This is a genomic window from Streptomyces sp. 135, from assembly GCF_020026305.1.
Taxonomy (GTDB): Bacteria; Actinomycetota; Actinomycetes; order Streptomycetales; family Streptomycetaceae; genus Streptomyces.
In genome coordinates this window covers 3,410,001-3,637,210 of record NZ_CP075691.1, presented here as the reverse complement: position 1 = coordinate 3,637,210, position 227,210 = coordinate 3,410,001, and the positions used below count along the sequence as shown (strand labels likewise).

The following is a 227,210-nucleotide window of genomic DNA, read 5'->3' as shown; positions in this document are numbered from 1 at the left end:
ACCGACGGCGAGCCCCAGTAGTTGCCGTGGATGAAGGTGCCCGACGTGGACAGGCGCATGGCGTGCGGCACGTCCTTGATGTCGTACTCACCGCCGAAGCCGACCGTGTCGCCGTTCATCCGGGTCTGGGTGAACTTCTCGGAGATCACCATCTTGCCGTTGTACGTCGGGTTCGACGGGCTGCCCGCGGAGATCGGGATGGTCTTGATGACCTTGCCGTCCCGCTCGACCGTCATCTTCTTGGTGTTGACGTCGACGGTGGAGACCTGCGCGCGGCCGACGGTGAAGGTGACCGTCTTCTTCTGCACGCCGGTGATGCCGTTCGCGCCCTTCACGCCGTCCAGGTCGATCTTCATGGTGACCTTGGACCCGGCCTTCCAGTACTCCTCCGGCCGGAAGTCCAGGCGCTGGTTGCCGAACCAGTGGCCGACGACCTTCTGGCCGCTGGTGGACGTCACCGTGATGTGCGACTGGACGTCCTTCTTCTCCGTGATCGGCTTGTCGAAGTTGAAGGAGACCGGCATGCCGACGCCGACCGTGGTGCCGCCGTCGGGGGTGTAGCTGCCGATGAAGCTGTTGGCCGTGGAGACCGTGGTGAACGTCGCGTTCTCCGTCGCCGCGTTGCCCTTCGGGTCCTTGGCGTTGGCGGTCACCTTGTACTTCGTGCCGCGCTCCAGCTGGACTTTCGGCTTCCAGGAGGTGCCGTCCCCGGAGATGGTGCCCTCGACCGCGGTGCCGGACGTCACGGACGTCATCTTCACACTGGTCAGCTTGCCGTTCTTGACCTTGACGCCGGTGTGGTTGATCGAGGCGTCGGTGGCGCCGTCCTTGGAGGAGATGGTGATGTCGGCGCCCTTGGCGGCGGAGTTCGCACCCTTCTTGTCGCCGTTGGCGTCGGCGTCGCCTCCGCAGGCCGTAAGGGTCAGCGCGCCCGCAGCGGCGAGCGCGGTGGCGGCCAGCAGGGCACGGCGCCGGGGGTTGACTATGACCGACCTTGTCACGGGCTGCTCCAACGTACGTGTTCTGATCCAGTACGAGTAAAGAGCGCCCGGATGCGCGGAGAGGTTCCCTCCGGAGGGTGTGAGCGTAAGCACACTTCGTGCCCAAGAGGCTTGCGAGGGAGGGTATTTGCCCGTGTGTCACACACTTTGCGGCTATCGGTGAGGGCTCTCTGCGGCGTAGAGGTCGAGATACGCGGGGAACGTGCCGCCCGGCGTCCGGACCGACTCCGCCGCCAGCATCGCCCGCACGATCGCCGCGGTCACCATGTCCGCCCCGGCGGCGAGGATCTCGTTGAGGGCGAGCGGGCTGTCCGGGGCCGGCGGGCGCACACCCGTGGCGAGGGCGAAGACCGTGTCGCCGTCGTTGAGGAGGTGGACGGGCCGCACGGCACGCGCCATGCCGTCGTGCGAGGTACCGGCGAGCTTCTGCGCCTGGGCCTTGGACAGTTCGGCGTCGGTGGCGACGACGGCGAGGGTGGTGTTGAGCGGCGGCGGTCCCTTCTCCGCCGCGACTTCGGCGAGGCGCCGCGTCGCCTCCTCGTGGACCTCCGGCGCCGGGTGGTCGACCCGCCGCCCCGCGAAGTACTGCCCGTAGAGCGTGCCCGTCCCGGGGTCGATGCCCGAGCCCGCGGCGTTCGCCACGACCAGCGCCGCGACCGTGACGCCCGAGTCGAGGCGGACGCTCGCGCTGCCGACGCCTCCCTTGACGGCGCCGACCACCGCGCCGGTCCCCGCCCCGACGTTGCCCTCCACGACCGGCGTGAACGGCTCCGTGCGCGCGGCCGCCTCCACCGCGACCCGCCCGGTCGCCGCGCCGGGGCGGGCCCTGAAGTCGCCGCCCCTGCCGAGGTCGAAGACGCAGGCGGCCGGGACGACGGGCACGACCTGGGAGGGCTCGGGCCCGACCCGCACCCCTCGCCCGCGCTCCTCCAGCCACGCCATCACCCCGGACGCGGCGTCCAGGCCGTACGCGCTGCCTCCGGTGAGGACGACGGCCTCGACGCGCCGCACGAGGTTGCGCGGGTCGAGGGCGTCCGTCTCGCGGGTGCCCGGCCCGCCGCCGCGCACGTCCACGGCGGCGACAGCGCCGCCCTCGGGCGCCAACACCACCGTGGTGCCCGTCAGTTGTCCGTCGCCGTGCAGGGTGGCGTGTCCGACGCGCAGACCCGCGACATCGGTCAGGGAGCCGGAGGTCGAGCACGCTGCCGCGTCAGTAGTCATACGACGATGCGTATCACGGATGCCTACTGCGCGCGGCGGCCCGTGCGGGCGGTGAGCGTGACCCCCGTCGCGACCGTCACCGCCGCCACGAGACCTGCCACCAGCACCGCCCAGCGCCCCGCGAACGTACTCGCCAGTGTCGCCAACGCACTCGCCGGCAGCACCAACTGCTGGGCGATGCCCACCTTGTAGTAGCGGGAATGCAGCGCCCAGAGGGTGATGAGGTAGAGCGCGGTGGGGACCGTCACCGCGGCGGACGCGGCCAGTGTCGACAGGTGGGCCTCGCCCACGGCCTGCTCGACCGCCACCTCGATCCCGGCGCCGATCGCCGCCGCCGAACCGAGGATCACGTAGTGGCCGTACCCCCACAGGAACGCCTGCCGGTTGCTGTGCAGCCGCCCGTGGATGGGCACGACGAAGTAGATCCACCACGCGGCGAAGACGATGAGCAGGCCGCCCGCGGCGATGGGCAGGAGCTCGTCGAGGGCGTCGTTCTCCTCGATGCCGGACTTCACCGCGATCGTCGCCGCCGCGATCGTCTCGCCGAGCACGATGATCGTGAACAGGCCGTACCGCTCCGAGATGTGATGCGGATGCCAGGCCGTGGTGTACCCCCGCTCCGCCAGCACCGGCACGCACATCTCGGCGACCGCCATCACGAGGAACAGCCAGGGCCGGGCGCCCTCGGGCAGGAACAGCAGCCCCGTCCAGCCGATCTGGCAGATCAGCACGCCGGCCGCGTACCGCAGGGCCGTGGCGCGCTCGGCGCCCGTCGCGTTCCTGGCCGCGCGCAGCCACTGCGAGGAGAGCGCGATCCGCATGATGAGGTAGCCGAGCCAGACCAGCAGGAAGTCGTGTTCCTGGAAGGCCTTGGAGACCCCGGCCGCGAAGACGAGGACACCGGCGATCTGGAGCAGCGTGACCACGCGGTACAGCGCGTCGTCGTTGTCGTATGCCGAGGCGAACCAGGAGAAGTTGACCCAGGCCCAGAACAGCGCGAAGAAGAGCATCGCGTAGTTCAGGACGCCCTCGCCCGCGTGCCCCTCGGCGACGGCGTGCACGAGCTCGGCACCCGCCTGCGCGACCGCCACGACGAAGCAGAGGTCGAAGAAGAGCTCCAGCGGCGTCGCCGCGCGGTGCTTCTCGTCCCGCCCGCGGGCGAGGAGGGGCCGCAGCGGCCTGGCGGAGGCGGACGATGCGGGAGGCGCGTCCGCCGCGGTGGAGTCCGCGGGGCCGGTGGGGCCGGTGGGGCCCGGAGAGGCGGATGAGCCGGGGGTGTCGGGGGAGCCAGGCGATGACGTCATGGGGCCACCACAGCAGAAGGCGTACGCCGAACCGGGCTGCGCCGCCCGGCGTCGCGGGAGGGCCACCCGGGCGAAGCAAGGCCGCAGCCCGGCTGCGGCCTGCCCGACGGGCGGACGGGCCCTCGGCGCCAGGCCCTGCCGAAGCCTGGTCGGCCCCGGGGACGCGCCGCCGGAGTTCGGGGCCCGAAATCCCCTCGACCTCCGTGCCTTTGGGCTCGGGCGTCCGTGCCCTATGGCTCTGCCGCCGACTCCTCACGCAGGCGATCTTGGAGAGATCAGGCCCCGTAGCAAGGTCAGGCCCCGTAGCAAGGTCGGGACCCTGAACGAATCGGGAACCAACACGAAGGCCACGGGCCGGCCCCTGCGGCCCACCCTCGACGTCGCCCACCGCCTGGCGGGCCTGGGCAAGGACGTCTGGGTGCGCTTCGTCCTCGTCACCGGCCTGAAGAGGAACGCCCTCGGCAAGGACTTCACCCTGCGCGACACGCCCTCGCCGAGCCCGGGGCAGATCGCCGCCGCCATGGAGATCTTCGCGGGCGAGGGCCTGAAGGCCGTCTGACGGTGGCCGCCGGTCCTCGCGGACGTACCCTGGAGACATGAGCACCGCCCCCGCCCCCGAACCGCGCGATCCGGAGAGCCCGAAGAGCCCCAAGAGCCCGGCGAGCCCCGCGCGGGGCAAGAAGCCGCGGAACACTCTGGTCTTCGACGACCCGCTGTCGCAGCAGTCTTCGGACGACACGGACCGAGGGTGGGGCGAGCGGGCCGAGACCGGCGGTGACAGCGCAGCCGATCTGGCGCGGTTCCTCGACGAGAAGCCGCCCCACCACCTCTGAGCCCGCGCTACCGCTCGTCGTGCCCGGAGCCGCGCTGCGCCACCAGGGCATCGCGGATCTCCTTGAGGACCTCCAGCTCGGAGACTTCGAGGACCTCCTGAGTGCCTTCCCTCTCGGCCCTCCTGGCGGCGACCCTCGCGAGGTACTTCGCCATCGGCAGCACCATCAGGAAGTACACGACGGCCGCGGTGATCAGGAAGCTGAGGACCGCACTGAGCACGGTGCCCCACATGATCGGGATGCCCTTGGACACCTCGCCTGCGGCGCTCACCTCGCAGGGAGACTTCAGGCAGGAGCTGTAGTGGTCGAGATCCTTCGTACCGAAGGCGCCGACCAGCGGGTTGATGACACCCTTCACCACCGAGTTCACGATGTTCGTGAACGCGGCGCCGATGACCACCGCGACCGCCAGGTCGACCACGTTGCCGCGCATCAGGAAGGCCTTGAAGCCCTCCCAGACGCCCGGTACCTTCTTCTCGCTCACCACGAGGCCTTTCGTTGCATGTGCGGGTTGCGGAACAAACGACTTCGCAACCTACGTCAGACCGTGGAGAGCCTGTCCAATCGCCTTTCCCCAACGGGCGACTTGACCGGGTGCCAGTGCGATCGTGAACGGTGCGGCTCATCGCAGCGTCACCGCCAGGCGGGCGCTCGCCCCGGCCCCGGCGAGCCGCGACGCCGTGTCACGCGGCACCGACAGCACCACCAGCGCCCCGCTCTCCGCGGCCCCTGCCGCCTGCTCGGGCACCTCGGAGACCCGTACGCCGGCCGCCACCACGCGCGGCTTCGCACCGCTCCCCGGCGGCCCCTCGGCGGCGATCACGTCGACCCGGTCGCCGGGGCGCAGCAGCCCGCGGCGCGGCTGTCCGCGATCCGCACCGGCGCGGTCACCGTCTCCATGGACGGCCGCACCGCGACTGCTCGGCTGCCGCGGCGGACCCCGGCGGCCGGTCGGCGTCCCCGGGGCCGTGGCCGCGAGGGCGGCGGCGGTCATGGCGAGCCCCACGGCCAGGGCCCGGCGCCGGTGCCGCGACAGCCGGCGCAGCCGTGGATGGCCGCCGCGCACCCGCACGGGCGAGAAGTGGGGGACAGAGCAGCCGTCCGACGGCCTGGCCTGGGGAGGAACGTGGGTCACGACAACCACCGCCTGCGGTGCGAGAGCTGGGCTTGCGCTCTCACGATGCAGGCCCGCGCCGATTCCCGCTGAGGCCCGTGGACTACTCGCCGGTTGTGGACAACTCCCTCACCCGAAGGGAAACCTCCACCCGACCGCCACCACCTTCCACAGCCCTCACACCTGCCCGGCCCTCACACCTGCCCGGCTCTCATACCCGCCCGGCCTTCCCGCCGTCACGGCAACGGAATCCCCGGCTCCATCCCGCCCAACGCCCCCGCGCACAGGCACTCCCGCTCCTCATCCGCCGGCAGCCCCGCGACCGCGTCGAACAGCACACCCCGCAGCCGGTCCACGTTCGCGGCGAACACCCGCAGGACCTCCTCGTGCGAGACGCCCGCGCCGGCCTCCGCCCCCGCGTCCAGGTCGGTGACCAGCGTCAACGACGTGTAGCAGAACTCCAGTTCCCGCGCGAGCACGGCTTCCGGGTGCCCGGTCATGCCCACCACCGACCAGCCTTGCGCCGCGTGCCAGCGCGACTCCGCCCGGGTCGAGAAGCGCGGCCCCTCGACCACGACGAGCGTCCCCCCGTCCACCGGCTCCCAGTCACGGCCGCGCGCGGCCTTCAGCGCGGCCGCCCGGCCCACCGGGCAGTACGGGTCGGCCGGTGACACGTGCACGACCTCGGGAACGCTGCCGTCCGGCAGCGGCACCCCGTCGAAGTACGTCTGCGTCCGCGTCTTCGTGCGGTCCACGAACTGATCGGGCACGAGCAGGGTGCCGGGCCCGTACTCGGCCCGCAGTCCGCCGACCGCGCACGGTCCGAGCACCTGGCGTACGCCGACGGAACGCAGCGCCCAGAGGTTGGCGCGGTAGTTGATGCGGTGCGGCGGCAGATGGTGGCCGCGGCCGTGGCGGGGCAGGAAGGCGACCGGCCGGCCCGCCACGTCACCGAGGAAGAGGGAGTCGCTCGGGGCGCCGTAGGGGGTGTCGACCTGGACCTCGGTCATGTCGTCGAGGAAGGAGTAGAGGCCGGAGCCGCCGATCACGCCGATCTCGGCCCGCGTCGCGTTCGCCGTGTTCACCATGGACGGCACAGTAGCGGCGCCGGACACGCCGAGGACCCCGCCGTCGGTGAACGGCGAGGTCCCTGGAGAAGAAGCCCGGAGGCCTTACGCGGCCGAGCTCGAAGACGTCGACGAGGAGCCGGACGAGGCCGAGCCCGAAGAAGACGAAGAACCGGAAGCGGCCGACGTGGAAGCCGTGGACTTCGCGTCGGACGTCGACTTCGCGTCGGACGTGGACTTCGACGGCGAAGACGACGGCGTGCTGCTCGACGACGAGCCGCGGCTGTCGTTGCGGTAGAAGCCGGAGCCCTTGAAGACGATGCCGACCGCCGAGAACACCTTCTTGAGGCGTCCGTCGCAGTTCGGGCACACGGTCAGGGCGTCGTCAGTGAACTTCTGCACCGCCTCGAGGCCCTCGCCGCACTCGGTGCACTGGTACTGGTACGTCGGCACTTGCTTCCTCCTGGCACTCTCACTCGATGAGTGCTAACGACGATCCATAGTGACGTATTCCGGGGGATCAGTCCACCGTGACCGGCTGGCGGTGACCGACGCCACGTGCCACCGTGCGCCCCGGGGCCTTCGGAACTAGGCGCGAGCGCAGCGTCACGAGGACCGCGAGAGCCAGTGCCGTACCGCCCAGGGGGACCAAGAACCCGGCCCCGTCCCAGAAGCGGTCCTCCAGCTGTCCGGCGACCGTGACGGCCGCGGCCTGCCCGAGCGCGACGGCGCCGGTCAGCCAGGTGAAGGCCTCGGTGCGGCCGGTCGGCGCGACCAGCTTGTCCACCAGCGTGTAGCCGGTGATCAGTGCCGGCGCGATGCAGACGCCGACCAGCAGGCCGAGCCCGGCGAGCAGCGGCGCGGAGTGCGCGGCCCACAGCCCGGAGGCCATCAGGGTCAGCGCCGCGTACGCGACGATGAGGCGCCGCTGCGGGGAGACCTTCCAGGCGATGGCGCCGCACACGACGCCGGAGAGCATGTTGCCGGCGGCGAAGGTGCCGTACAGGACGCCGTTCAGGCCGGGCTCGCCGATCGACTCGGTGAAGGCGGCAAGCGAGACCTGCATGCCGCCGAAGACGGCGCCGATCCCGAGGAACGTCACGATCAGTACGCGGATACCGGGGACCCGCAGCGCGGAGACGTGCTCCACGCGCGCGTGGCCCTCGACATGCGAGGACGGCTTCGGCTGGGTGCCCTTCTGCGCGGCGAACAGCAGACCGCCGATCAGCGTGAGCCCGGCCTCCGTGAGCAGCCCGGCGGAGGGGTCGACGCCGGTGCACAGAGCGGTCGCCACGAGCGGCCCGAGGACGAAGGTCAGCTCGTCGGTGACCGACTCGAAGGCGGCCGCGGTGGTGGCCAGCGGGGAGCCCTGGAGCTTGACGCCCCAGCGGGCCCGCACCATGGGGCCGATCTGCGGCGTCGAGGCGCCCGCGGGCACGGCGGCCACGAACAGCGCCCACAAGGGGGCGTCGGAGAGCGCCAGCACCGTCAGGGTGATGACGGAGGCGGAGTGGACGAGCACGCCGGGCACCAGCACGGCACGCTGGCCGAACCGGTCGGCGAGCTTGCCGCTGAAGGGGGCGAACAGCGCCATGGAGACGCCGGTGACGGCCGAGACGGCGCCCGCGGCACCGTACGAGCCGGTGGTGTGCTGCACCAGCAGGACGATGGAGATGGTCAGCATCGCGAACGGCTGTCGCGCCGCGAAGCCGGGGAGCAGGAACGTCCAGGCGCGAGGGGTGCGCAGGAGCTGTCCGTAACCCGGGCGGGATTCGGTGACCGTGGATGCCACGGCCCGTGCCTTTCTGCCGCCTGGTAGCGCGGCGCCCTTTTTGGGGGCGACGATGCCGAGAGCTGTCCTCTTGCGCGGAACTGCGGTAGATGCCGGGGCCCGGTGCGGGGGCGTCACGGCCGCCATACGGTCGCGCCAGCTCTGCTTCAGGCAGAGTTGGTTCGATCAGTTGGTTCAGTGAGGTGCCTTTTCAGGCGCGCCTTTATCGTACAGGTAACAGGGTGATCCGCCCCTGTGATCGCAGCCGATGAGACCCCCGCCACCTACGATTGGTGTTTTTCTCCGTCGGTTCCCAGCCAACTGGCGAGCTTTCCGCCGTGGCCGACCGCGCGCAGCCGCTTCTCGGCGGCGTCCCGCACCGGGTCGGTCGCCACGACCAGCAGCTCGTCGCCGCGCCGCAGCACCGTCGTGGGCAGCGGGACAAACGATTCGCCCTCCCGCACGATCAGCGTGACCGCCGCGCCCTGCGGCAGCCGCAGCTCGCCCACCTCGACGCCGTGCATGCGCGAGGCCTCGGGGATGGCGACCGACAGGAGGTGCCCGCGCAGCCGCTCCAGGGGCGCCGACTCGATGCCGAGGTCGGCGGCCTCCGAGGAGCCGCCGATCCGCAGCAGCTTGGCCAGCCAGGGCAGCGTCGGGCCCTGGACGAGGGTGTAGACGACGACGAGCACGAAGACGATGTTGAAGATGCGCTGGCTGTCCTCGACGCCGTTCACCATGGGGATCGTGGCCAGGATGATGGGCACGGCGCCGCGCAGGCCGGCCCACGACAGCAGCGCCTTCTCCTGCCACGGCATGCGGAACGGCACCAGGCTCAGCACGACCTCCAGGGGCCGCGCCACCATCGTCAGGACCAGCCCGATGACGATCGCGTGCCAGGTGTCGTCGAGCAGCTCGTGCGGGGTGACCAGGAGGCCGAGCAGGACGAACATGCCGATCTGGGCGAGCCAGCCGAGCCCCTCGGCGAAGCCGCGGGTGGCGGGCCAGTGCGGCAGCCTGGCGTTGCCGAGGACCATCGAGGCGAGGTAGACGGCGAGGAAGCCGCTGCCGTGGGCCATGGCGCCGGCCGCGTAGGCGGCGACCGCGATGGCCATGACGGCGATGGGGTAGAGGCCGGAGGCGGGCAGGGCCACGTGCCGCAGGCCGTAGGCGCCGAGCCAGCCGACCGCGATGCCGATGGCGGCGCCGATCGCCAGCTCCAGAGCGATCGTGCCGAGCAGCACGTACCAGTCGTCCACCGGTCCCGCCGTGGAGAACGCCACGACGAGGATCACCACAGGGGCGTCGTTGAACCCCGACTCCGCCTCCAGGACGCCCGTGATGCGTGAGGGGAGCGGCACCTTCCGCAGCACCGAGAAGACCGCCGCGGCGTCCGTCGAGGAGACGACCGCCCCGATGATCAGTGCCGGCCGCCAGTCCAGCCCCACCAGGTAGTGCGCGCCCGCCGCCGTGACGCCCACGCTCACCGCGACGCCGATGGTGGACAGGACGGCGGCCGCCGGCAGGGCGGGCCGCACTTCCTTCCACTTCGTGCCGAGCCCGCCCTCGGCGAGGATCACGACCAGGGCGGCATAGCCGATGACCTGCGTCAGTTCGGCGTTGTCGAAGTGGACGTCGCCGATGCCGTCCTGACCCATGGCGACGCCGATGCCGAGGTACAGGAGCAGGCTGGGGAGCCCGCTGCGCGACGAGATGCGGACCGCCGCCACGGCGACGAGCAGAACCAGGGAGCAGACGAGCAGGAGCTGGTTGAGGTGGTGGACAGTCAGGGGCCGTTCCTTCCTCCGCGCGCGCACAAGCACTTCTTGCGAGCCAAGTACTTCGTCACCCCTTGCGAGGCAAGTACTTCGTTACCTTACCTAATCGTTAACGCCTTCTTGATGCCTTCGAACGCGTTTACGATCTTCTGAGGTCCGGTTCCTGACTCCGCGTCCGAGGCCGAGACGCCCTGCGCCTATGGTTGCTCCAGCGCTCCCAGAGCCGCCCAGTCGACAGCACAGCCCGCCCTGCCGCTCGCGTAAGGACAGCAAGGACAGCGATGCCCTCCAACACCACCGCCTCTTCCGGTCATAAGTCCGGCAAGAAGAAGGGGCGCCGAGCCCGACTCGTCGTGATCGTCCTGGTCCTGGCCATCGTCGGAGGCATCGGCTTCGGCGCGTACTGGAGCATCAGCACCGTGCGCGCCTCCTTCCCGCAGACCAAGGGGACCCTCAAGCTCGACGGCCTGTCGGGCAACGTCGAGGTGAAGCGGGACGGGAACGGAATCCCGCAGATCTACGCCGAGTCCGACGCCGACCTCTTCATGGCACAGGGCTTCGTCCAGGCGCAGGACCGCTTCTGGGAGATGGACGTACGCCGCCATATGACCTCCGGGCGGCTCTCCGAGATGTTCGGCAAGAGCCAGGTCGAGAGGGATGAGTTCCTGCGCACGCTCGGCTGGCACCGGGTGGCGAAGAAGGAGTACGACTCCAAGCTCTCCCCGGAGACGAAGAAGTACCTCCAGGCCTACGCCAAGGGAGTCAACGCCTACCTCGACGGCAAGGACGGCAAGGACATCTCCGTCGAGTACGCGGCGCTCGGCTTCACCAACGACTACAAGCCGCAGAAGTGGACCCCCGTCGACTCCGTGGCCTGGCTCAAGGCCATGGCCTGGGACCTGCGCGGCAACATGCAGGACGAGATCGACCGCTCCTTGATGACGAGCCGCCTCGGCCCCTCGCAGATCAAGGACCTGTACCCGGAGTACCCGTTCAAGCGGAACAAGCCGATCGTCCGTGAGGGCGCCTACGACGCCGTCACCGAGGAGTACGACGCCAAGGGCTCCGGCACGCAGTCCGGAACCGGCGGCACAGGAACCGGCACGGGCACGGGCACCGGCACCGGAACCGGCACCGGTGGCGCCACGGGCGCAGGCGGCGGCACCGCGGGCTCCGGCCTCGCGGGCGGCACCGAGGCGCCCGACGGGCTCCAGTCGCAGCTCTCGGGGGTCTCCGACGCCCTGGACGAGGTCCCCGCGATCCTCGGCCCGAACGGCAACGGCATCGGCTCGAACTCCTGGGTCGTCTCCGGCGAGCACACGATCACCGGTAAGCCGCTCCTCGCGAACGACCCGCACCTGGCCCCGCAGCTGCCGTCCGTCTGGTACCAGATGGGCCTGCACTGCCGGTCCGTCTCCGACAAGTGCCAGTACGACGTCTCCGGTTACACCTTCTCCGGCATGCCGGGCGTGGTCATCGGCCACAACCAGGAGATCGCCTGGGGCATGACGAACCTCGGCGCCGACGTCACGGACCTCTACCTGGAGAAGTTCACCGGGGACGGCTACCAGTACGGCGAGAAGGTGCTGCCCTTCCGGTCGCACGAGGAGACCATCAAGGTCGCGGGCGGCAAGTCGAAGACGATCACGGTCCGCGAGACCAACAACGGCCCGCTCATCTCCGACCGCGACGACGAGCTGGTCAAGGTCGGCAAGAAGGCCCACGTCGACGCCGCGGCCCCCGACCGGGGCGACGGCTACGGAGTGGCGCTGCGCTGGACCGCGCTGAGCCCCGGCAAGTCCATGGACGCGGTCTTCAAGCTCAACAAGGCGAAGAACTTCACGGAGTTCCGCAAGGCGGCCGCTCTGTTCGAGGTGCCGTCCCAGAACCTCGTCTACGCCGACCGCGAAGGCCACATCGGCTACCAGGCGCCGGGCAGGATCCCGACCCGCGGCAAGGGCGACGGCTCGCTCCCGGCGCCCGGCTGGGACCCGGAGTACCGCTGGACCGGCTACATCCCGCAGGACGCCCTGCCGTACGAGTACGACCCCAAGCGCGGCTACATCGTCACCGCCAACCAGGCGGTCATCGACGACACCGACAAGGCGAAGTACCCGTACAAGCTCACCGGTGACTGGGGCTACGGCGCGCGCAGCCAGCGCATCGACGACCTCATCCAGTCGAAGATCAAGAACGGCGGCAAGATCTCCACCGAGGACATGCGCCTCATGCAGATGGACAACAGCAGCGAGATCGCCAAGCTGCTGGTGCCCAAGCTGCTGAAGATCGACGTCAAGGACAAGTACGTCCGCGAGGCGCAGAAGCTCCTGGAGGGCTGGGACTACACCCAGGACGCCGATTCGGCCGCCGCCGCGTACTTCAACTCGGTCTGGCGCAACATCCTCAAGCTCGCCTTCGGCAACAAGCTCCCCAAGGAGCTGCGCGTCAAGGGCCAGTGCCTGAGCGTCGAGCCGGCCGGCAACACCGGTCCCGCCGACGAGGGCAAGAAGGTGCGCGAGTGCGGCCAGCGTGACGCGGACTCGGCCCAGCCGGACGGCGGCGACCGCTACTACGAAGTGGTCCGCAAGATCATCGACGATGAGACCAACGACTGGTGGAAGTCGCCCGCGACCCGTACCGAGAAGGAGACCAAGACCCGCGACCAGCTGTTCAAGCGGGCCATGGTGGACGCGCGCTGGGACCTGACGGCCAAGCTCGGCAAGGACATCGACACCTGGAGCTGGGGCCGGCTGCACCGCCTCACGCTGAAGAACCAGACGCTCGGCACCGAGGGCCCCGGCTGGCTCCAGTACGTGCTCAACCGCGGGCCCTGGAACCTCGGCGGCGGCGAGGCGGCGGTCAACGCCACCGGCTGGAACGCGGCGGGCGGTTACGGCGTGGTCTGGGTGCCGTCGATGCGCATGGTGGTGAACCTCAAGGACCTCGACAAGTCCAAGTGGATCAACCTCACGGGCGCCTCGGGGCACGCGTACAACGACCACTACACCGACCAGACCGAGAAGTGGGCCAAGGGCGAGCTCCTGCCGTGGGCCTACACCGACAAGGCGGTCGAGAAGAGCACGAGCGACAAGCTGGTCCTGCGCCCCTGACCGGGGCCGGGAGCGGCAGAACCTGAAAGGGGCCTCCACGCGCGCGTGGAGGCCCCTTTCGGCGTTCCCGGACCCACGGCGGTCACCTGAAGCGGCGCACCCCCGACGGCGTCACCACGGCGTGCACCGGCAGGTCGTGGACTTCGGCGGGGACGCGCGCGACGACTTCGGAGTCGTACAGGAGCACCACGAGAGCGGGATCGGCGCCCGAGAGCGCCAGGCGGGCCAGGACGCGGTCGTACGAGCCGCCGCCCCGCCCGAGCCGCGTCCCGCGCTCGTCGACCGCGAGCCCCGGCAGCAGGACGGCGTCCGCCGCCAGGACGGCTTCCGGGCCGAGCCGGGCCCCGGAGGGCTCAAGGAGTTCGATCTTCCCCTGGTGCCGCACGCGGACCAGGGAGCCCTCCCCCTCGTACGCGGCCCAGTCCAGGTCGTTGTCCGGGAGCAGCACCGGCAGCAGGACCCGTGTCCCGCGCGCGTGGAGGGCGTCGAGCAGTACGCGCGTGCCGGGCTCGTTCCCCACGGAGACGTACGCCGCGACCGTCCGCGCCGCGGCCAGCTCCGTGAGCTCCAGCGCGCGTTCGGCGAGCAGCGCGGCCGCCTTCCGCGTGTCATCCCCCGTCAACCCGCTTCTCACCGCGAGGAGGCCTCGTCGCAACGTGCGCTTGTTTGGCTGTTCTTCGGCCTCGGCTCTTCCGCTCATGGGATGCTCTCAAATCCTTCCTGTTGGGCGCATATGCCATCCAATTATCTGGACCCACAGATTCCGCACATACGTACCGGATATGGTGGCCGCATGACTGAGTCTCACCCCCCGCGCCCCCGGATCACCAAGGCGGTCATCCCGGCGGCAGGCCTCGGCACACGCTTCCTGCCGGCCACGAAGGCGACCCCCAAGGAGATGCTGCCGGTCGTCGACAAGCCGGCGATCCAGTACGTGGTCGAGGAGGCCGTGTCGGCGGGTCTCGACGACGTCCTCATGATCACGGGCCGCAACAAGCGCCCGCTGGAGGACCACTTCGACCGCAACTACGAGCTGGAGTCGGCCCTCCTGAAGAAGGGCGACGAGGCGCGGCTCGCCAAGGTCCAGGAGTCCAGCGACCTCGCGACGATGCACTACGTCCGCCAGGGCGACCCCAGGGGACTCGGTCACGCCGTCCTGTGCGCTGCTCCGCACGTCGGCAAGGAGCCGTTCGCCGTGCTCCTCGGCGACGACCTCATCGACCCCCGCGACCCGCTCCTCGCCCGGATGGTCGAGGTCCAGGAGCAGTGCGGCGGCAGCGTCATCGCCCTCATGGAGGTGGCCCCGGAGCAGATCCACCTCTACGGCTGCGCCGCCGTCGAGGCGACCGAGGAAGGCGACGTCGTCAAGGTCACCGACCTCGTCGAGAAGCCCGACACCGCCGACGCGCCCAGCAACTACGCGATCATCGGCCGCTACGTCCTCGACCCCGCCGTCTTCGACGTCCTGCGCAAGACCGAGCCGGGCCGCGGCGGCGAGATCCAGCTCACCGACGCCCTCCAGCAGCTCGCCGCGGACGAGAAGGTCGGCGGTCCGGTGCACGGCGTCGTCTTCCAGGGCCGGCGCTACGACACCGGTGACCGGGGCGACTATCTGCGTGCCATTGTCAGACTGGCGTGCGAACGTCAGGATCTGGGCCCGGACTTCAAGGCCTGGCTTCGCAGTTACGTCACCGAGGAGATGTAGCACTTTGAGCAGCAGCACGACGACACCGACCACCGGCCAGACCCCCCTGTGGTCGGTGGAAGAGCATCTGGACGACATCCTCGCGACCGTCCGCCCGCTCGAACCCATCGAGCTCCAACTCCTCGACGCACAGGGCTGCGTCCTCGTCGAGGACGTCACGGTGCCCGTCTCGCTGCCGCCCTTCGACAACAGCTCCATGGACGGGTACGCGGTACGGATCGCCGACATCGAGGCCGCGAGCGAGGAGTTCCCCGCCGTCCTGCGCGTCATCGGCGACGTGGCGGCGGGGGCGGGCGAGCAGCCCACCGTCGGTCCGGGCCAGGCGGCCCGCATCATGACCGGCGCCCCGCTGCCGCCCGGTGCCGAGGCCGTCGTCCCCGTGGAGTGGACCGACGGAGGCCTCGGCGAAGGCCCCGTCTCCGGTATGCGTGCCCACAGCGCCGCTCCCGAGGGCGCGACCGGAGAGGTCCGCGTGCACCGCCCGGCCGAGGCACGCGGGCACGTACGCGCGCGGGGCAGCGACGTCCGCGCCGGTGACCGCGCCCTGAGCGCGGGCACGGTCCTCGGTCCGCCGCAGATCGCCCTGCTCGCCGCCGTCGGCCGCGGCACGGTGAAGGTGCGCCCGCGCCCCCGCGTGGTCGTCATGTCCACCGGCAGCGAACTGATCCAGCCCGGCGAGTCCCTGGCGGACGGCCAGATCTACGACTCCAACAGCTTCGCCCTCACCGCGGCGGCCCGCGACGCCGGGGCCATCGCCTACCGCGTGGGCGCGGTCGCCGACGACGCGGAGACGCTGCGCTCCACCATCGAGGACCAGCTGATCCGCGCCGACCTCGTCGTCACCACGGGCGGTGTGAGCGTCGGCGCGTACGACGTCGTGAAGGAGGCCCTGACCTCCCTCGGCGATCCGGACGAGGAGACCGGCGTCGGGCCCGGCGGCGGCGTGGAGTTCCGCAAGCTCGCCATGCAGCCGGGCAAGCCGCAGGGCTTCGGCACGATCGGCCCCGACCACACGCCGCTGCTCGCGCTGCCGGGCAACCCCGTGTCCTCGTACGTCTCCTTCGAGCTCTTCGTGCGCCCGGCGATCCGTACGCTGATGGGCCTCCCCGAAGTGCACCGGCCCCTCACGCGCGCGGGGCTGGCCGCCGAGAAGGCGCTGGGCTCGCCCGGGGGACGCCGCCAGTTCCTGCGGGGGAAGTACGACGCCGAGGCCGGCACCGTGACGCCCGTCGGGGGCGCCGGCTCGCATCTGGTCGCCGCGCTCGCCCACGCGGACGCGCTGATCGTCGTCCCCGAGGACGTCACCTCGGTGGAGCCGGGCACGGACGTCGACGTGGTCCTGCTCGGCTGAGAACGCCGCCCGCGCGGTACCGTGTCGCGCACAGCAGGCCCGCGCGCGCCGCATCGCGCGGGGCCCGGACCGGGAGCGCCACAGCACATGACCGCGATTTCCCGGGGGGACACCCCCGGATCCCCTGAGCAGCAGCGACTGACGCACATCGACGAGGCGGGCGCGGCCCGCATGGTCGACGTGTCCGCGAAGGACATGACCGCCCGCACCGCCCGTGCCAGTGGCCGCGTCCTGGTCTCGCCGCGCGTGATCGAGCTCCTGCGGGGGGAGGGCGTCCCCAAGGGCGACGCCCTCGCCACCGCCCGGATCGCCGGGATCATGGGCGCCAAGCGCACCCCTGACCTGATCCCGCTCTGCCACCCGCTGGCCGTCTCCGGAGTGAAGCTCGACCTCTCCGTGGCGGACGACGCCGTGGAGATCCTCGCCACGGTGAAGACCACGGACCGTACGGGCGTGGAGATGGAGGCCCTCACCGCGGTGAGCGTCGCGGCCCTCACCGTGATCGACATGGTCAAGGCCGTCGACAAGGGCGCCGTCATCACGGACGTACGCGTCGAGGAGAAGACCGGCGGCAAGTCCGGGGACTGGAGCCGCGAAGGAGCGGAGGCATGAGCGGTTACCGCGCACTTGTCGTCACCGCCTCGAACCGCGCCGCCGCCGGGGTCTACGCCGACCGCGGCGGCCCCCTCATCGCCGAGGCGCTGACCGCGCTCGGCTTCGCCGTCGACGGCCCCCGGGTCGTCCCGGACGGTGACCCCGTCGAGCAGGCCCTGCGCGCCGGAGCCGCGGCGGGTTACGACGTCGTCGTCACCACCGGCGGCACCGGCATCTCGCCCACCGACCGCACGCCCGAGGCCACCCGCCGCGTCATCGACCACGAGGTGCCGGGCATCGCGGAGGCGATCCGCGCGTACGGCAGGGACAAGGTCCCCACGGCCGTGCTCTCCCGGGGTCTCGCCGGGGTCGCGGGCCGGACGCTCATCGTGAACCTGCCGGGCTCCACGGGCGGCGTCCGCGACGGCCTCGCCGTCCTGGAGCCGCTGCTCGCGCACGCCGTCGACCAGTTGCGCGGCGGCGACCATCCCGGGCCCTCGGGGGGTGCGAGCTGAACAGCCCTGCCTGGCCCGTCGAGCTGACGGACGGAGATGTCACCCTCCGCCCGATAAAGATGCGCGACCAGCGCGCCTGGCGCGAGGTCAACCGGCGCAACCGCGACTGGCTGCGCCCCTGGGAGGCGACGATCCCGCCGCCCACGGCCGGCGGCCCGATCGTGCACCGCCCCACCTACCGGCAGATGGTCCGCCATCTGCGCGCCGAGGCGGGCGCGGGCCGGATGCTGCCGTTCGTCATCGAGTTCCAGGGCCGCCTCGTCGGGCAGCTGACGGTCGCCGGGATCACCTGGGGATCGATGTGCTCGGGCCACGTCGGCTACTGGGTCGACGAGTCCGTCGCGGGCCGCGGTGTGATGCCGACCGCCGTCGCGCTCGCCGTCGACCACTGCTTCCGCTCGGTCGGGCTGCACCGTATCGAGGTCTGTATTCGGCCCGAGAACACGCCGAGCCGCCGGGTCGTGGAGAAACTCGGATTCCGTGAGGAGGGGATGCGCCCACGGTATCTTCACATCGACGGAGCCTGGCGCGATCATCTTGTCTTCGCGCTCACCGCCGAAGAGGTACCGGAAGGGTTGTTGCGCCGCTGGCACCAGGCGCGACCTCGGAACACCGCGTAGGTGACCGCTCGCCGATGAAATAAAATATGTGTTCGAAATTGATCCCCGACCGACCGTCTGAGGCTCATATGAGCCTTGTTCCGGGCATTTATTTCACGCTGGTGGCTCCGAGTTGATCGCATCGGTCACAAAAAAAGTTCGACATATCAGCCGGATCGTGCGACACACCGGCGCAATTGGCGGATGGCCTCACCCAAACCCCTCTACCGTGTGAGCGTGAGCAGCAGCGGCCTCATCTACGCAGTCATCGTCGGGGCCTGGGCCGCCTACTTGGTGCCGATGTGGCTCCGTAGGCAGGACGAGCTGAACGAAGCCCGTCCGACGGAACGCTTCAGCACCGCCATCCGGCTGCTGTCCGGACGGGCGGGTATGGAGCGCCGATACGCCAAGGACCTGCAAGCCCGCTCGCCCGAAGAAGGGGAGACGCGCGGCGAACCGGACGACGCCACCGGCTCGGTGGACGTCCGGGCCTTCGCCGTGCCTCCTACGGAACGGGTGGAGCCCCAGGTGGACCGGGCGGAGCCTGTCGCGGCGCGGAGTGAACCTCCGGCCCGTCAGCAGGCGCACCCCGACGCCGAACCGGAACGCGAGCAGCCGCCGCGCGCCAAGGCCTCGCCCGCGCAGCGCGCCGCCTCGGCCGAGGCCGCCGCGCGCGCCAGGCGCTCGAAGGTCCTCGCCCGGCGCCGGCGCACGACGATGCTGCTCTTCCTCGCCTTCACGGCCGGAGCGGTCGTCGCCGGGGTGGGCGGCCTCGCCTTCCTGTGGGCGCCCGCCGCGCCCGCCGTGCTGCTGAGCGCCTACATCGTCTATCTGCGCGGCCAGGAGCGGCGCCGCTTCACGTACACGATGGACCGGCGCCGGGCCGAGGCCGCGGCGCAGCGGCTGCGGGAGAACCGGCCCCGGCGCAGGCCCGCGAGCGCGGAGCCCGTCGTCGACGAGGAGCGCGAGGCGCAGCAGCCGCCCGAGACGGAGACCGGCCTCTCCGCGCTCGCCGCCGACCGCCGCGCCCTCGTCGAGCAGACCGACCACGCGGAGTGGGTCGACCAGCAGCGCGAGCGCCAGCGCGGGCCCGGCCGTGGCGACAGCTGGGACCCGGTCCCGGTGCCCCTGCCGACGTACGTGACCGCGCCGGTCGCCCCGCGCGCCACCGGCAGCGTCGACCTGGGCGCCCCCGACACCTGGAGCTCGGCCCGCTCCAGCACGGCGGAGCCCGCCGCCGAGGAGGCGCGGCGCGGCGCGGGGACCACGGGTGCCGCCGCGGCCGCCGGAGATATCGACGCGGCCGAGGGCTCCGACGCGGCCGGGGGGCGCAGCGACAAGCGTCGGGCCGCCTCCGCGCGACGGGCCCGCGAGCGCGGTCGTACGCCGCTCTTCGACCAGTACGAGGACGGGGACCGGCCCCGCGCCGCCAACGAGTGAGGCGCCGTGGGGTCCGCCCCGGCTGACCAGTCAGGAACGGATTTCCAAGCACCCGGATCGGGATGCTAGAGTTTCACTCGTTGCAAGGGCCTGTGGCGCAGTCTGGTAGCGCACCTCGTTCGCATCGAGGGGGTCTGGGGTTCAAATCCCCACAGGTCCACTGCACATGAGATCCCGTCCAGTTCATCGAACTGGGCGGGATCTTTGCGTTGTGCCCCCCGTCCTTCAGAGCGCCTTCGCGTAGCAGCGGCTCAGGTCGTCGAAGCGGTAGTGGCCGAACTTGGCCGGGGCGGGGGTGTAGCCGCTGGAGGTGTAGAGGGCTATCGCCTCGGGCTGCTTCGTGCCCGTCTCCAGGACCATGCGTACGCGGCCCGCCGCCCTGGCGTCCGTCTCCAGGGCCGCCAGGATGCGCCGGGCGAGGCCGAGGCCGCGCGCCTCGGGTGTGACGTACATCCGCTTGAGCTCCGCGTCGCCGTTCTCGTACCCCTCCCCGTTCTCGTCCATCGCGCGCCAGCCGCCCGTGGCCAGCGGGGTGCCGTTCCCGTCGTACGCGATGAGGTACAGGCCCCGGGGCGGCGCGAACATCGACGGGTCGAGGAAGGTGACGTCGCCTTCGTCGCCGTAGCGCTCCGCGTATTCGAGCTGGACGCGGTCGTTGAGGGCGACGGCGTCGGGGTGGGCGAAGGTGACGGTGCGCAGGTGGACGCCGGTCGCGGCGGTGGTGGCCGTGTCGGTGGTCTGGATACTCATGCGTGGCATCGTACTTCTATGCGGTAGGGAGTGGGTGCGAGTTTCAGTGTGCCGGGAGGGGGCGGAGGGCGGCAGGGCCCTTCGTCGGAGTCCTGGGTGTGAGGCTGCTCTCCTCAGGGAGTGAGCCGGCGGCACGGGTCACCGTCGGCCGTGTGGGAGTCTGATCGGCGGTCCGGGAGAAGACGCCGGAAGAGAGTAAGGCGAGTGTTGTGCTGACAGTGACCTCTGTGAACGTGAACGGGCTGCGTGCCGCTGCCAAGAAGGGGTTCGTCGAGTGGCTCGGCGACACCACGGCCGACGTGCTGTGCCTCCAGGAGGTGCGCGCCGAGCCGCAGCAGCTGCCGGACGAGGTCCGTGCGCCCGAGGGGTGGCATGTCGTGCACGCGCCCGCCGCGGCGAAGGGGCGCGCCGGTGTCTCGCTGTACACGCGCCGTGAGCCGGACCGGGTGCGGGTGGGCTTCGGGTCGGCCGAATTCGACGGCAGCGGGCGCTATGTGGAGGCCGACCTGCCGGGTGTCACCGTCGCGAGCCTGTATCTGCCCTCCGGGGAGGTCGGCACCGAGCGGCAGGACGAGAAGGTGCGGTTCATGGCGGAGTTCCTCGTCTACCTGAAGGAGCTCAAGGCGCGGGCCGCCGCCGACGGGCGCCACGTCGTCGTCTGCGGCGACTGGAACATCGCCCACCAGGAGGCCGACCTCAAGAACTGGAAGGGCAACAAGAAGAACTCCGGATTCCTGCCGGAGGAGCGCGCCTGGATGAGCGAGGTCTTCGAGGAGTACGAGGACGTCGTACGGGCCCAGCACCCCGGTGTGGAGGGGCCCTACTCGTGGTGGTCCTACCGCGGGCGCGCCTTCGACAACGACACGGGCTGGCGCATCGACTACCACGTCGCGACGGCCGGCCTCGCCGAGCGCGCCGTGAAGGCGTACGTGGAGCGGGCCGCGACGCACGCGGAGCGGTGGAGCGATCACGCGCCCGTGACCGTGGTCTACGACCTGTAGGCGTCCGCCAGGGGGGTGGTCCTCGGCGGGACACGGTCACAAAGTCCGGCAGAGGGCTGTCCCGGGCCCCGCCCGGCATGGCAGATTGCGGTCGCGTACACGACCAACTGCCGTGGATCCGGGGGTACTTCGTGTCGGGCATGCCTACGAGACGTGCCGTGGTGCTGGGCGCCGCGGGGGCCGGGATCGCGGCGGCGCTGCCCGCCGCCGCGGCGCACGGGGCGAGCGGGAGTCCGGTCCCGGCCGGGACGCCGCCGGTGCTGCTGACCGAGCAGGCGTCCAGGCGCATCCTCGTCCTCGACCCGCGGCGGCGCGTGTGGGACCCGGCCGCCGACCCGTCGGTGGTGCGGTGGCAGTTCTCGCCGCTCGGCGATCCGCGGTACAGGGACCTTTGGCCCGACGTGAGCTGGGTGTATCCGTGCGAGGCGAAGGTGCGGGTGCACCGGAAGCGTACGTATGTGCTGACGACGGCGTCGTTCGGCTTCGTGGCGGTCGTCGAGCATCCGTCGGGGCGGCGGTACTGGGGTACGGCGCTCGGCCCCGGGGACGACCTGTTCAATCCGCACAGCGCCGAGATCCTGCCCGACGGCAATGTGGCCGTCGCGTGCAGCACGGGCGCGCTCGTGCGGCTGTACGCGGCTTCGCAGGGCCCGCGCGCGAAGCGGTACGCGGAGGCCGTGCTCAAGGGCGCCCACGGGCTGCACTGGGACGGCGCGCGGCGGGTGCTGTGGGCCATCGGCGACGACGAGCTGGTGGCGTACGAGGTGGGCGGCACCGCCGCGCGGCCCACCCTGACCCGGGCCTCGGCGGTCGGCCTGCCGGTGGGGACGCCGGGCCGCACGCCGGGCGGGCACGATCTCTTCCCGGTGGCGGGGCGGCCGGGGCGGCTGTGGGTGACGACCAACGCGGCCGTCTTCCAGTACGAGACGAGCAGCGGGGCCTTCGTGGGGGACTTCGCCGGGGCCGGGGAGATCTCGCGGAAGTCGGTGAAGGCCGTCGGTGACGATCCGCGTACCGGGCAGGTCGTGAGCACCGTGCCCGAGCGCGGCCTCGGGGAGACGTGGTGGACGACGACGGTCAGCGTCCACCGGCCCGCGAGCGCCTACAAGCTGGTCGGCGGCGGGATCTACAAGGCGCGGTGGTGGCTGCCGCGGTGAGCGTTCCGCCGCTCAGGGCTTCTTGAGGCGGCGGTCCAGGGCCATCGACAGCTCCGCCTCGACCACGGCCTTGGCCACCGGGCGCAGTTCGTCGAGGTCGGTCTCGGCGGTGGCGGGGACGTGGTCGCGCAGGACCGTGACGAACAACTCCGCGAGCGCGTCGGCGTGTTCGCGCACCCGCTGGCCCGCCTCCAGGACCGCGGCGAGCGGAACCCCCTTGCGTACGAGGGTGGATGACGCGTCCAGGAGGCGGCGGCTGATGTGCACCAGCTCGTCGCCGTCCGTGCCGAGATAGCCGAGGTCCAGGGCGGCGACGAGGTTCTCCGGGGTGACCTCGCCCGCGAAGTGGTCGGCCAGTTCCTCGGGGGTGAGGCGGACCGGCTGTTCCTCGGTGGGCTCGCCGAGGCCGAGGAGTTCGCCGACGTCGCGGCCCTTCTCGAAGGCGTCGGCCAGCTCGGCGATGCCGTTCAGGGTGTGGCCGCGCTCAAGGAGGGCGGCGATCGTGCGCAGCCTCGCCAGGTGGTGCTCGTCGTACCAGGCGATGCGGCCCTCGCGGCGCGGCGGCGGGATCAGCCCGCGCTCGCGGTAGAAGCGCACGGTGCGCACGGTGATGCCGGCCGCCTCGGCCAGCTCCGCCATGCGGTATTCGCGGACGCCGCCTTCGCCTTCCCCTTGGTCTGCCACGGGCGAAGCCTATGTCGTACCACCGGTAACTTTCCCCGGCCGACCCCTACCCATGAGTACGCGGGTGTTCTACTCTCCCCATTGCGCCAGTAGTTACTGGCAGAGTCGTGTACTTCGGGAGGCGGCGGCATGGCCGAGCGCGAGTGTGGCCCTGAGCAGGGGCGCGAGCACGAGCACGTACGGGTGGCGGTGATCGGTTCCGGGTTCGGTGGCCTCGGGGCCGCCGTGCGGCTGCGCCGGGAGGGCATCACCGACTTCGTCGTCCTGGAGCGGGCCGGCGCGGTGGGCGGCACCTGGCGGGACAACAGCTATCCGGGCTGCGCCTGTGACGTGCCCTCACACCTCTACTCGTTCTCCTTCGCGCCCAACCCGAACTGGCCGCGCACCTTCTCCGGGCAGGAGCACATCCGGGAGTACCTGGAGCATGTCGCCGACACCTTCCGGCTGCGCTCGCACATCCGCCTGAACACCGAGGTGGAGGTGGTGCGCTGGGACGCCGACCGGCTGTGGTGGGAGATCGGGACCAGCAGCGGAACCCTCACCGCCGACGTCGTCGTCTCCGCCACCGGGCCGCTCTCGGACCCCAAGACGCCGGACATCCCGGGCATCGACACCTTCCCCGGCAAGGTCTTCCACTCCGCCCGCTGGGACCACGACTACGACCTGAGCGGCAAGCGCGTCGCGATGATCGGCACCGGTGCCTCCGCCATCCAGATCGTGCCCGAGATCCAGAAGAAGGCCGGCCGGCTCACCCTCTTCCAGCGCACGCCGCCGTGGGTGATGCCGCGCGCGGACCGTGCCATCACCGGCGTGGAGCGCTGGCTGCACCGGCAGCTGCCGTTCACCACGCAGGCCCGGCGCGGAATCCTGTGGGGCATCCGGGAGTTGCAGGTCCAGGCGTTCACCAAGCGGCCGAACGAACTCGGCATGGTGGAGCAGCTCGCCAAGCGGAACATGTACCGCGCCATCAAGGACCCGGCGCTGCGGGCCAAGCTGACCCCCACGTACCGCATCGGGTGCAAGCGCATCCTGCTCTCCAACACCTACTACCCGGCGCTCGCCAAGCCGAATGTGGACGTCGTCGCCAGTGGTCTGGCCGAGGTGCGCGGCAACACGGTCGTCGCAGCGGACGGTACCGAGGCCGAGGTCGACGCGATCGTCTTCGGCACCGGATTCCACGTCACGGACATGCCGATCGCCGAGCGCGTCGTGGGCGACGAGGGGCTCACCCTCATGGAGACCTGGAAGGACGGCATGAACGCGCTGCGCGGCGCGACCGCCGCCGGCTTCCCGAACTGGATGACGATCATCGGTCCCAACACCGGGCTCGGGAACTCCTCCATGATCCTGATGATCGAGTCCCAGCTGAACTACATGGCCGACTACCTGCGCCAGTTGGACGTCCTCGGAGGCCGCGCCGCGCTCGCCCCCCGCCCGGCCGCCGTGAGCGCCTGGAACCGCCGGGTGCAGGAGCGGATGAAGCGCACCGTGTGGAACACCGGCGGCTGCACCAGCTGGTACCTCGACGCGAACGGCGTCAACACCACCGTCTGGCCCGGCACGACCACCGAGTTCCGGGCGGCGACGCGGCACGTGGACCTCAACGAGTACGAGGTGCTGCGGGCGCCGAAGGAGATACCACCGTCCCGCAAGGAGAGGGAGTCCGACGGCGCGAAGGTGGAGGCCGGGGCATGAGCAGGCTGACCCGCCTCGCGGACGGGCCCTACGCGCCGCCCGCCCCCGCGCGCGAACTGACCGCCGTCTCCGCCGACGGGGCCCGCATACACGTCGAGGCGCATGGTCCACAAGAAGCGCCCGCCGTGGTGCTCGCCCACGGCTGGACGTGCTCGACCGCCTTCTGGGCCGCGCAGATACGCTCCCTCAGCGGTGACCACCGGGTCATCACGTACGACCAGCGGGGGCACGGGCGCAGCGCCGCGCCCGCGGACCCCGAGGGGTACAGCACGCGGGCGCTCGCCGACGACCTCGAAGCGGTCCTGGCGGCGACGCTCGCGCCGGGTGAGAAGGCCGTGCTCGTCGGGCACTCCATGGGCGGCATGACGATCATGGCCGCGGGCGGGCGCGAGACCTTCCGGGAGCACACCGCCGCCGTCCTGCTGTGCAGCACGGGCAGTTCGAGCCTGGTCGCCGAGTCGATGGTGGTGCCGCTGCGGGCCGGGCGGGTGCGGACCCGGATCACGCGGTCCGTGCTCGGCTCGCGGGCGCCGCTCGGGCCCGTCACGCCGCTGTCCCGCCGCATCCTCAAGTACGGGACCATGGGCCCCGGTTCGGCGCGGGACAAGGTCGACGCGTGCGCGCGGATCGTGCACGCCTGCCCGACCGGCGTGCGCCGCGGCTGGTCCCATGTGCTTGCCACGCTCGAACTGGACGTCGAGGTGGGCGCGTTGCGCGTGCCCACGGCTGTCCTCGCGGGGCTGGCCGACCGGCTCACCCCCGTCGTGCACGCGCGGCGGATCGCCGCCGCCCTGCCCGACTGCGTGGGCCTCACCGAGCTGGCCGGGGTCGGACACATGACGCCCATCGAGGCACCGGACGCCGTCACGGCACGCATAGCGGAACTCGTCGCAACGTACGTACAGGTGAAGGAGGGCGCATGAGCAGGGTCAGCCTGGAGGGGCAGGTCGCGGTCGTCACGGGCGCGGCGCGCGGGGTCGGTGAGCTGCTCGCCCGCAAGCTGTCGGCGCGCGGCGCGAAGGTCGCGCTCGTGGGCCTGGAGCCGGACGAGCTGAAGCAGGTGGTGCAGCGGCTGCACACCGAGGCCGACCACTGGCACGCGGACGTCACCGACCACGAGGCGATGGCGCGGGTCGCGCGGGAGGTCAAGGAGCGCTTCGGCAAGGTCGACATCGTCGTCGCGAACGCGGGCGTGGCCGGCGGCGGGCCCTTCGTGGAGTCCGACCCCGTGGCGTGGCGCCGCGTCATCGAGGTCAACCTCATCGGCAGCGCGGTCACCGCCCGCGCCTTCCTGCCGGTCCTGATGGAGAGCCGCGGCTATCTGCTCCAGATCGCCTCGCTCGCCGCGATCACGCCGGCGCCGATGATGACGGCGTACTGCGCGTCGAAGTCGGGCGTCGAGGCGTACGCGCACGCTTTGCGCGCCGAGGTCGGCTACAAGGGCGTCAAGGTCGGCGTCGGCTATCTGTCCTGGACGGACACGGACATGGTGCGGGGCGCGGACCAGGACGAGGTGATGCGCGAGCTGCGCCAGCGGCTGCCGTGGCCGTCCAACAAGACGTATCCGCTCGGCCCGGCGGTGGACCGCATCGTCGCCGGCATCGAACGGCGCTCCAGCCATGTGTACGCGCAGTGGTGGCTGCGGGGCATGCAGGGCATTCGCGGCTATCTGCCGGGTGTCATCGGCGCGGTCGGGCAGCGCGAGATGCGGCGCTTCGAGCCACGGCTCGCCAGTGTGCCGACGGGCCTGGTGGGAGCGGGCGGTTCGGCGGACGAGGCGGCGCGGGCGAGCTGAGCGGCCCGGCCCCCTCGGCCACGACGTGAGAAGGCCCCCGGCGTCCCGGGGGCCTTCTCACGCGTGGGTGCGGCGCGGGTCAGATCTCGTAGTCCTCGTCCATGTCCCGCTGCCGCCGCGCGGTGTCACGGGCCTGCGAGGACCGCTCCGACGCCTCGTCCCGGGCCCGCGTGCCGCGCTCGCGCAGGTCGTCCTGGGCCTGCGAGCCGCGCTCGCGCATCTTGTCCTTGTCGCCCGTGCGGCTCTTGGCCTTCTCGGCGAGGTCCTGAGCCTTGTCCTGGAACTGGTCCTTGATGCCCATGCTGTTACTCCCGTTGTGGGTGAGGGGGATGGGGCCTCGACCAGATTGACATAGGGGGACATACGCCGCATTTCGATCAACTACGGAGAGTCAGCGGGGCGGCAGCGGTGGCCGTCGGCGGTCCGGCACGTCGGAGTAGCCGGGCGGGGCCACCGCCGGGTGGCGCTCCAGGAGGTCGAGGGCCACCCGCACCGCGTCGTCGAGCTGGGCGTGCCGCCCCTCCGCCCAGTCCAGCGGCGTGCGCAGCGCCTCGATGTCCGGGCTCACGCCGTGGTTCTCCACGGACCAGCCGTACGCGTCGAACCAGCCCGCGTTCATCGGCACCGTGATCACCGTCCCGTCGCCGAGCCGGTGCCGCCCGGTCATGCCGACCACGCCGCCCCAGGTGCGCTGCCCGACGACCGGGCCGAGCCCCAGCAGCTTGAACGCCGCCGTGATCATGTCGCCGTCCGATGAGGTCGCCTCGTCGGCCAGCGCCACCACCGGGCCGCGCGGCGCGTTGGAGGCGTACGAGACGGGCTGGGCGTTGCGCGTCAGGTCCCAGCCGAGGATCTTGCGGGTGAGCTTCTCCACCACCAGTTCGCTGATGTGGCCGCCCGCGTTGCCGCGCACGTCGACGATGAGGGCGGGCCGCGACACCTCCAGGCGCAGGTCCCTGTTGAACTGAGCCCAGCCGGAGCCGCCCATGTCGGGGATGTGCAGGTAGCCGCACTTGCCGCCGCTCAACTCCCGGACGACCTCGCGGCGTTTGGCCACCCAGTCCTGGTAGCGCAGCGGGCGTTCGTTGATGAGCGGGACGATGGCGACCCGCCGCGGGCGCCCCTCGCCCTCCGCCGGGCGGAACGTCAGCTCGACGGTCGTGCCGCCCGCCGCCGCGAGCAGCGGGTAGGGGCCGGTCACCGGGTCGACGGGGCGGCCGTCGACATGGGTGAGGACGGCGCCCTCGCGGATGCCCGAACCGGCGAGCGGGGAGCGCGCCTTGGAGTCGGAGGAGTCGCCGGGCAGGATCCGCTTCACCAGCCAGCCCCCGTCCCTGCGTACGAGATTGGCGCCGAGCAGGCCCATCGCGCGCTGGTAGTGCGGCGGGCCCTCGTTGCGGCGGGCCGGGGAGACGTAGGCGTGGGAGGTGCCCAGCTCGCCGAGGACCTCACGGAGCAGGTCCGCGAACTCGTCGGGGGACGCGACGCGTTCGACCAGCGGCCGGTACTGCGCGAGCACCCCGTCCCAGTCGATGCCGGACATCCCCGGGTCCCAGAAGTAGGCGCGGATGATCCGGCCCGCCTCCTCGTACGCCTGGCGCCACTCGGCGGCCGGGTCGACCTCGTGCAGGATGCGGCGCAGGTCGATCCAGACCGTGGTGTCGCTGTCGCCCTGCTCGGTGGCGGGCACGGCGGTCAGGTCGCCCTCGTCGACGACGACGAGCCGGGTGCCGTCGCCGCTCGGCGCGAACCAGTCCAGGTGCTCCACGAGTTGGGACTTCTTCGCCTTGGCGATGTTGAAGTGCTCCAGGGTGGGGCGGCCCGAGGTGTCGGCCGGGTTGGCGAAGGTCTCGCCGAGCGCGCCCGAGATCGGCCAGCGCAGCCAGACCAGGCCGCCGCCGCTGACCGGTTGCAGGGCCGAGTACTTCGACGCCGCCACGGGGAAGGGCGTGACCCGTGCCTCCAGGCCCTCGGTCTCCACCGTCGTCGTGCCGTCGCCCCGGTTGTCGTCGGCCGGGTCGAGGCCGCCGGCCGCCGGGCGCCCGTCGGGCAGCAGCGCGAAGGGGGAGGGGATCGCCGACGAGAGCGGTACGAGGTAGGGGCGGCAGCCGAGCGGGAAGGACAGGTCGCCGGTGTGCACGTCGTAGACGGGGTCGAAGCCGCGCCAGGAGAGGAAGGCGAGGTAGCGGCCGTCGCGGGTGAAGACGGGGTTCTCGTCCTCGAACCGGCCGTTGGTGACGTCCACGATCGTGCGGGGGCCCGGCCCGGCGATGCGGGCCAGCTTGATCTGCCGCAGGGAGCGGCCGATGCCCGGGTGTGACCAGGCGAGCCAGGTGCCGTCGGGGGAGAAGGCGAGGTCGCGGACCGGCCCGTTGATGGAGCGGATCACCTCGGTGACATCGGCGGCCTCCGTCCGCTCCACGGCCCCGGACCCGGCCTCGGTCTCGGACCCGGCCTCGGTCTCGGACCCGACCTCGGTCTCGCCCGGGGCCTCGGGGGCGGTCTCCCCGACCTCGCGCAGCCTGCGGTTCATGGCGGCGGTCTCCTGCTCGTCGGAGACGGTGACGAGCAGGAGGCGGCCGTCGTTCGAGGCGATGGCGAGGCGCTCGCCGTCGGGGTCGGAGACCATCTCCTGGACGCGGCCGAGGCCGCCGGTCACCAGCCTGCGCGGCCTGCGGTCGCCGGTGGCGCGCGGCAGACCGGCGATCTCGACGGCGTCCTCGCCCTCGGCGTCGGTGACGTACGCGACCTGCCCGCCGGTGCCCAGCATCTCCGGCAGCCGCACGCGTACGCCCGGGGTGTCGGTGATCGTGCGGGCCGGGCCGTCCCGGTGGGTGAGCCAGTAGAGGCTGCCGCGCACGACGACGGCGCTGGCCCGCCCCGTCGTGTCCACGGAGAGCGCGTCGATGTGCTGCGCGGCCGGCACCTGGTAGATCCGCCGCCCGGAGCGGGGCCCGCCGAGCCGCACGTCGAGGCGGCGCGGCGCGGAGTCCGCGGTGAGCGCGTCGACCAGCCATACCTCGCCCGCGCACTGGTAGACGACGCGCGTGCCGTCGCTGGCGGCGTGCCGGGCGTAGAAGGCGTCGTGGTCGGTGTGGCGGCGCAGGTCGGAGCCGTTGGGGAGGCAGGAGTACAGATTTCCGACGCCTTCGTGGTCGGAGAGGAACGCGATGCGTCCGGCCACGAACATGGGGGAGTCGAGGTGCCCGTCGAGGTGAGCGAGGATCCGCTTGCCGTGCATCCACAGGCGGCCCGTCGCGCCGCCCCGGTACCGCTTCCAGGCGGCCGGTTCGTGGGGCGGCTTGCCGGTCAGGAGGAGCGTCTTGCGGTCGCAGGCGCCGGTGCCGCCGTCGGCGGGGGTGCCGGTGAGGGTGTCGGTGACCGCGATGTCGGCGACCGGGCCCCAGGGCAGCTTGCCGCCGGGGGAGCCGTCGGTCGGCACGCTGTAGGCGAAGCAGAAGTGCGAGAAGGGCTCGCCGTGCGAGGACACGGCGAGGATGTGGCCGTCGGGCGACCAGCCGCAGACCCGGGTGTCGGTGCTGCCCCAGTAGGTCAGGCGGCGCGAGGGCCCGCCGGCCACCGGCGCCAGATGGATCTCCGGGTCGAGGCTGCGCCAGCTCGTGTACGCGATGTGGCGGCCGTCCGGCGAGAAGCGGGGGTGGCCGATCTTGGTCCGGTCCGCGGTGAGCCGCCAGGCCCGGCCGACGGGGACGCCTTCGGGGGTGAGGGGGGCCACCCAGAGGTCGTCCTCGGCGACGAAACAGAGGCGGTCGCCGCTGAGGTGGGGGAATCGCAGGTAGGCCCGGTCGGTCTGGCGGGCCTGTGCTGCCTGGGCTTCGTCGCGCTCGTCGGTCACCTCACCATGCTTTTCCGCTCCGGGGGCCCCGGCAACTCGTGACCGGGCACGTGACCCAGGCCACGTACGAAACAGTTTCGTTTCGTTAGGCGGGTGGGTACAGTAGCCGTGTACGAAACCGTTTCGTACGATCCATACGAGCAGGAGGTGGGGACCATGGCTGAGGCGGCGAGCGCGCGACGCAGCAGGATCACGCCCGAGCGCGAGGCCGAGCTGTACGAGGCCGTGCTCGACCTGCTCCGCGAGGTCGGCTACGACGCCCTCACCATGGACGCCGTGGCGGCCCGCACCCGCTCCAGCAAGGCCACCCTCTACCGCCAGTGGGGGAGCAAGCCCGAGCTGGTCGCCAAGGCGCTGCGGCACAACAAGCCGGCGTCGCTGGCGGACATCGACACCGGGTCGCTGCGCGGCGACCTGAACGAGATGGTGGCCCGCTCGGACGACTGCCAGATGGAGAAGGACGCCGCGCTGATGCGGGGCCTGTTCCACGCCGTGCACGAGAACCCCGAGCTCCACCAGGCGCTGCGGAACCTCCTCATCGAGCCGGAGCTCACCGGCCTGAACGCCCTGCTGCGCAGAGCGGTGGAGCGCGGTGAGGTCGCCGCGGACAATCCGGCCCTCGAGTACGTCGTACACATGATGGTCGGCGGCTTCGTCGCCCGGGACCTCATCGAGGACCGCCCGGTCGACCAGGCCTTCCTCGCCTCGTACCTGGACGCCGTGGTGCTCCCCGCCCTCGGCGTCTGACCAGCCCCTCTCGCGACACCCCCGTACCTGACGCGACCGCTCACGTCGTCGGGCTCACCTCCCCTGCCCGCGGAAGACCCCCGCTTGCGCGGCCACCACGACCTGACCGGGAGTACGCCCTCGTGGCCACTTTCCTCTACAAACTCGGCAAACTCGCCTTCCGGCGACGGCACTTCGTCGCCCTGATCTGGGTGGCGCTGCTCACCCTCGCCGGGGTCGGCGCGGCGTCGGCGCCCACCGCCGCGTCCAGCTCCTTCTCCATACCGGGCACGGAGGCGCAGAAGGCCTTCGACCTCCTGGAGAAGCGGGCCCCGGAGGCCAGCGCCGACGGCGCGAGCGCCCGCGTCGTCTTCAAGGCGCCCGACGGCGAGAAGGTGACGGACCCGGCCAACAAGGCCGAGATCGTCAAGACCGTCGGCGCCCTCAGGACCGGCTCGGACCACGTGGCCCGCGCCGACGACCCGTTCCGCGCCAAGACCGTCAGCAAGGACGGCTCCACCGCGTACGCCTCCGTCTCGTACAAGGTCACCTCGATGGAGCTGACCGACGAGGACCGCGACGCGCTGGAGAAGACCACCGACAAGGCGCGGGATTCCGGGCTCACGGTCGAGGTCGGCGGTGACGCGCTCCAGGCCATGCCCGAGACCGGCTCCACCGAGATCATCGGCATCGCGGTCGCCGCGGTCGTCCTCGTCATCACCTTCGGCTCGCTGATCGCGGCCGGGCTTCCGCTGCTCACCGCGCTGATCGGGGTGGGCATCGGCGTCTCGTCCATCACGGCGCTCGCGAACGCGCTGGACCTCGGCACCACCACCTCGACGCTCGCCATGATGATCGGCCTCGCGGTCGGCATCGACTACGCGCTGTTCATCGTCTCGCGCTACCGCGGCGAACTCGCCGAGGGCCGCGACCGCGAGGAAGCGGCGGGCCGTGCCGTCGGCACCGCCGGATCCGCGGTCGTCTTCGCCGGGCTCACCGTGGTCATCGCGCTGGTCGGCCTCGCCGTGGTCAACATCCCGATGCTCACCAAGATGGGCTTCGCCGCGGCCGGCACGGTCGTCATCGCCGTCCTCATCGCGCTCACCCTCATCCCCGCGCTGCTCGGATACGCGGGCAGGCGGGTCATGCCCATGGGTGAGAAGAGCAGGCTGTTCGGCGGCAAGAAGGCCGCGCGGGCCGAGGGCGAGCCGGACAGCGGGGGCGAGAAGCCGAACATGGGCACCCGCTGGGCCCGCTTCGTGGTCCGCCGCCCGGTCGCGGTGCTGCTCGTCGGCATCGTCGGGCTCGGCGCCGCCGCCATCCCGGTCTCGCAGCTGGAGCTCGGCCTGCCGGACGACGGCGCGCAGCCCACCTCCACGACCCAGCGCAAGGCGTACGACCTGGTCTCCGACGGCTTCGGTCCTGGCTTCAACGGTCCGCTGATGGTCGTCGGCGACCTCCGTGGCGCCGACGACCCGAAGGCGGCGGCCGGTGAGATCACCAAGACGATCTCGAAGCTCGACGACGTCTCGACCGTCGCCCCGCCGATGTTCAACAAGGCCGGCGACACCGCGATCATCAGCGTCGTGCCGTCGTCCAAGCCGAGCGGCATCGAGACCGAGGACCTGGTCCACTCGATCCGCGGCACGGGCGCGGAGATCACGTCCGACACCGGCGCCGAGATCATGGTCACCGGCACCACGGCCATGAACATCGACGTCTCGCAGAAACTGAACGACGCCCTGCTGCCCTACCTGGCGCTCGTCGTGGGCCTCGCCTTCCTCCTCCTGATCGTCGTCTTCCGCTCGGTCCTGGTCCCGCTCAAGGCGGCCCTCGGCTTCCTGCTCTCGGTCCTCGCGGCCCTCGGCGCGGTCGTCGCGGTCTTCCAGTGGGGCTGGCTCGGCTCGCTCTTCGGCGTGGAGCAGACAGGACCGATCATGTCGATGATGCCGATCTTCATGGTCGGTGTGGTCTTCGGCCTGGCGATGGACTACGAGGTCTTCCTCGTGACGCGCATGCGGGAGGCGTACGTCCACGGGGAGCGGCCCGGCCAGGCGGTCGTGACCGGCTTCCGGCACGGCGCCCGGGTGGTCTCGGCGGCGGCCGTCATCATGATCGCGGTGTTCGCGGGCTTCATCGGCTCCAGCGAGCAGATGGTCAAGATGATCGGCTTCGGCCTCGCGATCGCGGTCTTCTTCGACGCGTTCGTGGTCCGCATGGCGCTGGTGCCCGCGGTCCTCGCGCTGCTCGGCGGCAAGGCGTGGTGGCTGCCCAAGTGGCTCGACCGCGCGCTGCCGAACGTCGACGTCGAGGGCGAGGGGCTGCGCACGGCGGCCGAGAAGGAGGCCGGCCGCGAGGCGGACGCCGAGCGGGAGCCGGTCCGGGTCTGATCCCGTCGGGGGTCAGCGGGTGACCGGGGTGGCGGTGGCCGCGTAGGTGCGGCGCAGGAAGCGGATCAGGGCCGAGGCGTCGAACTGGACGACCGTCACCCCGTCCCCGGCGTGGAACTCCACGATCGTCTGCACCCGGCCGCACGGCCAGATGTGCACGTCACCGGCGGTGACCGGGGCCCGCAGGCCCTGTTCGAGCAGCTGCCGGGCGAAGGACCGCTCGTGGCGGCCGGGGAGGCCGATCCGCACCGTGTGCGGGTCGGCCTCCGCGTCGTAGCGCAGGACGACGGGCACCGCGCGGTGGCCCTCGGAGGAGTCCGTGACGAGGTGGGCACGTGCGTACTGCTCGACTGCGGACATCGCTGAACTCCTCGTCCCGGCGTGCGTGCGCCGCCGTTGGCGCGTACTTCCTTGCCGCGTACTCCCGTGGCGCGTACTTCCTCACCAATGTCCCATATGTACGTCTATCACTCCGGGCGTGCGGTGCGGGCCGCGCGCCCCGGGCGTAGCCGTATTGGGACCGCGGTGCTCTTGCAAACCGTTCGCAACAACGCCCTATCATTGAACGGTTTGGTCCCAAGCGGTCTGCCCCTGCCAGGGCCCCTGCCCAGGAGTGCGCCCATGCATGTCCCCGACGGATTCATCGATGCCCCCGTCTCCGCCGCGGCCGGGCTCGTCGCCGCGGGTGCGGTGGCCCTCAGCCTCAAGGGCGCACGGCGTGAGCTGGGGGGTGCCGCCGGCTCAAGCGTGGCCGGGAGCGGGGGAGAACGGACCGCGCCGCTCGCCGGGCTCGTCGCCGCCTTCATATTTGCCGTGCAAATGCTGAACTTCCCCGTCGCGGCCGGGACCAGCGGTCATCTGCTCGGCGGTGCGCTCGCCGCGATCCTCGTCGGCCCCTTCACCGGCGTCCTGTGCGTCTCCGTCGTGCTGCTGATGCAGGGTGTCCTCTTCGCGGACGGCGGGCTGACCGCGCTCGGCGTGAACATCACCGACATGGCGGTCGTCACCACCGTCGTCGCCTACGTGGTCTTCCGCGGCCTGGTGAAGGTGCTCCCGCGCGGGCGCCGCTCGGTCACGGCCGCCTCCTTCGTCGCGGCGCTGCTGTCCGTGCCCGCCGCCGCGGTCGCCTTCACCCTCATCTACGCCGTGGGCGGCACGACCGACGTCTCCCTCACCAAGGTCGCCACCGCCATGGTCGGCGTGCACATCCTGATCGGCGTCGGCGAGGCCGCGATCACCGCGCTCACCGTCGGCGCGGTCATCGCCGTACGGCCCGATCTGGTGTACGGGGCGCGGGGCCTGACGCGGCCGCTGAAGCTGCGGGTCGGCGGGGAACTGGTGGACGCCCCTACGGTCACGGCACCGACGCCGTCCGCCGTGCCGGCCCGCTCCCACCGCAAGGTGTGGCTCGCGGGCATCGCCACGTCCCTCGTCCTCGCGGGCGTCGTCAGCTTCTACGCCTCCGGGAACCCCGACGGCCTGGAGAAGGTCGCGCACGACAAGGGCATCGACAAGAAGACGGAGGACCACGCCACGGCGGACTCGCCGCTCGCGGACTACGGCGTCAAGGACATCACCGACGCGCGCCTTTCCGGCGGTCTGGCGGGCGTGATCGGCGTGGGTGTCACGGTGGTCGCGGGCTCGGCGGTCTTCTGGGCGCTGCGGCGCCGGAGGGCGGGGGAGGCGTCCGCGGTGGCAGTGCCGGAGGCCGACGTCCGGCCCGGAGCAACCGGGGCAACCGGGACGGCCGGCGTGGGCGAGGCGGGTGGCGCCGGTGGGCGGGCCGCGTCCGGGGAGGTCTGACGTGGGGGCGGGGCATGCCCACCGGCTCTATCGGCGCGCGCACTCGCCGGTGCACGCGCTGCCCCCGCACACCAAGCTCGCGGCGGTCTTCTGCTTCGTCGTCGTGGTCGTCTCCACGCCCCGCGAGGCGATGTGGGCCTTCGGGCTCTACGCCGTACTCCTCGGGGTGGTCGCCGGTGCCGCCCGCGTCCCCGCCGGGTTCCTGCTCAAGCGCCTGCTGATCGAGGTCCCGTTCGTGGCCTTCGCCTTCCTGATGCCGTTCGTGGCGCAGGGCGAGCGCGTCGACGTACTCGGCCTGTCCCTGAGCGTGCACGGTCTCTGGGGCGCCTGGAACGTCCTCGCCAAGGGAACCCTCGGCGTCGCCGCCTCCGTACTGCTGGCCGCCACGACCGAACTGCGCGAGCTGCTCCTCGGCCTCCAGCGGCTCAAGCTGCCCCCGCTGCTCGTCCAGATCGCCTCGTTCATGATCCGGTACGGCGACGTCATCACGGACGAGATGCGCCGCATGAGGACCGCCCGGGAGTCACGCGGCTTCGAGGCGCGGGGCGTGCGGCAGTGGGGCGTCCTCGCCAGGTCCGCCGGGGCGCTCTTCATCCGTTCGTACGAGCGGGGGGAGCGCGTGCACCTGGCCATGGTCAGCCGGGGCTACACCGGGTCGATGCCGGTCATCGACGAGGTGACCGCCTCGCGGGCGCAGTGGACGTACGCGCTGGCCCTGCCCCTCTCCGCGCTCGCCGTATGCCTGTTGGGATGGACCCTGTGACCGTGATGACCGCACCCTCGCTGGAAGTGGCCGGACTGGCCTTCGCCTACCCCGACGGCCACCAGGCGCTGTTCGGCGTCGACTTCACCGTCGCGCGCGGCGAGCGCGTCGCCCTGCTCGGGCCGAACGGCGCGGGCAAGACCACCCTCGTCCTGCACCTGAACGGCATCCTGACCGGCGGCGCCGGCACCGTGACGGTGGCCGGGCTGCCCGTCGGCAGGAAGCACATGGCCGAGATCAGGCGCCGGGTCGGCATCGTCTTCCAGGACCCGGACGACCAGCTGTTCATGCCGACGGTCCGCGAGGACGTGGCCTTCGGGCCCGCGGCGGCCGGCCTGCGCGGCCCGGAGCTGGAGGCCCGCGTGCTGAAGGCGCTCGGCCAGGTCGGCATGGCGGAGTTCGCCGACCGCCCGCCGCACCACCTCTCCTTCGGGCAGCGCCGCAGGGTCGCGGTCGCCACGGTGCTGGCCATGGAGCCGGAGATCCTGGTCCTGGACGAGCCGTCCTCCAACCTCGACCCGGCCTCGCGCCGCGAACTGGCCGACATCCTGCGCTCGCTGGACGTGACGGTCCTGATGGTCACGCACGACCTGCCGTACGCCCTGGAGCTCTGCCCCCGCGCCCTGATCCTCAGCGAAGGCGTGATCGCGGCGGACGGCCCGACGGGCGAACTGCTGGCCGACGAGGCCTTGATGAGCGCCCACCGCCTGGAACTGCCGTTCGGTTTCGATCCGAGGACGGTGGCCCCCGAGGCTTCGATGTGAAGCCTGCCGTCGCACACGGCCCGGGAATCCTCGGCCCGAGGCCGCTGTTGCCCTTGTCATGAAGGACATGGACGCCCTAGGTGGGCCGCACGGCACAGTGGCCGCCGGCTTCGAACCGGTTCGCGACGCTTTCGTGCGCAATTTCAGCGAGCGGGGGGAGCGCGGCGCCGCCGTCACCGTCTATCGGGACGGACGCAAGGTCGTGGATCTGTGGGGCGGTACGAAGGACGTCGACGGGGACACCCCGTGGGAGTCCGGTACCGCACAGGTGATCCGCTCGGCCACCAAGGGCGTGGCCGCCGCCGCGCTGCTCCTGCTCCATCAGCGCGGCGAACTGGACCTGGACGCGCCGGTCGGCACCTACTGGCCGGAGTTCAAGGCTCGCGGCAAGGAAGGCGTCCTCGTACGGCACGTCCTCGCGCACCGCGCCGGGGTGCCCGCCCTCGACCGTCCGCTCACGCCCGCCGAGGCGCTCGACCCGGACCTCGCGGCGGCCGTTCTCGCCGCGCAGGCCCCGTTCTGGGAGCCGGGCACCGACCACGGCTACCACGCGCAGACCTACAGTTGGCTCACCGGTGAGCTGGTGCGGCGCGTGACGGGCAAGGCCGTGGGGGAGTGGATCGACGCCGAGATCGCCCGGCCGTACGGCCTCGGCCTCTGGGTGGGCCTGCCGGAAGCGGAAGCCGCGCGGGCCGGCCGGATGGGCCGTATCGAGCCGCCGCCCGCCGCACCGGGCGCCCTGCGGGCCCGGCCCAAGCGGAACGTGGCGCAGGCCTACGCCGACCCCGCATCCCTGACCCGCCGCGCCTTCGGGGCGATCGATCCGCTGCCGGACGAGAACGACCCGGCGTACCGGGCGGCGGCCCTGCCCGCCTCCAACGGCATCGCCACGGCGGACGGCCTGGCCCGGTTCTACGCCGCGCTGATCGGCGAAGTGGACGGTGCGGCCCGGCTGTTCACCCCCGAGACGGTGGACGCGGCCAGGACCGAGGCGTCGGCGGGCCCCGACCGCGTCCTGGTCGTCCCCACCCGCTTCGGCCTCGGCTGCATGCTGCACGGCGGCGCCTCCCCGCTGCTGTCCCCCGGCTCCTTCGGCCACCCCGGCCGCGGCGGCGCCCTCGGCTTCGCCGACCCGCAGTCGGGCATCGCCTTCGGCTACGTCACCAACGGCATGAACAAGGGCGTGACGGCGGACCCCCGCGCCCAGGCCCTGGTCAGGGCCCTGCGTGAGGTGTAGGTCAGTCGGCGGCGGGCGCCCGCTCCCCGATCCGCCCCAGGACGAGGAGCCCGCCGACGCCGGGGACGAGGGCACGCCACCGGGTGCCCGGCGCGGCGGCCGAGGCCGCCGTCCACGTGGCCGCGATGACGACGAGATACGCCGTGCCGTGCAGCGGCCCGAGGAGCGCGGAGAGCGCGGGTGCGTGGACGGTGAAGAGGTTGCCGAGCAGCAGGACGAGCGAGGCGGCCTCGGCGGCGGCCGCGAAGCGGAGCGTACGCACGCTGCTCACGCTCCCGTCGTGGAGCCGGGGCGGACGATCATCAGCACCACGACGACCGCCCAGAGGAGATTGAAGACGCCGGTGAGCATGGTCAGCCGGACGGCGACGGGCCGAGCCGTCTCCTCGGCGCCTCCAGGGGATTCCGCCAGCGCGAGCAGGGCCCGCTGCCCCGGCAGGATGGCCAGCGCCAGCAGGCCCGCCGCGCCCGCCGTCAGGACGAGCGAGACGATCAGCCACGCGTCGCCGAGGACGCCGAGCTGCGCGCCGGTGGCTATCCCGAACACCGGTACGGCGATACCGGCGAGCGCGTAGCCCCGGCAGACCCGGTGCAGCAGCGCGGCCACCTTCGGCCCCTCGCCGCCGATCGCCCGTAGCGCCTGACGGGGGAACATCGAGGCGGCCACGGTGATCGAACCGACGGCGAGGATCGCCACGAGCACGTGGGCGGACAACAGCAGTTTGGTCACGCCGAACCTCCGAGCGGTTATATGTTGGCAGCCAATACATACACTGCCTACGCAGACTTTGTGTAGGCTGCCTACTCATGAAGGCGGATGCGGTGCGAGGGCACCTCGACGGACTGCTGCTGGCCGTACTGGAACCGGGCCCGCTGCACGGGTACGCGATCATCGCCGCCGTGCAGCGCCGCAGCGGCGGCGCGCTGGAGCTGCGTACGGGCACGATCTACCCGGCCCTGAATCGCCTGGAGCGGCTCGGCCTGCTGAGCAGCAGCTGGCAGTCGTCCGGTGAACGGCGGCGCAGGTGCTACGAGTTGACGGACGCCGGCCGGGCGACGCTGGCCGGGGAGCGGGCGGCGTGGGTGGAATTCACCGAGGCGATCGGCTCGGTCCTGAACCCGGGCCCGCCCCCCGGGCTCGCCACATGAGCCCCGCCGACCGGCTCGTACAGGAGTACGCGGCCGACCTGACCGCCGCGCTGCACGGCCCGGCCAAGGCGAAGTCCCGCCTGGTCGAGGAGGTACGGGACGGCCTCGCCGACACGGCAGCCGCGTACGCCGACACCGGGCTTCCTGCGGAGGATGCCGCCCGCCAGGCGGTGCGGGAGTTCGGCACCGTCGAGGAAGTCGCCCCCAGCTGCCAGCGTGAACTGACCGTCGCCCAGGCGCGGCACACGGCACGGGCCGTCACGCTCACGGCCCCCTTCCTGCTCGCCTGCTGGTACCTGGCGAGGACCGCGGGCCACGCTCCGGCCTGGCAACTGCCCGCGGCCGCCCAGCTGCTGGCCGTCCACCTGGCCTTCGTCGCGACGATCGCCGCACTGCTCGCCGCGGCGACCCTGACCGCCACCGGCAGCCTCGCCCGCCGCCTCCCGACCCCGGAACGCCTGCCGCTGCTCGTCGCCTGGGCAGGCACCACGGCCAGCGCAGCCATGGCCGCCGCGACCCTCGCGCTCGCCACGGCGGCGACGCTGACCACGGACTGGCCCCTGCTGGCCTTCGCCGGAGCCCTGTCCGCCACCGCCCACGCCACGGTCGCGACCTCGGCCCGCGCTTGCCGGCGGTGCGCGCGGCTGCCCGTCGTCGCGGTAACCGGCGTACGGACCTAGGGTCTGTTGCGAAGACCGGTCACAGCCGTTCGGGACACTGGCGTGATGAACCACCCTCAGGAGAGTGTGGCCCTGGTCGACCGTGTGCTGGGCAAGGATGTCATCGGCGCTTGCCTTCACGGATCTGCCGTCTTCGGTGGCCTCAAGCCGGCCAGCGATGTGGACGTGCTCGTTCAGGTCCTCGATCCCGTCCCGCACGCCGATCTGATCCGGGCCAGTGTGGCGGGCATTCCCGACCTACTGGACGACCTGGAGGGCGACACCCGCAACGTGCTGCTGACCCTCGCACGCATCTGGACCACGCTCGCCACCGGCCACATAAGGTCGAAGGACGCTGCTGCCGACTGGGCTCTCGCCCAGCTCCCGCCCGAACACCGCCCCGTACTGGAGCACGCCAGGCATCTCTATCTCAACTGCCGCTACTCAGGGGAAAGCTGGAGCGAGACGCTGCGGGCCCAGGTACGTCCGCATGTGGACCAGGTGCTCGCCCACATCGACCGGCTGCACTCCCAGAGTGGAGAGCCGCTGTCTGCGGATGGCACGCGGCGTGCGGATCGAGGTGCGTGACGCCTCCGGCGAGTTGCCGCGAGCGGTTCCGCTGCCGACCTGTGACGGGCCTACCCCGCGTGCAGCATCAACCCGATCCCCGCCACCATCAACCCCGCCGCCACCAGCCGCGGCGCCCCGAACCGCTCCTTGAAGAAGATCGCGCCGATCGCCGCGCCGACGATGATCGAGGACTCGCGGAGCGCGGAGATCGGGGCCAGCTCCGCCTTCGTCTGGGCCCACAGGACCAGGCCGTACGCGCCGACGGACAGGGCCGCGCCCAGCAGGCCCACCGCCGCGAACGGGCGGAGCCTCGCGGGCAGTTCGCCCCGCCAGCGGTACGCCGCGTAGAGCGGGATCGCGGCGCCCTCCAGGATCATCAGCCACGCGATGTACCCCATCGAGGAGCCCGACGCCCGTACGCCGAGGCCGTCCACCACCGTGTACGCCGCGATGGAGACGCCCGTCGCCAGGGCCGCGCCGAGCGCCGGCCAGTCCGGGTGGCGCCCCGATCCCCGTATGCCCCACAGCGCCAGGCCCGTCAGGCCCGCGCACGACACCGCCACGCCCGCCGCCTGCCAGCCGTCCGGGACCTCGCCCGCGAAGACCGCCGCCAGGACGGTGACCACCAGCGGCGCGGTGCCGCGCGCGATCGGGTACGCCTGGCCGAAGTCGCCGAGCTTGAAGGAGCGCATCAGCAGGGCGTAGTAGCCGATGTGGATCACCGCGGAGAGGACCAGGTAGGGCCAGGCCTCCGCTGCCGGGATCGCCACGAAGGGGGCCAGGAGCAGGCCTATCAGCGCGCCGCCGCCGGAGATGAGCGTGAAGCCGACCAGCTTGTCCGTGATGTGGTGGGCTATCGCGTTCCAGCCGGCGTGCGTGACGGCGGCGAGCAGTACCGCCGCCGCGACCAGCGGCGTCACTTCGCGGTCTCGCGCACGTCCACCACGGTGCCGCCGGCGTGGGCGATCAGCGTCTTCGGGTCCATCGGGAAGACGGCGTACGGGGTGCCCGCCGCCGCCCACACCATGTCGTGCTCCAGCAGGGAGCGGTCGGCGAGCACCCGGGTCCTGGTCGCGTGGCCGAAGGGCGGTACGCCGCCGATCGCGTAGCCGGTGGTCGCCCGGACCACGTCCGCCTTCGCGCGCGTGACCTTCTCCGCGCCCAGCTCCCGCCGTACCAGCTCCACATCGACCCTCGACGCGCCGTCCATCAGGACCAGGACGGGGACACTGTCCGCCGCGAAGATCAGGGACTTGCAGATCTGGCTCAGCTCGCAGCCGATCGCGGCGGCGGCCTCCTGCGCGGTGCGGGTCTGCTCCGGGAAGCGGCGGGTCCGGCCGATCACGTCGGCCAGACCCAGTTCGCGAAGGGCCTCGGCGAAACGGGGGTGGGCATCGGATGCTTCGGGTGCGGTAGCGCTCATGCCCGGCACGCTAGCGGTCCGTGTACCTGCCACGCGACCACGTATGCACCGGCGGTGTATCGGAGCTCCCGGCCGCGCGGTCCCGTACGGCCGCCCTCAGCTCCCCGCCAGCAGCATCGCCCGCACCAACGGCCCCGCCGACTCCCCGCCGTGTCCGCCCTCCCGCACGACCGCCGCCGACGCCAGGTCGCCCCGGTACGCCGTGAACCAGCCGTTCGGCTTCTTCTGGTTGTCGACCTCCGCCGAGCCCGTCTTCGCGCCCGAGTCGGCGCCGAGGCCCCGCATCGGCTCCGCCGCGGTGCCGGCCACCGCCGTGTAGTGCATGAGGTCCCGCAGCGCGGCCGCCGTCGCGCCCGACATCTTGCGCGGCGCCGTCGCCAGCGTGCGGTCGTCGACGTCCGGCGAGACCAGGTACGGCTGCCTGAACGTGCCGGACTTCACCGTCGCCGCCACCGACGCCATGTTGAGCGGGTTCATCCGCACCCCGCCCTGCCCGATCAGCGACGCCGCCATCTGCGCGTCCGCCTGCACCGGGACCGCGCCGTCGAAGGTCGGCACACCGATCGACCAGTTGTTCCGGCCGAGGCCGAAGACCTCCTGCGCCTGCCGGGTCAGGGAGTCGTTCTCCAGCTTCTTGGCCTGGCTGATGAAGGCCGTGTTGCAGGAGCGCGCGAAGCTCGCCCGGAACGTGCCGTTCTTGATCTGGAACTTGTCGTCGTTCTGGAACTTCCAGCCGCCGTACGTGGAGTACTTGGGGCACGGGTGCTTCTTGTCCACCCCCGCCAGCTTCTTCTCCAGAAGCATCGACGCGCTGACGACCTTCATCGTCGAGCCCGGCGCGAGGGAGCCCTGGAAGGCCGTGTTGAAACCGGTCGGGGCGGAGTTGGCGGCGGCCAGGATCTCCCCGGTGCTCGGCTTCACGACGACCACGGACGCCTGCTTCCGCTTGGCCGTCTCCCGCTCCGCCGCGGCCTGGAGCGAGCCGCTGAACGTGGTCTTCAGCGTCCCCGGGGTGCCGGGCGCGATCGTCACAAGCGTCTTGTCCGGCACCGACTTGGCGCCGTCCTTGGACTTGGCGTCGTTCTCCGCCTTCCCGGACTTCCCGGACTTCCCGGGCGTCTTGCCGTCCTCCGCCCGCACCACCCGCAGCTCGACGCCCGCCGTGCCGCCCGCCTTCTTGCCGTACTTCTCGCGCAGGCTGTCGAGGACCGCGCCGAGCGAGGGGTACTTCGCCGCCGTCAGCTCGGCGCCCTTGCGGTCCACCGCCTTGATCGGCGGGTCGCCCGCCTCACCGGTGACCAGGCGGTCCCCCGGCCGCAGCTCGGGATGGAGCACCGAGGGGCGCCAGTCGACCAGCGTTTTCCCGTCGCTCTTCCTGCGCACCACGGTGAGTTCGGAGGCGTACGAGTAGGGCTTGCTCACTCCCTCGTACGACACCATGGCGGCCGCCTTGAACGGCACCTCGGCGCCCGAGCGCTTGCCCGGCTTCAGGCGCACCTTCGTGAGCCGGCCGTCCTTGCGGTAGGACGCCAGGGCCTTCCTCGCCGCCGTACGGTCGTCCGTCAGCGCGGCGGCCCGCGCCACGTCACCCTCCGCCCAGGCGGTCAGGAACTCCCGCGAGGTCGCGCGGATCTCGGCGGACGTGGGCGGACCCGTCGGCACCGACTTCTCCTCGCTGGTCGCCTCGCCGGACGCCGAGCCACCGGAGAGCGCGAACGCGGCGGCCCCCATGCCGCACACGACGACGGCCGCCGCCCCGGCGAGCACGCCCCTGCGCAGCCGCACGTTCCGCACTCCGACGCTCTTGCGCTCAGTGGCGCGCCTTCGCTTGCCCACAAACCCTCCGCAGTTCCCCAGAGCCGCCCATGCTCCTCACCGGAAGGCCACCTTAGAGGCGTACGGAGAAGCCCTCGACCACTTTCCCGCTCGGCGAAGCCCTACCCCGCGCGCAGGACGTCCGCGACGATCGGCCCCGCCGCGTCACCGCCGTGCCCGCCCCGCTGTGCCATCGCGGCGGCCGCCACATCGCCGCGGTAGCCCGTGAACCAGCTGTCGGACTCCGCCCGGCCGTCCACCTCCGCCGAGCCCGTCTTCGCCCCGACGTCGCCGGTCAGGCCCGCCATGGCACGCGCCCCGGTGCCGCTGACCGCCGTGCGGTGCATCATCTGGCGCAGCTGCGCGACGGTGGAGGCGGGCAGGCCCCGGGCGGTGGCCAGTTCGCGGCCGTCCAGGGAGCGCGGCACGACGACCGGCTGCCGGAAGGCGCCCGTCATCGCGGTCGCCGTGACCGAGGCCATGTCCAGCGGGCTCATCTGGACCTTGCCCTGGCCGAGGGCGTTGGCGGCGCGGTCCGGGCCGGGGGAGGGCGGGACGGCTCCGTCGAAGGAGGAGACGCCGACCTTCCAGTCGCCCCTGCCGAGGCCGAAGTCGTTCTGTGCCACCTCGGTGAGGGAGGCGTCGGTCAGCCCCTCCTCGTCGATGAGCTTCACGAACGCGGTGTTGCAGGAGCGCGCGAAGCTGTCCGAGAACGTCGCGGACTCGTCCGGGGCCATGCCCTTGAGGTTGGGGAAGGTCTGGCTCTGCCAGACCGCCGTGGCCGGACAGGGCGCCGGGCCGCTCGCCTTGGTGACGCCCTTGTCGATGAGCATCGCCGCCGTGACGATCTTCATGGTCGAGCCGGGGGCCACCTTGCCGAGGAACGCCGCGTTGAAGGCGTCCTTGCGGTTGTTGGCGACCGCGAGGACCTCACCCGTGCTCGGCTTCAGCGCCACCACCGACGACTCGTCGTAGCGCAGCACCGCCCGCTCCGCCGCCTTCTGCAGGCCCGCGCTGAGCGTCGTACGGAGCTTGCCCGCCTTGCCCTTCTGGAGGGTGAGCAGCGTGCGCGTCACCGCCTCGGAGCCCCCGTCCGCCGGCTGCACGTACAGCTCCACGCCCGGTGTGCCTCCCGCCTTCTCGCCGTACTTGGTCCGCAGCGCGTCCAGCATCGGTCCGAGCGAGGGGTAGTCCTTCTTGCGCAGGGCGACGCCCGCGCGGTCCACCGTCTTCAGGGGCGGCGCCGCGGCCTCACCCGTCACGAGCGTGTCGCCCTTCTCCAGAGAGGGGTGCAGGACGCTCTCCGACCAGTCGACGAGCGCGCGTCCCGTGGTCTCGCCCCGCACGACGGTGAGCTTGGAGTCGTAGGCGAGCCGCTTGCTCTTCCCCTTGTACGAGACGGTGGCCGACACGGAGAACGGCACGTGCGCGCCGGACGCCCGCTGCGGCGTCAGCTTCACCTTGGAGACGTGCGCGTCCTCGCGGTAGCCGGTCAGGGCGTTGGCTGCCGCCGCGTCGTCGTTCGTGTACCCCGCCGCCTGCCGGGCGTCGCCCGCCGCCCACGCGTCGAGGAACTTCCGCGCGGTCTCCCGGGCCTCACCGCTGGTCGGCGGCCCGGTCCGCAAGGGGGCCGGTCCGGCTCCGGTGGACCCACCGTCCCCGGTCACCCCGTTCACCAGGTTGTACGTGCCGTAACCGGCGCCCCCCACCATGACGGCGAAGACCCCGCCGACCAGAGCGGCCTTTGCTCCCTTGCGCACGATGCGCTCCCCTCCCCAGGAGCCTTCCCGAAGGCATACGGGAAGGTCGTTCCTTCGGCACCTTATGGGGGAGGGGAGAAACCTGGGACGTCCGTTATCCGAAGGTGTCTCTTCATACCCATGTATCCAGCCACATGCGCGAACGCCAGGAATCGACGGGAATCGCGGTGCCGGTATAGATGGGCCAGAAGTAGATGAAATTCCACAGGACGAGCAGGACCAGCACGCCCGAACCCGCGGCCCCGGCCACCCTGCGCCGCTCACTGGAGCCCGGCGGCCCCAGAATCGCGCCGATCAGCATCGCCACCGCCAGACACAGGAACGGCACGAACACGACCGCGTAGAAATAGAAGATCGTCCGCTCCTGGTAGAAGAACCAGGGCAGATAACCCGCGAGCACCCCGCAGAGAATCGCGCCCGCCCGCCAGTCGCGCCGGAAGAACCAGCGCCACAGGACGTAGAGCAGCGCGAGGGCGGCGAGCCACCACAGCAGCGGCGTGCCGAGCGCGAGGACCTCGCGGGCGCACTTCTCCGTGGTGCCGGCGGGGCAGCCGTCCTTGCCGGGCAGCGGCGACTCGTAGAAGTACGAGACGGGGCGGCCGTCGACGATCCAGCTCCACGGGTTGGACTGGTAGGTGTGCGGCGAGGAGAGCCCCACGTGGAACTCGTACACCGCGTGCTCGTAGTGCCACAGGCTGCGCAGCCAGTCCGGCAGCCACGTCCAGCTGCCGCCGCGCCCCGACGTCGCCGCCCAGTCGCGGTAGTAGCCGCCGGTGCCGTCCGTCGGGGAGAGGATCCAGCCGAGCCAGGACACGACGTACGTCACGAGCGCCACCGGCACCGTCGACACGAACGCCGGGAGCACGTCGCGCCGCAGCACCGCGCGGTAGGGCCGGTCCGCCCCGGCGACGCGGCGTGCCCCGACGTCCCAGAGCACCGTCATCAGGCAGAGGAAGACCATGACGTACAGGCCGTTCCACTTGGTGCCGAAGGCAAGGCCCAGGCAGAGCCCGGCCGCCCACCGCCAGGGCCGCCACCCGAGGCGCAGCGTCTCGGCGACGTGCGCGTCGGCGCGGATGATGCCGTCCTCGTCGACCGGCAGCGCGGCCGCCAGCCTGGCCCGCGCGTGGTCCCGGTCGATCAGGAAGCACCCGAAGGCGGCGAGCACGAAGAACATCAGGACCTGGTCGAGCAGCGCGGTGCGGCTCATCACGAAGTGCAGGCCGTCCACCGCGAGCAGCGCTCCCGCCAGGCAGCCGAGGAACGTGGAGCGGAAGAGGCGCCGCCCGATCCGGCACAGCATCAGGACGGAGAGGGTGCCGAGCACCGCCGTCATGAACCGCCAGCCGAACGGGTCGAAGCCGAACAGCCACTCACCGGCGCCGATCACGTACTTGCCGACCGGCGGATGCACCACGTACGCCGCGTCGTGCGGGATCGCGATGTCGCTGCCCTGCCGCAGCACGTCGTCGTTGATCTTCTCCGGCCAGTTGACCTCGAAGCCCCGGTGGATGAGCGCCCAGGCGTCCTTCGCGTAGTACGTCTCGTCGAATATCACGGCCTTCGGATTGCCGAGGTTCCAAAAGCGCAGCACCCCGGCGACGAGCGTGACCAGCAGCGGGCCCGCCCACGCCGACCAGCGCACCAGCTGGTCGGCGGCCGGCTTCGCCACGCCGAGCGCCATCCACAGGCGGGGTCCCGGCTCGGTGTACGGGGGCACCAGCCGCGCCGTGATGTCCGCCGGGGGGCGCGCCGCGTAGCCGAATCGGCGCAGCCGCCGCGGCCACGGGGGCTGCTGCTCCTCGGCTGCCTGGCCCTCGCGGGTGTCCGGGGAAGACGCGGTACTGGTCACCGCGCCATCGTAGGGAACCGAGGTGTGCGAGTCCCGCTGGTGGGCCCTGCGAGGATGGATCCGTGACAGGAAGCGCAGATTCCCCCGGAACCCTCGTGTTGGCAGGCACCCCCATCGGCGACGTCGCCGACGCGCCGCCCCGGCTCGCCGCCGAACTGGAGTCGGCCGACGTCGTCGCCGCCGAGGACACCCGGCGCCTGCGCCGGCTCACCCAGGCGCTCGGCGTGCAGGTCGGCGGCCGCGTCGTCTCCTACTTCGAGGGCAACGAATCCGCGCGCACCCCCGAGCTGGTCGAGGCCCTCGCGGACGGCGCGCGCGTGCTCCTCGTGACGGATGCCGGGATGCCGTCGGTGTCCGACCCCGGTTACCGGCTCGTCGCCGCCGCGGTGGAGCGGGACATCAAGGTGACCGCCGTGCCGGGCCCCTCGGCCGTGCTCACCGCGCTCGCCCTGTCCGGTCTGCCGGTCGACCGCTTCTGCTTCGAGGGCTTCCTGCCGCGCAAGGCGGGCGAGCGGCTCTCCCGCCTGAAGGAGGTGGCCGAGGACCGCAGGACGCTCGTCTACTTCGAGGCTCCGCACCGCATCGACGACACGCTCGCCGCGATGGCCGAGGCGTTCGGCGCGGACCGCAGGGCGGCGGTCTGCCGCGAGCTGACCAAGACGTACGAAGAGGTCAAGCGCGGCTCGCTCGCGGAGCTTGCCGCCTGGGCCGCCGACGGGGTACGCGGTGAGATCACCGTCGTCGTCGAGGGCGCCCCGGAGAAGAGCGCGGCCGACCTCGGCCCCGGCGAGCTGGTTCGCAGGGTGCTGGTGCGCGAGGAGGCGGGGGAGCGGCGCAAGGAGGCGATCGCCGCCGTCGCCGCCGAAGCGGGCGTTCCCAAGCGCGAGGTCTTCGATGCCGTCGTGGCGGCAAAGAACGCGGCTCGAAGCGGCCCATCGGAGGGCAAAGGACTATCGTGAAAGGCAAAGCGCGGGCCGCGCACGGGGCTTGTTTCCTATGGAATCGCCAAATCGGCCTCAACGCTCGACAGATCTGATGCGCTCGCTCCGGGAAAGGCGTCCACTGGTCGTGGGGACGCGTGGCGCTTGTCCCCCGGACAACGCTTGTCCCCCGGACAAGAGGAGCAGCTGGCATGAGTGAGATCGCAGGCACCGGCCACCCCCGGACGGCGCTCAATGTCGTCCATGAGTCATACGCGTTCGCCTGCATGCGGTGCGGGCATGGCTGGGAACAGTCGTACGAGATCGAGCATCACGTGGACGCCAGGGGCCAGGAATTCGTGATGTACCGGGCCGACGGTCAGCATGTGCCGTCGCCGCTGTCCCGCCCCACCTGCCTGAACTGCGGCGGCCACGTCGTACGGATCATGCGCGCGGGCCAGGTGTCGTCGGTCTTGGACATGATGCGGCGCCAGCGCCAGCGCGAGGGCGGTCCCGGGCGCGGGGCCGGTCAGGTGAGCGGGCAGGCGGGCGAGCCCGCGGGCGCGACGGATTCCGACGTACGGGCCGCCGGGCCGGGGCCCGTGCCGGTGCCGGCCGCGCGCGGACACGAGCACCACTGGCACCTGTCCGACCTGCTGCACCCCTTCCAGCACCGCAGGGCGCGCTGAGACGCACCCGACCGGCGGGGCCCGCCGGTTCGTAGGATCGGGGCATGCCTTCGAAGAACGCCGACGTCCCGCCGCCCCTGCCCGCACCGCTCGGGGTGGCGGTCGCCGACTCCCACACCCATCTCGACATGCAGTCCGGCACGGTGGCGGAAGCGCTCGCCAAGGCCGCGTCGGTGGGCGTCACGACGGTCGTCCAGGTCGGCTGCGACGTACGCGGCTCCCAGTGGGCGGCGGCCACCGCCGCCGAGCACGACGCCGTGCACGCCGCCGTCGCCCTGCACCCCAACGAGGCGCCCCGCGTCGTGCTCGGCGACCCCGACGGCTGGTCCCGGCAGGGCGCGCGCGAGGCGGGCGGCGAGGCAGCGCTCGACGAGGCGCTCGCCGAGATCGACCGGCTCGCGGCGCAGCCCCAGGTGAGGGGCGTCGGCGAGACCGGCCTCGACTACTTCCGCACCGGCCCCGAGGGCATGGCCGCCCAGGAGCGGTCCTTCCGCGCCCACATCGAGATCGCCAAGCGGCACGGCAAGGCCCTCGTCATCCACGACCGCGAGGCGCACGCGGACGTGCTGCGGGTCCTGAAGGAGGAGGGTGCCCCCGAGCGCACAGTCTTCCACTGCTACTCCGGGGACGCCGAGATGGCCCGGATCTGCGCGGAGCACGGCTACTTCATGTCCTTCGCGGGCAACGTCACGTTCAAGAACGCGCAGGGGCTGCGGGACGCGCTGGCCGTCGCGCCGCTGGAGCTGGTGCTCGTCGAGACCGACGCGCCCTTCCTCACGCCCGCCCCCTACCGCGGCCGGCCCAACGCCCCGTATCTCATCCCGGTCACCGTGCGCGCCATGGCGGAGGTCCGCGGCATCGACGAGGACGCCATGGCCGCGGCCCTCTCCGCGAATACCGCACGCGCCTTCGATTACTGAGTGATCACCGGCCGATAACGTAACGACGCTCCGTAGCCGGTCGGCTTTGGAGAGTGACGACGGCTCCGCTAGGTTCTGTCCGCCCGGTCCGGACCCCTGGAGCGTCATCGTGAGCAAGTCGCAGTACGAGACGTACGAAGCGCCGTACGGCCTCGCGGAAGCGCCGTATGACCTTCCGCGTGACTTTTCGTGCGAGCCGACCGAGCCGTACGGCCAGATGACCGAGCCGTACGGCCAGGCATACGTGCCGGGCCAGGCGTCCGGCCCGCCTTCCGCCCCCGGCGGCGGCAGCGGTGGGCGGGCCGAGGCGCGGCGGGCCGCGCGCCGCCGGAGGACCACGCGGGGCACCACCGGCGGCCCCGGCACCTCCGAGCGGGCAGTGTCGCTGCGGCGGCTGGTGCCGCAGGCCCTCGTCGTCGCCTTCCTCGCGGGCGGCACCTCCGCGTTCGTCGCCAACGACAAGGCCGTGCGGCTGAGCGTCGACGGCGAGCCGCGCACCCTGCACACCTTCGCCGACGACGTCAGCGAACTCCTCGCCGACGAAGGCCTCGACGTCGGCGCCCACGACATCGTCGCGCCCGCCACGGGCACCGCCCTGGCCAGCGGCGACGAGATCGCCGTGCGCTACGGCCGGCCCGTCCACCTCACCCTCGACGGCGAGCGGCGCGAGGTGTGGACCACGGCCCGCACCGTCGACGGCGCCCTGCGCCAGCTCGGGGTGCGCGCGGAGGGCGCGCACCTGTCGGCCTCCCGCGGCCGCCGGATCGGCCGCGCCGGGCTCGACCTCGCCGTCCGCACGGAACGCACCGTCACGATCATGGCGGACGGCCGGGAGCGGACCATCCGCACGAACGCGGCGACCGTGCGGGAGGCCGTCGAGGAGGCCGGGGTCACCCTGCGCGGACAGGACACCACGTCGGTGGTGCCCGACAGCTTCCCGCGCGACGGCCAGACCGTCACGGTCATGCGGATCACCGGGTCGAGGGAGGTGCGGGAGGAGGCCATCCCCTTCGACGTGCACAGGATCGAGGATCCGACGCTGTTCCGCGGCACGGAGGCCGTGGCGCAGGCCGGGCGGCCGGGTGCCCGGCGCGTCACGTACGCGCTGCGCAGCGTCAATGGCGTCAAGCAGCGGCCGCGGCGCGTGAGCTCCGAGGTGGTGCGCGCGCCGCAGGACCAGATCGTGAAGGTCGGCACCCGGCCGAAGCCGCAGACGGTGGCCGGTGCGGAGGGGCTGGACTGGGGTGCGCTCGCGCGCTGCGAGTCGGGCGGCCGACCGGACGCGGTCGACCCGTCGGGCACGTACGGCGGGCTCTACCAGTTCGACACGCGGACCTGGCAGGCCCTCGGCGGCTCGGGCCGCCCCCAGGACGCCTCCGCGTCGGAACAGACCTACCGCGCGAAGAAGCTGTACGTGCAGCGGGGGGCGAGTCCGTGGCCGCACTGTGGGGGACGGCTGCGGGGGTGAGGGGCCGCGGGGCTCCGCCCGTCTGTCGGCTGCGGGTGCGTCGTGGTCGCTCGCGCAGTTCCCCGCGCCCCTGAGGGGGCTTGCCGTGTTCTGTCGGCTGCGCGTGTTTCGTGGTTGCTCGCGCAGTTCCTCGCGCCCCTGAGGGGCGCTCGCGAAGCCGCAGGCTTCAAGGGGCGCGGGGAACTGCGCGGCCAGCCCCCACCGGCGGAAAGCCGAGCACCGGCCGTGGTCACCCGCCATGGCCCAGGGGCCCGCCCCCGCACCGTAACCTTGAGCCGTGAGCACTGAGCACGGCGCCCTCCTCGGCCCCGCCGACATCCGCGAACTGGCCGCTGCCCTGGGCGTACGCCCCACCAAGCAGCGCGGCCAGAACTTCGTCATCGACGCCAACACCGTGCGGCGCATCGTCCGCACCGCGGAAGTCCGCCCGGACGACGTCGCCGTCGAGGTCGGCCCGGGCCTCGGGTCCCTGACCCTGGCCCTGCTGGAGACCGCCGCCCACGTCACCGCCGTCGAGATCGACGACGTACTCGCCGCCGCCCTGCCCGCGACCATCGTGGCCCGCCTCCCCGAGAAGGCCGCCCACTTCGCGCTGGTGCACAGCGACGCCATGCTCGTGCGCGAACTGCCGGGCCCGGCGCCCACCGCGCTCGTCGCGAACCTCCCGTACAACGTCGCCGTTCCCGTTCTCCTCCACATGCTCGACACCTTCCCGACCATCGAGCGCACGCTCGTGATGGTGCAGGCCGAGGTCGCCGACCGGCTCGCCGCGGCCCCCGGCTCGAAGGTGTACGGAGTGCCGTCCGTGAAGGCCAACTGGTACGCCGACGTGAAGCGCGCCGGATCCATCGGACGCAACGTCTTCTGGCCCGCGCCGAACGTCGACTCCGGGCTCGTCTCCCTGGTGCGCCGCGCCGAGCCGGTGAAGACCACCGCGTCCAAGCGTGAGGTCTTCGCCGTCGTCGACGCCGCCTTCGCGCAGCGCAGGAAGACGCTGCGGGCCGCCCTGTCCGGCTGGGCCGGGTCGGCCGCCGCCGCGGAGGCCGCCCTGGTCGCCGCCGGAGTCTCCCCCCAGGCGCGCGGCGAGGCCCTGACCGTGGAGGAGTTCGCGCGCATCGCCGAGCACAAGGAGGCCGCCGCGTGAGCGTGACGGTACGGGTCCCCGCGAAGGTCAACGTCCAGCTCGCCGTGGGCGCCGCCCGCCCCGACGGCTTCCACGACCTCGCCAACGTCTTCCTCGCCGTCGGCCTCTACGACGAGGTCACGGTCACGCCCGCCGACGAACTGCGGGTGACCTGCGAGGGCCCCGGCTCCGACCAGGTGCCCCTGGACCGTACGAACCTCGCCGCCCGCGCCGCCGAACTGCTGGCCGCGCGCCACGGCATCGCGCCCGACGTCCACCTCCACATCGCCAAGGACATCCCCGTCGCCGGCGGCATGGCGGGCGGCAGCGCGGACGGCGCCGCCGCGCTCGTGGCGTGCGACGCGCTGTGGGGGACGGACACGACCCGCGACGAGCTGCTCGACATCTGCGCGGAGCTCGGCAGCGACGTGCCGTTCAGCCTGGTCGGCGGGGCCGCGCTCGGCACCGGGCGCGGCGAGAAGCTGACGCCGCTGGAGGTCGGCGGCGCCTTCCACTGGGTGTTCGCCGTCGCCGACGGAGGGCTCTCCACGCCCGCCGTGTACCGCGAGTTCGACCGGCTCACCCCTGACGCACCCGCCCCCGAGGCGTCCCCGGCGCTGCTCGAAGCGCTGCGCACGGGCGACGCCGAAGCCCTCGCGGCCACGGTGAGCAACGACCTCCAGGCCGCCGCGCTCTCCCTCTTCCCCGCGCTCCACGACACCCTCGCGGCGGGCACGGCGGCGGGCGCCCTGGCCGCGCTGGTCTCCGGCTCGGGCCCGACGACGGCGTTCCTCACGGCCGACGCCACGTCCGCCCGCAAGGTGGCCGACGCGCTGACGGCCTCCGGCACCTGCCGCACGGCGCGTGCGGCGACGTCCCCGGCCCTGGGGGCCCGGATCGTCTAGTCGGCGCCGGTGGGCGCCCCGAAGGGGGCGCGGGGAACTGCGCGACCAGCCACGACGTACCCGCGGCGGACCCCGGACGCGGCGGAGCGCTCACATACTCACTCCCGGATCTGAGTACGCGCACGCTGACGCGCGGACGGCACGACACGCGACCGTACGTCCATGGGATCAAGCGTTCGCGAACTGGCCGAGAAGACGCCCGCCGGGCGTGACCGGTACATCGACCTGCTGCGGGTCGCCTCGCTCGGCACGGTCGTCGCCGGGCACTGGCTGATGGCCGCCGTCACCGTCGGCGACGACGGCCGCGCCGAGGTCGGCAACCTCCTCGCCGTCGTACCGCAACTCCAGCTCCTCACCTGGGCGTTGCAGATCATGCCGGTGTTCTTCTTCGTCGGCGGCTTCTCGCACGCCCTGTCGTACCGCTCGCTGAGCCGCGCCTCGAACGGCGGCTCGGTCTACTCGGCCTTCCTGCGTGCCCGCCTCCAGCGGCTGCTGCGCCCCACCATGGTCTTCATAGGCGTGTGGGGCGCGGGCGCGCTGATCCTGCAACTGGGCGGCCAGGGCGGCGGACTGCTCGACGTCGCACTCCGCCTCGTCGCCCAGCCGCTGTGGTTCATCGGCATCTACCTGGCGATGGTCGCCTTCACACCGCCGCTGCTGCGGCTGCACGAGCGGTGGGGCTGGGGGGCGTTCGGCGCGCTCGTGGCCGCCGCGGGCGCCGTCGACGTGGCCCGCTTCGCGTTCGGCGTGCCGTACCTGGAGTTCCTGAACTTCGCCTTCGTGTGGCTCGCGGTGCACCAGCTCGGATTCCTGCGCGCGGACGGAAAGCTGCGGCTGCCGTACGCCCTCGCGGGCACCGGCCTGGCCTGCGCCGCGCTCCTGGTCGCCCTCGGCCCTTATCCGCTCTCCATGGTCGGCATGCCCGGCGAGCGCGTCTCCAACATGGCCCCGCCCACCTTCGCCCTCCTCTGCCACGGCCTGTGGCTGGTCGGCGCGGTGGAGGCGCTGCGCGGCCCTGCGACGCGGTGGCTGGCACGGCCCCGGGTCTGGCGGGGCGTGGTGGCGGCCAACGGCATCTCCATGACGGCGTTCCTCTGGCACCTGACGGCGATGCTCGGGCTGTACGGGATGCTGCTCGCCCTCGGCGTCCCGCTCCCGGAGCCCGCGAGCGCCGCGTGGTGGGCGCAGGTCCCGCTGCGGATGGCGGCGGCCGCGGCCCTGACGGCGGCGCTGGTGGCGGCCTTCCGCCGCTTCGAACGCCCGGCGGCGGCGGAGCCGATCGCTCCCGGAACGGCCTCGGGCCCGGCGGCGGCGCTCGGCGTCACGCTCTGCCTCTTCGGGGTGCTCGGCCTGTCGATGGTCGGCTTCGGGGGCCTGCTGGAGGGGCGTACGGCGATGCTGGTGGCCGTCCACGTGACGGCACCGGCGGCGGTGGCGATGGCGCTGGTGGGGTGGCTGCTGGTGGAGCGGGCCGGGGGCCGGGTCAGAGTTCGTCGATGGCGTTGAGGTCGATGTCGATGCCGAAGGGCACGGAGATCTTGAGGCGGTCGTGATAGATGCCGGCCAGGGCGTACGTACCGGACACTGTGCCGAGTTCGTAGACCTGGACGACAGGGTGATCGTCCTGGCCCGCCATCTCCACCAGCCAGAAGTGGCGGATTCCGGCGGCGGCGTACTTGCGCGGCTTGGTGTCCCGATCGCGCGCCTCCGAGTCGGGGGAGACGACTTCCACGGCGAGAAGGACGTCGGCGGCGGCGAAGGAGGTCTGGTCGCGGCTCTTGACGGCTTCCTTGCGGACGACGGAGATGTCCGGCTCGGGGCCGTTGCGGCGGTCGAGGACGACGGTCATCTTCCGACTCACCCGCATCTCCGCCGGCACGCTGCTGCGGAGCCCGTTCACCAGCAGATCGATGGCGAGGCTGTGGAACAGGCGTTGCGGACTCACGAAGATCAAGCTCCCGTCGATCATCTCGGTGTGCGGCGGGAGGTCGGGCAGCGTGTGCAGGTCGTCCACGGTCCAGCCCTCCGGCGGCGGCACCGGCCATCGGGGCCCGGACACCGGCTCGGAGATCGGCTCGGCGGTCATGGTTCCTCCCATGGGCGGGATTCTTCGGCCTGCATCCCCACCGTAGCCCCCGTGTTCCGGACCCGTCATCACAAGGAGTGAGCGACCCGGTACCCACGGGCACCCGGCGGCCCGCCCCCCGGAGGCGACTACGCTGGAGAGTCGATCGATCCCCCCTGTCAGGAGAGAAATGGCCGTCAATCTGGTCAATGTCGAGGCAGTCAGCAAGGTGTACGGCACCCGTGCCCTGCTCGACGGCGTCTCACTCGGCGTGTCCGAGGGGGACCGGATCGGCGTCGTGGGGCGCAACGGCGACGGGAAGACCACCCTGATCCGGATGCTCGCCAAGCTGGAGGAGGCCGACACCGGCCGCGTCACGCACAACGGCGGGCTGCGCCTCGGCGTGCTGACCCAGCACGACTCGCTCGACCCCGCCGCCACCGTCCGGCACGAGGTCATCGGCGATCTCGCCGACCACGAGTGGGCGGGCAGCGCCAAGATCAGGGACGTGCTGACGGGGCTGTTCGGCGGGCTCGACATGGCCGGGTTCCCGCAGGGCCTGGACACCGTCATCGGCCCGCTCTCCGGCGGCGAGCGCCGCCGCATCGCGCTCGCCAAGCTGCTCATCGCCGAGCAGGACCTCATCGTCCTCGACGAGCCGACCAACCACCTCGACGTCGAAGGCATCTCGTGGCTGGCCGAGCACCTGCGCACGCGCCGCTCGGCGCTCGTCTGCGTCACCCACGACCGGTGGTTCCTGGACCAGGTGTGCACCCGCATGTGGGACGTGCAGCGCGGCTCCGTCTTCGAGTACGAGGGCGGCTACTCCGACTACGTCTTCGCCCGCGCCGAGCGTGAGCGCATCGCCGCCACCGAGGAGACCAAGCGGCAGAACCTCATGCGCAAGGAGCTGGCCTGGCTGCGCCGCGGCGCCCCGGCCCGCACCAGCAAGCCGAAGTTCCGCATCGAGGCCGCCAACGAACTGATCGCGGACGTGCCGCCGCCGCGCGACACCAGCGAGCTGATGAAGTTCGCGACGACGCGGCTCGGCAAGACCGTCTTCGACCTGGAGGACGTCTCCGTCCAGGCCGGACCGAAGCTGCTGCTCAAGCATCTGACCTGGCAGCTCGGCCCCGGCGACCGCATCGGCCTGGTCGGGGTGAACGGCGCGGGCAAGACCTCGCTGCTGCGCGCGATGGCCGACGCCGCCCGCAGCGAGGGCGAGGTGCAGCCCGCGGCCGGGAAGATCGTCGTGGGCAGGACGGTGAAGCTGGCCTACCTCTCGCAGGAGGTCGCCGAACTGAAGCCGACGCTGCGGGTGTTGGAGGCCGTGCAGCAGGTGCGCGAGCGCGTCGACCTCGGCAAGGGCCGGGAGATGACCGCGGGGCAGCTGTGCGAGACGTTCGGCTTCAGCAAGGAGAAGCAGTGGACGCCGGTCGGTGATCTCTCCGGTGGTGAGCGGCGCAGGCTCCAGCTGCTGCGGCTGCTGATGGACGAGCCGAACGTCCTCTTCCTCGACGAGCCGACCAACGACCTCGACATCGAGACGCTGACGCAGCTGGAAGACGTACTCGACGGATGGCCGGGCTCCATGGTCGTGATCTCCCACGACCGGTTCTTCGTCGAGCGCACCACGGACAAGGTGTTCGCGCTCCTCGGTGACGCCACGATGCGGATGCTGCCACGCGGCATCGACGAGTACCTGGAGCGGCGCCGCCGGATGGCCGACACCGCCGCAGCCTCCGCGCCCACGCCCGCCCCCGCGCAGAGCGCCACGAAGACGGTCTCCGCCGCCGACGCCCGCGCGGCGAAGAAGGAACTCCAGAAGATCGAGCGGCAACTGGACAAGGTCTCCGAGAAGGAGACCAAGTTGCACGCTCAGATCGCCGACAATGCCACGGACTTCGAAAAGGTGGCCAAACTGGACGCCGAGCTGCGCGAACTGATCGGTGAGCGCGAGGCGTTGGAGATGCGCTGGATGGAGCTCGCGGAAGACGCGTAAAGCTCCCGTGCAGCTCGCGTAACGGACGCATCACGGGCCGGTCCTCCCTTGGGAACAGGGGCAGGACCGGCCCCGTCCGGTAGGGGCTCCGGGTGATAGAAAGGCTGATCTGAGCACCATTTGGCGTGCCGAAAATCAGTGAAGGGGGAAGCGCTGATGACTCAGCCGCCCAACCAGCCGCCGCCCGGCGGCTTCGGAGCTCCGCAGGATCCGCCACCCGGCGGCACCCCGCAGCCCGGCTACGGCTACCCGCAGACTCCGCAAGCTCCGCAGACCCCGCCGCCCGCGGCGGACAACCCGTACGCACAGCCGGCGCAGCCCGGACCGTACGCGGGCCAGCCGCAGCAGCCGGGACCGTACGGCCAGCCGGCGCAGCCCGGTCCGTACGCGGGCCAGCCGCAGCAGCCGGGCCCTTACGGCCAGCCGCAGCAGCCGGGTCCCTACGGCCAGCCGACGCAGCCCGGCCCCTACGCGAGTCAGCCGCAGTACGGCTACCCGCCGCAGCAGCCGCCCACCCAGCCGCAGTTCCCGGCGGGCCCCGGCGCCCCCGGCGGCGGCAACGGCAAGCGCAACAAGCTCCTCGTGATAGCCGCCGCGGCCGTGGCCGCACTCCTCGTCGCGGGCGGCGTCACCTGGGCCGTCGTCGGCGGTGACGACGACGGCGGGAAGAAGCCCGAGGCGAAGAAGAAGGACCCGAAGCCCTCCGCCACCGCGCCCGCCAACCCGGGCACCGGCGACGGCGACGGCAACGAAGGCAAGGAAGACCTCAACGAAGGCCGCCGGCCCGGCGAGGCGAAGGTCCTCTGGTACAAGGAGGCGCCCAAGGTGCCCGGTTCCGGTGGCGACGCCCCGGGCATGTGGGTCGAGGGCGACACCGTGGTCAAGGCCGCGTACAAGGAACTCTTCGCCTACAACGTGCGGACCGGCAAAACCGCGTGGGACCCGATCAAGTTCCCGCAGAAGATCTGCGCGGCGACCCAGACGGCCACCGACGACGGCAAGATCGTCGTCGCCTTCAAGGACGGCACCAAGAGCAACGCCAAGTGCAACCAGCTCCAGGTCATCGACCTGAAGACCGGCGGCAAGGGCTGGGGCAAGCCGGTCAAGGAGGAGGGCATGTTCGACTTCTCCATGCAGAGCCACCTCGTCCTCGTCGGCGACACGCTGATGGTGGGCCGCGACCAGTCCGGCACGGCGCTGCGCATGAGCGACGGCAAGAAGCTCTTCGTCGCGGACAAGAAGGAAGAGGGCACCTGCTTCCCCCGCGGCTTCGCCGGCGGCGAGAAGCTGCTGATGGCGCTCTCCTGCGGCGCGGCAGGTCCCAAGGAGCACGACGAGCTCCAGCAGCTCGACCCGAAGACCGGCCGGGCCCTGTGGACCAAGAAGTTCCCCAAGGGCTGGACCATCGGCAACGTCTACTCGGTGAGCCCCACGGTCGTCTACCTCAAGAACGCCGACAAGGAGCAGTGGAACATCACCGTGCTGAAGGAGGACAGCGACGCGACCCGCTCCGAGGTCGACAGCGACGAGAGCTTCGCACCGGACTGCGGCAGTTCGATCCTCGACCGCGAGCTGGGCGGCTGCCTGGGCGCGACCGCCGACGACAAGTACCTCTACCTGCCGACCCTGGAGAAGGGCGGCGCCAACTCGATCGTCGCCATCAGCCTGGCCACCGGCAAGGAGGCCTGGCGCACCAAGTCGCCGCTGGACGAAACGATGCTGCCGATGAAGGCCGAGAGCGGCTCGCTCATCGCGTACGTCGAACCGTCGTACGACTCCGGCGGCCGCGTGGTCTCCATCGTGACGTCCGGTTCGCACAAGCCCAGGACCCTTCTCCAGCACCCGAAGGGCACCTCGCAGATCGAGAGCGGCTTCTACTCGAAGGACATCGACTACGTGGACGGGCGCTTCTACATCTCCACCACCAGCATCACGGGCAGCACCTCCGGCCAGGCGAAGCTGATGCTCGCCTACGGCAAGTGACCCCGCCCGCAGCCCCGTTCACCCTCATGTCCCTCAGCGTCCCCAAGGAATCGACGACCCCATGAGCCAGCCGCCCCAGCCGCCCCAGCAGCCGCCGAACGAACCCCCGCAGGGCGGTTTCGGCGCGCCCCAGGACCCCCCGCCCGGCGGTTTCGGTGCCCCGCAGGACCCTCCGCCCGGAGGCTTCGGCAAGGCCCCGGACCCGTCCTACGGCTACCCGCAGACCCCGCCGCCCGCCACGCCCCCGGCCCCCGCGGGACCGCCGCCGCAGGCCCCGCCGACGCCCCCGGCCGGCCAGCCGAACTACGGCTACCCTCAGGCTCCTCAGGCTCCTCAGGCTCCTCAGGCACCTCAGGCCCCGCAGGGCTACGGCTACCCGACGCAGCCCGCCCAGCCGCAGTACCAGCAGCCGCCGCAGTACCAGCAGCCCTCGTACCAGCAGGGCTACCAGCAGCCGCCCACCATGCCGATGCAGCCGCAGCCCGGTGGCTCCGGCTCCGGTGGCGGCAAGAAGTTCAGCGGCCAGATGGCGATCATCGTCGCGGCGGTCGTCGCGATCGCGCTGATCGTCGGCGGCGGCGTCTGGTACGCCTCCTCGTCGAAGGACGACGACTCCAAGAACACCGCCCAGGAGTCCGACGGCAAGGGCGGCGGGAAGGGCAAGGGCGGCAAGGGCGGCAGCACGCTGCCCGACGCGGGCCCGGCCAAGGAGAAGGCCCCGGCCGACCCCTCGGCCAAGGTGGTCATGCAGCTGCCGCAGCCGGCGATCCCCAAGGACCAGATCTGGCAGGTCCCCGGTTCGCTGCTGACCGACGACACCTACGTCAAGTCGGGCGTCGGCGAAGTGAACGGCTACGACCTCGACACCGGCAAGGAGAAGTGGTCGGTGCCGCTCTCCGGCCAGGTCTGCGCGATGTCGCGGGAGATGACCGAGGACGGCGTCGCCGCGGTGGTCACCGAAGAGGCCGAGCGGAACAAGAAGGGCGACTACGAGCAGTGCTCCAACGTCTCCGCGATCGACCTGAAGTCCGGCAAGAAGCTCTGGACCGAGAGCGTCGAGACGAACGGCGTGAAGGCGACGTTCAAGGAAGTCACCATCTCCGGCACCACGATCGCCGCCGGTGCGGGCACCAGTAGCGGCGGCGCCGCCTGGGACGTGACCGGCAAGTCCCTGTGGACGCCGAAGGTCGGCAAGTGCGAGGACGTCGGCTACGCCGGCGGCGACCAGCTGGTCGCGGTCCGCAAGTGCGGTACGTACGGCGACGAGAAGCTGAAGATCCAGCTCCTCGACCCGAAGACCGGCGACGACAAGTGGACGTACCCGCTGGCCGACGGCATCGACAACGCCAAGATCATCTCGACGAACCCGGTCGTCTTCGGCCAGGACACCACCGAGATCACCGCGAGCGGCGCCACGGACGTCTTCGCCCTCGGCGGCAACGGCAAGCTGCGGGCCAAGATCTCGCTGGAGGACGGCAAGTACGACCACGACTGCGGCGTCAACATGGTCAACGACTGCACGTCGATCACGGTCGGCAACGACCGGCTGTACGTCCCGACGCGCCAGCACGACGGCAGCGGCGAGAGCTACAACCGGACCAACGAGATCGTGTCGTTCTCGCTGGCCACCGGCAAGCCGACCAGTGACCGCGCCATGGCGGGCGACAACGGCGAGATCTTCCCGCTCCGCATGGACGGCGGCAACGTCATCGCGTACAAGGCGCACGGCTACCAGAAGGGCGCCCAGATCGTCTCGCTCGACGGCAAGACGATGAAGGAGACCAAGCTCCTGGAGACGCCCTCCTCGGAGTCGGTCACCAGCGCGATCAGCGGCATGGTCCCGAAGTCGAACGAACTGGTCTACGCCGACGGGCGTCTGTTCCTCGGCAAGCAGCTGCTGAGCAAGCCCTACTCGAAGGGCGAGAAGGAGTACGTCGCGCTCGGATTCGTCGCGAAGTAGTCCCGCGTTCCCGCACGGCGGCCGTCCCCTCGGAGCACGAGGGGGCGGCTGCCGTCGTCATCGCGCCGCCCAGTAACCCCAATCACCCCCGAATGGCAGGGATTTCGGCATTCCGGGCCGCATCTGGTGGGTAGGGGGCGCGCAACGTCGAACAAGCGTGTAGCTTCCGGGAGATGAAGGGCCGGGGGGCCTGGGGGAGGTGGGGGGTTGCTATGGGTGTGCGGCTCATGGTGGTCGACGATCACCGACTGCTCGCCGAGGCGCTCGCCTCGGCGCTGAAACTGCGCGGGCACCGGGTGCTCGCCGCGGCGGCGCCCGCAGCGGGGGCGGCGGAGCTGGTGATCAGCAGGGCCCCGGAGGTCTGCCTCCTGGGCACGGCCACGCCCGCCGAGCCGGGCATGTTCGACCCGGTGGCGCGGATCAAGCGGGAGCGCCCGCAGGTGGCGGTCGTGGTGCTCGGCCCGGTGCCCAGTCCGCGCGGGATCGCCGCGGCGTTCGCGGCGGGCGCCTCCGGATACGTACGCCATGACGAGCGCATAGAAGGAGTGGAGCGCGCCATCATGAAGGCGCGCGCCGGGGAGGCCGCCGTCGCGCCGCAGTTGCTGCAAGGAGCCTTCAGCGAGCTGCTGAATCCGGCCGCGCAGCCCGACGACGAGGGGCAGCGCCTGTTGCAGATGCTCACGCCCCGCGAGGTCGAGGTGCTCGTGCGGGTGGCGGACGGCGAGGACACCCGGCTGATCGCGGCCGGGATGGGGATAGCGCCGAGCACGGCGCGTACGCATGTGCAGCGGGTCCTGATGAAGCTGGGCGTCGGTTCACGCCTGGAGGCCGCCGCGCTCGCCGCGCGCACGGGCCTGCTGGACCGCGCCGAGCGGCCGGCACCGACGTACGCGGAGCCGACCGCCGACATCGAGGACGTGGCCGGGCGGACGGGACCCGAGTCACCGCGCTGAGCGGCACGGGGCGCCGCGTTCTGCGCCACGATCTTGACGAGACGGGGCGGCCACACCGGTCCCGCACACTGCGACGATTGACGAAGCTGTTTGCTTGTGGTTTGTTGTGTGCGGTTCTGTTTGGTGTGGGTGGTGAGGAGTCCCGGACGTGAAGAAGACCTCGACCCGGCTCGCCGACGGTCGTGAGCTCATCTACTACGACGTGCGCGACGACACGGTCCGCGACGCCGTCGACCGGCGCCCGCTCGGGCCCGTCTCCACGACGTCCGAGGTCCGTGAGGACCGCCTCCTCGGCGACGCGGTGGCCATCGCCTCGCACCGCCAGGGCCGCACCTACCACCCGCCGGCCGACGAGTGCCCCCTGTGCCCCTCCGCCGGGGGCCGGCTCACCGAGATCCCCGACTCCTCGTACGACGTCGTCGTCTTCGAGAACCGCTTCCCCTCGCTCGCGGGCGACGCGGGCCGCTGCGAGGTGGTCTGCTTCACCTCCGACCACGCCTCGTCCTTCGCGGACCTCACCCCCGAGCAGGCAGGCCTCGTCCTGGAGGCCTGGACCGACCGGACCGCCGAGCTCTCCCATCTGCCGTCCGTGGAGCAGGTGTTCTGCTTCGAGAACCGCGGCGCCGAGATCGGCGTGACCCTCGGCCACCCGCACGGGCAGATCTACGCCTATCCGTTCGTCACGCCCCGCACCGACCTGATGCTGCGCTCGCTCGCCGCGTTCAAGGAGGCCTCGGGCGGCCAGAACCTCTTCGACGACATCGTCGCCACGGAGAGCGCGGGCGAGCGGGTCGTCCTGGAGGGCGAGCACTGGGTGGCCTTCGTGCCCTACGCCGCCCATTGGCCCTACGAGGTGCACCTCTACCCCAAGCGCCGGGTACCCGACCTGCTCGGGCTCGACGAGGGGGCGCGCACGGAGTTCCCGCGGATCTATCTGGAACTCCTGAGGCGCTTCGACCGGATCTTCGGGCAGACCGAGAACCCGACCCCGTACATCGCCGCCTGGCACCAGGCGCCCTTCACGGCCCTGGAAGGACATGACGGGATCAACCGTGACGATTTCGCCCTCCACCTCGAACTTTTCACGATCCGCCGCACTTCGGGCAAGCTGAAGTTCCTCGCGGGTTCCGAATCCGGCATGAGCGTGTTCATCAACGACGTGCCGCCGGAAGCCGCGGCCGAGCGACTGCGAGAGGTAGCGAGTTCATGAGCGGTAAGTACCTGGTCACCGGTGGCGCGGGCTATGTCGGAAGCGTGGTGGCCCAGCACCTGATCGAGGCCGGCCACGAGGTGAGCGTCCTCGACAACCTCTCGACCGGCTTCCGCGAGGGCGTCCCCGCCGGCGCCGCCTTCATCGAGGGCGACATCCGCGACGCCGCCAAATGGCTGGACTCCTCCTTCGACGCCGTCCTGCACTTCGCCGCCTTCTCGCAGGTCGGCGAGTCCGTCGCCAAGCCCGAGAAGTACTGGGACAACAACGTCGGCGGCACCATGGCGCTGCTCGCCGCCATGCGCGACGCGGACGTGCGCAGGCTCGTCTTCTCCTCCACCGCCGCCACCTACGGCGAGCCCGTGAACACCCCCATCACGGAGACCGACCCGACCGCCCCCACCTCCCCCTACGGCGCCTCTAAGCTCGCCGTCGACCACATGATCACCGGCGAGGCCACCGCGCACGGCCTGGCCGCCGTCTCGCTGCGCTACTTCAACGTCGCGGGCGCCTACGGCGAGTTCGGCGAGCGCCACGACCCCGAGTCGCACCTCATCCCGCTGGTCCTCCAGGTCGCCCAGGGCACGCGCGAGGCGATCAGCGTCTACGGCGACGACTACCCCACCGACGACGGCACCTGCGTACGCGACTACATCCACGTCGCCGACCTCGCCGAGGCCCACCTCCTCGCCGTCCGGGCCGCCACCCCCGGCGAGCACCTCATCTGCAACCTCGGCAACGGCAACGGCTTCTCCGTGCGCCAGGTCATCGAGACCGTCCGCCAGGTCACCGGGCACCCCGTCCCCGAGGTGACGGCCCCGCGCCGCGACGGCGACCCGGCGGTGCTCGTCGCCTCCGCCGCCACCGCGCGCGAGAAGCTCGGCTGGCACCCGTCCCGCCCGGACCTCGCGGGCATCGTCGCCGACGCCTGGGCGTTCGCCCAGCGAAAGGGGTAGTTGTCGATGGCCACGGCAGCCGAAGTCGCCGCGCGGTTCGAGGAGTTGTACGGGTACGCGCCGGACGGGGTCTGGTCGGCCCCCGGCCGTGTCAACCTCATCGGCGAGTACACGGACTTCAACGAAGGCTTCGTGCTGCCGCTGGCCCTGCCGCACACCGCGGTCGCCGCAGTCTCCCGGCGCACCGACGGCGTCCTGCGCCTGCACTCCGCCGATCTCGACGCCCCGCTCGCCGAACTGCGCGTCGACGAGCTGACCCCGCTGTCCGACGGTGGCTGGGCCGCCTACCCCGCCGGGGTCGTCTGGGCGCTGCGGGACGCCGGACACCCCGTCACCGGCGCCGACCTGCACCTGGCGTCCACGGTCCCGACGGGAGCCGGACTGTCCTCGTCGGCCGCCCTGGAGGTCGTCACCGCGCTCGCCCTCGACGAGCTGTTCGGCCTCGGGCTGACCCGTCCCGAACTGGCCGTGCTCGCCCAGCGCGCCGAGAACGCCTTCGTCGGCGTCCCCTGCGGCGTCATGGACCAGACGGCGTCGGCCTGCTGCGCCGAGGGCCACGCCCTGCACCTGGACTGCCGCGACCTGTCCATACGCCAGGTCCCCTTCGACCTCGCGGCCGAGGGCCTGCGGCTCCTCGTCGTCGACACCCGGGTCAAGCACGCGCTCGGCGACGGCGCCTACGCCGAGCGCCGCGCCGGCTGCGAGGAAGGCGCCCGTACCCTCGGCGTCAGCCACCTGCGCGACATCGCGTACGAGGAACTGCCCGCCGCCCTTGACAAGTTGCCGGACGACAAGGTCCGCCGCTACGTCCGCCACATCGTCTCCGACGACCACCGCGTCGAGCGGGTCATCGGCCTCCTGGACGCCGGTGACGTCCGCGCGATCGGCCCCGTCCTCACCGAGGGCCACGCCTCGCTCCGCGACGACCTGCGCATCTCCTGCCCGGAGCTGGACCTGGTGGTGAGCACCGCGAACGCGGCGGGCGCGCTGGGTGCCCGGATGACCGGCGGCGGCTTCGGCGGCTCGGCGATCGTCCTGGTCGAGACGGACGACGCCGACCGGGTCACCGCGTCCGTCCTGGCGGCCTTCACCGCCGCGGGCTGCACGGCGCCCCGGGTCTTCCCGGCGGTGGCGTCGGCGGGGGCCCGCAGGGAAATCTGATTCCCGCCGAGCGGTCACACTTCCGCGGAGCGGCTCGTCATGGCAGTGAACAACCCCTTGGCCGGGGCGCGGACGCGCCCCGGCGCCTGCCAGCTGAGGAGCATCCTGATGTCCACCGCGCACGTCGTCGTCACCATCCTGGCCGCCGCGATGACCGGCTTCTCGGCCGCCTCGGTCTTCCTCCGCTCGAAGTGGGTCGTCCAGCCCATGGCCGACTACGGCATCCCCATGACGTGGCTGCCCTGGCTCGGCGCCGCCAAGGCCGCGGGCGCCGTCGGCCTGCTCGTCGGCCTGGCCGTGCCGTTCGTCGGGGTCGCGGCCGGCATCGCCCTCGTCCTGTACTTCACCGGAGCCGTGATCACCGTGGTGCGGGCCCGCTGGTACGCGCACATCCCCTTCCCCCTGGTGTACGCGGCGCCAGTCGTCGGCGCCCTGGCCCTCGGCGTCGCGTCGTGAGCCCGGCCAGGCCCTCAGACCAGCCGCTTGGTGAGCGTGAACTCCTTGACGCCCTCGGGGTAGTCGGGGATCACACACACCAGCTCGTACCCCTGGCCGCGGTAGAAACCCGGCGCCTGGAAGTCCCACGTCTCCACCCGCGAGGCCACGCAGCCCCGCTCCTCGCGGGCGACCCGCTCCGCCTCGGCGAGCAGCCGGGTGCCGAGGCCCGCGCCGCGGCAGCGGTCGTCGACCCAGAGGAGGTCCACATGCAGCCAGCGGCCCCAGGTGTGCCCGGCGAGACCGGCCACGAGATCACCCGCCGCGTCCAACGCCCAGAGCGCCAGCGGGAGTTCCTGGTCGTCGGCCGTGCCCCGCAGCGCGCGGAGCCGAGGGGAGGCCGCCGCGTTCGTCGCGGCGAGCCGCGAACGAAGCAGGGACAGCCGCTCTTTGTCGACTCCTGTCTCCATGCGAAACATACGGCTCACCATAAACGCGCCGGACAATCAGTTCTGCAAATCACCTTCCGCTCCCGGCGTGCGGCCCTACTCTGAAGAACAGTGCCGGTGGGGGCCGGCGCCGATCAGGGGGCGAGACAGTCGGGTACGACGCCCGGCATGGGGGTGGGCGCGGGCACGCGCGGCGGCGGCCGTGCGACCGCGGCGACCCCTGTCCCGGACGCCGTACCCGCGCGGATCGTTCCCCGACGTGTCCGACGGGGGTATCCCCTGCTCCTTGCGGGAGCGCGGGGAAGGGGGTTTCTGTGGTTCGTATCCGAGTCCTGGTCGTCGACGACCATCGCATCTTCGCCGAGTCGCTGGCCGCGGCGCTGGCGGCCGAGCCCGACGTGGAGGTGTCCGCGGCGGGCAGCGGGCCGGCCGCGCTGCGCTGCCTGGAGCGAGCGGTCGCCGAGGGCCGCAGATATGACGTGCTGCTGGTCGACGCCGACCTCGGCGCCACCGCGAGCGCCCTGCACGGCAGCCGGCCTGCGGTCCCCGTCCAGGACGGCAACGCCGAGGGGCTCGTCGACGGCATCTCCCTGGTCGCGGGCGTCCGCACGGGCCAGCCCGCCGTGCGCACCGTGGTGCTCGCCGAGAAGGACGACCCGCGCCGCGCGGCCCTCGCGCTCCAGGCCGGCGCCTGCGGCTGGGTCGCCAAGGACTGCTCGCTCTCGCGTCTGCTCACCGTCATCCGGGGCGTGCTCCGCGAGGAGACGCATCTGCCGCCCGCCCTGCTCACCGGCGTCCTGCGTGAGCTGACCGCCGCCCGCAAGCACCGCACCGAGTCCGAGCGCCTCGTGGAGTCTCTGACCCCGCGCGAGCGCGAGGTGCTGCGCTGCATGGTGGCGGGCCTGGGCAGGAAGGCCGTCGCCGAGCGCCTCTTCCTCTCCCCGCACACGGTGCGTACGCACATGCAGAACGTGCTCGGGAAGCTGGGCGTCCACTCCACGCTCGCGGCGGTCGCACTCGCCCGCCGGGCCGGTGTCGGCCCGGTCGACCTAACCGGGGATGTTGTCGAACGGGGCGGTCAACTGGCGTAGCAGGCCGGCCAGTTCGCCCCGCTGGGCGCGGGAGAGCTCGCCGAGGATCGCCCGCTCCTGCTCCAGGAGTCCGGCCAGGGCCTGGTCGGCGCGGTCCCGGCCCTCGGCGGTGAGGCGCACGAGCACGCCGCGCCGGTCGCTGGGATCGGGCAGGCGCTCGACGAGGCCCTTCTTCGCGAGGCGGTCGATGCGGTTCGTCATCGTCCCGGACGTCACGAGGGTCTGCGTCAGGAGCTGGCCGGGGGAGAGCTGATAGGGCGCGCCCGCGCGCCGCAGCGAGGTGAGGACGTCGAACTCCCACGGCTCCAGCTGATGCTCGGAGAAGGCGAGTCTGCGGGCCCGGTCCAGATGGCGCGCGAGCCTGCTCACGCGGCTGAGCACCTCGAGTGGCTCCACGTCGAGGTCCGGGCGCTCTCTGCGCCACGCCGCGACCAGCCGATCGACCTCGTCCTCCATGACGATCAGTGTAGGGGGTCTGTCGACGTGAAGTCTCTTGACGTCAAGATACTTGCGGGTGAGGATGACGGGGCGAGGGGTGTGAACACCTGCCGCCGCCGTCCATGAGGAGGCTCTCCATGTCCGCCGCCGCGACCGCCGCCACCTGGGATCCGCCGCAGTACCTGCGCCACTTCGACCACCGCGCCAGGCCCTTCACCGACCTGCTGGCCCGCGTCCCCGATCCGCCCCGCCCCGAGGGCCGCCCGCCACGCGTCGCCGACCTCGGGTGCGGGCCCGGCAACGTCATACGGCTGCTCGCCCGGCGCTGGCCCGACGCGCACGTCACCGGCTTCGACAACTCCCCGGACATGCTGGCCGAAGCCGAGCGGTACGCGGGACCCACGCCGGGCGGCGGCCGCCTGGACTTCGCCCCCGCCGACGCCACCGACTGGGCGCCGGACCCGGGAACGTACGACCTGATCGTCTCCAATGCCGCCCTGCAGTGGCTACCGGGCCACGCGGACTCCTTCCCCGCCTGGCTCCGCGCGCTCACGCCCGGCGGTACGTTCGCCTTCCAGGTGCCCGGCAACTTCGACGCCCCCAGCCATGTGCTGATGCGGGACCTGTGCGCGTCCGCGCGGTGGCGGGGGCGGCTCGGCGGGCGCCTGCGGCACGCGGACGCGGTGCTGACGCCCGGGGCGTATCTGGAGCGGCTGGCGGGGCTCGGCTGCGAGGTCGACGCGTGGGAGACGACGTACCTGCACGTACTGGAGGGCGAGGACCCGGTCCTGGACTGGGTCAAGGGGACGGGCCTGCGCCCGGTCCTGACGGCGCTCGCGGACGACGAGGAGGCGACGGAGGCCTTCCTGGGCGAGTACCGCGCCCTCCTGCGCGAGGCCTACCCGGCGACCCCCGGTGCCGGGGGCACGGTCTTCCCCTTCCGGCGGATCTTCGTGGTGGCGCGGACCGGGGGCGGACGCTGATGCTGGTGGCCGTCGACCACGTCCAGCTCGCCGCACCTCCGGGCAGCGAACCGGTCCTTCGTACGTACTACGTCGGCGTACTCGGCATGACGGAGACGCCCAAGCCGCCTGCCCTCGCGGCGCGCGGGGGTTGCTGGTTCGCGGCGGGCGGCGTACAGCTGCACCTGGGCGTCGAGGAGGACTTCAGGCCTGCCAGGAAGGCGCACCCGGGGCTGCGGGTGCGGGGCATCCAGGCGTACGCGGACCGGCTGGCCGCGCTCGGCGCGGAGGTGACGTGGGACGAGAACCTGCCGGGACACCGGCGGTTCTACTCGTGGGACCCGGTCGGGAACCGGCTCGAATTCCTCGAACCTCTGGCCTGACGTCGCTCTTTCGGGGCATCGCGTGGGGCTTTCGTGAGACCCGCGTCCACACTGAGGGAGGAGGTGCTGCCGATGAACCGGGCATTCGACTTGGACGAGGTTCTGTGGCGGGCGTGGAAGGCCATGGATCTCCCCGAGGGCTACCGCGCCGAGATCATCGAGGGAGCCATCGAGGTGTCGCCTACCGGTCGCCGTCGTCATCCGGTGCTGATCAACCGCCTCCGCCGGGCCCTGGAGGGCCACTTGCGGGGCAGTGGTCACGCGCCTTACCAGGACGGCAACGTCATCCACCGCCGCAAGGCATGGATTCCCGACCTCTTCGTAGCCCCCGAAGACCTCGACGAAGTCCCCGACGAAGAAGACCTCGGCGTCGACGCCTCCGGAGTCCCCATGGTCATCGAGGTCGTGTCACCCGGCCGCCGCAACATCGAGCGGGACCGGGTCCGCAAGCGCCGCGAGTACGCCCCCGCGGGCGTCCCCGTCTATGTGATCGTCGACGACTTCGACGAGGACGGCGCCGTCCACGTCCTGTCGCTGCCCGACCCGGAGAAGGCGACTTACGGAGAGACGCACCGCGTGCCCTACGGCACCGAAGCGGTCATTGCGAGCGGCCCCGCCAAGGGGTTCGCCATCGGCGAGGAGATCACGCGCAGCTGAACACGACCTCCCCGCCCGCCGGAGCCGTCAGCTCTTTCTGTGGCCTATCAGCCGCGGCTTCGGCTCCAGGCCGTCCAGGCCGTGCCACGCCAGGTTCACGAGGTGCGCCGCGACCTCCGCCTTCTTCGGCTTGCGGACGTCCAGCCACCACTGGCCCGTCAGCGCGACCATGCCGACCAGCGCCTGCGCGTACAGCGGCGCCAGCTTCTGGTCGAAGCCGCGGCCCTTGAACTCCTGGCCCAGGATGTCCTCCACCTGCGTGGCGATGTCGGAGATGAGGGAGGCGAAGGTGCCCGTGGACTGCGCCACGGGCGAGTCGCGGACCAGGATGCGGAAGCCGTCCGTGTACGTCTCGATGTAGTCGAGCAGGGCGAAGGCGGCCTGTTCGAGGAGCTCCCGCGGGTGCCCGGCGGTGAGCGCGCTCGTCACCATGTCCAGGAGCTGACGCATCTCCCGGTCCACCACCACGGCGTACAGACCCTCCTTGCCGCCGAAGTGCTCGTACACCACCGGCTTGGAGACCCCGGCCTTCGCCGCGATCTCCTCCACCGACGTGCCCTCGAAGCCCTTCGAGGCGAAGAGCGTGCGGCCGATGTCCAGCAACTGCTCCCGGCGCTCGGCACCCGTCATCCGGGTCCGGCGGGTGCGCCGGGGCTGCTTCTCTTTGCCGGCAGGGCTGGAATTGCTGGAGTCGGTCGCCACGTCGTCCATCATGCCGCGTCAGCGCCCTGGGGCTGTCGGCGGGAGTCGATGCGCGACTTGGACGGCCACCGCACGTCGTACGCCCAGCCGAGCCGCTCGCACCAGCGGATGATCCGCGCCGAGGAGTCGAGCTGGCCCTTCATCACGCCGTGCCGCGCGGACGTCGGGTCGGCGTGGTGCAGGTTGTGCCAGGACTCGCCGCACGACAGCACCGCGAGCCACCACACGTTGCCGGAGCGGTCACGGGACTTGAAGGGGCGCTTGCCGACCGCGTGACAGATGGAGTTGATCGACCACGTGACGTGGTGCAGCAGCGCCACACGCACCAGCGAGCCCCAGAAGAACGCCGTGAACGCGCCCCACCACGACATCGTCACCAGACCGCCCACCAGCGGCGGAATTGCCAGCGAGACGATCGTCCAGAACAGGAACTGCCGCGAGATCCGGCGGATCACCGGGTCCTTGACCAGGTCCGGCGCGTACTTCTCCTGCGAGGTCCGCTCCTCGTCGAACATCCAGCCGATGTGCGCCCACCACAGGCCCTTCATCAGGGCCGGGACCGTCTCACCGAAGCGCCACGGCGAGTGCGGGTCACCCTCCGCGTCCGAGAACTTGTGATGCTTGCGGTGGTCGGCCACCCAGCGCACCACCGGGCCCTCCACGGCCATCGAACCGGCGACCGCCAGCGCGATCCGCAGCGGCCGCTTGGCCTTGAAGGAGCCATGGGTGAAGTAGCGGTGGAAGCCGATCGTGATGCCGTGGCACCCCAGGTAGTACATGAAGACGAGCAGGCCGAGATCCAGCCAGCTCACCCCCCACCCCCACGCCAGCGGTACCGCCGCCAGCACGGCGAGGAAGGGGACGACGATGAACAGGAGCAGCGTCAGCTGTTCGACGGACCGCTTCTGCTCACCACCCAGCGTCGCGGGGGGAAGCGGTTCGGTGGAGGACGCGTCCCGCGGGGCGGGAGCGTCGTCGGTCACATCGGTCTCGGTGGGCGCATCGGAAGCTGTCGTCATGGGCACGTCCCCTGGGGGTCGAGGATCAAGGTAGGAGAGAAGGTGCACAGGTACGGGTACCGTTTCCTACGGTTCCGTAACCTACGGCGACGTAAGTATGGCAGCGCGGCGCGTCTCGGCAAGTGGCCGAAACTTCCGTGCCGCGGAGTGACACATATCCTTGGAACCGGTCGGACAGCGCGGTCCGCTCTGAATCTCCCCGGATCCTTACCGGGACCCCTCCCAGACGTGCTTCAAACACTGCAAGGAGCCGCACCTGTGAGCAGTGCCGACGACCAGGGCCGCCAGGCCACCCGTACAGCCAGCACCGAGCTGCGCGCCGACATCCGCCGCCTCGGCGACCTGCTGGGCGAGACCCTCGTACGCCAGGAGGGTCCCGAACTACTCGAACTGGTCGAGAAGGTCCGCCGCCTGACGCGCGAGGACGGCGAGGCCGCCGCCAAGCTGCTCGGCGGCACGGAACTGGAGACCGCGGCCAAGCTGGTCCGCGCCTTCTCCACGTACTTCCATCTGGCGAATGTCACGGAGCAGGTCCACCGCGGCCGCGAGCTGCGTGCCCGGCGCGCCGCCGAGGGCGGTCTCCTCGCCCGCACCGCGGACCGCCTCAAGGACGCCGACCCCGACCACCTGCGCCAGACCGTGCAGCACCTCAACGTGCGGCCCGTCTTCACCGCGCACCCCACCGAGGCCGCCCGCCGCTCGGTCCTCAACAAGCTCCGCCGCGTCGCCGAGCTCCTGGAGACCCCGGTCATCGACTCCGACCGGCGCCGCCACGACACCCGCCTGGCCGAGAACATCGACCTCGTCTGGCAGACCGACGAGCTGCGCGTGGTCCGCCCCGAGCCCGCCGACGAGGCCCGCAACGCCATCTACTACCTCGACGAGCTGCACGCCGGTGCCGTCGGGGACGTACTCGAAGACCTCACCGCCGAGCTGGAGCGCGTCGGCGTCCAGCTGCCCGAAGGCACCCGCCCCCTCAGCTTCGGCACCTGGATCGGCGGCGACCGCGACGGCAACCCCAACGTGACGCCCGCCGTCACCTGGGACGTCCTGATCCTCCAGCACGAGCACGGCATCAACGACGCGCTCGACATGATCGACGAGCTGCGCGGCTTCCTCTCCAACTCCATCCGCTACACCGGCGCCACCGACGAGCTGAAGGCCTCCCTCCAGGGCGACCTGGAGCGGCTGCCCGAGATCAGCCCCCGCTACAAGCGGCTCAACGCCGAGGAGCCGTACCGCCTCAAGGCCACCTGCATCCGGCAGAAGCTGGAGAACACCAAGCAGCGCCTCGCCAGGGGCACCGCCCACGAGCCCGGCCGCGACTACCTCGGCACGAGCGAGCTGCTGGACGACCTGACGCTCATCCAGACGTCGCTGCGCGAGCACAAGGGCGCCCTGTTCGCCGACGGCCGGATGAACCGCACCATCCGCACGCTCGCCGCCTTCGGCCTCCAGCTGGCCACCATGGACGTACGCGAGCACGCCGACGCCCACCACCACGCGCTCGGTCAGCTGTTCGACCGCCTCGGTGAGGAGTCCTGGCGCTACACGGACATGCCCCGCGAGTACCGCCAGAAGCTGCTCGCCAAGGAGCTCCGCTCCCGGCGCCCGCTCGCGCCGTCCCCGGCACCGCTCGACGCCGCCGGCGAGAAGACCCTCGGCGTCTTCCTCACCGTCAAGAAGGCCCTCGAAGTCTTCGGCCCCGAGGTCGTCGAGTCGTACATCATCTCGATGTGCCAGGGCGCCGACGACGTCTTCGCCGCCGCCGTCCTCGCCCGCGAGGCCGGTCTGATCGACCTGCACGGCGGCTGGGCGAAGATCGGCATCGTGCCGCTCCTGGAGACCACCGACGAGCTGCGCGCCGCCGACGTCATCCTCGACGAGATGCTCGCCGACCCGTCGTACCGCAGGCTGGTCGCGCTCCGCGGTGACGTGCAGGAGGTCATGCTCGGGTACTCCGACTCCTCCAAGTTCGGCGGCATCACCACGAGCCAGTGGGAGATCCACCGGGCGCAGCGGCGGCTGCGTGACGTCGCGCACCGGTACGGCGTACGGCTGCGCCTCTTCCACGGCCGCGGCGGCACCGTCGGCCGCGGCGGCGGCCCCTCGCACGACGCGATCCTCGCCCAGCCCTGGGGCACCCTGGAGGGCGAGATCAAGGTGACCGAGCAGGGCGAGGTCATCTCCGACAAGTACCTCGTGCCGTCCCTGGCCCGCGAGAACCTCGAACTGACCGTCGCGGCGACGCTCCAGGCCTCCGCCCTGCACACCGCGCCGCGCCAGTCCGACGAGGCCCTCGCCCGCTGGGACGCCGCCATGGACGTCGTCTCGGACGCCGCGCACTCCGCGTACCGGCGCCTGGTCGAGGACCCGGACCTGCCGACGTACTTCCTCGCGTCGACGCCGGTCGACCAGCTCGCCGACCTGCACCTCGGCTCCCGGCCGTCCCGCCGCCCCGGCTCGGGCGTCTCGCTCGACGGCCTGCGGGCCATCCCGTGGGTCTTCGGCTGGACCCAGTCCCGGCAGATCGTGCCCGGCTGGTTCGGTGTCGGCTCCGGCCTCAAGGCGCTGCGCGAGGCCGGTCTTGACACCGTGCTCGACGAGATGCACGAGCACTGGCACTTCTTCCGCAACTTCATCTCCAACGTCGAGATGACGCTCGCGAAGACGGACCTGAGGATCGCCAGGCACTACGTGGACACCCTCGTGCCGGACGAGCTCAAGCACGTCTTCGCCATGATCGAGGAAGAGCACGAGCTGACCGTCCGCGAGGTCCTGCGCGTCACGGGTGAAGACGAACTCCTCGGGTCGCACCCGGCGTTGCGGCAGACCTTCGCGATCCGCGATGCCTACCTGGACCCGATCTCGTATCTCCAGGTCGCGCTGCTCAAGCGGCAGCGGGACGCGGTGGCCGCCGGCCAGGAGTCCGATCCGTTGCTCGCGCGGGCGCTGCTTCTCACCGTGAACGGTGTGGCAGCGGGGTTGCGGAACACCGGCTGACGTTCTGCGGGCGCGTGGGGGCTGGTCGCGCAGTTCCCCGCGCCCCTTCGGGACGCTCCTCAGGAGTTGTACGTGCTCTGGGCGCGGTCGAGGCCCTCGATGATCAGGGCCTCGACCGCGTCGGCCGCCCTGTCCACGAGATAGTCCAGCTCCTTGCGCTCCGTCGACGAGAAGTCCTTCAGGACGAAGTCCGCGACCTGCATCCGCCCCGGCGGCCGCCCGATCCCGAACCGCACCCGGTGGTAGTCCGGACCCATCGCCTTCGTCATCGACTTCAGACCGTTGTGGCCGTTGTCGCCACCGCCCAGCTTCAGCCGCAGCGTGCCGTAGTCGATGTCCAGCTCGTCATGGACGGCGACGATGTGCTCCGTCGGCACCTTGTAGAAGTCACGCAGCGCCGTCACCGGACCACCCGAGACGTTCATGTACGACATGGGCTTCACCAGGATCACCCGGCGGCTCGCCGGACCCGGCGCCCCGATCCTGCCCTCCACCACCTGGGCCTGCGCCTTCGCGGCCCGCTTGAACTTGCCGCCCATGCGCTGCGCCAGCAGGTCGGCCACCATGAAACCCACGTTGTGGCGGTTCATGGCGTACTCGGGGCCGGGGTTGCCGAGGCCCGCGATCAGCCAGGGGGCGTTGGCGTCGGTCGTCACGTGCGTGTCTCCTTCATACGCGGCAGCCGCCGCCCCCGAAGGAGCGGCGGCTGCCGTGCCGGATGTGCGTCGCGAGGATCAGGCCTCGGCGGACGCGTCGCCCTCGGCACCCTCGGCCGGGGCCTCCTCGGCCTGCGCGGCCAGGACCTGGATGACGACCGCGTCCTCGTCGATCGCCAGCTTGGAGCCGGCGGGCAGCGGGATGTCCTTGGCGAGGATGGACGCACCGGCGTCCAGTCCCGCGATGGAGACGGTGACCTCGGTCGGGATGTGCGTCGCCTCGGCCTCGACCGGCAGCGTGTTCAGCACGTGCTCGAGCAGGTTGCTGCCCGGGGCCAGCTCGCCCTCGGTGTGGACCGGGATCTCGACCGTGACCTTCTCGCCGCTGCGCACGAGCAGCAGGTCGACGTGCTTCAGGATGCCCTGACGGAGGGCGTCACGCTGCACGGCCTTCGGGATGGCCAGCTGGGTCTTGCCGTCGACGTCCAGGGAGATCAGGACGTTCGGGGTACGCAGGGCGAGCAGCAGCTCGTGGCCCGGCAGGGTCAGGTGGACCGGGTCGGCACCGTGGCCGTAGAGGACGCCGGGAACCTTGTTCTCGCGGCGGACGCGGCGCGAAGCGCCCTTGCCGAACTCCGTACGGACCTCGGCGGAGATCTTGACCTCGGACATGTGCACTCCTCGTACAACAGGTGTCGGATGGGGTTACCCGGCCATACGACTGGCCTGCTACGAAGAGCGCGTCGATAACGGACCGCCCCACCAAAAAGGTGAGGCCTCCCTCGCCGAGCAACTTCAGCAGTCTACTCGGCCGGGAGGCCACACCCAAAAGGATCTTTACTGCTCCTCGAAGAGGCTCGTCACCGAACCGTCCTCGAAGACCTCGCGCACCGCGTTCGCGATCGTCGGCGCGATCGACAGCACCGTGATCTTGTCGAGCTCCAGCTCGCCCGGCGTCGGCAGCGTGTCCGTGAACACGAACTCGCTGACCTTCGAGTTCTTCAGGCGGTCGGCGGCCGGACCGGACAGCACACCGTGCGTCGCCGTCACGATGACGTCCTCCGCGCCGTGCGCGAACAGCGCGTCGGCGGCGGCGCAGATCGTGCCACCCGTGTCGATCATGTCGTCGACCAGGACGCACACGCGGCCCTGCACCTCACCGACGACCTCGTGGACGGTGACCTGGTTCGCGACGTCCTTGTCGCGGCGCTTGTGGACGATCGCCAGCGGCGCGCCCAGACGGTCGCACCAGCGGTCGGCGACGCGCACGCGGCCCGCGTCGGGGGAGACGACGGTCAGCTTCGTGCGGTCGACCTTCGCGCCCACGTAGTCCGCGAGGATCGGCAGCGCGAAGAGGTGGTCCACCGGGCCGTCGAAGAAGCCCTGGATCTGGTCCGTGTGCAGGTCGACCGTGAGGATGCGGTCCGCGCCCGCGGTCTTCATCAGGTCGGCGACCATGCGCGCCGAGATCGGTTCACGCCCGCGGTGCTTCTTGTCCTGGCGGGCGTAACCGTAGAACGGCACGATGACGGTGATGGAGCGGGCCGACGCGCGCTTCAGCGCGTCGATCATGATCAGCTGCTCCATGATCCACTTGTTGATCGGAGCGGTGTGGCTCTGGATCAAGAAGCAGTCGGCGCCACGCGCCGACTCCTGGTAGCGGACGTAGATCTCGCCGTTGGCGAAATCGAAGGCCTTCGTCGGCACGATGCCGACACCCAGCTTGTGTGCGACCTCCTCGGCCAACTCGGGGTGGGCGCGGCCGGAGAAGAGCATCAACTTCTTCTCGCCGGTCGTCTTGATCCCGGTCACAGCACTGTCTCCTCAGAGAGTTCTTCCCGCTGCCGTACTCACGCGTCCCGATGCGACGAGTCGGCCGAATGTGTGCACCTATCACGGTACGCCGTGTCAGGCGCACCTGTTTCCGGTCAGCTTGCGCCGTCCGCCTTCCGGGATGCCGCCTCGGCCGCCTTCGCGGCCGCGCTCCCCGGACGCTTGCGGGCCACCCAGCCCTCGATATTCCGCTGCTGGCCCCGGGCGACGGCCAGCGAACCCGCCGGCACGTCCTTCGTGATCACGGACCCGGCGGCGGTGTAGGCACCGTCCCCGACCGTGACAGGAGCCACAAACATGTTGTCCGAGCCGGTCCGGCAGTGGGACCCCACCGTGGTGTGGTGCTTCGCCTCGCCGTCGTAGTTCACGAAGACGCTCGCGGCGCCGATGTTGGAGTGCTCACCGATCGTCGCGTCACCCACGTACGACAGGTGCGGCACCTTCGAGCCGTCACCGATCGTCGCGTTCTTCATCTCCACATACGTACCCGCCTTGGCCCGCACTCCAAGCCGGGTGCCCGGCCGCAGATACGCGAACGGGCCGACGTTCGCCCGCTCCCCGATCTCCGCGCCGTTCGCGACGCTGTTGTCGACCCGGGCCCCCGGGCCCACCTTCGTGTCCGTCAGCCGCGTGTTCGGCCCCACCTCGGCGCCCTTGCCCAGATGCGTGGCGCCGTGCAGTTGCGTACCCGGGTGCACGACGGCGTCCCGCTCGAAGGTGACGGTCGCGTCGACCCACGTCGAGGCCGGGTCGACGACGGTGACGCCGTCGAGCATCGCCGCCGTGAGCAGCCGGTCGTTCAACGTCCGGCGGGCCTCGGCGAGTTGGACGCGGTTGTTGATGCCCGCGATCTCCTGGTGGTCCTCCGCGACCGACGCGCCGACCCGGTGCCCGGCCTCGCGCAGGATCCCCAGCACGTCCGTGAGGTACTCCTCGCCCTGGCTGTTGTCCGTGCGGACCTTGCCGAGGGCTTCCGCGAGCAGCCGGCCGTCGAAGGCGAAGACTCCGGAATTGATCTCGCGGATGGCGCGCTGCGACTCGGTGGCGTCCTTGTGCTCGACGATCGCGGTGACCGCGCCGTTCACGCCGTCGCGCACGATGCGGCCGTAGCCGGTCGCGTCCGGCACCTCGGCGGTCAGCACGGTCACGGCGTTGCCCTCGCCGGTGTGGGTGGCGGCGAGCTTCTGGAGCGTGGCGCCGGTCAGCAGCGGGGTGTCGCCGCAGACGACGATGACGGTGCCCTCTACGGAGCCGCCGAGCTCTTCGAGGCCGATGCGGACGGCGTGTCCCGTGCCGTTCTGCTCGGCCTGGTAGGCGGTGCGGACCTGCGGCGCGATGGCGCCGAGGTGCTCGCGGACCTGGTCGCTCTGGAAGCCGACGACGGTGACGAGCTGCTCGGGCGAGAGCGCGGAGGCGGCGTGCAGCACGTGCCCGATGAGGGAACGGCCGCTGATCTCGTGCAGGACCTTGGGCAGGTCCGACTTCATGCGGGTGCCCTCACCCGCTGCGAGGACGACGACGGCTGCCGGGCAGGTTGCGCTCACGGGGGTGCCCTTCGGCTTCGGATGGCTTGGGGTGCCTGGGTGGGGTGGACATCCGCAGGATACCGGGGCGTAGGGGGGCGGAAATGGGGGCGGGTCCTGACCGTGGCGGTCAGGACCCGACTAAAAGTGCAGCTCCCCCATCAGGATTCGAACCTGAACAGACGGTACCAAAAACCGCAGTGCTGCCTGATTACACCATGGGGGATGAAACTCGACTAAACCGGACATCCGGTCAGGTTGCCGAGTCGGCCCCCAACACTATGCCGTACCAAGGCCCTTCGACGCGACGGTGGAGATCGGCACTTTGCCCGGCGTGGATCACGGGCGGCTCGTCGGCACCGGGACCCGGCGGCTGGATCACCGCACCGGAAACTCACCGGAAAACCGGGGAGGAACGCCCGTACGCTGGAAGGCATGACCACGACGGGGGACGACCACACCGCGGCCTTGACCGGGCCGTGGTGGTGGGAGAGGCGGCTCGGGGCCGCGTTGGATGTGGGGCTCGCGGCGGTGTCCGCGGCGGAGTGCGGGGCCGAGGGGATCGCGTTCGCGAAGGACGCGGGGCTGCCGACGGCCGTGGGTGTCGGCTTCGGGGTGCTCGCGGGCTCCTCGCTGCTCTTCCGCCGCCGCTGGCCCGTCGCCGTGGTGCTGATAGCCATCGCGATCACGCCCGCCCAGATGGGCTTTCTGCTGACGATCGTCGGCCTGTACTCGCTGGCGGCCTCGGAGCTGCCGCGCCGGATCACGGGCGCGCTCGCGGCCATGTCGATGGCGGGGACGCTGATCGTCGCGCTGGTGCGGGCCAGCCGGGATCTCGCGGAGGAGGGGGCGCATCCGCCGATCGGCAGCGAGTTCGTGCCGTTCTTCGCGGTGGCCGCGGCGATCGGCGTCACGGCTCCGCCGGTGCTGCTCGGGCTGTATGTGGGGGCGCGGCGGCGGCTGATGGAGAGCCTGCGGGAGCGGGCGGACGATCTGGAGCGGGAGCTTCAGCTCCTTGCCGAGCGGGCGGAGGAGCGCGCGGAGTGGGCGCGGGGCGAGGAGCGGACGCGGATCGCCCGCGAGATGCACGACGTGGTGGCGCACCGGGTGAGTCTGATGGTGGTGCACGCGGCGGCGTTGCAGGCGGTGGCGAGGAAGGACCCGGAGAAGGCGGTGAAGAACGCGGCGCTGGTCGGTGACATGGGCCGGCAGGCGCTGACGGAGCTGCGGGAGATGCTCGGGGTACTGCGTACGGGCGACGGCGGCGGGCGCGCGCAGCCGGTGGAGCCGGTGCCGTTGGCCGCCGTGGGGTACGCGGCGGCGGCCGCGGCGTCCCGTGCGGTGGACGAGGACGGTCCGTGCCTGGCGGAGCTGGACGAGCTGGTGGGGCAGTCGCGGGCCGCGGGCATGGCGGTGGACCTGTCGGTGGAGGGGGAGCCGCGTGGCTATGCCGCCGATGTGGAGCAGACGGCGTACCGCGTGGTGCAGGAGGCGTTGACCAACGTCCACAAGCACGCGGCGGGCGCGAAGACGTATGTGCGGCTCGCGCACCGGGCTGCGGAGATCGCGATGCAGGTGGAGAACGAACCGCCGCCGGAGCCCGGCTCGACGACGGATGCGCGGCTGCCGAGCGGCGGCAACGGCCTGGTGGGCATGAAGGAGCGGGTCACGGGGCTCGGCGGAGTCTTCGTGTCGGGGCCGACGGACGGGGGCGGTTTCCGCGTGTCGGCGGTGTTGCCGGCGGCGGTTCCGGGGGTGGGGTAGGGGCGGTGCCGCGGGGCGCCTGGGGTGCGTCTTGGGGGCGGGGCCGCGGGGGTATGTCCGTGCTCGCCATCTTGGCGCGGGCGATTTGCTGCTTCGGGGCCCTTATGACCACCACTGTGCTCCGCGCGCACATACCCCCACGTCCCCTCGGGCCGACTGGCGACTGCGGGCCGGTGTCGGCTCATGGCCTCCCTCGGGCCCACGTTCGACTGCGGGCGCCGGGAACGGGCTCGTTGCGGACCGCTGGGGGTCAGGTTGCTGAGAGTCGGGTTGGCTGGGCGCCGGTGATCAGGGTGGCCAGGGCCTGGTCGAGGTGGGCGCCGAGGAACCAGTCGCCGCTGTGGTCGAGGCTGTACACGCGGCCGTCGGCGTCGATGGCGAGCAGCGCCTGGGTGTCCGTCTCCTCGCCGATGGGGCACACCTCGGAGTCGAGGGCGCGGCCGAGGTCACCGAGGGTGCGGGCGAGGTGGAGGCCGTACATCGGGTCGAGGTGGATGGTGGCCGGGGCTATCTGGCGGCCGGGGCCCTGCGGGGTGATGTGCAGCCCGCCGAATTCCGCCCAGGCCTCGACGGCGGCGGGGAAGACGGCGTGGCGGTGTCCGGCGGGTGAGGTGTGGCGGCGCAGGACGTCGGCCCAGATCTCGGCCTGCTTGATGTCCCAGTGTCCCGGCCGCCAGCCGGCCGCGCGCAGGGCGGCGTCGACGGGGACGGGGAAGCGGGTGCTGCCGCCCGCAGGGACGGCGGTGGCGGTGCTGTGGTCGGCGTGCATGGGGTGGCCCTTGTTCGGTCGGGGCGGTCGTGGCGGTCGGGGGGGGCGTGGACGGGCGACGGTCAGGCTCCGGTCGCCGTCGGGTCCACGACCCGTACGCCGAAGTGCGCCGTGAGGGCGGTACAGGAGCGGCAGAGCGGCGCGAAGGAGCCGTGCAGGGGGTCGCCGTCCTCGCGGATCCGGCGCGTGGTGAGTCTGGCGTGCTTGAGGGCCTTGCGGGCCTCGCCGTTGGTCATGGGCTTGCGCGCGGCCCGCTTGGAGCGGCTCGCGTCCGCCGCCGTGAGATGGCGCGAGATGAGGATGGCCTCGGCGCAGCGGCCGGTGAAGCGTTCGCGCTGGCCGCTGGTGAGGGTGTCGAGGAAGTCCTGGACGAGCGGGTGCAGCGCGGGTGGTTCCTCGCCGCGGCCCGCGGTGCAGGTGAGCGTGGTCTGGCCGCGTACGGAGAGCGCGGCGGCGACGGTCGGCAGGATGCCGTCGCGGCGCTGGCGCAGGATGGGCGCGAGGGCGGCGGTACTGCTCCAGCCGACGCGTGGGTCGCCGGAGGCGGCCGCCGCCTCGACGGCGGCGGATCTCGCCGTGGATGGCGTGGTGGCCGCCGTCGTGGACAGCGTCTGACCGGTCGTGCCGCTCTGTGCCGTGTGCATCGTGCTGTTGTCCCTCCCCCTGCTCGCGGCCGTCACCGCTGTGCCACGCCCCCGCGTCGCGGGGGACAGCCTGTCAAACGGGGCGGGTGATGCGGAAGCTGGGGCACTGCGACACGCCTGGCTTTGAAGCGGTTTCGCCGCACGGTGACCGTCCGGTGGCTGCTGGTCATGGAACCGGAGGCCCGGTGACCCGTGTCGTCCTTACGCATAGGCTGTGTCGGCACCCGCGGGACCGAGAATCCGCGGAACCAGCATTCGCAGAAGCAGAAGCAGAAGCAGAAGCAGAAGCAGCATCAGAACCTTCACAGTGCCGCAGGGGGCAACCGCCATGACGACAGGTCGGCTGGGGCAGCAGTCCGCGCCGCCGAACGCGGCCTACGCCGGGCAGGTCGTGCACTTCCCGGATCCGGTCCGCGCCGCCCGCCATCCCAGAGGGGTGCGGGTGGATGAGCGGGGCTATCCGGACTTCTCGGCCTACGCCCGGGCCGCCGCCGAGATCGCGGAGCCCCCGGAGGGCTTCGGTGTCGATGAACTGCGCCTGACGGACTACGTGTCGGCGAACGCGGCACTGGCCGCGGACGGCCATGACCTGTGGGACACGATTCCCGCCGTGGCGACTCCGCACGGCTGGACCTGGCACCACGTGCCGGGCAGCCGCAGGCTCGAGCTGGTGCCGGTCGAGGTGAAGGCGTTGCTCCGGCATCACGGCGGGATCGCGACGACGGCCGTGGATCACGAGAAGCGGGGGACGCGCCCGCTCCAGGAGACGCGGCCCGCGCACTTCGCCCTGCCGAAGACGTCGGTCGCGGTGACCGAGCAGCAGGTGCAGGGCGTCGAGGAGGACCTGGGGTACCGACTGCCGGGTGCCTACCGTTCGTTCCTGAAGGCTGCGGGCGGTTGCGCGCCGGTCGGCGCGGCGCTCGACGCCGAGTTGGGGCTGCTGGTGGACCAGCCGTTCTTCACGGTGCGCGACGAGGCCGCCGTCAATGACCTGGTGTACGTCAACAAGTGCCTGCGCGACCATCTCACCAAGGACTACCTGTGCGTCGGCTTCGTGCAGGGCGGGCTGCTCGCGGTGAAGGTCAAGGGCGAGCGAGCCGGTTCGGTGTGGTTCTGCGCGTACGACGACGTGCGCGACGTCTCGGAGGCGGCCGCGTGGCCGCCCGCGGAGCGCGTGCAGCGGTTGCTGCTGCCGTGCGGTGACGACTTCGACGCGTTCCTGGCCCGGCTCGCGGGCAATCCGCCGGAGCTGGAGACCGTGGCGAATCTGATGGTGGACGGCGGCTTCGCGCGCGCCGTTCCCGTGTCCTCGGCTGGGGAGTGACTAGGCGATGGTGACCTTCGCGCAGGCGCAGGAGCGCGCCGAAGAGTGGATCAACGGCGATGTGCCGGGCTACCAGCACCGCGAGGTGCGGGTGCGGGAGTTCGATCTCGGGTTCGTCGTCTGGGCCGAGGACCGCCAGGACGGTCCGGTGTCGGACGGCGGCGCCCAGCGGCTCGTCATCGCGCGGGACAGCGGCGAGGCCACGCTGTGGCCCTCGCTTCCCGTGGGTGAGGTGATCCGCCGGTACGAGGAGGAGTACGGCCTGCCGGACGCGGCACCGCAGGACGCGGCGCCGCCGCCTGTGGAGCGGGTCGACCTGAATCAGACGTCGTTCTTGCTGAGTCCTCCGGAGTGGCTCCAGGAGGCGGCGGACAAGATGGGCATCCCGGACCGCCGTTCGGGTACGTCCGCTGCGGATTCGGATTCGGATTCGGCTGCGGGTACGGGGGCGGGGGCCGGGGAGGCCTCCGGTGCCGGGAGTCCGGCGCCGCCGGCTCCCACGGACGCCGGGGCGCCCCTGCCTCCCGCCGCTCCCGGTGGCGGCACGCCGTGGCCCGAGGCCGGTGGTCAGGGCGATGACGACGAGCCCGCGTGGGACGACAGCCTGGCCGCCACGTCGGCGGGCACGCCCGCGGGGGCGACGCCGTGGGCCGGTACGGACACCAACGCCGACCCGGCCGAGGACCATTCGGTGCCGCTGCCCGCGACGGTGTTCTCGCCGCCGCTGTCCTCGCTGGGCGAGGACGACACCCCGCCGCCCGGTGTCGCGCCGGACGCCAAGACGGCGCTGATGCACGGCGGCAGCCATCTGCCCGCCACGGCGATCGCCCCGGCCCTGGACGGCCCGGCCACGCCCGCGCCGTCCGCTTACCGGCGGCTCCGCCCTCGCCCACCGGCGCGCCGACGCCTCCGCCGCCGGGGGGTGGCGCTTCGGCGTACGGCTATCCGCAGGGGCCCGGTGCGGCGGGGCCGCAGGGTGCGGTGGGTGTGCCCGGCGCTTCGGGCGCTTCGGGTGCTGTCGACGGCAACTCGCCGCAGCCGCCCGCTGGTTCGCCGGTTCCGCCGCCGGGGCCCGATGCTTCCGCGTACGGGTATCCGCAGGGTGCGCCGGGTGCCGCTGGGGTGAACGCGGCGCAGCCGTCCGCTGGTTCGCCGGTTCCGTCGGCGTCGGGGGCTGATGCTTCCGCGTATGGCTATCCGCAGGGTGCGCCCGTTGCGCCGGGTGCCGACGGCAACTCGCCGCAGCCGCCCGCTGGTTCGCCGGTTCCGCCGCCGGGGGCCGATGCCTCCGCGTACGGGTATCCGCAGGGGCCCGGTGTCGTCGGTGGGGCGACTCCGCCGCCGGTGGGGCCGCCCGGTGCGACGCCGCCGCCTCCGTCCGGGCCCGGCGCCCCCGGTACTCCTGCCGGTGGGTACGTCCCGACGCAGCTCGTCTCCTCCCTCGGCCCGGACGGACAGCCGTACCGCGCCGCGGCTCCCGGTGCGCCGCAGCCGCCTGGGCCCCCCGGGCCGCCCGGCGCGCCCGGTACGCCTCCCGGTGGTGTGCACCATGCCGCGACGATGTTCGCCGACCCGAGTCTCGGTGGTCCGGGTGGGATCAAGCCGCCGGGTGCGCCTCAGCCTCCCGGGGCGCCGCAGCCTCCTGGTCCGCCCGGTGCGCCGCAGCCTCCCGGGCCGCCCGGCGCGCCCGGTACGCCTCCCGGTGGTGTGCACCATGCCGCGACGATGTTCGCCGACCCGAGTCTCGGTGGTCCGGGTGGGATCAAGCCGCCGGGTGCGCCTCAGCCTCCCGGGGCGCCGCAGCCTCCTGGTCCGCCCGGTGCGCCGCAGCCTCCCGGGCCGCCCGGCGCGCCCGGTACGCCTCCCGGTGGTGTGCACCATGCCGCGACGATGTTCGCCGACCCGAGTCTCGGTGGTCCGGGTGGGACTGCCGCCGGGTGCGCCTCAGCCTCCCGGGGCGCCGCAGCCTCCTGGTCCGCCCGGTGCGCCGCAGCCTCCCGGGCCCCCCGGCGCGCCCGGTACGCCCGGTACGCCTCCCGGTGGTGTGCACCATGCCGCGACGATGTTCGCCGACCCGAGTCTCGGTGGTCCGGGTGGGATCAAGCCGCCCGGCGCGCCGCAGCCTCCGGGCCCTCCCGGCGCTCCCGGTGCCCCGCAGCCTCCCGGACCTCCCGGTGCTCCCGGCGCCCCCCAACCCCCCGGCCCCCCCGGCGGCGGCGTCCACCACGCCGCGACGATGCTGGCCGGTCCCGCGGTCGGCGGTCCGGGTGGGCCCGGCATGCCGCCGCCCCCCGCGCCCGTACAGCCCGGCCCGCCCGGACAGCCGTACGGCTACCCGCAGCCGCCCACCGGTCAGCCCACCGTGGGCCCCGGCTACCAGGCCGTGCTGCGCTACCGCGCGGCCGACGGCTCCGAGCAGCAGCTCATCCGCCGCTCGGCGCCCGGCACCCCGCACCCGGAGTGGCAGATCCTGCACGAGCTGCGCGGCATGAACGTGCCCCCGCAGCAGGTCCTGGAGCTCCACACCGAGCTGGAGTCCTGCGAGCTGCCGGGCGCGTACTGCGCCCGCATGATCCGCGAGACCTGGCCGCAGGCGCGGATCACGTCCATCGCCCCGTACGGCAGGGACCACGCGTCCCGCCAGCAGGGCATGCGGGAACTGATCGCGCACCAGGGAGAGTTGCACCAGGTCGCGGACGGCCCGGCGCGTCCGGCGCCCGTGCGCGTGCCGCTGCAGCAGCTGCCGCCCGCCCCGCCGATCCCGCCGGAGGGCGTGGCGCAGGAGCTGGCCGCGGCCTTCGGCCCGGGCGTGTTCCGCTTCGACCAGCGGGCGGTGTCGCGGCAGGGCGTGCCGGACATCGTGGCGCACACCCTCGTGGTGGCGGGCCTGCCCGTCGACTTCGGGCCGTTCTTTTGGGCGCAGGCCCAGCCGGGCCGGCCGGTGCCGACACTGGCGGAGCTCGCGCAGGAACGCGGGGTGCAGCCGGCGTCCGACGCGGGCTCGTACCTGGTGATGGGCAGCGACTTCGGGCGTGCGCTCTGCGTCCAGTACGGGACGGCGCACATCGTGGCGGTGCCGGTGGAGGCCGGCCCCGGCGGCGCCCCCGTACCGCCGCAGTTCGTGAACACGGGCCTGCCCGAGTTCGCGCGGTGCATGGCGCTGCTCGGCCGGATGTGGCGGCTGCGCTTCGGGCTCAACCAGGAACAGGCGGGCCGCTGGACCGTCGACTTCCAGAACCAGCTCGCGGCCCTGGACCCGGCGGCGCTCGCGTCGCCGGAGAGCTGGTGGTCGGTGCTCCTGGAGCAGATGTGGGACGGCCTGCTGTAGCGGGGCGGTACGGAGCCGGGGCGTGACCCGGCGGCGTACGGAAAAAGGCGCTCGACCTGTGCGACGGGTCGGGCGCCTTCTCACGTACGTGGCGAGGTGCTCGCCCATGTCTCGTCCATCTCTCGCCGTCTCGCGCCCATGTCTCGCCCATATGGACCTGGAGAGGGTGAACCGGCCGCTTGATTCCTCCTTCCGGCCGCGATTGCCGCATCCTTGACCTGTGGAGTGGGCGGAGTGTCGCGTTAGGGGTGCTTCCGTTGGATCCATCAAGATGTGCGCCCATCGTGCTCCACGCGCGAGGTACGTCGGAGAGGGGTTCCCAGGATGAGCAGCAGCGGTGCAACGTCGTCGCCGCACGGCTTCACCACCGTGCGCGGCCGCGGCTACCGTCCCCAGCAGGTGGAGGCGTACGCCGCCGGACTTTTCCAGGAACGGGACGAGGCGTGGGAGCGCGCCGCCCGGCTGACCGTCCTCGCCAAGAACATGGAGGCCGAGGCCGCCCACCTGCGCGAGGTGGTCTCCCGGCTCGCCCCGCAGACGTACGACAACCTCGGCGGGCGGGCCCGGCAGATCCTCACGCTCGGCGAGGAGGAGGCCGACGCCGTGCGGGAGGCGGCGCGGGCCGAGGCGCGGGCCGTCGCCGAGGAGGCCGGGGCCGCGGCACGTGAGGTGCGGGAGGCCGCCCGCGCGTACGCCGAAGAGGTGGGCGCGGAGACCGACGAATGGGTCGGGCAGCGGCTGCTGAAGGACCGCGCCACGGCGGACGAGGCCCGGATCTCCGCCCGGCGGGACGTGAAGGAGCGGCGCGGCGAGGCGCTCGCCGCCCTGCGGGAGATGCGCCGGCGGTGCCAGGAGCTGCTCGCCGAGCAGGAGAAGGAGCAGGCCGAGCGGTGGGAGGCGGCCGAGCGGGAGATCACCGAGCGGGAGGCGGCGTCGGAGGGACGTGACGCGGCGCGGATCGCCGCCGCCGAGGCGCGCCTTGCCGAGGTCGAACGGGCCTTCGCCGCGGCGGAGGAGGCGGCGCGGCACGGCCAGGAGGACGCGCAGGCGCGGGCCGCGGAGATCGTCGCGGGAGCGAGGCTGCGGGAGGAGCGGATCGCGCGGGAGACGGAGCGGGTCCTGCGGGAGCACGGCGAGGAGTGGGACGAGGTGCGGGCCCACATGGACCACGTACGCGGCAGCCTCGCGGCGCTCACGGGGCGGGCGCCGGCGGAGGATATCCCCTAGGGCGCTCCGTCGGGCTTTTGCCGTGTAGGGGACAACCGGTCGGGCTCGGGGGCCGGTTCACCGTGCCCGTCCCGATCGCCACCCGGCTCTTGCCCGTCGCCCGGGGTGCCGTCTTGGACCCCCTGTGACCCGTGTGTCTGCTGTGTCTGCTGTGACTCCTGTTCTTGTGGTTCCTGGAGGACCGGGAAGCGGCGCGGTGCCACGAAGAGCAGGACCAGCAGGGCCACTACGGCGGCGCACCCGGCGCCCACGTAGACCGCGTCGACCGCCGTGTCCACCGCCCGCCGCAGCCGCTCTGGGTCCGCCACCGAGCCGGGGTCGTCCAGGACGCGCGCCACCGAGTCGAGGGATCCGGAGCCGCCGAGCCGCGCGCTCAGCACGCCGTTGGCCACCGCGCCGAAGAGGGCGGCGCCCAGCGTCTGGCCGATCTGGCGGCAGAAGAGGATGGACGCGGTCGCCGTGCCGCGCTCGGCCCAGCCGACGGTGGACTGCACGCCGACGATCAGCGGCAGCTGGAAGAGGCCGAGCGCCGCGCCGAGGAGCAGCATGATCAGGGCCGGCTGCCAGGCCGCTCCGGGGTAGGGCAGCAGGGGGAAGGCGAGCAGGATCAGGGCCGCCGCCGAGATGCCGACGGCCGCGGTGTTCCGGAAGCCGATCCTGCGGTAGACGTGCTGGCTGAGCGCGGCGGTGACCGGCCAGCTCAGGATCATCACGGAGAGCACGAACCCGGCGGCGATCGGCGCGAGGCCGAGCACGGACTGGGCGTAGGTCGGCAGGAAGACCGTGGGGGCGACCATCAGCAGGCCGAGCGCGCCGAGGGCGAGGTTCACCGCGGCGATGGTGCGCCTGCGCCACACCCAGCCGGGAATGATCGGCTCCGCGGCCCGCCGCTCGATGAGGACGACGGCGCCCACCAGTGCGAGGCCGGTGGCGAAGAGGGCGAGGGAGGGCGCCGAGAGCCAGCCCCAGGCGACGCCGCCCTGGACGAGCGCGGTGAGCAGGACGCCGCCGCAGGCGAAGACGGCGAGCGCGCCGGGCCAGTCGACGCGGCCCCGCGCGAGCGTCTCGCGGGCCGGTTCGTGCAGGTGACGCACGATCAGCCAGAGGGCGACCGCGCCGATCGGCAGATTGATGAGGAAGATCCACCGCCAGTCCGCGTACGAGGCGATGAGGCCGCCGATGGCGGGGCCCGCGACCGCGGAGGTGGCCCACACGGTGGAGAGCTTCGCCTGGATCTTGGGGCGTTCCTTGAGCGGGTAGAGGTCGGCGGCGAGGGTCTGCACGGTGCCCTGGATGGCGCCGCCGCCCAGCCCCTGGACGACGCGGAAGGCGATGAGCGACTCCATGCTCCAGGCGAGGGCGCACAGCGCCGAGCCGAGCAGGAACAGCACGCTGCCCGCGATGAGCACGGGCTTGCGGCCGAAGGTGTCGGAGAGCTTGCCGTAGACGGGCAGGGTGACCGTGGCCGCGAGGAGGTAGCCGGAGAAGAGCCAGGAGAAGATCGGGAAGCCGCCGAGCGAGCCCACGATCTGCGGGACGGCGGTCGACACGATCGTGGAGTCGACGGCGGTCAGCGCCATGGCGAGCATCAGCGCGGCGACGACCGCGCCCCGCCCCCGTACCGCGCCCCGGCCCCGTATCGCGTCCTGCGTCCCCACGGCGATTCCTTCCCCCTGCACCGGTTGCTGCGGGCCACTTTCTCACCCGCCGGGGGGTGGGCGGCAGGGTGGCGCCGACCCTGAGGGGATCTCCACCGGCGGGTGGAGATCCCCTAGGGGAACCTCCGTACTTCGGACCGGGGAGGGTTCGTACCGCTGGAGGATGAGCGGGCCCTGACCGGTCTTTAGATTGGCTTTACGGCGCACCGCACGGTGGGGGTGGGGTTTTCCCCCGGATGAGACTGCGCTGAGCACCATCGCGCCGGAACCCATCGGCACACCAGACTTGTTCGTACGGCGAACACACCTGTTCTTCTCATGACCGACATAGGAGACTTACCGTGACAACGGCTGTGACCACACCCAGGCACGGGGGCACTGGAGGGCGTACGGCCGTGGCGGCACGGGCGCGCGACGTCGTGAAGGCGTACGGCTCCGGGGAGACCCGCGTCGTCGCGCTCGACGGGATCGACGTGGACATCGCCCGCGGGCAGTTCACCGCGATCATGGGCCCCTCCGGCTCCGGCAAGTCCACCCTGATGCACTGCCTCGCGGGCCTCGACACGGTGACGTCGGGGCAGATCTTCCTCGACGACACCGAGATCACCGGGCTCAAGGACAAGAAGCTCACGCGGTTGCGCCGGGACCGGATCGGCTTCATCTTCCAGGCGTTCAACCTGCTCCCGACGCTCAACGCCCTGGAGAACATCACGCTCCCGATGGACATAGCGGGCCGCAAGCCCGACCGCGCCTGGCTCGACCAGGTCGTGGAGACCGTCGGTCTCGCCGGGCGTCTCAAGCACCGCCCGACCGAGCTGTCCGGCGGCCAGCAGCAGCGCGTCGCGGTGGCCCGCGCGCTCGCCTCGCGGCCGGACATCATCTTCGGCGACGAGCCGACCGGAAACCTCGACTCCCGGGCCGGCGCGGAGGTGCTTGGCTTCCTGCGCCGGTCCGTGACCGACCTCGGCCAGACCATCGTGATGGTCACGCACGACCCGGTCGCCGCCTCGTACGCGGACCGGGTGCTGTATCTCGCCGACGGCCGGATCGTCGACGAGATGCACCACCCGACCGCCGACCAGGTCCTCGACCGCATGCTGCGTTTTTCTGGGGGACACCCCCAGACCCCCTCCTTCGACGCGCGGGGGCGCACGTCATGACCGTCCTCAAGACCTCGATGCGCAACTTCCTCGCGCACAAGGGCCGCATGGCGCTCTCCGCCGTGGCCGTCGTCCTGTCGGTGGCGTTCGTGTGCGGCACGCTCGTCTTCTCCGACACGATGAGCACCACCTTCGACAAGCTCTTCGCGGCGACCTCCGCCGATGTCACGGTCACCCCCAAGTCCGCCGGGGACGCGGGCGACGCGCCCCGCAGCGGCAAGCCCGAGTCGATGCCCGCCTCCGTGGTCGAGAAGGCCGGGAAGGTCGAGGGCGCCAAGGCCGCCGAGGGCGCCGTCAGCAGCCAGAGCGTGACCGTCGTCGATTCCGACGACAAGAACCTGAGCCCCAGCAACGGCGGCCCGACCATCGCGGGCAACTGGACGCGCAACGACCTGCGTTCGATGGACATCACCTCCGGTCACTCCCCGCGCGGGCCCACCGAGGTGATGGTCGACGCCGACACCGCCGACAAGCACGGCCTGAAGATCGGCGACGAGCTGCGCACCATCGCCGCCACCGGCGACCACACCGCGAAGATCTCCGGCATCGCCACCTTCAAGGTGACCAACCCCGGCGCCGCGATCGTCTACTTCGACACCGCCACCGCCCAGCGCGAACTCCTCGGCGCCACCGGCCGGTTCACGCACGTCAACCTCACCGCGGAAGCGGGCGTCAGCGACACCGCGCTGAAGGCGGAGGTCGCGACCGCCCTCGACAAGACCGCGTACGACATCAGGACGCAGAAGGAGACCGCGGACGAGAACCGCAAGGACGTCGGCAGCTTCCTCGACGTCATGAAGTACGCGATGCTCGGTTTCGCCGGGATCGCCTTCCTCGTCGGCATCTTCCTCATCATCAACACCTTCTCGATGCTGGTCGCCCAGCGCACCCGCGAGATCGGCCTGATGCGCGCCATCGGCTCCAGCCGGGGCCAGGTCAACCGCTCCGTGCTCGTCGAGGCGCTGCTGCTCGGCGTGTTCGGCTCCGTCCTCGGCGTCGGCGCGGGCATCGGCCTCGCCGTCGGCCTGATGAAGCTGATGTCCGGCATGGGCATGGAACTGTCCACCGGCGACCTCACCGTCGCCTGGACGACACCCGTGGTCGGCATGGCCCTCGGCATCGTCGTCACCGTCCTCGCCGCCTACCTCCCCGCGCGACGGGCCGGCAAGGTCTCCCCGATGGCCGCGCTGCGCGACGCGGGCACCCCGGCCGACGGCCGGGCCGGTGTCCCGCGCGCCGTCATCGGCCTGGTCCTCACCGGCGCCGGCGGCCTCGGTCTCTACGCCGCCGGGCAGGCCGACAAGGCCAAGGAGGGCTCGCTCCTCCTCGGCGGCGGCATCGTCCTGACCCTCGTCGGGTTCGTCGTCATCGGTCCGGTGCTCGCCTCCGGTGTCGTCCGCGTCCTCAGCGCGGTCCTGCTGCGGGCGTTCGGCCCGGTCGGGCGGCTGGCCGAGCGCAACGCCCTGCGCAACCCGCGCCGCACCGGCGCCACCGGCGCGGCCCTGATGATCGGCCTCGCGCTGGTCGCCTGCCTCTCCGTGGTCGGCTCCTCGATGGTCGCCTCCGCCACGGACGAGCTGGACAAGTCGGTCGGCGCGGACTTCATCGTCCAGTCCACCCAGCCCGGCGGCTTCATCACCCCGAAGGCCGCCGAGGCCCTGGAGAAGGCCGACCACATCGGCCACATCACCCGCTACCAGCAGATCAGGGCGGACCTGACGACCCCCGGCGGCAAGACCGCGGACGGCGTCGGCCTGAGCGCCGCCGACCCGACGTACGCCAAGGACCTGCGCCGCGAGACGGTCGCCGGTGAGTTGTCCGCCGCGTACGGGAAGAACGCCATGTCGGTCGGCGACGACTTCGCGAAGAAGTACGGCCTGAAGGTCGGCGACCAGCTGAAGGTCGCCTTCGAGCACGGGAAGACGGCCGAGCTGCGGCTCGCGGCGATCACCTCGGACGACAGCTCCGTCGACAAGGGCGCGATGTACACGAACATCACGACCCTGGAGAAGTACGTCCCGGCGGACCGGTTGCCGCAGAACGACATCATGTTCGCCACGGCCGCCAAGGGGCAGCAGGACGCCGCGTACCAGTCCCTGAAGGACTCCCTCAAGGCGTACCCGCAGTACGAGGTCATGGACCAGACCGACTTCAAGCAGACCCTGAAGGACCAGGTCGGCCAGATGCTGAACATGGTCTACGGCCTGCTCGGCCTCGCGATCATCGTGGCGATCCTCGGAGTGGTGAACACCCTCGCCCTCTCGGTGGTCGAGCGCACCCGTGAGATCGGCCTGATGCGCGCCATCGGCCTCTCGCGCCGCCAGCTGCGCCGCATGATCCGCCTGGAGTCGGTGGTCATCGCCGTCTTCGGCGCGCTGCTCGGCCTCGGCCTCGGGATGGGCTGGGGGGCGACGGCCCAGCAGCTGCTCGCCCTCGAAGGCCTGAAGGTCCTGGAGATCCCGTGGCCGACGATCATCGCGGTCTTCGTCGGATCGGCGTTCGTGGGCCTCTTCGCGGCGCTGGTCCCGGCCTTCCGGGCGGGCCGCATGAACGTCCTGAACGCGATCGCGACCGAGTAGCCACCGCTACGGGGGTGCGGGGGAAGCCGGCCCCGGGGGACACGTGTCCCCCGGGGCCGTCCGCCGTCTCAGGCCCTGCGCAGCAGCACGTAGCCGTAGGCGGTGTCCTCGGCGACGTACTCGGTGCCGGGGTGCAGCTTCTCGGCGTACGCGACCGGGTCCTTCGTCCAGCCGGAGCGGACGTCGAGCGCGATGTACCGGGGGACGACCGGGCGGGCCGAGCCGACCCAGAAGACGCGGGCGCGGGAGGTGAGCCTGCTGATGGGCCCTATGTTCGCCTCGACGGTGGCGCCGTCCGGGACCCGCTCCAGCATCCGCTCCACCGCCGCGACCTGCCCGCTCTTCTCGTACGTCTTCGCCTCGGTGAGGCCCGCGAGCGGCAGCGACGTCGTCAGGGCCAGCGCGGCGGCGGCCGCGCAGGCCGGCAGCCGGTCGGCGTACTCGCGCAGCCACCGCCGCCCGCCCCGGCGGAAGACGTCGACGGCGTCCACGAGGGCGAGCATCACCACCGGCATCAGGACGGCGCTGTAGTGCCAGTCGGTGCCCCAGTAGTGGTCGTCGCCGGACAGGAAGCGCCAGCCGAGGGTGGGCAGCGCGACCAGCAGCAGCGGCGAACGCAGGGCGAGCAGCCCGGTGGTGGGGATCAGCAGCCAGGCCAGGGTCCGCAGCTTGGTGTCGAGACCGCCGAACGCCCCGGCCGCCGCGCCGCCCTCCCCGACCTTGTCCCAGTAGTCGTACGCGCCCACCGAGTTGAAGGCAGGGATGATCAGGGTGAGCGTGACGACGGTGGCGACGGCCCCGAAGGCGGCGACGCCCAGGGCGTAGGGCACGGCCTTCGGCTGGACGCGGCGGGCCCGGACCGCCACCACCAGCGCGATGGCGGCGAGCGTCACCCCGAGGTCCTCCTTGACGAGGACCAGCGGCAGCGCCCACAGCAGCGCGGCCCGCCACCGCTGCCGCAGCAGGGCCTCCAGGGAGAACGCGATGAGCGGTACGGCGAAGCAGATCTCGTGGAAGTCGAAGTCGGCGGCGCGCTGGATGCCCCAGGACAGTCCGTACGCGACCCCCACCGCCAGTCCCGAGGCGCGGCCAAGGAGCCGGGTCGCGGCGCGCGTGACGGGGATCGCGGAGACGGCGAACAGCAGGGCCTGCGCGACGAGCAGCGTGACGGGGGAGGGGAAGAGGCGGTAGGCGGGCGCGAGGAGCGCGGTGACGGGGCTGAAGTGGTCGCCGAGGATGTTGGCGCCGGGCCCCTTGAGGTCGGCGACCGGCACCTGGAGGTGCGCGTAGGCCCGCACGGCCTGCTCGAAGATCCCGAGGTCCCAGGAGCGGCTCTCCATCCGGCGGTACCGGCTGACGGACACCACGGCGTAGGCGAGGAACAACGCCGCCGCGAGGAGATACGGGACGCGGTCCCAGACGCCGTGGCGCCCCGGGCGGGGGGCGGGCGGGGCCTGGTCCCGCGGCGGTATGAGCTCGTCGCCGCGCTCCAGGGCGGGGGCGTCGGGCTTGGCTCCGGGCATGGGGTGGCTTTCTGGTCGGCGAGGGGCGGGCAACCAGCCCCTCCGGCGTTCGAGGAGCGGGGTCCGGGGGGCGGAGCCCCGTGTCGGGGGCACGTGGGACCGTTTCCGTGTCATTGTGCGCCAGCGCGGGCCCCGGCTCACCCGGCGACCCCCGTGCCGGGCGCCGCCCCGCGCGGAGCGGGGCCGCGCCGCCCGCCCCGGAGTCGTACGCTGGAGGCCCCCGGCCCGTGCGACGTGCCGGGCGGTTCGCGTTGCCCACCCACTCCGGCTCACCCCGGTACCTGGACGGAAAGCCTTCCATGAGCCTGCACGGTCTGCTCGACGCTGTCGTCAAGGACGCGGCACTCGCCGAGGCGGTCAAGGCCGCCACCGACGGCAACCGCACGCACGTCGACCTGGTCGGCCCGCCCGCCGCGCGCCCGTTCGTGGTGGCGGCGCTGGCCCGCGAGTCCGGCCGCCCCGTCCTCGCCGTGACGGCCACGGGCCGCGAGGCGGAGGACCTCGCGGCGGCGCTGCGCACGATCCTGCCGCCGGACGGCGTCGTGGACTACCCGTCCTGGGAGACCCTCCCGCACGAGCGCCTCTCGCCCCGCTCCGACACGGTCGGCCGGCGCCTCGCGGTCCTGCGGCGCCTCGCGCACCCCCGCCCGGACGACCCCGAGACCGGCCCGGTCTCCGTCGTCGTCGCGCCGGTCCGCTCGGTGCTCCAGCCGCAGGTCAAGGGCCTCGGCGACCTGGAGCCCGTGGCGCTGCGCTCCGGTGAGACCACCGACCTGAACGCGGTCGTCGAGGCGCTCGCGGCAGCCGCGTACTCCCGGGTGGAACTGGTCGAGAAGCGCGGTGAGTTCGCCGTCCGCGGCGGCATCCTCGACGTGTTCCCGCCGACTGAGGAGCACCCGCTGCGCGTGGAGTTCTGGGGCGACGACGTCGAGGAGATCCGCTACTTCAAGATCGCCGACCAGCGCTCCCTGGAGGTCGCCGAGCACGGCCTGTGGGCGCCGCCCTGCCGCGAGCTGCTGCTCACCGACGACGTGCGGCAGCGGGCGGCGGCCCTCGCGGAGCAGCACCCGGAGCTGGGCGAGCTGCTCGGCAAGATCGCCGAGGGCATCGCCGTCGAGGGCATGGAGTCCCTGGCTCCGGTCCTGGTGGACGACATGGAGCTGCTGCTCGACGTCATGCCGAAGAACAGCATGGCCGTGGTCTGCGACCCGGAGCGGGTGCGCACCCGCGCGGCCGACCTGGTGGCCACCTCGCAGGAGTTCCTCCAGGCCAGCTGGGCGGCGACGGCCGGGGGCGGCGAGGCGCCGATCGACGTGGGCGCGGCTTCCCTGTGGGGCATCGCGGACGTCCGTGACCACGCGCGCGAGCTGGGCATGATGTGGTGGTCGGTGAGTCCCTTCGCCGCCGACGAGGAGCTGGACGACCAGACCCTGAAGCTCGGCATGCACGCCCCGGAGACCTACCGCGGCGACACCGCGAAGGCGCTCGCCGACACCAAGGGCTGGCTCGCCGACGGCTGGCGCACCGTCTACGTCACCGAGGGCCACGGCCCCGCCGCCCGCACCGTGGAGGTCCTCGGCGGCGAGGGCATCGCGGCCCGCCTGGACGGCGACCTCACCGAGCTGACGCCGTCGCTGGTGCACGTCTCCTGCGGCTCGATCGACTACGGCTTCGTCGACCCCGCGCTGAAGCTCGCCGTCCTCACGGAGACCGATCTCTCCGGCCAGAAGGCGGCGGGCAAGGACGGCCAGCGCATGCCGGCCCGCCGCCGCAAGACGATCGACCCGCTGACCCTGGAGGCCGGCGACTACATCGTCCACGAGCAGCACGGCGTCGGCCGCTACATCGAGATGGTGCAGCGCACCGTCCAGGGCGCCACCCGCGAGTACCTCGTCGTGGAGTACGCCCCCGCCAAGCGCGGCCAGCCCGGCGACCGGCTCTACATCCCCACCGACCAGCTGGAGCAGATCACCAAGTACGTCGGCGGCGAGGCCCCGACCCTGCACCGCCTGGGCGGCGCCGACTGGACCAAGACGAAGGCGCGTGCGAAGAAGGCGGTCAAGGAGATCGCCGCCGACCTCATCAAGCTCTACTCCGCCCGCATGGCCGCGCCCGGCCACGCCTTCGCCCCCGACACGCCCTGGCAGCGCGAGCTGGAGGACGCCTTCCCGTACATGGAGACGCCCGACCAGCTCACCACGATCGCCGAGGTCAAGGAGGACATGGAGAAGACGGTCCCGATGGACCGCCTGATCTGCGGCGACGTCGGCTACGGCAAGACGGAGATCGCGGTCCGCGCGGCCTTCAAGGCGGTGCAGGACGGCAAGCAGGTCGCGGTCCTGGTGCCCACGACGCTCCTGGTCCAGCAGCACTTCGGCACGTTCTCCGAGCGGTACTCCCAGTTCCCGGTCAACGTGCGGGCGCTCAGCCGCTTCCAGACGGAGACCGAGTCCAAGGCGACGCTCGAAGGCCTGCGGGACGGCTCGGTCGACATCGTCATCGGCACGCACCGCCTGTTCTCCTCCGAGACCAAGTTCAAGGACCTCGGCCTCGTCATCGTCGACGAGGAGCAGCGCTTCGGCGTCGAGCACAAGGAGCAGCTGAAGAAGCTCCGGGCCAACGTGGACGTGCTCACCATGTCCGCGACCCCCATCCCCCGTACGCTCGAAATGGCGGTCACCGGCATCCGCGAGATGTCGACGATCACCACGCCGCCCGAGGAACGCCACCCGGTCCTGACCTTCGTCGGTCCGTACGAGGAGAAGCAGATCGGCGCGGCGGTCCGCCGTGAACTGCTGCGCGAGGGCCAGGTCTTCTACATCCACAACCGCGTCGAGTCCATCGACCGCGCGGCGGCCAGGCTGCGCGAGATCGTGCCCGAGGCCCGCATCGCCACCGCGCACGGCCAGATGTCCGAACAGGCCCTGGAACAGGTCGTGGTCGACTTCTGGGAGAAGAAGTTCGACGTGCTCGTCTCGACGACCATCGTCGAGTCCGGCATCGACATCTCCAACGCCAACACCCTGATCGTGGAGCGCGGCGACAACTTCGGCCTCTCCCAGCTCCACCAGCTGCGCGGCCGCGTCGGCCGCGGCCGCGAGCGTGGCTACGCCTACTTCCTCTACCCGCCGGAGAAGCCGCTCACGGAGACCGCCCACGAGCGGCTCGCGACCATCGCCCAGCACACCGAGATGGGCGCGGGCATGTACGTGGCGATGAAGGACCTGGAGATCCGCGGCGCCGGCAACCTGCTGGGCGGCGAGCAGTCCGGGCACATCGCGGGCGTCGGCTTCGACCTGTACGTACGGATGGTCGGCGAGGCCGTGGCCGACTACCGCGCCTCGCTGGAGGGCGGGGTGGAGGAGGAGCCGCCCCTGGAGGTCAAGATCGAACTCCCGGTGGACGCGCACGTCCCGCACGACTACGCCCCCGGCGAGCGGCTGCGCCTCCAGGCCTACCGCGCCATCGCCTCCGCCAGCACGGAGGAGGACGTCAGGGCCGTACGCGAGGAACTCACCGACCGCTACGGCAAGTTGCCGGAGCCGGTGGAGAACCTCCTGCTGGTGGCGGGGCTGCGGATGCTCGCGCGCGCGTGCGGCGTCGGCGAGATCGTCCTCCAGGGCACCAACATCCGCTTCGCGCCGGTGGATCTGCGCGAGTCGCAGGAGCTGCGGCTCAAGCGGCTCTACCCCGGGACGGTCATCAAGGCGAACGCCCAGCAGATCCTGGTACCGCGCCCCAAGACCGCGAAGGTCGGCGGCAAGCCGCTGGTCGGCCGCGAACTGCTGGGCTGGGTGGGGGAGTTCCTCGCCTCGATTCTCGGGTCATAGCGGCCTCGGGCGTGCGCTGCCGTCAGGCGGCGCACGCCTCGGCTATCGACCGGCTGTTCTCGTAGAGGTGGTGCCGGGTGATCCGGCCGTCCTCCACGGTGAGCCGCAGCGCGAAGGGCCCCTCGAAGGACTTGCCCGTGGCCCGTACGGTGCCGGACAGGTGGCCCATCAGGACGGCGTCGGCGCCGTCCACCAGGAAGGTGTCGAGGGAGGCGCGGGCGTCCTCCGGGACGGTGTAAGCGGCCAGCTCCGCGGACTGGGCGGCGCATTCGGCGCCGGTGGAGCGCGGCCGTATCCACGGCACGCCGGGGTTCTCGGCCAGCATCCAGTCGACGTCGTCGGCGAAGAGCTCCACCATCCGCCCGGTGTCCCCGGCCAGGCGGGCCGCGAGGAACTCCGCCACGACGGCGCGGGTGTGCGCGGCGGTGCCGGCGGCGGGAGTCGGGGCGGTGGTGGCGTGCTCGGCGGTCATGGGGTTCTCCTCGGCTCCGGATCGGGCTGATGGCCTGATCCTGCCGGGGAGGCGGGGGAACGGTCGATTACCGCGGAGGTAATTCCCTGCGGGCCCGTTCCCGGGAGCCGACCGCGGGCCCGCCCCGGGAGCCACCTCAGTCCTTGTACAGCTGCTCGTCCTCGTCCCGGCACAGGCCGTGCGCGACGCCCATGATGCGGGAGGTCTGCTTCTTGGTCGTGCCGAGCCGGCGCGTGGACCTCGTGAACTGCTCGCCGAGGGCGGCGCCCCGGATGGTGCACAGCGCGTCGCCCTCCGCGACGAGCGCGTCGTCGGCGATGTGGTCGAGGTCCGGGTAGTGCTTGCGCAGCGTCTTCAGGTAGAAGGCGGCGGCCGGGCCCTTCAGGCCCCTTCCCCGAGGGCTGGCGGAGGCACTCGGCGCCGTCGGCGCGCCCGCTGCCGCCGAACTGCCCGCCGTCGCCGACGTGTTCGCGGACGGTGCGGAGGAGGTGTCGGACGAGCCGCAGGCCGTGGCGCCGACGGCGAGGGCGGCGAGCAAGAGGGCGAGCTGGGGCAGGCGCTGGTGCATGGATCTCCTGAAACGTGATTGATCAGCAGATATTACGGCTTCCGTCCCGCCGCTCCGGGCGGCGGAAGCAGACACGGTCCGCACCGCCCGGCAGCTACCGTGGAGGCCGCCAAGTCCGCCCAGGGGAGGGGAGAGCGCAGTGACGCTCAAGGTTGTGGGGCTGAGCCGGTTCCCGGTGAAATCGATGCTGGGTGAGGAGCACGACCGGCTGGAGTTCGACGCGCAAGGCGCGGTCGGCGACCGGCGGTGGGCCCTGCGTGACGCCGCAGGCAAGCTGGGCAGCGGGAAGAACACCCGGCGCTTCCGCCGTGTCCCGGGGCTCCTGGAGCACTACGCGGCGTACGACGGTGACGGCCTGCCCGTCATCACCGCACCGGACGGCGCGACACTGCGCCCCGGCGATCCGCGCATCCCCGAGCGCTTCGGCGACGGCGTCGAGCTGGTCCGTGAGGGCGAGAAGGGCCCGGAGAGCCACAAGGACGCCTCCGCCGTGTCCCTCATCGGCACGGCCTCGCTCCGCGCGCTCGGCGACCTGCTCGGTGACGCCGACCCCGTCGACGTACGGCGGCTGCGCAAGAACATCGTCGTGGAGACCGACGAACCCTGGATCGAGGAGAGCTGGGTCGGCCGCGAGATCGTCCTCGGCGGCGGCCGGGGCACGGAACCGCTGCGGCTGCGTGGCATCAAGCGCGTCACGCGCTGCGTCATGGTCACCCAGGCCCAGCCCGGCCTCCCCGTGGACAACCGCGTCCTCAAGACGCTCACCGCCGCGCGCGACATGTGCATCGGCATCCACACGGACGTCGTGACGCCCGCGCCGCTCGCCCTCGGCGACACGGTGGCCGTCCGGTGAACCGGCGCACCACCTCGGCCCTGCTCGCGCTGGCCGCCGTCCCCGCGCTGCTCACCGGCTGCGGCCTCGGCACCGGGGACACGGGGGAGGGCGGCGCCACGGGGGCCGGCGCCAAGGCGGGCTCCGCGCTGGCGGCCGTCGACACGCTCACGGTCAAGGGCCGCGCGCCCAAGACGGGTTATGACCGGGGCCGGTTCGGCAGTGCCTGGGCCGACACGGACTCCAACGGCTGCCCCACCAGGGACGACATACTGAAGCGGGACCTGACGGACGTCACGTATCAGCGCTCCGGTCAGGACGGGGAGTGCCGGGTCGTCTCGGGCAGGCTCGCCCCCGACCCGTACACCGGCAGGGACGTGACGTTCCGGCGCGGCCGCAGCCGGGTCGACATCGACCATCTCGTCGCGCTCTCGGACGCCTGGCAGAAGGGCGCCGCCCGGTGGGCGCCGGGCAAGCGCATCGCCTTCGCCAACGATCCGCTCAACCTCGTGGCGGTCGACGCGGGCCCCAACCGCAGCAAGGGCGACGGCGACACGGCGACCTGGCTGCCGCCGAACAAGGGCTACCGCTGTACGTATGTGGCCGGACAGGTGGCGGTGAAGAAGAAGTACGGGGTGTGGGTGACCGCGGCGGAACGGGACGCGATGAAGAAGGTCCTGTCGACCTGCCCGGCCGAGAACCTCCCGACCGGCACAGCCCCGACGGCTGCACCACCGCGCTTCCACGCCCGCTGACCCGGAGACGGTTTATGAAGTGGCCCTGAAGCGGCCCGGAAGCGGCCCGGAAGCGGCCCGGAAGCGGCCCTGAAAGGGGCGCGGGGAACTGCGCGACCAGCCCAAGACGAACCCGCAGACGGCCCCGAAGAGCCCCCCGCAGACGCCACCCCGCAAAAACGGCCCCGAAGCCACCCCGAAGCCACCCCACCGGAAACCCAATTCCGCCCACCCCGCGGGACGCGTACCGTGCGGCGCATGGACCTCAAGATCACCACCCTCGCCGAGCGCCCCGAACTCGCGGGCCCCCTCTGGAGCATGGCCGAGGACTGGCCGGAGTTCATCCTCCACGACCCGGTCGGCTGGTCACTGATCGGCCGCATCGTGGCGGACCTCCCCGAGTACGTCCTCGTCGCCACGGACGAGGACAGCACCAAGGTCGTGGCCCGCGCCTTCAGCGTGCCGCTCGCCCTGCGCCCCCGCGGGGAGCCCGCGCTGCCCGACGGCGGCTGGGACCAGGTCCTGCTGTGGGCCTTCTCCGACCTGCGGCACGGCAAGGAGCCGGACACGGTCAGCGCCATCGAGATAACCGTCGACGAGGCGGCGCGCGGCAAGGGCGTCTCCGCCCGGATGCTCGCCGCGATGCGGGACAACGCCCGCGCCCGCGGCTTCCGCGAGGTCGTCGCGCCCGTACGCCCCAACGCCAAGCACCTCGAACCGGCGACGCCCATCGACGAGTACGCCCACCGCACGCGCGAGGACGGCCTGCCCCACGACCCGTGGCTGCGGGTGCACGTCCGCGCGGGCGGCGTCATCGAGAAGGTCGCGCACGCCTCCATGACGGTGTCCGGGTCCACCGCGCAGTGGCGCGAGTGGACCGGGCTGCCCTTCGACAAGGAGGGGCCCGTCGAGGTGAAGGGCGCGCTGGTGCCGGTGCACTGCGAGCCGGAGCGCGGCTACGGCGTGTACGTCGAACCGAACGTGTGGGTCCGGCACACACTGTGACTCACAGCTTGTCGAGGTCGAGGACGTCGCCGGTCGGCGGCGTCGTCTTCACCGGCTTCTCGTAGTCGCCGAACGCCAGGGACTCGGTCTTGCCGCCCTCCTTCGTGTCGACCTTCAGCAGGTACGGCTTGCCCTCGGTGGCGACGTAGAGGGTGTACTTCGTCTTGCCGTCGCTCTCCGTCAGCTTGATCGCGGGTGTGCCGTCGACCGTGGTCGTACCGCCCCTGCGGGCCGCGGACTTGGTGCCCTTGAAGTCGGCGAGCAGGACGTCGAGGTCGCAGAACCCGGCGATCTCCTTGGCGTCGGCGCTCGTCGCCTTCGTCTTCACCCAGCGGTCGGCCATCATGTCCACCGCGGCCTGTACGTCGGCCTTGGGCTCCCCCTTGGTCTGGGCGCGCAGCAACTTCTCGTCGTACTTCATGTAGACGGTCTTGCCCGGGACGATCAGCTCGATCGAACCCTCTTTGTTCATGCCCATGGTGCCCGCGCACTTGCCCTTGGTGTCCATGGCCATGTCGAGCGAGATCAGCCCGGACGCCTCGTCCGTGACGTCGCCCTTGATGCTCAGGGACTTGGCGCCCGAGGTCGCGTCGACGGCCTTCTCGGCGATCTCGCCGCCGGACATGCCCGCGAAGGGCCCCTTCTCGCCCGCGCCGGCCTTGTCGTTCTCACTGCCGCAGGCGGTGAGTCCGGCCGTCGCGGCGGTGGCGAGGCAGACGGCGGCGATGGCGGTGCGGCGCAGGCGCAGGTGGTGACGCATGGGATCCCCCCAAGGGAAGTCGTTCGGTGGCAACATCACAGCAGATGTCTGTGAACCGAGTCAACACGAGTACATGTGAACCGTCGGTCAACAGCCGTGAAGCCTGCCGTGCGGATGATCGTCTGGATATGCTCGACCGCGCGCGACTGACCCCGCGCGACGAGGGGAGCTGCTGCATGAAGCCGCGGGACGACGCGACCGAGGTGACCGCCGCCGGGATCGCCCGGCTGGCCGGAGTGGGACGCGCCGCCGTCAGCAACTGGCGCCGCAGGCACGGGGACTTCCCCAAGCCCGTGGGTGGCACGGAGACCAGCCCCTCCTTCGCGCTCGCCGACGTCGAGCGCTGGCTGCGCGCCCAGGGCAAGCTCGTCGAGGTGCCGTTGCGTGAACGCGTCTGGCAGCAACTCGCCGGGCACCCCGCGGGACCCGTCACCGCCCTGCTGCACGCGGGCTGCGCCCTGCTCCTGGTCCGCGACCGGCCGCCGGCCTGGCTCGCGCTCGGCGCCGTGTCGGACGAACGGCTGGCCCAGCTCCTGCCCGCCGAGCTCGAAGACGTCGTGACCCAGCGGTTCGGGACGCGGCGCAGAAGGGCCGTACGCGTCCCCGACCCCGCCGAACTCCTGCCGTCCGTCCCGCTGTTGCGCGGCGTCGCGGAGCTGGCGGCCGAACTCGGCGCCCGGGGCGCGTACGAGTTCCTGCTCGGCCGGCAGACCGACGCCAACCCCCGCCAGTACACGCTGACCCCGGCGGGACCCGCCACCCTCATGGCCGAACTCGCCACGAGCACGGCCCCCGCGCGCACCGTCCTCGACCCCGCCTGCGGCACCGGCGCCCTGCTGCGCGCCGTCGCGCCCCGCCCCGACCAGTGCCTGTACGGCCAGGACAGCGTGCCCGAACTGGCCGCCCTCACCGCGCTGCGCCTCGCCCTGCACTCCGACGCGACCGTCCGCACGACGGCCGCCGACACCCTGCGCGCCGACGCCTACGACGAGCGCACGGCCGATGTCGTGCTCTGCCACCCGCCGTTCAACGAACGCAACTGGGGCCACGACGAACTGGCCTACGACACCCGCTGGGAGTACGGCTTCCCGGCCCGCGCCGAATCCGAACTGGCCTGGGTGCAGCACGCGTTGGCCCGGCTCGTCGACGGCGGCACCGCCGTCCTGCTGATGCCGCCCGCCGCCGCATCGCGCCGCTCGGGCCGCCGCATCCGCGCCGACCTGCTGCGGCGCGGCGCCCTGCGCGCCGTCATCGCGCTGTACCGGGGCGGCGCCGCCCTACAACCTCCCGCTGCACGTCTGGGTGCTGCGCAGGCCGGGCCCGGCCGTGCCGCCCGCCCCCGAACTGCTCCTCGTGGAGGCGGCCGGGGTGCCCGACACCGACGGCCGCGACAAGCAGCTCTGGCCCGCCGTGCAGGACGCCGTGCTCGACGCCTGGCACCGCTTCGACCGGCACGGCACGGTCGCGGAGCGCCCCGGCCTCGCCCGCTCGGTGCCGGTGCTCGAACTCCTCGACGACGAGGTCGACCTGGCCCCGGCCCGCCGGCTGCCGCCCCCGGCCGCGGGCGGCGGCACCACCGAACTCGCGACCGTGCGCAAGAGCCTCGGCGAGGCGCTGCGCCGGGCCGCGGACCTGACACCACCCCTGGCCCCGGAAGACCCCGCCCACCCCGCGGCCGCGGCCCGCCCGCCCCTGACCACCGTCGGCGAACTGGCCCGGGCAGGCGCCCTGACCCTGCACACCGGGACCGGCGCCGGGGGCGCGGGCGTCCCCGTCCTCACCGACCACGACGTCCTGACCGGGAGCGCGCCCTCCGGAGCCCCTCACGAGGGCGCCCCGGACGACACGGTGGTGCGCACCGAGCCCGGCGACGTCGTCGTCCCCGTCTTCGGCGGCGGAGCCGCGGCCCGCGTCGTCGACGAGGCCACCGCGGGCGCCGCGCTCGGCCGCGGCCTCACGCTGCTGCGCTCCGACCCGGCCGTGCTCGACCCGTGGTTCCTCGCGGGCTTCCTGCGCGGCACCGCCAACCACCGCCGGGCCAGCAGCTACGCCTCCACCGCCGCCCGGCTCGACGTCCGCCGCCTCCAGCTGCCGCGCCTGCCGCTCGCCGGGCAGCGCGGCTACAGCGAGCGGTTCCGGGAACTGGCCGCCTTCGAGGACGCCGTGCGCCTCGCGGGCCGGCTCGGCGAGCGGCTGGTGCGCGGCATGCACGACGGACTGACGGAGGGCACGCTTCCGCCGGAGTGAGGCGCTCCCCGCCGCACCGCCGTGACCAGTACGACAACGGTTCGGTACAACCCGGGACCGCTCCCCGGTGTCGGCCTATACGCTCGATCCGCGTTCGTTCGTCCTTCAGGTACCAGGAGCAGCCATGTCCGGCCACGGCTACGCGCCGCAGCAACCGCCGCCCCCCGCCGGGGGCTCACCGGTGACGCTGCGCGTGATGTTCGTAGTGCTCGCCGTCGTGACCTGCGGCCTGCTCGCGTGGGCGCCGCTGCTGCGGCTCGCGATCGTGACCCGCAAGGCGTACGACTGGGTCGTCTTCGCCGTCGTGACGGCGCTCGACGTCACCGGGCTCGTGCTGATCGGGGTGGACCCCGGCGAGGAGGAGTTCCAGGGCCCGGGCAACGCGGGCATGATCGTCCTGCTGTGCACACTGATGGCCGCCGTCGCCTACTACCTCTTCGCGGACATACGCCACTTCAGCCGCCTGCGGCAGCCCGCGTTCACCGCCTACGCACCGCCCCCGGCGCCGCCCGCCTACTACGGCTACCCGGCAGCGCCACCGCCCGTCCAGGAGACCCCGCCCGCGCCCCCCGCGCCCGCCCGCATCCACCAGGTCCGCGCCGAGCTCGACGAGCTGAGCGACTACCTGCGCAAGCAGCAGGGCGGCAACTGACCGTGACACCGGGTACCGGGACCGGCGGCCGGGCCAGCCGGGGCAGCAGGGTTGTCGCAGGCCGCTATGAACTCTCCACGCTCATCGGCCAGGGCGGCATGGGCCAGGTCTGGACGGCGTACGACCAGCGCCTCGACCGCCGCGTCGCCGTGAAGCTGCTGCGCCCCGACCGGGTCGCGGGCGCCGAGGCCGAGGAGCTGCGCCGCCGCTTCGTGCGCGAGTGCCGCGTCACCGCGCAGGTCGACCACCCCGGCCTGGTCACCGTCCACGACGCGGGCAGCGAACCCGCCGAGGACGGGGCCCTCTTCCTCGTCATGCAGTACGTCGACGGCGCCGACCTCGGCGACCACCTCGCCGAGCATGACCCCTACCCGTGGCAGTGGACCGTCGCCGTCGCCGCGCAGCTGTGCGCCGTGCTCTCCGCGGTGCACGCCGTGCCGATCGTCCACCGCGACCTCAAGCCGCGGAACGTGATGGTCAAGCAGGACGGCACGATCAGCGTCCTCGACCTCGGCATCGCCTCCGTGATGGACACCGACACCACCCGCCTCACCCACACCGGCTCCCCGATCGGCAGCCCCGCGTACATGGCCCCGGAGCAGGCGATGGGCGGCGCCGTCGGCCCGTACACCGACCTCTACGCACTCGGCGTGCTGATGCACGAACTGCTCAGCGGCGACGTGCCGTTCTCCGGCTCCACCGCCCTCGGCGTCCTGCACCGCCACCTCTACGAGCCGCCGCTGCCGGTGCGCCGGCTGCGCCCCGAGGTGCCCGAGGCCCTGGAGTCCCTCGTCCTGCGCCTGCTCGCCAAGGACCCCCAGCACCGCCCCGCCAGCGCCCAGCACGTCTACGAGGAACTGGCGCCGCTGCTGCCCGCCCGCGGCATCCCCTCGGGCCGCCCGCTCGACCCCACCCGGCCCTTCCTGCGCCCGCTCGCGCCCTGGCCGGACCGCGCCGCGACCCCCGCGCCCGCCCCCGACATGCCGCCGAGGCCGCCCGGTTCACCGCCCGGTTCGCCGCCCGGGCAGGACGTCGCCCGGGCCGTCGAGGACGTCCGGCGCCTCCTCGGCGAGGGCCGCATCACCCAGGCCGTGGACATCCTCGGCGCGATCCTGCCGGCCGCCGCCGCCGAACACGGCGAGCACTCACCCGTCGTCCGCACCCTGCGCAAGCAGTACGCCGCCACGCTCATGGACGACGGGCAGTACCGCCGCGCCCTGCCCGAGCTGCGGCGCCTCGCCGACGAGCGGGCCGCCGAGTCCGGCCACGCCGACCCGCACTCCCTCCAGTTCCGGTACGAGGCCGCGCAGTGCCTGGAGCAGCTCGGCGAACCGGCCGCGGCCCTCGCCGAGTACCGCGCGCTGCTCCCCTATTACGAGAACCACTACGCGACGGACGACCGCCGCCAGTCCCTGGAGATCCGCCGCCGCATCGGCCACCTGCTGCTCGCCCTCGGCGACCGGCCCGCCGCACACGACACCCTCGCGCGCCTCCTGCACGACGCGGAGCTGCTGCACGGACCCGGCCACCCGTTCCCCGCGGAGATCCGGCGGACCTTGCACTGGCTCGGACAGGTGCGCGGTTAGCGACGGGCAGGAGAGTGGCCTCGGGTGACCCCTGGTGCCCCAACTCCCGGCGAATCGTTGGTCGAATGGCTGGCCGAGAACACGGCCACTGCCTACCATCGATCACGCCGGACTTTGTGCACCGACGCACAAACTCGTAGCAGGGAGGCCCCACCTTGCACCGCCGCACCAGCCGTCGCACCGCGCTCGTCCTCTCCACCGCCGCGCTCGTCGCGGCCCCCCTCCTCACCGCCTGCGGCAGCGAGGCGCATCCCGGCGCCGCGGCCGTGGTCGGCGGCGACCGCATCACGGTCGCGCAGCTGGAGAGCCGGGTGAACGAGGTGCGCGACGCGCAGCGGGCCGCCGTCACCGACGACACGCAGTACGAGCAGGCCATCGCCAAGTCCGGCGGCCTCACCCGCAGCACGCTGCACACGATGGTGCTCGACAAGGTCCTGCACCGCGCGGCCACCGACGCCGGGGTGAGCGTGACGCGCCGCGACATCCAGCGGATGCGGGCGGGTCTGGAGCAGCAGGCGGGCGGCCGCAAGGCCCTGGAGCAGGGGTGGCTCCAGCAGTACGGCGTCGCCCCGGCCCGCCTCGACGACAGCCTGCGCACGGAGATCGAGGCGCAGAAGCTCGCGAAGAAGCTGGACGCGGACATGCAGTCGCCCGAGGGCCAGGCGGTCTTCTGGAAGGCCCTCACCGCGGCCTCCAAGAAGCTCGACGTCGACCTCAACCCGCGGTACGGCACCTGGGACGTCGACAAGAACAAGCGGGTGGACGCGAAGACGCCGTGGCTGCGCCAGGTCACCGACGCCGGGGGCGCCACGGGCTCCGGCTCCCCGGAGGCACCGCAGGCGTAGCCGCGGGCCGGGGCAGCGGCCGGGTCGGCGGGCTGGGTTACGTTCGAGAGGTGAACGACACCGATACCCCGCCCCCGGCCGACGCGTCCACCGGCCGCGTCATCCTGCTGACCACCAGCCACCGCGTCGCGCCCGGCCTGCTGTCCTGGCCCGCCTGGCAGGCCCTGCACGGCGCCGACGAGGTCCTGTGCGCCGACGCCGGCCACCCGCAGCTGCCGTATCTGCGCGAGGCGGGCGTCACCGTGACGCACGCCTCGCCGGCCGCCGATGAGCTGGTGGACGCCTGCGCGGGCGGCCGCACGGTCGTGGTCGTCGCCACCGCGGAGGGCGACCGCCCCCTCACCGACGGCCTCGCCCGCCTCGCCGGCTCGGGCCGCGTCGCGATGCCGGACCTGGAACTGCTCCCGGCCTCCTACGACCTGCCGGGCGCGCGCCTGCTCGACCTGGTGCAGGTCATGGACCAGATCCGCGTCGCCTGCCCGTGGTCCTCGCAGCAGACGCACAAGGGCCTGGCCAAGTACGCGATCGAGGAGGCGTACGAACTGGTCGAGGCGATCGAGGACGGCGACCGGGAGGAGCTGCGCGAGGAGCTGGGCGACGTACTGCTCCAGGTCGTCTTCCACGCGCGGATCGCCGAGGAGGGCGGCCCCGGCGAGGACGACGAACCCTTCTCCATCGACGATGTCGCGGGCGGCATCGTCGACAAGCTCATCCACCGCCACCCGCACGTGTTCGGCGACGACTCGGCGGACACCCCGGAGGACGTGAAGGCGCACTGGCTGCGCACGAAGGCGGTGGAGAAGCAGCGCTCGTCGGTGACGGAGGGCATCCCCCTCGGCCAGCCCGGCCTCGCCCTGGCCGCGAAACTGGCCTCGCGCGTCCGCACGGCGGGCCTCGACGTGGCGGTGCCGTCGGGGGAGGGCGTGGGGTACGAACTCCTCGCCCTGGCGCTGCGGGCCGAAGCGGACGGCGTCGATCCGGAGGCGGCGCTGCGGGCCGCCGCGCGGGCCTACCGCGACGCGGTGCGGGCGGCCGAGGGGGCGGGGGCTTAGTACCGTTGCGCGCCAAGGACGGCTTGACGCGTGGGGGCGTACGTGGAACCGGAGCGGGAGAAGCTGGCGGCCGAGGCCACGGCGGCCGTGGTGAACGCCCTGGACTCCGGGACACCGGTCGGGCTTGTGGCCCGGTTCCAGGAGCTGGTCCACCGCTCCAAGCACCGCGTCAGGGAGAGCGGCACGGCGGAGGATTGGCACGCCTGGCAGCGGGCGTCCGAGCTTTACGGGGACGACGTGTTGGGGTGGCGCCACCGGCTGCGCCTCCTGCTGCACATCGACGCGCCGTTCGCCGCCGAACTCAGGGCCCTGTTGGCCGAGTTCGAGCCGCCGGTGGTGGAGGAACGCCTCGGTACCGTCCACAACGCCGTCTCGGGCGGGTCGGCGGGGAGCGTCGTCCAGGCGGGGCACATCGGCGCCGTCACGGTCCAGGCACCGGCCTCCTCGCCCGCGCGGTAAGCCGCCGACGGCTGGCCGCGCGCCGACCGGCTCCGCCGCCTCGGCCTCGGCGTGCGCCCCACCCGCAGGCTCCTCGGCGCGACGGCGCTGCCTCCCTACGTCGCCAGGGACTGTGACGACGAGCTGTCCGTCCTCGTGAGGCAGGCCGCGCACCACGGCGGCCTCGTCATCGTCACGGGAGGGCCCCTGTCCGGAAAGACCTCGACGGCTTGGGCGGCCCTGCGGGCGAGCGTGGCCGGGGACTCCCGGGTCTTCGTCGCGGGCGGCGGAGCGGACCTGCGCGACCTCCCGGACCAGCTCCGTGGCCGCGACGCCACGGGCACCCACGTGGTGTGGCTGGACGACCTGGACGCCCATATCGAGGAGCCCGGCATCCCTGGCCTCCTCGCTCAGCTCACCCATGACCGCGTCGTCGTCCTGGCGACGATGCGGGACGAGGCGTACGACAGACACCGCTTCGGACACCACCCCGCCGCCCGCGTCCTCGGCATCGCCCGGACCGTCGAGGTCCCCGCCGAGTGGAGCGAGGCGGAGCTGGCGCGGCTCGCGGCGGCCGACGACCCCCGCCTCGCGGACGCCGTCCGCTGGCGCGGGAGCCTCGGCGTCACGGAGTTCCTCGCCCTCGGCCCGGACCTGTGGGAGGAGTGGCGCAGGGCGCGGCGCGCGGGGAGCCGCCTGCTCGGCCACCTCCTGGTGCGCGCCGCGATCGACCTCGCGCGGTGCGGGCTCACCCGGGGCGTCACGGCGAAGCTGCTGAGCCAGGTCAAGGACGAGTACGGCCAGGCGGCGGCCATCACGTCCGACGAGACCTTCGACGAGACCTTCGACGAGGCGCTCGCCTGGGCCACCGCGCCCCGGCACGGCGTGACCGCCCTGCTCGTACCGGGTGAGTGGCCCGGCACCTGGCGGCCGTACGGCTCGCTGATCGCGGACGCGGACCGCTCGGAACCGCCGGTGCCGGACCGTGTGTGGATCCGTGCGTACGAGGGTCTGGAGCCGCATGACGCCGCCGAGCTGGACGGCCTGGTGGCCGCCTTCCGTTCGGCCCTGGAGCCGCGCGCCGAGGGCGGGGACGCCCACGCCATGACGTGGCTCGGCCTGCTGGCGGAGCACGCGGGGGACACGGCGGCCGCCGAGGACTGGTTCCGGCAGGCGGCGGACCACGGCAGCTCCCGCGCCGCGGGCCGGCTGGGCCACCTCCTCGCCACCCGCGTCGCGTACGGGGAAGCTGTCCCCTACCTCACGGCCGCCGCCGACGCGGGCGAGACCGGGGCCGCCGCCCTCCTCGGACAGGTCCACCAGCACCTCGCGGTCCACTACTTCCGTATCGCTGAGGCTGAGGGCGACGTCTCGGCGACGCGTCGCCTGAAGGGACTGCTCCGCCCGACGGGCCGCCCCGGTGACGACGCCCTGGACCCGCACTTGGACTAGCGGCTTCCGCCCCGGGCCTGGCGGCGTGACCGCAGCCGCCTCCGCCCTCTTCGGGCACCTTGCGGTGCACTGCTTGCGTATCGCTGAGGCTGAGGGCGCGGCTTCCGTCCCGCACGGCGGCATGGCCGCTTTCCCTCCCCGGCCGGGTACCGTCCTCCACCGGCACCTCGCGGTGCACTGCTTCCGCATCGTCGATGCTGGGGGCGACGCCTCGGCCGCACGTCGCCTGAAGGGACTGCTCCGCCCGACGGGCCGCCCCGGGGACCACGCCCTGGACCCACACCTGGACTAGCGGCTTCCGCCCCGCATGACCGCTGCCGCCCCGGTCCAGCCCCCGGCCAAGGAGGAGTCACGTAGCCCCCGGGAGATACGGTCACCGCATGCACGACCAGCCGCCCGCGACCTGCCCCGCAGGAGCCACGCCCGCCCCCGGGGCGAGCCCGCAGCCCGAGCTCTTCACCTGGGAGTTCGCCACCGATCCTTACCCCGCCTACGCCTGGCTGCGCGAGAACTCCCCGGTGCACAGGACCACGCTGCCCAGCGGAGTCGAGGCCTGGCTGGTCACCCGGTACGCGGACGCGCGCCAGGCGCTCGCCGACCAGCGGCTCAGCAAGAATCCGGCCCACCACGACGAGCCCGCCCACGCCAAGGGCAAGACCGGCATCCCCGGCGAGCGCAAGGCCGAGCTGATGACGCATCTGCTCAACATCGACCCGCCGGACCACACCCGCCTGCGGCGCCTCGTCTCGAAGGCGTTCACCCCGCGCCGCGTCGCCGAGTTCGCACCGCGCGTGCGGGAGCTGACCGATCAGCTCATCGACGCCTTCGTGGCGAAGGGCGAGGCCGACCTCATCCACGAGTTCGCCTTCCCGCTCCCCATCTACGCCATCTGCGACCTGCTCGGCGTCCCCCGCGAGGACCAGGACGACTTCCGCGACTGGGCGGGCATGATGATCCGCCACGGCGGCGGCCCCCGCGGCGGCGTAGCCCGCTCGGTGAAGAAGATGCGCGGCTACCTCGCCGAGCTGATCCACCGCAAACGCCTCGACCCCGGCGACGACCTCATCTCCGGCCTCATCCGCGCCTCCGACCACGGCGAGCACCTCACGGAGAACGAGGCCGCCGCCATGGCCTTCATCCTCCTGTTCGCCGGATTCGAGACCACCGTCAACCTCATCGGCAACGGCATGTACGCCCTCCTCACCCACCCCGAGCAGCGCGCACGGCTCCAGAAGGCCCTGGCGGAGGGCGACACCGGCCTGCTGGAGACCGGCGTCGAGGAACTGCTCCGCTTCGACGGACCCGTGGAGCTGGCCACCTGGCGGTTCGCCACCGAGGCGCTGACCCTCGGCGGGCAGGACATCGCGGCCGGCGACCCCGTCCTCGTCGTGCTCGCCGCCGCCGACCGCGACCCCGAGCGGTTCGACCGGCCCGACACCCTCGACCTCGCGCGCCGCGACAACCAGCACCTCGGGTACGGCCACGGAATCCACTACTGCCTCGGCGCCCCGCTCGCCCGCCTGGAGGGCCAGACCGCGCTCGCGACGCTGCTCAGGCGCCTGCCCGACCTGCAACTCGCGGCCGACCCGGCCGATTTGCGGTGGCGTGGCGGGCTGATCATGCGGGGGCTGCGCACGCTGCCGGTGAAGTTCACAGACGCACAGAAAGAGGCACCGGAACGACCGGTTTCTGACGGCCCATCACAACTGTGATGTTGACGTGATCTCCGCTGCATCGACTTGTGACAAGCGTTCGAGTGCGGCTACGTTCACGTCGACTCGGGCACCCGGTGCCCAAGTCGCCGTAACAGTCTCCTGAAAGGCAACCGCATGCTCTCCGGCAATGGTCGTCACCGACGCCCCCGCCAGGCCCCGGCCCTCATCGTCGCGGCAGGAGTCACCGGATCCGCCATCGCCATCCCGCTGCTCGGAGCCACCAGCGCGAGCGCCGCCGAGACGGTGACGTGGGACAAGCTCGCCGAGTGCGAGAGCGGCGGCGCGTGGAGCGCCAACCCCGGGAACGGCTACTACGGAGGGCTCCAGCTCTCCGAGGACATGTGGGAGAAGCACGGCGGCCTCGACTACGCGCCGAGCGCCGACCAGGCCTCCAAGTCCCAGCAGATCGCCGTGGCCGAGAGGATCCTCGACGGGCAGGGCCCCGAGGCCTGGCCGAGCTGCGCCCCGATCGCCGGACTCACCGACGGCGGCGCGGCGGCCGACGTGGACCCGGGCGATCCGATCCCCCCGGAGCCCGCCGACTCGTCGGACAGGGACGACTCGAGCGACTCGAACGGTTCGACCGGTTCGACGGGGTCGGAGAAGTCGAAGGGCTCCCAGGACTCCGAGGGCTCGGGGGACTCCAAGGACTCCAAGGGCAAGGCCGCCGACAAGTCGTCGGACAAGGCCTCCGACGACGCGTCAGAAGGCCCCGGCTCCGCCGACGACGACGGCGACACGCCCGGTTCGGGCGACGCCTCCCGAGACAAGAATCACGAAAAGGGCGACAAGCAGGGCAACAGCGGCAACGGCGACAAGGGCGACAAGCGCCCGACGGACGGCAAGTCCGGGCGCGACGAAGCCCCTTCGGCCGGCACCCCCGGGTCGAAGGACCCGGCCGCCCCCTCCGACGACTCCACCTCCGGCCGTCACCGGGGCGACCACGCGGACGAGAGTCCCGCCTCCGGCAGCGGCGGCGACCGTCCGGGCCGGCACGCCTCGCGCGGCGGCGAGCGCACCGAGAAGGTCGCCGACGGGACGTACACGGTGCGTTCCGGTGACAACCTGTCGGCCATCGCGGACGACTTGGACGTCAAGGGCGGCTGGCACGAGCTGTACACCGAGAACAAGAAGACCGTCGGGGCCGACCCGGACCTCATTCTCCCCGGTCAGAGCCTCGATTTGGGCGAAAAGTAGGGGTAGTTGACGAACCGTCCACGGGGTGCTTCGCGCCGAATGTCGGTATTGGCGTAAGTGAGAGATGGGTCTCAGAAGCCCTGATCGCCTTTGAAATTCCGTGGATCGCGTGACTACCGTCGTCAACGCCCGCCACTGGTGGGCCCCGCCGGTCGGTACGCCGAATCCTGCCAACGGCCGGACGGGAACAGTCGTCGCTTCGAGCGCCGTAGGCAGGAGCGGGGGACCCAAGGTAAGCCGCCGGGTCCGCACGTCGAGCTCCGAGGAGGAGCGGGACGTACGGGACCGGCTAGGGGTGAAGTCGCACTCACGTGGTGCGGCCGGGCAACTTCACTGGCCCGAACCCGACAGCTCACCTCGCAGGCGTCGGTGAGGGGATCAACTCATGCTGTTTTCCAGCAAGGGCAAGCACCGCCGTCCGTCCAAGGCCACCCGTGTCGTCACGCTCGCCGGTGTCACCGGTGCCGCCGTGGCCGCCCCGCTGATGGCCGCCGGTTCGGCCTCCGCCGCCACCGGCCAGGAGTGGGACGCCGTCGCCCAGTGCGAGTCCGGCGGCAACTGGTCGATCAACACCGGCAACGGCTACCAGGGCGGCCTCCAGTTCTCGCCCTCCACCTGGGCCGCGTACGGCGGTACGAAGTACGCCCCGACCGCCGACAAGGCCTCCAAGGCCCAGCAGATCGAGATCGCCGAGAAGGTCCTCGCCGGCCAGGGCAAGGGCGCCTGGCCGCACTGCGGCGTCGGTCTCTCGGGCGCCGCGTACAACGGCGGCGGCCAGCAGCAGGCCCCGCAGCAGCAGGCCAAGCCGCAGCCGCAGAAGACGCAGCAGCAGGCCGCCCCGCAGCAGCAGGCCGCTCCGCAGCACAAGACGCAGCAGGCCCCGAAGCCGCAGCCCGCGCCGCAGACCGAGTCCAAGAAGACCGTCGAGACCCCGACCGGCAAGAAGGTCGAGAAGGGCGACGGCGAGTACAAGGTCAAGACCGGCGACACGCTGTCCAAGATCGCCGAGGCGCACGACGTCAAGGGCGGCTGGCAGAAGGTCTACAAGCTCAACGGCGACATCATCGACAACGCCGACTTCATCTACCCCGGCCAGCAGCTGCACCTCAGCTGACGGATCCGGTCACGGCCGTGCCTCGGCGGACGCACGGCCGTCCCGCCCCGTCCCCACGGGCTCCCCGCCCCGGTGCGCGTATCCCCGTACGCACCGGGGCGGGGCCATGTCCGCTGTTCGCTCCTAGCGAGCTACCGGCCAGTAGAAACGCGGGCTTCCATCCCGTTTCCCGGCCATTTGAGCCTTCCCCCGTCCCACGGGACGGGCGGTCGGCTGGCCTGGGGCCCGGAGCCGGTTAGGCTCAGGAGACGCGGGCCGAATCGGCCCGCGTAAACGCGTCACATCCCAGAAGGAGATGCTCGTGCCGTCCATCGACGTCGTCGTAGCCCGGGAAATCCTGGACTCCCGAGGCAACCCCACGGTCGAGGTCGAGGTCGGCCTCGACGACGGCAGCACCGGTCGTGCCGCCGTCCCGTCCGGTGCCTCCACCGGTGCCTTCGAGGCCATCGAACTCCGTGACGGTGACCCCAACCGTTACCAGGGCAAGGGTGTCGAGAAGGCCGTCCTCGCCGTCATCGAGCAGATCGGCCCGGAGCTCGTCGGCTACGACGCCACCGAGCAGCGCCTGATCGACCAGGCGATGTTCGACCTGGACGCCACCGACAACAAGGGCTCCCTCGGCGCCAACGCCATCCTCGGCGTCTCGCTCGCCGTCGCGCACGCCGCCTCCGAGGCCAGCGACCTGCCGCTGTTCCGCTACCTCGGCGGCCCGAACGCGCACCTGCTGCCCGTGCCGATGATGAACATCCTCAACGGCGGGTCGCACGCGGACTCCAACGTCGACATCCAGGAGTTCATGATCGCGCCGATCGGCGCCGAGTCGTTCTCCGAGGCGCTGCGCTGGGGCACCGAGGTCTACCACACGCTGAAGAAGGTCCTGAAGAGCAAGGGCCTGGCCACCGGCCTCGGCGACGAGGGCGGCTTCGCCCCGAACCTCGACTCCAACCGCGCCGCCCTCGACCTCATCCTGGAGGCCATCAAGGAGGCCGGCTACGTCCCCGGCGAGCAGATCGCGCTCGCCCTCGACGTCGCCGCGTCCGAGTTCTACAAGGACGGCACGTACCAGTTCGAGGGCAAGTCCCGCACGGCCGCCGAGATGACCGAGTACTACGAGGAGCTCGTCGCCTCGTACCCCCTCGTCTCCATCGAGGACCCGCTGTTCGAGGACGACTGGGCCGGCTGGAACGCCATCACCGAGAAGCTCGGCGACAAGGTGCAGCTGGTGGGCGACGACCTGTTCGTCACCAACCCCGAGCGCCTGGCCCGCGGCATCGAGGAGAACTCCGCCAACGCCCTGCTCGTCAAGGTCAACCAGATCGGCTCGCTGACCGAGACCCTGGACGCCGTCGAGATGGCCCAGCGCAACGGCTTCAAGTGCATGATGTCGCACCGCTCCGGCGAGACCGAGGACGTCACCATCGCCGACCTCGCCGTCGCCACCAACTGCGGCCAGATCAAGACCGGCGCCCCGGCCCGCTCCGAGCGCGTCGCCAAGTACAACCAGCTCCTGCGCATCGAGGAGATCCTCGACGACGCCGCGGTCTACGCCGGCCGCAGCGCGTTCCCGCGGTTTCGCTCTGCGAACCAGTAGGCACAGCGCTCTGCGAACCAGTAGGCACAGCGCTCTGCGAACCAGTAGGCACAACAAGGGCTGAGCTTTGTCCGAAGCTCACGTAGCCACGTAGTTGCGTACGTCCCCGCAGCCGGTCCCGTACCGTGTGCGGGGACGTACGTACGTGCAGGCGCAAGCTCTGGGGAGACGGAACCATGGCCAAGGCCGGGACCAAGGACCGGTTCTCCACCGCTACCCGCCTGCGGCTGCTCGGCGAGCAGACCGCGGAGCGGGTCTACCGCTCCCAGACCAAGCGCCAGGCGCGCCGCTCCCGGCTCACCGGCCGCGCGGCGCTCCTCGCGCTCGTGCTCTGCTCCCTGGTCGTCGCCCTCGCGTACCCGATAAGGCAGTACGTCTCGCAGCGCGCCGAGATCGACGACCTGCGCCGGCAGCAGGCCGAGCACCGGGCCGACGTCGAGAAGCTGCGCGACGAGAAGGCCCGCTGGCAGGACGACGCGTACGCGCAGCAGCAGATCCGCGACCGCCTGCACTATGTGCTGCCGGGCGAGACCGGGTTCACGGTGATCGACCCCGCCGCGGCCAGGAGCCGGCGCGCGGACCAGGGGGCGGTCGCACGCCCCTGGTACTCGAACGTCTGGGAACGCGTCGACAAAGCTGACAAGGCCGAGATGGCCGATAAGGCTGACAGGGCCGACAGGGCCCCGTGAGACCGACCGTTCCGACGACTGACCCACTGATGGAAAGACAGGCATGGACACGCCCCCGCCGACCACTGAGCGCACCGAGCCGACCGACGCCGACGTCGAGGCCTTCAAACAGCAGCTCGGCCGCCCGCCGCGCGGCCTGCGGGCCATCGCGCACCGCTGCCCCTGCGGTCAGCCGGACGTCGTCGAGACGGCGCCGCGCCTCCCGGACGGGACGCCGTTCCCGACCACGTACTACCTGACGTGCCCGAGGGCCGCGTCCGCGATCGGCACCCTTGAGGCCAACGGCGTCATGAAGGAGATGTCGGAGCGGCTCACGACCGACCCCGAGCTGGCCGCCGCCTACCGCGCGGCCCACGAGGACTACATCGCGCGCCGCGACGCCATCGAGGTCCTGGAGGGCTTCCCGAGCGCGGGCGGCATGCCGGACCGCGTGAAGTGCCTGCACGTCCTGGTCGGCCACTCCCTGGCCGCCGGGCCCGGCGTGAACCCGCTCGGCGACGAGGCCATCGCGATGCTGCCCGAGTGGTGGGCCAAGGGGCCCTGCGTCACGCCGTGCGCGCCCGAGGGGGACGGGTGACCCGCGTCGCCGCCATCGACTGCGGCACGAACTCGATCCGCCTCCTGGTGGCGGACGCCGACCCGGCCACGGGCGCGCTCGTCGACCTGGACCGGCGGATGAGGATCGTCCGCCTCGGCCAGGGCGTGGACCGGACCGGCCGCCTCGCCCCCGAGGCCCTTGAGCGCACCTTCGCGGCCTGCCGCGAGTACGCCGAGGCCATCAAGACGCACGGCGCCGAGCGCGTCCGCTTCGTGGCCACCTCCGCCTCCCGTGACGCGGAGAACCGCGACGTGTTCGTCCAGGGCATCCTGGACATCCTGGGCGTCGAGCCGGAGGTCATCACCGGCGCGCAGGAGGCGGAGTTCTCCTTCACCGGCGCGACCAAGGAGCTGGCGGGCCGCGACGACCTGGCCAAGCCCTATCTGGTCGTGGACATCGGCGGCGGCTCCACGGAGTTCGTGGTCGGCACGGACGAGGTCCTCGCCGCCCGCTCGGTGGACGTCGGCTGCGTCCGCATGACCGAGCGCCACCTCGTGCACGACGGCGTCGTCGCGGACCCGCCGACCCGCGAGCAGTTCGCCGCCGTCCGCGCGGACATCGAGGCGGCCCTGGACCTCGCCGAGCGCACGGTGCCGCTCAAGGACGCGCGCACCCTCGTCGGCCTCGCGGGCTCGGTCACCACCCTCGCCGCGATCGAGCTCGGCCTCGACACCTACGACGGCCGCGCGATCCACCACACCCGGCTCCCGTACGAGCGGGTGGCCGCCATCACGGAGCGCCTGATGACGGCCACGCACGCCGAGCGCGCGGCGATCCCGGCGATGCACGCGGGCCGCGTCGACGTCATCGCGTCGGGCGCCCTCGTACTGCTCGCGATCATGGACAGGACCGGCGCCGAGGAGGTCGTCGTGAGCGAACACGACATCCTCGACGGCATCGCCTACAAGGCGGCGGAAGAGGTCGAGGAGCAGCGGCGGAGCGCTCCCGGCCCGGCCTGAGCCCCGTACCCGCGGCATCGGCGCGCCCCCGGTCTCTGACGAGGCTGGGGGCGCGCCGTGTCTTCGGGCGGACGATGCGCGTCGGCCGCCCCGCCGTGGGCGGTGGGGTCCGCCCACTAGGCCGCGCTGCCGCCGCCGAGCAGGCCGCCGAGCAGACCGCCGACGGTACCGAGAAGCGAGCCGAGGACGGGGAGCTGGTTGGTGGGCTGTTCGTTGTTGTTCTTGGGCAGGGTGTGGTTGCCGAGCATGTCGTGGTCACGTCGGTCGTCGTCACGTCGGTTGTCGTCACGCGGGTCGTCGTCACGCGGGTCGTCATCACGTGTGTGGTTGCCGAGCATGTCGTCGTCGAGCATGCCGTCGCCGAGGGGGTCGTCGCCCGAGGTGTCGTTGCCGAGGATGTCGTTGCCGAGCGGTTCGGGGTCGTCGGCGTGGGACTGTGCGGTGCCCGCCGGCGTGTTCGCGGGCGTGTGGTGCTCGGCGGCGGCCGTGCCCGCGCTGCCGAGGGTGGCCGCGGCGACGAACGTCGCCGTGACGAGTGCGGTGCGGATGCGCATGAGGCTCCTTTGCGAACGGATGGACTCCCCCTGACATCCATTCACCCGGGCATCCCCCGCGACCGCATCTGATCAGCGGCCATCCGGCGGCCCGCCTTTCGGCGACGGGCTGTCGGAAAAAGTTCGTGAAGTTCTTCACAAGGAATTGGCCATCTGCGGGCGAGGTTCGGGGCCACCGAGCCGCCGAAAAGGTCATTCCCGGGCTCCCGGCCGGGTGGCCCGCGTGTGTCGGGCGGGTGGCCCGCGGGTGACGCGGGCGACTGGTCCACCCCGGCGGCAGGCCCGGACCGGCAGCTCACAAGGGGTGGGCAACGACTCGCGTGGTGCGGTGGTTCCCCTGGGGCGCCATGACCTCGGTCACGTGGGCGGCGAAGTGTAGCAGAGCCCCCCGGCATGCTTGTGAAGGGGCGCACGAGCGACCCCCGCCGGACGGGTGGATACTCGATGGCATGAGCACCACGGAGCGTCCCAGGATCCTCGTAGTAGGCGGTGGGTACGTAGGCCTGTACGCAGCTCGGCGCATCCTCAAGAAGATGCGCTACGGAGAGGCGACCGTCACGGTCGTCGACCCCCGGTCGTACATGACCTACCAGCCCTTCCTCCCCGAAGCCGCCGCCGGCAGCATCTCGCCGCGGCACGTCGTCGTCCCGCTGCGACGCGTGCTGCCCAAGGCAGAGGTTCTCACCGGCCGGGTCACCACCATCGACCAGGACCGCAAGGTCGCCACGATCGCCCCCCTCGTGGGTGAGGCGTACGAGCTGCCTTTCGACTACCTCGTCATCGCGATGGGCGCGGTCTCCCGCACCTTCCCGATCCCCGGCCTCGCCGAGCAGGGCATCGGCATGAAGGGCATCGAGGAGGCCATCGGCCTGCGCAACCACGTCCTCGAGCAGTTGGACAAGGCCGACTCCACGACGGATGAGGAGGTCCGCCGCAAGGCGCTGACCTTCGTCTTCGTCGGCGGTGGCTTCGCGGGTGCGGAGACCATCGGCGAGGTCGAGGACATGGCCCGCGACGCGGCCAAGTACTACAACAACGTGAAGCGCGAGGACATGCGCTTCGTGCTGGTCGACGCCGCCGACAAGATCCTCCCCGAGGTCGGCCCCAAGCTCGGCCAGTACGGCAAGGAGCACCTGGAGAGCCGCGGCGTCGAGGTCTACCTCTCGACGTCGATGGACTCCTGCGTGGACGGCCACGTGGTCCTGAAGAACGGCCTGGAGGTCGACTCCAGCACGATCGTGTGGACCGCGGGCGTCAAGCCGAACCCGGCGCTGACCCGCTTCGGTCTGCCGCTCGGCCCGCGCGGCCACGTGGACACCCAGACCACGCTCCAGGTGCAGGGCACGGACTACATCTGGGCCGCGGGCGACAACGCCCAGGTGCCGGACCTCGTCGGCCGCAAGGCGGGCAACGAGAACGCCTGGTGCCCGCCGAACGCCCAGCACGCGCTGCGTCAGGCGAAGGTCCTCGGCGACAACGTGATCTCCGGCATGCGGGGCTTCCCGCAGAAGGAGTACAGCCACGCCAACAAGGGTGCGGTCGCCGGTCTCGGCCTGCACAAGGGCGTCGCGATGATCGTCATGGGCAAGATGAAGATCAAGCTCAAGGGCCGTCTCGCCTGGTACATGCACCGCGCGTACCACGGCATGGCGATGCCGACGTTCAACCGCAAGATCCGCGTCTTCGCGGACTGGACGCTCGGTATGTTCCTCAAGCGCGAGGTCGTCTCCCTCGGTGCTCTGGAAGCGCCTCGCGAGGAGTTCTACGAGGCCGCCAAGCCGGCCCCGAAGCCGCAGGTCGCGGCCGAGCCCGCCCCGGCGGTCAAGGCCGAGGAGAAGGCCAAGGCCTCCTGACCTCGCGTCACTGATCCACCCCGAAGGGGGCCGCCCGCCATCCGTGGTGCGGGCGGCCCCCTTCGGCGTACCCGGACACCGGGCGGCGCGGATCCGGGCCGAGATAGGTGCCTGTGGCACCTGTTTTGCCGTTCCATGACACGGCGATGGGACTGCGCACGGGGTTCTTCGGTGTTTACGTGGTGTCGGACCGATCCCGGGTCGTCGTCACGGAGGTGTGCGCCATGCAGAACGCCGCACTGCGGCTGAAGAGTCTCGCCGAGCAGCTGATGGGAGCCCCGCTGCCGGTACGGATCCGCGGCTGGGACGGTTCGGAGGCCGGGCCTCCGGGCGCCTCCACCCTCGTCGTACGCAACCGCCGCGCCCTGCGCCACCTCCTGTGGAAGCCGGGCGAACTGGGCCTCGCCCGCGCCTGGGTGGCCGGTGACCTGGACGTCGACGGGGATCTCTACGAGACGCTGGACAAGATGGCGGAGTTCATCTGGGAGCGCGGCGAGGACGCGCCGGGCCTGCGGCAGGCGCTGCGCGACCCGCGGGTCCGCTCCGCCGCCCGCTCGCTGTTCGCCCTCTCGGCGCCCTTCCTGCCGCCCGCGCCGCCGCCGGAGGAGATGCGCAGACACGGCCGCCTCCACCTGCACACCAAGGGCAGCGACCGGCGCGCCATCAGCCACCACTACGACGTGGGCAACGACTTCTACGAGCTCGTCCTCGGCCCCTCGATGGTCTACTCCTGCGCCTACTGGGCCTCGCCCGACTCCACCCTGAAGGACGCCCAGCGCGACAAGCTCGAACTCATCTGCCGGAAGCTGGCGCTGCGGCCCGGCATGCGCCTGCTGGACGTCGGCTGCGGCTGGGGTTCCATGGCGATCCACGCGGCCCGCGAGCACGGCGTCACCGTCGTCGGCGTCACGCTCTCCCAGGAGCAGGCCGCGTACGCCAGGAAGCGCATCGCCGAGGAGGGCCTCACCGACCGGATCGAGATCCGCGTCCAGGACTACCGGGACGTGCGCGACGGACCGTACGACGCCATCTCCTCCATCGGCATGGCCGAACACGTCGGCTCCGAGCGCTACCTGGAGTACGCGCACACCCTGTACGCCCTGCTGAAGCCGGGCGCACGGCTGCTCAACCACCAGATCGCGCGCCGGCCGCGGGCCGACGAATCGGCGTACTCGGTGGACGAGTTCATCGACGCGTACGTCTTCCCGGACGGGGAGCTCGCGCCGGTCGGGACCACGGTCGGGCTCCTGGAGCGGGCCGGGTTCGAGGTGCGCGACGTGGAGGCCATCCGCGAGCACTACGCGCTGACCCTGCGCCGCTGGGTCGCCAACCTGGAGGCGCGGTGGCCCGAGGCCCAGCGCCTCACCTCGCCCGGCCGTGCCCGCGTCTGGCGGCTCTACATGGCCGCCTCCGCGCTCGCCTTCGAGCACAACCGCATCGGCGTCAACCAGGTCCTCGCGGTGAGGACGCCTGAGATCGGCGCCTCGGGGATGCCGCTGCGGGCCCGGGAGTGGCGCGCGTCGTAGCCGCGTGTACGTACGTGAAAGGGGCCCCGGCGGTGATCCGCCGGGGCCCCTTTTCGCGTACCGCCGCTACTCGGCCTTGATGGCCATCAGCGGGTTCAGCTTGGCCGCGCTGCGGGCCGGCCACATCGCCGCGAGGACACCGACCAGGGCCGCGATCCCGAGGAAGATCACGATCCGGCCGAGCGGGATCTCCATGGAGTACGTGGAGACGCTGTTCGAGATGGTGCCGCCCGCGACCCAGCCCATGAAGAGGCCGAGACCGATGCCGAGCACCGCGCCGAACAGGGAGATGATGACCGCCTCCAGACGCACCATCTGCTTGACCTTCGCGCGGTCCAGGCCGATGGCCCGCAACATGCCGATCTCGTGCTTCCGCTCGAAGACCGACATCGCGAGGGTGTTGATGACGCCGAGGACGGCGATCAGGACGGCCATGGCCAGCAGGCCGTAGAGCATGTTCAGCATCATGTTGATGGAACCGGCCACCGCGTTGCTGATCGCGTCCTTGTCCTGGACGGTGATGGCGGGGTTCTCGCCGAGGGCCTTGACGATGGCGTCCTCGGACTTGTCCGAGGTGCCGTCCTTCATCTTCACGAGGACCTGCTTGTCGACGATCTTCGTCAGGTGCGGGTCGACGAGGGAGGTCGGCGCGAAGAGTCCGTTGAGCATCTCGTTGCCCTCGTAGACACCGGCGACCTTCAGCCGGACCTTCTTGCCGTCGTCGTCGAACTTCAGCGGGAGGGTGTCGCCCGCCTTGAGGCCCTTGTCCTTGGCGGTGTCCGTGTCGACGAGCACGCCACCGGACTTCAGGCCGGCCACCGAGCCGCTGGTGAAGTCCAGGCCGACCAGCTCGCCGAAGGTCTTCGGGTCGACGCCGGAGATGGAGACGAAGCCGCCGTCGGCCTCGCCGTAGGTGCTGCGCAGCGGGGTGGTCGCCGCGACGTCCGGGATCTTGTCCAGCTTCTCGCGGACCTCGGGGGTCAGCGGCTGGAAGTTCGCCATGGAGACGCTGTAGTCGGCCTTCATGGCGCCGGCGGCCATCTTGTTGATGGCGGTGCTCATCGAGGTGGCGACCACGGTCATCGCCGTGATGAGGGTCAGACCGATCATCAGCGCCGCGGCCGTGGACGCCGTACGGCGCGGGTTGCGCAGCGAGTTGAGGCGCGAGAGCTTGCCGGTGACGCCGAACGGCTTCAGGAGCGGGGCCGAGGCGGCGATGAACGGGCGGGACAGCAGCGGCGTGAGGACGATGACGCCGACGAGCATGACGCCCGCGCCGCCCGACTTCACGTAGTTGTCCTTCATGAAGAGCATCACCGCGCCGAGCGCGACGATGACCGAGCCGATGGTGTTGCGGACCACCAGGCCGCGCATGGTCGGCGTCGCGTGGACGCTGTTCATCGCGGCGACCGGCGGGATCTTCGCGGCGCGGCGGCCCGGCAGCCAGGCGGCCAGCATGGTCACGACGACACCGATGAGCAGCGCCACGAGGATCGTGGTCGGGGCGATGACGAGCGGCCCGTCGGGCAGCGAGGCACCGGCGGAGTTCATCAGGGACTCCAGGCCGACCGCCACGCCGATGCCGAGCGCGAATCCGGTGACGGCGGCGATCACGCCGACCAGGAAGGCCTCGATCAGCACGGAGCGCGTCACCTGGCGGCGCGAGGCGCCGACGGCCCGCATCAGCGCGAGCTCCTTGGTGCGCTGGGCGACCAGCATGGTGAAGGTGTTGGCGATGATGAAGATGCCGACGAAGAGCGCGATACCGGCGAAGATCAGCAGGACCTGGCTCATCGAGCTGGTCTGCTCCTCGATCATGCTGTCCTGCTGCGCCTTGAGTTCACCGCCCGTCATCGTCGAGGACTCCTCGGGCAGGATCTTCTCGACCGCGCTCTCCAGGGCCGCCTCGGAGGCGCCCGCGGCCGCCTTCACGTCGATCTCGTCGTACTGGTTCTTGTTGAGCGCCTTGAACGCGGTCTTGTTGTCGAACAGGACCAGGCTGCCGCCCGCGACGACACTGCCCTCGTCGGTGTCGAAGACGCCGCTGACCTTCGCGGTGCGCACCGGGCCGTCGGTGGAGAGGCGGACGGTGTCGCCCACCGTGTAGCCGGTGCGTCCCGCGGTGCGGGAGTCCAGGGCGATCTGACCGGCGGACTTCGGGGCGGCGCCCTCGGTGAAGTCGTAGCGCGGGTCCTTGCCGCCCTTGCCCGGGAAGTAGTTGGCGCCGGTGGTGCCCCACTCGCCGCCCACCAGCTTGCCGTCCTTGTCGGCGAGGGCGGTGAAGCCGGAGACGGCGCCGATCGCGGAGTCGGCGCCGGGCAGCTCCCCGGCCTTCTTCAGGAGGGCTTCGGTCAGCTCGGGCTTCTGCTTCGGGCCCCCCTGACTGTCGCCGGAGTTGCTGCTGTTGGAGGTGATGGCGACGGAGACGTGGTCGAAGCTCTTCGCCGACTTGTTCTTGTAGGCGTTGCCGAAGGTGTCGGTGAAGACCAGGGTGCCGGAGACGAAGGCGACGCCGAGCATGACGGCGAGCACGGTCATGAGCAGCCTGGCCTTGTGCGCGAGCACGTTGCGCAGGGCGGTACGGAACATGGGTGTGAGTCCTGGTGAGGGGGGTCTGTGAGCCCGAAGGGGGAGCGCCCCGGAGGGGCGCGGGGAACTGCGCGACCAGCCACATGCGGCCCGCAGGCGAGGAACGAGGCGACCGGACGCCTAGCTGGTCCGCCCCTTGGCGTCGAAGTGCTTCATCCGGTCGAGCACGCCCTCGGCGCTGGGCCGCAGCATCTCGTCCACGACCCGCCCGTCCGCGAGGAAGATCACGCGGTCCGCGTACGACGCGGCCACCGGGTCGTGGGTGACCATCACGACGGTCTGGCCGAGGTCCCGCACGGAGTTGCGCAGGAAGCCGAGGACCTCCGCGCCCGAGCGCGAGTCGAGGTTTCCGGTCGGCTCGTCACCGAAGATGATCTCGGGCTGCGAGGCGAGCGCACGGGCCACGGCCACGCGCTGCTGCTGGCCGCCGGAGAGCTCGGTGGGCCGGTGGCTGAGCCGTCCGGAGAGGCCGACCATCTCGATGACCTGCTCCAGCCACGCCTTGTCGGGCTTGCGGCCCGCGATGTCCATGGGGAGCGTGATGTTCTCCAGGGCGGTCAGCGTCGGCAGCAGGTTGAACGCCTGGAAGATGAAGCCGATCTTGTCGCGGCGGAGCTTCGTGAGCTGCTTGTCCTTGAGCGTGGACAGCTCCGTCTCACCGAGGCGCACCGAACCGGAGCTGAAGCTGTCCAGGCCCGCGACGCAGTGCATCAGCGTCGACTTGCCGGAACCGGAGGGACCCATGATCGCGGTGAACTCGCCCTGCCCGAAGTCGACGGAGACGTGGTCCAGGGCGACCACCTGGGTCTCACCCTGTCCGTACACCTTGGAGAGGTCCGTGGCGCGCGCGGCCACTGCGGTGGCGCGGGTGGCGAAGGGGGTGGTGGTCACGGGACGGTGCTCCTGTCGGGACGACGAGTGGGGACGTACTCCATCGTCGCGGCCGATCGGCGCCCTGGAGTCAGCCGCTGTTCCGGTTCCAGGGGCCCTCTCCAGTCGGACCCGGGAGCCTCTTGTCATACCTGGGGATGACGGACGTCCCTGAGATCCGCGGCCCGGGACGGGAACGGGCGGGAGGCTAAATTCCGTCATTCCGCGCAGAGGCCCATGAGACCGGCCGGAGACATGGAAAGGCCTCCGGCAAGTACCAATGGACCGTACCGGCGGCTGATGCTCCCTCAGACGTCAATAAAATAAGACAACATCGAGCCGTCCCTCCGCTGTTCGGGGGATGCCTCCCGATAGGGTCGAATCCTTGATGCGGGGCCCACGGCCTGCCCGGATGGTGGAATGCAGACACGGCGAGCTTAAACCTCGCTGCCCCTCGGGGGCGTGCCGGTTCGAGTCCGGCTCCGGGCACCTCCGCCATCTCGCGAGGGCGGGGCGCCCGGCGGGCGTGCGGCAAGTGCCTGATGCAACGTCAAGTCCCTTACGTGATCAAGACATTCGTACCGTGTTGAAGCGGGCGGCGATGTGCAGATCCGTCTCGATCGCCGCCGCCGTCGCGCGCAGCGCGGGCAGCAGGGCGTCGCGGGTCCGGGAGAGCGGGTCCGTGCCCGCGTGCTGCGCGACGTTCACGGCGGCGACCACCCGCCCGGCCGCGTCCCTGACCGGCACGGCCACCGAGCGCAGCCCGTCCTCCAGCTCCTGGTCGGCGGTGGCGTGGCCCTCGGCGGCGGCGCGGTCGAGGACGCGGGCCAGCTCGCCGGGGTCGGTCACGGTGCGCGGGGTCAGGGCGCGGGGCGGCGCGGCCGTCAGCAGGCGCTCGCGCTCGTCCGCGGGGAGCCCGGCGAGCAGCACCCGGCCCATGGCGGTGGCGTACGCGGGAAAGCGGGTGCCGACCGTGATGTGGACGCTCATGACGCGCACGGTGGCCGCCCGCGCGACGTAGCGGATGTCCGTGCCGTCCAGGACCGTCGCCGAGGCCGACTGCCGCACCCGGTCGGCCAGCTCGCGCAGGTGCGGCTCGGCCAGCTCGGCGAAGGTGAGCCCGGACAGGGCCGCGTGGCCGAGCTCCAGGATGCGGGGGAGCGGACGGAACAGGCGGCCGTCGTGAGCCGCGTACCCCGCCTGCTCCAGGGTGTGCAGACAGCGTCGCGCGGTGGCCCTCGGCAGGCCCGTGGCCTCGGCGAGCGCGGTGAGCGGCAGCCCTTCGCCGCGGGCCCCGCCGAGGGCGCGCAGGACGGCGAGGCCGCGGGCCAGGGACTGGAGGAAGCCGGGGCCGAGTTCGTCCTTGGCGGCGGCGGGGTCGGTGGCTTCGCGGGCGGGCGCCCGGCCGTCGGCGTCCGGTGGCGCGTCCGTGCCCGACAGGCCCGCCAACTGCTCCGCCTCCGCGCGCAGCCGCGGCAGCACCGCCGCCGCCAGGCCCTGTGCCGTGTGCCTGCTGGTGTGGCTCACCGCCGACAGGGCGTACCGCACCCGCCCCGCGGCGTCGCGCACCGGGACCGCCACGGCGATCAGGCCCGGCTCGATCAGCTGGTCGTCCAGGGCCCAGCCGCTCCGGCGGGCGTGCGCCACGCGGTCCGCGAGCTCCGGGACAGCCGGCGGGCGCCGGGCCGGGCGGCAGTGCCGGATAGGCCTCGTGGGCGGGTAAGCGGCCACGCGCGCCCGCCAGGCGGCCCACCGCTCCTCGTCCCACGCGTCCGCGAAGAGCGCGCCGGGGGCGCAGCGCTCGGGCGGCAGCAGGTCTCCGATGCGGAAGGCCACCGACATGGCACGGCGCCGCGCGGCCTGCGTCACGAAGCGCACCCCGTCGCCGTCGGGCACCGCGAGCGACACCGACTCGTCGAGCTCGTCCGCGAGCCGGGCGGTGCGCGCGGCGACCTCGCCGGTCAGGCCGCTCGCCGCGAGGTAGGCGTTGCCGAGCTCCATGAGGCGCGGGGCGAGGTGGAGCTCCTGGCCGCGCGGGCGTACGTAGCCGAGCCGGGCCAGGGTCGTCACCACCCGGTCGACCGTGGAGCGGGCCAGGCCGGTGGCGCGGGCCAGGTCGCCGGCCCGCAGCTGTCCCGGCTCCGCCGCCGCGAGCGCGCGCAGGACGGCCAGACCGCGCTCCAGGGGGCGTACGGACTCTTCCGGCATCACTGCTCCTCGCACAACCGTTGACAGCGCACGGACACGGCCCGAGACTCCCGTCAGCACATTATGAACGAAAGTTCACCAGGCGAACAAGCTGATGAGGGGCCAGGGATGCGCACCACCGTCGGAATCATCGGGGCCGGACCGGCCGGGCTGCTGCTCGCCCGCCTCCTGCACAACGCGGGCATCGACTCCGTCGTCCTGGAGAGCCGCGACCGCGCCTACGTGGAGCGGCGCCAGCGCGCCGGGATCCTGGAGCAGGGCACCGTCGACGTGCTGCGCGAGGCGGGCGCCGGGGACCGCATGGACCGCGAGGGCCTCCCGCACGACGGCATCGAGCTGCGCTTCGACCGCCGCAGGCACCGCGTCGACCTCCCCGCGCTGACCGGCGGCAAGTCCGTCACCGTCTACGCCCAGACCGAGGTCTGCAAGGACCTCATCGCGCTCCGGCTCGGCGAGGGCGGCCCCCTGCTCTTCGAGGCGGAGGCACTGGCCGTGGAGGGCGCTGAGACGGACAGTCCCCGGATCCGCTACCGCCACCAGGGCCGCGAGTCCGTCCTGGAGTGCGACTACGTGGTGGGCTGCGACGGCTTCTGGGGCGTGGCCCGCAAGGCGGTGCCCGAGGCGCTCTCCCGTGTCTTCGAGCGCACGTACCCCTTCGGCTGGCTCGGCATCCTCGCCGACGTGCCGCCCTCACACGACGAACTGGTGTACGCCCGCCACGACCGCGGCTTCGCCCTGCTCTCCATGCGTTCGCCGAGCGTCACGCGCGCGTACCTCCAGGTTCCCGACGGCACGGACGCCGCCGACTGGGCCGACGAGGAGATCTGGGACGAGCTGGACCGCCGCCTGGAGACCGACGACCCCGCCTGGACCCTGCGCCGTGGCCCCGTCACCGCCAAGTCCGTCACGCCCATGCGCAGCTACGTCCACGAGCCTATGCGCCACGGCCGGCTCTTCCTCGCCGGGGACGCCGCGCACATCGTCCCGCCGACCGGCGCGAAGGGCCTCAACCTCGCGGTCGGGGACGTCGTCACGTTCGCCCGCGCCCTGGTCCTGCTCCGCGAGAAGGGCGACCCCAGCCGTCTCGACGCGTACTCCGAGACCTGCCTGCGCCGCGTCTGGCAGGCCGAGCGCTTCTCGTACGCGATGACGACGCTGCTGCACCGCGCTCCCGACGCCACCCCCTTCGACGATCGCGTCCAGCTCGCCGCGCTCGACCGGATCACCACGACCCGCTCCGCCGAGACCGACCTGGCGGAGGCCTACACCGGATTCCCCTTCGACGAGCCGCAGTAGTCCGACGAGCCACAGCAGGAAGAGAGGCGCAACGTGACCCCTCCCGCCCCCGAACGCACCTTCAGATCCGTCGCACCCGTCCTCGCCCTGTGCTGGCTCGTCGTCTTCTTCGACGGCATGGACGTCAACATCTACGGCGCCGTCATGCCGCACCTCCTCGACGACGAGGGCTTCGGCTTCAGCACCTCCACCGCCGGGACCATCGGCTCCTGGACCACCTTCGGCATGCTGATCGGCGCCCTCGGCTGCGGCACCCTCACCGACTGGGCCGGGCGCAAGCCCATGGTGACCGGCAGCGTCGTCCTCTTCTCGCTGGGCTCCGCGCTGTGCGCGCTCGCGCCGAGCGCCGCCTTCTTCGGCGCCGGCCGCTTCGTCTCCGGGCTCGGCCTCGGCGGGCTGATGCCGATCGGGCTCGCGATCGTCGCCGAGTTCGCGCCGCCGCGCAGGGCCGCGCTCGCCACCGGCCTGATGATGACCTCGTACCACGCGGGCGGCATGGCGGCGACGGGCCTCGGGCTCGCGCTCGGGCCGGACCACGGCTGGCGCGTCGTCTTCTGGACCGGCGTGATCCCCGCGCTCGTCGCCGTCCCGCTCGTCGTCACATGGCTGCCCGAATCGCCCGGGGTGCTCCTCGCCAAGGGCCGCGCGGCCGAGGCCGAGGCGGTCGCCGCCCGTTACCGCCTGCCGTCCCCGATCCTCGCCGAAGCCCCCGAGGCCGGGGCGAGGGGCCGCTTCGCCGCCGTCGCCGCGCTCTTCGCGCCCGGCCGGCGCCTGGCCACCCCGCTGCTGTGGACCGCCTCCTTCGCCGGGCTCCTCCTCGTCTACGGCGTCTCCACCTGGCTCCCGGAGCTGATGCGGGCCTCCGGCTACTCCCTGTCCTCCTCCGTCACCTTCCTGATGGTGATCAACGCGGGCGGCATCGTCGGCATGCTCGTCGCAGGACGCACCGCCGACCGCTTCGGGGCCGTCAAGGTCTCGGCGGTCTGGTTCCTGCTCACCGCCTGCGGCGCCTTCCTGCTCAAGGCGCAGCTGCCGCTCGGTGTCGCCTACGCCGTCGTCTTCGTCACCGGCATCTGGCTCTTCTCCGCCCAGGTCATGGTGTACGCGGCGACCCCCTCGGTCTACGGTCCCGCGCAGCGCGCCACCGGCCTTGGCTGGGTCACCGGCGTCGGGCGCACCGGCGCGGTCGTCGGGCCATGGCTCGGCGGCGCGGTGGTCGCGGGCGGCAACGCCTCGCTCGGCTTCACCACCTTCGCGGTCGCCGCCGTCCTCGGCGCGGCGGCCATCTCGCTGGTGCCACTCGTGCGGCGGAACGATTCCGATCCGGGAACAGTGCGGGCCACTCCGCGCGTTCTCGGTCACGAAGGGGGAAAGATCCTCCCCAAGCACTAGGACCATCCTTTTGCCTACGCATTACTCTTGAGGCAAAGCCACGCACGGTGGCCATGGAGGAGTGAAATGAGGAGCAGCAACCCGGTCTTCTCGCGACGGGGGTTCAGCCGCGACAACGGCTACGCCGGCTTCGGCGCGCAGCCGCAGGCCGGGGGACCCGCAGCCGCGACCCAGACCCAGGGCAACCCGTACGCGCAGGGCAACCCCTACGCCACCAATCCGTACGCCCAGCAGGACGTGCAGCACGGCGTGCCCCAGGCGCCCGTAAGCACCGCGGGCCGCATGACGATGGACGACGTCGTCATGCGCACCGCCACCACGCTCGGCACGCTGCTGGTCACGGCGGCGCTCGCCTGGGCGCTGCTGCCGGTCGACGAAGCCAACATGGGCAAGTCGTACGGCATCGCGATCGGCGCCGGTCTCGCCGCGATGGTGCTCGGCCTGGTGCAGGCCTTCAAGCGCAAGGCCTCGCCCGCGCTGATCCTGGCGTACGCCGCGCTGGAGGGCGTCTTCCTCGGCGTCATCTCCAGCGTCGTCGACAACCACATCGCGGACGGCGCGGCCATGCAGGCCGTGCTCGGCACGATGGCGGTCTTCGTCGGCGTCCTAGTGGCGTACAAGGCGGGCTGGATCCGCGTCAACCGTCGCTTCTACGGCTTCGTGATGGCCGCGGCGATGGGCTTCCTGCTGCTGACCGCCGTGAACCTGCTGTTCGCCGTCTTCGGCGGCGGTGACGGCCTCGGCTTCCGCAGCGGCGGCCTCGGCATCGTCTTCGGCATCGTCGGCATCCTGCTCGGCGCCTGCTTCCTCGCCCTGGACTTCAAGCAGGTCGAGGACGGCATCGCGTACGGCGCGCCGAAGGACGAGGCCTGGCTCGCGGCGTTCGGCCTGACGATGACGCTCGTCTGGATCTACCTCGAGTTCCTGCGCCTGATCGCGATCCTTCAGGGCAACGACTGAGGCAGGCCGCTCAGCGGTTGAACAACTGGACAACGCCCGAAGGGCCCGCGGACCGGAACCGGTCCGCGGGTCGCCGGGCTCGGGTCGGGGCGGTGCTGGGGGTCAGCGGGTGCGGGCGGCCCGGGTCGTACTCATCGCTTTCGCATGGCCGTACGCGAGGTTGTGCTCGGCACGCAGCCAGCTGACCTTCTCCTCGAAGCGGAAGAGGGAAGGGCCTTCGTCCACGGCGCGCAGCCAGTCGGAGATCTCACGACCGGTGCACTCGGGGATGCGGGCGATCAGGTTGCGGTGGGTCTCCTCGGAGAAGACTTGTGACATCGGCGCCTCCGGACGCGTCGCGATGTGTTCCGTCCTTCACGCCACCGTGCCTGAGGCCGTCGGCGTTGGCAACAGTCCCGGAAAGGCACATAAGGTCGCGGGGTGCTCGATACGAAGCCTTTGACGGCCGCAGTGGACCATTTCGCCGACCGCCTGCGGGCCGCGCCGCAGGGAAGCGTAGGCCACTCGCAGGCCCGGCGCCCCGCCGCGCGAGATGCCGGACGCGGGGATGTTCGCCGCCGCCGACCAGATCACCGTCGCGGGGCGGGATCTGGCCCTCGTACTGGAGGATCCGGCCGAACTGGCGCGGGTGCTCGAACTCGTGGAGGAGGCGCAGAAGCGGGCCGGGGTCTAGGAAGAACCCCGGCTCGGCGCGGAGCGCGTCAGACGGAGGCGATGACGCGGTCGGCGAGGATGTAGACGTTCTCGGTGCCGCATTCGAAGGTCAGGGCGTAGGCGCCCGAGATGCCGGAGCCGCCGAGCAGGACCGGGGCGTGGCCCTCGCGCAGGGCGCCCGCGAGCTGCTCCGCCGTCTCGCGGTGGCCCGGGGTCATGCAGAGCGTGGTGCCGTCCGCGAAGACGTACACGTCCAGGGTGCCCAGCGGGCCGGGGCGGACGTCGGCGAGGGCGGTGCGGGCACCGGCCAGCTCTTCGAGGCGGGCCACGGTGCGCTCGTGGTCGCCGTACCCCTCGGCGGCGGGCGTCTGCACCGGCACGAAGTCCGGGTGCGAGGGGTGCCGGCGGCGGGCCGCCGCCAACTCCGGCGAGTCCCCGGCGAATTCGTCGGCGGACGGATCGGCGAAGGGCTCGATCACCGGCTCCAGGCTGTCCGCCTCAAGACCCGTGAAGTCGGCCTGGCGCGGCAGGAACAGCTCGTCGGCGATGCCGTCGGGAATGCCCGGCAGGCCGTGCAGCAGGGTCGGCGCGTCCGAGTCCTCACGTGCTTCCTGGGCGGCCCAGAAGGCGCGGGCCTCGGCGAGTTCCCGCTCCCGCTCCTCGGCGAGCGCCTCGGCCACCGCCGTGCGTATCTCGTCGGCGTCCACGGCGGTGCGGGCGCCCGGCACCGTGGGGTGCGGGCGGTCGGCGGCACGGCTGTCGGCCGGCTCGGTGCGCAGGACGATGAGCTCGGCGAGCTCGGCGAGCTGCTTGCGCAGGCCGCGCACGGCGTGCAGGGCGGCGGCGCCCACGGCCGTGGCAGCGGCCGTGGAGAGCAGCAAGGCAAGAGGCATGGCGCTCACTGACGTACTCCCGGTTTCAAGTCGACCCCCGACTTCCTACATCAGCTTGAAGCCTGCACGATCCACCTGTCAGTGCATAACGTCACGAAATGGACAGGTCTTTGGGCCTGGTGGGGTGGATGGATCTCCTGTGACCTGGGCATATGCGTCTCCCCCAGGAGATAGGTCACATCCTGGGGGAGATTGGGTCACGGAATGATGCAGAGACGGAGCGTCAGGGGCGCGAACTCTGCGTCAGCGATTCGGGCGCTCTCGGGGTCAGCTGAGGCGCTCGATGACCATCGCCATGCCCTGGCCGCCGCCGACGCACATCGTCTCCAGGCCGAACTGCTTGTCGTGGAACTGGAGGGAGTTGATGAGCGTGCCGGTGATGCGGGCGCCCGTCATGCCGAAGGGGTGGCCGACCGCGATGGCGCCGCCGTTGACGTTCAGCTTGTCGAGCGGGATGTTCAGGTCGCGGTAGCTCGGGATCACCTGGGCGGCGAAGGCCTCGTTGATCTCGACGAGGTCGATGTCGTCGATGGTGAGTCCGGCGCGGCGCAGGGCCTGCTTCGACGCCTCGACCGGGCCGAGGCCCATGATCTCGGGGGACAGGCCGGTGACGCCGGTGGAGACGATGCGGGCGAGCGGGGTCAGGCCCAGCTCGCGGGCCTTGGTGTCGCTCATGATCACCAGGGCGGCGGCGCCGTCGTTCAGGGGGCAGCAGTTGCCGGCGGTGACCATGCCGTCGGGGCGGAAGACGGGCTTGAGGCCCTGGACGCCCTCGTACGTGACGCCGGCGCGCGGGCCGTCGTCCTTGCTGACGACCGTGCCGTCGGGGGTGGTGACCGGGGTGATCTCCCGCTCCCAGAAGCCGTTCTTGATGGCCTCTTCGGCGAGGTTCTGCGAGCGGACGCCGAACTCGTCCATGTCCTGGCGGGTGACGCCCTTGGCGCGGGCGAGGTTCTCGGCGGTCTGGCCCATCGCGATGTACGCGTCCGGGATCAGGCCGTCCTCGCGCGGGTCGTGCCAGTCGGTGCCGGTCTGCTCGGCGCGGGCCGCGGTGCGGGCCTCGGCGTCGGCGAAGAGGGGGTTGTGGGTGTCGGGAAGGCCGTCGCTGGTGCCCTTGACGCTGCGCGACACCATCTCCACGCCCGCCGAGATGAAGACGTCGCCCTCGCCCGCCTTGATGGCGTGCAGGGCCATGCGGCTCGTCTGGAGGGAGGAGGAGCAGTAGCGGGTGACGGTGCAGCCGGGCAGGTGGTCCATGCCCATCTGCACGGCGACGATGCGGCCGAGGTTGTGGCCCTGCTCGCCGCCGGGGAGGCCGCAGCCGAGCATCAGGTCGTCGATGTCCTTCGGGTCCAGCTCGGGGACCTTGGCGAGGGCGGCCTCGATGATCGTGGCGGTCAGGTCGTCCGGGCGCAGATCCTTCAGTGAGCCCTTGAAGGCGCGGCCGATCGGGGTGCGGGCGGTGGAGACGATCACGGCTTCGGGCATCACGGCGCTCCAGTGGCGAGGGAGGGGCAGGACTCCTTGGGAAGTTACCTGCACGTAGAGGTGATCGTCAGGGGGTGGGGACTGTGACGAGGGACGCATTTCTAAGCGGTTGCTCAGGCCGCGGGGCCCTGGGCGGGAGGGGGTGCGTGTTCTGGTGCGGGTGGGTTGTGGCCGGGCGCGCAGTTCCCCGCGCCCCTGGCGGGGCGGGGGCGAGGGCGGTGTTGGGTGTGCCCCTTTAGGGGCGCGGGGAACTGCGCGGCCAGCCCCCACCGGCCCGCGGCGAGAGACGCACCCCGCCCTCGCTCACCGCGGCAGCGGAGACGGCTCCGGGGCGTGGATGCGGCGTCGGCGGCGGCGCTTGAGGAGGGCCCACGGCCCTCGGGGGCCCGCCGGCATCGCCGCGGTGACCTCCGTGCCGCCCTCCGCCGCCGCCTGGGCCGCCGCCCGGGCCACCGGCAGGAAACCCTCGCGCCGCGAGATGTCGGGACGCTCCTCCTCGGGCCACAGGCCGAGCGCCGCGCAGAGCGTGGGAAGCATCGCCATGGCCGCCGTCGCGTACCCCTCCGCCGAGGGGTGGTAGTTGTCGGGACCGAACAGCTCCCGGGGGTTCGCCGCGAACTCCGGGCCGAGCAGATCACCCAGCGACACCGTCCGCCCGCCCTGCTCGACCACCCCGATCGTCTGCGCCGCGGCCAGCTGCCGCGAGACCCGGCGCGCCAGCCACCGCAAGGGCTGGTAGACGTTCTCCACCGTGCCGAGATCGGGGCACGTGCCGACCACCACCTCCGCCCCCGCCGTCCGCAGCCGCCGCACCGCCGAGGAGAGGTGCCGCACCGACCGCGTCGGCGGCATCCGGTGCGTCACGTCATTCGCGCCGATCATGATGACGCAGACGTCCGGCAGCCACGACGGGTCGGAGAGGACCAGCGTCACCTGCCGGTCCAGGTCGTCCGACTGGGCGCCGGGCAGCGCCACGTTCCGCAGGTCGACGGGCCGCTCCGCCACCGCCGAGAGTCCGGCGGCGAGCAGCGCCCCGGGCGTCTGCCTGGCCCGGTGCACGCCCTGCCCCGCCGCCGTGGAGTCGCCGAGCATCGCGAACCGTACCGGTTCGGACCAGTCGGAACGGCCGGAGTTCTCCGCGTACGACCTGCCGTAGCGGCCGTCGGCCCGGGGCGGAGCCGTATGCGCCCCGCCGCCCACGGTCCGCTTCGCCAGCTGCACCTCGGCAAGGACCACGCCGATCGTCGCGGCCCCGATCAGCCCGATGCCTCCGCCGCCGTACGCCGCCCCCGCGGCGATCCGCCGTGCCACCCTCGCCCGCGACATGCCCCGCAGCCACCTCCTCCAGCCGAATCGCCGTACAGCCGTACATCCAGTCATTGCCCCGTAAGCACGGTCGGCCAATCGCGAGCGGAGGTGAACGGATGAGGCGGAGCCTTAGGCTGACCGCACCAATTCGTCGCACTACATCGCAGCCCGGAGACAACGGTGCAATTCCACGACTCGATGATCAGCCTCGTCGGCAACACCCCGCTCGTGAGGCTCAACAACGTGACCGCGGGGATCCAGGCGACCGTCCTGGCCAAGGTCGAGTACTTCAACCCCGGCGGGTCCGTGAAGGACCGCATCGCCCTGCGCATGATCGAGGCGGCCGAGCAGAGCGGGGAGCTGCAGCCCGGCGGGACCATCGTCGAGCCGACGTCCGGCAACACCGGCGTCGGGCTCGCCATCGTGGCCCAGCAGAAGGGCTACAAGTGCATCTTCGTCTGCCCGGACAAGGTGTCCCTCGACAAGATCAACGTGCTGCGCGCGTACGGCGCCGACGTGGTGGTCTGCCCGACCGCCGTCGATCCCGAGCACCCGGATTCGTACTACAACGTCTCCGACCGCCTCGTATGCGAGACGCCCGGCGCCTGGAAGCCCGACCAGTACAGCAACCCGAACAACCCCCTCTCCCACTACCACTCCACCGGCCCCGAGCTGTGGGAGCAGACGGAAGGGAAGATCACCCACTTCGTCACGGGCATCGGGACCGGCGGCACCATCTCCGGCACGGGCAACTACCTCAAGGAGGTCTCCGGCGGCCGCGTGAAGGTCGTCGGCGCCGACCCCGAGGGGTCCGTGTACTCCGGCGGCTCCGGGCGGCCGTACCTCGTCGAGGGCGTCGGTGAGGACTTCTGGCCGACGGCGTACGACCGGCACGTGACGGACGAGATCATCGCGGTGTCCGACAAGGACTCCTTCCAGATGACGCGGCGCCTGGCCAAGGAGGAGGGCCTGCTCGTCGGCGGCTCCTGCGGCATGGCGGTCGTCGCGGCGCTGCGGGTCGCGGAGCGGCTCGGCCCGGACGACGTCGTCGTCGTGCTGCTGCCCGACTCCGGACGCGGCTACATGAGCAAGATCTTCAGCGACGAGTGGATGAACGACTACGGCTTCCTCGAGCAGGCCGGGGACGCGCCGCGCGTCGGCGACGTGCTGCGCCGCAAGGAAGGCGGCGCGCTGCCCTCGCTGGTGCACATGCACCCCGAGGAGACCGTCGGCGAGGCCATCGAGGTGCTGCGCGAGTACGGCGTCTCGCAGATGCCGATCGTGAAGCCGGGCGCCGGTCACCCCGACGTGATGGCCGCCGAGGTCATCGGCTCCGTCGTCGAACGCGAGCTGCTCGACGCCCTGTTCACGCAGCGCGCCTCGCTCGGCGACCCGCTGGAGAAGCACATGTCGGACCCGCTGCCGCAGGTCGGCTCCGGTGAGCCGGTGGCCGACCTGATGTCGGTGCTCGGCGGCGCGGACGCGGCGATCGTCCTGGTCGAGGGCAAGCCGACGGGCGTCGTCAGCCGCCAGGACCTGCTGGCGTTCCTCGCGGAGCAGCAGGGGCAGTAGAGAGCAGGAGAGGGCAGGAGGGGCGGCAGGCCGCGGCGGGTGACCGCCGTCGGCCGGACTTCGCGGAAGTGGTACGCGTGCGACATGTCGGCGCAGCACCCGCTTAACACTGCTCCGGCACATTGGTGGTTGTCGGCGTCAGGAACTCCGGAGCGGCTCCCGGACCTCCACGGACGCCTGGACGCGGCCTGGCCCTGACCCGGTGCGCGTCCCTCGCGGGGACCGCCGTCGTCCCGCCCCCTGGGGAGACCCGGGGGTGCGGCGGTCCCCGCGATCGACCCCTACGAGGCGCTCTCGCGGACCGGGGAAGCGGCCCCGGCCGCACTCCGGAGCGGCGCGGGCGCCCCCGGCAGCAGCAGCCAGGAACGCGCGCGGGCCAGGTCACGCAGCTCCTCGTCCCCGCCGACGACCGCGGCCGAGCCGGTGCTGCTCAGCATGGGCACGTCGGAGACGTGATCGCCGTAGGCGACGCAGTGGCCCGGGGCGGTGCGGTACGCGCTCGCCACCAGCCGCACGGCTTCCGCCTTGGCCCGGCCGATCATCGGGGGGCGGATGAGCCTGCCGGTGTAGCGGCCCCGGGTGATCTCCGGTGGGGTGCACCACGTTTCGTCGGTGCCGAGGTACGCGGCGATGGGTTCGAGGCAGGCGGGAAAGGAACCGGAGACCAACACCACCACGTCGCCGTCCGACTGGTGGCGGCGCAGGGCGGCGAGCGCGTGCTCGTTGAAGAAACCGCCGTGGCGCAGCTCGGCGGCGAACCACTCCCGGGCCAGGCGTGACACCGTGGCGGCGCTCGCGCCCCGGAAGTTCTCGAAGTACGCCCGGTTGGTCTCCTCCCGGGGCACGCCGATGGCGGTCATCGCTTTCAGGCGCCGACGACGCTGCTCGTACACATGGGGTGCGTGGCCTTGGGCCGTCAGGTAGTGGCGCAGGAAACGGAACAGTGTCGTGTCGGTCGTCAGAGTGCCGTCGACATCGAAGAACGCGATCCGGGTGTGTCTCATCAGGCTCTCGGCAGCAGGGGCTTCGGACACGGACTTCGGCGGTGTGGGAGACGGCGGCCGACGCCGGGGGTCGTGTCCGGCCGCCGTCTCCCTCTCCTCCGCCTGCTCTCAGGCGTCGACGCCCTTGGAGCGGAGGAGCTCTACGGTCCCGGCGACCGTGCCGGCCTCCTGGAGTTCCTCGTCGGTGACCTGCACGCCGTAGCGCCGGGTGAGGTCGACGGCGACCTCCACGAGGACGAGGGAGTCGAAGCCGAGAAGGTCGAACCGGGTGTCACTGGTGGTGCCCTCGGGGGCTTCGTATCCGGCCGCCAGGAGGTCGAGGAGCTGGTCGGACAGGGGCTGCGTCTGCGTGGTCATGTCGTGTCGCCGATCTGTGAGTACGTAAGGCTCTGTGAGTACGTAAGGCTCTGTGAGTACGTGAGGATCTGTGAGTACGTGAGGAGCGGGCCGCTGTGCGGCTCGCCTCAGCCGACGGTGAGACCGTCCGGCCAGGTCAGTGCCACCGAACCCCAGGTCAGTCCGCCGCCGAAGGCGGTGAGCAGAACGCGTGAGCCCGGGGTGAGCCGGCCGGCGGCCGTCGCGTCGGCCAGGGCGAGCGGGATGGAGGCGGCCGAGGTGTTCCCGACCTGGTCGATGTTGATGACGGCCCGGTCCTCGGGGATGTCGAGCTGGCGGGCGAGCGCTTTGAGGATGCGTACGTTGGCCTGGTGACCGACCAGGTGGTCGACCTGGTCGGTGCTCCAGCCGATCCGGTCGAGCAGCGAGGTGGCCGAGTGCTGCATCCGGGTCACGGCGGCCGTGAACACCTTCTTGCCCTGCATCGTGAAGTAGGGGTCGCCCAGCTCCGGGTCGTCGGGGTTGGCCCGCTGCCGGGAGCCTCCCGCGGGGATGCGGATGAGGTCCGCCTGGCTTCCGTCGGCCCCGAGGTCCACGCCGAGCAGGACACCGGGCCGCTCCGCGTCGCGGGTCGCCGCCAGGACGACGGCGCCGGCCCCGTCGCCGAAGATGACGGAGGTCGTGCGGTCGGTGGGGTTGAGGATCGTCGAGTAGGTCTCGGCACCGATGACCAGGACGCGTTCGGCCTGGCCGGCGATGATCTGGGCGGATGCCGTGGCCAGCGCGTACAGGAATCCCGAGCACACGCCCGCGATGTCGTAGGCGGCGGCCGTGCCCAGCTGGAGGCGGGCGGCGACCGCGGGGGCGGTGGCCGGGCAGGGGTGGTCCGGGGTGGTCGTCGCGAGGACCACCGCGTCCACCGCGCCCGGCTCGGGCCGCAGCCCGGCGGACATCAGTGCCCGGAGCCCGGCCTCGACGGCCAGATCGCCGGTGGAAGTGCCGGGCGAGGCCCAGTGCCGGGCCCGGATGCCCGTCCGGGTGGTGATCCATTCGTCGTCGGTGTCCAGGCGGGCGGCCAGTTCGTCGTTGGTGATGCGGCGGGGCGGCAGGTGGCTGCCAAGGCCGATGACGGCGGCGGCCGGTTGCTGGTGGTGCGCCATGTGCTCGTTACCTCCGAGGTGCGGCGGTGGTCAGGGGAGAAGGTGAGCGACGTTGCAGGTCAAACGCATCCCTGCGGCCGTCGCGACGATCTGCCCTGTGCGCCAGACGCCCTGCGGAGTGGGCAGTTTGTTTGTTCTGACCAGCTCCGCGTGGAAGCGCCCGTCGTCGCTCCCGGCCCCGGGCGCCGGGGTGATGGTGGTGCTGCGCATCCACAAGGTGTTGGACGTGGCACGGTCGAGGCCGTCCAGCCGGTACAGAAGGATCTGGCCGAGCTGGAGCGCGGAGGTGAACAGGTCGATCATCGTCGCCGGGAGGGCGGCACGGCGCGTGCCGCCGGGGTCGGTGGTGATGCTGAGCTCCGCGCTCGCCGTGTGCGCCTCGACGTCGGCCTCGATACCGGTGAGGAACTGGTGGCGGCCGAGGTGGGACGCACCGTAGGGGGCGTCGTTCCAGGGGCCGGGGAGATCTTCCGGACGGGCGTAGAAGCCCTCGGTCCGCGAGGTGGGCGCGGTCGCGGCGTGTTCGACCACCACACGCACGGTCATCGAGCCGATGGTGCAGTCCATGGCGGTGAGGCGGCGGCGCAGGGCGGCGATGTCGTTCGTGGAGTGGTGGACCGCGCGGACGGCGAAGGAACCGAGGTTCTCCTCGTCCGGTGTGCCGCCTGCCTTGATGGCCAGGGACCGGATCAGGAACGGTCCGGTGGGCGGCAGCTCGAAGACGTGGGCGGCGTAGAGGCCGGTGAGCTGGGCGGCGAGGACCATGGCGTCGATGGTCGACAGGTGCGGCCGCTGGTGGGTGTCGCCTTTGCGGGACCACGTGCCGGGTATGCCGATCGCGGCCGTGGCGTCGATGCGTCCGGGTGCTTCGTGCGTGGCGTCCCGGATGGTGATGTCGGTGAGTGCCTGAGTGACGCGCTTGAAGCCCTCCCCGAAGAAGCGTCCCTCACGGCTCCCCAGCTCATCGTCCGCGGAGCTGATGCGGAGAATGTCCGATGTAGCTGTACTCTGCATGAAATTTTCCCCCTGTGTGACTCCTCGCCCCCGGCGAGAAGGTGTTTCGTCGGCCGCCCCGTCCCGCGGCGGCTTCGCCGCGGGACGGGAAGGACTCAGTGGTCGTCGGCGAGCTGAGCCGCGAAGACGCCGTGGTGGAAGTAGGCCCACAGCTCGGCGATCAAGCCCTGCTCGTTGAGACGGTATACATGGATGCCCGCCCAGTTGACGGGCTTTCCTTCGGTGCTGACGACCGCGCCGCGCCACGAGACGGCGGTCTGGCCGCCGGTGGTGTAGGCGTCGATCGGCGTGATGCCGAGGAAGGGGTCGAAGCGCGGGATCACGTTGCGGAGCTTGGTCCGGATGGCCTCGCGGCCCCGGATCGGCTCGCTGCCGACCGGGTCGTGGAAGATCCCGTCCTCGGCGAAGGCCTCGGCCCACAGGTCGGCGTCCGCGGCCTGGGAGCCGGCGTAGAACTGGTGGACGGCCTTGGGCATGGCGGGGAACGTCATGGGTGGTGCACTCCTGAATCGATCCTGGATCAATGGGGAAGAGGCGGCGGTCGCCGCATGCCGACGACGAGGTCGGCAGGTCTCAGGTGGTGGACAGGGCGAGCCGGCGCGCACCGCCGGCCAGGGCGTCAGCGGTGAGGACCGCGGCGACGCGCCGGTCGGGACGGACCAGCAAGGCGGCCGCGCCCTGCGGCCACATCGCCCGGACCCGCGGATGGTGTTCATCCAGGGGCACGGTGTCGAGCATGCCGACGGGCGGGCATCCGAGCAGCTCCGTGTGGCCGCCGGCGAGGTCGCGCGCCCGTGCGAGGAAGGACGGGTGAGCGACGAGCAGCGTGCTGAGCGTGGCGTCCGTGCCCGCGGGCAGCAGATCGACCGGCCCGGTGGTCTCCCGTACGGCGGTGGGCACGCGGGTGCCCTTCTCCAGCCGGTAGGCGCCGGGCAGGTCCGGGGCGTCGGGGGCGGGATGGTGCGGGTAGAGCTGGCTCCAGCGGGGAGCATGCCTGGTCAGCGCCTGCCGCAGCGTCTCCTCGTCCGCCGTGCCACCGGCTGTGCGCATCCGCTGGACCAGGGGCAGGACGTCGGCGGCCGCGATCGCCTCGGCCGCGGCTTCCCGCCGTTCGGACTCGTAGCCCGCCATGTCGGCGGCGGTGTCGTGGCGTATCGCGTACACGATGCGCCAGGCCAGGTCGAGCACGTCACCGATGCCCAGGTTGAGGCCCTGGCCCCCGGCCGGGGCGTTGAGGTGGGCGGCGTCCCCGGCCAGGGCGACACGGCCCTCGGCCATGCGTGAGGCGATGCGTTCCTGCACGGTGTACTGGGCCACCCGCGCCACCTGCTTCAGCCGCAGCCTGTCACCGAAGCCGAGGGCGTCCACGAGGGTGGCGACCTGGTCCGCGGTGACCTGGGCGTCCTTGTCCAGGGCGAGCATCATGTCGGCCGGACCGGCGACGCGTACCTGCCCCGAGGGCAAGGGAGCGAGGGTGACCATTCCGGCGCGGCCCACGTAGATGCCCGTCTCCGGCTCGGTCGCCGGCAGGAGAGGGGTGCCTTCGACGAGGAGGTAACTGGCGGGCGCGTGGCGGCCTTCCAGGGACGAGCCGAGCCGCGCGCGTACCTGGCTGCCGGCGCCGTCGCACCCGATCAGATACCGGCACCGCACCAGGGAAGGCCCGCCGGCCCCGTTGAGCCGCACTGTCAGCGGCTCGTCCGGTGACTCGTCCGGCGAGTGGTCCGGCGACCGGTCCCCGCCGGAGTGCCCCAGGTACGTGGTGCCGTGGCGGAAGAGGACGCCGCTGTCGCGGGCCGCTTCCTCCAGAAGCTCCTCATAGACGGGTTGCGGCAGATTGAGATAGCCGTCGACGGTGCTGTCCAGGCCGGTCAACGGGCCGTGGTAGGACCCCTGGTGGGTGTGGAAGGAGATGCGCTCCAGCGCCAGGCCCTTCTCCCGCACCTCGGTCAGCAGGCCGAGCGCGTCGAGGAACTCCAGGGTGGGCGCATGCAGGGTGATGGCCCGCGTCCGCCGGTCACGGCTGGTGCTCCGCTCCACGACGAGTACCCGCAGCCCCGCCTGGCGCAGTACCAGGGCCAGGGCGAGGCCGGTCGGGCCCGCGCCGACCACGAGGACGTCGGTTTCCTGAGGGGGCATGAAAATCGCTACTTCTCTCGGAACGGGTCGGCCTCAGCGCCGGCCGGCCAGCGGGGCCGGCGGCTCCGCTTCGGTGGTGGGCAAGGGGGCGTCCGGCACGGCTTCCACGGTGGCCTTGGGTTTCCGGGGCCAGGTGGCTCCGAGGACCGAACCGAGGACGATCGCACCGCCGAGCAGCTGGAGCGGGGCGAGTGTCTCGCCGGCGATGAGCCAGCCGAAGAAGCCCGCGCTGACGGGGCCCAGCAGAGGCAGGGGGGCCGACAGGGAGATGGGAAGCGCCTGGAGGCCGGAGAGCAGCAGGTAGTAGGCGAGCGCCGAGCAGCCGAACGCGACCCAGGCGAGACCGCCGAGCTGCGACAGGGTGATGGAGGGCGGCGCGCCCTCGGCGAGGAGCGCGATGGGCAGGAGGACGGCGCTGCCGCCGAGCAGGGTCCAGGAGGCGAAGGTGATACCGCCGATCCCTTCGGGCCGTCCCCAGCGACGGGAGAGGACACTGCCGAGCCCGAGGCTGAGGGCCGAGCCGAGACCGGCCACGACACCGAGGGCGTCGAGACTGCTGTCCCCGCGGAACACCAGCAGGGCGACGCCGCAGACGCCGATGACCGCGGCCACGTACTGCACGGGCCGGATCCGTTCCCTGAGCACCGGAACGGCGAAGCCGATGGCGAAGAGCGTGGACAGGGCGCCGATGGTGGCGGAGACGCCACTGGACAGCCGCTGCGCCGAGACGAACAGGAGCCCGAAGAAGAACCCGATGTTCAGGGCGCCCACCACGAGACTGCGCCACCACCACGTGCCCTTGGGCAGGGCGGGCTTGAGGGCGAGCAGGAGCAGCCCGGCCGGGGCGGCGCGCAGGACCGCGTCCCAGTAGGGGCTGGGCGGCAGGTACTGGGCGACGAGATAGGAGGTGCCGCCGAGCGTGGGGCCGAGCGCCGTGCGCAGCAGCAACTTGTTTTGATTCATGACAGCTCGTTCCGAGGCGTTGATGCGCGAGGTCAGGCGGTGAACGCCTCGTGGATGGCGTAGCTGTCCTCATACATGCGATAGCCGACGATCCGGCCGTCGACGACGGTGAAGTGCAGCGCGTAGCTGTTGGTGAACTTCTTGCCCGTGGCGAGGACCCCGAAGACGCAGGTGGCGAAGACGACGGCGTGCTCGCCTTCGGTCACCCGGCCCGTGAGGGCGAAGGACTCCGGGGGCGTGAGGACTTGGCCGAAGAGCCCGAAGAACTCGGCGATCTCTTCCTTGGTGGACCTGCTGCCGGCCCACGGGACGTTGGGGGCGCCCGCGACGGTGAAGTCCACCTCGTCGGCGAACAGGTCGAGCAGGGCCGACTGATTTCCGCTTCCGAAGGCCTCGAAAAAGGCATCGACGGTGTCGGCGGTCGACTTCAGGGTGTCGGTGGACATGGTGGTCCTCTCTTCTCTCGTATCTCTCGTACGTGGGTCGGGTCGTGAGACGGCGGGGCGGGGTCCCCGGGGCTCAGACGCCGAGGGCCTCGCGGCCGGCCAGGACGACGGCCGTGTGCCGGGCGACGCGGCCGCCCAGGTACTCGGCGGTGGCGATGTCGGCCTTGTGCACGTCGTCCGCGGGGAGGTCCGCCGGGGTGGTGGCCGCGGCGCCGTTGAAGTAGCCGAGGCGGTTGAGGTCGTTCTCGCTCTCGGTGCTGGTGTGCCAGCCCGGGTGCAGGCCGAGGTTCACCCAGTTCATCTGGTGCTGGGCGCCGAGGGTGGCGAAGTAGCCGAGCGTGGAGTGCTTGTCCCCGGCCTTGCAGGCGGCGTTGGTGAAGCCGGCGCCGATCTTGTCGCGCCAGGTGAGGGCGGCCCAGCGCTTGCTGGTCGACTCGGCGAAGGCGTGGAACTTGCCGGCCGCCGAACCCATGTAGGTCGGCGAGCCGAAGATGATCGCGTCCGCCGAGTCGAGCACGCCCCACTGCTCGTCGGTGATGGTGTCGACGCGGATCAGCGTGACCTCGGCCCCCGCGTCGGTCGCGCCGGCCCCGACGGCCTTCGCCAGTACGTCGGTGTGTCCGTAACCGGAGTAATAGGCGATGGCGATGCTCGGCTTTTTGGGCATGACGAAGCTCCTTCTGTTCATGGTGAGTTGAAAGGTGATTGCGAGGCGGGTGAGGGCGGGAACGGCGTCCTACGCGGCCGCGGGCACGCGCTCGGTCTCCATGCGGAAGTCCTGCTTGCCGTAGTCCTGCCAGGCCAGTTCGATGGCCTCTTCGGTGCTCATCACCGGCTTGAGGTCGAAGATGCCCGCGATGGTCTCCAGGCGTTCGTGCATGGTGCCGCTGACCACGTGGTACGGGATCTCGAGCTCGTCGAGGGTCTGGAGCAGCATCGTGTCGATGGTGGCGCGGAAGCGCTCATTCATCGGGCGGTGTCCGTCGGCCGCGATGGGCAGCTCGTGCTGGAGGTGTACGTACGCGTCGTAGGTGTCCTTGACGTGCTGCTTGAGGGCGTACCCGTACTGGTCCACCACCTTGCCGAAGAAGCGCATCTCCTCGGTGAGTTCGACGGCCCGGCCGCCTTCGAGGCCTGCCGTGTCGTTCGGGTTCATGCCGTGGATGACACGGCCCGCGCCGTACAGCCACTCCTGGAGCGATGAACCGTCCGAGATGAAGTGGTCGCCGAGCAGCGCCTCCTGGACCGCGCGCCCGGTGTGCCGACGCAGCATCAGCTGAAGGAACTCATCCGGGGTCACTTCCGAGAGCTTCTTGCCGGGGAACGTCTCCGGCAGGATCTCGCGGATCGTCCTCGCCAGCGTCCGCGGGACGCCGGTGTAGCGCGAAAGCGCCATCACGGTGGACGTCTTGCCGGCGGAGTAGGTACCGGAGATCGAGATCTTCATTCTGGGCAACCCTTCGACTGCGAAGCCTGGTCCGTCTTGAAACCGGGAAAGGGAAACCCACGGGCACGACGGCCCGTCGAAAGCACCCCCCCTGGTGCACGGCCGGAGGGAAGCCCTCCAACCTGTTGGTTGGATCATGGCACATCGCTGTGGGCAGTGCCAACCAACTAGTTGGCTGAATGCTGGCACGGCTCCGCGCGAATGTCCAACCAACTAGTTGGGTGCGGGTACTCTGGGGTGCATGGCACGGGACACAGGCAAGACCAAGCGCCTGCTCATGGACGCAGCGCGTGCGGAGTTCGCGGAGTACGGCATCGCGGGAGCGCGCGTCAATCGGATCGCGGAACAGGCGGGGGTCAACAAAGAGCGGATCTACGGGCACTTCGGCAACAAGGAAGGCCTGTTCAACGCGGTGCTCGGCGAGGCGATGGCCGAGCTGGCGCAGGCCGTGCGCCCCGGCGAGGGGCCGGCCGGGGAGTACGTGGGGCGCGTCTTCGACTATCACAGTCAGGACCCGACGCTGCTGCGGCTGCTCATGTTCGAGGCGCTCTACTACGGAGACCGGCTGGCCGACAGGGAATCCAGCCGGGCCGCCTGGTACGCGAGCGCGTCCGAGTCCTTGCGGGACTCCACCGGCTACACCTCGGAGCAGGCGGCCCAGCTGCTGCTCACGCTGATCGGCCTGGGCGCGTGGCCGGTCGCCATGCCCCAACTGGCCCGCCTGGCCCTGGACAAGCAGGAGGACTGCACGGGGGCGCGGGGCAGCCTGCGGGACTTCCTCGTCGCCTTCACCGAACGGGCCATGGCGGGGACGGACACGACGGGTACGACGAGTACGGGGGCGGAGGTCGGAAGCTGATCCGGCCCTGAGGGCGGCCTGAGGTCAGTCCGGGCGAGGGTGGGTCAGTCGTCCCACTCCGAGTCGCGGTTCTTGCGGCGGCCGAAGGGGGCGCCCTTGACGGCGTGCACCGCGTTCACGCCGAAGATGCCCGCCCACGTCACGACGAGGCCGGTCAGGCCGGCGTTGACCACGCCGATCGCGGAGAGCGGGACGGCGAGGATCAGCGAGATCACCCCGAAGCCGAACCGCTCGCTCCACGAGTCCAGCGGGCTGCCGGACGGCGAGCGGGCGCCGCGCGCGACGACCATCTGCTGCTCGGCCAGGTGACGGCGCATGCGGCGGTCGATCGTGCCGTCCAGGCGCTGCTCGACCTTCCCGAGGAAGGAGTCGACCAGGGCGGAGTCGTACTCCTCGCCGAGTTCTCTGCGGGCGTGCAGAGTGGCGTCGAGTTCCTTCTTGAGTTCGGCGTCACGGGCTTCCATACCGGTCAACGTTACGGCGCCGGTGCCTCGTCGGCGCTGGGGCTAGCCCCCCTTTCCGGCTGGGGGCCGTCCCCCGGGGCCACGGCGCCGCGCCCGGCCAGCGTCCAGTACAGCACCGCGGGCACCACGAGCCCCACGATCCACGAGATGTCGGCGCCGCCCAGCGGCTCGACGAGCGGGCCCGTGTAGAAGTGCGTGACGAGGAAGGGCAGTTGGGCGAGGAGTCCGATGCCGTAGACGGCGAGGGCGTCCGGGCGCCAGGCGCCGTAGCGGCCGTGCGGGTCGAAGAGCGCCGGGATGTCGTAGCGCTCGCGGGAGATCAGGTAGTAGTCGACGAGGTTGATCGCCGACCACGGCGTGAAGAAGGTCAGCAGGAACAGCAGGAAGTCCTTGAAGGACGTCAGGAAGCTGTCCTTGCCCAGCAGCGCGACCGCCGTGCCCGCCACCATGATGACCGCGATGTACGCGGAGCGCCCGCGCGGCCCGAGCACCTTCAGGCCGCGGAAGCCGCTGATGCTCGTGACCATCGACATGAAGCCGCCGTAGGTGTTGAGCACGTTGATCGTCAGCTTGCCGAGCGCGATCACGAAGTACAGGAACGAGGCGATCAGGCCGGTGCCGCCGAGGCCGACGACATAGCCGACCTGGTTGTCGAGGAAGGCGTCCCCCGCGCTCGCCGCCACCAGCACGCCGAACGTCATCGACCACTGCGAGCCGATCGCCGACCCCGACAGGGTCCACCAGAACGTGGCCTTCGCCGAGGTCGTACGCGGCAGATAGCGCGAGTAGTCGGCGACGTACGGCCCGAAGGCGAGCTGCCAGGACGCCGAGAGCGAGACGGCGAGCAGGAACATCGGCAGGTCGAAGCGGGCGTCACCCAGCAGGGCGGAGACGTCCACGCGGTCGACGAGGCGGACGCCGAGGTAGACGAACGCCAGCGCGCAGATGACGGACGCGACCCGGCCGAGCGCGTGGATGACGCGGTAGCCGACCGCCGCCATGACCGCCGTGACGGCGGCGAAGAGCACGATGCCGGTGGTGTCGTCGGTGTGCGTCAGCTCGGCCGTGGCCTGTCCGGCGAGGACGCTGCCGCTCGCGAAGAACCCGACGTACATGAGGATGACGAGCAGCAGCGGGACGACCGCGCCCTTCACGCCGAACTGCGCGCGGGACTGGATCATCTGGGGCAGGCCGAGCTTCGGTCCCTGCGCCGAGTGCAGGGCCATCACCGCGCCGCCCAGCAGGTTGCCGAGGACGAGACCGGCCAGCGACCACACCACGTCGCCGCCGAAGACGACCGCGAGGGCGCCCGTGACGACCGCGGTGATCTGGAGGTTGGCGCCGAGCCAGAGCGTGAACTGACTGAACGCCGTGCCGTGCCGTTCGTCGTCCGGGACGACGTCGATGGAGCGCCGCTCCACCAGGTCCTCAGCTGCCATGACGGCCGCCTTCCGCGCTCGGGAGCCTTGCTCGGCTGTATATCGTCATGCAGAGTTCTTGCTGACTGAATAGGTTGTCAATGGTTCGGCGTGAATCACCGGTGACAAGGAACGGCATGAGTGACAGTCCTGCGGCACGGCTCCAAGTGCTCTTCGAGGGGCACCGACTCACGCCCACGCAGCGCCGCATCGCGCACTGCATGGTGCGGCGGGCGGCGGACGTCCCCTTCCTCTCCAGCGTCGAGCTGGCGGAACTGGCCGGCGTGAGCCAGCCCTCCGTGACCCGGTTCGCCGTCGCGCTCGGCTTCGACGGCTACCCCGCGCTGCGCAAACACCTGCGGGACGTGGTGCCCGCCGAGGCGGCCGCCGGGGACTCCCTCAACGAGTACCAGCAGGCGGTCGAGGCGGAGATCGCGAACCTCCGGCATCTCGCGGAGGCGCTCGCGGACCCGGGGCCGGTCGAGCGGGCGGGCCGGCTCCTCGCCGCCTCCCGTCCCCTGCCCGTCCTCGGCCTGCGGGCCGCCGCCTCCCAGGCGTACGGCTTCTCGTACTTCGCCGCGAAGGTCCACCCCGACGTACGCCTCCTCGACGAGGGCGGCACGATGCTCACCGACCGCATCGACGCGGCGGTCCGCGCGGGCGCCACGGCGCTTCTCTGCTTCGCGCTGCCGCGCCACCCCCGGGAGGTCGTCGACGCGCTGGCCCACGCGAGGGAGACGGGCCTGACGGTGGTCACGGTGGCGGACTCGCCGTTCGCCCCGGTGGCGACGTACTCCCACATCCTGCTCCCGGCGGCCGTCGGCACGGGCCTCGCCTTCGACACGGCCTGCGCGCCGATGCTGCTCGGCCGGGTCCTGCTGGAGGCCATGTGCGACGGCCTCCCGGACGCGCAGGCGCGGCTGGAGGAGTTCGACGCGGGGGCGGTGGCACGGGGGTTGTTCGTGGAGTGAGGTGTGCCTGCGGGCGGGGCCCGGGTGCGTTGTGCCGTGCGTCCCGCGGGTTCAGGCCCGCGGGTTCACGTCCGCGGGTTCAGGCGGTCTTGATGGATCCGCCGTCGATGACGTGGTCGGCGCCCGTGGTCGCGGCGGCGAGTGGCGACGAGAGGTAGGCGACGAGGGCGGCGACCTCCTCCGGTTCGACCAGCCGGTCGATGACCATGCCCGTCGCCGACGGCAGACCCGCCAGCAGGTCGGCGTGCGGGATGCCCATGGCCGCGGCCAGCTCGGCGCCGTAGCCGGACGGGCTCTCCCACATGTCGGTGCGGACCGGACCCGGCGAGACGGTGTTCACCCGCACTCCCTTCGGGCCGAACTCGTGGACGATGGCCTTGCCGAACGCGGTCAGCGCGGCCTTGGCCGTCGTATAGGCGAGGGGACCGCCGTGCGGGACACGGGCGCCCACGGACGAGACGTTGACGATCGCGCCGCGAGCGGCCAGCAGGGCGGGCAGGGCCGCGCGGGTGACGCGGACGGTGGCGAAGAAGTTCAGGTCCACCACCTGCGCCCACTGCGCGTCCGTCACATCGAGGAAGCCGCCGCTCAGGCCGCCGTCACCACCGCCGACGTTGTTGACCAGGATGTCGATGCCGCCCAGCTCGGCCGTGGCGTCGGCGACGAGGCGCTCGGCGCCGGCGGGGTCGGACAGGTCCACCGCCACCGGGTGCGCACCGGCCGCGCGAAGCTCCGGCGCGGCCGTCCGGGCCGCCGCGACGACCCGGACGCCCTCGGCGCTCAGGGCCCGGACGACGGCCAGTCCGATGCCACGGCTGGCGCCCGTGACCAGGGCGGTCTTGCCGTTGAGTTGCAGGTCCATGGTGTTCCCCCCAGAAAGAAAAGCATCTGTCACGTAGCGCTCAACATAGAACCTGCGACAGTGATGACGCAAGTAGTAGTTGACCGGCCACATGGACGTACGATTGCCGCGATTGCTGCGGAGGCACCGTGTTCGCCACGTGCTCCGCCCGACGCCGACCAGAAGGGCCCGTACCCGCATGGCGCTGCCCCCCTCCGCCAAACCGCTGCGCGCCGACGCCGAGCGAACGGTCCGCGCGATCCTCGAAGCCGCCGAGCGGGTCCTGTCCGCGAACCCGGCGGCGCCGATGGAGCAGATCGCCGAGGCCGCCGGGGTCGCCCGCACCACCGTGCACCGGCGGTTCGCCTCACGGGAGGCCCTGATCACGGCACTGGCCGCCTGGGCGACCCAGCGGTTCCACGACGCCGTCGAAGCCGCCAGGCCGGACACCGCGCCGCCCGCCGTCGCGCTCTACCAGGCCACCGCGAACGTGCTGCGCGTGAAGATCGGCTGGGGCTTCGCCATGAACGCCCTGCCCACCGACGCACCCGAGGTCGCCCGCGTGCACGCCGCCGTGCAGGCCCAGTGCGAGCGGTTGTTCGGCCGCCTCCGTGACGCCGGTGTGCTGCGGCCCGGCACCGACCCGGACTGGGCGCGGCGGGTGTACTACGCGCTCATCCACGAAGCGGCGACGGAGGCACCGGAGACGGACGCGGCCGTGGACGCCCTGGCCACGCGGGTGGTCGACACGTTGCTGCGGGGCGTGGGGGCCTGAGGGCTGCCCGGCCGCGACACCCGTTCCCCGGGCCGCTGAACGCCGCCGGTGGCCGCTTTCTCACGGACTCCTCAGATTCCGCCGCTATCCTCCCCCGCCGAAGCGGCGCGACGGGAAGCGTGACGGCAGGCATAGGAGGCGACATGGGACGCGGCGGACATGGCCTGGCGAGGGTGCCGGTCGTCGTACGGGCGGGGGCGGCGCCCCTGTGGTGGCTGGGTGTGCTCGCCGCCGGGGGCGGCGCCGTGCCGGAGGGGATCACCGGGCGGCGTATCGGCGCGCTCGCCGGGGCCGCGCTGTTCCTCGTGACGGCCGCCGTCGTCGCGTACGCCCGCGGGAAGCGCTACGACGCCCTCGCCCGCGAGGCCACCCGTGCCGGCAAGCACGACGTGCTCCAGAGCCGTGCCGTGACCGTGCGCAACTGGCGGCGCGGGCACCGGTGGTGGCTCGTCGCCGCCTTTCTCGCCGCGCTCGGCAGCGCCTTCCTGGTGCCCGTGGCCGGCGGCGCCGTCCTCACGGGCGCGGGCGCCGGCCTGTGGCTGAAGGCGGCGCGGCTCGGCCGCCGCGAGCAGGACGGCGACGTACTCCTGTGGGTGCGCGTCGACTGGCTCGGGCGCGGCGCGGGCGCCCCTGGGGCAAGGCCGTCCGGGCCTACCGCACCACGGGCCCGGCGGCGGGCGACGCCGCGCCGGGCGGGGCCCGCCGCCGCACCGTCGCCGCCGCGGGCGCGCGGCGCTGAGCGTCACTCCTCGCCGCGGGCCTTCAGGACCGCCTTGTTGACCGCCCACAGCCCGACGCCGATGGCGATGAGGATCCCCGCGCGGATGTAGACCTCCGCCGGGCGGTCGGCGAGCGGGCTCGCGAGGACCAGGGCCGTGACCGCGCCGAGGACCGGCAGGAACGTCGGGGTGCGGAAGTGGGCGTGGTCCACGCGGTCGCGGCGCAGCACCAGCACCGCCACGTTGACCACCGCGAAGACGCACAGCAGCAGGAACGCCGTGGTGTCACCGAGCCCCTCGATCTCACCCGTCGACACCAGGCCGATCGCGAGCAGCGAGACGAAGACGATGCCGACGACCGGGGTGCGGCGCTTGGCGAGCACGCGGCCCATGGCACGCGGCAGGATGCGTTCGTTGGCCATGCCGTAGCAGAGCCGCGAGGCCATCATGATGTTGATCAGCGCCGAGTTGGTGACCGCGAACAGCGCGATGAGCGCGAAGAGTTTGTGCGGGAAGTCGACGCCGCCCGCCTTGACGACCTCCAGGAGCGGGCCGCTGGAGCCTTCGAGCGTCTTGTGGTCGACGAGGAGGGACGAGACCAGCGCCACCAGGATGTAGATGGTGCCCGTCACCGCGACGCCGATGAAGATCGCGCGCGGGAAGGTGCGCACCGGGTCCTTCGTCTCCTCGGCCATGTTCACCGAGTCCTCGAAGCCCACGAAGGCGAAGAAGCCGAGCGCCGTCGCGCCCAGGACGCTGGTCATCAGGGCGTACCCGGTGCCTCCCCCCGCCTCGAACTCGGTGAGGCGGGAGGGCTCGCCGTCCCCGGTCAGCACGGCGTACGCGCCGATCCCGAGGATGATCGCGAGGCCGGTCAGTTCGACGAGGGTCAGGACCACGTTCGTCTTCACGGACTCCGAGACGCCCCGCAGGTTCAGCGCGGCGAGCAGCACGATGAAGGTGATCGCGATGAGCGTCGGCGGCAGCGCGTCGCCCGTCAGCTCGGCGAGGTAGTCACCGCTGAAGGCGCGGGCCGCGGCGCTCGCCGAGGAGAGCCCCGAGCACATCACCATGAAGGCGATGATGAAGGTGAGGAACGGCGTCTTGAACGCCTTCTGGGTGTAGAGCGCGGCCCCCGCCGCCTTCGGGTACTTGCCGACCAGTTCGACGTACGACGCCGCCGTCAGGATCGCCACGACGAAGCCGATCGCGAACGGCAGCCACAGCGCGCCGCCGACCTTCCCCGCGACCTTGCCGGTGGTGGCGTAGATGCCCGTGCCGAGGATGTCGCCGATCACGAAGAGGATCAGCAGCTTGGGTCCGATGGCCCGGTGCAGCGTGCCCTCCTCCGCGGGCGGTGGAGCGGTGCTGGGTGTGCCGGGTGCCGTCACTGGAGCCTCCCCCGAGACCGGGAACACGTCTGGAGGGAGGGTCTGCCCGTGAGCCACGTCACTATGCGCGAGTTGAGGAACCTCAGAGCATGGGAACCACCCACCACTCACCGGGCATGCTCAGAGGTACCGCAGCGCGTCCCGTTCCGAGCCGCCGCCCGACTCCGCGACGATCTCGTCGAGGGTCTGCGGCTCGCGCGCGGCGGCGAAGCGCACCTCGTCGCCGTGCAGGGCGAAGCCGTAAATGCCGGGCCTGACAAGGCTGTTGTACGAATAGTGCTGCGCGAAATAGTAGGCGCCGGTGTCCAGGGCGGCGATGTGGTCGCCCTGTTCGAGCAGGGGCAGCGGCCGGTTCTCGGCGAGCAGGTCGCCCGCGAAGCAGGCCGGTCCCGCGACGTCCTGGCCGACGGCGGGCCCGGTCTTGGGGCGGCCCTTGGTGTCGTACGCGGCGATCCGCAGCGGCCACGACAGCGGCGCGTACACCGTCCGGGTCGCCACCTGCACGCCCGCGTGGGTCACCGCGACGGGCCTGCCGCCCGCCTTCTTCGCGTACTCGACGCGGGCGAGGAGTGTGCCGTGCTTGGCAAGGAGCGACCGGCCGAACTCGGTGACCAGGCCGTACCGCCCGTCGAGCAGCCCCGGCACCCGCGCCTTGAGGCGGCGTGCGTACTGCGCGTGCGTCGGGCTCTCCTCGTCGGAGCCGAAGTCGACGGGCAGGCCGCCGCCGATGTCGATCGTGTCGATCTGCCGCCGCCCGGCACGTTCGTTGACCTCCTCGGCCAGTTCGTACGTCGCTTGGACCCCGCGCACCATCATCTCCAGGGGCATGCCCTGCGAACCGGAGTGCGCGTGCAGGCGGGTCAGCCACGGCCGGTCGAGGAAGGCCTGGATCACCCACTGCCGCGCGCCCTCGTCGAGCAGCGGTACGCCGAACTTGGAGGTGGCCGTCGCCGTCGACAGGGCGCCGATCGAGCCGCCGCCGATCTGCGGGTTCACGCGCAGCCCGACGGGGGAGGCGGTCGGCGCCGACTGGACGAGGGCGTCCAGACGGGCCAGCTCCTGCGGGTTGTCGGCGTTGACGGCGATGCCGAGCGCGAGGGCCTGGCGCAGTTCCGCCGGGCTCTTGGCGGGGGAGTCCAGAACGGTGTCGGCGGGCGTGACACCGGCGGCCCGCGCGAGAGCCAGCTCGCCGGGGCTCGCCACCTCGGCGCCGATGCCCGCCGCGCGCAGCAGTCGCAGGACGGGGACGAGCGGGGTGGCCTTCACCGCGAAGGCGTGCAGGACGGGGGTGCCGGGCGGGGTGACCGCCTCGAAGGCGGCGCGCAGGGCGGCGGCGCTCGCGCGGATGCGGCGATGTCGAGCAGGCCGACGACGGGCGCGGCGGGCCCGACGACGCCCTGCTCGACGGCGGCGCGGACGGCCTGGTCGCGGCGGTCGGCGCGGTCGGCGGCGGAGGTGGTGCCGGGCGCGGTGGCCGAGGTGGTGCCGGGTGCGGCGGCCGCGCGGAGGTCCTGCGTCTGCTGCTCGCCATCCTCGTCATGGGCCATGCGATCCAGCCAATCATCCGGGGCGGGGCCCTCGCTGGCGTACTCGCGCATCCGTTCGCTATTGACTAGCTCTATTCAGCCCATCAGGATGTGAATAACAAGGTCACAGTCGGCAGAGCCACGACAGTCACAGCAGCTTCACGCGAGGAGGCACCGCCCCATGTCAGGACCCCGCCCCGTACGAGCGCCGCGCGGCACGGAACTCAGCGCCCTGGGATGGCAGCAGGAGGCCGCCCTGCGCATGCTCCAGAACAACCTCGACCCCGAGGTCGCCGAGCACCCCGACAAGCTCGTCGTCTACGGCGGCACCGGCAAGGCCGCCCGCGACTGGCGCTCCTTCGACGCGATGGTCCGCACGCTGAAGACCCTGAAGCAGGACGAGACGATGCTCGTCCAGTCCGGCCGCCCCGTCGGCGTCATGCAGACCCACGAGTGGGCGCCGCGCGTCCTGATCGCCAACTCCAACCTGGTCGGCGACTGGGCGAACTGGGAGGAGTTCCGCCGCCTGGAGCAGCTCGGCCTGACCATGTACGGCCAGATGACGGCCGGTTCGTGGATCTACATCGGTACGCAGGGCATCCTCCAGGGCACCTACGAGACGTTCGCGGCGGTGGCGGCCAAGAAGTTCAACGGCACCCTCGCCGGGACGATCACCCTCACCGCCGGCCTCGGCGGTATGGGCGGCGCCCAGCCGCTCGCCGTCACCATGAACGACGGCGTCGCGATCTGTGTCGACTGCGACCCGCGCGCCATCGAGCGCCGCATCGAGCACAAGTACCTGGACGTGCGGGCCGACTCCCTGGAGCACGCGCTCCAGCTCGCCGTCGAGGCCCGCGACCAGCGCAGGCCGCTCTCCATCGGCCTGCTCGGCAACGCCGCCGACCTGCTGCCGCGCATGCTCGCCGAGTCCGCGCCCATCGACATCGTGACGGACCAGACCTCCGCCCACGACCCGCTGTCGTACCTCCCGGTGGGCGTCGACTTCGACGACATGCAGACGTACGCGGCGAAGGACCCGGCGGGCTTCACCACCCGCGCCCGTGAGTCCATGGCGCGGCACGTCGAGGCCATGGTCGGCTTCATGGACGCGGGCGCCGAGGTCTTCGACTACGGCAACTCGATCCGGGGTGAGGCCCAACTCGCGGGCTACGAGCGCGCCTTCGCCTTCCCCGGCTTCGTCCCCGCCTACATCCGCCCCCTCTTCTGCGAGGGCAAGGGCCCCTTCCGCTGGGCGGCGCTGTCCGGCGAGGCCTCCGACATCCACAAGACGGACAAGGCGCTCCTCGACCTCTTCCCGGAGAACGAGTCCCTGCACCGCTGGATCAAGATGGCCGGCGAGCACGTCCACTTCCAGGGCCTCCCGGCCCGCATCTGCTGGCTCGGCTACGGCGAGCGCGACAAGGCGGGCGAGCGCTTCAACGACATGGTGGCGTCCGGCGAGCTCCAGGCGCCGCTGGCCATCGGCCGCGACCACCTGGACTGCGGCTCCGTCGCCTCCCCGTACCGCGAGACGGAGGCCATGCTCGACGGCTCCGACGCGATCGCCGACTGGCCGCTCCTGAACGCCATGGTGAACGTCGCCTCGGGCGCCAGCTGGGTCTCGCTCCACCACGGCGGCGGCGTCGGCATGGGCCGCTCCATCCACGCGGGCCAGGTCTCGGTCGCCGACGGCACGAAGCTCGCGGGCGAGAAGATCCGCCGCGTCCTCACCAACGACCCCGGCATGGGCGTCATCCGGCACGTGGACGCCGGGTACGACAGCGCGGAGTCCGTGGCGGACGAGAAGGGCGTGCGGGTTCCGATGCGGGAGGGTGACGGCGCGTGAGCGAGCAGGCCGCCGCGCCGTCGTTCCAGGAGATGTGGCGGGACCTGGCCCCCATCGGGCGGGACGCCGGCTCCCGTGGCTACCGCCGCTACGCCTGGACCGGGGCCGACGCCGACTGCCGCGCCTGGTTCAAGTCCCAGGCGCAGACCCGCGGTCTGACGTACGAGCTGGACCGCAACGGCAACCAGTGGGCGTGGCTGGGCGACCCGGCCGCCGGGGACGCCGTGGTCACCGGCTCGCACCTGGACTCCGTACCCGACGGCGGCGCCTTCGACGGCCCCCTCGGCGTCGTCTCGTCCTTCGCGGCACTGGACGAACTCCGCTCACGCCGGGCGCGGTTCACCAAGCCCCTCGCCGTCGTCAACTTCGGCGACGAGGAGGGCGCCCGCTTCGGCCTGGCCTGCGTGGGCTCCCGCCTCACCGCCGGGCAGCTCACCATCGAGGCGGCGCACAAGCTGCGGGACGGCGACGGCGTGTCCCTCCCACAGGCGATGGAGGCGGCGGGCTACGACCCGTACGGCATCGGCCCCGACCCCGAACGCCTGGCCCGCATCGGCGCGTTCGTGGAGCTGCACGTCGAGCAGGGCCGCGCCCTGGACCTCACGGGCGACCCCGTCGGCATCGCGTCCGCCATCTGGCCGCACGGCCGCTGGCGCTTCGACTTCCGGGGCGAGGCCAACCACGCGGGCACGACCCGCCTGGCGGACCGCAGGGACCCGATGCTCACGTACGCGGAGACGGTCCTCGCCGCCCGCCGCGAGGCCGAACTCGCGGGCGCGGTCGCCACGTTCGGCAAGATCTCCGTCGAGCCGAACGGCGTCAACGCCATCCCGTCCCTGGTACGCGGCTGGCTGGACTCCCGCGCCGCCGACCAGCCGACCCTCGACACGGTCGTCACGGGCGTCGAGAAGGCCGCCCGGGAGTACGCCGAGCGGCACGGCATCGACCTCGACGTCGTACGCGAGTCCTTCACGCCGGTGGTGGAGTTCGAGGACGCGTTGCGCGACGAGCTGGCCAGGATCCTCGGCAAGGAGGCCGACCGGCCGATTCCGGTCCTCGGTACGGGCGCGGGCCACGACGCGGGTATTTTGTCCGGCTCCATCCCGACCGCCATGCTGTTCGTACGGAACCCCACGGGCGTCTCGCACTCCCCGGCCGAGTACGCCGCCGAGGACGACTGCCTGGCCGGGGTGACCGCACTGGCCGACGTACTGGAAGGGCTGGCGTGCAGGTGACGACGTACTGGATGGAGCACGCCTGGCTCGGCACGCACGTCGAGCCGGGCGTGGCGGTGGAGGTGACGGGCGAGCGGATCACGGCCGTCCGCAAGGACGTCGCGGCGCCCCCACCGGGTGCCACGGTCCTGCGCGGCCTGACGCTCCCGGGCCTCGCCAACGCCCACTCGCACGCTTTCCACCGGGCGCTGCGCGGCACCGTCCAGGTCGGCTCCGGCACGTTCTGGACATGGCGCGAGGTCATGTACGGGGTGGCGGACCGCCTGACGCCCGAGAGCTACCACGCGCTCGCGCGGGCGGTGTACGCGGAGATGGCGCTGGCGGGCATCACGACGGTGGGGGAGTTCCACTACCTCCACCACGGGCCGGGCGGCATCCCCTACGCCGATCCCAACGCGATGGGCGAGGCGCTGATCCAGGCGGCGGCGGACGCGGGCGTACGGATCACGCTCCTGGACACGGCGTACGTGGCCTCCGGAGTGCTCTCCGCGACGCGGGGCAAGGCGCCCGACCGCCATCAGCTGCGCTTCTCCGACGGCACGGCGCAGGCGTGGGCGGAGCGGGCCTCGGCGCTCAAGGACCGCCCGCACGCCCGGATCGGGGCGGCGATCCACTCCGTACGGGCGGTGCCGGCCGCGCAGCTGGGCACGGTCGCCCAGTGGGCGGCGGAGCGGCAGGCACCCCTGCACGTCCACCTCTCCGAGCAGACGGCGGAGAACGACGCCTGCCAGGCGGTGCACGGCTGCACGCCCACGCAGCTCCTCGCCGACCACGGTGTCCTCGGCCCGCGCACCACGGGCGTCCACAACACGCACCTCACGGAGGAGGACATCGGGCTGCTCGGCGGCACGACGACGGGCACGTGCATGTGCCCGACGACGGAACGCGACCTGGCGGACGGCATCGGCCCCGCCGTCGCCCTGGAGCGGGCGGGCAGCCCCCTGTCGCTCGGCAGCGACAGCCACGCGGTGATCGACCTCTTCGAAGAGGCCCGAGCGATGGAACTGAACGAACGCCTCCGCTCACACACCCGAGGCCACTGGACGGCGGCCGCGCTGCTGCGTGCGGCGACGGCCACGGGGCACGCGGCGCTCGGCTGGCCCGACGCGGGCGCCATCGAACCGGGCGCCCTGGCGGACCTCACCACCGTCGCCCTCGACACGGTCCGCACGGCGGGCCCGGTGCCGCGCCTGGCCGCCGAGACGGCGGTCTTCGCGGCGACGGCGGCGGACGTCCGGCATGTGGTGGCCGGCGGCCGGGTCGTCGTACGGGACGGGGCGCACGCGGTGGTTCCGGACGTGCCGGGGGCGTTGGCGGAGGCGGTGGCGGCGCTGAGAGATTGACCGGCCCCCCAAGGCCGCCGCCTTGCCCGCTTTCCCAGCCCCTCCGGCGTTTGAGGAGCGGGGTCCGGGGCGGAGCCCCGGTTTCGGGAAGGGGCGGGCTTGGGGAAGGAACTCGCTCGAACCCCCGCCCTCCCCCATGGAGCACCCCATGACCACCACCGTCGTCACCAACATCGCGAGCCTCGTCACCAACGACCCCGCCCAGGGCGACGGCAGCCCCCTGGGCCTGCTCACGGACGCCGCCGTCGTCCTGGACGGCGGGACCATCGCCTGGGTGGGCCCGGCGGCGAAGGCCCCGGCGGCGGACACGGTGCACGACGCCGACGGCCGCGCCGCGATCCCCGGCTTCGTCGACTCCCACTCCCACCTCGTCTTCGCGGGCGACCGCACGCAGGAGTTCAACGCCCGCATGTCGGGCCGCGCCTACTCCGCGGGCGGCATCCGTACGACGGTGGCGGCGACGCGCGCGGCAACGGACGCGGAGCTGGAGGCGAACGTCGTCCATTACCTCCGGGAGGCACTCCGCCAGGGCACGACGACCTTCGAGACGAAGTCGGGCTACGGGTTGACGACGGAGGACGAGTCCCGCGCCCTGCGGATCGCGGCGGCCCACACGGACGAGGTCACGTTCCTCGGCGCGCACATCGTCTCCCCCGACTACGCGGAGGACCCTGCGGCGTATGTCGGACTGGTCACCGGCGAGATGCTGGACGCCTGCGCCCCGCACGCCCGCTGGATCGACGTCTTCTGCGAGAAGGGCGCGTTCGACGGCGACCAGGCCCGCGCGATCCTCACGGCGGGCAAGGCGAAGGGCCTGCACCCCCGCATCCACGCGAACCAGCTGTCGTACGGCCCCGGGGTCCAACTGGCGGTGGAACTGGACGCGGCGTCGGCGGACCACTGCACGCATCTGACGGACGCGGACGTGGACGCCCTGGCCCAGGGCAACACGGTGGCGACGCTCCTGCCGGGCGCGGAGTTCTCCACCCGGGCCGAGTGGCCGGACGCCCGCCGCCTCCTGGACGCGGGCGCCACGGTGGCCCTCTCCACGGACTGCAACCCGGGTTCGTCCTTCACGTCCTCGGTCCCGTTCTGCATCGCCCTGGCCGTACGGGACATGGGCATGACCCCGGACGAGGCGATCTGGTCGGCGACGGCGGGCGGCGCGGCGGCGCTGCGGCGCGACGACGTGGGCGTACTCCGCGAGGGCGCCCGCGCGGACCTCGCCCTGCTGGACGCCCCGAGCCATGTGCACTTGGCGTATCGGCCGGGGGTGCCGTTGGTCAGTGGGGTGTGGCAGCGGGGCGTGCGGGTGTCCTGAGGGGGGGGTGACTTCCGAAGCCGTGGTCAGGAGGGTGTCGTCGGCGTGGGCCCCAGGGCCCGCATCGCGACGTCGATCGCGGTGGCCAGGCGTGCGGGGTCGTGGCCGGCGCGTTCCCGTACCCGCAGCCCGAGGACCGTGGTGAACAGCAGTTCCACGGCGGCGTCGACGTCGAGATCGGCGGGCAGTTCGCCCTTGCGCCGCCCCTGGAGCAGCAGCGAGCGCAGTGCCTGCCGGGTGACCTCGAAGGCGGCTTCGGTCCGCTGACTGACCTGGTCGTCCGTGGTGCCGAGTTCGGTGGCGGTGTTGACCACGAAGCAGCCTCGACCGGGCTCGCCGTCGGGCGGGCAGGTGACCAGCCACAGCATCCAGTCCCGCAGCACGTGCCGGATCGGCCGGCTGTCGGCATCGAGCAGCCGCTCGGCCTGAGCGGACTCCGTGGCCCGGTAGTGGTCGAGCGCGCGCAAGAACAGCGTGTGCTTGTCGGTGAACGTCCGGTACAGGCTGCTGGGCGTGAGTTTGAGCTCGTCGCCCAGATCACGCACCGAGGTGGCGTGGTAGCCGCGTCGCCAGAACAGCTCGGTCGCTCTGACGACCGCGTCCTGCTCATCGAACTGTCGGGGGCGTGCCATGGCCCCACTCTACCGAACTTGTGGAGCGATCGCTCCCATACTATGGTCCTCCTTCGTATGGGAGCGAACGCTCCCAAACGAACGGAGGAGACACCGGTGACGACCGCAGAACAGTCCGCCGCCCTGGCGAGCGCCTCGCAGACACCAAGAAAAGATCACTGGCTGGCGGTCAGCGCAGTGGCCCTGGGAACGTTCCTGCTGGTGACCGCCGAGCAACTGCCGATCGGCCTGCTGACCTCCGTGGGGTCGGCGCTGTCGGTCTCCGAAGGGACCGCCGGGCTCATGGTGACGGTGCCCAGCCTGGTCGCCGCGGTCGCGGCACCCGTGGTTCCGGTACTCGTCGGCGCACTGGACCGCAGGCTCCTGCTGCTCGGGCTGATGGCCTTGATGACCCTCGCCAACGTGGCATCGGCCATGGCGCCGAACTTCACCGTCCTGGTCTCCTCCCGGGTGCTGGTCGGGGTGGCGATCGGTGGCTTCTGGGCCATCGCCAGCGGCCTGGCCGTCCGGCTCGTGTCCACCGAGAACGTGCCACGTGCCACTGCGATCGTCTTCGGTGGCGTCGGAGCCGCGAACGTGTTCGGCGTCCCGCTCGGCACCCTGATCGGTGAACTCACCGGCTGGCGCGTCGCCTTCGCGTCGATGAGCGGCCTGGCTCTCATCGCGCTGATCGCCCTGCTGGCCGTGCTCCCGTCGCTGGCCGCCCCGCAGGCCATCGGGCTGCGTCTCCTGGCTGAGCAGTTCCGCAACCCCGGCGTGCGCATCGGCATCATCGCGACGGTCCTCATCGTTTTCGGCCACTTCGCGGCCTATACCTTCGTGAGCCCGACACTTCAGGAGCTGTCGGGCATCGACGAGCGACTCGTCGGTCCGCTGCTGTTCGGCTTCGGCACGGCAGGCATGATCGGCAACTTTGTCGCCGGCGCCGCGCTGGCGCGCAGGGTGCACCGGAGCGTGCTGATCACCGCCGTGTCCCTTGCGGTCGCGATGCCGCTCTTCCTGCTGCTGGGCCGGACGACGGTCGGCGGTGTCCTCTTGCTGATCGTCTGGGGTCTGGCGTACGGCGGCGTGTCGGTCGGCCTGCAGACCTGGATGATCAAGGCGGCCCCGCAGGCGGTGGAAGCGGCCTCCTCCCTGTGGGTGGCGGTGTTCAACCTGTCGATCGGCCTCGGCGCGCTGGCCGGTGGCCTGATCGTGGACGCGTTCACCCTCCAGGGCGTCCTGTGGCTCGGCGGCGCCTGCGCCCTGGCGGCCGCACTGGCGGTCTGGAGCGCCCGCGCCGACGAGAACCTGCGCTGACCTGGATCCGCGCGCCACGCGGGCAGTGTTCCTGTCAGGCGGTCAGCTCACCTGTGGTGACGGCGGAGACGAAGGGGCTCCACGCGGCCGCCGGGATCACCAGGACGGACCCGTCCGTGACCTTGGAGTCGCGGACGGGGACGACACCGGGGAGGCCGTCGGCGACCTCGACGCATTCGCCTCCGGAGCCGTTGCTGTAGGAGCTCTTGCGCCAGTGCGTCGAGCTCAAGTCAATGTTGCTGGTCGCCATTTCGGTAATCCTCTGCGGCTGCCTCGATCAGGGCCAGGGACGCCTCCGGTGGCAGTGCGGCGGCCCTGAGCAGATCGTACGACCTTCGGTAGTCCTTCACGAGCCGCGGGTAGTCGATGAGTTGGCCGCTGTGGAGACCCTCGGTGTACACGACGGGAGGGGCGTCCGGGAAGGTCATGGTCCTGGTCATGCCCATCATGAACGGGTGTGCCGCCGTCGTTTCCGGGAGGATCTGCAGAACGCCCTGCACGGACCGGACCACCGTCAGGATGTGCCTCAGCTGTGCCGACATCTCCTGCGGAGCCAGAAGGGGCTTGCGGACGAGCTGCTCGTGCAGGATGACCCAGAAGGCCGGACGCTCTTCGCGCTGCCACAGCTCCGCCCGCTTTATGCGGGCGTTGACCTGCTTCTCCACGGTTTCCGGCGGCAGCCACGGCAGGGATGTCCGTACGACGCTCTCTGCGTAGGTCCGCGTCTGCAACAGTCCGGGGACAAGCATGGGCGCCCAGTCCTCAATGGACTCCGCGTACCGCTCCATCTCCGCCACATCCGCGAAGTACTCCGCATGCCCACCCTGCCGAGCCTTGCGCGCATCTTCACAGCGGCGCTGGAAAAAGCCGTCCGTCCCGAGCCGTTCGTCCACGTGCTGGGCCAGATCCAGCGGCATCCGACGCTCACCGCGCTCGATCTGGCTGAGGAAGGAGATACCCCGGTAGCTGCCCTCGGCCAGCCGTTCGAGCGTGAGGCCCGCGGCCTCCCTCTTGAAGCGCAACTCCGCGCCGTAGAAGGCCGGCACGCTCACCGACGCGTCGGGATCCTTACGAGGGGGCACAACTCACCACCGCCATTCGCCAGTTACTCAGCGCAACCCAAACCCCTGTCACGCTACGCCGCCCCACGCCACTGTGTGACCGCAACGTCACACACCGCACCGGAAGGCGTACCCCCATGTACGACCCAGAGCCCTCCACCGCCCCCGACTTCGAGACCTCCCTGCTCGCCGTCCCCAAGGCCGTACCCGAACTGCGCCGCGCCCTGGACGCGTACGGCCCGCACCCCGACCTCGCCCTCTGCGCCAGTGAGCTGCTCAGCAACGTCATCCGGCACCTCGGCGAAGGCACCCCCGTCACCGTGAGGATCACCGGCGGCGGTGCGGGGCGGATCCGCGTGGCGGTCACGGACCCCGACCCCCGCGTGCTGCCCGTGATGCGCAACGCCACCGGGGACGAGGAGGCGGGGCGCGGCCTGGCCCTGCTGGACGCCGTCTCGCTGCGCTGGGGCGTCGAGCAGGGGGCCGACAGCAAGACCGTCTGGTGCGAGCTGGGGAAGGGGCGGGCCCGAAGGGCCGGGTCCTAGGCGCCCGGCGCTTCGACCGGGAGGCCGCGGTCGAGCGCGGCGGCGGCCAGGCGCTTGTCGTACGTGACGAACGCCGTGAGCGCGTGTTCCAGGTACTCGGCGCTCGCCAGGTGGATCGCGTCCAGGCTGCGGAGGTGGCGGGCCGGGAACATGCCGGCCGCCCGCAGCACGGGATCCGTGACGCGGATGCGGAGCAGCCGGTCGAGCAACGCCTCGGCGGCGTCACCCACTTCAGGATCCGCTCCGGCCCGCACCAGCGTACGGAACACCTCGGTTTGCGACAGTGCCGAGGTCACATGGCCCTCCGCCGCCCTGGCGGCCAGGAAGGTGCGCAATGCGTCCGTCTCGGCCTCCCGCAGGACGAGCTTGAGCAGGGCGCAGGAGTCGAGGTAGATCACCGGTCCTCTTCCTCGCGCATCCGCAACAGGACTTCGGACAGCTTCGAGGAGGCTCCCGGGTGGGCGGCCAGAGGCTCCCAGTCGCCGAGCCCGCGCGCCGAAGCCGCGTTGTCCGGGTCGACGGTTCCGGTGCGGACCAGGTCTTCCATGACGCGCTGTTCCGGGTCCGGAGGTCCGAGCACCGCGATCAGGCGGCCGTTGCGAGTGATCTCCACGCGCTCGCCCGCGGCGACACGGTCGATGAGTTCACTGGCGTGCTGCTGGAGCTGGCGGATGGGTACGCGGGTGGTCATACGCCCACGCTACGACCGGAGTGCGGCAGTCACCATCGATGTGCGTCGCTCTCACTCGAACGACGTCGTGAGCCGGAGACAGATGGGGATGTGATCCTGGGCGCATGAAGACCATCGGCCTCATCGGCGGCATGAGCTGGGAGTCCAGCGCCGAGTACTACCGACTGCTCAACGAACTCGTACGCGAACGCCTCGGCGGCCTGCACTCCGCCCGCTGCGTCCTGCACTCCGTGGACTTCGCGGAGATCGAGCGGTTGCAGGTCGCGGGGGAGTGGGAGCGGGCCGGTGACGTGCTCGCCGCCGCCGGGAAGGGACTTGAGGCGGCGGGCGCCGAACTCGTACTCATCTGCACCAACACCATGCACAAGGTCGCCGGGCAGGTGGCGGACGCCATCGCCGTGCCGCTGCTGCACCTCGGCGATGCCACCGCCGAAGCCGTACGCGCGGCCGGGCTGCGCACGGTCGGGCTGCTCGGCACCGCGTTCACCATGGAGCAGGACTTCTACCGGGAGCGGCTGGCGGGGCACGGCCTGGAGGTGCTCGTGCCCGACGAGGTGGGGCGGGCCGTCGTCCACCGGGTTATTTATGAGGAGTTGTGCCTCGGGGTCGTGCGTGACGAGTCCCGCGTGGCTTATCAGGAGGTCATCGGAGGGCTCGTACGCCGGGGCGCCGAGGGCGTGATCCTCGGCTGTACGGAGATCGAGCTGCTGATCCGGCAGGAGCACAGCCCCGTGCCGGTCTTCCCGACGACCCGGCTGCACGCCCAGGCGGCGGTCGAGGCGGCGTTGGCCGTGGCCAGGTGAGAGGACGACTGTGGGGCCCGCCCCTTCAAGAGGCGGGCCCCACAGGACCGTTGAGGCGCCCGGCGGCGCCGCGCGGGCTCACTCCTCGACCGTCAGTCCCTTGCGGAGCTTGACGAGGGTGCGTGACAGCAGTCGCGACACGTGCATCTGGGAGATGCCGAGCTCCTCGCCGATCTCGGACTGCGTCATGTTGGCGACGAAACGCAGGGAGAGGATCTTGCGGTCGCGCGGCGGCAGTTCGGCGATCAGCGGCTTCAACGACTCGACGTACTCGATGCCTTCGAGGCCGTGGTCCTCGTAGCCGATCCGGTCCGAGAGCGCGCCCTCGGAGTCGTCCTCCTCCGGCTGGGCGTCCAGGGAACTCGCCGTGTAGGCGTTGGACGCGGCCATGCCCTCGACGACCTCGTCGTTGGTGATCCCGAGGCGCTCGGCGAGTTCACCCACCGTCGGGGCCCGATCGAGCTTCTGGGCGAGTTCGTCGCCCGCCTTGGCGAGGTCGAGCCGGAGTTCCTGGAGGCGGCGCGGGACCCGCACCGACCAGCTGGTGTCGCGGAAGAAGCGCTTGATCTCACCGACGATCGTCGGCATCGCGAAGGTGGGGAACTCCACACCGCGGCTGAGTTCGAAGCGGTCGATGGCCTTGATGAGGCCGATCGTGCCGACCTGGATGATGTCCTCCATCGGCTCGCTGCGGGAGCGGAACCGGGAGGCCGCGAACTTCACCAGGGCGAGGTTGAGCTCGACCAGTGTGTTGCGGACGTACGCGTGTTCGTGTGTGCCTTCTTCGAGCGATTCGAGGCGCTCGAAAAGGGTCTTGGACAGGGCCCTCGCGTCCAGCGGCCCCACTTCGGCGTACGGCGGGATCTCGGGGAGGTCGTGCAGCCCTTCGAGGGTTTCCGAAGCCGCTTCCGGGGCAGGCTGCGGCTCACGGGCGGGGTCCGGGATCGTGGTGGCGGAGTGGGACGGCGGGGGTGTCGACGTCGCTTGGTCAGTACGCGATTCGTCGAGCCGGGGTGACATGGTGTCCTCCATCGTTCTCGGCATATGGCTGCCGATGCCAATACGTGCACTGCGGTGTGCGGCGCCTCCAAAGCCGTCCGTGTCGATTGCTGTCTCTTCTACCCCTACCCGCTTCCGCGCTTCGGTCGCAAGTGCGTTTGGCGGTGAAATGTCCGATTTCGGGGGGATGTTCGGCTACCCCGAACCGCAAGGAGGGCGTAATGTTCAGGGGCGTCATCAACAGCTACGACGGTCGGAAGAGAGAGACGGCATGGACCGCGGCACGGTCGGCAGTGCGCACAGGGGCCGGCTTCTGGTCGAAGTGAGAACGGCGGATGCGAGCGCCGTCGTGACTCCGGCGGGTGAGCTGGATCACCACACCGCCGATCTCTTGCGAGAACCGCTGGAAAGCTGTCTCGCGGACGGCTATTCAAGGCTCGTCGTCGATTGCTCGCGTCTTGAGTTCTGTGATTCCACGGGGCTCAATGTGCTGCTCGGAGCCCGGCTCAAGGCCGAGGCCGCGGGGGGCGGAGTCCATCTGGCCGGGATGCTGCCGGTGGTGGCCCGGGTCTTTGAGATCACCGGTGCGGAGGCCGTCTTCACAGTGCACGAGACGCTCGAAGCAGCCCTGGAGAACTGAGGCTATGACGGCCGCACGCGAAAGTTACGCTTCAGTTGTCCCGGTGTGATCAAGGCGTTACCAGCGTCACACGGACCGTCCCGAACAAGTGGGTGTTCTCACGGTTCGACCGGGCAGGAGAGACCTGGACCCGTCCTCTGTCAGAACGGCAAGCAGCCGATGTCCCCTACTCGTCCCACGACCCCTATCTGTCCAGAGTCCTCTGCGTGTCCAGAGTGCTCAGTCATCTTGTCGGTGAGGTGAAGCGCTGATGAGCACCACCCGGCCTTATTCGCCGGGCGACCGTGGCCCGGAGTCCGAGGCCGCCGTCGCGGACGCTCCCGCGGACCGGGCTTCCGGGGCGCCCACGGCTCGCCAGGTCCGCCGGCTGAGCCTGGACGGCGCGAGCGGCATCGTCCCCCTCGCCCGGGACTACACGCGTGAGGCGCTGCACGCGTGGGGCTGGCTGCCCGCGGAGGGGGCCGAGCGGAGAGCCGCCGCCGAGGACGTCCTGCTCGTCGTCTCCGAGCTGGTCACCAACGCCTGCCTGCACGCCGAGGGCCCCGACGAGCTGTGGCTCTCCTGTGACGGGAAAGTGCTGCGCATCGAGGTCTCCGACCGCGGCGCGGGCCAGCCCGCGCCCCGGACCCCGCACCGCGCCGGACGGCCCGGCGGACACGGCATGTTCATCGTCCAGCGGCTCTGCCTCGACTGGGGTGTCGTACGCACGCCCGGGGGCGTCGGCAAGACGGTCTGGGCGGAGCTGGGAGCGCCCGCCTAGCGCCCGCCCGCCCGCGGTCCGCCCAGGGCCGCGGCGTTACCCACGGTTCGCACACGCGCCGGATCACCACGATCCGGCGCGTCCTTTGTCTTCCCTCGGCAAGGCCCCGGGCGTACCTTGAGCGCCCAATCTGATGTGCCGTCAGTAATGCGTCGGTCCAGCGTTACTCCGCACCGCGGCACGCCACGACGACCGGCATGAGGGGATCACGAGGTGTCGTACAAGAAATCGGCCGCACTCGCGCTTGCCACCGCCCTGGCCGGCGGCTCGGCGGTGCTCATGGCCGCCCCTGCCGCCCAGGCCACCGTCCAGGACGTCAACTACCAGTGCAAGACGCCGATCGGGAACAAGGGCGCGGTCTCGCCGATCGACATCAAGAGCGTCAAGAGCGGCGGCGGCTACAAGCTCACGATGTCCTTCCAGAAGGGCGTCTCGTCCAGCCCCGTCGAACTCGGCAAGGGCGCGATGAAGCCAAGCGCCGTGATCAAGGTCGGCGGCGCCGACAGCGGCACCGTGCCGGTCTCCGGTGCGCCGAACGCCGAGGCGATCCCCGCCAACACCCCCATCAAGATCAGCGACCTGTCGGGCACGTACACGCCGAAGAAGAGCGGCAAGGTCACCTTCACCGCCGGTGTCCTCACGATCAAGGCGCTCGGTACGACCACCACGTGTACGCCGTCCAACAACCCGAAGCCCTCCCTGGAACTGGACGTCAAGGGCTCGGGCGGCTCCGGGTCCGACTCCGGCTCCGGTTCCAGTGCCGGTTCTGATTCCGACACGGGCCTCGACGCCGGCTCCGGTGGCACGACCGGCGGTTCCGACGGCTCCGCCACCGGCGGCAGCGAGCTCCCGCAGACCGGCCCCGCGGACTCCGCGATCGCGCTCGGCACCCTCGGCGGCACCGTGCTGCTCGCGGGCGCGGCCGGCGCGCTCTGGCTGACCCGCAGGAACCAGGCGGCGCGCTCGCGGTAGCCCGCGCCCGACAGCCCGGACCGCCGAAACCAGGCCAGGAGCCGCCGATGCCGCCGAAGCCGTCCATGCCGCCGAAGCAGCCCATGCCGCTCATGCCGCTCATGCCGGCCTCCGCACGTGCCGCCGTGGTGTGCGCCGCCGCCCTCCTGCTGGCGGCAGCGGCCCCCGCGCACGCGGACGGCGGTGGCTCGCCTGCCTGGTCCGTCGCGCCGTCCACCGGGAGCGGCACGCGCCCCGTGCAGGACGGCCGGCCCGCCTTCTACGCCGAGGGTGCCCCGGGCACGGTGCTCCAGGACACCGTCGCCGTCACCAACCCGGGGCCGAAGCCCCGCACGGTGTCCCTGCGGGGCGCGGACGCGGGCGCGGACGCCGGTGCCGACAACGGCAAGGACACGGGGGCGTGGATCCGCTTCGCGCAGCGGCAGGTGAAGGTGCCGCCGCGCACCCGCGCCGAGGTGCCGTTCACCGTGGCGGTCCCCGAGGACGCGGTGCCCGGCGACCACCCCGGGGTGATCGTCGCGAGCGGCGGCGGGCGCACGGTGGGCGTACGGCTGCACCTGCGGGTCGGCGGGCCCACGCTCCCGGCGCTCACCGTGGAGCGCGTCCGGATCGACCAGGGCGCGGGGCGCATCACGTACGACCTGGTCAACCGCGGCAACACCGTGCTGAAACCGAAGCTCGCGGTCCACGCCGACGGTGTCTTCGGCACGCTCCTGGACCGCCCGGCGCGGCCGCTGCCGGTCGAACTGCTGCCGGGGCGCCGCGTCTCCCTGAGCGAGCCCTGGCCGGACATCCCCGCCCTCGACGCGGCGGACGTACGGCTGACGGCGACGGCGACGGTCCCCGGCGGTACCCGTACCCGTGCCCGCGACACCGCCACGGCGTCGGCGCGGTTCGTGCCGTGGGGCGCGGTGGTGGGCGGGGCCGCCGCGCTGCTCGCCGTGGCGGGCGGCGCGCTCCATCTCGTACGCGGACGCGGACGCGACGCCCGGGTGCCGGAACCGGAATCCGGCGCGGAGCGGGAGCGCGGGCAAGGGCCGGACACCGCGCGGGAGTTGGCGGCGGCGGGGACGGGAGAGGAACTGTGAACGGCAAGCGGAACGGAAGGCGGAACGGCAGGCGCAATGGCAAGCGGAACGGGAAGGCCTGGTTGTGGGCCGTCGTCGGTCTGGCGCTGCTCGGCTCCGCCCTGCTGCCGCAGGCACCCGTGGCGGCAGCGGACGAGCCCACCGTGACGCTCTCCGCCGCCCAGGCGGGCAAGGGCGGTTCCGTCACCGTCAAGGGCGCGGGCTGGCGGCCCCGAGCCCTGCTGATGATGCTGATCTGCGGGCAGTCCGCGCCCGGCAGGGGAGTCGTCGGCGGCACCAACTCGTGCGCCAACGCCGAGGGCCGCGCCGTCACCACCGGCGAGGACGGCACCTTCCGCAAGAAGCTGCCCGTCGCCGAGCCGCCCGAGCCCTGCCCCTGCGTCGTGCACGTCGCCACGGTGACCGGTGAGAAGGCGCGGGCCGACACCGTCTTCAAGGTCGCGGGCCACCCCGTGAAGCCGCTGCCCGAGCGGAGCGGCGGCGGGCGGCTCTCCGTCCTGACGGACACCCGTATGGAAGGCTCCGGCTCCCTGCTGACCTGGTTCGGCGCCCCGCCGCGGCGCACGCTCGTCTTCACCGTGGGCAACGTCGGCCCGGCGCCCGTCAAGGACCCCGTCTTCCAGGTCGGCACCTCGCACGGCGTGTTCGCGCCGCAGTGGGAGGAGCAGCAGTGGCGCGGCACCGTCGCGCCCGGCAAGAAGGCGCGGATCGAGCTGCCGGTGGAACTGTCGGCGGGCGCGCACGGCGACTACCTGGTCTCGCTGAAGTTCGGCGGGAAGGTCCTCGCCGAGCAGCCGTGGGGGGTGGGCCGCCCCTGGGGCGTCACCGTCTTCTGGCTCCTGCTCGGCCTCGTCGTGCCCGCGGCCGTGTTCCGCCTCGGCATGGCGGTCGTCGACCGGCTGCGGCCCCGCCGACGGCGTGCCGGTGGCCGGCACCGTACCGGGCGGGTCGCCGAACTCGCGGACCGGCTCCCGAAGTTGAGGCTTTCGCAGAGCGCGGTCGCGGCCGACGAGCAGGCCCGCGCGCCACGCGTCGCCCGTTCCCCGGGGGGATCGGGCGGGCACGGCCCCGGCCAGGCGGAGCGGACGACCGCTCTGCCGTGGTTCACCCCCGACACAGACCCCGGCGCGCCTGCGGGCCGGCTCTCCGCACCGTCCGACAACAGTCCGACGAAGGGAAACACGTGATCACGCATCGACGGAGAGCGGGCGCGGCCTCGGTCGCGCTCCTGCTCGGCGGAGCGGGTGTCCTGTTCACCGCGGGACCGGCGCAGGCCGCGGAAGTCGCTTACCAGACGGAGTGCGTCCCGCCGGCGATCTCCGGGCTGCCGCCCGTGCAGGGCACCACGAAGGTGGAGATCACTGCGCCCGCCACGGCGAAGGTGGGCGACGAGGTCGAGGTCGTGTGGAAGACGACGCAGGCGGCGTCGAAGAACCCGGACGTCCTGGACCTGGACCAGGACACGGTGAAGCCGAGCGGCACCATCAAGGTGGGCGGCGGTCAGAGCGGTGACCTCAAGGTCGAGGGGGAGCGGAAGAATCCGCCGATCAAGAAGAACAGCCCGATGATCCTGTCCGACATGAAGGGCAAGCTGAAACTGACGGCGGCGGGTGAGGTGACGCTGACGCCGGACGCGTACGCCATCAATGTGAGCAAGCCGATCTCGACGGACACGAAGTGCGCGCCGAAGGAGCGGGTGGGGGCGGGCGCGACGATCAAGGTGACGGGTGGGTCGTCCGGCGGTACGGGGGGTAGTGGCGGTACCGGGGGCTCTGGCGGTACGGGTGGGAGCGCGAGCGGTGGTGGCAACGCCGGCGGGGCCTCCGGTGGGGGCGGGGACGGCCAGACCGACTTCCCCGGCAAGGAGGTCCAGACGCCCTACCAGTGCAAGACGCCGATCGGTGACAAGGAAGCCACCTCGCCGGTCCAGATCAACGCCAAGAAGGACGGCGGCGGCTATGGCCTGACCGTGCAGTTCAAGAAGTCCGTGATGGACAGCCCGGCGGACATCCCCGCCGGCTCCGTGAAGCCGTCCATGGAGGTCAGGCTCGGCGGCGCGGACAAGGGCACGGTGCATGTCGAGGGCCCGGCCAACAAGGACCCCTTCAAGTCCGGCGCGCCCATCACCATCCCCGACCTCACCGGCACCTACAAGCCGGGGGCGGACGGCAAGGCGACGCTCTCGCCGGGCGTCCTGACCGTGAAGGCGCTGGGTACGACGACGACCTGCACGCCCGCCAAGAGCGAGGTCTCCCTGGAACTGGACACGAAGGCCCAGCCGGGCGGGGCGTCCGGGGGGACGGCTACCGGGGGCACGGGGGCGGCTGGCGGAACCGGAGGCTCAGCCTCTGGCGGCGGCCTCGCGGAGACCGGAGCGGAGAACAACGGCGCCCTGCGGGCCCTGGGCCTCGTCGCCGGCACGGTGATTCTCCTGGGCGGCGCGGTCTTCACGTTCCTGCCGAGGCGGAGGCGGGGCTTGAGATAACCCTGCGGGGTGGTGTGCGCCCCGCCAGGGGCGCGGGGAACTGCGCGAGCAACTGTCGGACGGCCTGCAGTTGCCGTGGGGGCTGTCTGGGGCAGATGCGTTTGCGGGGTTTTGTCGGTCGGCCGCCGCGGGCTGTTCGTGGCTGGGCGCGCAGTTCCCCGCGCCCCTTTGGGGGGTTGGTGAGGGGCGCGGGGAACTGCGCGAGCAACCCAGGCCGACCCGCACCCGCCCCCGAACCGCCGGAGGCACTACGCATGCCCCCGTAGCCAGCGGAGCGTCATGCGGGCCAGGCCCGGAGCCTTGAGGAGTTGGCCCCCGTGGGCGGCGCCCCGGGCCGTCCGTACCGTCACGTCCCGCTGACCCGCCCGCCGCTGCGTGGCCGCCAGTTCCACGGAGTGCCCCCGCGGCACGAAGTCACCCGCCGAGTGGATCAGCAGCAGCGGAGCGTCATCCGTACCGGACGCGTGGGTCTTGACGGCCAGGTCGTCCCACCGCTCCCAGCAGCGCAGCCCGCCGAGATCGGGAGCGCACCCGGCGAGCCGCTCCGTGGCCTTCCGCAGCGCCCGCCGCTCGGCCGGCGCACCCGGCACGCCCCCGTCCGCCCACGCCCGGTAGGGCGAGGCCACCGGGGACAGCGCCACCACCCCCCGCACCCGCGAACGCCCCTCCCCGTACGCACCGGCCTGCAAGGCCAGATGCCCGCCCGCCGACGAGCCGAGCACCAGCGGCCGCTCCCCGCGCTCCCGCTCCCCGACCCACCGCAGCGCCGCGAGCACGTCGTCGCGCTGCGCGGGCCACGCCGCGTCGGACGTAAGCCGGTAGTCGGTGTCGTAGACGGTGAAGCCGCGGTCCGCGAACCACCGTGCCCGGCCGCTCCAGTCGGTGTCCCGCGCCCACGAGCCCCCGTGCACGATCACCAGGGCGGGCCGGCGCGGGGACGGGCTCCCGTACACGGTGATGTTCTGACGCTCGTGGGGGCCGTACGAGAAGAGCCGGCCGGACGGCGGCCGGGGAGCCGCCTCGGCGGCGACGTGGGGCGAGAGCAGCGCCCCGCAGAGGGCGAGGGGCAGCAAGGTACGGCGCATGGGCCAGATGCTCCACCTGCGGGCGCACAGGAGCATGCAGAAACGCGAAGGGCCACCGCACCGGGTGGTGTGGCGGCCCTTCGTTCGGTTCAGGGGGGCCTGAACGGGCGTACGTCAGTTGACGGAACCCATCAGCTGCTTGACCTTCTTGCGGGAGCTCCAGATACCGAGGCCCGCGATGACCGCGATGATCGCCTCGACGGCCACGGCCCCCGAGTTGTTCAGATCGACGCCGAGCTGCGGCGAGGTGAGCAGACCCGTCACGGAGTCGCCCGCGGTGACCGCGAGGAACCAGACACCCATCATCTGGGCGCTGTACTTCTCCGGGGCCATCTTCGTGGTGAGCGACAGGCCGACCGGGGAGAGGCACAGCTCGCCGACGGTCTGGATGAAGTAGATCGCGACCAGCCACATCGGGCTGACCCGGCCGCCGTTGGCGGCGGTGTCGATCAGCGGGATGAGGAAGACGGCGAAGGAGATGCCGATGAGCGTGAGGCTGGAGGCGAACTTGACCGCCGTGCTCGGCTCCTTGCCCCGCTTGTTCAGCCACAGCCACGCCGAGGCGACCACGGGGGCGAGCGCCATGATGAAGATCGGGTTCAGCGACTGGTACCAGGAGGTCGGGAAGTCGAACCCGAGGAGGTGGTTCGTCGTGGCGGTCTTGCCGAAGATCGACAGGGTGGAGCCGTTCTGGTCGTAGATCATCCAGAAGACGGCGGCGACCACGAAGAACCAGATGTAGCCGGACAGCTTCGACTGCTCCAGCTGCGACAGCTCCTTGTCGCGCTTCATACGGGCCAGGACGGCGATCGGGATCACCAGACCGGCGATGATCAGCGGCATCAGCGCCCAGTCGGCGAAGTTCCCGGTGACGCCCATCAGCGTGTAGAGCGCGGCGGCGACGATCAGCCAGATCAGGCCGGTACGCAGGGCGGAGGCGCGCTGCTCCGGCGTGGCGGGCTGCGAGATCACGCTGCTCTGCGCGCTCAGGTGGCGCGAGCCGATCATGAACTGGGCGAGGCCGAGGGCCATGCCGGCCGCGGCGAGCGCGAAGCCGAGGTGCCAGTCGACGCTCTCGCCGACCGTGCCGATGGTCAGCGGGGCGAGGAAGGCGCCGAGGTTGATGCCGATGTAGAAGAGCGTGAAGCCACCGTCACGGCGCGGGTCCTTCGGACCGTCGTAGAGGTGGCCGACCATCACGGAGATGTTCGCCTTCAGCAGGCCGGAGCCGAGCGCGACGAGCGCGAGGCCGGCGAAGAAGGACGCCGAGTTCGGCAGCGCGAGCGTGATGTGGCCGAGGATGACGACGGAGGCACCGATGATGACCGTCTTGCGCGGACCCCAGAAGCGGTCGGCCATCCAGCCGCCGGGCAGGGCGAGCAGGTAGACCATCGACATGTAGACGGAGTAGATCGCCGTCGCCGTCGTGGCACTCATGTTCATGCCGCCGGGGGCGATCAGGTACAGCGGGAGAAGTGCCTTCATGCCGTAGAAGCTGTAACGCTCCCACATCTCGGTCATGAAGAGTGTGGCCAGTCCGCGGGGGTGGCCGAAGAAGGTCTTCTCGGTGCCAGGGGTACTGGCGGAGTCCTTCGTCAGGCTGGACGCCATGGGTCGATCCTCGTGGGTTCGGGACGCGCGGCAGGAGCGTGTGCGCGCCCGGTGGGGGGCGGTCGGCACCGTTGTCGCGCGGTCCAACCCCACGCCCAGGGGAGATTCACACCCTGGTGGAGGGAGCGAGGGACGGCGACTCCGGGATCCACACCCTGGGCGCAACCTCGCGCGCAGGGCCCGACCACAGGTCATTCCTTTCAAGGCTGGCCGAAGCCGGCCCGCACATAAAAGAGACCTAAGGCGCGCACAGCGGGCCAAAGGTCCTTGAGTAGTGCATCAGGCGTTGGGTCACCATACGACACCACAGGGAGGCATATGGAAGGACTTGAGAGATGGATCACAGGTTTCGACGCAACCAACAGCACACATTCAAAGGTGTTTCTTAGTTTCGCGTCCCATAGGCGCAGGCCCGCGCCACCACTGTGCGATCAACGCACAGCCCTTGTCCACCGCGGACTACCATCACCCCATGACCCGTGTACTGCTCGCCGAGGACGACGCGTCCATCTCGGAGCCGCTGGCCCGCGCCCTGCGCAGGGAGGGTTACGAGGTCGAAGTGCGCGAGGACGGCCCGACCGCCCTCGACGCCGGACTTCAGGGCGGCGTCGATCTTGTCGTGCTCGATCTCGGGCTGCCCGGCATGGACGGCCTGGAGGTCGCCCGCCGGCTGCGCGCGGACGGGCTCACGGTGCCGATCCTCATCCTCACCGCGCGCGCCGACGAGGTGGACACCGTCGTCGGTCTGGACGCGGGCGCCGACGACTACGTGACCAAGCCGTTCCGCCTCGCGGAGCTGCTGGCCCGGGTGCGGGCCCTGTTGCGGCGCGGGGCCACGGAGCACAAGGAGGCGCCGTCCACGCACGGCGTACGGATCGACGTCGAGTCGCACCGGGCCTGGATGGGTGAGGAGGAACTCCAGCTCACGGCAAAGGAGTTCGACCTCCTCCGGGTCCTCGTGCGTGACGCGGGCCGGGTCGTCACGCGCGACCAGCTGATGCGGGAGGTCTGGGACACGACGTGGTGGTCGTCCACCAAGACCCTGGACATGCACATCTCCTGGCTCCGCAAGAAGCTCGGCGACGACGCAGCGAATCCGCGGTACATCGCGACGGTGCGGGGCGTGGGTTTCCGCTTCGAGAAGAGCTGAGCCCCGTAGGGGGCGCGGGGAACTGCGCGAGCAAGCGAGGCAGCCCCGCACCCGCCCGCGAGCCGGCCCGGGGCAGACGGGTCTGCGGCTGCGGCGAGAACGGGGCCTAGGCCCAGCCCCCGTAAGGGGCGTGGGGAACTGCGCGCTCAGCCGAGTCCGACCCGCACCCGCCCGTGACACCGCCGGAGGCAGACGCGTCTGCGTGGTTCCGGTCGGTCAGCCGCCGCAGGCCGTCCGTGGCTGGTCGCGCAGTTCCCCGCGCCCCTAGGGGGGCGGCCACCCCGCGGCCACCACCCGCACCCCCGGACGGCCCCCGATCCGCGACACTGAGTGAATGCGCCGCCGACTGATCAACTCCACCCTCGCCGTCGTCCTCGTCGTGATCGCCGTCTTCGGCGTCAGCCTCGTCATCGTCGAGACCAGGACGATCAGCAGCAGCGCCCAGGAGCGCGTGGACTCCGAGGCCATGCGCCTCGCCAGCATCGTCGACAGCCGGCTGATCAGCCAGGAGCGGATCAGCGCCGCCATCCTGCGCGACCAGGTCGCCACCGCCCGCTACGCCCGCATCGACATGCCCGGCCGCGCCCCCATCGAGATCGGCAAGCGGCCCACCGGCGACGTGATCAGCGCCACCCGCCCCGGCGAGCAGGGCGAACAGGTCACCGTCCAGGAACCGAAGGACGCCGTCACCCGCGAGGTCGGCCGCACCCTGCTGATCATCGCCGCCGTGGCCCTGCTCGCGATCATCGCCGCGGTGCTCCTCGCCGTCCGTCAGGCCAACCGCCTGACCTCCCCGCTCACCGACCTCGCCGAGACCGCCGAGCGCCTCGGCTCCGGAGACTCCCGCCCCCGCCACAAGCGGTACGGAGTACCGGAGCTGGACCGCGTCGCCGACGTCCTGGACGCCTCCGCCGACCGCATCGGCCGCATGCTGACCGCCGAGCGGCGCCTGGCCGCCGACGCCTCCCACCAGCTGCGGACCCCGCTGACCGCCCTGTCCATGCGCCTGGAGGAGATCACCGTCACCGACGAGCTGGACACGGTGAAGGAGGAGGCGACCATCGCGCTGGCGCAGGTGGAGCGGCTCACCGACGTCGTGGAGCGGCTGCTCACCAACTCCCGCGACCCCCGTACCGGCTCCGCCGTCGCCTTCGACCTGGACGAGGTCATCAAGCAGCAGCTGGAGGAGTGGCGCCCCGCCTACCGCAGCGCTGGCCGCGCCATCGTCAGCTCGGGCAAGCGGCACCTGGAGGCGGTGGGCACGCCGGGCGCGGTCGCACAGGTCCTGGCGGCCTTGATCGAGAACTCCCTGATGCACGGCGGCGGCACGGTCGCCCTGCGCACCCGCGTCACCGGCAACCAGGCCGTCATCGAGGTCACGGACGAGGGCCCCGGCGTGCCGCCCGACCTCGGGGCGCGGATCTTCGAGCGGACCATCAGCGGCCGCAACTCCACCGGCATCGGCCTCGCCGTGGCCCGGGACCTGGCCGAGGCGGACGGCGGCCGCCTGGAGATGCTCCAGACGAAGCCGCCGGTCTTCGGCCTCTTCCTGTCGCGTACGCCGGTGTCGAAGACGGAGGCGGCGGCGGAGACGGTCAGGTGAGCGTCAGCCGGTGCGCCGCGCCACGGGCCGCTCGTCCGGCTCCCCGCGCAGCGGCTCCTTCTCCAGGAACGATTCCGCATGCGCGACGGCCTCGCGCGCGGGCAGCGCCTTGAACACCCACGTGCGGTAGGACCAGAAGCGGAAGAGCGTGGCGATGCCCATGCCGAGGAACTTGAAGAAGTTGGCCGCGAGCCTGCCGTCCCAGCCGAACCAGTACGTCGCGGCGTAGAGCACGCCGTTCTCGATCACCAGGCCGACCGAGCTGAACAGCAGGAACAGCGTGAGTTCCTTGGTACGGCCACTCTTGTCACGGTCCCGGTACGTGAAGTAACGGAAGCCCACGTAGTTGAAGACGATGGCGACGACCGTCGCGATCACGCTCGCGCGCACGACGTGCAGATCCGTGACATGGCGTACGAGGTTGAAGACAGCGAAGTTGACCAGTGTGCCGACCGCCCCCACGGCCCCGAACTTGGCGATCTCGCGCCATAGCTGGTCCAGTCGTCCCCGAAGTGCGCCCCGTTCCGTCATGGTGGTCGCCCCAGCCCCCGTCGGTTCGTAACGGGGCGGCATGCCCCGGCTCGTGTACGTGCCGACGGATTGGTGTTTCGGTCGTGTCGACCCAGCCATGCTAACCAGCGGGCCTTTCCGGCGCGCGCGGGCGTCCGGACGCCGTGGCGGCACCGTGCCGGGAGGCGTCGGGGCGCCCTTGGCCCCTGCGGTTCCGGGGTGGCCGGAAGCGGCCGATACCCTGGGGGTGTGACGTTCCCGGTAGTCGGCATGGTCGGCGGCGGTCAGCTCGCCCGCATGACCCACGAGGCGGGCATCCCCCTCGGCCTGAAATTCAAGCTCCTCAGTGACACCCCGCTGGATTCCGCGGCGCAGGTCGTCGGCGATGTCGTCATCGGCGACTATCGCGACCTGGACACGCTGCGTGACTTCGCGCGGGGCTGCGACGTGATCACCTTCGATCACGAACACGTACCCACCGAGCACCTCAGGGCCCTGGAGGCGGACGGCATCCCCGTCCGTCCGGGGCCCGACGCGTTGGTGCACGCCCAGGACAAGGGCGTGATGCGCGAGAAGCTCATGGAGATCGGCGTGCCGTGCCCGCGCCACCGGATCGTGGAGGACCCGGCCGACGTGGCCGCCTTCGCGGCCGAGGGCGACGGCTTCCCGGTCATCCTGAAGACGGTGCGTGGCGGATACGACGGGAAGGGGGTGTGGTTCGTGCGTTCCGTCGAGGACGCGGCGGAACCCTTCCGGGCCGGCGTCCCGGTGCTCGCCGAGGAGAAGGTCGACTTCGTACGCGAACTGGCGGCGAACGTCGTCCGCTCGCCGCACGGCCAGGCCGTCGCCTACCCCGTGGTCGAGTCCCAGCAGGTCGACGGCGTGTGCGACACGGTGATCGCCCCCGCACCCGGCCTCTCGGAGGAACTCGCGGGCCGGGCCCAGGAGTTGGCCCTCGGTGTCGCGAAGGAACTGGGCGTGGTGGGCCACCTCGCCGTCGAGCTCTTCGAGACGGCCGACGGACGCATCCTGGTCAACGAACTGGCGATGCGCCCGCACAACTCCGGCCACTGGACGCAGGACGGCGCGATCACCTCGCAGTTCGCCAACCACGTGCGCGCGGTCCTCGACCTGCCGCTCGGCGACCCGCGCCCGCGCGCCAAGTGGACCGTCATGGCCAACGTGCTGGGCGGCGACTACCCCGACATGTACGCCGCGTACCTGCACTGCATGGCCCGCGACCCGCAGCTCAAGATCCACATGTACGGAAAGGACGTGAAGCCCGGCCGCAAGGTCGGCCACGTCAACACCTACGGCGACGACCTGGACGAGGTCCTCGACCGCGCCCGCCACGCAGCCGGCTACCTCAGAGGGACGATCACCGAATGAGCTCTTCCGTCACCCCCGTCATCGGCATCGTCATGGGCTCCGACTCGGACTGGCCCGTCATGGAGGCCGCCGCCAAGGCCCTGGACGAGTTCGAGGTGGCCTACGAGGTCGACGTCGTCTCCGCGCACCGCATGCCGCGCGAGATGATCGCGTACGGCGAGCAGGCGGCCGACCGCGGCCTGAAGGCGATCATCGCTGGCGCGGGCGGCGCCGCCCACCTGCCCGGCATGCTGGCGTCCGTGACGCCGCTGCCGGTGATCGGCGTGCCGGTCCCGCTGAAGTACCTCGACGGCATGGACAGCCTCCTGTCCATCGTGCAGATGCCCGCCGGTGTCCCGGTGGCGACGGTCTCCGTCGGCGGCGCGCGCAACGCCGGCCTGCTCGCGGCCCGGATCCTCGCGGCCCACGACGCCGAACTCCTGTCCCGTATGCGGGAGTTCCAGCAGGATCTGAACGACCAGGCGACGGAGAAGGGCAAGCGGCTGCGCACCAAGGTCGAGGGAGCGGGTTCCGGATTCGGCTTCGGTTCGGGAAAGTGATCGCATGACACCCCCCGACGAAGCACCCGCCCCGCACGGCGAGGCGCGCGCCCTGCTCGCCGAGTTCCCGGTCGTCGACGGCCACAACGACCTGCCGTGGGCCCTGCGCGAGAAGGCGGGCTACGACCTCGACCGCCTCGACATCGCCGCCGACCAGACGGGCCACCTGCACACCGACATCGCCCGGCTGCGCGCCGGCGGTGTCGGCGCGCAGTTCTGGTCGGTGTACGTCCGCACGGACCTGGCCGGTGACGCGGCGGTCAGCGCCACGCTCGAACAGATCGACTGCGTCGAGCAGTTGCTGTCCCGCCACCCCGCGGACCTGGCCCGCGCACTGACGGCGGCGGACATGGAGAAGGCCCGCTCCGAGGGCCGTATCGCCTCCCTGATGGGCGCCGAGGGCGGCCACTCCATCAACAACTCCCTCGCCACGCTGCGGGCGCTGCACACGCTCGGCGTGCGCTACATGACGCTCACGCACAACGACAACATCGCGTGGGCGGACTCGGCGACGGACGAGCCGGGCGTCGGCGGCCTGTCGCCCTTCGGCCACGAGGTCGTACGCGAGATGAACCGCGTCGGCATGCTGGTCGACCTCTCCCACGTGGCGGCGACGACGATGCGGGCGGCCCTGGACACCTCGGTGGCGCCGGTGATCTTCTCGCACTCGTCGGCGCGGGCGGTGTGCGACCACCCGCGCAACATCCCGGACGACGTCCTGGAGCGGCTGCCCGCCAATGGCGGCGTGGCGATGGTGACGTTCGTACCGAAGTTCGTCCTCCAGGCGGCGGTCGACTGGACGGCGGCCGCCGACGAGAACATGCGCGCGCACGGCTTCCACCACCTCGACACGACGCCGGAGGCGATGAAGGTCCACGAGGCCTTCGAGGAGTCGACGCCGCGCCCGGTCGCGACGACGGCTACGGTCGCCGACCACCTCGACCACATGCGCGAGGTCGCGGGCATCGACCACATCGGCATCGGCGGCGACTACGACGGCACGGCGTTCACGCCCGACGGCCTGGACGACGTGGCGGGCTACCCGAACCTGATCGCCGAGCTGCTCGGCCGCGGCTGGTCCAAGGCCGACCTCGCCAAGCTGACCTGGCAGAACGCGGTACGGGTGCTGGGCGCCGCCGAGGACGTGGCGAGGGACGTACAGGCCCGCAGGGGCCCGTCCGTCGCCACGCTGGAGCAGCTGGACGGCTAGAACCGGACCAGCGGCCAGAGCACACGGCCCGAGCGGCCCCGCGTCACTTGCGCCAGAACACGTGGTGCGTCACGCCGCTCGGGCTGGGCACGACGTCCAGGTGGTACCGGTCGAGCAGCTCGTCCGGCGACTTCCACAGGCGTACGCCGGAGCCGAGCCGCACCGGCGAGACCACCACGTGCAGGGTGTCGACGAGGCCGGCGTCGAGGAATTCCCGGATGGTGGTCGCCCCGCCGCCCAGCCGGACGTCCTTGCCGCCCGCCGCCTCCCGCGCCCGCGCGAGGACCGTGGCCGGGTCGCCGTCGACGAAGTGGAACGTCGTGTCGGAGAGCGTGAAAGACGGCCGCTCGTGGTGCGTCATGACGAACACCGGGGTGTGGAACGGCGGCTCGTCGCCCCACCAGCCGCGCCACTCGTGGTCGGTCCAGGGCCCGCGCTGGGGCCCGAACTTGTTGCGGCCCATGATCTCCGCGCCGATGTTCCGCGCGAAGTCACGCGTGAAGTAGTCGTCGAGGCCGCGGCCGCCGCCCGGATCGGTGCGATTGGGCCAGCTCGCCGTGGCCCCCGCCCAGGCGAACATCTCACCGGGATCGGCGTGCCCGAAGGGCCGCTCCAGGCACTGGCCCTCACCGGCACCGAACCCGTCGCTGGAGACGGTGAAGTTCTGCACCCGCACCAGCTGTTCCGGCTGTTTCATGTGTCCCTCCCATGTCATCGACGACAGGAAGGACCGCCGGGGCCACGGAAACTCATCGCTGTGGACGGACGAATTCCCGTGGCCGGCCGGAACTACGGCAGGTTCCGCGCCATCACGATGCGCTGGACCTGGTTCGTGCCCTCGTAGATCTGCGTGATCTTCGCGTCGCGCATCATGCGCTCGACGGGGTAGTCACGGGTGTAGCCGTAGCCGCCGAGGAGCTGGACGGCGTCCGTGGTGACCTCCATCGCGACGTCCGAGGCGAAGCACTTGGCGGCGGCGCCCTGGAAGGTCAGGTCCCTTTCTCCACCTCCGGCGGCAACGCGCTCCGACTTGGCGGCCGCCGCGTACGTCAGCTGGCGCGCGGCCTCGATCTTCATCGCCATGTCGGCGAGCATGAACTGGATGCCCTGGAAGTCGGCGATCGGCTTCCCGAACTGCTTGCGCTCCTGGACGTAGCCCTTGGCGTAGTCGAGGGCGCCCTGCGCGATGCCGAGGGCCTGCGCCGCGATGGTGATGCGGGTGTGGTCCAGGGTCTTCATCGCGGTCGCGAAGCCGGTGCCTTCCTCGCCGATCATGCGGTCGGCGGGGATGCGGACGTTGTCGAGGTAGACCTCGCGCGTGGGGGAGCCCTTGATGCCGAGCTTCTTCTCCGGGGCGCCGAAGGAGACGCCCTCGTCACCCTTCTCGACGACGAAGGCGCTGATGCCCTTCGAGCGCTTGGTCGGGTCGGTGACGGCCATGACCGTGTAGTACTCGGAGACGCCCGCGTTGGTGATCCAGCGCTTCACGCCGTTGAGGACGTAGCCGTCGCCGTCGCGGACCGCCTTCGTCTTCATGCCGGCGGCGTCCGAACCCGCGTCCGGCTCGCTCAGGCAGTACGAGAACATGCCCTCGCCCTTGGCGAGCGGCGTCATGTACCTCTTCTTCAGCTCCTCGGAGCCGGAGAGGATGACGGGCAGCGAGCCGAGCTTGTTCACGGCCGGGATGAGGGAGGAGCTGGCGCAGACGCGGGCCACTTCCTCGATCACGATGACGGTCGCCAGGGCGTCGGCGCCCGCGCCGCCGTAGCTCTCGGGGACGTGCACGGCGTGCAGGTCGTTCGCGACCAGCGCGTCGAGGGCCTCCTGCGGGAAGCGGGCCTCCTCGTCCACCGCGGCGGCGAACGGCGCGATCTTCGCCTCGGCCAGCGAACGGATCGCGTCCCGGAGCATGTCGTGCTCCTCGGACGGGCGGTACAGGTCGAAATCAGCCGATCCGGCCAAGGTCTCTCACGCTCCAAGGATGCTAATTACCGTTAAGTAACCCAAATTTTAGTGGTGTCGCCCGTGCGGTGGATACGTGAGCTTGGCGACAGCGGGAAATGTGCCCGGTGAGAGGCCTGTCGACGCCCGACTATGCTCGGTCAACGCACGGCAGCAGCAAGCCCCCGCAGACCGTCTGGAGCACCGCATGGCCCTCAAGATCACCGTGATCGGCACCGGCTATCTCGGCGCCACGCACGCCGCGGCCATGGCCGAACTCGGCTTCGAGGTCCTCGGTCTCGACGTGGTGAGCGAGAAGGTCGAGATGCTCCAGCGGGGCGAGGTCCCGATGTACGAGCCCGGCCTGGAGGAGCTGCTGCGCAAGCACGTCGCGGGCATCGAGGGCTCCAGCGGGCGGCTGCGCTTCACGACGGACCCGGCGGCGGCCGCGGACTTCGGCGACGTCCACTTCATCTGCGTGAACACCCCGCAGAAGCACGGCGAGTACGCCTGCGACATGTCGTACGTCGACACCGCGCTGGAGTCCCTCGCCAAGCACCTCACCAAGGCGTCGCTGGTCGTCGGCAAGTCCACCGTGCCGGTCGGCAGCGCGGACCGGCTCGCCGCCCGCCTCGCCGAGCTGGCCCCCGCGGGCGACGAGGTCGAGCTGGCGTGGAACCCCGAGTTCCTGCGCGAGGGCTTCGCCGTGCAGGACACGCTGCACCCGGACCGCATCGTGGTCGGCGTACGCAGTGAGCGCGCCGAGAAGCTGCTGCGCGAGGTCTACGCGACGCCGATCGCCGAGGGCTCGCCCTTCGTCGTCACCGACTTCCCGACGGCGGAGCTGGTCAAGACCTCGGCGAACTCCTTCCTCGCCACGAAGATCTCCTTCATCAACGCCATGGCCGAGGTCTGCGAGGCGGCCGGCGGTGACGTCGTACAGCTCGCGGAGGCCCTCGGTCACGACGACCGGATCGGCAAGAAGTTCCTCCGGGCCGGAATCGGCTTCGGCGGCGGCTGCCTGCCCAAGGACATCCGCGCGTTCATGGCGCGGGCGGGCGAGCTGGGCGCCGACCAGGCCCTGACGTTCCTGCGCGAGATCGACTCGATCAACATGCGCCGGCGCGGCCAGATGGTCGAGATGGCCCGCGAGGCGCTGGGCGGCGGCTCCTTCCTCGGCAAGCGGGTCGCGGTGCTCGGTGCCACGTTCAAGCCGGACTCCGACGACGTCCGCGACTCCCCGGCGCTCAACGTCGCCGGGCAGATCCACCTCCAGGGCGGCCAGGTCACGGTGTACGACCCCAAGGGCATGGTGAACGCCCGCCGCCTCTTCCCCACCCTCGGCTACGCGGACTCGGCGATGGACGCGGTGCGCGGCGCGGACGTCGTGCTGCACCTCACGGAGTGGCGCGAGTTCCGCGAGCTCGACCCGGCGGCGCTCGCCTCCGTGGCGACGACCCCGGTCATCCTCGACGGCCGCAACGCCCTCGACCCGCAGGCCTGGCGGGCGGCGGGCTGGACCTACCGCGCCATGGGCAGGCCCGCGGCCTGAGACGGGCGCGGGGCACCACAGAGGCTAGGAAGACGTGCCGGGTGCCGCCTTGCGGGCCCGGTACGCCCGCATCTTCGCGCGCGCCCCGCACACGCCCATGTCACACCACCGGCTCCGGCCCGCCGGGCTGCGGTCGTAGTAGGCCCAGTGGCAGGTGACCGCCTCGCACGCCTTGAGGCGCAGCCACGTCCCGGCGGTGAGCGCCTCCGCGATCGCCGAGGCCACCCGCGCGGTGAGCGTCGGGCCGTCCGCGGGGACGAGTGACGCGGCGCCCGTCGCGCCGTCCACCTCCACCAGCAGCGGCCCCTGGGCCAGCAGTTCGCTCAGCTCCCGTACCGGCCCGTGCGCCGGGTGTCCGGCGTGCGCGAGGCACGCCGCCCGCAGGGATTCCCGCAGTTCGCGCGCCGCGTCCACGTCCTGCGGGGCGAGCCCGAAGGCACCGCGCCCCGACTCGGTGTCCAGGGCGTCCGCGCCGCTCGCCAAGTCCAGCGTGTTCACCAGCTCCTGGACCAGCGCGAGCCCTCCCGGCGCCGGCGCTCTGTCGTTCATGGTTGCGACGTTACCTCTTCTGCGGGAGCATGAAGTAACCGTTACCTGTTGGTGCCATCATCCGGTAATTCGCGGCAACCTCTGGAGGAACCATGGCTCTCGCCAAGCTCGGCGTCGTCGTCCTCGACTGCGCCGACCCGCTCGCCCTCGCGGAGTTCTATGCCGCGGTCGTCGGCGGCACCCCGACCCCGGCCGACGACACCTGGGTCGACCTCAAGGGGCACGACGGCACCCCCCTGGCCTTCCAGCGGGCCCCCGGCCACGTACCGCCGAAGTGGCCCGCGCCCGACGGGTCGCAGCAGTTCCACCTGGACCTCACAGTGGACGACATGGACGCCGCCGAGGAACAGGTCCTCGCCCTCGGCGCCACGGCCCTCGACGCGGCCGACCGGGACCGCAACTGGCGGGTTTACGCCGACCCGGCCGGGCACCCGTTCTGCCTCTGCGCCTGCTGAGACACCCGCGCCCTGCCGGGAATCCCGTCGAGAAGGAGGAGTCATGACCGACCAGCACGACGCCGCCGCCCCCATCGCCCGCCTGCGCAACGTCGTCCTCGACTGTCCGCGCCCGCGTGAACTGGCCGAGTTCTACGCCCAGGTCATCGGCGGCACCATCGAGGAGGACGGGGACTGGGTCGACCTCGTGGCCCCGGGCCGCGTCAAGGTGTCGTTCCAGCGGGTGAGCGACCTGCGCCCGCCCGAGTGGCCCCGCTCCGACGTCAACGCCCAGCAGCTCCACCTGGACCTCGACGCCGGCCGCACCACCGAGGAGCTCGACGCCGCCGAGAAGAAGGTGCTCGCCCTCGGCGCGCGACCCCTCGACCTGGACGACGACGGCGGCAAGCGCGACTTCCGCGTGTACGCCGACCCGGCCGGGCACCCGTTCTGCCTCTGCAAGATCCCCTGACCGCGGCCCGGGTGACCGTGACCCGGCTGGTCAGCCGTCCAGGCGCTCTATCCGCGCCGTGGACGCCGTCCTGCGCTCCCGCGTGGCCCGGGCCGTGAAGTCCGCGCCGCGCAGGGCGCGTTGGAAGTTGCCCCAGGTGAGCAGCGCCACGTCGGCCTCGGGCCAGCCGCGGTCCAGGAGCGCCGCGATCAGCTGCGGATAGTCCGACGGGTCGACGAGATCCTCCGGGTGCACCTCAGGGGTGTCGTACATCCCCGCGATGCCGACGCACTCCGGCCCCGCGACCCGGCGCACGTGATCGAGATGGTCCGCCACCTCGCGCGCCGAGGAACCCGTGCGGTCGGCGGCCAGCGGCACCATGCACAGGCCCTTGTGCTCGCCCACCTCCGCGAGCAGCTCGTCCGAGAGGTTGTCCGGGTGGTCGCGCAGGGCAGCGGCACCGGAGCGGGTGAAGATCACCGGAGCCTTGGAGATGGCCAGGACCCGCCGCACGGTCGCCTCGGACGCGCCGGACAGGTCCGCGAGGATCCCGAGCCGGTTCATCTCCCGCACGACCTCCTCGCCGAACGCGGTCAGCCCCTCGGCGCCCGCCCACGACGTACCGCAGAGGGTCACCGCGCACAGACCCAGGCTGTGCAGCCCGCGCAGGGCCCCCAGCGAGTCGCCGAGCGCGGTGCCGCGGGCGGGACCGATCAGCGTGGCCATGCGGCCGCAGTTGCGGGCGTCGGTGGTCTCCGAGGCGTCACGGGCGAGCCGCAGCCACTCGGGATGGTTACCGACGACGTGTTTGACCAGGTCGATCTGTTCGAGGGTGGTCCGCACGACCTGGTCGGTGCCGAGCCGCTCGGGCACCCGCACGGACCACAGCTGCGCCCCGACGCGGCCCGCGCGCAGCCGCGGCAGATCGCTCTCCAGGCCGCTGTCGCCCGTCTCGAAGTCGTACCAGGGCAGGTCGCGCAGGGTTCCCGGCAGACCGCTGTACCCGTCGGCGACGGGGTGTGCGGCGAGCAGGGCGTGGGCCCGCTCCAGCGGGTCGGCGGCCTCCGCCGCCTCGGGGCCGTGACCGGGCTCCCGCTCGGGAAGCGGCTCGGTACGGGGGTCGGGCCGGGCGGGGGACTGGTCGAGCTCCCCCGCCTCGGCGGTGGCGTTGATCTCGTCCTGTAGGTCTGCCATGGCAGGGCTCCGGACGTCGACGGTGGCAGGTTCGGACCACCGTGGCATGCCGGAGCCGGGGTTTCCCGCCGGGCGGGCCGTTCGGGGGACGGGGCCGCCGCCCGGCCCCCGAGCCGTGGTTCAGCCGGAGACCGTGACCTTGTCGTCGTTGTTCAGCTGGTTGACCAGCTGCTTGACCTTGGCCTTGTCCCACAGGACGTTGCCGCCCGACATGCCGGCGATCGGCATGTTCATCGACTTGCCGTCGCCGCCGGTGACGCCCTTCATCGCCCAGAACATGGACGCCACGTCCATCAGGCCCATGTCCTTGTCGACGATCAGCGTGTCCAGGCCCGCGCCCATCGTGGGGTAGAGCTTGAACGGGTTCATGACCGTCCCCGGCGTCGCCGCCTGGTTGGCGAGGGCCGCGAGGAACTTCTGCTGGTTCTTCGTGCGGTCCAGGTCGCTGCCCGGCAGCGCGTAGCGGGTGCGGACGAAGGCGAGGGCCTGCTCGCCGTCGAGCGTCTGCTTGCCCGCCTCGAAGTCGGCGCCGGACTTCTTGTCCTTGAAGCCCTTGGGAATGTCCATCTCGACGCCGCCGACCGCGTCCACGATCTTCGCGAAGCCGCCGAAGCCGATCTCGGCGTAGTGGTCGATGCGCAGGCCGGTGTTGTACTCGACGGTGCGGACGAGCAGCTCGGGACCGTCCTCCGCGTACGCGGCGTTCAGCTTCGTCTGGCGGCCCTGGTTGGGGTAGAGCTTGCCGGACTCCGCGCCCTTGAAGGAGGGGATCGTGACGTTCGAGTCGCGGGGCAGCGAGATCATCGTGTTCCCGCCGTCGTCCGCGACGTGCAGGATCATCATCGAGTCGGTGCGCTTGCCGTCGGCCGAGCCCGTGTGCAGCCGCTTCTTCTCCTCGGCCGACATGCCCTCGCGGCTGTCGGAGCCGACGATCAGGTAGTTCGTGCCCGCGCCGCCCTCGGGCCGCTCGATGACCTTGGAGAGGTCGACCTCGCGCTTGAGCTTGCCGTCCGCCCAGAAGTACGTCGCCACGGTCGTCACGAGCAGTACGGATACGAGGGTGATCGAGCCGATCTTGATGCGGCGCCGCCAGTTCGGCGCGGCGCGCGGGCCGCGCGGCGGGCGTCCGGCACCGCCCTGGCCGCCGTCGCCCGTGGCGGGCCGGCCGTAGACCTGCCCGGTGTTGTAGCCGCTGTCGTAGCTCTGGCCGTGGCCACCCTGGCGCGGGGTGCGCGGCTCGAAGACCTCGTCGCGGGCGTCGCCGTACGGCTGTCCGTCCCCGTACCCGTCGTCGTACGCGGGCTGCTGCGGCACACCGCCCGGCGGCGGTCCGGCGGGGCGGGCGGGGCCGCCGCGCTGGACATGCCGCATCACGCGGGCGCCGTCGGGCTGAGGGTTCCCGCTGCCGCGGCCATATCCACGGCCGCCCGCCTGATCGTCTGGCCAATCGCTCATGTGGCCCAGTGTGCAGTGCGAGGGCGCGCGGCTTACAGGGCGGTCGGGATTTCGGGCCAGGGCTGTTGCAGAGCTGATGCAAAGCGGCCGGGGAAGGGGTGCGGGCGCGCCCGGCATAGGGTGGAGGGCATGACAGATCAGGCCCCCCGTTCGGAATCGGGTATACCGGGCAAGCCGACCTCGGCCTCCCGCACCACGCTCAGCCACATCATGACCCACAACGACACCAACCTCCTCGGCACGGTGCACGGCGGCGTGATCATGAAACTCGTGGACGACGCGGCGGGGGCCGTCGCCGGACGCCACTCGGGCGGGCCCGCCGTCACCGCCTCCATGGACGAGATGGTCTTCCTGGAGCCGGTCAGAGTAGGAGATCTCGTCCATGTGAAGGCCCAGGTCAACTGGACCGGACGCAGCTCCATGGAGGTCGGCGTGCGAGTCCTGGCCGAGCGGTGGAACGAGTCGACGCCCGCCCAGCAGGTCGGCTCCGCCTATCTCGTCTTCGCCGCGGTCGACGCCGACGGCAAGCCCCGCACGGTGCCCCCGGTCCTCCCGGAGACCGACCGCGACCGCCGCCGCTACCAGGAGGCCCAGATCCGCCGCACGCACCGCCTCGCCCGGCGCCGCGCGATCAAGGAGCTGCGGGAGGCCCGCGCGGCGGAGGGCTTCGACGACTGAGGCCCCTGCGGCACCGGTCAAGGACAGGTGACGGTCAGGGGTGTCAGGGGCGTCAGGGACAGACGACCTGGTCGCCGGTGACGGCCCCGAACTCGCCCTCCAGCTCGTCCTCCGCCCGCACCGGCCGCACCGCCTTGAAGTCCGTCCCCGCGATCACCTTCAGCACCGCCCCCTGCCCGTCGACCGTGCGCATCTCGCAGCCCGGCAGGGCCGTCGCGAGGGCCTTCGCGGAGCGGTCCCAGCGGGGGTCGTAGGCGACGACGGTCCGCGCCGCCGGCGCCGTCCGCGCGGTCGGCACGTTCCCCGGCAGGCCGGTCGTGCGGAAGCCGGTGGCCCGCAGCCCGGTGTCGACGCGCTTGCCGAGCCCCGGCACCGCCGTGCCGTTGTCGACCTGCACCTGGATCTGCTGGGGCGAGACGTCCACCAGCGCGACCCTGGACTTGTTGCGGTGCGGGGCCAGCGGGCGGTCCTCGCGCAGCGCGTCGAACAGCTTGCGGGATTTCGTCGGGTGCCACTTCAGCGTCGCGCCGATGCCCGGCAGGGTCTGCCCCTCGGGACTCAGCGGCACGGTCGTGAACTCCGAGGACGACGGCGAGAAGCCCCGCATCGCCCGGCCGAGGTCCAGCATGTCGCTCGTGCCGAAGCCCTTGTCCGCCCGGACCGAGCCGAGCAGCGTCTGCGTCACGTCGCGGAACTTGACCGGATTGAGCAGGACGCCGCTGCTGGTCGCCTTCGCGATGAGCGCCGCGAGGAACCGCTGCTGGCGCTTCATCCGGCCGAGGTCGGAGGCCCCGTCGACGTACCGCGACCGCACGTACTGGAGCGCCTCGCCGCCGTTCATGGCGTGCGTGCCGACCGCGAGGTTCAGGCCCGTGTGCGAGTCCTGGAGCGGGCGCGACGTGCAGATCTCCACGCCGCCGAGGACGTCCACGGTCTTGATGAAGCTGGTGAAGTCGACCTCCAGGTAGTGGTCGATCTTGACCTTCGTCATGTGCTCGACGGTCCGCACCGTGAGGTTCGGCCCGCCCTCCGCGTACGCCGCGTTGATCTTGCCGGGGTGCGTGCGGTGCTGCTTGCCGCTGTTCTGGTCGGTGTGCTCGGGCAGCTCGGCGTACGAGTCCCGCGGCAGGCTCACGACGCTGGCGCGGTCCCGGTCCTCCGAGATGTGCACGATCATGATCGTGTCCGTGCAGTGGCAGGGGGCGCCGCCGAGGCGGTACTTCTCCTTCTCCTCCGGAGTGATCTTGTCGCGGCCGTCGGTGCCGACGAGCAGCACGTTCATGCCGTTGCCCGAAGCGGGCCGGTTCTTCATGTCCCTGAAGGCATCGACCCGCTTGATCCCGGTGTCGAGACCGGTGACCACGGAGTGCCCGATGCCGGCCGCGACGAGCACCGCCACGGAGCACGCGGTCGCCATCCGCATGGCCCAGCGCGGCCGCCGCTTCGCCCGCCCGGCCGGCCCGCGGTCGGGCGGTCTGTGGCCCTGCGGGTGCGGGCGGCGCGGCGCGGGAGCGGGGGAGCGGGGCGGTGTGGGCACGTGGGGGAACACCTCCGCGGAGACGGACCTGGCTCGGGGCGGGCGACGGACGACGGACGACGGGCGACGGATCCGGGGACCCGAGAAACGTAAGCCCATACGAAATGCGGCCCGGGGCAACGACCCGGACGGCGCGCGTCCGTGTCCCCCATTCGCGGTAACGTGGCGCGTGATGAACGCGAAGTCTGAGGCACAGCCTCCCGCCGTGTCCGTGATCATGCCCGTCCTCAACGAGGAGCGGCACCTGCGCGAGGCCGTCCACGCGATCCTGCGCCAGGAATACGCGGGTGAGATGGAGGTAGTGGTCGCGCTCGGCCCCTCCACCGACCGCACGGACGAGATCGCCGCCGAGCTGGTCCGCGAGGATCCGCGGGTGCATACGGTCCCCAACCCCACGGGGCGTACGCCGGCCGCGCTGAACGCCGCGATCAAGGCCTCACGTCACCCGATCGTGGTGCGCGTGGACGGCCACGCCGCGCTCTCGCCGGGCTACATCACGACGGCCGTCCGGCTCCTGGAGGAGACCGGCGCGATGAACGTCGGCGGCATCATGCACGCCGAGGGCCAGAACGACTGGGAGCACGCGGTCGCCGCCGCCATGACGTCGAAGATCGGCGTGGGCAACGCCGCCTTCCACACCGGCGGCGCGGCCCAGCAGGCCGAGACGGTCTACCTGGGCGTCTTCCGCCGCGAGGCCCTGGAGCAACAGGGCGGGTACAACGAGGAGTTCATCCGCGCCCAGGACTGGGAGCTGAACTTCCGCATCCGCGAGGCGGGCGGCCTGATCTGGTTCTCGCCCGATCTGCTGGTGTCGTACCGCCCGCGGCCGAGCGTGAAGGCCCTCGCCAAGCAGTACAAGGACTACGGCCGCTGGCGCCACGTCGTCGCCCGCTACCACGAGGGGTCCATCAACCTCCGCTACCTCGCGCCGCCGACCGCTCTCTGCGCGATCGCGGCGGGCATCGTCGTCGGCGCGGCGCTCACGCCGTGGGGCTTCGTGATCCCCGGCGGCTACCTCGCGGCGATCGTCGCGGGCTCCGTCCCCGCGGGCAAGGGCCTGCCGCTGAAGGCCCGCCTCCAGATACCGGTGGCGCTCGCGACCATGCACATGTCGTGGGGCTGGGGCTTCCTCACCAGCCCCCGCTCGCTGGCGAAGAAGGTCATCGCCTCGCGCCGCCCGGCCGTCCTGGGGGAGACCCAGGAGGCCTGAGAGCTGAGCCGCGTACGCGAAGGGGCCCGGCGCACCGCCGGGCCCCTTCGCGCATGCGGGGGCGGGTCACCAGGTGAAGTCGGGGTTCACCTTCATGCACGCCTTCTTGTCGGACCCGCTGAGCGCGTCCGCGGAGTCCGGCGTCCTGTCGTCCTTCTTCTTCGGCTTGGGCGGCATCTCGCCCTCGCGCCAGTCGGCGCCGACGACCAGCGTCACCCCGGAGACGTCCGTCGACTTCTTCGCCGAACTCAGCGGCAGACCCAGCGCCTTGGCGACCCGCTGGGCATCGCCCTCCAGGTCGACGCTGGGGTAGCGGACGACCGTCCTGCCCTCGGTCAGCGCCGTCGTCATGTCCGGCGTCGCCTTCTTGAAGCCCTTCGCGGCCAGGATCTGCGCCACCGTGCTCGCCCGGCCGGTGGCCGGGGGCTCGCTGACGGTGCGCGTGCCGTTCTGCACCTGGACCGCGATCCGGTCGTCGTCGGCGGCCGGGTCGTCGGACGCCTTCTCCTTGGCGGGCTTCTTCTTGCCCTTGCCGTCCAGCGGGATGTCGTCGCGGACCAGCCGGAAGAGCTGCTCCGCGTCGCCGGGCTTGGGGACGACGCGTGCGCCCACGTAGTCGAACGGCATGGTCGTCATCGTCGTACGCGAGGGCGAGACCTTCTTGAGCTCGTTGCCGAGGTCGTACAGCTTCTTGATGGTGCCGAGGCCGTCGTCGACGTTCAGCGCCTTCGTCGCCTTGTCGGCGAGCTTGCGCAGCTGGTTCGGGCTCGTCAGGCCGGTGTTCTCACGGAGCTTGCGGACCAGCGCGTTCATGTACATGTGCTGGGCCTTGGCGCGGCCTATGTCGGTGCCGTCCTCGAAGCCGTAGCGGGTGCGCAGCCACTGCAGGGCCTGCTCGCCCTGGACCTCCGTGGTGCCCTTCTTCAGCTTCAGGCCCGAGCCCTTGCCCCGGCTGTCGCGCGAGTGGATGTTCTTGTCGACGCAGACCGGTACGCCGCCGATGGCGTCCGCCATGGAGACCACGCCCGCGAAGTCGACCATCATGTAGTGGTCGATGTGGATGTTGGTGAGCTTCTCCCAGGTGGCGACGGTGCAGCCGGGGCCGCCGCGGCCCAGCGACTGGTTCGTCATGGTGCGCGGGCCGGACTCGGGGTAGACCTTGCCGTCGTCGGGGTCGGTGCACTTGGGGATGGTGAGCAGCGTGTCCCGCGGCATGCTGATCACCGACATGTTGCTGCGGTCCGCCGAGAGGTGGAGCAGCATCTGCACGTCGGCGAGCGGCGGTGCGCCGAAGGTGTCCTTGGCGCCGCCGAGCTTCTGGTTCTCCTTGGAGTCCCGCGCGTCCGAGCCGATGAGGAGGATGTTCAGCGGTGTCTGGCCCGCGGCGTTGGGCGTGGGCTCGGGGGCCCGGTGCTCGCCGAGGTTCAGGTCGTCCGTCTCGATATTGCCGTTGAGGTGCTGGTAGTAGAGGTAGCCGGCGCCGGCCGTGCCGAGTATCAGGACCGACAGGACCGTCGCCGACCAGCGCAGGACGCGGCGCTTGCGGCGCCGCGGACGGCCTTTGCCGCCCGAGCCGCGCCGGCGCCGGTGGCCGGGGGGCCGTCCGGCGTCGCCCTGCTGTGCGCCGTCGTCCCAGCCGTGATCACTTGCGTGCGGGACGCGTGACCGCGCCCCCTCCTTACGCACGCTGTTCTGCCTCATCCCCAGCCCCTCCCCGCCCCGTTCCCGAACTGCTGCCGCAACGCGGCGCCTTGGCGCATTGTTAGACGCGAAACGACCGCTTCAGGTCACTTGGCGCACACAGTCTTGTCGGCTTCGACTTTCTGGATCCCCTCCGGCGCCTTCTTCGGCGGGGCGATGGGCACCCCCGCGCCCGCGAAGTCGCCGCCCAGCGTCAGCTTCATGGCAGGGAGTCCCTGTGCGTTCTTCTCGCTCTTGCCCGGCTTCAGGGCGGCGGCGGGCAGCCCCATGATGTCGGCGAGCCGACGGGCCTGGTCCGCCTGGTCCGGGCCGTACTCCAGGGTCGTCTTCTTGATGACCGAGGGCGCGTTCCCCTGCTGGCTGGACTTGAGCACGCCCTCGTTGTTCTGCAGCCACGTGAGAGTCGTCTGGGCGGCGCCGGTCTTGCCGCTGCCGTTGAAGATGTCGACCCGCACCTCGGAGGCGTCGGCCTTGGGGCCCTTGAGACGGGCGGCCACCGCGGCCTTCTCCTTCTTCTCCTTCTTCTTCACCTCGGTCAGCGACTGGTCGGCCCGCATCATCGCGAAGAGGGGGTCGGCCTTGGCCGGGTTGAGCACGACCGTGGTGTGGACCTTCTCGTTCGGGTTGTCGACGACCGGCACCGTGGCGAAGGTCAGGTTCTTCATGTCGAGCTTGCCGAGCTCCATGCCGAGGTCACGCAGCTTCATGATGTTCGCGATCGTGGAGTCGACGGTGAGGGCCTTGGTGCCGGCCTCCGCCAGGGAGAACATCTTCTTCGGGCTGGTGAGGGTGTCGCTCGACTTCAGCTTGCGCATCAGCGAGCTGAGGAACTGCTGCTGCAACTCGATGCGGCTCAGGTCGCCGCCGTTGCCCACGGCGTGCCGCGTCCGCACGTACGCGAGCGCCTGCTCGCCCTCGATCACGTGCTTGCCCTTGGACAGCTTCAGATGCGACTTGGGGTCGTCGATGTCCTTGGCGAGGCAGACCTCCACGCCGCCCACGGCACTGGAGAGCGTCTTGACCGCGTTGAAGTCGGCCACCATGAAGTGGTCGAGCTTTATCCCCGTGATCTTCGTGACCGTGCGCATCGTGCAGCTCGGCGTGCGGTCGTTCTGGCCGAGGCTCTCGTTGAAGCGGGCGTTCCTCGTGCCCTGGATCGTCTTCTTGCTGCCGTCCTCCATCGTGGTGGGGCAGTCCGGGATGTCCGTGATCATGTCGCGCGGGATGCTCAACGCGGTCGCGTTCGTACGGTCCTTGGAGACGTGCAGCAGGATCGTGGTGTCCGCGTGGCCGAGGCTGCCCTCGTCGCCGTAGCCCTTGTTCCCGTCGCCGCTGCGCTTGTCGGTGCCGACGACCAGGATGTTGATGGCCCGGTCCTTGCTGAAGCCGCCGGTGCCGGCGCCGTCGTCGTTGATCGACGTGATGTTGTCGTTGAGGTGCTGGTAGTACAGGTAACCGCCGACGCAGCCCGTGACGAGCAGGAACGCCAGCGTGCCGCCGGTCCACACCATGGCCTTCTTGCCCGCGGACTTCTTCGGCTTCTGCTTGCGCCTGCCGCCGGTCGGCTCCGGCTCCTTGACCCGGCGCCTGCGCTGGCCCGGCACCTCGCGGCGCTCGTCGCGCTCTCCCGGACGCGGGCGCTGGCGGTCGCGCCCCGGCGCGGAGCGGCCTCGGGCTCCTTGGCGGGACGCGGCTCTGCGGGGCCCCGGTACCGTCGAGGGTCCTTGCCCTGTGGAAGGGCTCAGTCGCAGCTCGTAATCACCGGTGTCCGGGTTGAGCACCCACTGGTCTGCGGGATCGATGTTCTCCGCCCGCCCACGGCCTTGCGCGTCCACGGTTGTTTGCGTCCTCCGTCGGGGCCACGCGGCGCCTCATCCCCCTCAAGAAGGCGCTCGGTCAGTCGTTCCAGCGGTGCGAGGCCTTCAGGGCCCGGCGCACCGGAGCGCTCACACTATCCGCCCAGTTCAGCGCCGGACGACGCCGGTGACAAATTCCACTCCCCTACAACTGGGCAATCCGCCCAATTTCTTATGGGCCGGCCGCATTCCCTTGGGCATCGCTTTACTCGCAGGCGGCTTCCGCCGCCGTGTTGCCCCGGAATGTCGGTGCGGGAGACGGCGTATGTGAAGGATCGTCGGGCTTCCCGTCACTGTCTTCACTGTCGTCACTGTCTGAATGGTCCGGATCCCCCCGGTACGCCTGATCCTGGCTCGGCGCCGATTCCCGGGGGTTCCGGGCCCGCTCCGGGATCACCGCGACCGGGCTGTCGGTGCGAAGGCGCGTGAAGAGCTGCTCCGCCGCCGGTTCGACCAGCTCGTCGCGGTTCGCGTCGTAGGTGTACGACTGCCGCGGGACGGTGAGGAACTGCACCCGTTCCGTGGGGATATTGCGCATGCCGCGCACGAGTTCGTACAGACCGCGCAGGCTGGCGAGCGCGGGGTCGGTGGTCAGCGACGAAGTGGCCGCGTCGAGTACGGGGTAGAGCTTCGACGGATTCAGCAGGACGTCGTTGCTCTGCACCTTGTTGACGAGCGCGCCGAGGAATTCCTGCTGGCGGTCCATGCGCTCGGTGTCGCTGCCGGTGCCGAGGCTCTTGCGGGCGCGCACGTACCCCAGTGCCTGTTCGCCGTCGAGGGTCTGCGGGCCGGGGGCGAGCCGCACATGCGCGTCGTCGTCATCGATCGGCGCCTTGAGGCACACCTCCACGCCGTCGACCGCGTCGACCATGTCCTTGAACCCCGCGAAGTCCACGACCATGTGGTGGTCGACGCGGATCCCGGTGAGCTTCTCGACGGTACGGATCGTGCAGGCCGTCCCGCCCACCTCGAACGCCGAGTTGAACTGGGCGAACTGGGCCCGCGTCCGCGAGCCGTCGGGCCGTCGGCAGCCGGGGACGTCCACCATCAGGTCACGCGGGATCGACACCGCGGTCGCGCTCTGCCGGTCGGCGGCCAGGTGCAGCAGGATCGTGGTGTCCGAGCGCTGCGTGCCCCGGTCCCTGCCGTACTTGCGGTTGTCGCCGGCGCGCGTGTCGGAGCCGATGAGCAGGATGTTCTGCGCGTCGTGCACCAGCGGCGCCGGCCGCTCCCTGTCGTAGCGGGCGAGTTCGGCGGCGGCGTCGGTGTCCTTCGTGATGTTGCCGTTGAGCTTCTGGTACGCCGCCCACCCCGCGCCGCCCGCGCCGAGCACCAGCACGGCGGCCCCGAGCGCCACACCCCGCAGCCAGCGCCGCCGCCGGCGCACCACGCCCTCCCCGGTGGGGCTCGCCCCCGTCCCGGGTCCGTACGTGGCCTTGGGCTCCCATGCCGCGCCCGCGGTGTCGGTCACGTGTACGTCCACCCCTCACGGCTGCGTCGGTGCGTGCTACGTCCCTTACGACCATGGACCGACGCGGCGCCGGTGGCCTCTGGGTCCGTCCCCCACGTAGGCCGAAGGAGTGACCCCCACCCGGCCACACAAGCCCGCCGGACGCGACCCGCCCCCGCCAAGGGGCGCGGGGAACTGCGCGCCCAGCCACGACGAACCGGCAGCCGAAAACCAGCCCGCGAGGCGTCACCGCACGGTGACAGTCACCCGCTCATCCTCGACCCGCTTCTCCAGCCCCCCCTCCGCAAGCTGATCGAGATGCCGGCACAGCACCACCGACCCGCCCACCGCCAGCGCCGCATACAACCCGCAGCTCAGCCCCTCCCAGGTCCCGTACGACAGCCCGGAAAGCACCCGGGACCCGGCCGTGACACCGAGCCGCCCGGCATCGGCACGGGCCCGCTCCACCACTCCCGCGCCGGACAGCTCCGCCCCGCCGACCGCGAGGGCAGGCGCGTCCGGATCGACGGGCGCGTACGGCGCGAACCGGTCCCCCTGGCCCGGCACCTCCACCGCGTAGTCGGCGAAGCTCCCCGGCGGCTGCGGAAACCGCCCGCCGAGCGGCCGCAGCGCGAGCGCGACCCGCTCCCCGGAACAGGCACGCGCCGCCTCCAACGTGTCCGGACCGCTGACGACGAGATCCGCCGCGGCCGGGTCACCACCCACGTCCGCGACCACGCCCACCGACGAACAGGCGAGCAGCCACACGGCCGTCTGCCAGTGCGCGGGCAGCAACAGCACGGCCCGGTCACCCGGTTCGGCGGCGAGATCGCCCTGGAGCAGATTGGCGGTCTTGGCCACCCAATTGGCGAAGGTGGCCACGGACAATTCCACGCGCTCGCCCGTGGCGTCGTCGTAGAAGGTGACCAGAGGACGGCCGGGATCCGCGGCGAGCGCGGATCGCAGCAGGTCGGCAGGGGTGCGGTCGTTGGCGTTCACGGGCGCAAGGGTACGCGGGCACCCGCACGGCCCCCGGCGTGGCGGGGAGAGCGGACCACCGGTTCGGCCGCTCAGGGGCGACGACCCGTCAATTCCCGGATGGACAGATATGTTCCGGTATGCCGACGATCAGACGTATGCGTGGATTCCTTGCTTCCTCGATCGGCGTCACCTGCGCGGCCGCCCTGGCCCTGCCCCTCGCCCTGCCGTCGTCCGCCGCCCGGGCCACGACGCCCGCCGCCCCGCCCGCTGCCGAAGGCATCCCCGGCAGCACCCAGTCCCTGCCGCTCGCCCCGCTCGCCTCCGACCGCTCGTCCGGCCCGGACGAGCGGGAACAGGGCCTGACCCGGCGCGACGTCCGCCCGTTCGCCCTGGTGGGGGTCGTCTGGGACGACCCGGCCGACGAGTTGCGCGGCACCGTCCAGGTCCGCACCCGCGCCAGCGGCACCACCACCTGGTCCGGCTGGCAGAGCGTGGAGACGCACAACCACGAACACGCGGCCGACCCCGAGACCTTGGAGCGCGGCACCGGCAAGGTCCGCGGCTCCACCGCCCCCCTGTGGGTCGGCAACTCCGACGGCGTGGAGATCCGCGTACGGGCGGAGTACGACCGGCATGGCGACCAGGCCTCCGGCCGCGGCCTGCTCCCCGAGGGGCTCCGCCTCGAACTGGTCGATCCGGGCGACGAGCCGCCACCGCGCGGCGGCCAGACCGAGGCACCGGCCCTCACCCCCGCCGTGACCGTCGAGTCGGCCGCCGCCTCGGCCGTCAACGCGGACCTCGCACCGATGGAAGCCGCCGTGATCCCGGAGCTGACCAAGCAACAGACGGAGGACGAGCTGCTCGCCGGCCGCGGCGCCCCCGAAGTGGCCGGTCAGGCCCGGCCCTACATCGGCCCGCGCCCGCGCATCATCACGCGCAAGGGCTGGGGCGCTGACGAGCGGATCCGCGAGAAGGAATTCGCGTACACCCAGACGGTGAAGGCCGCCTTCGTGCACCACAGCGCGTCCGGCAACAATTACCGCTGCTCACAGGCCGGATCCGTACTCCGCAGCATCTACCGCTACCACGTCAAGAGCAGTGGCTGGCGTGACTTCGGCTACAACTTCGCGATCGACAAGTGCGGAAACATCTACGAAGGACGCGCCGGAGGTGTGGCCAAGCCGGTCCTCGGGGCCCACACTCTCGGTTTCAACGCGAACAGCACGGGCATCGCCGTCCTCGGCACCTACAGCAGCGCCAATCCGCCGAAGGCGGCCGTGAACGCCATCGCCCGGCTGGCCGCGTGGAAGCTCGGCCTGCACGGCGCCGACCCCAGTGGTACCACCAGCTTGCAGTCCGGCGGCGGCAACCTGTACAAGAAAGGCACGAACGTCAAACTTAGGGTGATCTCAGGGCATCGTGACGGATACGCCACGGAATGTCCCGGTAAGCAGCTGTACGCAAAGCTCGGCACGGCCCGGTCCTCCGCGGCCCGCTACCAGGGGCGCTGAAGCCCGGTCGCACTGTACGAACTGCACGATCTGCACATCCGTCTGCATACACTGGCCGGCCGAAACTCAAGTTCGGCCGGCCCCAGCAGGAAGCAGAGACGACAGGTGACAGAAGCGATCCTCCTGGTCGGCGGCAAAGGAACCCGGCTGCGGCCGCTCACGGTCCACACCCCGAAGCCGATGGTCCCGGCGGCGGGCGTCCCGTTCCTCACGCATCAACTGGCGCGGGCCCGCGCGGCGGGCGTGGAACACATCGTTCTCGCCACCTCCTACCTCGCCGAGGTCTTCGAGCCGTACTTCGGCGACGGCTCCGCGCTCGGCCTCCACATCGAGTACGTCACGGAGACCGAGCCCCTGGGCACCGGCGGCGCGATCCGCAATGTGGCGTCCCGTCTGCGCTCGGCTCCCGACGACCCGGTCCTGATCTTCAACGGCGACATCCTCACCGGCCTCGACATCCGGGCTCTGGTCGACACCCACGAGACGTCCGGCGCCGACGTCTCCCTGCATCTGACCCGGGTCGCGGACCCGAGGGCGTACGGCCTGGTCCCGACCGATCCGACCGGGCGTGTCACGGCCTTCCTGGAGAAGCCGCAGACCCCGGAGGAGATCGTCACCGACCAGATCAACGCGGGTGCGTACGTCTTCCGCCGCTCGGTCATCGACACGATCCCGGCGGGCCGCCCCGTCTCGGTCGAACGAGAGACCTTCCCCGACCTCCTCTCCTCGGGCGCCCACCTCCAGGGCATGGTCGACTCCACCTACTGGCTGGACCTCGGTACGCCCCAGGCGTTCGTACGCGGCTCGGCGGACCTCGTCCTCGGCCGCGCGCCCTCCCCGGCGGTGCCCGGACGCCGCGGTGAGAGCCTCGTCCTGCCCACCGCCCGCGTCGCCCCGGACGCCAAGCTCACCGGCGGCACGGTCGTCGGCGAGAACGCCCGGGTGGGCGAGGGCGCGCGGATCTCCGGCAGCACGATCCTGTCCGGCGCGGTCGTCGAACCGGGCGCGGTGATCACCGACTCCCTCGTCGGCGAGGACGCCCGTGTCGGGGCGCGCACGGCGCTCCGCGGGGCGGTCGTCGGCGACGGAGCGAGCGTCGGCGCCGACAACGAACTGCGCGAAGGCGTACGCGTCTGGTGCGGGGCCACGCTCCCGGCGGGCGCGGTCCGCTTCTCCTCCGACCAGTGACGCCCCGGCGACGGCGGGCGTCGCCTACCCTCATAAAGATGTCGTCCCGTTTCACCCCGCGCCCCACCCGCACCACCGTGCGCGGCGGCGAGACGGCCGTGCCGTCCGGCGTCCCCCGCCAGAGCGCGGCGCCGCCGCTCACCCGTTCCTGGCGGCCGCCGTTCCCCCTGGACCTGGGCGCGACCCTCGGCCCCCTGCGGCGCGGCCCCGGTGACCCCACCTTCCGGATGACCCCGGACGGCTCGGTCTGGCGCGCGAGCCGCACGCCCGAGGGTCCCGGCACCCTGCGCGTCGCGCTCCGCTCCGGCGCGGTGGAGGCCGAGGCCTGGGGCCCGGGCGCGGCCTGGTTCCTCGACCGCCTCCCGACCCTCCTCGGCGAGTCGGACGACCCCGCTGCCTTCGCACCCCGCCACCGCCTGGTCGCCGCGACGGCCCGCCGCCGCCCCGGCCTGCGTCTGGTGCGCACGGGGCTGATCCTCGAATCCCTGATCCCCTCGATCCTGGAACAGAAGATCACCGCGGACGAGGCCTACCGCGCCTGGCGCCTCCTGGTCCGCGGCCACGGCGAGCCGGCGCCCGGCCCCACCCCCCGGATGTACGTGATGCCGGACCCCCGCACCTGGTCCCTGATCCCTTCGTGGGAGTGGCACAAGGCGGGCGTCGACAACAAGCGGGCGTCGACGATCCTGCGCGCGGTGAAGGTGGCCCGCCGCATGGAGGAGGCGTCCACGATGGAGCCGCTCCAGGCCCAGGCCCGCCTGGAGCTGATCCCCGGCATCGGCCCCTGGACCTCGGCCGAGACGGTTCAGCGCAGCAACGGCGCCCCCGACGCGGTCACGGTCGGCGACCTCCACCTCCCCGGCATCATCGGCCACGCCCTGGCGGACGACCGCGACGCGGACGACGAAACGATGCTGCGCCTCCTGACCCCCTACAAGGGCCAACGCCACCGAGCAGCCCGCCTCATCCTCCTGAGCGGCCACACCCCACCCCGCAGAGCCCCACGCATGCGCAAAACAGACATCGCCCTACTCTGAGCCGCACCGCCCCGTCAGGGGCGCGACCAGCCACACCCCAACCGGCACCCGAAAACCGGCCCGCAGCAGCCCCCACCCAACGCCCCCGCCCGGCCCCTCACCGAACAGCGATAAAGCCCCCCACATCCCGCTCCCCCCGAGCGGGAGGCGCCCCCGCCGGGTGCCCCACAGCCACCGCCCCCATCGGCTCCCATCCCCCCGGCAACTCAAGAACCTCCCGCACGACATCCCGACAGAACATCGTCGAAGAGACCCAGGCCGACCCAAGCCGCTCCCCGGCCAACGCCACGAGAAAGTTCTGCACCCCGGCCCCCGCCGCGACCACGAACATGTCCCGCTCGGCCCCGTCCCGCCGCGCGTCCCCGTACGTATGGGAACCGTCCATCACCATGCACGGCACGACCAGCAGCGGCGCCTTGCGCAACACGTCCCCGCGCCGCACCCGCTTGGCGATGGACTCCTCGGACTTCCCGTCCCGCCGCAGATCCGCGATCCACGCGTCCCGCATCGCGTCCAGCAACGCACTCCGCGCCGCCGCGGACTCCAGCAGCACGAACCGCCACGGCGTCGTGTGATGCGGCGCCGGCGCGGTGACCGCCGCGGCGACGGCGCGCCGCACGGCCCCGGGATCGACCTCCTGGTCCGTGAACTCCCGCACGGTCCGCCGCAGCGCCACCGCTTCCCGCACCGCTTCGGACGTCCCGAGCCGGAACATGTCGTCCCGCGCGTCACGCACCAAGGCCCGCGCCCCGGCGTCGGGGGCGGAGTCACCGACCACGGCATGCCCCAGCCCCCGCACGACGGCGACCGGCAGCCCCGCGGCCTTGCCCTTGACGAGGTCCCCCGCGGCGGCCAGCTCGTCGCCCGTGGCGACAACGGTCGCGCTCAGCGGATTGCCGTACGCGTCCACCCCGCCCCGCAGATCATCGAGCACCCGCACCCCCGCCGCCCCGATGGCGACATCGGTGAGCCCGGCGCGCCAAGGCCGCCCGAACGTATCCGTGACGATGACGCCGACCTCGACCCCCAGCGCTTCGCGCACCCCGTCCCGCACGGCGCGAGCGGAGGCGTCGGGATCCTCGGGCAGCAGCAACACCGTCCCTGACGGAGTGTTCGACGCGTCGACACCGGCCGCGGCCATCACGAGCCCCTGGCGGTTCTCCACGATCCGCAGGGTCCCGCGCCGCGCGACGACCCGCACGGCCTCCGCGTCGATGGCCGCCTCGCGGTCGCTCGCCTCGACGATCCGCCCCTCGGCCTTGCTGACGATCTTCGACGTGACGAGCAGGACGTCACCGTCGGCGAGCCCCGGTTCGGCGGCCGCGATCAGCTTGGCGAGGTCGTCGCCTTCCCGCACCTCGGGCAGCCCGGGGACGGCCCACACCCGGAAGGACGGTGAGGTCACGCCCGTACCTCCGAGGCGAGCGCGAGGGCCTCCCGGGCCATCTCGGCCGTGGCGTCGACGCCGGTCATCATCAGTGGAATGGCCCGGCAGCGGATCCCGGCGCTCTCCACCCGCTCCACCACGCCCGCGTCGACGCTGTCGACCAGCCACCCGTCGAGCAGCCCGCTGCCGTAGTGCTCGGCGACGGCGGCGGCATTGGTCTCCACGCCGACGGCGGCCAGCACCTTGTCGGCCATGCCCCGCACCGGTGAGTCGCCGACGATGGGGGAGAGCCCGACGACCGGCACGCCCGCCTCGGCGATCGCCTCGCGGATGCCGGGCACGGCGAGGATGGTCCCGACGCTGACGACGGGGTTGGACGGCGGGAAGAGGATGACGTCGGCCTCGGCGATGGCTTCGAGGACGCCGGGCGCGGGCTTGGCCTGCTCGGCGCCGACCGGCACGACGGCGTGCGCGTCCACGGAGGCACGCAGCCGCACCCAGTACTCCTGGAAGTGCACGGCCTTCTGCTCGCCGTCGATCGTGACGGCGACGTGGGTCTCGACGCGGTCGTCGGACATGGGGATGAGCCGCACCCCGGGCTGCCACCGCTCGCAGAGCGCCTGCGTGACGGCGCTGAGCGGATATCCGGCGCCCAGCATCTGGGTCCGCACGATGTGTGTCGCGAAGTCCCGGTCGCCGAGCCCGAACCACTCGGGCCCGACGCCGTAGGCCGCGAGCTCTTCCTTGACCTTGAACGTCTCGTCCGTACGTCCCCAGCCCTGTTCTTCGTTGATGCCGCCGCCGAGCGTGTACATCACGGTGTCCAGGTCGGGGCAGACCTTCAGCCCGAACAGGTGAATGTCGTCACCGGTGTTGCCGATGACCGTGATGTCCGCGTCGGGCGCGGCCTTCTTGAGCCCGCGGAGAAAACGGGCGCCGCCGATGCCGCCGGCCAGAACCACAATGCGCATGCGCCCAGCATGTCAGGCGAGTACGACAGTGCGTCAGGCGGTCACGACATCCTCTGTGATGTCGCCGGTGCCACCGGTGCCGTGGGCGGCGCACTGGGCCGAGTGCATCGGCATCTCGGTCAGGCCGGGGTAGTAGATGTGCAGGCTGACGGCCGGTTCGAGGGAGTCGTTGACGACTTCGTGGACGTAACCCGGCGCGAAGACGCGCTGCGCGCCCGCTTCGAGCGCCCGCGTGCCCCGCTCGGTGTGCTCCGTCAACGCACCTTCGAGGAGCGTGAGTACGCCGGAAGAGGGACCGTGGTCGTGCAGACCGCTGCCCTGTCCGGGCACCCAGGAGAGCAGCCAGACCTCGTAGCCGGGCCCGGTGCGCAGGCGGTGGTACCAGCGGCTGGTGGCGTCGTACTCGACGAGGTGTTCCCACTGGGAGCGGTCGGCGGCGATGGCGCGGGCGAGGCCGACGAACTCGGCCACGGTGGCGGGGTGCTCGCGGGCGGGCTGCAGGAGGTGCGGGACTTCGAGGATGTCGCCGGCGATCTGGAGGTCGCTGTCGCTGTTCATCGTGCGGTGGTTCCTCAACGTAAGAGAGCTGGGGTGTCGCGAAGGATGGGTGGAGCGCGGGGAAGCAGATGAAGCGGGGAAAACAGATGGAGAGGGAGAGCAGTCGGGCGGTCACGGAGGTGACGCCGGAGAAGCGGCTCGACAGCTGGATGAACTCAACAGCTGGAGCAGGAACAGCAACAGCGCGCGTGGGCAGCACCGATGGACCCGCTGGTGCGGGTCATCGAAAGAGCCAGGTTCGCGAGCATGCCCACCAGGACACCCGCTTACACCTCCGCTGTCAACTCCATGTCCGAAATGTGGGACATGTTTCACCTCATCCGGTTGTTCGGTTAGGCGAAAGGTTTGTGCACCGGGTGCACGGGACACATGGCGCAGCAACCGGCAGGCAAACCTCGCCGTCCTCCTTGGTGGGAAGCGGGTCGCCGACGGGGTAGTGGTTTATCCCGATTTGAACACTTTCCGCATAGCCTTGGTTCCGCAGAGTGAATAAGGGGCCCAATAGCAGATCTCGGCTTGACTGGCCCGGATCAGCACACTTGTAATTTCACTCGTGTCGTTCAGCCGAAATCGGTAACGGCAGCACCACGGGGACGCACAGACAGACGAGGGGCGCAGATGACCGAGCTGGTTCAGGAACTGCTGGTCGAGGACGCGGACGAGGAACTCGGCTGGCAGGAGCGCGCGCTGTGCGCCCAGACCGACCCCGAGTCCTTCTTCCCTGAGAAGGGCGGCTCCACCCGCGAGGCCAAGAAGGTCTGTCTCGCCTGTGAGGTCCGCTCAGAATGCCTTGAATACGCACTCGCCAACGACGAACGCTTCGGAATCTGGGGCGGTCTGTCGGAGCGTGAGCGCCGCCGACTGAAGAAGGCAGCGGTGTGACCGAAGAAGACCGCGGTGTGACCGGACGCGCTCGCGCGCCGGAGCCGCCCCGCCAATTCGGCACACACCTCCCTCAACCAATGCGCAACGAACGGCCCGTCGCCCGTGGGTTATCCACAGGCGGCGGGCCGTCCTGGTGCCAGCCGTTAGTGTGGGGCCCCGTCCGATACGCCCCGGCGCCCCCGCAGGGCGCAGGCGTCCACCGCAGTCCATCGAACCGGGGCCCGTACCTCGATGTCCGTGCACAGCCATCCGGCAGCCCATCACGACGCTGCCGCCGGGTTCGACCCGACCCGCCCTCCTGAGTTCCCGCGGCACGTCGTGACTGCCGTCCTCGTCTCCCACGACGGCGCCCGCTGGCTGCCCGACGCCCTGGCCGGGCTGCTCGGCCAGGAGCGTCCGGTGCAGCAGGCCGTGGCCGCGGACACCGGCAGCGCGGACGACTCCGCCCGGCTGGTCACCGAGGCCCTCGGCGCCGACCGCGTGCTGCACCTCGCCCGGCGCTCCGGCTTCGGCACCGCCGTCGACGAGGCGGTCCGCACCGCCCAGGTGCTGACCCTCGAGGACCTGCCGTACCTGAAGCGCCCCAGCGGCTGGGACCCGGTGAGCCGGTCCTGGCGCGACGAGGCGTACGACATGCCGGACCTGCCGCACGGCGAGCCTGTGCAGTGGCTGTGGCTGCTCCACGACGACTGCGCGCCCGAGCCCGAGGCCCTCGCCGAACTGCTGCGCGCCGTCGAGAACGAACACGAGCTCGGCAAGGACGTCGCCGTCGTCGGCCCCAAGCTCCGCGGCTGGTACGACCGCAGGCAACTCCTCGAAGTCGGCGTCTCCATCGCCAACAGCGGCCGCCGCTGGACCGGCCTCGACCGCCGCGAGCAGGACCAGGGCCAGCACGACCACGTGCGGCCCGTCCTCTCCGTCTCCACCGCCGGCATGCTGATCCGCCGCGACGTCTACGAACAACTCGGTGGCTTCGACCGCTTCCTGCCGCTGATGCGCGACGACGTCGACCTGTGCTGGCGCGCGCACTCCGCGGGGCACCGCGTCCTCGTCGCCCCCGACGCCGTCGTCCGGCACGCCGAGGCGTCCTCCCGCGAGCGCCGCACCGTCGACTGCGTGGGCCGCACGGCGACGTCACCGCACCGCGTGGACAAGGCGGGCGCCGCATACACCCTGCTCGTCAACGCCCGCTCGGCCGTGCTGCCGTGGATCCTCTTCCGGCTCGTCCTCGGCACGCTCCTGCGCACCGTCACGTATCTGCTCGGCAAGGCGCCCGGACAGGCGCTCGACGAGATCGCCGGCCTCCTGGTGACACTGCTGCGCCCCGGGCGGATCCTCGCCGCCCGCAAGCAGCGCGGCAAGCCGGTGCCCGACGCGGGGGAGATGCGGGCCCTGTTCCCGCCGCCCGGCGCCACGGTGCGCGCCACCGTCGAACAGGCCGCGGGCGGCCTCGTCGGCCGCTCCGACGCGGACGCGCCCGCGGGCGCGGGGCGCCACGGCGCCGTCGAGTCGGGACCCGGCGGCGACGACGCGGACTTCCTGGAGATCGAGCAGTTCGCCCGCCTCAAGCGCATCGCCCGCAAACCGGGCCCGGTGCTCTTCGTCGTCCTCCTGTTCGTCTCGCTCATCGCCTGCCGCGCCCTGCTCGGCAGCGGCGCGCTCGCGGGCGGCGCGCTGCTGCCCGCGCCCGCCGACTCCTCCGGCCTGTGGTCGCGCTATCTGGACGGCTGGCACCCCGTCGGCACGGGCGGCACCCAGACCGCGCCGCCCTACCTCGCGCTCCTCGCCGGGCTGTCCACACTGCTGTTCGGCTCCACCGGGCTCGCGGTCACCGTGCTGCTCGTCGGCTCCGTACCGCTGGCCGGCTTCGCCGCGTACTTCGCCTCGCGCCCGCTCGTCACCTCGCGCCTGCTGCGCGCCTGGGCCTCCGTCGCGTACGCCTTCCTGCCCGCCGCCACCGGTGCGCTCGCGGGCGGCCGCATCGGCACCGGCGTCCTCGCCGTCCTGATGCCGCTCATCGCGCGCGCGGGCGTCGCCGCCGCGGGCCTGACGGCCACCGGAAGCGGGCGCGGGACCTGGCGCGCCACGTGGGCGTACGCCCTGCTGCTGACCCTCGCCACGGCCTTCACGCCGATCGTCTGGCCGATCGCCCTGGTGCTCGGCCTCGCCCTCCTCGCGCTGCGCTTCCGCGACATCACCGCGTACGGCCTGCGGTTCCTCGCCGCGCTCGGCACGCCGCTGCTCGTCCTCGCCCCGTGGTCGCTGACGCTGCTGCCCTTCGGCTTCTTCAAGGAAGCGGGCCTGGAGTTCGGTGACGGCTCCGCCACCGCGCTCGACCTGCTCGGCGCGGACCCCGGCGGCCCCGGCACCGTGGACGGACTGCTGCTCATCGGCATCGTCCTCGCCGCGCTCGGCGCCCTGCTGCGCGCCGAGCGGCAGCTCGCCGTCCGTACCGCCTGGGCGGCCGCCCTGGTCTCCCTGGTCTTCGCCGTCCTGGCGAACGGCTCGGCGTGGGCCGGCCCCGCCACCCTCGGCTACGGCATCGCGCTCCTGGCCGCCGCCGCGCTCGGCGCCGACGGGGCACGCGCGCGTGTCGCCGAGCAGAGCTTCGGCTGGCGCCAGCCGGTGGCCGCGCTCATCGCGTTCGCCGCGGCCGCGGGGCCGCTGCTCGTCGCCGCCGGATGGATGATCCGCGGCGCCGACGGCCCTCTGGAGCGGCGCGATCCGGTGCAGGTGCCGGCCTTCGTCGCGGAGGAGAGCGGCACGCAGGACCAGGCCCGCACCCTCGTCCTCGACAGCGACTCGGCGGCCGCGGTCTCCTACACGCTCGTCCGCGGATCCGGCGCCCGCCTCGGTGACGCCGAACTGACCGCGGCGGCCACCACCGACGACCGGCTCGACAAGATCGTCGCCCGGCTCGTCGCGGGCTCCGGCGCCGACCAGGCCGACCAGCTCGGCGGCTACGCCGTGCGCTACATCCTCGTACGCGAGGGAGCGCCCCGTCAGATGAGCCGCACCCTGGACGCGACGCCGGGCCTGACCCGGCTCAGCCAGGAGGACGGCAGCGCCCTGTGGCGCGTGGACCGGCAGGTCTCCCGTGCCGCCATCGTCCTCAAGAACGGCGACCCGGAGCCCGTCGCCGCGGGCCCCGTCGAACTGCACACGAAGATCCCCTCGGGCGAAGAGGGCCGCGTGCTGCGGCTCGCCGACTCCGCGGCCCCCGGCTGGACGGCGACCCTCGACGGCCGTCCGCTGCCCCGCACCACGCTCGACGGCTGGGCGCAGGGCTTCGAACTGCCCACCACCGGCGGCCGCCTGGACGTCACCTTCGAAGCCCCCGTGAGCCACACCGCCTGGCTGTGGACGCAAGGAGCGCTCGCCGTCGTCCTCGTGGTGCTCGCCCTGCCCGGCCGGCGCCGCGACGTCGACGACGACCTCCCCGAAGAGCCCCTCGTCCCCGCCCAGGCGGTCGAGGGCGAGGGCCGCAGGGCGCGCAGGCTGCGGGCCCAGAGCGAGCAGGCCGCGCAGGAGGCGGGCCAGGACGCGCCGCCTACCGCCGCCGATGAGCCCCTCGCCGCCGTCCCGCAGCAGCAGTCACCGGCACAGTCCTACGCGGATGGGCAGGCACCCGCCCGCACGGGCGCCGAGTACGGCACGTACGGCGGCGATCAGCAGTACCAGGGCGGCCAGTACCCGGCCGGTGCCTACGAACAGCCGCGGTACGAGCCGGAGGCCTACCAGAACGGCCAGTACGACCCGTACGCCTCCTACGGGGCGGTCGGCGGGGCCTACGGAGGGGACCAGCAGCAGTACGGCGGGTCCTACGGAGAGGCGCCGTACGAGCAGCACCCCCCGATGCCGCCGGCGCCCCCGCGGCCGCCCCACGGCACCGACAGTGAGCGCCCCGACGGGAGCCAGCAGTGAACCGCACCACCCAGTCCCTGATCGCCGTGGTCGTCGCGCTCGGCGCCGTCACCGGATACGCCGCGTCCAGCGCCCCCGGCGGCACGGACGACGACGGCGCCAAGGCCGCCGCCCGGCTGCCCGTGGAGCGCACCAGCCTGCTCTGCCCGGCACCCAGCGCCCCCGACCTCGCCGAGACCTCGTACACCGCCTTCACCCCGAAGCCGAGCGGCTCCGAAGGCGGCGGCAAGGCGGAACTGCTGCCCGTCACCAAGCAGTTGTCGGACGTGCCCCAAGAGGGCGCCAAGGACAAGAAGGCCAAGCCCTTCCTGACCCAGCGCAAGCCGGGCGTGGCGGTCGGCGGCGAGGAGTCGGGCGCCGAGGCCCCCGTGCTCATCGGCACCGCCGACGGCGCGCTCGCCCCCGGCTGGACCGTGCAGCAGACCACGACGTACTCCGCGGGCAGCGGCCGTGGCGCGCAGGGCACCAACTGCACCGCGCCCGACACGGACTTCTGGTTCCCGGGCACGAGCACCGCCAAGGGCCGCAGCGACTACATCCACCTGACGAACCCCGACGACTCCGCGGCCGTCGTCGACGTGGAGCTCTTCGGCCCGGACGGCGAGGTCACCTCCCCGGTGGGCGAGGCGATCCAGGTCCAGCCGCACTCCAGCGTCCCGGTGCTGCTGTCCACGCTCGCCGACAAGGAGTACACGAACCTCACGATGCACGTGACGGCGCGCAGCGGCCGGGTCGCCGCCGCCGTGCAGTCCTCCGACGACAAGATCGGCGGTGACTGGCTGCCGGCCTCCGCCGACCCGGCCCCCGCAGCGGTCCTGCCCGGCATCCCGAAGGACGCCACGTCGGTGCGCCTGGTGGCCTTCGCGCCCGGCTCCGACGACGCCGACCTGAAGGTCCAGCTGGCCTCGCCGACCGGCACCCTTACTCCCGCCGGGCACGAGAACCTGCACGTCAAGGCGGGCATGACGGCCGCCGTGGACCTCGGGGACGTCACCAAGGGGGAGGCCGGTTCGCTGCTGCTCTCGCCGAGTGACAAGGCGGTCCCTGTGGTCGCGGCGCTGCGCGTCACCCGCGGCAAGGGCAGCGAGAAGGAGACGGCGTTCATCCCGGCGACGGACGCGGTCGGCACGCGCGCGACGGTCGCCGACAACCGTGCCAAGGGCTCCACGCTCTCCCTGGTGGCCCCGGAGGAGACGGCCAAGGTGAAGGTCACGGCCTCGGCGGGCACGGAGGGCGGCTCGCCGGCCACGAAGACGTACACGGTCAAGGGCGGCACGACCCTGGAGGTCGGGCAGCCGCCGGTGCCGGCCGGCCTCAAGGGTGCGTACGCCCTGACCGTGGAGCCGGTGTCCGGCGGCCAGGTCTACGGCTCGCGGATGCTGGCCCTGCCCGAGGACGGCATCCCGATGTTCACGATCCAGACGCTGCCGGACGACCGCGGATCGGTCGCTGTCCCGGAGGCGGAACGCGATCTGGCGGTCCTGCAGAAGTAACCGGCGAGGTGGCGGGAGCCGGCGTCAGTCCTCGTCGCCGTAGCGCGGATCGACCGACTCCGGGGAGAGGCCGAGCAGATCGGCGACCTGCTCGACGACGACCTCGTGCACCAGGGCGGCGCGCTCGTCGCGCCCCTTGGTGCGGATCTCGACCGGCCGCCGGTAGATGATCACGCGGGCCGGCTTCCCCTCGGACGCGGAGAGGGAACCACCGAGCGGCACCGCCTCGTCCTGCCACTCCCCGTCGGCTCCGCCGGGGCCACCCAGGGGCGGTACCTCAAGGACCAGGAACTCGACCTCCGCGAGCTGGGGCCAGCGCCGCTCGAGCCGCTCCACGGAGTCCTGCACGAGGTCCGTGAAGGCCTCGGCGCGGCTCGCGGAGAGCGGTACCTGCGGCGGCGCCACGGGACCGCGCATGCCCCTGCCGTGGCGGTCGCGGCGGCGGGGCCTCGGTTCTGCGGAACGGGGCTGTACGGGGTCGTCCATCACTGATGAAGCGTAGTCCCCGGGATCGGCCTTATCGGGCGCTGCGCGGCATGTCGCTTCCTGACCGTTCCGGACGAGTTTGGACTCGATTCCGTATCTCTCCTGGACCGTCGAGCGCGCGCCACATGACGTGATTCACGCCATGTGGTGACCGGATTCAACACCACCCGCCCCTGGAGTCACAGGCGTCTGCGCAGGTCAACGCGGTGCCGTCGCGGCACGCCGACGCGGGGACCACGGCACGACACGGTGGAGTGACCTCATGGAGAGTCGTCGCGGCCCGCTCAAGAGTGCGGTACCGTCCAACGTCGTGAGCCCTGTACGTCGCTGTTCGCGCACCGCTTGCGGCCGTCCCGCCGTCGCGACGCTGACGTACGTCTACGCCGACTCGACCGCGGTCCTCGGCCCCCTCGCCACGTACGCCGAACCCCACTGCTACGACCTGTGCGCCGAGCACTCCGAGCGCCTCACCGCGCCCCGCGGCTGGGAGGTCGTCCGGCTCGCCGACGCCTCCGCCCCGCCCCGCCCCTCGGGCGACGACCTCGAAGCGCTCGCCAACGCCGTGCGTGAGGCGGCCCGGCCCCAGGAGCGCGCGGCCGAGGGCGGTGGCACACGCAGGACGGACCCGATGGAGGTCGCGCGGCGCGGCCACCTCCGCGTGCTGCGTTCCCCCGAGTCCTGAAGGCCGACGTCCTCAAGGCCGGCCTCTTGGTCGCCGTAGTCCTGAAGGCCGTAGCCCTTGAGGCCGCCCGAAGCGGAGCCTGACGCCCCTTCACCGGATCCTCTCCTTCCCGCACGTTGACGCCCGTTCACCGAGGCCATGACGATTTCGCCACCCCATAGCCCGGGAGGCGTTCCGTGTACGTGCAGCAACTGGAGCCCGTGGCCGACTCGCTCGGCCTGTCCGCACTCGTCGCGACCCTGCCCCTCCTGACCGTTCTCGTCCTTCTCGGCGCCGTCCGCATGAAGGCCCACCGGGCAGGCCTCATCGGCCTCGCGGTCGCCGTCCTCGTCGCCTGGCTCGCGTACGGCATGCCGCTCGGCCAGACCGCCTCCAGCGCCGTGCAAGGAGCCCTCTTCGGGCTTTTCCCCATCCTGTGGATCGTCGTCAACGCCCTGTGGGTGTACCGCATGACGGTCCGCACCCGGCACTTCGACATCCTGCGCCGCTCCTTCGGACGCCTCTCCGACGACCCGCGCATCCAGGCCCTCGTCGTGGCCTTCTGCTTCGGCGCGCTCCTGGAGGCCCTCGCGGGCTTCGGGGCGCCCGTCGCGATCAGCGCGGTCATGCTCGTCGCCCTCGGCTTCGATCCGGTGCGCGCCGCGGTCGTCGCCCTCGTGGCCAACACCGCGCCCGTGGCCTTCGGCGCCATGGGCACGCCCGTGGTGACGCTCGCCCAGGTGACGGGCCTCCCCCCTGGACACCGTCGCCACCGTCGTCGGCCGCCAGACCCCGCTGCTCGCCCTGGTCGTCCCACTGCTCCTGGTGTGGCTCGTGGACGGGCGGCGCGGGCTGCGCGAGACCTGGGTACCGGCGCTCGCGTGCGGGTTCGCGTTCGCCGCCGCCCAGTTCGCGGCCTCCAACCACGTCTCCGCGCAACTCGCCGACATCGGGGCGGCCCTGGCGGGCGCGGGCGCGCTGATGGCCGTGCCGCACGCCCGACGGCCCGCCGCCGAGCCCGTACGCGCCGCGGTCCTCACCGGCGTACGCAGCGACGACCTCGACCACCACGACCCGCGCCCCGAGGTGCTGCGCGCCTACGCCCCCTACGCCCTCATCGTCGCCGTCTTCTCCCTCGCCCAGATACCGGCCGTCAAGGACCTCCTCACGAAGGCGACGCGGACCTTCGACTGGCCCTTCCTGAACGTGGCCGACCCCTCGGGGGACCCGGTCGGCGGCAACGTCTTCTCGCTGCCGCTCGTGGCGACCGGCGGGACGCTCGTGCTGCTGGCCGGGGTCGGCACGGCGGCGGTCATCGGGGTGCACGCGCGCGTGGCGGTACGGGAATGGGCGGCCACCGTCCACGAGTTGCGCTTCGCGATCCTCACCGTGACGTCCGTGCTCGCCCTCGCGTACGTCATGAACCTCTCCGGACAGGCCGCCACGATCGGGCACTACGTGGCCGCCGCGGGCGCGGGCCTCGCCTTCCTCTCGCCGGTGCTCGGCTGGTTCGGCGTCGCGGTGACCGGCTCCGACACCTCCGCCAACGCCCTCTTCGGCGCCCTCCAGGTGACGGCGGCCCAGCAGTCCGGGCTCTCGCCGGAGCTGCTCGCGGCCGCCAACAGCTCGGGCGGGGTCCTCGGCAAGATGATCTCCCCGCAGAACCTGACCATCGCGTGCGCCGCCGTCGGCCTCGCGGGCAAAGAGGGGGATCTGCTGCGCAAGGTGCTGCCGTGGAGCCTCGGACTGCTCCTGGTGATGTGCCTGATCGTGGTCGGGCAGAGCACGGCCGTGCTCGGCTGGATGCTTCCTTGACGGGGGCGGGGCTGTGGCTCGGTGCCCGCTCTCCGTTCGTTGTCGGTCGTTGCGGGTAGTTTGGGACGACCGACGTGGGGTGACCGACGTACCGACGTAACTCGCAGAGCTTGTAGAGAGGGTTGGCCGTGACTGCTGATCTGTCCCAGATCGTGAAGGCGTACGACGTTCGCGGGGTGGTCCCGGATCAGTGGGACGAGTCGCTGGCCGAGCTGTTCGGGGCGGCTTTCGCGCAGGTCACGGCGGCGGACGCGATCGTGGTCGGCCATGACATGCGCCCCTCCTCGCCGGGGCTCTCGCGGGCCTTCGCGCGCGGGGCGGCGGCGCGTGGCGTGGACGTCACGGAGATCGGCCTCTGCTCGACGGACCAGCTGTACTACGCCTCGGGCGCGCTGAACCTGCCGGGCGCGATGTTCACCGCCTCGCACAACCCCGCCCAGTACAACGGCATCAAGATGTGCCGCGCGGGCGCGGCTCCGGTCGGCCAGGACACCGGACTCGCGGAGATCCGCGCCCTGGTGGAGGGCTGGTCCGAGACCGGCGCCCCCGAGCCCGCGGCGACCCCCGGCACCCTCACGCAGCGCGACACCCTCACCGACTACGCCGCGCACCTGCGCGGCCTGGTCGACCTGAGGGCCAACCGCAGCCTGAAGGTCGTCGTCGACGCGGGCAACGGCATGGGCGGGCACACGGTCCCCACCGTCTTCGAGGGTCTGCCCCTGGAGCTCGTGCCGATGTACTTCGAGCTGGACGGCACCTTCCCCAACCACGAGGCCAACCCGCTCGACCCGGCGAACATCGTGGACCTCCAGGAGCGCGTGCGCGCCGAGGGCGCCGACCTGGGCATCGCCTTCGACGGCGACGCGGACCGCTGCTTCGTCGTCGACGAGAACGGCGCCCCGGTCTCCCCGTCGGCCATCACCGCCCTGGTCGCCTCCCGCGAACTCGCCAAGCACGGCGGCTCCGGCACGGTCATCCACAACCTCATCACCTCCTGGTCGGTCCCGGAGGTCGTCAAGGAGAACGGCGGCACGCCCGTGCGCACGCGCGTGGGCCACTCCTTCATCAAGGCGGAGATGGCCAGGACCGGCGCGATCTTCGGCGGCGAGCACTCCGCGCACTACTACTTCAAGGACTTCTGGAACGCGGACACGGGCATGCTCGCCGCCCTCCACGTCCTCGCGGCCCTCGCCGAGCAGGACGGCCCGCTCTCCGGCCTCGTCGCGCAGTACGACCGCTACGCCGGCTCCGGCGAGATCAACTCCACGGTCGACGACCAGACCGCCCGCCTGGCAGCCATCAAGACGGCGTACGAGGGACAGGACGGGGTCGCCCTGGACGAGCTGGACGGCCTGACGGTCACCGCCGCCGACTGGTGGTTCAACGTCCGCGCCTCCAACACCGAGCCGCTCCTGCGGCTGAACGTGGAGGCCAGGGACGAGGCCACCATGGCCAAGGTCCGCGACGAGGCGCTGGCCATCATCCGCGGCTGACGGCCACCCGGGCCGCCTGCCACGGAGGTAGGCTGACCAGGCCGCGTACGGCGAGGCGGCACCGCGGGATCCCGTACCGCGGGAGCGCGGTCCACCGCCTCGCACCACCGCGAAAACCTCACCACATCAGCTCGAAGGGACCCACCCCATGGCGCTCGAAGCCGGCCTCCTGGAGATCCTCGCCTGCCCGGCCTGCCACGCCCCGCTCAAGGAGACGGACAGCGAGCTGATCTGCACGGCGGACGCCAAGGAGTGCGGCCTCGCCTACCCCGTCCGCGACGGCATCCCCGTACTGCTGGTCGACGAGGCCCGCCGCCCCGCGTAACGGCACCCGCCCCGGCACGACCCAGCAGCGCGCAGGAAGCCGCGCACGGCGATCGGAGGCCCCTCCCCATGCTCGACGAGTCCTTGCTCGACGACCCCGAGGCGCTGGCCCGCGCCGACCGCCGCGGACTGCTGCGCGGCGCGGCCGAGGCGGGCGCCCGGGTCCGCACAGCGGTCCGGCACGCCGCCGAGGTAACCTGACGGAACTGAAGCCCGACGGCCGCCCCCGCGCCATCCTGATCGCGGGACCGGGCACCGCCGTCGTCTGCGTCGCCGACCTGCTCGACGGCCTCGCGGGCGCCGCCTGCCCCGTCATCCGCCTCGCCCCGACCGGCGTCGCCCCCGCCGCGGGCGCCCTGCGCTGGGCACTGCCCGGCTGGGTGGGACCGGTGGACCTGCTGCTCATCGCCACCCCGGACGGCTCCGAACCGGGCCTGACGCTCCTCGCCGAGCAGGCGTACCGCCGCGGTTGCACGGTTGTCGCCGTCGCCCCCGTGCGCACCCCCCTCGCGGAGAGCGTGGCGGGCAGCCACGGCCTCACCGTGCCCCTGGCCGCCTCGCCCTACGGCGCGTACGAGGGCGCGCACGACGAAGCCACCAGGGAGACCGCCTCGTACGAGGCACGCCGCGTCGAGGACGAAGCCGCGCCCGGCGCCCCGTGCACCCTGTGGGCCCTGCTCGTCCCGCTCCTCGTCCTCCTGGACCGCACCGGCCTGATCACCGCCCCGGTCGACACCCTCCAGAAGGTCGCCGACCGCCTCGACCGCGTCGCGGAACGCTGCGGCCCGGCCATCGCGACGTACAGCAACCCCGCCAAGACACTCGCCGCCGAGCTGGCCGACGCGCTCCCGCTCATCTGGACCGAGGGCCAGTCCGCGGGGGCCGCGGGCCGCCGCTTCGCCGCCACCCTCGCCGAGCTGGCCGGGCACGCGGCGCTCGCCGCCGAGCTGCCGAGGCCCTGCCCGCTCACGGCGCCCTCCTGGCGGGCAACCCCGCGGGCGGCGACGACACCGACGACTTCTTCCGCGACCGCGTCGACGACCAGCGGCCCTGCGCGCCCGCGTGGTGCTGCTCCGCGACCGCCCGGCGGACCTGGGCGGCCTCACCGCGGCGCCCGCGGCCCGCGAACTGGCGCACGGCCACGACGTCGCGCTCAGCGAACTGGAACCGGAGGCGGCCGACGAACTGGAAGCGCTCGCGGAGCTGATCGCCGTCACGGATTTCGCCGCCGTTTACCTGGCGCTCGCCTCCGGGGGCCGATCATGACCGCTCAGGCCGCACCCCCGCCGACCGGACCGGCGGCAGTTCAGCACTCGCGTACGCAGTAAAGGAGAACCCCTCCGTGGACCGCCTCAGCAACACCATCCGCCCCTACGCCTGGGGTTCCACCACCGCCATCGCGGAGCTCCTCGGCGTCGAGCCGAGCGGTGAGCCGCAGGCCGAGATGTGGATGGGCGCCCACCCGGGCGCGCCCTCGCGCACCGAGCGGGGCGCGCTCAACGCGGTCATCGAGGCGGACCCGGAGCGCGAGCTCGGCCCGGAGGCGGTCGCCAAGTTCGGCCCGCGCCTGCCCTTCCTCCTCAAGATCCTCGCCGCGGGCGCCCCGCTCTCGCTCCAGGTGCACCCCGATCTCGCCCAGGCGAAGGAGGGTTACGCGGACGAGGAGAGCAGGGGCGTCCCCATGGACGCCCCGAACCGCAACTACAAGGACGCCAACCACAAGCCCGAACTGATATGCGCCCTCACGGCGTTCGACGGCCTGTGCGGCTTCCGCGCCCCCGCCGAGACCGCCGACCTCCTGGAGACCCTCGGCGTCGACTCCCTCAAGCCGTACGTCGACCTGCTCCGCGCCCACCCCGAGGACGCCGCCCTGCGCGAGGTCCTGACGGCCGTACTGACCGCCGATCCCGAACAGATGGCCGAGACGGTCGCCGAGGTCACGGGCGCCGCGCAGCGCCTCGGCGGCCCCTACGCCCCGTACGCCGGCATCGCCCACCACTACCCGGGCGACCCGGGCGTCATCGCCGCGATGCTCCTCAACCACGTACGACTCCAGCCCGGCGAGGCCCTGTTCCTCGGCGCCGGCGTCCCGCACGCCTACCTCGACGGCCTCGGCGTCGAGATCATGGCCAACTCCGACAACGTCCTGCGCTGCGGACTGACCCCCAAACACGTCGACGTACCCGAACTCCTGCGCATCGTCCGCTTCGAGGCGACCGATCCCGGCGTCCTGCGCCCCGAGGCGTCCCCCGCCGACGAAGAGGTCTACGAAACCCCGATCGACGAATTCCGCCTCTCCCGCTTCACGCTGCCGGAGGGCGCCGCCCCGCACGACCTCACCGCCGCCACCCCGCAGATCCTGCTCTGCACTGCGGGTTCGGTCCGCGCGGGCGAACTGCCCCTGACGCCCGGCCAGTCCGGGTTCGTCCCCGCCGGAGAAAAGGTCGAAGTGTCCGGAGTGGGCACGGTTTTCCGGGCCACTGTGGTGGCCTGACGCAACAGCACCCTCCCGTGCTGCAACAATGACCCACCGCAAAGGACGGGCAAAGCGGCCGGGCAGCGCACCGGAGCACTGCCCGCCCGCGATGGCCGACCACACACGAAGGCGAAGGGACCCCCGGCACTTATGAGCGCGTCAGGCGGAACAAAGGCGATTGTCGCGGCACTCGCCGCGAACCTCGCGATCGCGGTGGCGAAATTCGTCGCGTTCATCTTCAGTGGCTCCTCGTCGATGCTCGCCGAGAGCGTCCACTCACTCGCCGACTCCGGCAACCAGGGGCTGCTGCTAGTCGGCGGCAAGAAGGCCCAGCGCGAGGCGACCCCGCAACACCCCTTCGGCTACGGCCGCGAGCGCTACATCTACGCCTTCCTCGTCTCGATCGTCCTCTTCTCGGTCGGCGGCATGTTCGCGATCTACGAGGGCTACGAGAAGATCAAGCACCCGCACGACATCGAGCACTGGTACTGGCCGGTCGGCGTCCTGGTCTTCGCGATCATCGCCGAGACCTTCTCCTTCCGGACCGCCATCAAGGAGTCCAACCAGCTGCGCGGCAAGCTCACCTGGACGCAGTTCGTGCGCCGCGCGAAGGCCCCCGAGCTGCCGGTCGTCCTCCTGGAGGACCTCGGCGCGCTGGTCGGCCTGATCCTCGCCCTCTGCGGCGTCGGCCTGGCCCTCGCCACCGGAGAGGGCGTCTGGGACGGCATCGGCACGCTCTGCATCGGCGTCCTGCTCATCGCCATCGCGATCATCCTCGCGGCGGAGACCAAGTCCCTGCTGCTCGGCGAGGCCGCGGGCACGGAGGAGGTCGCCAAGATCGAGAAGGCCCTGGTCGACGGCGACACGGTCACCAAGGTCATCCACATGCGCACGCTCCACCTCGGCCCCGAGGAACTTCTCGTCGCCGCCAAGATCGCCGTCCAGCACGACGACACCGCCACGGAGGTGGCGACCGCGATCAACGCCGCCGAGGAGCGCATTCGCGCGGCGGTCCCGATCGCCCGCGTGATCTACCTGGAACCGGACATCTACAGCGAGCCGACAGCGACAGACGGCACCAGCCCGACGAGGACGCCTGGCGGTATGGACAGCCACTGAGTTCCCGCCCGCACGGCGTATGCACGGATGCGCCCACGCAGGCCGATGGGGCCCCGCACCGAATATGGTGCGGGGCCCCATCGGCGTCCGTGCGCGGTATCGAAGGGCTTGCCCCCTCGGTGTCCGTGCGTGCTCTCGAAGGGCTCGCGCGCGTCGATGAGCGCCGGGCCGACGGACGGAACGGCACACGCCCGCCGGCCCCACGTAGGCGCTTCCCGCGCGGACGGGTGCGTATGGGCCGCTGGGTGCATACGCCAATGGGCCTGCGAACAGCCGTACGGCACCCGGTACACCGACGGAGCCACACGTTGCAACAACCCCCCAGAGGCTGGAGGTGCGGGCTGTCGACGCCACGCGACTCCCACCGAGGCCGAGCGAGCGTCACAGACGTACGAGGGACTCACCGACGTACGAGAAGCCCCGCGTACGCCGAGCCCGTCGGCATACGAGGCCCGCCCCCCGACAACGCCCCGGAAGGAAGCCCCGCCACCCCCGCTACCGCACCTCGCGCAGCACCTCGAGGATCGCGGCGTCGTCCGGGGCCGCCTCCAGCCGCCCCCGGAAGCCCGTGTCCATCAGCTTCCGCGACAGCAGCGCGAGAATCCGCAGGTGCTCGTCCCCGGCGGCCGCCTCCGGTACGGAGATCATGAAGATCAGCCTGGCCTTCGTCCCGTCCAGGGAACCCCACTCGATGCCCTCCGCCGAGCGTGCGAACCCGACGACCGGGGCCAGCACCGCGTCGGTCTTCGCGTGCGGGATGGCGATCTCCTCGCCGAGCCCGGTGGTGCCCTGCGCCTCGCGCCGCAGCGCGGTGCGCACCAGCTCCTCCACGTCGTCGACCTTGCCCGTGGTGGCGAGGAGCGCGGCCATCTCGCGGATCGCGGCCTCCTTGTCCCGGGCCTCCAGCTGGACCTTCACGGTCCGTTCGGTGAGGTAACCGGAGAGAACCTCCCCCGCCGGGGCCTCCGTAGCGGCAGCGGCGGCGGGACCCTCAGCCCCGGAAGCCCCGGAAGCCCCGGAAGCCGCTGCGGACGCATCCGCTCCCGGAGCGGCACCCGCCATCCCCACCGACGCCCCCGCCAGGGAAGCCGCGCCGCCCACCGCACTCCCCGAAGCCGCCCCGACCCCCGCGAACACCGGCTCGGGACCACCACCCGGCCCACCGGCCACACCCGCCCCACGCCGCTTGCGCCCGCCGAGGTCGATGAGCGTCACCGTGGTCAACGCGGTGACGACCGCGCCGACGGCCACGGCCACGAAGAACATCGGTACACCGCCAATGGCACCCAGCACCGCCACGATCGGCCCCCCGTGCGGCACCGCGTCCTCCACACCCGCCATACCGGCGACGGCTCCTGCGACCGCGCCGCCGAGCATGTTGGCCGGGATGACCTGCGCAGGCCGCGCCGCAGCGAACGGAATCGCCCCCTCCGAGATTCCGAACATCCCCATGAACAGCGAGGCCATCCCGGTCTCGCGCTCCTGCTCCGAGTAGAGCCGCCGCCGGATCAGTGTGGCGAGCCCCTGCCCGAGCGGCATCACGGGGATGGCGGCGGCGCACATGCCCATCACGGTCTGGTTGCCGGTCGCGATGAGCCCCGTACCGAAGAGGAACGCGGTCTTGTTGACCGGCCCGCCCATGTCGAACGCGATCATGAGCCCGAGGACCGCGCCCAGCAGGATCGCACTGGCCCCGGTCATACCGCTGAGCCAGTCGGTCAGGTGCTCGAAGACCCACGAGATCGGCTTGCCGATGACGTAGATGAAGAACAGCCCGAGCGCTGTCGTCGCGACGATCGGGATCACGATGATCGGCATGATCGGCCGGACGAACTTCGGGACCTGGACCTTCTTGATCCACACCACCAGATAACCGGCCAGGAACCCGGTCACGATGGCGCCGATGAAACCGGCTCCCGCCTTCGAGTCGTACAGCTCACCCGTGTTGGCGATCCACCCGCCGATCATGCCCGGCACCAGCGCCGGCCGGTCCCCGATGGCGTACGCGATGTATCCCGACAGGATCGGCACCATCAGCGTGAAGCCGATGACCCCGATGGCGTTGACGTGCGCCCAGAAGGTCCCCTCCGGGATCACATAGCCCTTGGACGTGGCGTCACCGCCCAGCGCCAGCGAGATGGCGATCAGCAGTCCACCGACCACCACGAACGGGATCATGTACGAGACGCCGTTCATCAGCGCCTTGTACGCGACGCTCCGCTCCCGCCCGCCCCCACTCCCCGCGGCAGACCCAGCAGACGCAGCAGACACGGCAGAACCACCACCACCGCCCCCCTGCACAGGCGCGCTCCGCACCCGCTCGATCAGCCGCTCCGGGTGGCTGATGCCCTCGGCCACCCCGACGGAGACCACCCGCTTACCCGCGAAGCGACTGCGGTCCACGTCCTTGTCGGCCGCGATGATGACGCCGTCGGCGTCTCTGACATCGTTGTCAGACAGTACGTTCTCGGCCCCGATGGAGCCCTGCGTCTCCACCTTCATGTCGATCCCGAGGCTCTCCGCGGCCTGCGAGAGCTTCTCCGCCGCCATGTAGGTGTGGGCGATGCCGGTCGGACAAGCGGTCACCGCGAGCAGCTTCAGCCGTCGCTGTCCGCTGGTGTCCCCGCCCGTGGGAGGGTCGGCCGGACTGGTCACGTGGGTCTCCTCATGCCTTTACCGATGTACCGAACAAGATCGCGCACATGTTCCCGATCTCAAGGCATCCTGCAACACGTGAGCGCAGGATCAAAAGCGCAAACGTCCCATAACGTCCGGTCTGGCGGCCTATCCACCGGTGATGCCGTGCCCGGAGGCGGGCTGGGGTTCGCTGGGCCGACCGGTGTAGCTTTGTGGGTGAGCCAGACGTCGCTGCTGATGGCGGTCGGGCGGTCCACGCACGGACCGGCCGAGGGAGAGAGGGCCTCCGACGGACTGCGCTGCGCGCGCCGGTGCACCCTTGTACCCGACGCCGCAGGTCAGCCATGCCCACCCTCGACCAACCCCACGAGGAGCAGCTCACTCATGACGACTGCCACCAACGGCCAGGACTTCAAGGTCGCCGACCTCTCCCTCGCCGCGTTCGGCCGCAAGGAGATCACCCTCGCCGAGCACGAGATGCCCGGCCTGATGGCGATCCGCAAGGAGTACGCCGCCGGCCAGCCGCTCGCCGGCGCCCGCGTCACCGGCTCCCTGCACATGACCGTGCAGACCGCCGTGCTCATCGAGACCCTGGTCGCCCTCGGCGCCGAGGTCCGCTGGGCCTCCTGCAACATCTTCTCCACCCAGGACCACGCCGCCGCGGCCATCGCCGTCGGCCCGAACGGCACCCCGGACAACCCCCAGGGCGTCCCGGTCTTCGCCTGGAAGGGCGAGACCCTGGAGGAGTACTGGTGGTGCACGGAGCAGGCCCTGACCTGGCCGAACACCCCCACCGGCGGCCCGAACATGATCCTGGACGACGGCGGCGACGCCACGCTCCTGGTCCACAAGGGCGTCGAGTACGAGAAGGACGGCAAGGTCCCGTCCGTCGACACCGCCGAGAACGACGAGCACCGCGTCATCCTGGAGCTCCTCAACCGCACCATCACCGACGGCTCGCAGAAGTGGACCCAGCTCGCCTCGGAGATCCGCGGCGTGACCGAGGAGACCACGACCGGTGTGCACCGGCTGTACGAGATGCACCGTGACGGCACGCTGCTGTTCCCGGCGATCAACGTGAACGACGCCGTGACGAAGTCGAAGTTCGACAACAAGTACGGCTGCCGCCACTCGCTCATCGACGGCATCAACCGCGCCACGGACGTCCTCATCGGCGGCAAGACCGCCGTTGTCTGCGGCTACGGCGACGTGGGCAAGGGCTGCGCGGAGTCCCTGCGCGGCCAGGGCGCCCGCGTGATCGTCACCGAGATCGACCCGATCTGCGCGCTCCAGGCGGCGATGGACGGTTACCAGGTCACGACGCTGGACGAGGTCGTCGACAAGGCCGACATCTTCATCACCACGACCGGCAACAAGGACATCATCATGGCCTCGGACATGGCCAAGATGAAGCACCAGGCGATCGTGGGCAACATCGGCCACTTCGACAACGAGATCGACATGGCCGGCCTCGCCGCCATCCCCGGCATCGTCAAGGACGAGGTCAAGCCGCAGGTCCACACCTGGACGTTCCCCGATGGCAAGGTCCTGATCGTGCTGTCCGAGGGCCGCCTGCTCAACCTGGGCAACGCGACCGGCCACCCGTCCTTCGTGATGTCCAACTCGTTCGCGGACCAGACCCTGGCCCAGATCGAGCTGTTCACCAAGCAGGAGGAGTACCCGACCGACGTCTACGTGCTCCCCAAGCACCTGGACGAGAAGGTCGCCCGCCTCCACCTCGACTCGCTCGGCGTGAAGCTCACGACGCTCCGCCCCGAGCAGGCCGCGTACATCGGCGTCGAGGTCGAGGGCCCGTTCAAGCCCGACCACTACCGCTACTGACAGCCGACCGGCCGCCGGTCAGCCAGCACCCTCCAGCAGGCCCTCGCCCCCGCGGCGGGGGCCTGCCCCCTTTCTCACCGCAGGGGGCACCTCACCGCAGGGACGCGGCCCGCAGCGGGTGGCCTCACCGCAAGCACGCGCCTCACCGCAGGACGGTGATTCCCACGGCCGGGACGCGCCTCACCACAGGGACGGCGACCCCCACGGCAGGCGTGCGACTCTCATCGAAGGGAAGCGACCCACCCCGCGGAAAGCACTCCTCCCGGCGGAAGCCACTTCTCCCCACGGAAGCCACCTCTCGCCACCTCCCTTCGCAGGACCACTTCTCCCGCAGGAAACCGACCGACCGAGGACCAGGACCCAGCCCATGCCCCGCGGCCGATATTCGCTCCACGATCCGCACGATCACACCCCCCTCGGCGAAGAACACTTCCACTGCGCACCCGGCCCCTCCGGCTGGCGCTATGTCGCCCAGCGAACCGCCCCCTCCGGCACCCCCGCAGGCTCCGTCGACCTCGCACTCGACGACCGGGGCCGCCCCATCCGCCTCGAACTGCACGCGGGCGACTGGCAGGTACGCGCCGCCGCCCTCAACGGCGTCACATGGGTCCGCACCGACCCCACCGGCGCACACGCCACCGAGGACAACGCACCCGCCCACACCTTCACCGGCACATCCCCCGCCTTCCTCGTCTCGACGGCCCGGCTACTGCGCCTGACCCCCGCCTCCCCCGCGACCCGCGTCCGCCTGGTCGCCTTCACGGACCCGGTCCTCGCCCCCCGCACTCTCGACCAGTCCTGGGCCCTGCTGAAAAGCGAAGCACACGCCACTGACAACGGCCCGCTGATCGTGGACGAATACCAGGTCACAGCCCTGGACACCGGCGAACAGCACGCGGTCCACATCACCGGCGACGTCGTCCTCGCGGCCCCCGGCATCGAGCTGGAGCACCTCGAAACCCCGCCCTCGACCTTTACCTGACGCCGTCCGCCCACCCCTGCGCATGCCTCGACCGGCTAAGCAGGCGGCACGAACCCCGTGGCAGGAGGCACGCCCTCATCGCCACCACGCGGCCCCGCCGGCGGCACGGCACCGGGAGCGGGGGAGCGCGACGGGAGCGGTGCGGTCCCATCGCCGCCGTACGCAGGTCCGTGGCCAGGCACATGGCTGTAGCCGGGCCCGGGCCGGAACCCCGCACCAGGTCCCGCACCCGGCTCTGCAGCGCCACTCCCGGCAGACCCACCGAAGGTCCGCCGCGCGTCCCGCGCCTGCCGCTCGTGCACCACAGCCGCCAGATACGCGGCCGGCGGCACACCCGGTGGCACCGGAGCCCCCGTACGCTCCGCCAGATCCCGGGCAAGACGCTCCGCCATCGCCCAGCCCACCTGCGGATCCAACTGCCCCATCCGCGTCAGACACTGCCGGATCGCGAGCCACAGCCCCTCGGGGACGCCGGACAGATCGAGCCCGGAGAACCGCCCCATCAGCCAGGGCGGCGGCGGAGGCACAAAAGCGGCCCGCCCCGCGGGAACGCGCTCGCGCACGACCAAGGTCCCCGCGAACACATCCCCGAGCCGCCGCCCCCGCGCCGACACGAGCGACGCGACGCACGCCACGACCCCGAAGGTCATCAGAATCTCGACGACCCCTATGGCCCCCCGCACCAACGCGTGCCGGAACCGAATGGGCCCCCCGTCGTCCCGCACCACCCGCAACCCGCAGGCCAGCTTCCCCAAGGACCGTCCATGACTGAGCGTCTCCACCGCGATGGGACCACCGACCAGAAGGAGTACGAAGCTCGCGACGGCCACCGCGGCGGCCGCGGCGTCGTCCAAGGAAGCCGTGGAAGCGACGACGCCGATGGTCACCCCGAGATAGACCGCCCACGCCACGACCAGGTCGATCAGCACGGCCAGCGCCCGGCTCGGCAG

The 227,210-nt window shown here is 71.8% G+C and carries 196 protein-coding genes, 3 tRNA genes, 7 pseudogenes and 1 riboswitch (2 of these 207 cut by a window edge); of the genes and pseudogenes, 119 read left to right on the top strand and 87 right to left on the bottom strand.

Annotated features, from left to right (window positions below; translation table 11 throughout):
• From KKZ08_RS16290 to KKZ08_RS16280, 3 genes are all read right to left on the bottom strand, one after another.
• A protein-coding gene (locus tag KKZ08_RS16290) for an Ig-like domain-containing protein (protein ID WP_223775145.1) crosses the window boundary here: on the bottom strand, positions 1–1,001 show its 5' portion. The gene continues 217 nt to the left of window position 1, outside the view; the window shows 1,001 of its 1,218 coding nt (coding positions 1–1,001); it begins with the start codon at positions 999–1,001; the stop codon falls past the left edge of the window.
• Between the two features lie 153 nt (positions 1,002–1,154).
• On the bottom strand, positions 1,155–2,222 hold the full coding sequence (locus KKZ08_RS16285) for a P1 family peptidase (RefSeq protein WP_223775144.1): 1,068 nt from the start codon (positions 2,220–2,222) through the stop codon (positions 1,155–1,157).
• Between the two features lie 23 nt (positions 2,223–2,245).
• Positions 2,246–3,526 (bottom strand): low temperature requirement protein A, encoded by a 1,281-nt coding sequence (locus KKZ08_RS16280; RefSeq protein WP_223775143.1) that lies wholly within the window; start codon positions 3,524–3,526, stop codon positions 2,246–2,248.
• 232 nt (positions 3,527–3,758) lie between these two features.
• On the opposite strand from KKZ08_RS16280, the gene KKZ08_RS16275 reads away from it, so the two are divergent.
• Together KKZ08_RS16275 and KKZ08_RS16270 are read left to right on the top strand one after the other, a co-directional pair.
• Positions 3,759–4,085, top strand: coding sequence for a hypothetical protein (locus tag KKZ08_RS16275; protein ID WP_346657878.1), 327 nt, complete (start codon positions 3,759–3,761; stop codon positions 4,083–4,085).
• A 37-nt stretch (positions 4,086–4,122) separates the two neighbouring features.
• Complete coding sequence (locus KKZ08_RS16270; RefSeq protein ID WP_223775142.1) at positions 4,123–4,359, top strand: hypothetical protein; 237 nt, start codon at positions 4,123–4,125, stop codon at positions 4,357–4,359.
• Between the two features lie 7 nt (positions 4,360–4,366).
• On the opposite strand, the gene mscL is transcribed toward KKZ08_RS16270, so the two are convergent.
• The 6 genes from mscL to KKZ08_RS16240 form a co-directional block, all read right to left on the bottom strand.
• Positions 4,367–4,843, bottom strand: coding sequence for a large conductance mechanosensitive channel protein MscL (gene mscL / locus KKZ08_RS16265; RefSeq protein ID WP_223775141.1), 477 nt, complete (start codon positions 4,841–4,843; stop codon positions 4,367–4,369).
• Positions 4,844–4,981: 138 nt separating this feature from the next.
• Positions 4,982–5,494 carry an RcpC/CpaB family pilus assembly protein gene (locus KKZ08_RS16260; RefSeq protein ID WP_223775140.1) on the bottom strand — a complete coding sequence of 171 codons (513 nt, stop codon included), beginning with the start codon at positions 5,492–5,494 and terminating at the stop codon, positions 4,982–4,984.
• Between the two features lie 215 nt (positions 5,495–5,709).
• Positions 5,710–6,561 carry an S-methyl-5'-thioadenosine phosphorylase gene (locus KKZ08_RS16255; RefSeq protein WP_223775139.1) on the bottom strand — a complete coding sequence of 284 codons (852 nt, stop codon included), beginning with the start codon at positions 6,559–6,561 and terminating at the stop codon, positions 5,710–5,712.
• 84 nt (positions 6,562–6,645) lie between these two features.
• Positions 6,646–6,993, bottom strand: a complete 348-nt coding sequence (locus tag KKZ08_RS16250; RefSeq protein ID WP_223775138.1) for an FmdB family zinc ribbon protein — start codon at positions 6,991–6,993, stop codon at positions 6,646–6,648.
• A 67-nt stretch (positions 6,994–7,060) separates the two neighbouring features.
• The gene (locus tag KKZ08_RS16245; protein WP_223775137.1) at positions 7,061–8,332 is read right to left on the bottom strand and encodes an MFS transporter; all 1,272 of its coding nucleotides are present in this window, start codon (positions 8,330–8,332) and stop codon (positions 7,061–7,063) included.
• A gap of 263 nt (positions 8,333–8,595) precedes the next feature.
• Positions 8,596–10,134, bottom strand: a complete 1,539-nt coding sequence (locus tag KKZ08_RS16240) for a potassium/proton antiporter (RefSeq protein ID WP_223775136.1) — start codon at positions 10,132–10,134, stop codon at positions 8,596–8,598.
• A gap of 236 nt (positions 10,135–10,370) precedes the next feature.
• On the opposite strand from KKZ08_RS16240, the gene KKZ08_RS16235 reads away from it, so the two are divergent.
• Positions 10,371–13,199 (top strand): penicillin acylase family protein, encoded by a 2,829-nt coding sequence (locus KKZ08_RS16235; protein ID WP_223775135.1) that lies wholly within the window; start codon positions 10,371–10,373, stop codon positions 13,197–13,199.
• Positions 13,200–13,281: 82 nt separating this feature from the next.
• Here KKZ08_RS16235 and KKZ08_RS16230 read toward each other — a convergent pair whose 3' ends face one another.
• Entirely contained in the window at positions 13,282–13,899 is a 618-nt protein-coding gene (locus tag KKZ08_RS16230; protein ID WP_223775134.1) for a 5-formyltetrahydrofolate cyclo-ligase, read from the bottom strand.
• 93 nt (positions 13,900–13,992) lie between these two features.
• Between KKZ08_RS16230 and galU the strand changes: the two genes are divergently transcribed.
• The 7 genes from galU (at position 13,993) to KKZ08_RS16195 (ending at position 19,563) form a co-directional block, all read left to right on the top strand.
• On the top strand, positions 13,993–14,904 hold the full coding sequence (gene galU / locus KKZ08_RS16225) for a UTP--glucose-1-phosphate uridylyltransferase GalU (protein WP_223775133.1): 912 nt from the start codon (positions 13,993–13,995) through the stop codon (positions 14,902–14,904).
• 4 nt (positions 14,905–14,908) lie between these two features.
• Positions 14,909–16,255 carry a gephyrin-like molybdotransferase Glp gene (gene glp, locus KKZ08_RS16220; protein WP_223775132.1) on the top strand — a complete coding sequence of 449 codons (1,347 nt, stop codon included), beginning with the start codon at positions 14,909–14,911 and terminating at the stop codon, positions 16,253–16,255.
• An 87-nt stretch (positions 16,256–16,342) separates the two neighbouring features.
• Positions 16,343–16,867: a cyclic pyranopterin monophosphate synthase MoaC gene (gene moaC / locus KKZ08_RS16215; RefSeq protein WP_223775131.1), complete on the top strand. Its 525-nt coding sequence runs from the start codon at positions 16,343–16,345 to the stop codon at positions 16,865–16,867.
• The gene (locus KKZ08_RS16210; RefSeq protein ID WP_223775130.1) at positions 16,864–17,364 is read left to right on the top strand and encodes a MogA/MoaB family molybdenum cofactor biosynthesis protein; all 501 of its coding nucleotides are present in this window, start codon (positions 16,864–16,866) and stop codon (positions 17,362–17,364) included. The genes moaC and KKZ08_RS16210 overlap by 4 nt, the downstream gene beginning before the upstream one ends.
• Positions 17,361–17,984, top strand: coding sequence for a GNAT family protein (locus KKZ08_RS16205; protein ID WP_223779077.1), 624 nt, complete (start codon positions 17,361–17,363; stop codon positions 17,982–17,984). The genes KKZ08_RS16210 and KKZ08_RS16205 overlap by 4 nt, the downstream gene beginning before the upstream one ends.
• A 216-nt stretch (positions 17,985–18,200) precedes the next feature.
• The gene (gene glpR / locus KKZ08_RS16200) at positions 18,201–19,403 is read left to right on the top strand and encodes a gephyrin-like molybdotransferase receptor GlpR (protein ID WP_223775129.1); all 1,203 of its coding nucleotides are present in this window, start codon (positions 18,201–18,203) and stop codon (positions 19,401–19,403) included.
• An 86-nt stretch (positions 19,404–19,489) separates the two neighbouring features.
• Positions 19,490–19,563, top strand: a tRNA-Ala gene (locus KKZ08_RS16195).
• Between the two features lie 65 nt (positions 19,564–19,628).
• Here KKZ08_RS16195 and KKZ08_RS16190 read toward each other — a convergent pair.
• Positions 19,629–20,153: a GNAT family N-acetyltransferase gene (locus KKZ08_RS16190; RefSeq protein WP_223775128.1), complete on the bottom strand. Its 525-nt coding sequence runs from the start codon at positions 20,151–20,153 to the stop codon at positions 19,629–19,631.
• A gap of 209 nt (positions 20,154–20,362) precedes the next feature.
• On the opposite strand from KKZ08_RS16190, the gene KKZ08_RS16185 reads away from it, so the two are divergent.
• On the top strand, positions 20,363–21,154 hold the full coding sequence (locus KKZ08_RS16185; RefSeq protein WP_223775127.1) for an exodeoxyribonuclease III: 792 nt from the start codon (positions 20,363–20,365) through the stop codon (positions 21,152–21,154).
• Between the two features lie 140 nt (positions 21,155–21,294).
• The gene (locus KKZ08_RS16180) at positions 21,295–22,311 is read left to right on the top strand and encodes a DUF6528 family protein (protein ID WP_223775126.1); all 1,017 of its coding nucleotides are present in this window, start codon (positions 21,295–21,297) and stop codon (positions 22,309–22,311) included.
• Between the two features lie 12 nt (positions 22,312–22,323).
• Here KKZ08_RS16180 and KKZ08_RS16175 read toward each other — a convergent pair whose 3' ends face one another.
• On the bottom strand, positions 22,324–22,950 hold the full coding sequence (locus tag KKZ08_RS16175; RefSeq protein WP_223779076.1) for a MerR family transcriptional regulator: 627 nt from the start codon (positions 22,948–22,950) through the stop codon (positions 22,324–22,326).
• 174 nt (positions 22,951–23,124) lie between these two features.
• On the opposite strand from KKZ08_RS16175, the gene KKZ08_RS16170 reads away from it, so the two are divergent.
• From KKZ08_RS16170 to KKZ08_RS16160, 3 genes are read left to right on the top strand one after another with little or no spacing between them, the layout of a single operon-like run.
• Positions 23,125–24,690, top strand: coding sequence for an NAD(P)/FAD-dependent oxidoreductase (locus tag KKZ08_RS16170; protein ID WP_223775125.1), 1,566 nt, complete (start codon positions 23,125–23,127; stop codon positions 24,688–24,690).
• Entirely contained in the window at positions 24,687–25,613 is a 927-nt protein-coding gene (locus KKZ08_RS16165) for an alpha/beta hydrolase (RefSeq protein WP_223775124.1), read from the top strand. The genes KKZ08_RS16170 and KKZ08_RS16165 overlap by 4 nt, the downstream gene beginning before the upstream one ends.
• Positions 25,610–26,485, top strand: a complete 876-nt coding sequence (locus KKZ08_RS16160) for an SDR family oxidoreductase (protein WP_223775123.1) — start codon at positions 25,610–25,612, stop codon at positions 26,483–26,485. Before KKZ08_RS16165 ends, KKZ08_RS16160 begins: the two co-directional genes overlap by 4 nt.
• A 79-nt stretch (positions 26,486–26,564) precedes the next feature.
• On the opposite strand, the gene KKZ08_RS16155 is transcribed toward KKZ08_RS16160, so the two are convergent.
• Together KKZ08_RS16155 and KKZ08_RS16150 are read right to left on the bottom strand one after the other, a co-directional pair.
• Positions 26,565–26,786 (bottom strand): hypothetical protein, encoded by a 222-nt coding sequence (locus KKZ08_RS16155; RefSeq protein ID WP_223775122.1) that lies wholly within the window; start codon positions 26,784–26,786, stop codon positions 26,565–26,567.
• A 90-nt stretch (positions 26,787–26,876) separates the two neighbouring features.
• Positions 26,877–30,341, bottom strand: a complete 3,465-nt coding sequence (locus KKZ08_RS16150) for a S41 family peptidase (RefSeq protein ID WP_223775121.1) — start codon at positions 30,339–30,341, stop codon at positions 26,877–26,879.
• A 156-nt stretch (positions 30,342–30,497) separates the two neighbouring features.
• On the opposite strand from KKZ08_RS16150, the gene KKZ08_RS16145 reads away from it, so the two are divergent.
• Complete coding sequence (locus KKZ08_RS16145; RefSeq protein WP_223775120.1) at positions 30,498–31,088, top strand: TetR/AcrR family transcriptional regulator; 591 nt, start codon at positions 30,498–30,500, stop codon at positions 31,086–31,088.
• A gap of 122 nt (positions 31,089–31,210) precedes the next feature.
• A complete protein-coding gene (locus tag KKZ08_RS16140; RefSeq protein WP_223775119.1) occupies positions 31,211–33,457 on the top strand; it encodes an MMPL family transporter in 2,247 nt (748 codons plus the stop codon).
• 12 nt (positions 33,458–33,469) lie between these two features.
• Here the strand turns inward: KKZ08_RS16140 and KKZ08_RS16135 are convergent, their stop codons facing one another.
• Positions 33,470–33,817 (bottom strand): SsgA family sporulation/cell division regulator, encoded by a 348-nt coding sequence (locus KKZ08_RS16135; RefSeq protein ID WP_223775118.1) that lies wholly within the window; start codon positions 33,815–33,817, stop codon positions 33,470–33,472.
• A 261-nt stretch (positions 33,818–34,078) separates the two neighbouring features.
• On the opposite strand from KKZ08_RS16135, the gene KKZ08_RS16130 reads away from it, so the two are divergent.
• The 4 genes from KKZ08_RS16130 to KKZ08_RS16115 are packed head-to-tail and all read left to right on the top strand — an operon-like array spanning position 34,079 to position 38,024.
• Positions 34,079–35,260 (top strand): energy-coupling factor ABC transporter permease, encoded by a 1,182-nt coding sequence (locus KKZ08_RS16130; RefSeq protein ID WP_223775117.1) that lies wholly within the window; start codon positions 34,079–34,081, stop codon positions 35,258–35,260.
• 1 nt (position 35,261) lies between these two features.
• The gene (gene cbiQ / locus KKZ08_RS16125) at positions 35,262–36,023 is read left to right on the top strand and encodes a cobalt ECF transporter T component CbiQ (protein ID WP_223775116.1); all 762 of its coding nucleotides are present in this window, start codon (positions 35,262–35,264) and stop codon (positions 36,021–36,023) included.
• Complete coding sequence (locus KKZ08_RS16120) at positions 35,999–36,787, top strand: ABC transporter ATP-binding protein (protein ID WP_223775115.1); 789 nt, start codon at positions 35,999–36,001, stop codon at positions 36,785–36,787. Before cbiQ ends, KKZ08_RS16120 begins: the two co-directional genes overlap by 25 nt.
• Positions 36,788–36,845: 58 nt before the next feature.
• On the top strand, positions 36,846–38,024 hold the full coding sequence (locus KKZ08_RS16115; protein ID WP_223775114.1) for a serine hydrolase domain-containing protein: 1,179 nt from the start codon (positions 36,846–36,848) through the stop codon (positions 38,022–38,024).
• Between the two features lies 1 nt (position 38,025).
• Here KKZ08_RS16115 and KKZ08_RS16110 read toward each other — a convergent pair whose 3' ends face one another.
• Both KKZ08_RS16110 and KKZ08_RS16105 read right to left on the bottom strand, forming a co-directional pair.
• On the bottom strand, positions 38,026–38,286 hold the full coding sequence (locus KKZ08_RS16110) for a hypothetical protein (RefSeq protein WP_223779075.1): 261 nt from the start codon (positions 38,284–38,286) through the stop codon (positions 38,026–38,028).
• A 5-nt stretch (positions 38,287–38,291) separates the two neighbouring features.
• Complete coding sequence (locus KKZ08_RS16105; RefSeq protein WP_223775113.1) at positions 38,292–38,753, bottom strand: hypothetical protein; 462 nt, start codon at positions 38,751–38,753, stop codon at positions 38,292–38,294.
• 77 nt (positions 38,754–38,830) lie between these two features.
• On the opposite strand from KKZ08_RS16105, the gene KKZ08_RS16100 reads away from it, so the two are divergent.
• The 3 genes from KKZ08_RS16100 to KKZ08_RS16090 are packed head-to-tail and all read left to right on the top strand — an operon-like array spanning position 38,831 to position 40,419.
• Positions 38,831–39,172: a helix-turn-helix transcriptional regulator gene (locus tag KKZ08_RS16100; RefSeq protein WP_223775112.1), complete on the top strand. Its 342-nt coding sequence runs from the start codon at positions 38,831–38,833 to the stop codon at positions 39,170–39,172.
• Positions 39,169–39,852, top strand: coding sequence for a permease prefix domain 1-containing protein (locus KKZ08_RS16095; protein WP_223775111.1), 684 nt, complete (start codon positions 39,169–39,171; stop codon positions 39,850–39,852). The genes KKZ08_RS16100 and KKZ08_RS16095 overlap by 4 nt, the downstream gene beginning before the upstream one ends.
• Before the next feature lie 45 nt (positions 39,853–39,897).
• Positions 39,898–40,419 (top strand): aminoglycoside adenylyltransferase domain-containing protein, encoded by a 522-nt coding sequence (locus tag KKZ08_RS16090; RefSeq protein WP_223775110.1) that lies wholly within the window; start codon positions 39,898–39,900, stop codon positions 40,417–40,419.
• A gap of 50 nt (positions 40,420–40,469) precedes the next feature.
• On the opposite strand, the gene KKZ08_RS16085 is transcribed toward KKZ08_RS16090, so the two are convergent.
• The 5 genes from KKZ08_RS16085 to KKZ08_RS16065 all read right to left on the bottom strand — a co-directional run bounded on the left by KKZ08_RS16085 (position 40,470) and on the right by KKZ08_RS16065 (position 47,251).
• Positions 40,470–41,321: an EamA family transporter gene (locus KKZ08_RS16085; protein ID WP_223775109.1), complete on the bottom strand. Its 852-nt coding sequence runs from the start codon at positions 41,319–41,321 to the stop codon at positions 40,470–40,472.
• Positions 41,318–41,824, bottom strand: a complete 507-nt coding sequence (locus KKZ08_RS16080) for a YbaK/EbsC family protein (protein WP_223775108.1) — start codon at positions 41,822–41,824, stop codon at positions 41,318–41,320. Before KKZ08_RS16080 ends, KKZ08_RS16085 begins: the two co-directional genes overlap by 4 nt.
• A 96-nt stretch (positions 41,825–41,920) precedes the next feature.
• Positions 41,921–43,555: a penicillin-binding transpeptidase domain-containing protein gene (locus KKZ08_RS16075; protein ID WP_223779074.1), complete on the bottom strand. Its 1,635-nt coding sequence runs from the start codon at positions 43,553–43,555 to the stop codon at positions 41,921–41,923.
• A 206-nt stretch (positions 43,556–43,761) separates the two neighbouring features.
• A complete protein-coding gene (locus tag KKZ08_RS16070; RefSeq protein WP_223775107.1) occupies positions 43,762–45,399 on the bottom strand; it encodes a penicillin-binding transpeptidase domain-containing protein in 1,638 nt (545 codons plus the stop codon).
• Between the two features lie 112 nt (positions 45,400–45,511).
• Positions 45,512–47,251 (bottom strand): phospholipid carrier-dependent glycosyltransferase, encoded by a 1,740-nt coding sequence (locus KKZ08_RS16065; RefSeq protein ID WP_223775106.1) that lies wholly within the window; start codon positions 47,249–47,251, stop codon positions 45,512–45,514.
• Positions 47,252–47,313: 62 nt separating this feature from the next.
• Between KKZ08_RS16065 and rsmI the strand changes: the two genes are divergently transcribed.
• From rsmI to KKZ08_RS16030, 7 genes are all read left to right on the top strand, one after another.
• Entirely contained in the window at positions 47,314–48,210 is an 897-nt protein-coding gene (gene rsmI / locus KKZ08_RS16060; RefSeq protein WP_223775105.1) for a 16S rRNA (cytidine(1402)-2'-O)-methyltransferase, read from the top strand.
• A 173-nt stretch (positions 48,211–48,383) separates the two neighbouring features.
• A complete protein-coding gene (locus KKZ08_RS16055) occupies positions 48,384–48,860 on the top strand; it encodes a hypothetical protein (protein ID WP_223775104.1) in 477 nt (158 codons plus the stop codon).
• A gap of 44 nt (positions 48,861–48,904) precedes the next feature.
• On the top strand, positions 48,905–49,780 hold the full coding sequence (locus KKZ08_RS16050; protein ID WP_223775103.1) for a TatD family hydrolase: 876 nt from the start codon (positions 48,905–48,907) through the stop codon (positions 49,778–49,780).
• Positions 49,781–49,889: 109 nt separating this feature from the next.
• Positions 49,890–51,248 carry a resuscitation-promoting factor gene (locus KKZ08_RS16045; RefSeq protein ID WP_223775102.1) on the top strand — a complete coding sequence of 453 codons (1,359 nt, stop codon included), beginning with the start codon at positions 49,890–49,892 and terminating at the stop codon, positions 51,246–51,248.
• Positions 51,249–51,525: 277 nt separating this feature from the next.
• Complete coding sequence (rsmA, locus tag KKZ08_RS16040) at positions 51,526–52,392, top strand: 16S rRNA (adenine(1518)-N(6)/adenine(1519)-N(6))-dimethyltransferase RsmA (RefSeq protein ID WP_223775101.1); 867 nt, start codon at positions 51,526–51,528, stop codon at positions 52,390–52,392.
• The gene (locus KKZ08_RS16035) at positions 52,389–53,276 is read left to right on the top strand and encodes a 4-(cytidine 5'-diphospho)-2-C-methyl-D-erythritol kinase (protein ID WP_223775100.1); all 888 of its coding nucleotides are present in this window, start codon (positions 52,389–52,391) and stop codon (positions 53,274–53,276) included. Before rsmA ends, KKZ08_RS16035 begins: the two co-directional genes overlap by 4 nt.
• 162 nt (positions 53,277–53,438) lie before the next feature.
• Entirely contained in the window at positions 53,439–54,782 is a 1,344-nt protein-coding gene (locus KKZ08_RS16030) for an acyltransferase family protein (protein WP_223775099.1), read from the top strand.
• Here KKZ08_RS16030 and KKZ08_RS16025 read toward each other — a convergent pair.
• Positions 54,760–55,362 (bottom strand): Uma2 family endonuclease, encoded by a 603-nt coding sequence (locus tag KKZ08_RS16025; RefSeq protein WP_223775098.1) that lies wholly within the window; start codon positions 55,360–55,362, stop codon positions 54,760–54,762. The two genes, KKZ08_RS16030 and KKZ08_RS16025, sit on opposite strands and share 23 nt — an antisense overlap.
• A gap of 169 nt (positions 55,363–55,531) precedes the next feature.
• Here KKZ08_RS16025 and KKZ08_RS16020 point away from each other — a divergent pair, with 169 nt between their 5' ends.
• The 8 genes from KKZ08_RS16020 to KKZ08_RS15985 all read left to right on the top strand — a co-directional run bounded on the left by KKZ08_RS16020 (position 55,532) and on the right by KKZ08_RS15985 (position 66,022).
• Positions 55,532–57,343, top strand: coding sequence for an ABC-F family ATP-binding cassette domain-containing protein (locus KKZ08_RS16020; protein ID WP_223775097.1), 1,812 nt, complete (start codon positions 55,532–55,534; stop codon positions 57,341–57,343).
• A gap of 156 nt (positions 57,344–57,499) precedes the next feature.
• The gene (locus tag KKZ08_RS16015; protein WP_223775096.1) at positions 57,500–59,326 is read left to right on the top strand and encodes a PQQ-binding-like beta-propeller repeat protein; all 1,827 of its coding nucleotides are present in this window, start codon (positions 57,500–57,502) and stop codon (positions 59,324–59,326) included.
• 61 nt (positions 59,327–59,387) lie between these two features.
• Positions 59,388–61,286 (top strand): PQQ-binding-like beta-propeller repeat protein, encoded by a 1,899-nt coding sequence (locus KKZ08_RS16010; protein WP_223775095.1) that lies wholly within the window; start codon positions 59,388–59,390, stop codon positions 61,284–61,286.
• A gap of 212 nt (positions 61,287–61,498) precedes the next feature.
• Positions 61,499–62,239, top strand: coding sequence for a response regulator transcription factor (locus KKZ08_RS16005; RefSeq protein ID WP_223775094.1), 741 nt, complete (start codon positions 61,499–61,501; stop codon positions 62,237–62,239).
• Between the two features lie 148 nt (positions 62,240–62,387).
• Positions 62,388–63,449 (top strand): galactose-1-phosphate uridylyltransferase, encoded by a 1,062-nt coding sequence (gene galT / locus KKZ08_RS16000; protein WP_223775093.1) that lies wholly within the window; start codon positions 62,388–62,390, stop codon positions 63,447–63,449.
• Positions 63,446–64,405: a UDP-glucose 4-epimerase GalE gene (gene galE, locus KKZ08_RS15995; protein ID WP_223775092.1), complete on the top strand. Its 960-nt coding sequence runs from the start codon at positions 63,446–63,448 to the stop codon at positions 64,403–64,405. Before galT ends, galE begins: the two co-directional genes overlap by 4 nt.
• Before the next feature lie 6 nt (positions 64,406–64,411).
• Complete coding sequence (gene galK / locus KKZ08_RS15990) at positions 64,412–65,566, top strand: galactokinase (RefSeq protein WP_223775091.1); 1,155 nt, start codon at positions 64,412–64,414, stop codon at positions 65,564–65,566.
• 108 nt (positions 65,567–65,674) lie between these two features.
• Entirely contained in the window at positions 65,675–66,022 is a 348-nt protein-coding gene (locus KKZ08_RS15985) for a DoxX family protein (RefSeq protein ID WP_223779073.1), read from the top strand.
• Between the two features lie 14 nt (positions 66,023–66,036).
• On the opposite strand, the gene KKZ08_RS15980 is transcribed toward KKZ08_RS15985, so the two are convergent.
• A complete protein-coding gene (locus tag KKZ08_RS15980; protein ID WP_223775090.1) occupies positions 66,037–66,480 on the bottom strand; it encodes a GNAT family N-acetyltransferase in 444 nt (147 codons plus the stop codon).
• 284 nt (positions 66,481–66,764) lie between these two features.
• Between KKZ08_RS15980 and KKZ08_RS15975 the strand changes: the two genes are divergently transcribed.
• A complete protein-coding gene (locus tag KKZ08_RS15975; protein ID WP_223775089.1) occupies positions 66,765–67,541 on the top strand; it encodes a response regulator transcription factor in 777 nt (258 codons plus the stop codon).
• Here KKZ08_RS15975 and tamR read toward each other — a convergent pair.
• Positions 67,500–67,997, bottom strand: coding sequence for a MarR family transcriptional regulator TamR (gene tamR / locus KKZ08_RS15970; RefSeq protein ID WP_127909867.1), 498 nt, complete (start codon positions 67,995–67,997; stop codon positions 67,500–67,502). The genes KKZ08_RS15975 and tamR overlap by 42 nt on opposite strands.
• Positions 67,998–68,116: 119 nt before the next feature.
• Between tamR and KKZ08_RS15965 the strand changes: the two genes are divergently transcribed.
• The 3 genes from KKZ08_RS15965 (at position 68,117) to KKZ08_RS15955 (ending at position 69,981) form a co-directional block, all read left to right on the top strand.
• Positions 68,117–68,962, top strand: coding sequence for a trans-aconitate 2-methyltransferase (locus KKZ08_RS15965; protein ID WP_223775088.1), 846 nt, complete (start codon positions 68,117–68,119; stop codon positions 68,960–68,962).
• Positions 68,962–69,324 (top strand): VOC family protein, encoded by a 363-nt coding sequence (locus tag KKZ08_RS15960; RefSeq protein WP_223775087.1) that lies wholly within the window; start codon positions 68,962–68,964, stop codon positions 69,322–69,324. Before KKZ08_RS15965 ends, KKZ08_RS15960 begins: the two co-directional genes overlap by 1 nt.
• Positions 69,325–69,396: 72 nt before the next feature.
• A complete protein-coding gene (locus tag KKZ08_RS15955) occupies positions 69,397–69,981 on the top strand; it encodes a Uma2 family endonuclease (RefSeq protein WP_223775086.1) in 585 nt (194 codons plus the stop codon).
• A 27-nt stretch (positions 69,982–70,008) separates the two neighbouring features.
• Here KKZ08_RS15955 and KKZ08_RS15950 read toward each other — a convergent pair whose 3' ends face one another.
• Both KKZ08_RS15950 and KKZ08_RS15945 read right to left on the bottom strand, forming a co-directional pair.
• On the bottom strand, positions 70,009–70,695 hold the full coding sequence (locus KKZ08_RS15950; protein WP_223775085.1) for a TetR/AcrR family transcriptional regulator: 687 nt from the start codon (positions 70,693–70,695) through the stop codon (positions 70,009–70,011).
• The gene (locus KKZ08_RS15945; protein ID WP_223775084.1) at positions 70,692–71,702 is read right to left on the bottom strand and encodes a fatty acid desaturase; all 1,011 of its coding nucleotides are present in this window, start codon (positions 71,700–71,702) and stop codon (positions 70,692–70,694) included. Before KKZ08_RS15945 ends, KKZ08_RS15950 begins: the two co-directional genes overlap by 4 nt.
• Positions 71,703–71,960: 258 nt before the next feature.
• Here KKZ08_RS15945 and ppc point away from each other — a divergent pair, with 258 nt between their 5' ends.
• A complete protein-coding gene (ppc, locus tag KKZ08_RS15940; RefSeq protein WP_223775083.1) occupies positions 71,961–74,705 on the top strand; it encodes a phosphoenolpyruvate carboxylase in 2,745 nt (914 codons plus the stop codon).
• Positions 74,706–74,764: 59 nt separating this feature from the next.
• Here the strand turns inward: ppc and pth are convergent, their stop codons facing one another.
• The 5 genes from pth to KKZ08_RS15915 form a co-directional block, all read right to left on the bottom strand.
• A complete protein-coding gene (gene pth, locus KKZ08_RS15935) occupies positions 74,765–75,361 on the bottom strand; it encodes an aminoacyl-tRNA hydrolase (RefSeq protein ID WP_223775082.1) in 597 nt (198 codons plus the stop codon).
• Positions 75,362–75,439: 78 nt separating this feature from the next.
• Positions 75,440–76,033 (bottom strand): 50S ribosomal protein L25/general stress protein Ctc, encoded by a 594-nt coding sequence (locus tag KKZ08_RS15930; RefSeq protein WP_223775081.1) that lies wholly within the window; start codon positions 76,031–76,033, stop codon positions 75,440–75,442.
• Positions 76,034–76,198: 165 nt separating this feature from the next.
• The gene (locus KKZ08_RS15925) at positions 76,199–77,173 is read right to left on the bottom strand and encodes a ribose-phosphate diphosphokinase (protein ID WP_223775080.1); all 975 of its coding nucleotides are present in this window, start codon (positions 77,171–77,173) and stop codon (positions 76,199–76,201) included.
• A 116-nt stretch (positions 77,174–77,289) separates the two neighbouring features.
• Positions 77,290–78,738: a bifunctional UDP-N-acetylglucosamine diphosphorylase/glucosamine-1-phosphate N-acetyltransferase GlmU gene (gene glmU, locus KKZ08_RS15920; protein ID WP_223775079.1), complete on the bottom strand. Its 1,449-nt coding sequence runs from the start codon at positions 78,736–78,738 to the stop codon at positions 77,290–77,292.
• A 132-nt stretch (positions 78,739–78,870) separates the two neighbouring features.
• Positions 78,871–78,943 (bottom strand) — tRNA-Gln (locus KKZ08_RS15915).
• 209 nt (positions 78,944–79,152) lie between these two features.
• On the opposite strand from KKZ08_RS15915, the gene KKZ08_RS15910 reads away from it, so the two are divergent.
• A complete protein-coding gene (locus KKZ08_RS15910) occupies positions 79,153–80,481 on the top strand; it encodes a histidine kinase (protein WP_223775078.1) in 1,329 nt (442 codons plus the stop codon).
• A gap of 250 nt (positions 80,482–80,731) precedes the next feature.
• Here the strand turns inward: KKZ08_RS15910 and KKZ08_RS15905 are convergent, their stop codons facing one another.
• Positions 80,732–81,250, bottom strand: coding sequence for an SUKH-3 domain-containing protein (locus KKZ08_RS15905; protein ID WP_223775077.1), 519 nt, complete (start codon positions 81,248–81,250; stop codon positions 80,732–80,734).
• Positions 81,251–81,312: 62 nt separating this feature from the next.
• Positions 81,313–81,894 carry a YwqJ-related putative deaminase gene (locus KKZ08_RS15900; RefSeq protein ID WP_223775076.1) on the bottom strand — a complete coding sequence of 194 codons (582 nt, stop codon included), beginning with the start codon at positions 81,892–81,894 and terminating at the stop codon, positions 81,313–81,315.
• A 328-nt stretch (positions 81,895–82,222) separates the two neighbouring features.
• Between KKZ08_RS15900 and KKZ08_RS15895 the strand changes: the two genes are divergently transcribed.
• The 3 genes and pseudogenes from KKZ08_RS15895 to KKZ08_RS15885 all read left to right on the top strand — a co-directional run bounded on the left by KKZ08_RS15895 (position 82,223) and on the right by KKZ08_RS15885 (position 87,773).
• Positions 82,223–83,218, top strand: coding sequence for an SMI1/KNR4 family protein (locus KKZ08_RS15895; RefSeq protein WP_223775075.1), 996 nt, complete (start codon positions 82,223–82,225; stop codon positions 83,216–83,218).
• Between the two features lie 7 nt (positions 83,219–83,225).
• Positions 83,226–86,546, top strand: a pseudogene (locus KKZ08_RS15890) (SUKH-4 family immunity protein).
• Between the two features lie 324 nt (positions 86,547–86,870).
• Positions 86,871–87,773 carry a cellulose-binding protein gene (locus KKZ08_RS15885; RefSeq protein ID WP_223775074.1) on the top strand — a complete coding sequence of 301 codons (903 nt, stop codon included), beginning with the start codon at positions 86,871–86,873 and terminating at the stop codon, positions 87,771–87,773.
• Here the strand turns inward: KKZ08_RS15885 and KKZ08_RS15880 are convergent.
• The gene (locus KKZ08_RS15880; protein ID WP_223775073.1) at positions 87,770–89,431 is read right to left on the bottom strand and encodes an MDR family MFS transporter; all 1,662 of its coding nucleotides are present in this window, start codon (positions 89,429–89,431) and stop codon (positions 87,770–87,772) included. The two genes, KKZ08_RS15885 and KKZ08_RS15880, sit on opposite strands and share 4 nt — an antisense overlap.
• A 341-nt stretch (positions 89,432–89,772) precedes the next feature.
• Here KKZ08_RS15880 and KKZ08_RS15875 point away from each other — a divergent pair, with 341 nt between their 5' ends.
• Together KKZ08_RS15875 and KKZ08_RS15870 are read left to right on the top strand one after the other, a co-directional pair.
• A complete protein-coding gene (locus tag KKZ08_RS15875) occupies positions 89,773–90,591 on the top strand; it encodes an ABC transporter ATP-binding protein (protein WP_223775072.1) in 819 nt (272 codons plus the stop codon).
• The gene (locus KKZ08_RS15870) at positions 90,588–93,170 is read left to right on the top strand and encodes an FtsX-like permease family protein (RefSeq protein WP_223775071.1); all 2,583 of its coding nucleotides are present in this window, start codon (positions 90,588–90,590) and stop codon (positions 93,168–93,170) included. Before KKZ08_RS15875 ends, KKZ08_RS15870 begins: the two co-directional genes overlap by 4 nt.
• Positions 93,171–93,238: 68 nt before the next feature.
• Here the strand turns inward: KKZ08_RS15870 and KKZ08_RS15865 are convergent, their stop codons facing one another.
• The gene (locus tag KKZ08_RS15865; RefSeq protein ID WP_223775070.1) at positions 93,239–94,693 is read right to left on the bottom strand and encodes a DUF2079 domain-containing protein; all 1,455 of its coding nucleotides are present in this window, start codon (positions 94,691–94,693) and stop codon (positions 93,239–93,241) included.
• Positions 94,694–94,992: 299 nt separating this feature from the next.
• Here KKZ08_RS15865 and mfd point away from each other — a divergent pair, with 299 nt between their 5' ends.
• Complete coding sequence (mfd, locus tag KKZ08_RS15860; RefSeq protein ID WP_223775069.1) at positions 94,993–98,523, top strand: transcription-repair coupling factor; 3,531 nt, start codon at positions 94,993–94,995, stop codon at positions 98,521–98,523.
• A 22-nt stretch (positions 98,524–98,545) separates the two neighbouring features.
• Here mfd and KKZ08_RS15855 read toward each other — a convergent pair whose 3' ends face one another.
• Together KKZ08_RS15855 and KKZ08_RS15850 are read right to left on the bottom strand one after the other, a co-directional pair.
• Positions 98,546–98,995: a nuclear transport factor 2 family protein gene (locus KKZ08_RS15855; protein WP_223775068.1), complete on the bottom strand. Its 450-nt coding sequence runs from the start codon at positions 98,993–98,995 to the stop codon at positions 98,546–98,548.
• 136 nt (positions 98,996–99,131) lie between these two features.
• Entirely contained in the window at positions 99,132–99,563 is a 432-nt protein-coding gene (locus KKZ08_RS15850) for a hypothetical protein (protein ID WP_223775067.1), read from the bottom strand.
• Between the two features lie 139 nt (positions 99,564–99,702).
• Between KKZ08_RS15850 and KKZ08_RS15845 the strand changes: the two genes are divergently transcribed.
• From KKZ08_RS15845 to KKZ08_RS15835, 3 genes are all read left to right on the top strand, one after another.
• Complete coding sequence (locus KKZ08_RS15845; protein WP_223775066.1) at positions 99,703–100,416, top strand: MOSC N-terminal beta barrel domain-containing protein; 714 nt, start codon at positions 99,703–99,705, stop codon at positions 100,414–100,416.
• Positions 100,413–101,150 (top strand): HNH endonuclease family protein, encoded by a 738-nt coding sequence (locus KKZ08_RS15840; protein WP_223775065.1) that lies wholly within the window; start codon positions 100,413–100,415, stop codon positions 101,148–101,150. The genes KKZ08_RS15845 and KKZ08_RS15840 overlap by 4 nt, the downstream gene beginning before the upstream one ends.
• A 237-nt stretch (positions 101,151–101,387) precedes the next feature.
• Complete coding sequence (locus KKZ08_RS15835) at positions 101,388–102,134, top strand: GNAT family N-acetyltransferase (RefSeq protein WP_223775064.1); 747 nt, start codon at positions 101,388–101,390, stop codon at positions 102,132–102,134.
• Position 102,135: 1 nt separating this feature from the next.
• Here KKZ08_RS15835 and KKZ08_RS15830 read toward each other — a convergent pair whose 3' ends face one another.
• Positions 102,136–102,876 carry a hypothetical protein gene (locus KKZ08_RS15830; protein WP_223779072.1) on the bottom strand — a complete coding sequence of 247 codons (741 nt, stop codon included), beginning with the start codon at positions 102,874–102,876 and terminating at the stop codon, positions 102,136–102,138.
• Between the two features lie 194 nt (positions 102,877–103,070).
• On the opposite strand from KKZ08_RS15830, the pseudogene KKZ08_RS15825 reads away from it, so the two are divergent.
• The 15 genes and pseudogenes from KKZ08_RS15825 to KKZ08_RS15755 all read left to right on the top strand — a co-directional run bounded on the left by KKZ08_RS15825 (position 103,071) and on the right by KKZ08_RS15755 (position 119,029).
• Positions 103,071–105,141: pseudogene (locus tag KKZ08_RS15825) on the top strand (N-6 DNA methylase).
• 124 nt (positions 105,142–105,265) lie between these two features.
• The gene (locus KKZ08_RS15820) at positions 105,266–105,793 is read left to right on the top strand and encodes a hypothetical protein (protein ID WP_223775063.1); all 528 of its coding nucleotides are present in this window, start codon (positions 105,266–105,268) and stop codon (positions 105,791–105,793) included.
• A gap of 2 nt (positions 105,794–105,795) precedes the next feature.
• Positions 105,796–107,379, top strand: coding sequence for a serine/threonine-protein kinase (locus KKZ08_RS15815; protein ID WP_223775062.1), 1,584 nt, complete (start codon positions 105,796–105,798; stop codon positions 107,377–107,379).
• A gap of 155 nt (positions 107,380–107,534) precedes the next feature.
• Positions 107,535–108,224, top strand: a complete 690-nt coding sequence (locus KKZ08_RS15810) for a SurA N-terminal domain-containing protein (RefSeq protein WP_223775061.1) — start codon at positions 107,535–107,537, stop codon at positions 108,222–108,224.
• Positions 108,225–108,274: 50 nt separating this feature from the next.
• Entirely contained in the window at positions 108,275–109,276 is a 1,002-nt protein-coding gene (locus KKZ08_RS15805; protein WP_223775060.1) for a nucleoside triphosphate pyrophosphohydrolase, read from the top strand.
• Positions 109,277–109,306: 30 nt separating this feature from the next.
• A complete protein-coding gene (locus KKZ08_RS15800; RefSeq protein ID WP_223775059.1) occupies positions 109,307–109,735 on the top strand; it encodes a hypothetical protein in 429 nt (142 codons plus the stop codon).
• 51 nt (positions 109,736–109,786) lie between these two features.
• Entirely contained in the window at positions 109,787–111,166 is a 1,380-nt protein-coding gene (locus KKZ08_RS15795; protein WP_223775058.1) for a hypothetical protein, read from the top strand.
• 121 nt (positions 111,167–111,287) lie between these two features.
• Positions 111,288–111,458, top strand: a complete 171-nt coding sequence (locus tag KKZ08_RS15790) for a hypothetical protein (protein WP_223775057.1) — start codon at positions 111,288–111,290, stop codon at positions 111,456–111,458.
• Between the two features lie 88 nt (positions 111,459–111,546).
• Positions 111,547–112,878, top strand: coding sequence for a cytochrome P450 (locus tag KKZ08_RS15785; protein ID WP_223775056.1), 1,332 nt, complete (start codon positions 111,547–111,549; stop codon positions 112,876–112,878).
• 117 nt (positions 112,879–112,995) lie between these two features.
• On the top strand, positions 112,996–114,078 hold the full coding sequence (locus tag KKZ08_RS15780; RefSeq protein ID WP_223775055.1) for a transglycosylase family protein: 1,083 nt from the start codon (positions 112,996–112,998) through the stop codon (positions 114,076–114,078).
• Between the two features lie 194 nt (positions 114,079–114,272).
• Positions 114,273–114,459: riboswitch (cyclic di-AMP (ydaO/yuaA leader) on the top strand.
• A gap of 4 nt (positions 114,460–114,463) precedes the next feature.
• Positions 114,464–115,192 carry a transglycosylase family protein gene (locus KKZ08_RS15775; protein WP_223775054.1) on the top strand — a complete coding sequence of 243 codons (729 nt, stop codon included), beginning with the start codon at positions 114,464–114,466 and terminating at the stop codon, positions 115,190–115,192.
• 295 nt (positions 115,193–115,487) lie between these two features.
• Positions 115,488–116,783 carry a phosphopyruvate hydratase gene (gene eno, locus KKZ08_RS15770; RefSeq protein WP_223775053.1) on the top strand — a complete coding sequence of 432 codons (1,296 nt, stop codon included), beginning with the start codon at positions 115,488–115,490 and terminating at the stop codon, positions 116,781–116,783.
• A gap of 176 nt (positions 116,784–116,959) precedes the next feature.
• Positions 116,960–117,472: a septum formation initiator family protein gene (locus KKZ08_RS15765; protein ID WP_223775052.1), complete on the top strand. Its 513-nt coding sequence runs from the start codon at positions 116,960–116,962 to the stop codon at positions 117,470–117,472.
• 43 nt (positions 117,473–117,515) lie between these two features.
• Complete coding sequence (locus tag KKZ08_RS15760; RefSeq protein ID WP_223775051.1) at positions 117,516–118,049, top strand: DUF501 domain-containing protein; 534 nt, start codon at positions 117,516–117,518, stop codon at positions 118,047–118,049.
• Positions 118,046–119,029 (top strand): Ppx/GppA phosphatase family protein, encoded by a 984-nt coding sequence (locus KKZ08_RS15755; protein WP_223775050.1) that lies wholly within the window; start codon positions 118,046–118,048, stop codon positions 119,027–119,029. Before KKZ08_RS15760 ends, KKZ08_RS15755 begins: the two co-directional genes overlap by 4 nt.
• 116 nt (positions 119,030–119,145) lie before the next feature.
• Here KKZ08_RS15755 and KKZ08_RS15750 read toward each other — a convergent pair whose 3' ends face one another.
• Positions 119,146–119,583 (bottom strand): hypothetical protein, encoded by a 438-nt coding sequence (locus KKZ08_RS15750; RefSeq protein WP_223775049.1) that lies wholly within the window; start codon positions 119,581–119,583, stop codon positions 119,146–119,148.
• 449 nt (positions 119,584–120,032) lie between these two features.
• Between KKZ08_RS15750 and KKZ08_RS15745 the strand changes: the two genes are divergently transcribed.
• Complete coding sequence (locus tag KKZ08_RS15745) at positions 120,033–121,436, top strand: NAD(P)/FAD-dependent oxidoreductase (RefSeq protein ID WP_223775048.1); 1,404 nt, start codon at positions 120,033–120,035, stop codon at positions 121,434–121,436.
• A 224-nt stretch (positions 121,437–121,660) separates the two neighbouring features.
• The gene (locus tag KKZ08_RS15740) at positions 121,661–122,962 is read left to right on the top strand and encodes a cyclopropane-fatty-acyl-phospholipid synthase family protein (RefSeq protein ID WP_223775047.1); all 1,302 of its coding nucleotides are present in this window, start codon (positions 121,661–121,663) and stop codon (positions 122,960–122,962) included.
• Between the two features lie 66 nt (positions 122,963–123,028).
• Here the strand turns inward: KKZ08_RS15740 and KKZ08_RS15735 are convergent, their stop codons facing one another.
• Together KKZ08_RS15735 and KKZ08_RS15730 are read right to left on the bottom strand one after the other, a co-directional pair.
• Positions 123,029–125,551, bottom strand: coding sequence for an ABC transporter permease (locus KKZ08_RS15735; protein WP_223775046.1), 2,523 nt, complete (start codon positions 125,549–125,551; stop codon positions 123,029–123,031).
• 120 nt (positions 125,552–125,671) lie between these two features.
• Positions 125,672–126,442 (bottom strand): ABC transporter ATP-binding protein, encoded by a 771-nt coding sequence (locus KKZ08_RS15730; RefSeq protein WP_223775045.1) that lies wholly within the window; start codon positions 126,440–126,442, stop codon positions 125,672–125,674.
• Positions 126,443–126,827: 385 nt separating this feature from the next.
• Here KKZ08_RS15730 and KKZ08_RS15725 point away from each other — a divergent pair.
• Positions 126,828–126,910 (top strand) — tRNA-Leu (locus KKZ08_RS15725).
• A gap of 78 nt (positions 126,911–126,988) precedes the next feature.
• On the opposite strand, the gene KKZ08_RS15720 is transcribed toward KKZ08_RS15725, so the two are convergent.
• On the bottom strand, positions 126,989–128,629 hold the full coding sequence (locus KKZ08_RS15720) for an IclR family transcriptional regulator C-terminal domain-containing protein (protein WP_223775044.1): 1,641 nt from the start codon (positions 128,627–128,629) through the stop codon (positions 126,989–126,991).
• A gap of 108 nt (positions 128,630–128,737) precedes the next feature.
• On the opposite strand from KKZ08_RS15720, the gene KKZ08_RS15715 reads away from it, so the two are divergent.
• The 3 genes from KKZ08_RS15715 to KKZ08_RS15705 all read left to right on the top strand — a co-directional run bounded on the left by KKZ08_RS15715 (position 128,738) and on the right by KKZ08_RS15705 (position 132,277).
• Positions 128,738–129,925, top strand: coding sequence for a 4-hydroxybenzoate 3-monooxygenase (locus KKZ08_RS15715; RefSeq protein WP_223775043.1), 1,188 nt, complete (start codon positions 128,738–128,740; stop codon positions 129,923–129,925).
• A gap of 33 nt (positions 129,926–129,958) precedes the next feature.
• Positions 129,959–131,317 carry an aromatic acid/H+ symport family MFS transporter gene (locus KKZ08_RS15710; protein ID WP_223775042.1) on the top strand — a complete coding sequence of 453 codons (1,359 nt, stop codon included), beginning with the start codon at positions 129,959–129,961 and terminating at the stop codon, positions 131,315–131,317.
• Between the two features lie 66 nt (positions 131,318–131,383).
• Positions 131,384–132,277 (top strand): Bax inhibitor-1/YccA family protein, encoded by an 894-nt coding sequence (locus KKZ08_RS15705; RefSeq protein ID WP_223775041.1) that lies wholly within the window; start codon positions 131,384–131,386, stop codon positions 132,275–132,277.
• Positions 132,278–132,379: 102 nt separating this feature from the next.
• Here the strand turns inward: KKZ08_RS15705 and KKZ08_RS15700 are convergent, their stop codons facing one another.
• A complete protein-coding gene (locus KKZ08_RS15700) occupies positions 132,380–132,595 on the bottom strand; it encodes a DUF4287 domain-containing protein (RefSeq protein ID WP_223775040.1) in 216 nt (71 codons plus the stop codon).
• A 153-nt stretch (positions 132,596–132,748) separates the two neighbouring features.
• Between KKZ08_RS15700 and KKZ08_RS15695 the strand changes: the two are divergent.
• A pseudogene (locus KKZ08_RS15695) lies at positions 132,749–132,950 on the top strand (hypothetical protein).
• A gap of 28 nt (positions 132,951–132,978) precedes the next feature.
• On the opposite strand, the gene KKZ08_RS15690 reads toward KKZ08_RS15695, so the two are convergent.
• The 3 genes from KKZ08_RS15690 to KKZ08_RS15680 all read right to left on the bottom strand — a co-directional run bounded on the left by KKZ08_RS15690 (position 132,979) and on the right by KKZ08_RS15680 (position 136,638).
• Positions 132,979–133,824, bottom strand: a complete 846-nt coding sequence (locus KKZ08_RS15690; protein ID WP_223779071.1) for a hypothetical protein — start codon at positions 133,822–133,824, stop codon at positions 132,979–132,981.
• A gap of 267 nt (positions 133,825–134,091) precedes the next feature.
• A complete protein-coding gene (locus tag KKZ08_RS15685) occupies positions 134,092–135,312 on the bottom strand; it encodes an acetyl-CoA C-acetyltransferase (RefSeq protein WP_223775039.1) in 1,221 nt (406 codons plus the stop codon).
• A 303-nt stretch (positions 135,313–135,615) separates the two neighbouring features.
• Positions 135,616–136,638 (bottom strand): SGNH/GDSL hydrolase family protein, encoded by a 1,023-nt coding sequence (locus KKZ08_RS15680; RefSeq protein WP_223775038.1) that lies wholly within the window; start codon positions 136,636–136,638, stop codon positions 135,616–135,618.
• Between the two features lie 162 nt (positions 136,639–136,800).
• On the opposite strand from KKZ08_RS15680, the gene KKZ08_RS15675 reads away from it, so the two are divergent.
• On the top strand, positions 136,801–138,192 hold the full coding sequence (locus KKZ08_RS15675) for a cystathionine beta-synthase (protein ID WP_223775037.1): 1,392 nt from the start codon (positions 136,801–136,803) through the stop codon (positions 138,190–138,192).
• A gap of 281 nt (positions 138,193–138,473) precedes the next feature.
• Here KKZ08_RS15675 and KKZ08_RS15670 read toward each other — a convergent pair whose 3' ends face one another.
• The 10 genes from KKZ08_RS15670 to KKZ08_RS15625 form a co-directional block, all read right to left on the bottom strand.
• Positions 138,474–139,196, bottom strand: a complete 723-nt coding sequence (locus KKZ08_RS15670; protein ID WP_223775036.1) for an HAD-IB family hydrolase — start codon at positions 139,194–139,196, stop codon at positions 138,474–138,476.
• A 108-nt stretch (positions 139,197–139,304) separates the two neighbouring features.
• Positions 139,305–139,553 (bottom strand): acyl carrier protein, encoded by a 249-nt coding sequence (locus KKZ08_RS15665; RefSeq protein WP_223775035.1) that lies wholly within the window; start codon positions 139,551–139,553, stop codon positions 139,305–139,307.
• A 107-nt stretch (positions 139,554–139,660) separates the two neighbouring features.
• A complete protein-coding gene (locus tag KKZ08_RS15660) occupies positions 139,661–140,692 on the bottom strand; it encodes a beta-ketoacyl-ACP synthase III (RefSeq protein ID WP_223775034.1) in 1,032 nt (343 codons plus the stop codon).
• 30 nt (positions 140,693–140,722) lie between these two features.
• Complete coding sequence (locus tag KKZ08_RS15655) at positions 140,723–141,706, bottom strand: AvrD family protein (protein ID WP_223775033.1); 984 nt, start codon at positions 141,704–141,706, stop codon at positions 140,723–140,725.
• Between the two features lie 95 nt (positions 141,707–141,801).
• A complete protein-coding gene (locus KKZ08_RS15650; protein WP_223775032.1) occupies positions 141,802–142,197 on the bottom strand; it encodes a nuclear transport factor 2 family protein in 396 nt (131 codons plus the stop codon).
• A gap of 82 nt (positions 142,198–142,279) precedes the next feature.
• On the bottom strand, positions 142,280–143,845 hold the full coding sequence (locus KKZ08_RS15645; protein WP_223775031.1) for an FAD-dependent monooxygenase: 1,566 nt from the start codon (positions 143,843–143,845) through the stop codon (positions 142,280–142,282).
• 33 nt (positions 143,846–143,878) lie between these two features.
• Positions 143,879–144,808: a DMT family transporter gene (locus tag KKZ08_RS15640; protein ID WP_223775030.1), complete on the bottom strand. Its 930-nt coding sequence runs from the start codon at positions 144,806–144,808 to the stop codon at positions 143,879–143,881.
• A 32-nt stretch (positions 144,809–144,840) separates the two neighbouring features.
• The gene (locus tag KKZ08_RS15635) at positions 144,841–145,254 is read right to left on the bottom strand and encodes a nuclear transport factor 2 family protein (RefSeq protein WP_223775029.1); all 414 of its coding nucleotides are present in this window, start codon (positions 145,252–145,254) and stop codon (positions 144,841–144,843) included.
• A 73-nt stretch (positions 145,255–145,327) separates the two neighbouring features.
• Positions 145,328–145,921 carry a flavodoxin family protein gene (locus KKZ08_RS15630; protein WP_223775028.1) on the bottom strand — a complete coding sequence of 198 codons (594 nt, stop codon included), beginning with the start codon at positions 145,919–145,921 and terminating at the stop codon, positions 145,328–145,330.
• 69 nt (positions 145,922–145,990) lie between these two features.
• On the bottom strand, positions 145,991–146,701 hold the full coding sequence (locus KKZ08_RS15625) for an ATP-binding protein (protein ID WP_223775027.1): 711 nt from the start codon (positions 146,699–146,701) through the stop codon (positions 145,991–145,993).
• A gap of 241 nt (positions 146,702–146,942) precedes the next feature.
• Here KKZ08_RS15625 and KKZ08_RS15620 point away from each other — a divergent pair, with 241 nt between their 5' ends.
• Positions 146,943–147,560, top strand: a complete 618-nt coding sequence (locus tag KKZ08_RS15620) for a TetR/AcrR family transcriptional regulator (protein WP_223775026.1) — start codon at positions 146,943–146,945, stop codon at positions 147,558–147,560.
• Between the two features lie 44 nt (positions 147,561–147,604).
• Here KKZ08_RS15620 and KKZ08_RS15615 read toward each other — a convergent pair whose 3' ends face one another.
• Both KKZ08_RS15615 and KKZ08_RS15610 read right to left on the bottom strand, forming a co-directional pair.
• A complete protein-coding gene (locus KKZ08_RS15615) occupies positions 147,605–148,024 on the bottom strand; it encodes a hypothetical protein (RefSeq protein WP_223775025.1) in 420 nt (139 codons plus the stop codon).
• Positions 148,025–148,035: 11 nt separating this feature from the next.
• Positions 148,036–149,463: a cytosine permease gene (locus KKZ08_RS15610; RefSeq protein WP_223775024.1), complete on the bottom strand. Its 1,428-nt coding sequence runs from the start codon at positions 149,461–149,463 to the stop codon at positions 148,036–148,038.
• Positions 149,464–149,579: 116 nt separating this feature from the next.
• On the opposite strand from KKZ08_RS15610, the gene KKZ08_RS15605 reads away from it, so the two are divergent.
• Complete coding sequence (locus tag KKZ08_RS15605; protein WP_223775023.1) at positions 149,580–150,413, top strand: MurR/RpiR family transcriptional regulator; 834 nt, start codon at positions 149,580–149,582, stop codon at positions 150,411–150,413.
• 79 nt (positions 150,414–150,492) lie between these two features.
• On the opposite strand, the gene KKZ08_RS15600 is transcribed toward KKZ08_RS15605, so the two are convergent.
• A complete protein-coding gene (locus KKZ08_RS15600; protein ID WP_223775022.1) occupies positions 150,493–151,275 on the bottom strand; it encodes an SDR family oxidoreductase in 783 nt (260 codons plus the stop codon).
• 178 nt (positions 151,276–151,453) lie between these two features.
• Between KKZ08_RS15600 and KKZ08_RS15595 the strand changes: the two genes are divergently transcribed.
• Both KKZ08_RS15595 and KKZ08_RS15590 read left to right on the top strand, forming a co-directional pair.
• Positions 151,454–152,029, top strand: coding sequence for a TetR/AcrR family transcriptional regulator (locus tag KKZ08_RS15595; RefSeq protein ID WP_223775021.1), 576 nt, complete (start codon positions 151,454–151,456; stop codon positions 152,027–152,029).
• A 143-nt stretch (positions 152,030–152,172) separates the two neighbouring features.
• A pseudogene (locus KKZ08_RS15590) lies at positions 152,173–152,768 on the top strand (hypothetical protein).
• A gap of 3 nt (positions 152,769–152,771) precedes the next feature.
• Here the strand turns inward: KKZ08_RS15590 and KKZ08_RS15585 are convergent.
• A complete protein-coding gene (locus KKZ08_RS15585; protein WP_223775020.1) occupies positions 152,772–154,139 on the bottom strand; it encodes an APC family permease in 1,368 nt (455 codons plus the stop codon).
• Between the two features lie 120 nt (positions 154,140–154,259).
• Positions 154,260–155,686 (bottom strand): annotated as a pseudogene (locus KKZ08_RS15580) (diaminopimelate decarboxylase).
• Between the two features lie 160 nt (positions 155,687–155,846).
• On the opposite strand from KKZ08_RS15580, the gene hutU reads away from it, so the two are divergent.
• From hutU to hutI, 4 genes are all read left to right on the top strand, one after another.
• Positions 155,847–157,511 carry a urocanate hydratase gene (hutU, locus tag KKZ08_RS15575; protein ID WP_223775019.1) on the top strand — a complete coding sequence of 555 codons (1,665 nt, stop codon included), beginning with the start codon at positions 155,847–155,849 and terminating at the stop codon, positions 157,509–157,511.
• A gap of 32 nt (positions 157,512–157,543) precedes the next feature.
• Positions 157,544–158,746: an allantoate amidohydrolase gene (locus KKZ08_RS15570; RefSeq protein WP_223779070.1), complete on the top strand. Its 1,203-nt coding sequence runs from the start codon at positions 157,544–157,546 to the stop codon at positions 158,744–158,746.
• Positions 158,747–158,757: 11 nt separating this feature from the next.
• Positions 158,758–160,089, top strand: a complete 1,332-nt coding sequence (locus tag KKZ08_RS15565) for a formimidoylglutamate deiminase (RefSeq protein WP_223779069.1) — start codon at positions 158,758–158,760, stop codon at positions 160,087–160,089.
• A 148-nt stretch (positions 160,090–160,237) separates the two neighbouring features.
• Positions 160,238–161,410, top strand: coding sequence for an imidazolonepropionase (gene hutI / locus KKZ08_RS15560; protein ID WP_223775018.1), 1,173 nt, complete (start codon positions 160,238–160,240; stop codon positions 161,408–161,410).
• 26 nt (positions 161,411–161,436) lie between these two features.
• On the opposite strand, the gene KKZ08_RS15555 is transcribed toward hutI, so the two are convergent.
• A complete protein-coding gene (locus tag KKZ08_RS15555) occupies positions 161,437–162,042 on the bottom strand; it encodes a TetR/AcrR family transcriptional regulator (RefSeq protein WP_223775017.1) in 606 nt (201 codons plus the stop codon).
• 123 nt (positions 162,043–162,165) lie between these two features.
• On the opposite strand from KKZ08_RS15555, the gene KKZ08_RS15550 reads away from it, so the two are divergent.
• On the top strand, positions 162,166–163,341 hold the full coding sequence (locus KKZ08_RS15550; RefSeq protein ID WP_223779068.1) for an MFS transporter: 1,176 nt from the start codon (positions 162,166–162,168) through the stop codon (positions 163,339–163,341).
• Between the two features lie 34 nt (positions 163,342–163,375).
• Here the strand turns inward: KKZ08_RS15550 and KKZ08_RS15545 are convergent, their stop codons facing one another.
• Both KKZ08_RS15545 and KKZ08_RS15540 read right to left on the bottom strand, forming a co-directional pair.
• Complete coding sequence (locus KKZ08_RS15545) at positions 163,376–163,591, bottom strand: DUF397 domain-containing protein (protein WP_223775016.1); 216 nt, start codon at positions 163,589–163,591, stop codon at positions 163,376–163,378.
• On the bottom strand, positions 163,572–164,423 hold the full coding sequence (locus tag KKZ08_RS15540; protein ID WP_223775015.1) for a helix-turn-helix transcriptional regulator: 852 nt from the start codon (positions 164,421–164,423) through the stop codon (positions 163,572–163,574). The genes KKZ08_RS15545 and KKZ08_RS15540 overlap by 20 nt, the downstream gene beginning before the upstream one ends.
• Before the next feature lie 116 nt (positions 164,424–164,539).
• On the opposite strand from KKZ08_RS15540, the gene KKZ08_RS15535 reads away from it, so the two are divergent.
• Positions 164,540–164,947 carry an ATP-binding protein gene (locus KKZ08_RS15535; protein WP_223775014.1) on the top strand — a complete coding sequence of 136 codons (408 nt, stop codon included), beginning with the start codon at positions 164,540–164,542 and terminating at the stop codon, positions 164,945–164,947.
• On the opposite strand, the gene KKZ08_RS15530 is transcribed toward KKZ08_RS15535, so the two are convergent.
• Together KKZ08_RS15530 and KKZ08_RS15525 are read right to left on the bottom strand one after the other, a co-directional pair.
• Positions 164,944–165,345, bottom strand: coding sequence for a type II toxin-antitoxin system VapC family toxin (locus KKZ08_RS15530; protein ID WP_223775013.1), 402 nt, complete (start codon positions 165,343–165,345; stop codon positions 164,944–164,946). The two genes, KKZ08_RS15535 and KKZ08_RS15530, sit on opposite strands and share 4 nt — an antisense overlap.
• A complete protein-coding gene (locus tag KKZ08_RS15525) occupies positions 165,342–165,638 on the bottom strand; it encodes a type II toxin-antitoxin system prevent-host-death family antitoxin (RefSeq protein ID WP_223775012.1) in 297 nt (98 codons plus the stop codon). The genes KKZ08_RS15530 and KKZ08_RS15525 overlap by 4 nt, the downstream gene beginning before the upstream one ends.
• A gap of 104 nt (positions 165,639–165,742) precedes the next feature.
• Here KKZ08_RS15525 and KKZ08_RS15520 point away from each other — a divergent pair, with 104 nt between their 5' ends.
• Complete coding sequence (locus KKZ08_RS15520) at positions 165,743–166,441, top strand: aspartate/glutamate racemase family protein (RefSeq protein ID WP_223775011.1); 699 nt, start codon at positions 165,743–165,745, stop codon at positions 166,439–166,441.
• A gap of 78 nt (positions 166,442–166,519) precedes the next feature.
• On the opposite strand, the gene KKZ08_RS15515 is transcribed toward KKZ08_RS15520, so the two are convergent.
• Complete coding sequence (locus tag KKZ08_RS15515; RefSeq protein WP_223775010.1) at positions 166,520–167,461, bottom strand: RNA polymerase sigma factor SigF; 942 nt, start codon at positions 167,459–167,461, stop codon at positions 166,520–166,522.
• A 250-nt stretch (positions 167,462–167,711) separates the two neighbouring features.
• Here KKZ08_RS15515 and KKZ08_RS15510 point away from each other — a divergent pair, with 250 nt between their 5' ends.
• The 6 genes from KKZ08_RS15510 (at position 167,712) to KKZ08_RS15485 (ending at position 173,385) form a co-directional block, all read left to right on the top strand.
• Positions 167,712–168,080 carry an STAS domain-containing protein gene (locus KKZ08_RS15510; RefSeq protein ID WP_223775009.1) on the top strand — a complete coding sequence of 123 codons (369 nt, stop codon included), beginning with the start codon at positions 167,712–167,714 and terminating at the stop codon, positions 168,078–168,080.
• Between the two features lie 250 nt (positions 168,081–168,330).
• A complete protein-coding gene (locus KKZ08_RS15505) occupies positions 168,331–168,840 on the top strand; it encodes an ATP-binding protein (RefSeq protein WP_223775008.1) in 510 nt (169 codons plus the stop codon).
• 213 nt (positions 168,841–169,053) lie between these two features.
• Positions 169,054–169,812: an LPXTG cell wall anchor domain-containing protein gene (locus KKZ08_RS15500; protein ID WP_223775007.1), complete on the top strand. Its 759-nt coding sequence runs from the start codon at positions 169,054–169,056 to the stop codon at positions 169,810–169,812.
• 47 nt (positions 169,813–169,859) lie between these two features.
• Positions 169,860–170,900: a hypothetical protein gene (locus tag KKZ08_RS15495; protein ID WP_223775006.1), complete on the top strand. Its 1,041-nt coding sequence runs from the start codon at positions 169,860–169,862 to the stop codon at positions 170,898–170,900.
• Between the two features lie 62 nt (positions 170,901–170,962).
• A complete protein-coding gene (locus KKZ08_RS15490) occupies positions 170,963–172,087 on the top strand; it encodes a hypothetical protein (RefSeq protein WP_223779067.1) in 1,125 nt (374 codons plus the stop codon).
• On the top strand, positions 172,087–173,385 hold the full coding sequence (locus KKZ08_RS15485; RefSeq protein ID WP_223779066.1) for a hypothetical protein: 1,299 nt from the start codon (positions 172,087–172,089) through the stop codon (positions 173,383–173,385). The genes KKZ08_RS15490 and KKZ08_RS15485 overlap by 1 nt, the downstream gene beginning before the upstream one ends.
• Before the next feature lie 248 nt (positions 173,386–173,633).
• On the opposite strand, the gene KKZ08_RS15480 is transcribed toward KKZ08_RS15485, so the two are convergent.
• Positions 173,634–174,470: an alpha/beta hydrolase gene (locus KKZ08_RS15480; RefSeq protein WP_223775005.1), complete on the bottom strand. Its 837-nt coding sequence runs from the start codon at positions 174,468–174,470 to the stop codon at positions 173,634–173,636.
• Between the two features lie 114 nt (positions 174,471–174,584).
• Positions 174,585–176,081 (bottom strand): oligopeptide:H+ symporter, encoded by a 1,497-nt coding sequence (locus KKZ08_RS15475; protein ID WP_223775004.1) that lies wholly within the window; start codon positions 176,079–176,081, stop codon positions 174,585–174,587.
• A gap of 472 nt (positions 176,082–176,553) precedes the next feature.
• Here KKZ08_RS15475 and KKZ08_RS15470 point away from each other — a divergent pair, with 472 nt between their 5' ends.
• On the top strand, positions 176,554–177,231 hold the full coding sequence (locus KKZ08_RS15470) for a response regulator transcription factor (RefSeq protein WP_127911041.1): 678 nt from the start codon (positions 176,554–176,556) through the stop codon (positions 177,229–177,231).
• A gap of 334 nt (positions 177,232–177,565) precedes the next feature.
• Entirely contained in the window at positions 177,566–178,834 is a 1,269-nt protein-coding gene (locus tag KKZ08_RS15465; RefSeq protein ID WP_223775003.1) for an ATP-binding protein, read from the top strand.
• A 3-nt stretch (positions 178,835–178,837) separates the two neighbouring features.
• Here KKZ08_RS15465 and KKZ08_RS15460 read toward each other — a convergent pair whose 3' ends face one another.
• Positions 178,838–179,365 (bottom strand): GtrA family protein, encoded by a 528-nt coding sequence (locus tag KKZ08_RS15460; protein ID WP_223775002.1) that lies wholly within the window; start codon positions 179,363–179,365, stop codon positions 178,838–178,840.
• A 198-nt stretch (positions 179,366–179,563) separates the two neighbouring features.
• On the opposite strand from KKZ08_RS15460, the gene KKZ08_RS15455 reads away from it, so the two are divergent.
• The 3 genes from KKZ08_RS15455 to KKZ08_RS15445 are packed head-to-tail and all read left to right on the top strand — an operon-like array spanning position 179,564 to position 182,482.
• Positions 179,564–180,733, top strand: coding sequence for a 5-(carboxyamino)imidazole ribonucleotide synthase (locus KKZ08_RS15455; RefSeq protein WP_263303345.1), 1,170 nt, complete (start codon positions 179,564–179,566; stop codon positions 180,731–180,733).
• Complete coding sequence (gene purE, locus KKZ08_RS15450; protein ID WP_223775000.1) at positions 180,730–181,272, top strand: 5-(carboxyamino)imidazole ribonucleotide mutase; 543 nt, start codon at positions 180,730–180,732, stop codon at positions 181,270–181,272. The genes KKZ08_RS15455 and purE overlap by 4 nt, the downstream gene beginning before the upstream one ends.
• A gap of 4 nt (positions 181,273–181,276) precedes the next feature.
• Positions 181,277–182,482, top strand: a complete 1,206-nt coding sequence (locus KKZ08_RS15445) for a dipeptidase (protein ID WP_223774999.1) — start codon at positions 181,277–181,279, stop codon at positions 182,480–182,482.
• Positions 182,483–182,525: 43 nt separating this feature from the next.
• Here KKZ08_RS15445 and KKZ08_RS15440 read toward each other — a convergent pair whose 3' ends face one another.
• On the bottom strand, positions 182,526–183,179 hold the full coding sequence (locus KKZ08_RS15440) for a dihydrofolate reductase family protein (RefSeq protein ID WP_223774998.1): 654 nt from the start codon (positions 183,177–183,179) through the stop codon (positions 182,526–182,528).
• Positions 183,180–183,271: 92 nt separating this feature from the next.
• The gene (locus tag KKZ08_RS15435) at positions 183,272–184,444 is read right to left on the bottom strand and encodes an acyl-CoA dehydrogenase family protein (protein ID WP_263303344.1); all 1,173 of its coding nucleotides are present in this window, start codon (positions 184,442–184,444) and stop codon (positions 183,272–183,274) included.
• A 187-nt stretch (positions 184,445–184,631) separates the two neighbouring features.
• Here KKZ08_RS15435 and KKZ08_RS15430 point away from each other — a divergent pair, with 187 nt between their 5' ends.
• Positions 184,632–185,975 carry a UDP-glucose/GDP-mannose dehydrogenase family protein gene (locus KKZ08_RS15430; RefSeq protein WP_223774996.1) on the top strand — a complete coding sequence of 448 codons (1,344 nt, stop codon included), beginning with the start codon at positions 184,632–184,634 and terminating at the stop codon, positions 185,973–185,975.
• Positions 185,976–185,999: 24 nt separating this feature from the next.
• Here KKZ08_RS15430 and KKZ08_RS15425 read toward each other — a convergent pair whose 3' ends face one another.
• Positions 186,000–186,524, bottom strand: coding sequence for a CGNR zinc finger domain-containing protein (locus KKZ08_RS15425; protein WP_223774995.1), 525 nt, complete (start codon positions 186,522–186,524; stop codon positions 186,000–186,002).
• Positions 186,525–186,616: 92 nt separating this feature from the next.
• On the opposite strand from KKZ08_RS15425, the gene KKZ08_RS15420 reads away from it, so the two are divergent.
• Both KKZ08_RS15420 and KKZ08_RS15415 read left to right on the top strand, forming a co-directional pair.
• On the top strand, positions 186,617–186,979 hold the full coding sequence (locus KKZ08_RS15420; RefSeq protein ID WP_223774994.1) for a VOC family protein: 363 nt from the start codon (positions 186,617–186,619) through the stop codon (positions 186,977–186,979).
• Between the two features lie 43 nt (positions 186,980–187,022).
• Positions 187,023–187,430, top strand: a complete 408-nt coding sequence (locus KKZ08_RS15415) for a VOC family protein (RefSeq protein ID WP_223774993.1) — start codon at positions 187,023–187,025, stop codon at positions 187,428–187,430.
• Between the two features lie 30 nt (positions 187,431–187,460).
• On the opposite strand, the gene KKZ08_RS15410 is transcribed toward KKZ08_RS15415, so the two are convergent.
• On the bottom strand, positions 187,461–188,603 hold the full coding sequence (locus KKZ08_RS15410) for a dipeptidase (RefSeq protein WP_223774992.1): 1,143 nt from the start codon (positions 188,601–188,603) through the stop codon (positions 187,461–187,463).
• A 120-nt stretch (positions 188,604–188,723) separates the two neighbouring features.
• Positions 188,724–190,058, bottom strand: coding sequence for an LCP family protein (locus KKZ08_RS15405; RefSeq protein ID WP_223774991.1), 1,335 nt, complete (start codon positions 190,056–190,058; stop codon positions 188,724–188,726).
• Positions 190,059–190,187: 129 nt separating this feature from the next.
• On the opposite strand from KKZ08_RS15405, the gene KKZ08_RS15400 reads away from it, so the two are divergent.
• Positions 190,188–190,736: an acyl-CoA thioesterase gene (locus KKZ08_RS15400; protein ID WP_223774990.1), complete on the top strand. Its 549-nt coding sequence runs from the start codon at positions 190,188–190,190 to the stop codon at positions 190,734–190,736.
• 52 nt (positions 190,737–190,788) lie between these two features.
• Here KKZ08_RS15400 and KKZ08_RS15395 read toward each other — a convergent pair whose 3' ends face one another.
• Positions 190,789–192,273, bottom strand: a complete 1,485-nt coding sequence (locus tag KKZ08_RS15395; RefSeq protein WP_223774989.1) for an LCP family protein — start codon at positions 192,271–192,273, stop codon at positions 190,789–190,791.
• 172 nt (positions 192,274–192,445) lie between these two features.
• On the opposite strand from KKZ08_RS15395, the gene KKZ08_RS15390 reads away from it, so the two are divergent.
• Positions 192,446–193,483, top strand: coding sequence for a glycosyltransferase family 2 protein (locus tag KKZ08_RS15390; protein ID WP_223774988.1), 1,038 nt, complete (start codon positions 192,446–192,448; stop codon positions 193,481–193,483).
• 66 nt (positions 193,484–193,549) lie between these two features.
• Here KKZ08_RS15390 and KKZ08_RS15385 read toward each other — a convergent pair whose 3' ends face one another.
• The 4 genes from KKZ08_RS15385 to KKZ08_RS15370 form a co-directional block, all read right to left on the bottom strand.
• On the bottom strand, positions 193,550–195,184 hold the full coding sequence (locus KKZ08_RS15385) for an LCP family protein (protein WP_223774987.1): 1,635 nt from the start codon (positions 195,182–195,184) through the stop codon (positions 193,550–193,552).
• A gap of 86 nt (positions 195,185–195,270) precedes the next feature.
• Positions 195,271–197,019 carry an LCP family protein gene (locus KKZ08_RS15380; protein ID WP_223774986.1) on the bottom strand — a complete coding sequence of 583 codons (1,749 nt, stop codon included), beginning with the start codon at positions 197,017–197,019 and terminating at the stop codon, positions 195,271–195,273.
• 226 nt (positions 197,020–197,245) lie between these two features.
• The gene (locus KKZ08_RS15375; RefSeq protein WP_223774985.1) at positions 197,246–198,511 is read right to left on the bottom strand and encodes an LCP family protein; all 1,266 of its coding nucleotides are present in this window, start codon (positions 198,509–198,511) and stop codon (positions 197,246–197,248) included.
• A 225-nt stretch (positions 198,512–198,736) separates the two neighbouring features.
• Entirely contained in the window at positions 198,737–199,489 is a 753-nt protein-coding gene (locus tag KKZ08_RS15370) for a TIGR03089 family protein (RefSeq protein ID WP_223774984.1), read from the bottom strand.
• A 137-nt stretch (positions 199,490–199,626) separates the two neighbouring features.
• On the opposite strand from KKZ08_RS15370, the gene KKZ08_RS15365 reads away from it, so the two are divergent.
• The 3 genes from KKZ08_RS15365 (at position 199,627) to KKZ08_RS15355 (ending at position 203,207) form a co-directional block, all read left to right on the top strand.
• Positions 199,627–200,982 (top strand): peptidoglycan recognition protein, encoded by a 1,356-nt coding sequence (locus KKZ08_RS15365; protein WP_223774983.1) that lies wholly within the window; start codon positions 199,627–199,629, stop codon positions 200,980–200,982.
• A gap of 105 nt (positions 200,983–201,087) precedes the next feature.
• Positions 201,088–202,170: an NDP-sugar synthase gene (locus tag KKZ08_RS15360; protein WP_223774982.1), complete on the top strand. Its 1,083-nt coding sequence runs from the start codon at positions 201,088–201,090 to the stop codon at positions 202,168–202,170.
• A gap of 38 nt (positions 202,171–202,208) precedes the next feature.
• A complete protein-coding gene (locus KKZ08_RS15355) occupies positions 202,209–203,207 on the top strand; it encodes a DNA-3-methyladenine glycosylase 2 family protein (protein ID WP_223774981.1) in 999 nt (332 codons plus the stop codon).
• 97 nt (positions 203,208–203,304) lie between these two features.
• On the opposite strand, the gene KKZ08_RS15350 is transcribed toward KKZ08_RS15355, so the two are convergent.
• The 3 genes from KKZ08_RS15350 to KKZ08_RS15340 are packed head-to-tail and all read right to left on the bottom strand — an operon-like array spanning position 203,305 to position 206,123.
• The gene (locus KKZ08_RS15350; protein WP_223774980.1) at positions 203,305–204,612 is read right to left on the bottom strand and encodes a coenzyme F420-0:L-glutamate ligase; all 1,308 of its coding nucleotides are present in this window, start codon (positions 204,610–204,612) and stop codon (positions 203,305–203,307) included.
• The gene (gene cofD, locus KKZ08_RS15345; RefSeq protein ID WP_223774979.1) at positions 204,609–205,565 is read right to left on the bottom strand and encodes a 2-phospho-L-lactate transferase; all 957 of its coding nucleotides are present in this window, start codon (positions 205,563–205,565) and stop codon (positions 204,609–204,611) included. The genes KKZ08_RS15350 and cofD overlap by 4 nt, the downstream gene beginning before the upstream one ends.
• A 33-nt stretch (positions 205,566–205,598) precedes the next feature.
• Positions 205,599–206,123, bottom strand: coding sequence for a cysteine dioxygenase family protein (locus KKZ08_RS15340; RefSeq protein WP_223774978.1), 525 nt, complete (start codon positions 206,121–206,123; stop codon positions 205,599–205,601).
• Between the two features lie 618 nt (positions 206,124–206,741).
• Between KKZ08_RS15340 and KKZ08_RS15335 the strand changes: the two genes are divergently transcribed.
• The 3 genes from KKZ08_RS15335 (at position 206,742) to KKZ08_RS15325 (ending at position 212,425) form a co-directional block, all read left to right on the top strand.
• Entirely contained in the window at positions 206,742–207,005 is a 264-nt protein-coding gene (locus tag KKZ08_RS15335; RefSeq protein WP_016642094.1) for a WhiB family transcriptional regulator, read from the top strand.
• Positions 207,006–207,239: 234 nt separating this feature from the next.
• Positions 207,240–210,932 carry a glycosyltransferase family 2 protein gene (locus tag KKZ08_RS15330; RefSeq protein ID WP_223774977.1) on the top strand — a complete coding sequence of 1,231 codons (3,693 nt, stop codon included), beginning with the start codon at positions 207,240–207,242 and terminating at the stop codon, positions 210,930–210,932.
• Positions 210,929–212,425 (top strand): DUF5719 family protein, encoded by a 1,497-nt coding sequence (locus KKZ08_RS15325; protein WP_223774976.1) that lies wholly within the window; start codon positions 210,929–210,931, stop codon positions 212,423–212,425. Before KKZ08_RS15330 ends, KKZ08_RS15325 begins: the two co-directional genes overlap by 4 nt.
• A gap of 24 nt (positions 212,426–212,449) precedes the next feature.
• Here the strand turns inward: KKZ08_RS15325 and KKZ08_RS15320 are convergent, their stop codons facing one another.
• Positions 212,450–212,911: a metallopeptidase family protein gene (locus tag KKZ08_RS15320; protein WP_223774975.1), complete on the bottom strand. Its 462-nt coding sequence runs from the start codon at positions 212,909–212,911 to the stop codon at positions 212,450–212,452.
• A 262-nt stretch (positions 212,912–213,173) separates the two neighbouring features.
• On the opposite strand from KKZ08_RS15320, the gene KKZ08_RS15315 reads away from it, so the two are divergent.
• The 7 genes and pseudogenes from KKZ08_RS15315 to KKZ08_RS15285 all read left to right on the top strand — a co-directional run bounded on the left by KKZ08_RS15315 (position 213,174) and on the right by KKZ08_RS15285 (position 220,799).
• Positions 213,174–213,593: a DUF3499 domain-containing protein gene (locus KKZ08_RS15315; RefSeq protein ID WP_223774974.1), complete on the top strand. Its 420-nt coding sequence runs from the start codon at positions 213,174–213,176 to the stop codon at positions 213,591–213,593.
• A 176-nt stretch (positions 213,594–213,769) separates the two neighbouring features.
• Positions 213,770–215,387, top strand: a pseudogene (locus tag KKZ08_RS15310) (lactate permease LctP family transporter).
• Between the two features lie 128 nt (positions 215,388–215,515).
• Positions 215,516–216,880 (top strand): phosphomannomutase/phosphoglucomutase, encoded by a 1,365-nt coding sequence (locus KKZ08_RS15305; protein WP_223774973.1) that lies wholly within the window; start codon positions 215,516–215,518, stop codon positions 216,878–216,880.
• 148 nt (positions 216,881–217,028) lie between these two features.
• On the top strand, positions 217,029–217,205 hold the full coding sequence (locus tag KKZ08_RS15300; protein ID WP_127912062.1) for a Trm112 family protein: 177 nt from the start codon (positions 217,029–217,031) through the stop codon (positions 217,203–217,205).
• 68 nt (positions 217,206–217,273) lie between these two features.
• Positions 217,274–218,470: pseudogene (locus tag KKZ08_RS15295) on the top strand (SIS domain-containing protein).
• 76 nt (positions 218,471–218,546) lie between these two features.
• Positions 218,547–219,698 carry a mannose-6-phosphate isomerase, class I gene (gene manA, locus KKZ08_RS15290; protein ID WP_223774972.1) on the top strand — a complete coding sequence of 384 codons (1,152 nt, stop codon included), beginning with the start codon at positions 218,547–218,549 and terminating at the stop codon, positions 219,696–219,698.
• Between the two features lie 132 nt (positions 219,699–219,830).
• Positions 219,831–220,799 (top strand): cation diffusion facilitator family transporter, encoded by a 969-nt coding sequence (locus tag KKZ08_RS15285; protein WP_223774971.1) that lies wholly within the window; start codon positions 219,831–219,833, stop codon positions 220,797–220,799.
• A 495-nt stretch (positions 220,800–221,294) separates the two neighbouring features.
• Here KKZ08_RS15285 and KKZ08_RS15280 read toward each other — a convergent pair whose 3' ends face one another.
• A complete protein-coding gene (locus KKZ08_RS15280) occupies positions 221,295–223,454 on the bottom strand; it encodes a fructose-specific PTS transporter subunit EIIC (RefSeq protein ID WP_223774970.1) in 2,160 nt (719 codons plus the stop codon).
• Between the two features lie 366 nt (positions 223,455–223,820).
• Between KKZ08_RS15280 and ahcY the strand changes: the two genes are divergently transcribed.
• Complete coding sequence (gene ahcY, locus KKZ08_RS15275) at positions 223,821–225,278, top strand: adenosylhomocysteinase (protein ID WP_223774969.1); 1,458 nt, start codon at positions 223,821–223,823, stop codon at positions 225,276–225,278.
• A 367-nt stretch (positions 225,279–225,645) separates the two neighbouring features.
• Complete coding sequence (locus tag KKZ08_RS15270) at positions 225,646–226,260, top strand: hypothetical protein (RefSeq protein WP_223774968.1); 615 nt, start codon at positions 225,646–225,648, stop codon at positions 226,258–226,260.
• Between the two features lie 35 nt (positions 226,261–226,295).
• On the opposite strand, the gene KKZ08_RS15265 is transcribed toward KKZ08_RS15270, so the two are convergent.
• Positions 226,296–227,210: the 3' portion of an RDD family protein gene (locus KKZ08_RS15265; RefSeq protein WP_223774967.1), read on the bottom strand. It continues 54 nt past the right edge of the window; the window shows 915 of its 969 coding nt (coding positions 55–969); its start codon lies off the right edge, out of view — the gene reads right to left on this strand; its stop codon occupies positions 226,296–226,298.

Coding starts and splice junctions, on each gene's coding strand:
- KKZ08_RS15870 (WP_223775071.1), top strand. CDS start 90,588: ATGACCGTCCTCAAGACCTCGATGCGCAACTTCCTCGCGCACAAGGGC.
- KKZ08_RS15625 (WP_223775027.1), bottom strand. CDS start 146,701: ATGAAGATCTCGATCTCCGGTACCTACTCCGCCGGCAAGACGTCCACC.
- KKZ08_RS15390 (WP_223774988.1), top strand. CDS start 192,446: ATGAACGCGAAGTCTGAGGCACAGCCTCCCGCCGTGTCCGTGATCATG.
- KKZ08_RS16170 (WP_223775125.1), top strand. CDS start 23,125: ATGGCCGAGCGCGAGTGTGGCCCTGAGCAGGGGCGCGAGCACGAGCAC.
- KKZ08_RS16275 (WP_346657878.1), top strand. CDS start 3,759: ATGGCTCTGCCGCCGACTCCTCACGCAGGCGATCTTGGAGAGATCAGG.
- KKZ08_RS15610 (WP_223775024.1), bottom strand. CDS start 149,463: ATGGCAGCTGAGGACCTGGTGGAGCGGCGCTCCATCGACGTCGTCCCG.
- KKZ08_RS16050 (WP_223775103.1), top strand. CDS start 48,905: ATGCCTTCGAAGAACGCCGACGTCCCGCCGCCCCTGCCCGCACCGCTC.
- KKZ08_RS16020 (WP_223775097.1), top strand. CDS start 55,532: ATGGCCGTCAATCTGGTCAATGTCGAGGCAGTCAGCAAGGTGTACGGC.
- KKZ08_RS15510 (WP_223775009.1), top strand. CDS start 167,712: ATGGACCGCGGCACGGTCGGCAGTGCGCACAGGGGCCGGCTTCTGGTC.
- KKZ08_RS15615 (WP_223775025.1), bottom strand. CDS start 148,024: ATGGAAGCCCGTGACGCCGAACTCAAGAAGGAACTCGACGCCACTCTG.
- KKZ08_RS15885 (WP_223775074.1), top strand. CDS start 86,871: ATGAGCAGCAGCGGTGCAACGTCGTCGCCGCACGGCTTCACCACCGTG.
- KKZ08_RS15780 (WP_223775055.1), top strand. CDS start 112,996: ATGCTCTCCGGCAATGGTCGTCACCGACGCCCCCGCCAGGCCCCGGCC.
- KKZ08_RS16155 (WP_223775122.1), bottom strand. CDS start 26,786: ATGGGCATCAAGGACCAGTTCCAGGACAAGGCTCAGGACCTCGCCGAG.
- KKZ08_RS15735 (WP_223775046.1), bottom strand. CDS start 125,551: ATGTTCCGTACCGCCCTGCGCAACGTGCTCGCGCACAAGGCCAGGCTG.
- KKZ08_RS16255 (WP_223775139.1), bottom strand. CDS start 6,561: ATGGTGAACACGGCGAACGCGACGCGGGCCGAGATCGGCGTGATCGGC.
- KKZ08_RS15960 (WP_223775087.1), top strand. CDS start 68,962: ATGCTGGTGGCCGTCGACCACGTCCAGCTCGCCGCACCTCCGGGCAGC.
- KKZ08_RS15785 (WP_223775056.1), top strand. CDS start 111,547: ATGCACGACCAGCCGCCCGCGACCTGCCCCGCAGGAGCCACGCCCGCC.
- KKZ08_RS15335 (WP_016642094.1), top strand. CDS start 206,742: ATGACCGAGCTGGTTCAGGAACTGCTGGTCGAGGACGCGGACGAGGAA.
- KKZ08_RS15385 (WP_223774987.1), bottom strand. CDS start 195,184: ATGAGGCAGAACAGCGTGCGTAAGGAGGGGGCGCGGTCACGCGTCCCG.
- KKZ08_RS16230 (WP_223775134.1), bottom strand. CDS start 13,899: ATGAGCGGAAGAGCCGAGGCCGAAGAACAGCCAAACAAGCGCACGTTG.
- KKZ08_RS15910 (WP_223775078.1), top strand. CDS start 79,153: ATGACCACGACGGGGGACGACCACACCGCGGCCTTGACCGGGCCGTGG.
- KKZ08_RS15630 (WP_223775028.1), bottom strand. CDS start 145,921: ATGCCCAAAAAGCCGAGCATCGCCATCGCCTATTACTCCGGTTACGGA.
- KKZ08_RS15660 (WP_223775034.1), bottom strand. CDS start 140,692: ATGGCGCACCACCAGCAACCGGCCGCCGCCGTCATCGGCCTTGGCAGC.
- KKZ08_RS15955 (WP_223775086.1), top strand. CDS start 69,397: ATGAACCGGGCATTCGACTTGGACGAGGTTCTGTGGCGGGCGTGGAAG.
- KKZ08_RS15635 (WP_223775029.1), bottom strand. CDS start 145,254: ATGTCCACCGACACCCTGAAGTCGACCGCCGACACCGTCGATGCCTTT.
- KKZ08_RS15570 (WP_223779070.1), top strand. CDS start 157,544: ATGTGGCGGGACCTGGCCCCCATCGGGCGGGACGCCGGCTCCCGTGGC.
- KKZ08_RS16115 (WP_223775114.1), top strand. CDS start 36,846: ATGAAGGACATGGACGCCCTAGGTGGGCCGCACGGCACAGTGGCCGCC.
- galE (WP_223775092.1), top strand. CDS start 63,446: ATGAGCGGTAAGTACCTGGTCACCGGTGGCGCGGGCTATGTCGGAAGC.
- KKZ08_RS15655 (WP_223775033.1), bottom strand. CDS start 141,706: ATGCAGAGTACAGCTACATCGGACATTCTCCGCATCAGCTCCGCGGAC.
- KKZ08_RS16235 (WP_223775135.1), top strand. CDS start 10,371: ATGCCCTCCAACACCACCGCCTCTTCCGGTCATAAGTCCGGCAAGAAG.
- KKZ08_RS15820 (WP_223775063.1), top strand. CDS start 105,266: ATGTCCGGCCACGGCTACGCGCCGCAGCAACCGCCGCCCCCCGCCGGG.
- galU (WP_223775133.1), top strand. CDS start 13,993: ATGACTGAGTCTCACCCCCCGCGCCCCCGGATCACCAAGGCGGTCATC.
- KKZ08_RS15525 (WP_223775012.1), bottom strand. CDS start 165,638: ATGACCACCCGCGTACCCATCCGCCAGCTCCAGCAGCACGCCAGTGAA.
- KKZ08_RS15750 (WP_223775049.1), bottom strand. CDS start 119,583: ATGCGCATCCGCACCGCACTCGTCACGGCGACGTTCGTCGCCGCGGCC.
- KKZ08_RS15665 (WP_223775035.1), bottom strand. CDS start 139,553: ATGACCACGCAGACGCAGCCCCTGTCCGACCAGCTCCTCGACCTCCTG.
- KKZ08_RS15950 (WP_223775085.1), bottom strand. CDS start 70,695: ATGATGGACGACGTGGCGACCGACTCCAGCAATTCCAGCCCTGCCGGC.
- KKZ08_RS15520 (WP_223775011.1), top strand. CDS start 165,743: ATGAAGACCATCGGCCTCATCGGCGGCATGAGCTGGGAGTCCAGCGCC.
- mfd (WP_223775069.1), top strand. CDS start 94,993: ATGAGCCTGCACGGTCTGCTCGACGCTGTCGTCAAGGACGCGGCACTC.
- KKZ08_RS15285 (WP_223774971.1), top strand. CDS start 219,831: ATGAGCGCGTCAGGCGGAACAAAGGCGATTGTCGCGGCACTCGCCGCG.
- KKZ08_RS15670 (WP_223775036.1), bottom strand. CDS start 139,196: ATGAGACACACCCGGATCGCGTTCTTCGATGTCGACGGCACTCTGACG.
- KKZ08_RS16005 (WP_223775094.1), top strand. CDS start 61,499: ATGGGTGTGCGGCTCATGGTGGTCGACGATCACCGACTGCTCGCCGAG.
- KKZ08_RS15705 (WP_223775041.1), top strand. CDS start 131,384: ATGAGGAGCAGCAACCCGGTCTTCTCGCGACGGGGGTTCAGCCGCGAC.
- eno (WP_223775053.1), top strand. CDS start 115,488: ATGCTCGTGCCGTCCATCGACGTCGTCGTAGCCCGGGAAATCCTGGAC.
- KKZ08_RS15945 (WP_223775084.1), bottom strand. CDS start 71,702: ATGACGACAGCTTCCGATGCGCCCACCGAGACCGATGTGACCGACGAC.
- KKZ08_RS15330 (WP_223774977.1), top strand. CDS start 207,240: ATGTCCGTGCACAGCCATCCGGCAGCCCATCACGACGCTGCCGCCGGG.
- KKZ08_RS15595 (WP_223775021.1), top strand. CDS start 151,454: ATGGCGCTGCCCCCCTCCGCCAAACCGCTGCGCGCCGACGCCGAGCGA.
- KKZ08_RS15740 (WP_223775047.1), top strand. CDS start 121,661: ATGCAGAACGCCGCACTGCGGCTGAAGAGTCTCGCCGAGCAGCTGATG.
- KKZ08_RS15270 (WP_223774968.1), top strand. CDS start 225,646: ATGCCCCGCGGCCGATATTCGCTCCACGATCCGCACGATCACACCCCC.
- KKZ08_RS16180 (WP_223775126.1), top strand. CDS start 21,295: ATGCCTACGAGACGTGCCGTGGTGCTGGGCGCCGCGGGGGCCGGGATC.
- KKZ08_RS16280 (WP_223775143.1), bottom strand. CDS start 3,526: ATGACGTCATCGCCTGGCTCCCCCGACACCCCCGGCTCATCCGCCTCT.
- KKZ08_RS15405 (WP_223774991.1), bottom strand. CDS start 190,058: ATGAGCGATTGGCCAGACGATCAGGCGGGCGGCCGTGGATATGGCCGC.
- KKZ08_RS16165 (WP_223775124.1), top strand. CDS start 24,687: ATGAGCAGGCTGACCCGCCTCGCGGACGGGCCCTACGCGCCGCCCGCC.
- KKZ08_RS16030 (WP_223775099.1), top strand. CDS start 53,439: ATGGGATCAAGCGTTCGCGAACTGGCCGAGAAGACGCCCGCCGGGCGT.
- KKZ08_RS15765 (WP_223775052.1), top strand. CDS start 116,960: ATGGCCAAGGCCGGGACCAAGGACCGGTTCTCCACCGCTACCCGCCTG.
- KKZ08_RS16175 (WP_223779076.1), bottom strand. CDS start 22,950: ATGGCGGAGCTGGCCGAGGCGGCCGGCATCACCGTGCGCACCGTGCGC.
- KKZ08_RS15535 (WP_223775014.1), top strand. CDS start 164,540: ATGTACGACCCAGAGCCCTCCACCGCCCCCGACTTCGAGACCTCCCTG.
- KKZ08_RS15620 (WP_223775026.1), top strand. CDS start 146,943: ATGGCACGGGACACAGGCAAGACCAAGCGCCTGCTCATGGACGCAGCG.
- KKZ08_RS15700 (WP_223775040.1), bottom strand. CDS start 132,595: ATGTCACAAGTCTTCTCCGAGGAGACCCACCGCAACCTGATCGCCCGC.
- KKZ08_RS16270 (WP_223775142.1), top strand. CDS start 4,123: ATGAGCACCGCCCCCGCCCCCGAACCGCGCGATCCGGAGAGCCCGAAG.
- KKZ08_RS16055 (WP_223775104.1), top strand. CDS start 48,384: ATGAGTGAGATCGCAGGCACCGGCCACCCCCGGACGGCGCTCAATGTC.
- KKZ08_RS15605 (WP_223775023.1), top strand. CDS start 149,580: ATGAGTGACAGTCCTGCGGCACGGCTCCAAGTGCTCTTCGAGGGGCAC.
- KKZ08_RS15720 (WP_223775044.1), bottom strand. CDS start 128,629: ATGCCGGAAGAGTCCGTACGCCCCCTGGAGCGCGGTCTGGCCGTCCTG.
- KKZ08_RS15480 (WP_223775005.1), bottom strand. CDS start 174,470: ATGCGCCGTACCTTGCTGCCCCTCGCCCTCTGCGGGGCGCTGCTCTCG.
- KKZ08_RS16090 (WP_223775110.1), top strand. CDS start 39,898: ATGAACCACCCTCAGGAGAGTGTGGCCCTGGTCGACCGTGTGCTGGGC.
- KKZ08_RS15425 (WP_223774995.1), bottom strand. CDS start 186,524: ATGAACGACAGAGCGCCGGCGCCGGGAGGGCTCGCGCTGGTCCAGGAG.
- KKZ08_RS16160 (WP_223775123.1), top strand. CDS start 25,610: ATGAGCAGGGTCAGCCTGGAGGGGCAGGTCGCGGTCGTCACGGGCGCG.
- KKZ08_RS15400 (WP_223774990.1), top strand. CDS start 190,188: ATGACAGATCAGGCCCCCCGTTCGGAATCGGGTATACCGGGCAAGCCG.
- KKZ08_RS15565 (WP_223779069.1), top strand. CDS start 158,758: ATGGAGCACGCCTGGCTCGGCACGCACGTCGAGCCGGGCGTGGCGGTG.
- KKZ08_RS15505 (WP_223775008.1), top strand. CDS start 168,331: ATGAGCACCACCCGGCCTTATTCGCCGGGCGACCGTGGCCCGGAGTCC.
- KKZ08_RS15445 (WP_223774999.1), top strand. CDS start 181,277: ATGACACCCCCCGACGAAGCACCCGCCCCGCACGGCGAGGCGCGCGCC.
- KKZ08_RS15340 (WP_223774978.1), bottom strand. CDS start 206,123: ATGAACAGCGACAGCGACCTCCAGATCGCCGGCGACATCCTCGAAGTC.
- KKZ08_RS15440 (WP_223774998.1), bottom strand. CDS start 183,179: ATGAAACAGCCGGAACAGCTGGTGCGGGTGCAGAACTTCACCGTCTCC.
- KKZ08_RS15355 (WP_223774981.1), top strand. CDS start 202,209: ATGTCGTCCCGTTTCACCCCGCGCCCCACCCGCACCACCGTGCGCGGC.
- KKZ08_RS15985 (WP_223779073.1), top strand. CDS start 65,675: ATGTCCACCGCGCACGTCGTCGTCACCATCCTGGCCGCCGCGATGACC.
- KKZ08_RS15430 (WP_223774996.1), top strand. CDS start 184,632: ATGGCCCTCAAGATCACCGTGATCGGCACCGGCTATCTCGGCGCCACG.
- KKZ08_RS15640 (WP_223775030.1), bottom strand. CDS start 144,808: ATGAATCAAAACAAGTTGCTGCTGCGCACGGCGCTCGGCCCCACGCTC.
- KKZ08_RS15680 (WP_223775038.1), bottom strand. CDS start 136,638: ATGTCGCGGGCGAGGGTGGCACGGCGGATCGCCGCGGGGGCGGCGTAC.
- KKZ08_RS16010 (WP_223775095.1), top strand. CDS start 59,388: ATGAGCCAGCCGCCCCAGCCGCCCCAGCAGCCGCCGAACGAACCCCCG.
- hutI (WP_223775018.1), top strand. CDS start 160,238: ATGACCACCACCGTCGTCACCAACATCGCGAGCCTCGTCACCAACGAC.
- KKZ08_RS15495 (WP_223775006.1), top strand. CDS start 169,860: ATGCCGCCGAAGCCGTCCATGCCGCCGAAGCAGCCCATGCCGCTCATG.
- hutU (WP_223775019.1), top strand. CDS start 155,847: ATGTCAGGACCCCGCCCCGTACGAGCGCCGCGCGGCACGGAACTCAGC.
- KKZ08_RS15965 (WP_223775088.1), top strand. CDS start 68,117: ATGTCCGCCGCCGCGACCGCCGCCACCTGGGATCCGCCGCAGTACCTG.
- KKZ08_RS16210 (WP_223775130.1), top strand. CDS start 16,864: ATGAGCGGTTACCGCGCACTTGTCGTCACCGCCTCGAACCGCGCCGCC.
- KKZ08_RS15855 (WP_223775068.1), bottom strand. CDS start 98,995: ATGACCGCCGAGCACGCCACCACCGCCCCGACTCCCGCCGCCGGCACC.
- KKZ08_RS15650 (WP_223775032.1), bottom strand. CDS start 142,197: ATGACGTTCCCCGCCATGCCCAAGGCCGTCCACCAGTTCTACGCCGGC.
- tamR (WP_127909867.1), bottom strand. CDS start 67,997: ATGGAGGACGAGGTCGATCGGCTGGTCGCGGCGTGGCGCAGAGAGCGC.
- KKZ08_RS15690 (WP_223779071.1), bottom strand. CDS start 133,824: ATGCCTCTTGCCTTGCTGCTCTCCACGGCCGCTGCCACGGCCGTGGGC.
- KKZ08_RS16130 (WP_223775117.1), top strand. CDS start 34,079: ATGCATGTCCCCGACGGATTCATCGATGCCCCCGTCTCCGCCGCGGCC.
- KKZ08_RS15900 (WP_223775076.1), bottom strand. CDS start 81,894: ATGCACACGGCACAGAGCGGCACGACCGGTCAGACGCTGTCCACGACG.
- KKZ08_RS15555 (WP_223775017.1), bottom strand. CDS start 162,042: ATGGCACGCCCCCGACAGTTCGATGAGCAGGACGCGGTCGTCAGAGCG.
- KKZ08_RS16015 (WP_223775096.1), top strand. CDS start 57,500: ATGACTCAGCCGCCCAACCAGCCGCCGCCCGGCGGCTTCGGAGCTCCG.
- KKZ08_RS15835 (WP_223775064.1), top strand. CDS start 101,388: ATGGACCTCAAGATCACCACCCTCGCCGAGCGCCCCGAACTCGCGGGC.
- KKZ08_RS16095 (WP_223775111.1), top strand. CDS start 39,169: ATGAGCCCCGCCGACCGGCTCGTACAGGAGTACGCGGCCGACCTGACC.
- KKZ08_RS15775 (WP_223775054.1), top strand. CDS start 114,464: ATGCTGTTTTCCAGCAAGGGCAAGCACCGCCGTCCGTCCAAGGCCACC.
- KKZ08_RS16075 (WP_223779074.1), bottom strand. CDS start 43,555: ATGGGGGCCGCCGCGTTCGCGCTCTCCGGTGGCTCGGCGTCCGGCGAG.
- KKZ08_RS15470 (WP_127911041.1), top strand. CDS start 176,554: ATGACCCGTGTACTGCTCGCCGAGGACGACGCGTCCATCTCGGAGCCG.
- KKZ08_RS15475 (WP_223775004.1), bottom strand. CDS start 176,081: ATGGCGTCCAGCCTGACGAAGGACTCCGCCAGTACCCCTGGCACCGAG.
- KKZ08_RS16100 (WP_223775112.1), top strand. CDS start 38,831: ATGAAGGCGGATGCGGTGCGAGGGCACCTCGACGGACTGCTGCTGGCC.
- KKZ08_RS15685 (WP_223775039.1), bottom strand. CDS start 135,312: ATGCCCGAAGCCGTGATCGTCTCCACCGCCCGCACCCCGATCGGCCGC.
- KKZ08_RS16120 (WP_223775115.1), top strand. CDS start 35,999: ATGCCTGTTGGGATGGACCCTGTGACCGTGATGACCGCACCCTCGCTG.
- KKZ08_RS16135 (WP_223775118.1), bottom strand. CDS start 33,817: ATGTCCGCAGTCGAGCAGTACGCACGTGCCCACCTCGTCACGGACTCC.
- KKZ08_RS15515 (WP_223775010.1), bottom strand. CDS start 167,461: ATGTCACCCCGGCTCGACGAATCGCGTACTGACCAAGCGACGTCGACA.
- KKZ08_RS15760 (WP_223775051.1), top strand. CDS start 117,516: ATGGACACGCCCCCGCCGACCACTGAGCGCACCGAGCCGACCGACGCC.
- KKZ08_RS15600 (WP_223775022.1), bottom strand. CDS start 151,275: ATGGACCTGCAACTCAACGGCAAGACCGCCCTGGTCACGGGCGCCAGC.
- KKZ08_RS16080 (WP_223775108.1), bottom strand. CDS start 41,824: ATGAGCGCTACCGCACCCGAAGCATCCGATGCCCACCCCCGTTTCGCC.
- KKZ08_RS15715 (WP_223775043.1), top strand. CDS start 128,738: ATGCGCACCACCGTCGGAATCATCGGGGCCGGACCGGCCGGGCTGCTG.
- KKZ08_RS15460 (WP_223775002.1), bottom strand. CDS start 179,365: ATGACGGAACGGGGCGCACTTCGGGGACGACTGGACCAGCTATGGCGC.
- cofD (WP_223774979.1), bottom strand. CDS start 205,565: ATGCGCATTGTGGTTCTGGCCGGCGGCATCGGCGGCGCCCGTTTTCTC.
- KKZ08_RS15315 (WP_223774974.1), top strand. CDS start 213,174: ATGGAGAGTCGTCGCGGCCCGCTCAAGAGTGCGGTACCGTCCAACGTC.
- galK (WP_223775091.1), top strand. CDS start 64,412: ATGGCCACGGCAGCCGAAGTCGCCGCGCGGTTCGAGGAGTTGTACGGG.
- KKZ08_RS15745 (WP_223775048.1), top strand. CDS start 120,033: ATGAGCACCACGGAGCGTCCCAGGATCCTCGTAGTAGGCGGTGGGTAC.
- KKZ08_RS15865 (WP_223775070.1), bottom strand. CDS start 94,693: ATGCCCGGAGCCAAGCCCGACGCCCCCGCCCTGGAGCGCGGCGACGAG.
- KKZ08_RS15905 (WP_223775077.1), bottom strand. CDS start 81,250: ATGCACGCCGACCACAGCACCGCCACCGCCGTCCCTGCGGGCGGCAGC.
- KKZ08_RS15850 (WP_223775067.1), bottom strand. CDS start 99,563: ATGCACCAGCGCCTGCCCCAGCTCGCCCTCTTGCTCGCCGCCCTCGCC.
- ahcY (WP_223774969.1), top strand. CDS start 223,821: ATGACGACTGCCACCAACGGCCAGGACTTCAAGGTCGCCGACCTCTCC.
- KKZ08_RS16025 (WP_223775098.1), bottom strand. CDS start 55,362: ATGACCGCCGAGCCGATCTCCGAGCCGGTGTCCGGGCCCCGATGGCCG.
- KKZ08_RS15300 (WP_127912062.1), top strand. CDS start 217,029: ATGGCGCTCGAAGCCGGCCTCCTGGAGATCCTCGCCTGCCCGGCCTGC.
- purE (WP_223775000.1), top strand. CDS start 180,730: ATGAGCTCTTCCGTCACCCCCGTCATCGGCATCGTCATGGGCTCCGAC.
- moaC (WP_223775131.1), top strand. CDS start 16,343: ATGACCGCGATTTCCCGGGGGGACACCCCCGGATCCCCTGAGCAGCAG.
- KKZ08_RS15980 (WP_223775090.1), bottom strand. CDS start 66,480: ATGTTTCGCATGGAGACAGGAGTCGACAAAGAGCGGCTGTCCCTGCTT.
- KKZ08_RS15545 (WP_223775016.1), bottom strand. CDS start 163,591: ATGGCGACCAGCAACATTGACTTGAGCTCGACGCACTGGCGCAAGAGC.
- KKZ08_RS15645 (WP_223775031.1), bottom strand. CDS start 143,845: ATGCCCCCTCAGGAAACCGACGTCCTCGTGGTCGGCGCGGGCCCGACC.
- KKZ08_RS15420 (WP_223774994.1), top strand. CDS start 186,617: ATGGCTCTCGCCAAGCTCGGCGTCGTCGTCCTCGACTGCGCCGACCCG.
- KKZ08_RS15415 (WP_223774993.1), top strand. CDS start 187,023: ATGACCGACCAGCACGACGCCGCCGCCCCCATCGCCCGCCTGCGCAAC.
- KKZ08_RS15930 (WP_223775081.1), bottom strand. CDS start 76,033: ATGTCCGAGGTCAAGATCTCCGCCGAGGTCCGTACGGAGTTCGGCAAG.
- KKZ08_RS15320 (WP_223774975.1), bottom strand. CDS start 212,911: ATGGACGACCCCGTACAGCCCCGTTCCGCAGAACCGAGGCCCCGCCGC.
- KKZ08_RS15895 (WP_223775075.1), top strand. CDS start 82,223: ATGACGACAGGTCGGCTGGGGCAGCAGTCCGCGCCGCCGAACGCGGCC.
- KKZ08_RS15465 (WP_223775003.1), top strand. CDS start 177,566: ATGCGCCGCCGACTGATCAACTCCACCCTCGCCGTCGTCCTCGTCGTG.
- KKZ08_RS15410 (WP_223774992.1), bottom strand. CDS start 188,603: ATGGCAGACCTACAGGACGAGATCAACGCCACCGCCGAGGCGGGGGAG.
- KKZ08_RS15790 (WP_223775057.1), top strand. CDS start 111,288: ATGGCCGCTTTCCCTCCCCGGCCGGGTACCGTCCTCCACCGGCACCTC.
- KKZ08_RS15365 (WP_223774983.1), top strand. CDS start 199,627: ATGCGTGGATTCCTTGCTTCCTCGATCGGCGTCACCTGCGCGGCCGCC.
- KKZ08_RS16190 (WP_223775128.1), bottom strand. CDS start 20,153: ATGAGTATCCAGACCACCGACACGGCCACCACCGCCGCGACCGGCGTC.
- KKZ08_RS16145 (WP_223775120.1), top strand. CDS start 30,498: ATGGCTGAGGCGGCGAGCGCGCGACGCAGCAGGATCACGCCCGAGCGC.
- KKZ08_RS16285 (WP_223775144.1), bottom strand. CDS start 2,222: ATGACTACTGACGCGGCAGCGTGCTCGACCTCCGGCTCCCTGACCGAT.